182 protein-coding genes, 2 tRNA genes and 5 pseudogenes are annotated in these 230686 nt (G+C 48.9%); 85 read left to right on the top strand and 104 right to left on the bottom strand.

The annotated features are described in order from the left end of the window. Window positions 1-175: 175 nt before the first annotated feature. The 5 genes from EL633_RS03415 (at window position 176) to EL633_RS03395 (ending at window position 3594) form a co-directional block, all read left to right on the top strand. On the top strand, window positions 176-787 hold the full coding sequence (locus EL633_RS03415; RefSeq protein ID WP_126625847.1) for a hypothetical protein: 612 nt from the start codon (window positions 176-178) through the stop codon (window positions 785-787). A 126-nt stretch (window positions 788-913) separates the two neighbouring features. Then, window positions 914-1612, top strand: a complete 699-nt coding sequence (locus EL633_RS03410) for a YceI family protein (protein ID WP_126625846.1) — start codon at window positions 914-916, stop codon at window positions 1610-1612. A 153-nt stretch (window positions 1613-1765) separates the two neighbouring features. Continuing rightward, window positions 1766-2668, top strand: coding sequence for an Mrp/NBP35 family ATP-binding protein (locus tag EL633_RS03405; protein ID WP_126625845.1), 903 nt, complete (start codon window positions 1766-1768; stop codon window positions 2666-2668). Then, a complete protein-coding gene (locus EL633_RS03400; RefSeq protein WP_126625844.1) occupies window positions 2652-3116 on the top strand; it encodes an NUDIX domain-containing protein in 465 nt (154 codons plus the stop codon). The genes EL633_RS03405 and EL633_RS03400 overlap by 17 nt, the downstream gene beginning before the upstream one ends. A gap of 82 nt (window positions 3117-3198) precedes the next feature. Continuing rightward, window positions 3199-3594: a hypothetical protein gene (locus EL633_RS03395; RefSeq protein WP_126625843.1), complete on the top strand. Its 396-nt coding sequence runs from the start codon at window positions 3199-3201 to the stop codon at window positions 3592-3594. A gap of 84 nt (window positions 3595-3678) precedes the next feature. Here EL633_RS03395 and EL633_RS03390 read toward each other — a convergent pair whose 3' ends face one another. From EL633_RS03390 to uvrB, 8 genes are all read right to left on the bottom strand, one after another. Then, a complete protein-coding gene (locus EL633_RS03390) occupies window positions 3679-4425 on the bottom strand; it encodes a ubiquinone/menaquinone biosynthesis methyltransferase (RefSeq protein ID WP_126625842.1) in 747 nt (248 codons plus the stop codon). A gap of 16 nt (window positions 4426-4441) precedes the next feature. Continuing rightward, a complete protein-coding gene (locus EL633_RS03385) occupies window positions 4442-5431 on the bottom strand; it encodes a polyprenyl synthetase family protein (RefSeq protein WP_161981913.1) in 990 nt (329 codons plus the stop codon). 203 nt (window positions 5432-5634) lie between these two features. Continuing rightward, a complete protein-coding gene (locus EL633_RS03380; RefSeq protein WP_126625840.1) occupies window positions 5635-6579 on the bottom strand; it encodes a radical SAM protein in 945 nt (314 codons plus the stop codon). A 226-nt stretch (window positions 6580-6805) separates the two neighbouring features. Further along, window positions 6806-8203 carry a hypothetical protein gene (locus EL633_RS03375; protein ID WP_126625839.1) on the bottom strand — a complete coding sequence of 466 codons (1398 nt, stop codon included), beginning with the start codon at window positions 8201-8203 and terminating at the stop codon, window positions 6806-6808. 676 nt (window positions 8204-8879) lie between these two features. Next, the gene (speB, locus tag EL633_RS03370) at window positions 8880-9752 is read right to left on the bottom strand and encodes an agmatinase (RefSeq protein ID WP_126625838.1); all 873 of its coding nucleotides are present in this window, start codon (window positions 9750-9752) and stop codon (window positions 8880-8882) included. A 220-nt stretch (window positions 9753-9972) separates the two neighbouring features. Beyond that, window positions 9973-10407: an S-adenosylmethionine decarboxylase family protein gene (locus tag EL633_RS03365; protein WP_126625837.1), complete on the bottom strand. Its 435-nt coding sequence runs from the start codon at window positions 10405-10407 to the stop codon at window positions 9973-9975. Window positions 10408-10702: 295 nt separating this feature from the next. Then, window positions 10703-11812, bottom strand: coding sequence for a homospermidine biosynthesis protein (locus EL633_RS03360; RefSeq protein WP_126625836.1), 1110 nt, complete (start codon window positions 11810-11812; stop codon window positions 10703-10705). A 383-nt stretch (window positions 11813-12195) separates the two neighbouring features. Beyond that, a complete protein-coding gene (gene uvrB, locus EL633_RS03355) occupies window positions 12196-14184 on the bottom strand; it encodes an excinuclease ABC subunit UvrB (protein ID WP_126625835.1) in 1989 nt (662 codons plus the stop codon). A 304-nt stretch (window positions 14185-14488) separates the two neighbouring features. On the opposite strand from uvrB, the gene EL633_RS03350 reads away from it, so the two are divergent. Both EL633_RS03350 and EL633_RS03345 read left to right on the top strand, forming a co-directional pair. Further along, complete coding sequence (locus EL633_RS03350) at window positions 14489-16222, top strand: S53 family peptidase (protein ID WP_161981912.1); 1734 nt, start codon at window positions 14489-14491, stop codon at window positions 16220-16222. 139 nt (window positions 16223-16361) lie between these two features. Continuing rightward, the gene (locus tag EL633_RS03345; RefSeq protein ID WP_161981911.1) at window positions 16362-17504 is read left to right on the top strand and encodes a zinc ribbon domain-containing protein; all 1143 of its coding nucleotides are present in this window, start codon (window positions 16362-16364) and stop codon (window positions 17502-17504) included. Window positions 17505-17552: 48 nt separating this feature from the next. Here EL633_RS03345 and EL633_RS03340 read toward each other — a convergent pair whose 3' ends face one another. Next, complete coding sequence (locus EL633_RS03340; protein ID WP_126625832.1) at window positions 17553-18815, bottom strand: hypothetical protein; 1263 nt, start codon at window positions 18813-18815, stop codon at window positions 17553-17555. After that, window positions 18812-19519 carry an RNA polymerase sigma factor gene (locus EL633_RS03335; RefSeq protein WP_161981910.1) on the bottom strand — a complete coding sequence of 236 codons (708 nt, stop codon included), beginning with the start codon at window positions 19517-19519 and terminating at the stop codon, window positions 18812-18814. The genes EL633_RS03340 and EL633_RS03335 overlap by 4 nt, the downstream gene beginning before the upstream one ends. A gap of 647 nt (window positions 19520-20166) precedes the next feature. Between EL633_RS03335 and EL633_RS03330 the strand changes: the two genes are divergently transcribed. Further along, complete coding sequence (locus EL633_RS03330) at window positions 20167-20862, top strand: DUF4397 domain-containing protein (RefSeq protein ID WP_161981909.1); 696 nt, start codon at window positions 20167-20169, stop codon at window positions 20860-20862. Between the two features lie 111 nt (window positions 20863-20973). On the opposite strand, the gene EL633_RS03325 is transcribed toward EL633_RS03330, so the two are convergent. Continuing rightward, window positions 20974-21489: a hypothetical protein gene (locus EL633_RS03325; RefSeq protein WP_126625829.1), complete on the bottom strand. Its 516-nt coding sequence runs from the start codon at window positions 21487-21489 to the stop codon at window positions 20974-20976. A 450-nt stretch (window positions 21490-21939) separates the two neighbouring features. Here EL633_RS03325 and EL633_RS03320 point away from each other — a divergent pair, with 450 nt between their 5' ends. Beyond that, window positions 21940-22863: a class I fructose-bisphosphate aldolase gene (locus EL633_RS03320; RefSeq protein ID WP_126625828.1), complete on the top strand. Its 924-nt coding sequence runs from the start codon at window positions 21940-21942 to the stop codon at window positions 22861-22863. A gap of 188 nt (window positions 22864-23051) precedes the next feature. Next, entirely contained in the window at window positions 23052-23570 is a 519-nt protein-coding gene (locus EL633_RS03315) for a hypothetical protein (protein ID WP_126625827.1), read from the top strand. A gap of 33 nt (window positions 23571-23603) precedes the next feature. Here EL633_RS03315 and trxB read toward each other — a convergent pair whose 3' ends face one another. Both trxB and EL633_RS03305 read right to left on the bottom strand, forming a co-directional pair. After that, window positions 23604-24554, bottom strand: a complete 951-nt coding sequence (gene trxB, locus EL633_RS03310; protein WP_161981908.1) for a thioredoxin-disulfide reductase — start codon at window positions 24552-24554, stop codon at window positions 23604-23606. Between the two features lie 208 nt (window positions 24555-24762). After that, window positions 24763-25872 carry a M20/M25/M40 family metallo-hydrolase gene (locus EL633_RS03305; protein ID WP_126625825.1) on the bottom strand — a complete coding sequence of 370 codons (1110 nt, stop codon included), beginning with the start codon at window positions 25870-25872 and terminating at the stop codon, window positions 24763-24765. A 223-nt stretch (window positions 25873-26095) separates the two neighbouring features. Between EL633_RS03305 and EL633_RS03300 the strand changes: the two genes are divergently transcribed. Continuing rightward, window positions 26096-27730, top strand: coding sequence for a S8/S53 family peptidase (locus tag EL633_RS03300; protein ID WP_161981907.1), 1635 nt, complete (start codon window positions 26096-26098; stop codon window positions 27728-27730). Between the two features lie 232 nt (window positions 27731-27962). Next, on the top strand, window positions 27963-28364 hold the full coding sequence (gene erpA / locus EL633_RS03295) for an iron-sulfur cluster insertion protein ErpA (RefSeq protein ID WP_126625823.1): 402 nt from the start codon (window positions 27963-27965) through the stop codon (window positions 28362-28364). A 131-nt stretch (window positions 28365-28495) separates the two neighbouring features. Here the strand turns inward: erpA and EL633_RS03290 are convergent, their stop codons facing one another. Together EL633_RS03290 and EL633_RS03285 are read right to left on the bottom strand one after the other, a co-directional pair. Then, window positions 28496-28906, bottom strand: coding sequence for a PleD family two-component system response regulator (locus tag EL633_RS03290; protein WP_126625822.1), 411 nt, complete (start codon window positions 28904-28906; stop codon window positions 28496-28498). Between the two features lie 272 nt (window positions 28907-29178). Further along, on the bottom strand, window positions 29179-29691 hold the full coding sequence (locus EL633_RS03285) for a hypothetical protein (RefSeq protein ID WP_126625821.1): 513 nt from the start codon (window positions 29689-29691) through the stop codon (window positions 29179-29181). Window positions 29692-30062: 371 nt separating this feature from the next. Between EL633_RS03285 and EL633_RS03280 the strand changes: the two genes are divergently transcribed. Both EL633_RS03280 and EL633_RS03275 read left to right on the top strand, forming a co-directional pair. Further along, window positions 30063-31028 carry an ROK family protein gene (locus tag EL633_RS03280; RefSeq protein WP_126625820.1) on the top strand — a complete coding sequence of 322 codons (966 nt, stop codon included), beginning with the start codon at window positions 30063-30065 and terminating at the stop codon, window positions 31026-31028. A 45-nt stretch (window positions 31029-31073) separates the two neighbouring features. Next, window positions 31074-31850: a transcriptional regulator gene (locus tag EL633_RS03275; protein WP_126625819.1), complete on the top strand. Its 777-nt coding sequence runs from the start codon at window positions 31074-31076 to the stop codon at window positions 31848-31850. Between the two features lie 3 nt (window positions 31851-31853). On the opposite strand, the gene EL633_RS03270 is transcribed toward EL633_RS03275, so the two are convergent. Continuing rightward, the gene (locus EL633_RS03270; RefSeq protein WP_126625818.1) at window positions 31854-33887 is read right to left on the bottom strand and encodes a sensor histidine kinase; all 2034 of its coding nucleotides are present in this window, start codon (window positions 33885-33887) and stop codon (window positions 31854-31856) included. A 129-nt stretch (window positions 33888-34016) separates the two neighbouring features. On the opposite strand from EL633_RS03270, the gene EL633_RS03265 reads away from it, so the two are divergent. From EL633_RS03265 to EL633_RS03255, 3 genes are all read left to right on the top strand, one after another. Then, on the top strand, window positions 34017-34451 hold the full coding sequence (locus EL633_RS03265) for an ArsR/SmtB family transcription factor (protein ID WP_126625817.1): 435 nt from the start codon (window positions 34017-34019) through the stop codon (window positions 34449-34451). Then, window positions 34448-35461: a cation diffusion facilitator family transporter gene (locus EL633_RS03260; protein WP_126625816.1), complete on the top strand. Its 1014-nt coding sequence runs from the start codon at window positions 34448-34450 to the stop codon at window positions 35459-35461. Before EL633_RS03265 ends, EL633_RS03260 begins: the two co-directional genes overlap by 4 nt. Before the next feature lie 126 nt (window positions 35462-35587). Beyond that, entirely contained in the window at window positions 35588-36217 is a 630-nt protein-coding gene (locus tag EL633_RS03255; RefSeq protein ID WP_161981906.1) for a TetR/AcrR family transcriptional regulator, read from the top strand. Window positions 36218-36292: 75 nt separating this feature from the next. Here EL633_RS03255 and EL633_RS03250 read toward each other — a convergent pair whose 3' ends face one another. After that, window positions 36293-38398, bottom strand: coding sequence for a GAF domain-containing protein (locus EL633_RS03250; protein ID WP_126625814.1), 2106 nt, complete (start codon window positions 38396-38398; stop codon window positions 36293-36295). A gap of 635 nt (window positions 38399-39033) precedes the next feature. Between EL633_RS03250 and EL633_RS03245 the strand changes: the two genes are divergently transcribed. Together EL633_RS03245 and EL633_RS03240 are read left to right on the top strand one after the other, a co-directional pair. Further along, a complete protein-coding gene (locus EL633_RS03245) occupies window positions 39034-40419 on the top strand; it encodes a cytosine permease (protein ID WP_126625813.1) in 1386 nt (461 codons plus the stop codon). A 158-nt stretch (window positions 40420-40577) separates the two neighbouring features. After that, on the top strand, window positions 40578-41870 hold the full coding sequence (locus EL633_RS03240; protein ID WP_126625812.1) for a cytosine deaminase: 1293 nt from the start codon (window positions 40578-40580) through the stop codon (window positions 41868-41870). 62 nt (window positions 41871-41932) lie between these two features. Here the strand turns inward: EL633_RS03240 and EL633_RS03235 are convergent, their stop codons facing one another. Then, entirely contained in the window at window positions 41933-42619 is a 687-nt protein-coding gene (locus EL633_RS03235) for a hypothetical protein (protein ID WP_126625811.1), read from the bottom strand. Between the two features lie 248 nt (window positions 42620-42867). Between EL633_RS03235 and EL633_RS03230 the strand changes: the two genes are divergently transcribed. Together EL633_RS03230 and EL633_RS03225 are read left to right on the top strand one after the other, a co-directional pair. Beyond that, window positions 42868-45231 carry an ATP-binding protein gene (locus tag EL633_RS03230; protein ID WP_246039199.1) on the top strand — a complete coding sequence of 788 codons (2364 nt, stop codon included), beginning with the start codon at window positions 42868-42870 and terminating at the stop codon, window positions 45229-45231. Window positions 45232-45286: 55 nt separating this feature from the next. Further along, window positions 45287-46684: a sigma-54-dependent transcriptional regulator gene (locus EL633_RS03225; protein ID WP_126625809.1), complete on the top strand. Its 1398-nt coding sequence runs from the start codon at window positions 45287-45289 to the stop codon at window positions 46682-46684. Between the two features lie 15 nt (window positions 46685-46699). On the opposite strand, the gene EL633_RS03220 is transcribed toward EL633_RS03225, so the two are convergent. After that, a complete protein-coding gene (locus EL633_RS03220; protein ID WP_126625808.1) occupies window positions 46700-47677 on the bottom strand; it encodes a GAF domain-containing protein in 978 nt (325 codons plus the stop codon). Window positions 47678-47885: 208 nt separating this feature from the next. Here EL633_RS03220 and EL633_RS03215 point away from each other — a divergent pair, with 208 nt between their 5' ends. From EL633_RS03215 to EL633_RS03195, 5 genes are all read left to right on the top strand, one after another. Beyond that, window positions 47886-48278 (top strand): response regulator transcription factor, encoded by a 393-nt coding sequence (locus tag EL633_RS03215; RefSeq protein WP_126625807.1) that lies wholly within the window; start codon window positions 47886-47888, stop codon window positions 48276-48278. 112 nt (window positions 48279-48390) lie between these two features. Continuing rightward, a complete protein-coding gene (locus EL633_RS03210; RefSeq protein WP_126625806.1) occupies window positions 48391-48840 on the top strand; it encodes a hypothetical protein in 450 nt (149 codons plus the stop codon). 96 nt (window positions 48841-48936) lie between these two features. Continuing rightward, window positions 48937-49009: transfer RNA gene (locus EL633_RS03205), tRNA-Pro, on the top strand. 6 nt (window positions 49010-49015) lie between these two features. Next, window positions 49016-49088, top strand: a tRNA-Gly gene (locus EL633_RS03200). A gap of 249 nt (window positions 49089-49337) precedes the next feature. Beyond that, window positions 49338-52193 carry a tyrosine-type recombinase/integrase gene (locus EL633_RS03195; protein WP_126625805.1) on the top strand — a complete coding sequence of 952 codons (2856 nt, stop codon included), beginning with the start codon at window positions 49338-49340 and terminating at the stop codon, window positions 52191-52193. A 13-nt stretch (window positions 52194-52206) separates the two neighbouring features. Here EL633_RS03195 and EL633_RS03190 read toward each other — a convergent pair whose 3' ends face one another. The 4 genes from EL633_RS03190 to EL633_RS03175 form a co-directional block, all read right to left on the bottom strand. Further along, window positions 52207-52458, bottom strand: a complete 252-nt coding sequence (locus EL633_RS03190; RefSeq protein WP_126625804.1) for a type II toxin-antitoxin system HicB family antitoxin — start codon at window positions 52456-52458, stop codon at window positions 52207-52209. A 439-nt stretch (window positions 52459-52897) separates the two neighbouring features. Beyond that, window positions 52898-53257 (bottom strand): dihydrofolate reductase family protein, encoded by a 360-nt coding sequence (locus EL633_RS03185; RefSeq protein WP_126625803.1) that lies wholly within the window; start codon window positions 53255-53257, stop codon window positions 52898-52900. 250 nt (window positions 53258-53507) lie between these two features. Beyond that, window positions 53508-55475, bottom strand: coding sequence for an elongation factor G (locus EL633_RS03180; protein ID WP_126625802.1), 1968 nt, complete (start codon window positions 55473-55475; stop codon window positions 53508-53510). Between the two features lie 248 nt (window positions 55476-55723). Then, window positions 55724-56110, bottom strand: a complete 387-nt coding sequence (locus EL633_RS03175; RefSeq protein ID WP_126625801.1) for a PPOX class F420-dependent oxidoreductase — start codon at window positions 56108-56110, stop codon at window positions 55724-55726. A 333-nt stretch (window positions 56111-56443) separates the two neighbouring features. Between EL633_RS03175 and EL633_RS38020 the strand changes: the two genes are divergently transcribed. The 3 genes from EL633_RS38020 to EL633_RS03165 all read left to right on the top strand — a co-directional run bounded on the left by EL633_RS38020 (window position 56444) and on the right by EL633_RS03165 (window position 57694). Continuing rightward, window positions 56444-56743 carry an LLM class flavin-dependent oxidoreductase gene (locus tag EL633_RS38020; protein WP_307720621.1) on the top strand — a complete coding sequence of 100 codons (300 nt, stop codon included), beginning with the start codon at window positions 56444-56446 and terminating at the stop codon, window positions 56741-56743. Between the two features lie 115 nt (window positions 56744-56858). Further along, window positions 56859-57098 (top strand): hypothetical protein, encoded by a 240-nt coding sequence (locus EL633_RS38015; RefSeq protein WP_307720613.1) that lies wholly within the window; start codon window positions 56859-56861, stop codon window positions 57096-57098. Window positions 57099-57184: 86 nt separating this feature from the next. Then, window positions 57185-57694, top strand: coding sequence for a GNAT family N-acetyltransferase (locus tag EL633_RS03165; protein WP_126625800.1), 510 nt, complete (start codon window positions 57185-57187; stop codon window positions 57692-57694). Here the strand turns inward: EL633_RS03165 and EL633_RS03160 are convergent. Together EL633_RS03160 and EL633_RS03155 are read right to left on the bottom strand one after the other, a co-directional pair. After that, the gene (locus tag EL633_RS03160) at window positions 57674-58105 is read right to left on the bottom strand and encodes an RNA methyltransferase substrate-binding domain-containing protein (RefSeq protein ID WP_161981905.1); all 432 of its coding nucleotides are present in this window, start codon (window positions 58103-58105) and stop codon (window positions 57674-57676) included. The two genes, EL633_RS03165 and EL633_RS03160, sit on opposite strands and share 21 nt — an antisense overlap. Before the next feature lie 408 nt (window positions 58106-58513). Continuing rightward, window positions 58514-58828, bottom strand: a complete 315-nt coding sequence (locus EL633_RS03155) for a metal-binding protein (RefSeq protein ID WP_218027413.1) — start codon at window positions 58826-58828, stop codon at window positions 58514-58516. A 307-nt stretch (window positions 58829-59135) separates the two neighbouring features. Here EL633_RS03155 and EL633_RS03150 point away from each other — a divergent pair, with 307 nt between their 5' ends. Then, a complete protein-coding gene (locus EL633_RS03150) occupies window positions 59136-59351 on the top strand; it encodes a hypothetical protein (protein ID WP_126625798.1) in 216 nt (71 codons plus the stop codon). 61 nt (window positions 59352-59412) lie between these two features. Here the strand turns inward: EL633_RS03150 and EL633_RS03145 are convergent, their stop codons facing one another. After that, window positions 59413-59934 (bottom strand): HIT family protein, encoded by a 522-nt coding sequence (locus tag EL633_RS03145; RefSeq protein ID WP_126625797.1) that lies wholly within the window; start codon window positions 59932-59934, stop codon window positions 59413-59415. Window positions 59935-60460: 526 nt separating this feature from the next. On the opposite strand from EL633_RS03145, the gene EL633_RS03140 reads away from it, so the two are divergent. From EL633_RS03140 to EL633_RS03130, 3 genes are all read left to right on the top strand, one after another. Further along, window positions 60461-60877, top strand: a complete 417-nt coding sequence (locus tag EL633_RS03140) for an SRPBCC domain-containing protein (protein WP_161981904.1) — start codon at window positions 60461-60463, stop codon at window positions 60875-60877. After that, window positions 60870-61193: an ArsR/SmtB family transcription factor gene (locus EL633_RS03135; RefSeq protein WP_126625795.1), complete on the top strand. Its 324-nt coding sequence runs from the start codon at window positions 60870-60872 to the stop codon at window positions 61191-61193. The genes EL633_RS03140 and EL633_RS03135 overlap by 8 nt, the downstream gene beginning before the upstream one ends. 73 nt (window positions 61194-61266) lie before the next feature. Further along, window positions 61267-61746, top strand: a complete 480-nt coding sequence (locus EL633_RS03130; RefSeq protein WP_126625794.1) for an SRPBCC family protein — start codon at window positions 61267-61269, stop codon at window positions 61744-61746. Between the two features lie 162 nt (window positions 61747-61908). On the opposite strand, the gene EL633_RS37415 is transcribed toward EL633_RS03130, so the two are convergent. The 3 genes from EL633_RS37415 to EL633_RS36455 form a co-directional block, all read right to left on the bottom strand. Next, complete coding sequence (locus tag EL633_RS37415) at window positions 61909-62412, bottom strand: hypothetical protein (protein WP_246039074.1); 504 nt, start codon at window positions 62410-62412, stop codon at window positions 61909-61911. Window positions 62413-62572: 160 nt separating this feature from the next. Continuing rightward, complete coding sequence (locus EL633_RS03125; RefSeq protein ID WP_246039073.1) at window positions 62573-62770, bottom strand: peptide deformylase; 198 nt, start codon at window positions 62768-62770, stop codon at window positions 62573-62575. A gap of 48 nt (window positions 62771-62818) precedes the next feature. Beyond that, window positions 62819-62971, bottom strand: coding sequence for a hypothetical protein (locus EL633_RS36455; protein WP_161981903.1), 153 nt, complete (start codon window positions 62969-62971; stop codon window positions 62819-62821). A 78-nt stretch (window positions 62972-63049) separates the two neighbouring features. Between EL633_RS36455 and EL633_RS03120 the strand changes: the two genes are divergently transcribed. Further along, the gene (locus tag EL633_RS03120) at window positions 63050-63835 is read left to right on the top strand and encodes a hypothetical protein (protein WP_126625793.1); all 786 of its coding nucleotides are present in this window, start codon (window positions 63050-63052) and stop codon (window positions 63833-63835) included. A gap of 120 nt (window positions 63836-63955) precedes the next feature. Here the strand turns inward: EL633_RS03120 and EL633_RS03115 are convergent, their stop codons facing one another. From EL633_RS03115 to EL633_RS03100, 4 genes are all read right to left on the bottom strand, one after another. Next, complete coding sequence (locus EL633_RS03115; RefSeq protein WP_126625792.1) at window positions 63956-65479, bottom strand: DUF4978 domain-containing protein; 1524 nt, start codon at window positions 65477-65479, stop codon at window positions 63956-63958. Window positions 65480-65709: 230 nt separating this feature from the next. Beyond that, window positions 65710-66603, bottom strand: coding sequence for a carbohydrate ABC transporter permease (locus tag EL633_RS03110; RefSeq protein ID WP_126625791.1), 894 nt, complete (start codon window positions 66601-66603; stop codon window positions 65710-65712). Beyond that, window positions 66578-67528, bottom strand: a complete 951-nt coding sequence (locus EL633_RS03105; RefSeq protein WP_161981902.1) for a carbohydrate ABC transporter permease — start codon at window positions 67526-67528, stop codon at window positions 66578-66580. The genes EL633_RS03110 and EL633_RS03105 overlap by 26 nt, the downstream gene beginning before the upstream one ends. Window positions 67529-67646: 118 nt before the next feature. Beyond that, the gene (locus EL633_RS03100) at window positions 67647-68999 is read right to left on the bottom strand and encodes an ABC transporter substrate-binding protein (RefSeq protein ID WP_161981901.1); all 1353 of its coding nucleotides are present in this window, start codon (window positions 68997-68999) and stop codon (window positions 67647-67649) included. A gap of 514 nt (window positions 69000-69513) precedes the next feature. On the opposite strand from EL633_RS03100, the gene EL633_RS03095 reads away from it, so the two are divergent. The 3 genes from EL633_RS03095 (at window position 69514) to EL633_RS03085 (ending at window position 74906) form a co-directional block, all read left to right on the top strand. After that, window positions 69514-70791 carry a GntR family transcriptional regulator gene (locus EL633_RS03095; protein ID WP_161981900.1) on the top strand — a complete coding sequence of 426 codons (1278 nt, stop codon included), beginning with the start codon at window positions 69514-69516 and terminating at the stop codon, window positions 70789-70791. A 96-nt stretch (window positions 70792-70887) separates the two neighbouring features. After that, the gene (locus tag EL633_RS03090; protein ID WP_126625787.1) at window positions 70888-72912 is read left to right on the top strand and encodes a DUF5054 domain-containing protein; all 2025 of its coding nucleotides are present in this window, start codon (window positions 70888-70890) and stop codon (window positions 72910-72912) included. A gap of 494 nt (window positions 72913-73406) precedes the next feature. Next, window positions 73407-74906 carry a DUF4978 domain-containing protein gene (locus EL633_RS03085; RefSeq protein ID WP_126625786.1) on the top strand — a complete coding sequence of 500 codons (1500 nt, stop codon included), beginning with the start codon at window positions 73407-73409 and terminating at the stop codon, window positions 74904-74906. Window positions 74907-74980: 74 nt separating this feature from the next. Here EL633_RS03085 and EL633_RS03080 read toward each other — a convergent pair whose 3' ends face one another. Further along, window positions 74981-75307: an IS3 family transposase gene (locus EL633_RS03080; protein WP_161981899.1), complete on the bottom strand. Its 327-nt coding sequence runs from the start codon at window positions 75305-75307 to the stop codon at window positions 74981-74983. A 129-nt stretch (window positions 75308-75436) separates the two neighbouring features. Between EL633_RS03080 and EL633_RS03075 the strand changes: the two genes are divergently transcribed. After that, window positions 75437-76126, top strand: coding sequence for an IS110 family RNA-guided transposase (locus EL633_RS03075; protein WP_126625784.1), 690 nt, complete (start codon window positions 75437-75439; stop codon window positions 76124-76126). A gap of 1479 nt (window positions 76127-77605) precedes the next feature. Beyond that, on the top strand, window positions 77606-77866 hold the full coding sequence (locus EL633_RS03070; RefSeq protein WP_126625783.1) for a hypothetical protein: 261 nt from the start codon (window positions 77606-77608) through the stop codon (window positions 77864-77866). 60 nt (window positions 77867-77926) lie between these two features. On the opposite strand, the gene EL633_RS03065 is transcribed toward EL633_RS03070, so the two are convergent. The 9 genes from EL633_RS03065 to EL633_RS03025 all read right to left on the bottom strand — a co-directional run bounded on the left by EL633_RS03065 (window position 77927) and on the right by EL633_RS03025 (window position 86036). Next, window positions 77927-78235, bottom strand: coding sequence for a putative sulfate exporter family transporter (locus tag EL633_RS03065; RefSeq protein ID WP_281275842.1), 309 nt, complete (start codon window positions 78233-78235; stop codon window positions 77927-77929). A gap of 129 nt (window positions 78236-78364) precedes the next feature. Continuing rightward, window positions 78365-78571 carry a hypothetical protein gene (locus EL633_RS03060; protein WP_126625781.1) on the bottom strand — a complete coding sequence of 69 codons (207 nt, stop codon included), beginning with the start codon at window positions 78569-78571 and terminating at the stop codon, window positions 78365-78367. 166 nt (window positions 78572-78737) lie between these two features. After that, window positions 78738-79286 carry an OsmC family protein gene (locus tag EL633_RS03055; RefSeq protein ID WP_126625780.1) on the bottom strand — a complete coding sequence of 183 codons (549 nt, stop codon included), beginning with the start codon at window positions 79284-79286 and terminating at the stop codon, window positions 78738-78740. Between the two features lie 118 nt (window positions 79287-79404). Further along, complete coding sequence (locus EL633_RS03050; RefSeq protein WP_126625779.1) at window positions 79405-80259, bottom strand: VOC family protein; 855 nt, start codon at window positions 80257-80259, stop codon at window positions 79405-79407. Between the two features lie 41 nt (window positions 80260-80300). Further along, the gene (locus tag EL633_RS03045; RefSeq protein WP_161981898.1) at window positions 80301-81281 is read right to left on the bottom strand and encodes an LLM class flavin-dependent oxidoreductase; all 981 of its coding nucleotides are present in this window, start codon (window positions 81279-81281) and stop codon (window positions 80301-80303) included. A 94-nt stretch (window positions 81282-81375) separates the two neighbouring features. Further along, on the bottom strand, window positions 81376-82164 hold the full coding sequence (locus tag EL633_RS03040; RefSeq protein ID WP_126625777.1) for an ABC transporter ATP-binding protein: 789 nt from the start codon (window positions 82162-82164) through the stop codon (window positions 81376-81378). Between the two features lie 12 nt (window positions 82165-82176). Then, complete coding sequence (locus tag EL633_RS03035) at window positions 82177-83052, bottom strand: ABC transporter ATP-binding protein (RefSeq protein WP_126625776.1); 876 nt, start codon at window positions 83050-83052, stop codon at window positions 82177-82179. Continuing rightward, window positions 83049-84863, bottom strand: a complete 1815-nt coding sequence (locus EL633_RS03030) for an ABC transporter permease (RefSeq protein WP_126625775.1) — start codon at window positions 84861-84863, stop codon at window positions 83049-83051. The genes EL633_RS03035 and EL633_RS03030 overlap by 4 nt, the downstream gene beginning before the upstream one ends. Window positions 84864-84887: 24 nt before the next feature. Beyond that, window positions 84888-86036: an ABC transporter substrate-binding protein gene (locus EL633_RS03025; protein ID WP_218027411.1), complete on the bottom strand. Its 1149-nt coding sequence runs from the start codon at window positions 86034-86036 to the stop codon at window positions 84888-84890. Between the two features lie 869 nt (window positions 86037-86905). On the opposite strand from EL633_RS03025, the gene EL633_RS03020 reads away from it, so the two are divergent. Both EL633_RS03020 and EL633_RS03015 read left to right on the top strand, forming a co-directional pair. Beyond that, window positions 86906-87721 (top strand): phosphate/phosphite/phosphonate ABC transporter substrate-binding protein, encoded by an 816-nt coding sequence (locus EL633_RS03020; protein ID WP_126625774.1) that lies wholly within the window; start codon window positions 86906-86908, stop codon window positions 87719-87721. Between the two features lie 56 nt (window positions 87722-87777). Further along, window positions 87778-88656 (top strand): LLM class flavin-dependent oxidoreductase, encoded by an 879-nt coding sequence (locus EL633_RS03015; RefSeq protein WP_126625773.1) that lies wholly within the window; start codon window positions 87778-87780, stop codon window positions 88654-88656. Between the two features lie 10 nt (window positions 88657-88666). Here EL633_RS03015 and EL633_RS03010 read toward each other — a convergent pair whose 3' ends face one another. After that, a complete protein-coding gene (locus EL633_RS03010; protein ID WP_126625772.1) occupies window positions 88667-89458 on the bottom strand; it encodes a helix-turn-helix domain-containing protein in 792 nt (263 codons plus the stop codon). Window positions 89459-89663: 205 nt separating this feature from the next. On the opposite strand from EL633_RS03010, the gene EL633_RS03005 reads away from it, so the two are divergent. Beyond that, window positions 89664-90446 carry a phytanoyl-CoA dioxygenase family protein gene (locus EL633_RS03005; protein ID WP_218027410.1) on the top strand — a complete coding sequence of 261 codons (783 nt, stop codon included), beginning with the start codon at window positions 89664-89666 and terminating at the stop codon, window positions 90444-90446. Between the two features lie 220 nt (window positions 90447-90666). Here EL633_RS03005 and EL633_RS02995 read toward each other — a convergent pair whose 3' ends face one another. The 5 genes from EL633_RS02995 to EL633_RS02975 form a co-directional block, all read right to left on the bottom strand. Next, a complete protein-coding gene (locus EL633_RS02995; protein WP_218027409.1) occupies window positions 90667-91563 on the bottom strand; it encodes a carbohydrate ABC transporter permease in 897 nt (298 codons plus the stop codon). 28 nt (window positions 91564-91591) lie between these two features. Continuing rightward, the gene (locus EL633_RS02990; RefSeq protein WP_126625771.1) at window positions 91592-92554 is read right to left on the bottom strand and encodes a carbohydrate ABC transporter permease; all 963 of its coding nucleotides are present in this window, start codon (window positions 92552-92554) and stop codon (window positions 91592-91594) included. Window positions 92555-92713: 159 nt separating this feature from the next. Then, window positions 92714-94132 (bottom strand): ABC transporter substrate-binding protein, encoded by a 1419-nt coding sequence (locus EL633_RS02985; RefSeq protein WP_161981897.1) that lies wholly within the window; start codon window positions 94130-94132, stop codon window positions 92714-92716. 155 nt (window positions 94133-94287) lie between these two features. Continuing rightward, entirely contained in the window at window positions 94288-96666 is a 2379-nt protein-coding gene (locus EL633_RS02980; RefSeq protein ID WP_126625769.1) for a discoidin domain-containing protein, read from the bottom strand. A 165-nt stretch (window positions 96667-96831) separates the two neighbouring features. Further along, a complete protein-coding gene (locus tag EL633_RS02975; RefSeq protein WP_126625768.1) occupies window positions 96832-99210 on the bottom strand; it encodes a discoidin domain-containing protein in 2379 nt (792 codons plus the stop codon). Window positions 99211-99783: 573 nt separating this feature from the next. On the opposite strand from EL633_RS02975, the gene EL633_RS02970 reads away from it, so the two are divergent. Then, complete coding sequence (locus tag EL633_RS02970) at window positions 99784-101373, top strand: alpha/beta fold hydrolase (protein ID WP_126625767.1); 1590 nt, start codon at window positions 99784-99786, stop codon at window positions 101371-101373. 130 nt (window positions 101374-101503) lie between these two features. Here the strand turns inward: EL633_RS02970 and EL633_RS02965 are convergent, their stop codons facing one another. Further along, window positions 101504-103234, bottom strand: a complete 1731-nt coding sequence (locus tag EL633_RS02965; RefSeq protein ID WP_161981896.1) for a sensor histidine kinase — start codon at window positions 103232-103234, stop codon at window positions 101504-101506. A 14-nt stretch (window positions 103235-103248) separates the two neighbouring features. Next, window positions 103249-104025: a response regulator transcription factor gene (locus EL633_RS02960; protein ID WP_126625765.1), complete on the bottom strand. Its 777-nt coding sequence runs from the start codon at window positions 104023-104025 to the stop codon at window positions 103249-103251. Window positions 104026-104442: 417 nt separating this feature from the next. Here EL633_RS02960 and EL633_RS02955 point away from each other — a divergent pair, with 417 nt between their 5' ends. From EL633_RS02955 to EL633_RS02935, 5 genes are all read left to right on the top strand, one after another. Continuing rightward, a complete protein-coding gene (locus EL633_RS02955) occupies window positions 104443-105408 on the top strand; it encodes an ABC transporter permease (protein WP_126629322.1) in 966 nt (321 codons plus the stop codon). Between the two features lie 59 nt (window positions 105409-105467). Beyond that, window positions 105468-106358 carry a carbohydrate ABC transporter permease gene (locus EL633_RS02950; RefSeq protein WP_126629321.1) on the top strand — a complete coding sequence of 297 codons (891 nt, stop codon included), beginning with the start codon at window positions 105468-105470 and terminating at the stop codon, window positions 106356-106358. 52 nt (window positions 106359-106410) lie between these two features. Beyond that, window positions 106411-108021 carry an extracellular solute-binding protein gene (locus EL633_RS02945; protein ID WP_161981895.1) on the top strand — a complete coding sequence of 537 codons (1611 nt, stop codon included), beginning with the start codon at window positions 106411-106413 and terminating at the stop codon, window positions 108019-108021. Window positions 108022-108430: 409 nt separating this feature from the next. Then, complete coding sequence (locus EL633_RS02940; RefSeq protein WP_161981894.1) at window positions 108431-111415, top strand: carbohydrate-binding protein; 2985 nt, start codon at window positions 108431-108433, stop codon at window positions 111413-111415. Between the two features lie 109 nt (window positions 111416-111524). After that, entirely contained in the window at window positions 111525-112454 is a 930-nt protein-coding gene (locus tag EL633_RS02935; protein WP_161981893.1) for an aldo/keto reductase, read from the top strand. 181 nt (window positions 112455-112635) lie between these two features. On the opposite strand, the gene EL633_RS36450 is transcribed toward EL633_RS02935, so the two are convergent. After that, on the bottom strand, window positions 112636-113784 hold the full coding sequence (locus EL633_RS36450; protein WP_161981892.1) for a substrate-binding domain-containing protein: 1149 nt from the start codon (window positions 113782-113784) through the stop codon (window positions 112636-112638). 375 nt (window positions 113785-114159) lie between these two features. Here EL633_RS36450 and EL633_RS02925 point away from each other — a divergent pair, with 375 nt between their 5' ends. After that, window positions 114160-117435: a sugar-binding protein gene (locus EL633_RS02925; RefSeq protein ID WP_126625761.1), complete on the top strand. Its 3276-nt coding sequence runs from the start codon at window positions 114160-114162 to the stop codon at window positions 117433-117435. A 109-nt stretch (window positions 117436-117544) separates the two neighbouring features. Here EL633_RS02925 and EL633_RS02920 read toward each other — a convergent pair whose 3' ends face one another. From EL633_RS02920 to deoC, 5 genes are all read right to left on the bottom strand, one after another. Continuing rightward, window positions 117545-118837, bottom strand: a complete 1293-nt coding sequence (locus EL633_RS02920) for a glycosyl hydrolase family 28 protein (protein WP_126625760.1) — start codon at window positions 118835-118837, stop codon at window positions 117545-117547. A gap of 51 nt (window positions 118838-118888) precedes the next feature. Then, window positions 118889-120067: a carbohydrate kinase family protein gene (locus EL633_RS02915; protein WP_126625759.1), complete on the bottom strand. Its 1179-nt coding sequence runs from the start codon at window positions 120065-120067 to the stop codon at window positions 118889-118891. After that, on the bottom strand, window positions 120055-122007 hold the full coding sequence (locus tag EL633_RS02910; RefSeq protein WP_161981891.1) for a cellulase family glycosylhydrolase: 1953 nt from the start codon (window positions 122005-122007) through the stop codon (window positions 120055-120057). The genes EL633_RS02915 and EL633_RS02910 overlap by 13 nt, the downstream gene beginning before the upstream one ends. A gap of 42 nt (window positions 122008-122049) precedes the next feature. After that, window positions 122050-123090, bottom strand: coding sequence for an SIS domain-containing protein (locus tag EL633_RS02905; RefSeq protein ID WP_126625757.1), 1041 nt, complete (start codon window positions 123088-123090; stop codon window positions 122050-122052). A gap of 110 nt (window positions 123091-123200) precedes the next feature. After that, window positions 123201-123938: a deoxyribose-phosphate aldolase gene (deoC, locus tag EL633_RS02900; RefSeq protein ID WP_126625756.1), complete on the bottom strand. Its 738-nt coding sequence runs from the start codon at window positions 123936-123938 to the stop codon at window positions 123201-123203. A 189-nt stretch (window positions 123939-124127) separates the two neighbouring features. On the opposite strand from deoC, the gene EL633_RS02895 reads away from it, so the two are divergent. From EL633_RS02895 to EL633_RS37410, 3 genes and pseudogenes are all read left to right on the top strand, one after another. Further along, window positions 124128-125252, top strand: a complete 1125-nt coding sequence (locus EL633_RS02895) for a carbohydrate kinase family protein (RefSeq protein ID WP_126625755.1) — start codon at window positions 124128-124130, stop codon at window positions 125250-125252. After that, entirely contained in the window at window positions 125242-126066 is an 825-nt protein-coding gene (locus tag EL633_RS02890) for a GntR family transcriptional regulator (RefSeq protein WP_126625754.1), read from the top strand. Before EL633_RS02895 ends, EL633_RS02890 begins: the two co-directional genes overlap by 11 nt. A 248-nt stretch (window positions 126067-126314) precedes the next feature. Further along, a pseudogene (locus tag EL633_RS37410) lies at window positions 126315-126977 on the top strand (tyrosine-type recombinase/integrase). Between the two features lie 48 nt (window positions 126978-127025). Here the strand turns inward: EL633_RS37410 and EL633_RS02875 are convergent. The 3 genes from EL633_RS02875 to EL633_RS02865 all read right to left on the bottom strand — a co-directional run bounded on the left by EL633_RS02875 (window position 127026) and on the right by EL633_RS02865 (window position 128782). Next, window positions 127026-127244 (bottom strand): type II toxin-antitoxin system HicB family antitoxin, encoded by a 219-nt coding sequence (locus EL633_RS02875; RefSeq protein WP_126625752.1) that lies wholly within the window; start codon window positions 127242-127244, stop codon window positions 127026-127028. 17 nt (window positions 127245-127261) lie between these two features. Further along, window positions 127262-127858, bottom strand: coding sequence for a hypothetical protein (locus EL633_RS02870; protein WP_126625751.1), 597 nt, complete (start codon window positions 127856-127858; stop codon window positions 127262-127264). 78 nt (window positions 127859-127936) lie between these two features. Continuing rightward, window positions 127937-128782: a hypothetical protein gene (locus EL633_RS02865; RefSeq protein ID WP_126625750.1), complete on the bottom strand. Its 846-nt coding sequence runs from the start codon at window positions 128780-128782 to the stop codon at window positions 127937-127939. 390 nt (window positions 128783-129172) lie between these two features. Here EL633_RS02865 and EL633_RS02860 point away from each other — a divergent pair, with 390 nt between their 5' ends. Together EL633_RS02860 and EL633_RS02855 are read left to right on the top strand one after the other, a co-directional pair. Continuing rightward, on the top strand, window positions 129173-130786 hold the full coding sequence (locus EL633_RS02860; RefSeq protein WP_126625749.1) for an ISL3 family transposase: 1614 nt from the start codon (window positions 129173-129175) through the stop codon (window positions 130784-130786). A gap of 382 nt (window positions 130787-131168) precedes the next feature. Next, on the top strand, window positions 131169-131399 hold the full coding sequence (locus tag EL633_RS02855; protein ID WP_126625748.1) for a hypothetical protein: 231 nt from the start codon (window positions 131169-131171) through the stop codon (window positions 131397-131399). Between the two features lie 205 nt (window positions 131400-131604). On the opposite strand, the gene EL633_RS02850 is transcribed toward EL633_RS02855, so the two are convergent. From EL633_RS02850 to EL633_RS38070, 5 genes are all read right to left on the bottom strand, one after another. Then, the gene (locus EL633_RS02850) at window positions 131605-131967 is read right to left on the bottom strand and encodes a response regulator (protein ID WP_126625747.1); all 363 of its coding nucleotides are present in this window, start codon (window positions 131965-131967) and stop codon (window positions 131605-131607) included. Further along, window positions 131960-135274 carry a chemotaxis protein CheB gene (locus EL633_RS02845; protein WP_126625746.1) on the bottom strand — a complete coding sequence of 1105 codons (3315 nt, stop codon included), beginning with the start codon at window positions 135272-135274 and terminating at the stop codon, window positions 131960-131962. The genes EL633_RS02850 and EL633_RS02845 overlap by 8 nt, the downstream gene beginning before the upstream one ends. Next, window positions 135264-135584 (bottom strand): hypothetical protein, encoded by a 321-nt coding sequence (locus EL633_RS02840; RefSeq protein ID WP_126625745.1) that lies wholly within the window; start codon window positions 135582-135584, stop codon window positions 135264-135266. The genes EL633_RS02845 and EL633_RS02840 overlap by 11 nt, the downstream gene beginning before the upstream one ends. Window positions 135585-135870: 286 nt before the next feature. Then, window positions 135871-137139, bottom strand: coding sequence for a transaldolase (tal, locus tag EL633_RS02835; protein ID WP_126625744.1), 1269 nt, complete (start codon window positions 137137-137139; stop codon window positions 135871-135873). Between the two features lie 298 nt (window positions 137140-137437). Then, window positions 137438-137710, bottom strand: coding sequence for an RNA polymerase sigma factor (locus tag EL633_RS38070; protein ID WP_161981888.1), 273 nt, complete (start codon window positions 137708-137710; stop codon window positions 137438-137440). Between the two features lie 698 nt (window positions 137711-138408). On the opposite strand from EL633_RS38070, the gene EL633_RS02825 reads away from it, so the two are divergent. Further along, entirely contained in the window at window positions 138409-139410 is a 1002-nt protein-coding gene (locus EL633_RS02825) for a diacylglycerol/lipid kinase family protein (protein WP_126625743.1), read from the top strand. Between the two features lie 305 nt (window positions 139411-139715). On the opposite strand, the gene EL633_RS02820 is transcribed toward EL633_RS02825, so the two are convergent. Next, on the bottom strand, window positions 139716-143084 hold the full coding sequence (locus EL633_RS02820) for a chemotaxis protein CheB (RefSeq protein ID WP_161981887.1): 3369 nt from the start codon (window positions 143082-143084) through the stop codon (window positions 139716-139718). Window positions 143085-143443: 359 nt separating this feature from the next. Between EL633_RS02820 and EL633_RS02815 the strand changes: the two are divergent. After that, window positions 143444-144613, top strand: a pseudogene (locus EL633_RS02815) (IS3 family transposase). A 236-nt stretch (window positions 144614-144849) separates the two neighbouring features. Here the strand turns inward: EL633_RS02815 and EL633_RS02810 are convergent. Next, window positions 144850-145686 (bottom strand): arsinothricin resistance N-acetyltransferase ArsN1 family A, encoded by an 837-nt coding sequence (locus EL633_RS02810; RefSeq protein ID WP_126625741.1) that lies wholly within the window; start codon window positions 145684-145686, stop codon window positions 144850-144852. Continuing rightward, a complete protein-coding gene (locus EL633_RS02805) occupies window positions 145671-146345 on the bottom strand; it encodes a MarR family winged helix-turn-helix transcriptional regulator (RefSeq protein ID WP_126625740.1) in 675 nt (224 codons plus the stop codon). The genes EL633_RS02810 and EL633_RS02805 overlap by 16 nt, the downstream gene beginning before the upstream one ends. 124 nt (window positions 146346-146469) lie before the next feature. Here EL633_RS02805 and EL633_RS02800 point away from each other — a divergent pair, with 124 nt between their 5' ends. The 4 genes from EL633_RS02800 to EL633_RS02785 all read left to right on the top strand — a co-directional run bounded on the left by EL633_RS02800 (window position 146470) and on the right by EL633_RS02785 (window position 149562). Then, window positions 146470-146787 (top strand): ArsR/SmtB family transcription factor, encoded by a 318-nt coding sequence (locus EL633_RS02800; RefSeq protein ID WP_126625739.1) that lies wholly within the window; start codon window positions 146470-146472, stop codon window positions 146785-146787. Window positions 146788-146852: 65 nt separating this feature from the next. Next, window positions 146853-147254, top strand: a complete 402-nt coding sequence (arsD, locus tag EL633_RS02795; RefSeq protein ID WP_161981886.1) for an arsenite efflux transporter metallochaperone ArsD — start codon at window positions 146853-146855, stop codon at window positions 147252-147254. Between the two features lie 73 nt (window positions 147255-147327). Beyond that, complete coding sequence (gene arsA / locus EL633_RS02790) at window positions 147328-149106, top strand: arsenical pump-driving ATPase (RefSeq protein WP_126629318.1); 1779 nt, start codon at window positions 147328-147330, stop codon at window positions 149104-149106. Window positions 149107-149325: 219 nt separating this feature from the next. Continuing rightward, window positions 149326-149562: a transposase gene (locus tag EL633_RS02785; RefSeq protein ID WP_281275839.1), complete on the top strand. Its 237-nt coding sequence runs from the start codon at window positions 149326-149328 to the stop codon at window positions 149560-149562. 139 nt (window positions 149563-149701) lie between these two features. Here EL633_RS02785 and EL633_RS02780 read toward each other — a convergent pair whose 3' ends face one another. The 8 genes from EL633_RS02780 to EL633_RS02745 form a co-directional block, all read right to left on the bottom strand. Continuing rightward, on the bottom strand, window positions 149702-150205 hold the full coding sequence (locus EL633_RS02780) for a GNAT family N-acetyltransferase (RefSeq protein ID WP_126625737.1): 504 nt from the start codon (window positions 150203-150205) through the stop codon (window positions 149702-149704). Window positions 150206-150345: 140 nt separating this feature from the next. Continuing rightward, window positions 150346-150525 (bottom strand): sigma factor, encoded by a 180-nt coding sequence (locus EL633_RS02775; RefSeq protein ID WP_126625736.1) that lies wholly within the window; start codon window positions 150523-150525, stop codon window positions 150346-150348. A gap of 494 nt (window positions 150526-151019) precedes the next feature. Beyond that, window positions 151020-152387 (bottom strand): FAD-dependent oxidoreductase, encoded by a 1368-nt coding sequence (locus EL633_RS02770; RefSeq protein WP_126625735.1) that lies wholly within the window; start codon window positions 152385-152387, stop codon window positions 151020-151022. A gap of 75 nt (window positions 152388-152462) precedes the next feature. Beyond that, window positions 152463-153254, bottom strand: coding sequence for a metalloregulator ArsR/SmtB family transcription factor (locus EL633_RS02765; RefSeq protein WP_126625734.1), 792 nt, complete (start codon window positions 153252-153254; stop codon window positions 152463-152465). 167 nt (window positions 153255-153421) lie between these two features. Then, window positions 153422-154195, bottom strand: coding sequence for an arsenate reductase/protein-tyrosine-phosphatase family protein (locus tag EL633_RS02760; protein ID WP_126625733.1), 774 nt, complete (start codon window positions 154193-154195; stop codon window positions 153422-153424). A 382-nt stretch (window positions 154196-154577) separates the two neighbouring features. Continuing rightward, on the bottom strand, window positions 154578-154811 hold the full coding sequence (locus EL633_RS37245; RefSeq protein WP_218027406.1) for an FAD-dependent oxidoreductase: 234 nt from the start codon (window positions 154809-154811) through the stop codon (window positions 154578-154580). 233 nt (window positions 154812-155044) lie between these two features. After that, window positions 155045-155734 (bottom strand): MIP family channel protein, encoded by a 690-nt coding sequence (locus EL633_RS02750; RefSeq protein ID WP_126625731.1) that lies wholly within the window; start codon window positions 155732-155734, stop codon window positions 155045-155047. Beyond that, complete coding sequence (locus EL633_RS02745) at window positions 155734-156165, bottom strand: arsenate reductase ArsC (RefSeq protein WP_126625730.1); 432 nt, start codon at window positions 156163-156165, stop codon at window positions 155734-155736. The genes EL633_RS02750 and EL633_RS02745 overlap by 1 nt, the downstream gene beginning before the upstream one ends. Before the next feature lie 1578 nt (window positions 156166-157743). Here EL633_RS02745 and EL633_RS02740 point away from each other — a divergent pair. From EL633_RS02740 to EL633_RS02730, 3 genes are all read left to right on the top strand, one after another. After that, window positions 157744-158187, top strand: a complete 444-nt coding sequence (locus EL633_RS02740) for a MarR family winged helix-turn-helix transcriptional regulator (protein WP_126625729.1) — start codon at window positions 157744-157746, stop codon at window positions 158185-158187. 62 nt (window positions 158188-158249) lie between these two features. Beyond that, a complete protein-coding gene (locus EL633_RS02735; protein ID WP_126625728.1) occupies window positions 158250-158612 on the top strand; it encodes an ester cyclase in 363 nt (120 codons plus the stop codon). A gap of 875 nt (window positions 158613-159487) precedes the next feature. Beyond that, window positions 159488-160162, top strand: a complete 675-nt coding sequence (locus EL633_RS02730; protein ID WP_126625727.1) for a BON domain-containing protein — start codon at window positions 159488-159490, stop codon at window positions 160160-160162. 46 nt (window positions 160163-160208) lie between these two features. Here EL633_RS02730 and EL633_RS02725 read toward each other — a convergent pair whose 3' ends face one another. From EL633_RS02725 to EL633_RS02680, 11 genes and pseudogenes are all read right to left on the bottom strand, one after another. After that, a complete protein-coding gene (locus EL633_RS02725; protein WP_246039197.1) occupies window positions 160209-160400 on the bottom strand; it encodes a ClpB D2-like domain containing protein in 192 nt (63 codons plus the stop codon). Between the two features lie 35 nt (window positions 160401-160435). Next, window positions 160436-160561, bottom strand: a complete 126-nt coding sequence (locus EL633_RS37775; protein WP_281275838.1) for a hypothetical protein — start codon at window positions 160559-160561, stop codon at window positions 160436-160438. A gap of 33 nt (window positions 160562-160594) precedes the next feature. After that, window positions 160595-162558 (bottom strand): annotated as a pseudogene (locus EL633_RS02720) (DUF505 domain-containing protein). A gap of 57 nt (window positions 162559-162615) precedes the next feature. Next, window positions 162616-162846 carry a hypothetical protein gene (locus EL633_RS02715; protein WP_246039071.1) on the bottom strand — a complete coding sequence of 77 codons (231 nt, stop codon included), beginning with the start codon at window positions 162844-162846 and terminating at the stop codon, window positions 162616-162618. Window positions 162847-163345: 499 nt separating this feature from the next. Next, complete coding sequence (locus EL633_RS02710) at window positions 163346-165325, bottom strand: PQQ-binding-like beta-propeller repeat protein (RefSeq protein WP_126625726.1); 1980 nt, start codon at window positions 165323-165325, stop codon at window positions 163346-163348. 379 nt (window positions 165326-165704) lie between these two features. After that, window positions 165705-166004, bottom strand: coding sequence for a hypothetical protein (locus EL633_RS02700; protein ID WP_126625725.1), 300 nt, complete (start codon window positions 166002-166004; stop codon window positions 165705-165707). An 86-nt stretch (window positions 166005-166090) separates the two neighbouring features. Beyond that, a pseudogene (locus tag EL633_RS38065) lies at window positions 166091-166258 on the bottom strand (IS3 family transposase); the annotation flags it as partial. A gap of 44 nt (window positions 166259-166302) precedes the next feature. Next, window positions 166303-166509, bottom strand: a pseudogene (locus tag EL633_RS38060) (DDE-type integrase/transposase/recombinase); the annotation flags it as partial. 359 nt (window positions 166510-166868) lie between these two features. Next, window positions 166869-167444, bottom strand: a complete 576-nt coding sequence (locus EL633_RS02690; RefSeq protein WP_126625723.1) for an elongation factor P — start codon at window positions 167442-167444, stop codon at window positions 166869-166871. Window positions 167445-167773: 329 nt separating this feature from the next. Beyond that, a complete protein-coding gene (locus tag EL633_RS02685) occupies window positions 167774-168319 on the bottom strand; it encodes a DsbA family protein (RefSeq protein ID WP_126625722.1) in 546 nt (181 codons plus the stop codon). Window positions 168320-168538: 219 nt separating this feature from the next. Then, complete coding sequence (locus EL633_RS02680; protein ID WP_126625721.1) at window positions 168539-169579, bottom strand: LLM class flavin-dependent oxidoreductase; 1041 nt, start codon at window positions 169577-169579, stop codon at window positions 168539-168541. Between the two features lie 694 nt (window positions 169580-170273). On the opposite strand from EL633_RS02680, the gene EL633_RS02675 reads away from it, so the two are divergent. The 3 genes from EL633_RS02675 (at window position 170274) to EL633_RS02665 (ending at window position 173318) form a co-directional block, all read left to right on the top strand. After that, window positions 170274-170981: an SRPBCC family protein gene (locus tag EL633_RS02675; protein WP_126625720.1), complete on the top strand. Its 708-nt coding sequence runs from the start codon at window positions 170274-170276 to the stop codon at window positions 170979-170981. A gap of 13 nt (window positions 170982-170994) precedes the next feature. Continuing rightward, on the top strand, window positions 170995-172164 hold the full coding sequence (locus EL633_RS02670) for a zinc-dependent alcohol dehydrogenase (RefSeq protein ID WP_126625719.1): 1170 nt from the start codon (window positions 170995-170997) through the stop codon (window positions 172162-172164). A 605-nt stretch (window positions 172165-172769) separates the two neighbouring features. After that, the gene (locus EL633_RS02665) at window positions 172770-173318 is read left to right on the top strand and encodes a DUF2243 domain-containing protein (RefSeq protein ID WP_126625718.1); all 549 of its coding nucleotides are present in this window, start codon (window positions 172770-172772) and stop codon (window positions 173316-173318) included. Between the two features lies 1 nt (window position 173319). On the opposite strand, the gene EL633_RS02660 is transcribed toward EL633_RS02665, so the two are convergent. Then, window positions 173320-173664: a hypothetical protein gene (locus EL633_RS02660; protein ID WP_126625717.1), complete on the bottom strand. Its 345-nt coding sequence runs from the start codon at window positions 173662-173664 to the stop codon at window positions 173320-173322. 470 nt (window positions 173665-174134) lie between these two features. On the opposite strand from EL633_RS02660, the gene EL633_RS02655 reads away from it, so the two are divergent. Together EL633_RS02655 and EL633_RS02650 are read left to right on the top strand one after the other, a co-directional pair. Further along, window positions 174135-175250, top strand: a complete 1116-nt coding sequence (locus tag EL633_RS02655) for a LacI family DNA-binding transcriptional regulator (RefSeq protein ID WP_126625716.1) — start codon at window positions 174135-174137, stop codon at window positions 175248-175250. Window positions 175251-175739: 489 nt separating this feature from the next. Continuing rightward, the gene (locus EL633_RS02650; protein ID WP_161981885.1) at window positions 175740-178376 is read left to right on the top strand and encodes a glycoside hydrolase family 44 protein; all 2637 of its coding nucleotides are present in this window, start codon (window positions 175740-175742) and stop codon (window positions 178374-178376) included. Between the two features lie 146 nt (window positions 178377-178522). Here the strand turns inward: EL633_RS02650 and EL633_RS02645 are convergent, their stop codons facing one another. The 5 genes from EL633_RS02645 to EL633_RS02625 all read right to left on the bottom strand — a co-directional run bounded on the left by EL633_RS02645 (window position 178523) and on the right by EL633_RS02625 (window position 185507). Next, window positions 178523-180880, bottom strand: a complete 2358-nt coding sequence (locus tag EL633_RS02645) for a glycoside hydrolase family 3 N-terminal domain-containing protein (protein ID WP_126625714.1) — start codon at window positions 180878-180880, stop codon at window positions 178523-178525. 66 nt (window positions 180881-180946) lie between these two features. Then, window positions 180947-181834 carry a carbohydrate ABC transporter permease gene (locus EL633_RS02640; protein WP_126625713.1) on the bottom strand — a complete coding sequence of 296 codons (888 nt, stop codon included), beginning with the start codon at window positions 181832-181834 and terminating at the stop codon, window positions 180947-180949. 37 nt (window positions 181835-181871) lie between these two features. Next, complete coding sequence (locus EL633_RS02635; protein ID WP_126625712.1) at window positions 181872-182810, bottom strand: carbohydrate ABC transporter permease; 939 nt, start codon at window positions 182808-182810, stop codon at window positions 181872-181874. Between the two features lie 118 nt (window positions 182811-182928). Next, window positions 182929-184266, bottom strand: coding sequence for a substrate-binding domain-containing protein (locus tag EL633_RS02630; RefSeq protein WP_161982329.1), 1338 nt, complete (start codon window positions 184264-184266; stop codon window positions 182929-182931). 203 nt (window positions 184267-184469) lie between these two features. Beyond that, window positions 184470-185507, bottom strand: a complete 1038-nt coding sequence (locus EL633_RS02625) for a LacI family DNA-binding transcriptional regulator (protein ID WP_126625710.1) — start codon at window positions 185505-185507, stop codon at window positions 184470-184472. Between the two features lie 788 nt (window positions 185508-186295). Between EL633_RS02625 and EL633_RS02620 the strand changes: the two genes are divergently transcribed. After that, window positions 186296-188524, top strand: a complete 2229-nt coding sequence (locus tag EL633_RS02620; RefSeq protein ID WP_126625709.1) for a hypothetical protein — start codon at window positions 186296-186298, stop codon at window positions 188522-188524. Window positions 188525-188679: 155 nt separating this feature from the next. Here EL633_RS02620 and EL633_RS02615 read toward each other — a convergent pair whose 3' ends face one another. Together EL633_RS02615 and EL633_RS02610 are read right to left on the bottom strand one after the other, a co-directional pair. Then, window positions 188680-189792 carry a LacI family DNA-binding transcriptional regulator gene (locus EL633_RS02615; protein WP_126625708.1) on the bottom strand — a complete coding sequence of 371 codons (1113 nt, stop codon included), beginning with the start codon at window positions 189790-189792 and terminating at the stop codon, window positions 188680-188682. A gap of 223 nt (window positions 189793-190015) precedes the next feature. After that, window positions 190016-192589, bottom strand: coding sequence for a malectin domain-containing carbohydrate-binding protein (locus EL633_RS02610; RefSeq protein WP_126625707.1), 2574 nt, complete (start codon window positions 192587-192589; stop codon window positions 190016-190018). 564 nt (window positions 192590-193153) lie between these two features. On the opposite strand from EL633_RS02610, the gene EL633_RS02605 reads away from it, so the two are divergent. The 7 genes from EL633_RS02605 to EL633_RS02575 all read left to right on the top strand — a co-directional run bounded on the left by EL633_RS02605 (window position 193154) and on the right by EL633_RS02575 (window position 198904). Next, complete coding sequence (locus tag EL633_RS02605) at window positions 193154-193486, top strand: SHOCT domain-containing protein (RefSeq protein ID WP_126625706.1); 333 nt, start codon at window positions 193154-193156, stop codon at window positions 193484-193486. Window positions 193487-193682: 196 nt separating this feature from the next. Continuing rightward, the gene (gene exaC, locus EL633_RS02600) at window positions 193683-195224 is read left to right on the top strand and encodes an acetaldehyde dehydrogenase ExaC (protein WP_126625705.1); all 1542 of its coding nucleotides are present in this window, start codon (window positions 193683-193685) and stop codon (window positions 195222-195224) included. A gap of 9 nt (window positions 195225-195233) precedes the next feature. Beyond that, entirely contained in the window at window positions 195234-195560 is a 327-nt protein-coding gene (locus tag EL633_RS02595) for a DUF779 domain-containing protein (RefSeq protein WP_126625704.1), read from the top strand. Between the two features lie 13 nt (window positions 195561-195573). Further along, window positions 195574-196812: an Acg family FMN-binding oxidoreductase gene (locus EL633_RS02590; protein WP_126625703.1), complete on the top strand. Its 1239-nt coding sequence runs from the start codon at window positions 195574-195576 to the stop codon at window positions 196810-196812. A gap of 83 nt (window positions 196813-196895) precedes the next feature. Continuing rightward, window positions 196896-197915, top strand: coding sequence for an SDR family oxidoreductase (locus EL633_RS02585; protein WP_126625702.1), 1020 nt, complete (start codon window positions 196896-196898; stop codon window positions 197913-197915). A 99-nt stretch (window positions 197916-198014) separates the two neighbouring features. Next, window positions 198015-198527 carry a flavodoxin domain-containing protein gene (locus EL633_RS02580; RefSeq protein ID WP_126625701.1) on the top strand — a complete coding sequence of 171 codons (513 nt, stop codon included), beginning with the start codon at window positions 198015-198017 and terminating at the stop codon, window positions 198525-198527. Further along, entirely contained in the window at window positions 198524-198904 is a 381-nt protein-coding gene (locus EL633_RS02575; RefSeq protein WP_218027405.1) for a hypothetical protein, read from the top strand. The genes EL633_RS02580 and EL633_RS02575 overlap by 4 nt, the downstream gene beginning before the upstream one ends. A gap of 52 nt (window positions 198905-198956) precedes the next feature. Here the strand turns inward: EL633_RS02575 and dps are convergent, their stop codons facing one another. The 4 genes from dps to EL633_RS02555 all read right to left on the bottom strand — a co-directional run bounded on the left by dps (window position 198957) and on the right by EL633_RS02555 (window position 205230). Then, the gene (dps, locus tag EL633_RS02570; RefSeq protein ID WP_281275837.1) at window positions 198957-199511 is read right to left on the bottom strand and encodes a DNA starvation/stationary phase protection protein Dps; all 555 of its coding nucleotides are present in this window, start codon (window positions 199509-199511) and stop codon (window positions 198957-198959) included. A 144-nt stretch (window positions 199512-199655) separates the two neighbouring features. Next, window positions 199656-200318, bottom strand: a complete 663-nt coding sequence (locus tag EL633_RS02565) for an RNA polymerase sigma factor (RefSeq protein WP_161981884.1) — start codon at window positions 200316-200318, stop codon at window positions 199656-199658. A 230-nt stretch (window positions 200319-200548) separates the two neighbouring features. Next, window positions 200549-201334, bottom strand: a complete 786-nt coding sequence (locus EL633_RS02560; RefSeq protein WP_218027404.1) for a hypothetical protein — start codon at window positions 201332-201334, stop codon at window positions 200549-200551. 272 nt (window positions 201335-201606) lie between these two features. Beyond that, the gene (locus EL633_RS02555) at window positions 201607-205230 is read right to left on the bottom strand and encodes an ATP-binding protein (RefSeq protein WP_161981883.1); all 3624 of its coding nucleotides are present in this window, start codon (window positions 205228-205230) and stop codon (window positions 201607-201609) included. Between the two features lie 815 nt (window positions 205231-206045). Here EL633_RS02555 and EL633_RS02550 point away from each other — a divergent pair. The 3 genes from EL633_RS02550 (at window position 206046) to EL633_RS02540 (ending at window position 211376) form a co-directional block, all read left to right on the top strand. Further along, window positions 206046-206882 (top strand): ferritin-like domain-containing protein, encoded by an 837-nt coding sequence (locus EL633_RS02550; RefSeq protein ID WP_126625697.1) that lies wholly within the window; start codon window positions 206046-206048, stop codon window positions 206880-206882. 79 nt (window positions 206883-206961) lie between these two features. Then, window positions 206962-209031: a hypothetical protein gene (locus EL633_RS02545; protein ID WP_126625696.1), complete on the top strand. Its 2070-nt coding sequence runs from the start codon at window positions 206962-206964 to the stop codon at window positions 209029-209031. A gap of 572 nt (window positions 209032-209603) precedes the next feature. Then, entirely contained in the window at window positions 209604-211376 is a 1773-nt protein-coding gene (locus EL633_RS02540; RefSeq protein WP_126625695.1) for a S53 family peptidase, read from the top strand. 922 nt (window positions 211377-212298) lie between these two features. On the opposite strand, the gene EL633_RS38355 is transcribed toward EL633_RS02540, so the two are convergent. Further along, entirely contained in the window at window positions 212299-215664 is a 3366-nt protein-coding gene (locus EL633_RS38355) for a BclA C-terminal domain-containing protein (protein ID WP_443090066.1), read from the bottom strand. 973 nt (window positions 215665-216637) lie between these two features. Here EL633_RS38355 and EL633_RS02530 point away from each other — a divergent pair. The 3 genes from EL633_RS02530 to EL633_RS02520 all read left to right on the top strand — a co-directional run bounded on the left by EL633_RS02530 (window position 216638) and on the right by EL633_RS02520 (window position 222349). Beyond that, on the top strand, window positions 216638-218353 hold the full coding sequence (locus tag EL633_RS02530) for an ArnT family glycosyltransferase (protein WP_126625693.1): 1716 nt from the start codon (window positions 216638-216640) through the stop codon (window positions 218351-218353). A gap of 77 nt (window positions 218354-218430) precedes the next feature. After that, complete coding sequence (locus tag EL633_RS02525) at window positions 218431-219672, top strand: cytochrome P450 family protein (RefSeq protein WP_126625692.1); 1242 nt, start codon at window positions 218431-218433, stop codon at window positions 219670-219672. Window positions 219673-220042: 370 nt separating this feature from the next. Further along, complete coding sequence (locus EL633_RS02520) at window positions 220043-222349, top strand: transglycosylase domain-containing protein (protein WP_126625691.1); 2307 nt, start codon at window positions 220043-220045, stop codon at window positions 222347-222349. A gap of 152 nt (window positions 222350-222501) precedes the next feature. On the opposite strand, the gene EL633_RS02515 is transcribed toward EL633_RS02520, so the two are convergent. Beyond that, entirely contained in the window at window positions 222502-222906 is a 405-nt protein-coding gene (locus EL633_RS02515) for a response regulator (RefSeq protein ID WP_126625690.1), read from the bottom strand. Window positions 222907-223050: 144 nt separating this feature from the next. Next, window positions 223051-224079 carry a D-2-hydroxyacid dehydrogenase gene (locus EL633_RS02510; protein ID WP_126625689.1) on the bottom strand — a complete coding sequence of 343 codons (1029 nt, stop codon included), beginning with the start codon at window positions 224077-224079 and terminating at the stop codon, window positions 223051-223053. A 221-nt stretch (window positions 224080-224300) separates the two neighbouring features. On the opposite strand from EL633_RS02510, the gene EL633_RS02505 reads away from it, so the two are divergent. The 3 genes from EL633_RS02505 (at window position 224301) to EL633_RS02495 (ending at window position 227811) form a co-directional block, all read left to right on the top strand. Next, on the top strand, window positions 224301-225179 hold the full coding sequence (locus EL633_RS02505; protein ID WP_126625688.1) for a hypothetical protein: 879 nt from the start codon (window positions 224301-224303) through the stop codon (window positions 225177-225179). A 445-nt stretch (window positions 225180-225624) separates the two neighbouring features. Beyond that, a complete protein-coding gene (locus tag EL633_RS02500) occupies window positions 225625-226884 on the top strand; it encodes an MFS transporter (protein WP_126625687.1) in 1260 nt (419 codons plus the stop codon). A gap of 381 nt (window positions 226885-227265) precedes the next feature. Continuing rightward, window positions 227266-227811: a hypothetical protein gene (locus EL633_RS02495; RefSeq protein WP_126625686.1), complete on the top strand. Its 546-nt coding sequence runs from the start codon at window positions 227266-227268 to the stop codon at window positions 227809-227811. Window positions 227812-227912: 101 nt separating this feature from the next. Here EL633_RS02495 and EL633_RS02490 read toward each other — a convergent pair whose 3' ends face one another. Both EL633_RS02490 and EL633_RS02485 read right to left on the bottom strand, forming a co-directional pair. Beyond that, window positions 227913-228869 (bottom strand): LLM class F420-dependent oxidoreductase, encoded by a 957-nt coding sequence (locus tag EL633_RS02490; protein ID WP_126625685.1) that lies wholly within the window; start codon window positions 228867-228869, stop codon window positions 227913-227915. Between the two features lie 72 nt (window positions 228870-228941). Next, window positions 228942-230408: a serine/threonine protein kinase gene (locus EL633_RS02485; RefSeq protein ID WP_126625684.1), complete on the bottom strand. Its 1467-nt coding sequence runs from the start codon at window positions 230406-230408 to the stop codon at window positions 228942-228944. Window positions 230409-230686 lie beyond the last annotated feature (278 nt).

The following is a 230686-nucleotide window of genomic DNA, read 5'->3' as shown; positions in this document are numbered from 1 at the left end:
CAATCAAGAGCTTTTTCTTGTTATTCACAGATTTCTGCTACACCTTTTAGCGTAAATAAAATAAATGCCATTGATGTTGCACTTGAATCCTTTTTTCTTTATATGTCGTACTTCTAGGGAATGACTGAAGCTCAGTATGGGAAGCATAAATATACCGTCAAAGGAGAACAGAATAGTGATAGAGCAATATTCTGCCATGGAAGCAACTCCACCTGGAGAGGGCCAGCAATTAGGTGAGCGTAACCAACTGGGATCTTTAGAGGCCGCATATTATGTTGTATATACGCAGAAAGATATTCGCCGTTATAGGATCCAGGCTCTTATCCTTAGCGCTGCGCTTGTTTACATGCTGTTAAATATCATATACATTGTTCTGATGGCATTAAATTTATTCCACTTTTTTTCTTATTATTCTTTCTATCCACTTCCGACAATAATCTTGCCGCTTGTGATTGCCTATAGTACTTCCACAAGGCGAAAATGGGGAAACTGGCCAGTGATCAGCCCACGTAATCGCCAGCAGCGTGTTTACCTGTACCGGGATGGCTTGATCAAGCAGATACATGGCCGAAGCCAGATTGTACGCTGGCCAGAGATCTTCCAGATATCTTATCAACCGTGGCAGGCTGGTGATGATCAGAGCTTTAGGCCTGTACCAACTGCTCGTATCAAGCTGATGTTGCATGGCGGTCACCACGTGCATTTGAATGGTGCATTATCGAATATAGATGATCTGGCTTATCGACTTAATGCTATTGTTCCCAGATCTTATGCTCGTTTCCAATAATGCTGTTTTATGGCTGTTTATTCATCTCTCCCTGGTGAAAAAATCGTATTTCTCATCTGGTGCACATAACTGTGTCGTACAATGTGAGCAGAAATAGATGTACTATTTTTCCCTGGGAGGTTTCATATGAAACGCCGTACAGCTCTTCTGATAGTTGTAGCTATCGTGGTAGTCATTGTAGCTGCGGGTATTGCCTATTCTTTTTATTTTGCGCAGCAGGCCAATGCACCTCGTGAGGCGCCGGGAGTGGCGGTTAATTGTAATCCAGCATCCTCGAGTACAGACCTGCGCTCATTCGAGATTGTGCCAGACAAGACGACGGCTAGCTATAAAGTGCACGAGAATCTAATCATTCGCAACTTGCCGAGTACAGATGCTATTGGTAAGACCAGGGATGTTCATGGAACATTTCGTGTGAGCACAAAACAAGCTCCACAGGTGGCTACATTACATTTGACGGTGAACCTGAGCACTCTAAAGACCGATGAGCCAAGGAGGGATCAATATGTACGGACACAGGCTCTGGAAACAGATACGTATCCCAATGCTGAATTTACCTCGACCTGTGCCGCAGGTTTACCTGTACAGTATACTGACGGACAGCAGGTCTCATTTCAATTGCCCGGTAATCTAACTATGCATGGGAAAACCAATCAAGAAACCTTTGCAGTAACAGGTAAAGTTAGTGGTAATACGATTACAGGAACCGCCAGCACGAGTCTATTTATGACTGATTTTGGCATCCAGCCTCCTAACCTTGCTAATGTTGCGATCGCTGAAAACAAAGTCGTGATTAGCATTGATTTGGTGGCTCAACAGAAATAGTCTACACAATATAGTAGATATAAGCTGTAAAATAGTAGCAGCATATACTGCATTTGAAGCGCACTTTTTTTAAACGTGCAAGCTTGTCAAATACATAAATTACTTTTATACTGATTTATAAAGAGAGGATATTTGTATTCTTTTGGGGGAGGCATGATGAGTCACCAGCTACGACGTGAACAATTAGAGCATATTGGGGCTGTGATTGTTGTGGGAAGTGGTAAAGGGGGTGTGGGTAAGTCGACGGTGAGTGTGAATCTGGCTGTATCTCTCGCCAGGCAGGGGGCTCGAGTTGGTTTATTGGATGGAGATGCTTATGGGCCAAGTATCCCGATGATGGTTGGTGTGCGTAAACGTGCCGATGCCAAAGCCGAGGTGATTTTGCCGCTGGCGGAACGCAAAGATCTGGCCGTAGAGAAAAAGATTCCGCCGTTGCAGCGTTATGGTATCAAGATTATGTCGGTGGGATTTTTTATTGGCGAGGAACAGGCTGTCGCGCCCATAGCTGATGCGTTAGGCATGCTGATACGTCAATTACTCTATTCAGTGAATTGGGGAGAATTGGATTATCTTATCATTGATCTGCCTCCTGGTACCAGTGAACCACAGGCTACTTTATGTCGTGAGATAGCGCTGACAGGGGCGATTGTGGTGACCACGCCACAGGAGATTGCCCGTGTAGATACCGCCAAGGCTGTAACCATGTTTCAGCGCGCCCATGTGCCTGTGCTGGGTGTGGTACAGAATATGGATGGTTTTGTGTGTCCCCACTGTGGTCAGACTGCCGCTATTTTTCCTGAGAGTCATGAGCGTCGTCAGCAATTAGATGAACTGCCTCTGCTTGGACGTATCCCCTTAGATCCTGCTGCCGTCACGAATGGAGATAAAGGGTATCCAATCGTTGTTAGTCTGGTGGATTCCCCGGTGGCCGTGGCTTTCGAGCACGTTGCCGCGCAGGTAGTCCAACAGATCGCTGCCAGGAACGCGCAGGCCAGCGAACAGCAGCCAACAACGTTACCAGATAAAGAAGAGGGTCATTATGAAAGAGAAGATTAAAGGTCTGCTGGCTGGCATTATTTTTCGACTTATTGCGCTTTTGACTTTAGGGCAGATTTCGCCGATTCTCAGCGCCTGTGTGATTATTGAAAAAGATGGCCAGATTTTGCTGGTCGATCGTAGTGATGGGCTGGGGTATACTATTCCTGGTGGTATCGTACGCTATAAAGAGACGCTTGAAGAGTGTGTGCGTCGAGAAGCTAGTGAGGAGACTGGCTATGATGTGGAGATTACCAACATTGTTGGTGTCTATTCATCGGTGGATCGTGATCCACGGTTTCGGGCGGTCTCGATTGCCTATCGTGGACACATAAAAGGTGGGACTGAACATGGATCTGGTGAGGGTCAGGCCTGCTGGCGCGATCCTGAGGCTGTTCTAGGGCATATGGCTTTTGACTGCGAGCATATGTTAAAGGATTATCTAAGCGGCCACCAATGCCTCTCGTAACGCGTTGGGGAAGGTTTTTTCCTGCATATGATATAGTGTGGGAACATACAGCAACTATTCTGGATGAGCAAGGAGACGGGCAATGCCTATTTGTCCAATTTGTGATGATAGTGGCTTACTCAATTCTGATTCGACACAGCCACAATTTTGTTATTGTGCCGCGGGCAAGCGTGCCAGACGGCAATGGGAGACTACAGATGAAGTGGCACAGAACGCTACTCCCAGGTCTGGTAGTTTTATTGATATCTCTGACCTTGAGCAAGTAAATGCTAGCGTTGATGCGATGCGCGCATCTCTTCTTGGTGCGCCATCCAGGGAAGTCTCTGCTACCAAACATCCCACCGTGCAAATGCTTTATCGTGTTGCGCATGCCGGTCATGAGATTTCTATGGTTGAAGCGGCCCAATTACACGATCTGGCCAGTTCACTGGAAGATTTTCTAGGGGATCTTTCGGCGATTGGAAGAAAAAAGCGTTAAAAAATAAAGTGAAGATTGATCGCATAAATCCAATTCGAGTACAATTATGCTTATGCGATCAATCTTCAGCGATAAAGAGGCTGTTTATTCAGCTTTCGTACCAACATGGATAGCAACAATGCCACCATTAAGGTAGTAGTAACGTACATCACTCCATCCTGCTTCTTCCATGATTTCCTTCAAGGCAGGCGCCTTTGGGAACGTTGTAAGCGAGTTTGGTAGGTAGTTATATTCTTCAAAAGCTTTTCCAATAATAGTACCAAAAAGTGGTGCTAATTTATAGAAATAGAGATAGAAGAGTGAACCAAAGATCTTGCCAGGAGGATGGCTGATCTCAAGGCAGACCACACGTCCACCGGGACGGACCACGCGTAACATCTCACGAAAGCCTTGCGGAATATCGGCCAGATTGCGCACCATGAAAGCTGAGCAGCAGCCATCGACGCTATTATCTGGTAGATCGATATGTTCGGCATCGCCAACACGCAACTCGATGCGGTCCTGTAGTCCCATGCGGACCAATTTGCGACGACCCTCATCTAGCATCTCGGGTGTGATATCCATCCCGATCATTTTAGTGCCAGGACCAGCACCATTAACGACCGCGATCGATAGATCAGCGGTCCCCGCGCCAAGATCAAGTCCAGTTTGACCGGTGGCCAGAGCCAGATAACGTGCCGCACGTTTGCGCCAGTATCTATCCAATCCCAGGCTCATTAACCTGTTCATCAAATCATAAATACCAGCGATCCGTCCAAACAGACGCTGGACATAGGGACGTTTGCCCCCGACCTCACGAAATTTTTCTTCTAATGCAGTATTTGTTGTCATTATTTTTACTATTCCACTAGCGTTTGCGACTGATGACAAAATCGATCATTTCATCTAATACATCGCGATCTGGCGATTTAGGGAAATGATAAAGATCCTCACGAGCTTTATTGGCAAAATTGTGAGCTTCCTTCATAGACATAGTAACGCCATAGCCATGAGTAACCCAATCCACGATATCGAGTATATCTTTTTCATTATGTTCATCGCTATTCAACAGGGTCTGCACCTGTTGCTGATGACCATTTTGAGATGTTTCTTGCAATGCATAGATTAATGGTAGTGTCACCATACCCTGACGCAAATCATTACCCGCGGGTTTGCCGATAGTGCTTTGATCTTCTGTATAGTCGAGAATATCATCAATGATCTGGAATGCAACGCCCAGGTTTAAGCCATAAGAGTGGATCCACTCAACCTGTTCATCGTTTGCGTCACTCAAGATCGCGCCACCTTTAGCACAGGCAGCAATCAGGCATGCAGTCTTATTTTTGATTTTTTCGAAGTAGGTTTCAACTGTCAGATCAGCTCGACCGGATGTCATCATTTCAAGAATGGTGCCTTCACAGACTGTCGCAACGGTATCCGCGAACAGGCGATCGATACGTGGATTTTCGATCTCAGCAATCAAGCCAGAAGTTTTTGCCAGATAATAATCGCCCAATAAGATCGCGATCTTATCGCCCCAGAGAGCATTGACGGTAGGATTACCACGCCGTGTAGAGGCCTCATCGATAATGTCATCGTGAATGAGCGTTGCCAGATGAACCATCTCAAAAGCTACACTCAATTTCAGTAACTTCGCAAAATCATACTGATTGAGTTTGCCTGAGAGCACAGTCAAAGCTGTCCGTAGGCGTTTGCCAGGTGAAGCAAGAGCGTGCATGGAAGCGGAATTAAGGATGGTAAGTCCAGACGTCGCTCGTTCTTGAAAAAGGGCATCCACTTGATCAAGTTCTGGCTGGATGCCTGCGAATATTCGGCTCAACGTGGCCGTAGTGTTCATAAGGGTTCTCCAATTTTGCATGTTTCTGGCACGTAACCAGGTGTCCTCTGACAGCGTATGTTTGGCTACACAGCATGTCAGATCCTTACAACTGCCATTACTTGTCTCAAATTGAGATGTGTAGCTTTCTTCTACAGATTATAACGTGCCTGGTCCATTGTACATCGGAGCAATCCTCATTATGAAGATTGCTCCTGTTATTATTACGTATTAGAGGTTGTGTCTACTTCAACCAGATCTTCCTGAACAAATCCGGCGGTAAAATTAAACTCATCGAGTGCTTCCAGGGCAGTATTATATTCCGCCCAGGATAAACGTCGATTAAGTACAGGATCATTAACGGCTTTCCATGCTGGAAAATATTGGTCCATCAGGCTGACCGGTGTCTCAGGTCCTAGCTCTTCCGCGATCCAGCGCAGCACGTCGCGTGTCCCTGAAACATCTTCTGGCATGACGAGGTGACGGATCAGCAATCCTCGTCGGGCAATGCCCTCTTCATCTAATTCTAGAGGACCAACCTGGCGATACATTTCTCGCAAAGTTACCTGATTATGATCAACATAGCGAGGCATTTTGGAGGTACGTAACGCATTTTTGTTGTCAGAATACTTTGAATCGGGCAAATAGATGTCTACCACACCATCCAGTAATTGTAAGGTTTCCAGATTCTCATAACCTGCACAATTATAAACCAGGGGCAGGCGTAAGCCCTTTTCACAGGCAATGACCAGTGCGGCTAGAATCTGTGGTACAAAGTGTGTTGGGGTAACCAGATCTAGATTGTGGCATTTTTTCTTTTGTAAATAGAGCATCATATCGGCCAGCCGTTCAGGACCAACCCGGTGGCCCAATCCGCCCTGGCTGAGCGAGAAATTCTGACAATAAGTACAACGTGCCTGACAATAGCCAAAGAAAATAGTCCCGGCTCCACGTGTTCCACTGATAGGTGGCTCTTCACGTCGATGCACATTCCATGAGGCCACAATGGCTTCTGTACCAGAGCGGCAGACACCTGTTTTTCCGGCGATGCGATTGCAGTGGCAATTTTGCGGACAGATAGTACAATTGCGTAAAACTTCCCAGGCCGCATCCGCGCGTTTTGCTAATTCGCCTGTTTCATAGAGATTAAGATAGCTGGGATAAGACATGCTCGCTACTCCGATACCCTCCGGAGAGGGATATCCAACGTTGCTGAGTGACTATTCAGAACCATTTCTAGCTCAAATGCTCGCATTGCTTCGCAGAGCAAGCATTGTTCTTGTGCCGTTGCAGAAAATTGTTGGCATAGCCGACAATTTTCTGCAACGGCACAAGAACAAGCTGGTTGATGCCGTAGGCATCGACCAGACCTGAATAGTTACAAAAAACGAATACTTACTCCTGAGAAGGCCATTTAAAGCCTTTTTGTGAAGGCTTCGGGCCACTTGTCCCGGGCTGTTTATTCTCAGTTTTTTTACTACCTTTTTTAACGCGTGAGGAGGCAGTGCGTCGTGGTGCTCGGTTGGTAGATGTCGATCTGGAGCCCTCAAAAGATGAATCTTCTACAGGCTCTCTCTCAGTTACCTGCTCGACGAGCTTCTCTGCGTCACCATCAATGCTGGTCCAGAACTGTGCATTTTTACGTTGAGCTGGCCGTGAGCCTTTGATGACCCGGCCATTTGGCAAGCGCGTTACATGCTTTTCTGGAGCCGACTCATTGCGTGATCGTTGATAACTATTACCACGCTCCTTCTGCTCAACAATTTGAGGTGTTTCAGTATCATCAAACTGCTCGTAGTCACCCTCAAACTGCTGCATGAGTTCTTCTTGACGTTTTTCCTCCCGTGCTTTCTGGACAACTGGACGGCTTAGCCAGCGTGGATTAGGTGCGCGTGGCTCTTGAGGCCGTGGACGGAAAGACTGTCGTGGGTTGCCTCTGCCTCGGAAATCGCGTTCTGGACGTGTATGGCGTGCTGCCCCACGTGTTCCGGGCGTAAATTCTCCCTGAGCGGGTGCTGCTGAATTGCGATCCTGTGGCCGAGATCCCTGGCGCCCCTTTGGGGTATATGGAGTTTCGCTATTGCTGCGGCGGTTACCATAGTTCTGGCCCTGTCCTTGAGCCGGACGATTACCATAAGCGGGACGATTGCCATAGGCAGGTCTACCGGTATCTGCATCATTGGATCGATTGCCATAGGCAGGTCTGCCGGTATCTGCGTCATTGGATCGATTACCGTATGCGGGACGGTTGCCATAGCCCTGGCCTTGAGCCGGGCGATTACCGTATGCGGGACGATTGCCATAGGCAGGTCTACCAGTACCTGCGTCATTGGATCGATTGCCATAGGCAGGGCGGTTGCCGTAGCCCTGACCCTGGCCTGGACGGTTGCCATAGGCTGGTCTGCCGGAGCCAGCATCATCGGAACGGTTGCCATTATTAAAGGACCGGGAGCGAGGGCCCTGTTGATTGCCATAAGGACGTTCTGAGCGCTGATAATTGCCACCCTGGCGTTGGCCATAAGGTCGGCGGTCACCCTGTGATTGCTGAGAGGAATTGTCATTGTTATTTCTGCGCCAGTTATTGGAAGACTGGGTTGATCCATTGGAACTGCGTGGATGATAATCCGCATGTGTTCTGTTGGCTCCATTTTCCCAGGCGCGATCTACCATTTCTCGGTTGAGGCGAGGCCGAGCTGGACGTGAAGATCCCTCGTCTCCGTAGCGGCTGGAGGATGAATTGCGAAATGGCGGACGTGAGCCATCTCGTCGCTGCTTGTTGAATTCTCTGGTCATGTTTCCTTTCAATGTCAAGCTGTAAAAAGCAATCAGACATTCGCTTTCGCGGCTTGCTTTGGCGCATTGGCAACCCGTAATTTTGTTTGGATGAGCTTACGTGGAAGCGTCTTGCGTCTTCCATCGCCTTCTTTAGCGCCTTTACTCATCTGATTGAATGGCATGGCGTGCCATATGGGGATTTCCTAAAAGTAGTGGACAGATCGGCAAGATCTTTGATCGAGATTCCCTCCCGTCGGTCGTTCCGCATCTACTCTGAATGCATAACGCGCTGTGCTCCGTGATGCCAGGATGTGTGGGGCGCGTCCCTGTTAGTATACCACAACTTTTGCTCTTTCCACTACTCTACCCACAATGGCGTCCAGCCTATAAACGAATGGTGAAGCGGGTTCAAAGGATTATAATCCTTTTTCAAAAGCTGAGCTCCTGATCCACTTCGCATGCATTTGAAAAGCCATAGAGCATATTCCTGTATAGTGGCTGACCATGTTTATTCCAGTGCATGGCGTCGTATATGCTATAGCTGTGCTGTGGGTAAATGGCCCATGTGTAACGGGATTCATCTGTAACGCGTTTGCATACCACCAAAAAGTGCCAACACTTTGGTAGCCACTTCATCGCGTAAAAGTGGCCCCACACAAAAGTTGAGATGTAGAAACGTGCGCATGAGTGTTGCTTATTTGGAGAAGAGGCGATAGCCGATCATCTTATAGACCAGTTTTGCAGCCAGAAAATCGGCGCGTGTCTGACCATCCATGGGACAGAGTTCAACGACATCCATGCCAACAATGCAGCTACGCTTATTGATCTCTTGAAACAGATCAAGTACCTGATACCAACTCAATCCACCAGGCTCAGGTGTACCGACCGCGGGCATTTCACCGGGATCAAAAGCGTCCAGATCGATCGTGACATAGGTATGTTTGCTCAAACGTTCCCACGGAATATGAGCCAGCCCTTTAGCCAATTGATAAGCCCAGACGATCGCAACATCTGGTTGGGTCTTCATAAACGCAGCCTCTTCAGGACTAAAGCTACGAATCCCAATTTCCAGCAATGGAATCCCCATATCGACCACACGCCTCTCAATAGATGCATGGGAAAGAGGAGTGCCTTCATATTCATCACGCAGGTCGCCATGGGCATCAATATGAACCACTGTCAGATCAGGATATTGTGCGTGGACAGCCTCAATAACTGGTGCCGATAGTGAGTGCTCGCCACCCAACGTTAACGGAATTTGTCCCTGCGCAAGTGCATGCCTGACAGCATCTCCCGTCGTCTTCAACGCAGTCGCATGATCCATACCATTATAATCTAAGACAGGATAGGTATAGACGCCAGCCTCAATCGGACAACAGTCCAACTCCTCATCATACAACTCCATCTGACTGGATGCATTTAAAATAGCCTGAGGACCCATGCGCGTCCCCTCCATATAGCACACACTATATTCCAATGGAGCAGGAATAATAGCAATCTTTGCCGTCTCAGGATTACAATAAGGAGCATCCGGCGCCCCAAACTGACTGATCAAATCTTCTTCCATTACACAACACCTTCCTTGTTGATGCCGCTCACATCCACCAAAAATGATACCAGAATAAGCTTATTATCGAAAATATTGTAGCATGTTTCATCTGTGCAGAGAATATAAAAAAAACACAAAAAAAAGTGAGGTGCCTTCCTCTTCATAGGGCCAGGCACCTCACCCACCAGCATCCAGGGCTAAGATCGCGAAGATAAACTTCGCCTTCCGCTTATTGCCCTTAGCGCACCCCCAGTTTAGCTAAGCGGCGGGCTTCCATCGCTTGCTCATAGCGCACAGGATCAGGCTCTTCAGGACGTAGTGAACGCGTTGCACGCACCACAAAATGGGCCTCAACATCATCAGTCTTAAAGATCTCCTTCGCAAAAGCAATGGCATCTTCCTGACTGAACTCTTTACAAGAACAAATGTCAATATCAACTTCCCCATACTCGGGCCACGCATGGAGGCTCACATGACTCTGGGCAATAACCACAAAGCCTGACATGCCAGCGTCAAGTGGATTCGATGTTTCAATATCATAGAGATGAACGGGACTCACTTTTTCCATCGCGACTCGCTCTGGCAAATCACTCAGTGTGCGACGCAACAATGACTCATCGCTCAGGATGTCGCGGTCAATGTTATAGAGTTCAAGCATCAAATGGACCAGCATCGCATTTTCCTCCTAATATGTTCCGATTGTGCAGGTAGATGGCTACCGTGATGGGTTGTATCCTGCAACTTAACTGTGTGCAACATTTTTCCGCACACTGTTGGATATTATACATTAGGTTGTCAAGCAAAATCCAATTAGGCTCTGATTTTTTCACCTAATTGGAAATGGCTTTCTACCTAATTAGCAGTAAGCAATCAACCTAAATGGCATTTAGCAATCAACCTAAATACCATTTAGATGTTTTTATCTCAACCTAAACACAAGTTTACTGTGTATTAGATCGAAGTGACCATCAGGGGCGAGCCTGTTTACCTGTCTCATATGCCTCTTTTAATTCATCAAGCATTTCTCTGCGTCTGGCATAAAGTTCGCGGCGCGGACGAGGCTGCGCCTTGCTTACTGCGTAGGCGGTGAGCAGTGGTAGAGCAATAGTAGAATCCCCATAAACGACCACGGCATCATTGAGCTGATCAGGCTTGATTTTGCCCCAGGAGACCGCCTCCGAGGGGGTCGCGCCAGAAAGTCCACCCCAGTGAGGTGCGTCAGCGGTAATCTGCACGAAGTAATCGTGCCCGCCTTTTTGGATGCCAAGTACTTCCCATAATTGTGGCTGTGTTTGTAGATAGAAGTTTTTTGGGCTACCTCCACCCAGGATAATCACGCCATTACGGGTAGAATGATGCACGATAGCGGTCGTTTCGTTGACATCAGCCAGTGGATCCAGTGTGAGTTGGCTGCCCTCCAATGCATTGCGGGCCACATTCATGCCGATAGAGGAATCGCCAGGAGAGGATGTATAGATAGGAACATTCCAGGCTGCGGCCTGGGCCAGCACAGAATACTCAGGTTTCACACCAAGTTTGAGCAATTGTTGTCCCAGGTGGTAATGTAACTCTGAGGTTGAAATTGGCCGATTGGGCAGGCTCCGCAGGCTCTCTCGTACAAAAGCATCGGTGTCCAACAGTACTTTATCATTGAAGAGAATATCATAGATACGAATGACTCCCTCTTCCTGTAATTTTACATCGTCAAGCCGGAAATCACCGCGATGCAGCGACATCGCCAGCGCATGGTGGATATCATGATAGAGATTGGCTCCCGTACTGATAATAAAATCGACAAAGCCATACTCCATCAACGTCAGCACGCAGCCTCCCAGGCCGGCTGGTGTTAATGCTCCTGCCATGGTCAGGCCAACCGTGACATCTAACTCAGGATTGAGCATACGCTCTGCGAAAACGCGCGCCGCCTCATTCAGGCGCGCACCATTGTATGCCTGAAACTGCTCGTCAATAAGTTCTGTCACTGTCATATTTGGGCGGACACGGTGAGGAAGAATCTGGGATCCACTTAGCAAATTACTTTTATGTTGTTGCTGTGAATGCTCATGCTGATCGGTCATGATTGTATTGGGTTCCTTTCAATAATCGGATTGTGAAAACACTGTATACTATACCCGATTTTTACCGGCTACGTACAATGTTTATACGAAGGGTGAGAGTTTAGATCGCAAAAAAAACACAGCCATTGAGGAGACGGTATTTATCTAATGTCGAATTTTAACTATGATGTGTGATTCTACTAATAATAGACAAGCCTCATTGTGTAACATAGATGGAATATAATCTAATATATGGGTGAAAACATCTAATGTCGAATTGCCTGAACGGCAGCACTCTCTGGAAGTGTATTGGGATATTTTAAGAGAATTATAATATTTCTTCAAAAGACACAAAAAAGAGAGGCAGTTATCTGCCTCTCTTTTTTGTGTCTTTTGAACTATTTTTATTCAAGCATTGAGCGGCGCAGCTCGATAATCTGATCGCGAAGTTGACCAGCTTTTTCAAACTCTAATTGTTTAGCAGCATTGCGCATCTGTGACTCAAGGTCTTTAATCAAGCGTAGGGCTTCATCTTTGGGGATACCCGCCAGTAGTGCCGCAGGACTCTTAGCGCCTGCCTCATCCGTTTTACTGATCGCCTTGAGGCGTTCAGTGAGATCTTTCACTTCTTTCTTAATACCACGAGGAGTGATATGGTGCTCCTCATTATATTCTCCCTGAAGTTTACGGCGTCGGTTGGTCTCATCGATAGCGCGTTGCATGGATCGCGTCGTCCGATCGGCATACATAATGACGCTACCTTCGACGTGACGGGCGGCACGTCCAATAATCTGGATCAGCGAACCCTCGGAACGTAAGAAGCCTTCTTTATCCGCATCCAGGATAGCCACCAGGGACACCTCAGGAAGGTCAAGGCCCTCACGCAAGAGATTGATACCCACAACCACATCATAGACACCCAGGCGCAAGTCACGTAGGATTTCTATGCGCTCGATTGTATCAATCTCAGAATGTAGATAGTGCACTTTAATATTCAATTCTTGCATATAGTCTGCAAGATCTTCAGCCATCTTTTTGGTCAGGGTTGTTACCAGAACACGCTGATTTTTAGCTACGCGTTGGCGTATCTCATCAATCAGATCATCGATTTGCCCTTTTGTGGGTCGCACACTGATCTCAGGATCCATCAATCCTGTGGGTCGAATCAGTTGTTCGACGATCTCCTGGCTATGTTCGTACTCATAAGGTCCTGGAGTAGCAGAAACAAAGAGGGCCTGCTTCAATTCACCTTCAAATTCAGGAAAAGTTAAAGGTCGGTTATCCATTGCTGATGGTAGTCGGAAACCATAATCTACCAACACCTGTTTACGAGAGCGGTCACCCGCGAACATGCCGCGTACCTGGGGGAGGGCGACGTGCGACTCATCAACGACCATCAGAAAATCATCTGGCATATAGTCGAGCAATGTCCATGGCTGTTCACCTGGACCCCGGCCCGCTAGATGGCGGGAGTAGTTTTCGACACCGGAGCAGAAGCCCGTTTCGCGTAGCATCTCCATATCAAAATTGGTACGCTGTTTTAAGCGGGCTGCTTCCAGCAACTTTCCCTCGGACTCGAATACTTTGAGTTGCTCCTCTAGCTCTGCATCGATGAGTTCGATCGATTTAAAGAGCCGTTCACGTGTGGTAACCCAGTGTTTGGCGGGATAGATATCCAGGCGCATGCGTTTATTCAGAATCTCACCGGTTAACGGATCAATATCCGTCATGCGCTCAATCTCGTCGCCGAAAAATTCAATACGTACCGCGACATCCTCATAGGCGGGAAAGATCTCCAAGACATCTCCGCGTACGCGGAAACGGCCGCGCACGAAATTTGCATCGTTGCGCTCATATTGGATTTCGGTCAGATGGCGTAAAATTTTATCGCGCCGACGCTCTTCTCCCACTTTCAGCGTCATGACCACTTCGCCATACTCTTCAGGACTACCCAGTCCATAGATACAAGAGACTGAGGCGACAATCAACACATCGCGGCGCTCAAAAAGGCTACGCGTCGCTGACAGTCTCAACTTCTCAATCTCCTCATTCAACATACTCTCTTTTTCAACATACGTATCTGTACGCGCGATATATGCTTCTGGCTGATAGTAATCATAGTATGAAACAAAGTATTCAACCGCATTGTTGGGAAAAAATTCTTTGTATTCGCTGTAGAGCTGTGCGGCCAGGGTCTTGTTCGGAGCCAGTACCAGGGTTGGACGTTGTAGCTTTTCAACGATTTTTGCTACGGTATATGTCTTACCACTACCAGTCACACCAAGTAATGTTTGATATTTGTCGCCATTCGCAATGTTTTCGGCGATTCTGGTGATTGCCTCTGGCTGATCACCGGTGGGTTCAAAAGGGGCTTCAACCTTAAATGCTGGCATGCGTCGTCTTCCTCAATCCTCTGCTGGCATAGAATATTTTTTCCAATAACTTCTGTATTATACCACTTTGAGCAGTATTTTTGCCGTGTTTGCTCTGGGCGCGTGCTGTTTTTGATTTGTATTGATACTGGTGCTAGATGGTTGTATTCCCCAAAGACATCGGTAGCAAAAAGCCTGGAGGTTGAACTTTTTTATGTTACTCATGCGTGATACAAAAAGATATAGCTCATGCTTTTTTATCGATGCACATCAGGATGTGTATTCATGTAATTCATTCTATAGTTTTATTGGGGGGTATAGTTATATGCGCTGGCTGCTAGATCATAGCCCTATTCGTATAGGACGAATAGTTGCTAGCCTGCTTGGCCTTTGCCTTGTTTTGATGCCATTAGCAAGTTGTGGGACAACAGAAACACTCAAGTCGGTTCCACTTGATCTTGGTATACCGGCTGAGGCATTAAACTCAAAGGTGACTGGTTCCGTGCCAGATAACACTGTCCTGCATGTCAGGATTACGTTTAAAGTAGATCCTAAGTTGATGCAAAAAGCTCAGAATCAAAAAATAGAACCTGGTAAACCATCGCATCTGGAAGAATTCGCTAAACAGATTGGTATCGATGATGGTACGTATCAGAAGTTTAAGGACTTTTTTAGTCCTCAGGGTATCACATTAAAGTTAAGTAAGATGCGTACCCATCTCTCAATAGATGCTAAAGCCAGTAGTTTTGCGAAAGTATTGCAGACTAAATTTGTGACCCATAGCTATAATGGTCGAAATTTTTATGCCCCTGATGCTAAAAAGCCGCCGATGGTTCCTCAATTCTTGTTGGGATCTATCGAAGCTGTTACGGGCCTGGACAATTATAGCGTGCAGCCAACCCATCAGGCTTCCTTCACACCAGCCACTTCAGCAAAAGCGCAGCAGGCACAGGCCGATTGCTCGCCTCCCAGCCAGACATTGCTGCCAAAGGAGATCGCGCATGCGTATGGCGTTGATCAACTCTGGAATCAAGGCCTGCATGGGGAAAATATGACGGTCAATCTGGTGGAGATTGATGGCTCGATGAAAAGTGACATCCAAAATTATCTGGATTGTATCAGTTTCAAAGGAAAAGTTACTCCAATCAATGTCGATGGTCATCCACAAGATGTTCTTGGTGAGTCGACATTGGATATTCAAATGGTTGCTGGCCTGGCTCGTTCAGCCAATATCAAAGTGTATCAAACCGATGGTACCAGCAACAATGTGGATGATATCTGGGTAAATGTGAACGATGAGTTGCAACAGATTATTGATGATAATGTCAATAATGCCAACTCCGGCAGTACTGTAAGTATCAGCCTCGGTGCGGCGGAAGAGGAAATGTCCCAGCAGGATATGCGTGCTATTGATCAAAGTATTCAGCAGTTGACCAAGGTTGAGCATATGACAGTCTTTGTCGCCAGCGGTGACTGTGGCGCCTTTGGTAGCCACCAGTATGGCAATCTCTCGGTCAGTTTTCCTGCCAGTGATCCCTGGTCAGTTGCTGTAGGTGGCACTATCCTACAAGTAGATGGTGGGCAGGCACGAGCCCAGGAAACTTCCTGGTCAGATGGTTCTAACCGCAGTAGTTGTAAAAACCGCTGGGGGACAGGTGGTGGTTTAAGTAAGGTCTTCAGCCAACCCTCCTGGCAAAATCAGACGGGCGTTAAAAATAATCTCTCCAATGGTAAGCGTCAGGTCCCTGATGTTTCAGCCGCCGCCTACGATCTGGCTGTGTACTTTCAAGGACAATGGGGCTCTGTAGGCGGTACCAGTGCTGCCGCTCCTATCTGGGCTACCAGTCTGGCCCTAGTGAACCAGGGACTATTGAAGCAAGGCAAATCGTTTAATCCTTCGCCACAGTTACTCTATGATGTTGCGAAGAAAAACAATCGTGCCTATTACGATGTGACCCAAGGCAATAACCTTTATTATAAGGCTGCGCAGGGATGGGATTATACTACCGGATTAGGAACGCCTAATCTGAATGATTTCTATAACGCTATGGTCAGGTAAATGCTATGCGTCTGGCGCTGGTAGTATAAAGCGCCAGACGCGCCCTGACTTCATACCTATGCTATTTCTGCTTCATGACTTGTGTTGTACAATAGAACCAGCAGAGCACGCAAAGATACTAGCAAGGAGCAGCATAGGTATGGCACAGGCACTTCCCCCTTATTGTCCACGCTGTGGGACCGAAACGAGTCCTCGGCAACGCTTTTGCGCTAAATGCGGATTGCCGATCGTTCCACCCACCCGGGTACAACAGCGTTTTTCATCTCAACCACCCTCATCTCCAGGATTTCAAGAACAGTATTCAGCGCAACCGTTCGCTTCCCGTTCAGCCCAGAATGCAGATAATTTTATGCCTTCTCCCTCGCCAGTATCTGCCAGATCACAACGCCGCCGTATTGGACCTGCCGGGGTGATTTTATTGGTAATCGTGGTTTTATTGCTTTTAGGGACGGCGGGTTATTTTGTTTTGCCCCTATTAGGTATTGGGAAAGCTACCCAGGCTACCATCACAACCAGCGATCTACAGACGACCGTGAACTATGCTGGTATGGATGTCACCTTGTTGAATGCACAGCAGGCTGATAACTTCATTGATGATCCTCAAACGCATACAGACGGCATGCTTCGCTTGCATATTCAGGCAATGAATAAGAATAAAAAGGCTGGCACTCTTTTCTATTCAACTATTGCTCATCTAGCACTTCCAGGTGGTAAAGAGCTTGCTCCCATCTATGCATCAGATTATTCTGCCATTGCTCCTGGTGAGACCAAAAGTAGTAGCGTCGATTTCGCAGTACCTTCTGCGACCAAAGTGAATCAATTGACATTACTGCTGGGGGATCCTGCTGAAGCCCGCCTGAACATTCCACTCCAGGCCCATGCTGATATGGGTAAGTATGCACCAAAGACGAGTACTATTAACAAAAAGGCAAGTTATCTCAGTCTGGATTACCTTGTCACCCAGACCACCACCTCATGGAGCCTGGATGGACAGCAAGCTCCCAAGGGGATGCATTATCTATCGGTCACTATGAAGGTAGGAAATCCTTTGACTCAGACTGTCATTGCTGGTTCGCCTTTTGATTATATGCGTATGAAAGCAGGGAATGCGACCGTTGCGCCAGAGCAAGCGACTGTACCACTAAAGTTTGCGCCACAAGCAGCGGATCAGGACGGAGAGGCCGTTTTTCTGATCCCGCAGGACGCTACTACTGCCACCTTACTGCTTGGTTCCAATACTGGTGATGGCTTTGATCCAGGTACCATTGAGATTACGCTCTAGACGCCTATCAATACTACATTTAAAGGAGGCATCCCAAAGGATACCTCCTTATTTTTTCTCGGGTGTCAGGAGTGTGAGGATGCCCTTGCCATCGGTAACATGCATACAGAGAATTTGCCCATTTTTCAGCCAGAAAGGTGAAGCGTAGTGTGCTTTTGTCTGCGGAAATTTGATCTCAGGGCCATGGAATATATGGGCTTTAAGTGTACCTCCATCACTATAAACGATGGCTCGCCCATCCGTTGACCAACTCCAGCCTTCCAATTGCTGCCCAGGGACAATACTGATAATTTCGGCTGGTTTATTGATCGTGACTGTTTGGATGCTGATCTGATTATTGTTATTGATCTGCTCAAATGTTAAGGCATGACTATCAGGCGACCAGGCCACAGTGCCCACTCGAAAATTGCCAGCTGCCACGAGCTTGCTAAGCTTATGCGTCTGAATGTTCAGCACATAGATAGTCCGACCTGGCTGGTCAAGCGTCTCTTTCGATATTGGTCCATCTGGCGAGGCCGAGGCAATGAAGGCCAGCGAATGTCCATCAGGTGACCAGCTCATATGTTGTATCAAGAGTGGTTCTGGTAGCACCAACTGTAGTGTGGCTGGAGCACCTGCAGTATTCGTAGACCAGAGCTTTGTCTGGCCATTTTGTTGTTGAACAAACATTATCTGATCACTGTTAGTCGGTGACCAGTTTGCTGCCAGCGCTTTATTCTGTCCCAGCAAATGCATGTATTGTCCTTTAGGAACAAGTGCAAGTAATGGCTGTACCGTATTGGCCGGAGTCACAGTGGCTACCAGGGCTGATCCATCTGGTGCCCAGGCCATATCTCTGGCGTAGCGCATCGCCAGTGCATTGCTCTCGACAGGATTGGCGAGATCCGCCATATAAAGTACACCAGCTTGATTGGCAGGTTGATAGACGATACGATGTTCAGTTGGATCCAATGAAAGTAATTGTCCCCCATTGGCTAATTGAGGGGCGACTGCAATTTCTTTCTCTTGCGAGTAGTAGATATTGCTCGTCTGAGTGGCTGGCTGTAGCGCAAAATAAGTCAGCCCACTCAAAGCCAGGATTAATGCCGCCGCTGAGGCCAGCACCACAAATGTCAGGGTCCGACGACGTTGCGGCTGCCGTGATGGCAATTTTTGCAAAATCTGGGCGCGTAAAGCGGGTGTGAAGTGTATGTGTTCCGCTTCACTATGAAGAAAATGCGCTATATGAGACTCCATGGAACGATTAGTGGTCACTCCAGAAGATTGCGTCTTAGATGTTTGTTCATGGTCATCCCTGCCATGCTGGTTCATTGTACTTCTCTCCTGTGTAAGGTAATCGGTGCATTGCGATAATCTGTTTCTTGTATAGAAGTTGGAGAATGATTGGTATCGGCAGATAAAACGCGGCGCAATTTCTCATGGGCCGCCTGGAGGCGTTTCCGCAAAGTATTTTCAGCAACTCCCAATGTCTCAGCAATTTCAGACATCGTCATTTTGTGATAGTAAAAAAGCACAAGGACGGTGCGCTGATTGAGTGGCAATTTACTGATCGCCTGTGACATATCGAGCGAATCTTCTATACTACCTTTTTGCACATCGGTCACCTCAATGGATTGATCAGTTGTATATTGAACCAACTGCTCTTTAAACAGAGCGGTACGTCTGGCCAGTTGTCTCTTAAAGCTGGTCGTCTGATTTACTACAATTTTCAAAAGCCAGGCCCGTAGATACATGCGTTCACGTAATTTATGCATATTTTTCCAGGCCAGAATAAAAGCATCCTGAACTATGTCCCTGGCTGTTTCTTCATCATGTATCAATAAATAAGCTGTACGAACCAGAAGAGCACCGTACCGATCAACGATCTGGGTAAAAGCCCCTTCGTCCCCGGCGAGAAAACGTGTGACAACATCAGCTTGCCAGTTCCCATCGTCAGGAGGTTGCCCCTCGGCAACGCTAGAAACGACGATCTGTTCTTCGAACCGTTCGTTTGCGCCTGGTTGATTTTGTCTCACAATTCTTTCGTGTCAGCGACCTGAGCCTTCCTGGCTGAGGGCTGGATCACGCCTCCTTGCACTCCTACAAATTTCATTGGAGCGGGATCTGCTTCGGCCGAAAAAACGTTCCATTCGAACGAAGATCGACGATTGCTTTCCTTCCATTGTAACCACAATACGAGAATAACTTTAACCCCCTTCTTTCGCGCAGCATTTGTAACATAATCGTGAACGTCGCACCTGCAATGAGTTGTCCTCTGAGTATTGATCGTCGTGAAAAAGTAAGTAGTGATGAAGACATGCTCGCTATGATTCAGTATTATATACCTATCCTTTGACATTCTCCTACAAACACGACGTGAAGAAATTCTAAAGAGGGTAGTAACTCAAGCGCTAATTGCGCAGTCTTATATTTTAAACGCTCAACGCTTCATCGCGCGCTAAATTTAAGCATTAAATAGCCATTATTGTTATCTCATATAGCCGGAGTGAACCAGTTCAGCCATCAATGAAATTATACCAGGGTTACTTATTTGTATTACTTTTTAGGGCGTTGGAACGTCAATAAGATGAAGGGTGGATGGAACCCTTTCTTCCCTTCGTACAGCTGTTGGGTTTACATGAGGGATAACTGTACCAACAGCGCGGAAGAAGCGAGAGTGAGAATGAGACAAAAAAGCTCATTTAGCATCGGGTTTAAGCACCTGCTTTTAACCCTCGGCGTCCTTCTATTGTTTGTGAGTATGTCCACCAGCGCATTTGCAACTGCGACTAGTGATACATACGTTCGCATTGTGCATGCAGCCCCCAATGCTGGCAATGTTGATGTGTATGTGGACCAGAAAGAAGTACTCAAGAACTTTGCGTTTGCGACTGCTACCAGCTACCTGTCAGTGCCTGGTGGTGAACACACCATTAGAGTCGTCCCCACTGGCAAAAACATCAGAGCTGCAGTGCTGCGCTGGTCTACCGACCTGACCGCTGGTAACCTCTATACTGTTGCGGTCGTTGGCTCAAAGGAGAAAGGTTTCAGGTTTCGGTCTTTTCTAGATAATAATGCCCTTGGTGGAGCGTCGGCTAAGGTTCGTGTCTACCATTTGTCTCCCAATGCAGGACCGGTTGATGTCACTCTTGGTGGTAAGAAAGTGATTACAGGGCTTGAATATAATCAAGTCAGTCCTTACCTTACGGTTCCAGCAGGGGCGCAGGCGTTTAACGTGAATGCCATACGGGCCAGGGCTACTGTACCTTTGAATGCCACCATTAAAGAAGGCACCATCAATAGCATCTTTGCAATCGGATTTTATAAGGGAACACCACCGTTACAATTTTTAGTGTCAACGGTTCCTGGTACCAAGTAGATTGTGAAGGCTGTTGCGTAATCTTTAGTTGCTTCTAGTAGCTAACAGGGGCTGAGAGAGGTCTGATGTTTACCTGCTCTCCGCCCTTTTATGACAGCTCCTGTGGACTGCTTATTCTAGTAAGAAACTTCCCATTAATTCACGGCGCAGAGCGGCTTTTTGCTCTTCCTCTGTGCCCTGGGATTTCTTGTCAGGTTCTGACCAGGTCGCATGCGGAGCTGTTAGAGCAGATTGAAACTCATCGAGCATAATTTCTTCCAGGAAGGTGGGTTGCTCAGTCCCTTTTTTCTCAGTTGATAGAGGAGCGGTTGTTTTGCTCTGCGGTTCTGCCATATCTACTTGTTTGACTTCATCCTGACCCGCGTCTGAAGTTCGTTTCGCGCTGGTTGGCACAGTTGAGAAGGGAGCATCAGGTGTTGAACTGGTATGGTTTGTTGGGGTCGATGGTGCCGACTGTAAGGTATCTAATGCTATACGTGTACCATTAATTTCCAGGAAAACGCCCTTACCAGCGCGTAGATCAGTAAGTTGCTGGCGCAGTCGGAGATTTTCCGCCTTCATTTCTTCCATAATATTATTTTGTTTTTGCAATTCTTGTGCGATCAGATCAAAGCTGCTGCCGCCCATACTATCTATCTCCTTCTAATGCGCTTTATATCGTCTTATTCGTAGATATATAAAGATAAGGTGTCTATTTTTTTGGATGTCTTTATGTTGAAACGTATCAATGGAGAGAGCAGTAACAAGAATGGCCCGCTACTGAAGTGCTAGAAGATCCCATGGCGGGAGAGCTGTGAACGACGTATTTTTTTAGTGTTTTTGTATATAGAAGTATGTATAAAGCTCATGCTTGTGACCATTCCAGGCTGTGTGCTACACTAAGAGTGCTCAGTAAAACAATAGATGTTGTGACCAATCAAGGTGTCCACTTCCTATTGCTTCTTTGTGTTTATTAACGATGCGAGACGCGCGCTAGCGCATATGTATTCAATTCCATCGTGATACAATAGAGGGTATAGACTACCACGGCGAATGTGGTAGGTTCCTTGAAGGAAAGTGCATTAAGGAATAGAAAAAATGAAAGACCGTATCAAAGAAATTTTAAGCTGGTATGCCAGCGAAAATCCTGGTGTTCGTACAAACCTGGCTCGCATGCTCAACCATGGTCGTCTGGGTGGAACCGGTAAAATGGTGATTCTGCCAGTCGACCAGGGCTTTGAGCACGGTCCAGCACGTAGTTTTGCCCCAAATCCCGCGGCATATGATCCACGTTATCACTTCCAACTGGCTATTGAAGCAGGCTGTAATGCTTATGCTGCTCCGCTTGGCTCATTGGAGGCTGGTATCAATGAATATGCTGGCGAAATTCCCCTGATCTTAAAGTGCAATAACCATGACGTGTTGAATGATGAGCGTGATCCTATCTCAGCAGTCACTGCTAGCGTTGAGGATGCGTTACGTCTGGGTTGTGTTGCTGTTGGCTTTACTATTTATCCAGGATCCTCTGAGCGCAATCAGATGTACGAGCAATTGCGTGAACTGACACTGGAAGCCAAATCCGCTGGTCTGGCCACCGTCGTGTGGTCTTACCCTCGTGGTAGCTCTCTAAGCAAAGATGGTGAGACCTCGATTGATGTGGTTGCCTACGCTGCACAGATTGCCGCACAACTGGGTGCTGACATCATCAAAGTTAAACTGCCCAGTGCTAAAGTTGAGCTGGCTGAAGCCCAGAAGGTATATCAGAAGTACGAGATCCCAACATCAACACTGGCCGAACGTGTAAAACACGTGGTCCAGAGTTCATTTGATGGTCGCCGTATCGTGATCTTCTCGGGTGGCGCAACCGCTGCTGATGATCAGGTCTTTAATGAGGCACGTGCGATTCGTGATGGTGGTGGTTTCGGTTCAATCATTGGCCGTAACTCCTTCCAGCGCAGCCGCGAAGATGCAGTTAAATTCCTGGGTAATATCATGGGCATTTATGAAGGCTCAGTAAAATAAGCACCATTTTAAGTATGCTTTGATAGAAGGCATGTTTGAAGCTTCCCCTATGCTAATAGCATGGGGGAATTTTTTTCTTTGGACAGAATAGAGCCGTAAATGATCCTTTTTTTTAAGTTTCCAGCGTCTTACATACAGAAAGATAATATTGATGCATGGCAAAGTTCCATGGAAGAGGAGAAGCGAGTATGTTGTGGCATACGACGGCCTTTTGCATAGAAGAGATGACAATAGAGGAATTCATTGCTCATTTTCCCAGCTCATTTTTATTGACGGGCCAGACATTTAAAGCAAGGCAAGCTTTTTCAGCTGGCTTACCCGTGCCTTTTGCTGTAAGTCAGATTGAAGCCTGGACAGTACTATGTGATCCATTGTCTATTATTACCTGGCGTGAACAGATGCTGGCAGAATTTTCCCAGGGCCGGCGTATCTTTGCTTTTGTGATTGAGAGCGCCGCCAATACCTATGGTTTCTGGTATTTTGTGGATGGTCAGTTGCTGCGCCATATTATGTTCCAGGAAGGGGAATGTGTGGAAGAAGAGGGAGAAATACTGGTTGAAGAAAAAGGTATACAGGATTCCTGGGGGTACACTGAGGAGGGTATCTTTATCTTACTTGAACGGATAACTGGCTTTGGACGGCCACAACTGAATAGCAGTTCTTTTCAAGGATTGAAAAATGAGCTATATGCCTCACAAGCGGTCTAGAGACTCTCTTAGACCGCTTGTGTAGACCTTTTGTTACTCCCAGTTTTCTACTCCGACATCATCGCCCTGTTCGGCCAACCAGCGTTCCAGATCGATGGCGGCTCGACAACCATCGCCAGCCGCGGTGATCGCCTGACGATAACGATGATCGGTAACATCGCCAGCCGCGAAGACACCAGGAATATTTGTCATGGTGAACTCAGATGGAATAATATAGCCTGACTCATCCATGTCAATGATGCCTTTGAACAGACTTGTATTTGGTTGGTGACCAATGGCCAGGAAGACACCCTGCGTGTCGAATGTACTTTCCTCACCAGTTTTTGTATCGCGTATGCGTACACCAGTCACTGCATCGCCTCCCAGTACCTCAGTTACTTCACTATTCATCAAGAAACTGATCTTTGGATTTTTCGCAGCACGATCCTGCATGATCTTACTGGCGCGGAACGTATCACGGCGATGCACGATAGTAACATGGCTGGCATAACGTGTCAGGAATGTTGCCTCTTCCATGGCTGTATCGCCGCCACCAATGACAATGACATCACGATTCTTGAAGAAGAAGCCGTCACATGTCGCACAAGCGGTCACGCCACGTCCTTGCAGGAGTTTTTCACTTGGCAGTCCCAGCCATTTGGCACTGGCACCGGTAGAAATGATGATCGCGCGGGACTGATATTCACCCATATCAGTTTTGACGGTAAATGGGCGCTGGCTAAAGTCGACCGAGATCACATCTTCGGGTAGCATCTCTGTGCCAAAGCGACGAGCCTGGCTCTCAAACTTCTCCATGATCTCCGGGCCTAAAATGCCAGTCTCAAATCCAGGAAAGTTTTCCACCTCGCTGGTCAGCATTAATTGTCCACCTGCTGAATATCCCTGCAACATCAGTACAGATAAATTTGAGCGGGCTGCATAGATGGCTGCTGTATAGCCTGCCGGGCCAGAGCCAATAATGATTACACCGTATATTTTTGCCATTCTGATTTTCCTTACTTGCGTGCTTATCTTCTGCCAATGATAACAAACGGTCGTGCTAATTTATGCCGTAAGTCTTTATTTATATGAGTGTTCTGAATGCATCCTCATATACTAGAACATTGGCTTATTCCCAGCCGACTTCTTCCGCAAATATGATCAGCGGAGAGTCATTTTCTGTTACCGTACAGAGGGATGTAAGTTCCCGCCACTATTTTAACTCAGTCTCCAGCGTTTGTGTACGCCAGAGATGAAGTACATGCAGAGTATCCACCACAATTTGCTCAAGTGGAGAAAGAGCAACATATTCTTCCTTCGTATGTTCGTTAACCACGCCTGTTGACAGGGTGAATACTTGCATATTTGTGCGCAAACCACCTGCATCACTTCCAATAAAGGTGGGTTGCATCTGCAGGACCGCTCCTCGCTGTGCTAATGCCACCTGATACATCGTAAGTAAAGGTTCATCTGGACTAATACTGTATCCTTCGTGTTGGGTTTTAAAGTTGATCTCGACACGTCCTCCCAGACGTTGTGCCGCATCTTCAAAAGCCTCCTGGAGCGCCATTCTATGTTGCTGGCGTGCTTCAGGCGACTCAAAACTGCGTATCTCTCCCTCAATCGTCACGGTATCCGCTACTGCGTTACGAGCGATACCACCATTGATGCGTCCGATATTGATGCGTGTCTGGTCGAATGATAGTGATCCGCTCGTAAAGTTTGCTTGCCGAAAGATCTCGATCGCGCTTACTGTACCCGTCAAATCTTTGCCGGGATGGCCGGATTTGCCACTAATAGTAATATCGAAGGTCTCATATGCGCCTGCCTTTGAGACAACGACACCAGCTTCAAAGGCATTATCAAATACAATACCATCGGCGACATTCCAACGAGTTGCATCAAATCCGTTTGCCCCACACAGGCCGCATTCTTCCTGGACCGTAAAGAGCAAGACCAGGGGAGGAAGCTGTAATTGTTGCTCAATGGCGCGCCGAACCACTTCAAGGATAATCGTGATGCCAGCCGCATCATCCGCACCCAGATTGGTTCGTCCATCGCTATAGAGAACGCCATCATCTAAAATAGGGGTGTGACCCAATCCTGGTGCCACGCGATCCATATGGGCATTAAGTAGTACTGGTTTCCCTTCACCGGCCATCGTCGCAATCAAATTGCCCATCTCATCAACCTGGGTCTCCAAACCCAGACTGGTCAGATGTTTTTCCAGATAGGCGCGCACATATTCCTCTTGTCCTGAAGTACTAGGAATACGTACGAGCTCCACCAGCGTACGGTATAGTTGCTCTGCGTATATAAACATTTCTCTCGATCTCCTCTACATCATCATAGTTTTACAACGAAATAGCCAGTCTTTCCGATGAAAGTAGACAGTAGTATGGTTTGGTTGTCCACTTGCGCCCCTTTAGGATATAATGGAAACATTCTTCGCTTCAGCTTGTACAGCGCCCTCAGGGAGCAGTACCACCGCCTTTATTTTCAAATGCTTTCAAATACCACTATTACGTGGAGGGGGGATTCCGTGCATGTCTCGTAGTTCAACAGAATTCATGGGAACGCCCGCCGGGCTGTTCCATTGGATTCCTGGCGAAATGATTGTGATTGCTCGTCTGACGCGCATTCCTCTAGATGATGCCATTGATATAGTAACTGAACAAATTCAAATTCAACTCAATAATTTTCTAGCTCGCCATCAACTGGCGGTGGATCTTTATGGTACAGGGGGGCGCTGGAGTGAGAGTCCCGCGATGCCGCCTGTACGCCGTCGTGCCTTTGTCTTTGGTCTGGACCGTAAGCAACCATTGATTGCGTTGTTCTTGCATACCCGGGCACTTGATATGCGCGAAGGCGATCCTTTGCCAGCTGCACTTTCATATATACATGCAAATATTGCCTATTTCGCCCAGACGGGCCTGCATATTATCTCTGCTATGCCAAACTGGCTGGTGGCTGCCGCCCCTTTACTCTATAACGATGGTGGACCTTCTGCCCCTCCACGTCCTGCGCCTGGGCTGGACATTGCAAATGCTGCTAACGCTTTACCTGGCTGGCATTTGCAACTCTCCACACAGGGGCTGCCCCTGGATGCACGGGCCGCAGAAGATGTGGTGGTCGTCGTGCTAGATACGGCCCATCATCCTGACCGCATTCGCAGTGCCGCCACCCGTCCAGAGCTACGCCGCAACTGGCTGTTACAACGCCTGGCTGAGGATATGCGTCTGGAGGATGGTTCATTTGTTGTAGAGTATGACCGCTATACCCTGACTAATGATGTACGTACCGGACATGATGCCGACCAACTTAATCGCTATTATCTCATGCCTGACCATGGTCTGTTTGTCTCTGGCGTTATCCGCGATCTGGCGCCACGCGCGCATATTCGCCTGGTGCGAGCACTCAATGATTTCGGTGGCAGCGATCTTTATACCCTTTTTGCGATTCTTACTGATTTAGAGCATGAACTGGTCTCTGGTACCATTCGCCGCCTGGTGATTAATCTCAGTCTTACTATTATGCCTGACTCGCTGCGACTCCCATATTTATGGTTTCAAGATCGCCAATGGCCAACCGCCCAATTGTTAGGTGTGCAGCACATCCTGACCTCGCTAGAAGAGGGCTTGCGCCTCCTTTTTGAAAGTCTGTTGTCGCATGGGGCACTCATTGTGGCAGCGGCAGGCAACGATTCCACCCAGTCTGTTGGAAAAGGGCTAGCGCCGCGTCCACCGCGTGCGCCCGCACGTTATGCTTCAACGCTTGGTGTTAGCGCGCTCAATAGTCATTTTATGCCCGCCCAATTTGCGAATGCAGCGAATTTGCCCACCAATGAATCCGGGGTTGCCACCTTTGGAGGAGATAATCCAGGTTTACAGGACAAAAATGGATTACCTGATGCTGTGCGCGGGGTATTTATCTCGCCAACCTTTCCAACTGGTGAAACCAATTATAACGGTTGGGCTGATTGGAGCGGAAGTTCATTTTCCACCGCGATGATTAGTGCTCTGGGAGCTCATTTGATGGCGCAAGGCTGGTCCGCTCCCAATATCATTACCCGTCTATCAGTTGGGCAGGAGCAACGCAGCGATATTACGTTTGGTACCCCACCTGATCTTGTTAGCCTGCTTGCTAATATCATTTATGTCCAACAGCATTTCGGCCTGTAGCGCGCTGTAAATTCGAGAAAAAGCGTCCAATGCAAGCTGCATGCACTTTTCAAATTCAAGTCAAAATGGAAATAAATTCTTAAGGTCCCTTGTTTGTATTAGCGGGCATCATTTCTTGACGCTTCACTTTTTGTAGGTTACAATACATGCAAAAGTAGTCGTAGCCACAACAATTGTGTTATCTGGATAGTTAAAGGGTGCCTTGGCAACCCTTTCGGAGAGGTGAATTTATATGATTGAGCAGAACCAGCAGTCGGCGATTGAGACAAGCGTTCTGACCATGACTACCGCCGCAGCAGATAAAGTTCGCGAGCTGCTCAAGCAGGAAAATGATCCAGCTTTAGGTCTGCGCGTTTTTGTCGCAGGTGGTGGTTGCTCTGGCCTCCAGTACGGCATGACCCTTGACGAAGAGCAGGATGGCGATACCGTGGTTTCCATGAATGACATCAAAGTCTTCGTTGACGACATGAGCCTGGGTTATATCACAGGCAGCGAAGTCGACTATGTTGATAGCCTGATGGGTGCTGGTTTCACCGTGAATAATCCTAATGCTGTTTCAAGCTGTGGCTGTGGTCACTCCTTCAAAACCGCCGATGGTGGTGGCGAATCTCGTAGCTGCGGTTGCGGTCACTAATCAGCAGATAAAATAGCTCAGCAAAGTAGTTTATATGTTGCTTTGTTGATACTAAGAAGGAAGATTCCTTTGAACAATATGTTCTGGGGAGTCTTCCTTTTTTGTATCGTCTTACTGGATCTTTTTACCGTTTATTCTGAGAATGCCTCGTTGTCTTCCTCATTCTGAATAGACTGGTCGGCAGGCGTTTCAAGCAGGCGTTTGATCAGGCCGGGCATATCGCTGGTAAACTTTGAATTGGCCACAACTTTCTGTGCGCCCGCTTCAAGTGCCCGTTTACGTGCTTCCAGATCCATGTGTGAGCCAAAGGCCAGCACTGGTATTTGTTGAACGACAGCCGCGCGAATTGCCTCCTCCCAATCCACCCCTTGAATCGCGATGTTCACGATGGCCAGGGCAGGTTTATGGGGTGTCTGGAGCCCTTTTTCGAAGGCTGACAGATTACGAGCAATCAGAACCTCCGTGTCATGATGGCTCAATGTATCTCGAATTTTCACCGAGAAAAAGAGATCTTTTTCCAGGGCAATAATATGTGTAGCCACAATATATTTCTTCCTCATGTTTTGTTACTAAAGCCGTTTGGGCTTTGTCAAACTTCGTTTGATGGGTGGTGCGCCCGCTACGCGGGCGGGATGGGGGGAGGAGAGATTCGGGGGCACAGCCCCCGATCCCCCAGTCAAGGGGCTCGCCGTCCCTTGCATCCCCGCAATCTCGGGTAGAGTGCAGGCAGCTTCTTGCATCCCCGCAATCTCGGGTAGGGTGCAGGCGGCTTCTTGCATCTTTGCCTGCCCATCACGTGATGTCTGACTGACTACTAGTCTTCAGTACTCTCATAGACAGGACGACGGAAGAGATCGCCTAGCTCCTGATTGATCAACACTTGATCGGTATATAGGTCAGGTGTCAGGATATGATGTGTACCATTGCAATAGGGTTTGGTGCATTTTTTGGTATGGCTGGTTTCCAGCACCAGATTGTCATCTTCAACAGTCGCCCAGATATGGCGGCGTGAATAGCCATCTCCCCACTTAAAAATCAAGCCAGACTTATATTCATCAAAGCGCCCCTGTCCATAGAGGAAGTCACGATTGAACATCTCAAGGATCGGGCGGATATGGCTGGCTTCAATTACCCGGGCGGTTGGAGGTGACATCGTCGTTGTCGCCTCGGAGGCCAGATCTTCCTGGGGAATAAACAGCTCGCGATGAGAATGTTGTTCCTCGCGAATCATCTGCTTGATCATTTCCCCTTCCTGATTACTCAAATTATGTCCCTGCCCTAGAATTGGGGCTTTACCAGATCGTTCTGAATTATGTTTGCCAGGCACGGTAGAACTCCTTGCATACTTTAACAAACAATACAACATATCAGCACTGCCGCAGGGCATTGTCGCAGTGCGCAACCCTGTCCACTCTATTAGTAAGGCAATGTTAATCCTTCATAGCTTACAACGTCAGTCGAATCCATACAAGTTTTACCATAGTACAGTCACATTTCGTTTGTATCTCTGTCGGCTTATTATGTAATGGTTAAAGGACAAATATTCGAAACATCTGTACTTGACACATGTTCTATTACTGATTATACTTCTTCTATACACAGTGTAGATTGTTCTCATCTCTATTGCTTGATACGTAGCATAATAAGAACAAGTGTTCTAGTTTATTACTAGAATAGCGGCATGCAGGACAGGTATCTATGAGCGTCGCAAAGGGTGTTGCGGTTGGTGTGGAGATTGGGAGTAAGCAAACAACAGTTGCCTTAATTGATCAAGAAGGGCATATACAGCAACGTTGTCTTGCCAGGACCCTGTATAGTCGTTCAGCGATCGCAACCCTTGATCCGTATTTACGCGCAATTGATATGATGCTAAAACATGCCAGGGACCAGGAATTGGAGGTCCTTGGTATAGGTGTTAGTCTCCCCGGATCGGTAGACGATCCAGCTCGCCGTCCGCTCCAAGTCCCGATTCTCCCCTCCCTGAATAACTTTCCTCTCTCTGATCTTCTTGAAAGCCGCTATAATCTTCCCGCCCATATTTATGCTGATGTTGATGCAGCTATGCTGGGAGAGCATCGTTTTGGTTCAGGGAAAGCCCATCAACGCTTACTCTATTTAACCATCAATGCAGTGGTAGGTGCCTCCCTGGTAATAGATGGGCACCTTGAAAGTTCCAATCAGCAATATATTGGCCACGTCTGCCATGTCCCTATAGCTACAAAAGGACCGCGTTGTAGTTGTGGAAAATATGGTTGTATTAATACCTTACTCTCAATTGAGGCTATCAAACGTATGGTCCAGCGTGCCCTAAGACGTGGTGAGGAGACAACCTTAACGCAGCGTATTCAGCGCCATGAAGTATTTAGTCATCGACTCCTGGGAGAAGAGGCGGCTCGGGGTGATAATCTGGCCCTGCAAATCTATCGGGAACTTGCGCGCTGGCTGGTTGAAGCGATGACCCGCTATATTAGCTTGTTTGAACCGGGTATTTTTATTTTAGGTGGTGGTGTATTATATGGAGGCGAAGTTCTGCTAGCACAGATTCGGATGCTGGTTGGAGATCGATTTTCACTGCCATCATGTCAGACGACCGAGGTGGTACCGGCATGCCTGGGTAGTGATGCAGCCTTGATTGGTGCGATTGTACCGTTCGCTCGCCTATAATATAAATCCTGGGCAGTGCTCGAGTTTGGGACATATACTATTACTATGAAAAACACACAGATTCCTGTTATTGTGATTGATGATACTCCTGTTAAACGCCGTGGTGTGTGTGAATTTGTTGAAGAGACAGAACTCCTACGGCTTGAGGGACAATCTGGTGATGCTCAGGGCGCGGTTACACTTATCGAACACCTCTGTTCGCAGCAAGCTGCTAATGCCACTCTTTCCGGCTGGTTGGTTCTCTCTGATCTACGCCTCGGTTCGAGTAATGGGGTAGAATTGGGACGCACCTTGTTGGAAATCGCTCCAGGTTTGCGCGTCGTTATTTATACGCAAGATCCCAGTTGGACTCTGGCGGCCGAGGTATTTCGTCACGAGTATACGCGTCGTGGTACGCTGCGTAGTAATAGCCGACGTTCACGTAAAGCTACAGGCCTGCATGGCTATGCGCTTTTCAACAATATGGAGCCAGCTTATCTGGAGCATATCGCATCCGAGGTTGTCCACCGACATGAGACCTTTATTGATCCTGAAGTCTTAAATTATTTACTCAAGCGTTTACGTGGTTTGCGCCTGACTCCTCGGCAGGAAGAATGTGCCTCATTGATTGCTCAGGGCTTTAGTAATGATGATATCGCTCTCCGTATGGGATTCCTGAATACCAGAGGTGGCCCAAACATTGGGCCAGTCGAGAATCTTGTGAGTGAGCTTTATACCTTTTTTTCGATTGAAGGTGCCCCCAGCGATCCTGGTCGTCGTGTTTTGCTGGCTCATGCTTATGAAGCCTATGCCGGACTTCGTCGGGAGCCACCGCAGTTGTAAGTTTTAGCGATATTGCTCTCGATAATCAGGTTGAGGTTGAGTAATCGGCAGTTGTACCTCTGGTGGTAGTGGTAACTCAAGCAAGATGGTCGTACCATGATTGGATCCAGTGCCGGGGAATGATTTTATTTGCAGCGTACCGTGGGCTGCTCGTACTTTCAATTCCGCTTTAAACATGCTGGTTTTCTCAGGCGGAATAGTGTTGACATCGAAACCATGTCCATCATCACTAATCTCCACCTTGAGTATATTTTCCTGGCAAGTTGTACGGATAGTTGCAAAGCTGGCTCCGGCATGGTTATAGATATTGAGTAAAGCCTGGGTGACAGTATAAGAGATTGCTTCCGCTATCTTCTCACCTGTTTCTGTTTGTTCTAAATCTGAGCTCAATGCATCCAAAGCCCAGAGATCCGCCTGAATCTCTAGGGAGGATTCGGGATGGAGCATTGGCAAATCCTCGCGCACAAGTTTTTCCAGATGAAGTTTTAGTCCCAGACTACGGCGTTGATAGGCATCCTCGACCAGCAGTTGCAAGCCATGTAAATCTCTTTCCAGTTCCTCACTGATTTTGCGTACTTTTCCCAGCGCCTCAATGACTTGTGGGGCCGCCACTTTTCTATCGGTTGTCCGTTCCATCTCCAGACGTAATTTATGCTGCCAGTATCCTAATAAGGAACGAATACGTAGCGCCTGTTGCTTTGGTTGATCATGAATACGTTGTGACAAAAGAGAGCGCAGGTGTGCATCGGCATGCAATAAAAGTTCCGTTGCATGGGTAAGCTCCTCATTTGTCTTTTGTAAAATCTGAGCTGTCCTCTGCTGTTCCTGCAGGGCCTCTTCACGCTGATCAATTGTGACATGCAAGCGAGCAATCAAGCGGAGAGAGCGAATCGCATAGAGCAAGATCAGGGGATAGACGGCAGCCAGTGTATAGAAGATTGAGAGTGGGAGCAGTATCTTCCCCGTCAGGAGGATGGGTAATACGCCGAAGCAGAAACCAAGACCGATCCCCCCGATCCATAACGTCAATAGATCTCCCAGGTGATGACGAATACGTGAAGGGATAATTTGTGTCTGTGCAGCTAGCTGGTGGCGTTTTCTCGCAGGCCAGATATTGAGCATCTGTAAAATAGAGGTAACGCCGATACTTAAACTAACCACCCCTCCCAGCACCGCATAGGCGAGGCTAAGCACAATGTTTGTGCGTATGGGAACATGTCCTGTGCTCAGAAATGAAATCCACTCATATGCAATCAAGAGTAGCAAAGGTGCATAAGGCAAGCCATCAACCAGCCAGCTTGGCTGGCGTCCCTTCATCATCGCGCTCGGTCGGTAGGTAAGGCTGAGATGAATAAAGGCAGCGCCCAGTAAAGCAAAGCAGGGAATCCAGACCATTTGCACGATAAGATCGGGTGGTGTCGCGGTTTGGATATTGCCCCAATGGCTATAAAGTAAGAGCAGCATGGCTGGTGGCAGTAAGGTCAGCCCCTCAACTGCTCCCGTCCATTCGGTAGCTGTTGCGAGTAGTACGAATCCCACAATGAGCCAGCTAGCACCAGCCAGCGAGGCCAGGCCAAATGTTTGCAACCACAAATCCCAGGTAAAGACAGAAGTTGGCCGTGTAAAGGTCATTGTTGTTGCTTGATCACTTTTAGCCGTGTATGTCACTATATCCCCAGGATTTGCCTGCTGATAGACGTGCTGAATACCAATTGCGCCCGGTTGTTTATTGGCCTCAATAATATGGGTATTCCTGGTAAGTGAGCCAGTTGGAATGGCAAAGGGAGGAAGTTGTGGTGGTATTGTAATCAGGACGATCGGTCCATCAGGATCGTCACCATCGATCGCCCAGGAAAAGCCACCAAAGACCTTGCCAAACTCACCAAATAGACGCAGGTGTCCTGCTCCACTGATCAACACCAACAAAAGTGCAACCACCAGATATAAGATAGTAAGCCTTGGGCGCATACGCTGCCACCAGGCATGAGTTGTATGTTGTTCAGCGAAAAATACAGTAGACACACCTAATTTTAACATTTTAAAATCCCTTGACGCAAGTCAACAGAAGGGAGTAGGACTTTCCTTGAGTATTGACCTGGAATATGGTATACTTACAATATAAATAGCTGCATGTATGTACAGCTATGCGACGAAAGGATTAAGAGTATGGCTGCGAAATCCGTTGCTTCTCCCGCTCCAGCGGTTGATGAAGTGTGTCAGGAGCGTAGTATCCACGTTGAACATGTGGCCGAGATTCGGCGTAACGTGCTTCCGGGATCTGATGCGCTAAGGATTGCGACACTTTTTTCTGTGCTGAGCGATCCGACCCGTTTACAAGTTATGCATGCTCTTTTATCTGCGCCAACTGGTGAATTGTGTGTCTGTGATCTGGCAACTGGCCTTGGTCGAGATGATACAACTATCTCACATCAATTACGCGTGCTGCGGCAACAGAAAGTTGTAGCGATGCGTAAAGTTGGGCGTATCGTTTATTATCGCCTGGTCGATGAGCATATCAGACAATTATTACGTATGGGCATTGATCACATTTACGAAGGACAATCACTAGGAGGAAATGTAATTTCTGAGGTAGTGCAATGAATTTAGGACATACACATGCACATGGGCATCATCACGATCATACCCATGGAATGGCCAGAAAGACTTTACGCACAGCCTTTTTTCTGACGATTATTATCTTACTGGCAGGTGTTGTGGGTGGAATCTTTTCTCACTCGCTGGCCTTGCTATCAGATGCGGGACACACATTAACTGACTTGTTTGCTCTGGGATTGGCCTGGTTCGCGGCCGGACAGGCTGAGCGACCTTCAAATGAGCGTAAAACCTACGGCTACCATCGGGTAGGTATCCTGGTGGCCTTGCTTAACGCAGTCTCGTTGATCCTGATTGCCGTGGTTATTGCCTGGGAAGCCTTTCAGCGTTTTCAACACCCTGAGCCGGTTCAACCATTGATTATGTTTGTTTCGGCCGGTATAGGTATTGCCATTAATCTGTTTATTGGTTTTGGCCTGAGTAAAGATAATCATGACAATCTCAATATGCGTGCGGCAAGCTTGCATGTGTTTGGAGATGTGGGTGCTTCAATTGCTGTGATTCTGGCGGGCGCGATTATCATCTTTACAGGCTGGACCTTTGTGGATCCTTTGCTTTCAGTCGCGATTGCTGCGTTTATCGCCTTTGGTGCCTGGGGTATTGTGCGCGAGACGACTAACATCTTGCTGGAAGCGGTTCCCGCCGACATTTCAGTCAAGCAGTTGGTTACTGATATTAAAGCGGTTGAAGGTGTCAATGATGTGCATGATTTACATGTCTGGTGTATTGCCAGTGGTATGTCAGCCCTCTCCTGCCACGTTTCAATCTGTGATTTGACACCTCAGGAAAATGCCCGGGTCTTAGGTCAGATTCAAACTATGCTGCAAACCACATATAACATAACCCACGCGACGATCCAGTGCGAGTGCAAGGATCATGCTTCGTCCTGTTGTGAGAATGAAAGCCTCTATTGCAGTTTAGGGTCGGGCGCCCAAGATGAATGTTGTGATCATGATCATATGCATGAGACATTCAGCGCCCAGACATTGGCAAAATAAAAATGATTGCCAGTGCATCTTGTGTCAGGCTCTGCTTGACACAAGATGCCTGTCATGCTATTTTTGTGTGGCAGGCATTTCAGCATAAACGAATGCCTTAAGACAGCAATAAAGAGGTACATACCGATGCAAACGTCACAATCCCCCCGTTCCCTGAAAGAAAAACAGCGCCAGGAACGCGAGGCATTAATTCTCCAGGTCGCTGAAGAAGTCTTTTTAGAGCGCGGCTACCATGAAACCTCAATGGACGAAATTGCCAGTCGGGTCGGCATCGCTAAAGGTACTGTTTATCTCCATTTTCCCGGTAAAGATGATTTGATTGTGGCTATCTTTGCTCGCGATATGCAAGAGATCCTGCGACACCTGGATGCTAGCCTGGAAGCACAGTCCTCTCCCCAATCCAAGCTAGAGGCACTATTGTATTTTATGTATGCTGGCCTGTTCCATAAACGCACCCAACTGCTCTCCTCTATTTATCACAGTGTCGATATGCGACGGCTGTTTGCGGAAAAGGGAAATTGCATGAAAGATTTGTGGGAGAATGTGGTTGAGCGTGTCTCTTTTCTTCTGGATGAGGGGAAGCAGCGGGGAGAGTTTGATCCCACGTTGCCGACGAGTGTAATGACCAGTACCTTTTTAAGCTTGTTGTCTCCTAAAAGCTATGATCGCTTGATCACAGAGTATAAGCTTGCTCCCGAAGATATTGTCGTTCACGTTGGCAAGATATATTTCCGTGGTATTGCTGCTCAGCAGTAGCTTCCTGGCTAAAAAGCGCCCCCTTGCTTGATCAGATCAAGCAAGGGGGCGCTTTTTAGCGTTTATGCCAGGGAATTATTCGCCACTACTGCGCAGCTTGTAGACTTTAATGGCAACTTGTAAGGTTAGCCAGTTACTACGCTCTTGTAGATCGATATCACACAGAGATTGTAGGCGTTCCAGACGTTGGATCAGTGTGTTGCGATGTACAAAAAGCTTCTCTGAAGTCTTGGTTAAATTGCCAGCACACTCCAGATATGTTTCCAGTGTATCCAAAAGATCAGTGTTTTTGCGCCGATCGTAGCTATCGATATGCGCGATTTGATCTTGATAGACATCACGTAAATCGTCCATATGAGCGATTTTGTAGAGATAACGATAAACTCCTAGATCATTGAAATGGGTGACAATCGGAGCTTTTTTCCCTTCCGCCGGTTTGGGCTCCTGCAAGTTTTGTCCCATTTGCAATGCTTCGTTGGCTTCGGCAAAGCCCCGCCTGTAGTCGTTGATGTACTGGCAAGTATTGCCAATACCAATGGATAGGAAAACATCATACTCATTGCGCATTTGCAATGCCAGATCCTTAAGCCATGTCTTCAGGCGTGAGCCACTGGGGTCCTTGCTGAGTGGAAGAATACACGTAATCAGATTCTCATGTTCATAAAAAACTGAACCAGAATAATTATCCTGGATCCGGCGCCGAACAATGCCTCCCATACGTTTATAAGCAGCCTGTAGGGAGATACCCTGGGCATAGCTTGGATTATCCGCATTAGTTGGTGGTTGAGGATTGCGGTTCCGTTCCGGTCTGGCCTGCTTCTGGGTAGAGGCAGCTTCATCCCAACGGGCATCGACATGGGTAATCTCAACCATTACTGCAGCATGAGGTCGAGTGAGATCACAGCCCAGGAAATGCGCACGCTGCCTCAACGAGTCCTCTGAGTCGCTGGTGCCCTGCATTAAATCATCAAAGAAGCCCTTCACCAGATTTTTTTGAGCTAGCTGGTTTACCAGATAACTATTCTTAATCGCCATCGCAGCTTGATTGGCGATAGTTGTTAATAGTGTCTGATCTTCCGGTGAGTAGCGACGGCCTTTGCTGGAATAGCAATTAATCAGGCCTAATTGTTCCGTACCAGCGATCAACGGAGCTGAAATCAAGGCCCGATATTGATTATCTTTCAGGGGATTGAGTCGTTCGAGTGTATATTCATTCTCGCGCTCAGGCTCAAGAGAAGAGTGTGAGCTATCTTTTGCCAGATTAGCCTCATTGAGTTCGCGCAGGCGTTCCAATGTCGTGCGATCAATATCGATGGCATGAAACTGAGCTCGATCATTGAGATTGGGAGAAGATGCTCGTACCGTGAGGCGCCTGGCTTGCCGTGAGCTTTCTAGATCACGCTCACGAGCCTGATCCATCAGCATGATCACGCATAGATCGACTTCCATTATTTGTACGGTTAGAGTTGCGAGGGAACGGAGCATATCATCAAGGTATAAGCCAGAACTGATTGTCTGGCTCAGGACAGAAAGCGTGGTGAGCGTACTAAGCTTGCGCTGCGTATTTTCGTAGAGTTGCGCATTCTCGATGGCACTGGCGACAAGGGATGCAGTATTCGTAATAAATAAACGATGTTGTTCCGTAAACTCATGAGGAGCAATGGCCTGCACTGTAATGACCCCGATCAGATGACGTGTCTTTGTAATGATCGGTACAGTCATAATTGACTGAAACTTTTCCTCTTCAAGCTCAGGAAAATAGCAAAAACGTGGATCGTCCAGAGCCTCATCGGTGAGAAACACTGGTTTTCGGTGGAGTGCAACCCAACCCGCAATCCCTTCTCCTACTCCCATCGTAAGTTTTCCTACCAGATGGCGATGCTGTTCATTTGTGCTTGCCAGGACAAGCTGCTCTTTGTCTTTGTCATAAAGATAGATGAATGCAATCTGGCAGGAAGTAGCGCGGACGACTGTGTCCACAAGGTGACGTAACACTTCATCAAGCCTCAACGTTGAGCCGACAGTGGAAATAACTTCATTAAGTAAGGTGTTCTCCTGTGTCCGCATCTCGATCTCATTGCGCAGTTCGCTATTCTCTGTCTGTAACTGTTCAAGCGACTGCTCAGAGTCGGCGGGGGAACAAGGGGGAAGCTGATGATTTGTACTTGCCTTGAAAGACATGCAACCTCCTGATCTGACAAATGATAGCACAGGCGTGCGTCTCTCACCACCGCTGCAACCATTGAAACCGTGGCTGTCGTAGAAGTCTCGAACCCTGTGTACGAATGTACCTAATGTGTTGATGGGCGACTAATAGTGTAAACTTTGGAGCGCTACACCATTGGTCGCCCTTTACAGGTTAGCTTCTTATGGATACTCCGTCCATAACTATATATGAGCCATTGTACCCATTTTCTTGGGCTACGTCTAGAGTTTAACCTTCTCTTAAACTTTTTCGTGTGGGAACTAGCTGAAATGACCTGCAAACTGCACAGCTCGATAGTGGTATTTTACTTATTTTTTTGTATTTTTGTATTTTTTTTAATATTTATTTACAAGTCCTCGGCACGGAAATTTCTTTCATTTTCCGTGAAAGTAGAAAAATTTTCAGTAATGTGTGCATTTTTAGTCACTGAATATATGTGTAGTTTTTTATACATAAATGAGTAGGCCTATATTTGTACGTTGACAAAGCGTCATATTCACCTGTTATAATTGAGAGGTAGATTCCAATAGTTTGTACATTGCAGTACATTTTTTGTGTAGTCTTCTCTTTTTAGCACGTTATATTTTTATTTTTTAAGGAGCACTCATCCTTGTCTACAGATACAGTGGAAACTCCTGTCATGGAACAAGGGATTGAGACACATGGTATCGAGCGTGTCTCTCCCCATGCCAGAACTCATGTGCGCATTATTGATAATTTTACCATGTGGCTATCCGCCAATCTGGTTCTTTCAACGGTGGCACTTGGGGCCCTGGCAATTCCCCTCTTTAAACTAGGTTTCTGGCAGAGTATCGCAATTATTGTCATATTTAACATTTTAGGTGTTCTGCCCGTGGCCTTTTTCTCCACGTTAGGGCCCAAACTTGGATTGCGGCAGATGACGATTACCCGTTTCTCATTTGGTTGGTGGGGCACCATCATTATGGCCCTCTTTAACATTGCCGCATGTATCGGTTGGTCTGCTGTCAATGTTATTGTGGGTGGACAACTGGTTAAAGCACTTAGTCATGGCGCGGTCCCGGCCTGGGTAGGTATCCTGATCATCGCAGTGTTAACAACGGTGGTTAGTATTTATGGATATAAATATGTACATCGTTATGAGCGTTACGCCTGGATACCAATGGCTTTAATTTTTATCCTGTTGATTGTGTTGGCCGGTCCACATGTTACGGTTGTCCCTGCTCCTGCGTTTAGCCTGGGGACATTTGCCGGCCTGATCTCCTTCGGTGGAGCAATCTATGGCTTTGCAACCGGTTGGAGTTCCTACGCTGCTGACTATAATGTCAATCAGCCAGAAGAGACCTCTGCCCGCCGTGTATTCTGGCTGACCTTTCTTGGCGTAACCATTCCCTGTATTATTCTGGAAATTCTGGGCCTCGCCTTAACGACGGTCGCCGCCTATAAAGCTCCGAGCACCGGTGAAGCGCTGGCTCTCGTCCTTAATCCTCTGGGTGGTGTAGGGACGTTGATTCTAGCCTTGCTGGCCCTGAGTGTTATTGCCAATAACATTCCTAATGATTATAGCCTTGGTTTGACCATACAGGTTTTAGGACATTCCTTTCAGCGCGTGAATCGAGCAGTCTGGACCTTGATTGGAGCGGTTATTTATGTCGCGATTGCAATTCCTTCGGTCGATCGTTTTAGTGAAACATTGGACAACTTCCTGTTGTTGATTGCCTACTGGTTAGGACCCTGGAGCGTCATTCTGATTCTGGAACATTTTGTTTTCCGTAAAGGCAACTACAATGTGGAGGATTGGAATACACGCAGCAAGCTTCCTATTGGTTGGGCGGCCATTGTTTCGATGTTCCTGGGACTAGTTGGCGTCTGGTTAGGGGCATCACAATATCTTTTTACTGGCCCAATTTCCCAATCCCTTTCGGGTATGGATATTGGATTTGAGTTAGGCGCGGTTATTGCCGCGATTGCTTATTTCATTCTACGACGTATTGAGTTGAAACGGACTGGTCGTTAGGCTATGTAGACTGTCATGAGCTTGCTCAGGCCTGACTCTGGTTGGTACGAAAGGGATATCCTTCATATTTGATGGATATCCCTTTCGCTTATATGTTATGTTACATTATGAAGCTGATACCAGTATTGATAATTTTTGTTTGCATAAAGGATAAAAATATGCAATATGATGTTGTTATTCGACATGCGCGCTTACATCGGAGTCCTGAGCTAGTGGATATTGCTATTCAGAATGGAGCGTTTGCCCGCATCAACAAGGATCTCTCCTCGGCCGCAGCGGCGCGGGAAATCGATGCCGATGGACGTTTGTTGTCGCCTCCGTTTATCGATGCCCATGTCCATCTTGATGCGGTCCTGACGGTGGGTCAACCACGTTACAATACCAGCGGCACCCTACTAGAAGGTATTCAGATCTGGAGTGAGCGTAAGCCGAGCTTGACGCATGAAGATGTCAAAAAGCGTGCATTGGAAGAGATTCGCTGGGAGGTTGCACAGGGTACCTTACATATCCGTAGCCATGTAGATATCTGCGATCCTGCTTTGACGGCCTTGCGAGCTTTGCTGGAAGTGCGTGAGGAAGTGCGCGATATTTGTGACCTGCAATTGGTCGCCTTTCCACAGGATGGTATCCTTTCTTTCCCCCATGGGCGAGAATTGATGCGCAAGGCGATGGAGATGGGTTGCGATGTGGTTGGGGGCATTCCTCACTATGAATGGACACGCGATATGGGTGTCGAAGATGTGCACTATGCCTTTGCCCTGGCCAAAGAGTTTAATCGTGATGTCGATTGTCATTGTGACGAGACCGATGATCCGCTTTCGCGTTTTACTGAGGTGATGGCGGCCGATACGATTGAGCAGGGCTGGCATGGTCGTGTGACGGCCAGCCATTGTACCGCCATGCATAGCTATGATAATGCGTATGCGTTCAAATTAATTGGACTACTGGCCCGTGCGCAGATGAATGTTGTGGCTAATCCTTTTGATAATGTGGTGCTGCAAGGACGTTTCGACACCTATCCTAAGCGCCGTGGTATTACGCGTGTCAAAGAATTGCTGGCTGGTAATGTGAATGTCGCGCTAGGACACGATTCTATCATGGATCCCTGGTTTCCGCTGGGACGTGGGGATATGTTGGCAGCCGCGCAACTGGCACTGTATCTGTGTCATATGAGCGGCTTTGACGAGATTGATACTGTCTTTGATCTGATTACCGCCAATGCTGCCCGGGTGCTACGTATCCAGGATCGTTATGGTATTGAGGAAGGCAAGCCTGCCAACTTCCTATTGTTGGATGCCCCCAACGCCTTCGAGGCTCTACGTTTATTACCTGCTCGCCTGCATGTATTCAAAAATGGACGTGAAGTTGCCACGACCACGCCCGCTCATAGTGTGGTGCGCCGTGCTGAACAAGGTGAGGGTGAACAGATGGTGACGTATCGTCCTCAATAAGAATAGTTGTGTGATCAGAGTATGCCAGGGGTATACTCTGATCAACTCCAGGATCAACATGATCAGACAATATTAATGGCGCGCCCAATCAGGATCGAGAGGATGGTCAGAGCAATGATCGCTTCAATCATCATCAATAATTTGGCCCGATGACTTAAAGGATAGGTATCTGTAGGACTAAGCGCGGTTGCGCCGGTAAAGCTCACAAAAAGGTAGTCAACAAAATGTGGAATCCAATGTTGTTTATTGCCATCGGCTTGTTGTGGGAACAGGAGATCAGCCGCCTTATGTCCAGCCCTGGCTCGTTTATGAGGACCATCGCCATCGATCTCCCAATACCAGAGTCCAAAGACCAGGACATTACTGAGCCATAACGCTCCTCCCGTGCGCAGCAGGTTGATCGCATCGCTCCCCTGTTGTCTGGTGGGCAAGCTTGAAATCAGTAATACTACGCCAGTGATCAGAAATGCTGTAATCACACCCAAAACGCAGAAGGACAGTGCGCGATTAATGTGATGTGGTAGTGGATGGCCCAGCAAAAAAGCCACCAGGCCTGGTAGGCTAAGGACAATCACAATGATCAGTGGTAGCCAACTGGGTCCAAATGTAATTCGTGCTGGCAAAAGCGTATAAATGAGACCAAAAAGGATTGTCGCGAGCGTAGAGACCCAGAGCGGAGCAGTGATGACCGGCTGCTTTTTTTCCGTGTCCAATGGACCTTGAGATGATAGCTTGTGTGTTTGCCCCATGCTTTTAAGTGTTCCCCTTGCCAAATAAGAATGAGAAGCGCGCTTCTATTATAGAACATCAGCCAGATAGTCACAAATCGTTATCCCCTCTGCTTTCATGAGTATAATGACAATATCTTCATAGTCTTGCTGACGTGGTGCAATGTTGAGCATATTCTGGTATAGTAGGGCATAATCCTCGTTTAAACATTTCCAGGTTGAAGAATAGAAAGACGTGTTAAATTGAGGAAGAGGGGGCACCTGTGACGATGGATGTGGAGCAAAGTTGTGAACAAATAGCTATACCTGCGATTGTGAATACACTACTCGATGATTTTGGCGCAGTTACTGATTATCGTACATTGCGTGATAGTCTACCCCGGCGTTTAGCTGCGCTACTCAAGTGCCGTTGCGTACTCCTCTATTTACGGGTTGGAGAGACCCTCCAACTGGCCTCAGGCTCTTTTGATGATCTTCCAGGATGGTCAGCGGCCCTATTAGCGGTCGCCCACGTAAATCCTATTGATCTCCGTAGCAACGAGCCAGAAGCTTGTGCCTGGCGTGAACGAAAGCTGATTCTGCATCCAGTCAGTACACCAACCTTGTTGGCGGTTCCACTGATTTATCGGCAGCGTCCTGTTGGTGTGCTGGTCCTCTTACGGGATGCGGATGAGAGCGCGAACAATTATCCTCCGCATTGGCCCGTACAGACGGATGGCGCCATAGAATCTGTGGCAGGAGTGGTTGCACTGCTGTTAGAGAATACACGTTTACTTGAGCGTGATCGTGAACGTATTCATGAACTATCCTTGCTCAACAGTATCAGTAGTCAGGTGAATAGTTCACTCTTTGAAATAGGGCGGCTACACAGTGTGGTTCTGCAACGTACTCGTGAGATCGCGCTTGTCGATCTTTGTGAGATCATAGAAGCGGATACTCCTCTGGAGAGTAGCAGCTGGTTGACACCACGGTTGCGCATACTACTTTTTCAACGTTTTCGCGAGCAAAATACGATTCTCCCACTGATCATTGAGCGCCCTGGAGATGGCAAGCATGAGTATGTCCATGACTACTTTGAGGAGCTGCCAGCGCGTGTCAAAACATTTTTTGCGTTGCCTTTATTGAGCAGCCAGCCCCTGGAGCACTCAGACCGCGAACAACAGTTCGAGCCTGGTAGGAGTGGCCTCGAACCTGATCGGCTCTTTGGTTGCATTGTAGGTGCGTATTATCGGCCCTGGAAGATGCGACAAGCAGAGATAGCTCTGCTTCAGGTTGTCGCCAGTCAGGCTAGCGCGGCCCTAGAAAATATGCAACTAGTAAAAGAAGTTATCCTGGCTCGTAACGAGGCCCATGGTTTATTGCGTCAGGTCTTAAAAGATCAGCGATTGCATACGTTGATTCTGGAAAGTGTACCTAGCGGGCTGATCGCAACCGATCAAAGTGGTTGTGTGCATACCTTTAATCGTGCCGCAGCTATTATTCTGGGTTATCATCCTTATGAAGTGCTTGGACAACCCTTACGAAAAATACTTGACCTGCATCCAAATCATGAAGATACAGGAAGGGTTTCTGCTGGCCAATATATTCCTGTTCAGCCACAGGAGGCGTTTCTGGTAGGGATGCATATTGGTGAAGCTCAGAGTCAGACTATTGTGACAGTAGACCGCTATGAGCGTGAGTTGGTCTTAGATGTGGATATGCGACCGCTCTATGATGATAGTGGAAGCCAGATGGGATTGTTGACGACGTTTACTGATGTGACTGCTATGCATCGCCTGGAAGAGGAGAAGCGTCGTCTGGATCGTCTGGCGTCGCTTGGTGAAATGGCTGCTAGCGTCGCTCATGAGGTACGCAATCCTCTGGCATCCATCAAAACCTCTATCCAGATGCTTCATAATGATTTGCTGGTTGATGATATTGCGCTCCAGGAGCAGCGAGAATGGATACAAACCTCTACTGGAGTTGTGCTCAAAGAAGTTGAGCGGTTAGATTGTATTGTGCGCGATTTACTTCTGTTCGCCAAACCGCGCCAGCTTCACCGTACGCGCTGCAATATTAACGAGTTATGCGAGCAAGTTCTGACCGTAATCCAGAATCAATGCGTGGATGCTAATGTTGAAGTTCACCGCAGCTTCGATGAGCTACCTCCTATCTGGATCGACACGGACCAGATAGAGCAGGTGTTATTGAATCTTTTTTTTAATGCTCTACAGGCGATGGGCGATGGTGGTATCCTGACCGTTTCCTGTCATTGCATCTCGACAGAACAGGCTATCTATGATACCGCGGGATCAGATTGTCCTCCCACTCAGCGGCCTTCGGGCACCTCAGGACTGGCCCCCAGTGCTTATGCATGGCTGATTGATAAGCATGTAAGTCAGAAAGAATTCCGCGTTGAGCAATGGCTAGAGATTTTAATCAGGGATACCGGTATTGGTATCACGCCCGAGCAATTAAAGCATATCTTTCAACCCTTTTATACGACCAAGGCACATGGTATTGGGCTGGGATTAGCTATTAGCAGGAGGTTAGTCGAGGATCATGGAGGATACCTACGCATTGATAGTCAGTATGGTTATGGCACTACTATTGCTGTGCGCATGCCATATGTTTCGGGTGATGGATCCTATTAATTGCGCATAAGCCGTTTGCCTACCCAGGAGTGGTGGAAAAGCAGGAGGTGTCGTTGTGAGTCTGGGTATTCTTATTATTGATGATGAGCCCTATTTGCCACATCAGTTTGCGCGCTTTTTGAAACAGCAGGGCTATGATGTTTTTACAGCTGCGGATGGAGAGGCTGGATTAGCCGAGCTTCACCATCGCACACTAGACCTGGTACTGCTCGATTTACGTTTACCCAGACTGAGTGGTCTGGAAGTTCTATCCCAGATTCGTAAGTTTGACGCGGATATCCCCGTGGTTATTCTGACGGCATATGGAGATGTGCAAACCGCGGTTGAAGCTATGAAACTGGGAGCGGTAGATTACTTGCTCAAAGGCTTTGATCTGGCGGAACTTCTACTGGTCGTGCAACGTGCGTTGGAGACCAGCGCCATGTCGCGAGAACTACGCCAGTTACGCAAAGAACGGAGCGATAACTACCATTTTAAGTATCTGGTTGGTCATAGTGAGCGTATGCGCGAAGTCTTTGATCTGGTGGCCCGTGTAGCCCCCAGCGATGCATCAGTGCTAATTATTGGAGAGAGTGGCACCGGTAAAGAGGTAGTGGCACATGCCATCCATGAACAAAGTGCACGTAGTACTGGACCGTTTCATGCCCTCAATTGTGCTGCTATTGCCAGTAACTTGATCGAGAGTGAATTATTTGGGTATGAACCGTATGCCTTCACAGATGCCAAGCAGCAAAAACGTGGTTTACTTGAATTAGCTGAAGGAGGCACCCTTTTCCTGGATGAGATTGGTGAGATGCCACTCGATATGCAGGCCAAATTGTTACGCGTACTGGAGACGCGCTCCTTTTTCCGTCTCGGCGGCAATAAAGAGGTTAACTTGAACGTACGGGTGCTTGCAGCCACGAATAGAGATCTTGATAAAGCTAGAGCTGAAGGATCATTCCGTTCAGATCTTTATTTCCGTTTTGCGGTCTTTATTATTCCTTTACCACCGTTGCGTGAGCGTCCTGGCGACATTTTACTCTTTGCCTCACGTTTTATTGATGAATTCAATAAAGCCATGGGGCGCAATGTCAGCCGCATCTCACCTGAGGCTCAACGCCTCTTGCTTGCCTATCGTTGGCCGGGAAACATTCGTGAATTAAAAAATGTCATCGAGCGGGCGATGATTTTAAGTAGTAGTGATCAACTATTACCACTCCATTTACCGCAAGAAACTGTCGGTCAGGCAGATATTAATGCTGAATCATGGAATGATCCTTGGGAGCAATGGCTGAATCTGCGACCAGTTGGTCCGGTATCCTTAGAAGTGATCAATGCCCGTCTGGAAAAACACCTGGTGCGTGGAGCCCTGGAAATGGCAAAGCATAATCGTTTGCAGGCGACCGAGTTACTTGGACTGGCTAAAGTTGATCAATTGCGTTACTTAATGAAAAAATATGATATTGATTAGTATCTCGTGATGCAACTAGGACAGCTGGTGTGCGAGTAACTCGGCCTCTAATTCTTGCCAGGTTTCTTGCTCAATATCCGCATTACTGGATTGTTTCTGTTGTTGCATCGCTTGTTGAAATTTAATAGTAACGCGCTGGCGGAAGTTAGCCAGAAGTGGCCTTTGTACTTGTGGTTTTGGCATCACACGTAACTCGATCATCTGTGAGGGATAAAAATCTTCTTTATCAAAGGCCAGTGAGATGAGATCGCTAAACATGGTAAGGAGATTGAGACGTTGTTGTGAGAAATATCCAGCCTGAGTACTGGAGGCTAATAAGCAACCGGCGATGCGACCTTCAAAGCGGATAGGATGAGCGGCAGCACTTACCTCAAAAGCATCCTGAATGGCTGGAAAGGTCTTGCTCTGTCTGAGATCATCGTCACTGACGATATGGCGTACTTCGACCGCATAGCCAGAAAGGGACTCAAGGCCAAGGAAAAGCACATCATGTTCCAGATCCGCCGTCCAGGGCAATGTACCTTTGCCAGCGCGTTCGCGTAAACTGCGAATTTTGCCTTCGGCATCGGGTGGCATACATTGTACAAGTTTCACCGCCATACCCAGGCGATTAGGATCGAGTTGTATGAGCGTTTGTTTCAAAACCAATTCGCTGATACGCCAGAAACGTAAGCTTTCAGTGGTGGTTGTACGTATATTTAGTACCTGTGCAAAAAATTCTGAGGGGATATGTTCAGAGCTATCTTCAGTCAACCAGGTTTGAATGTCGGGATACTGTTTTTCAAGTGCTTGAAGCAGATCAGGCCTCTGGCTGCTATTCACCACTTGAAGTAAATGAATTAAATGTTGTTTCTGGGGTTTGGACTCACCACTTGCCCAGCGTGAGAGCGTCATACTTGTGACGCCAAGGGCTGATGACAAGCGTTGTTTTTCTCCGGATGACTTTATAATCCCCTGCAAAACCAATGACCAGGAAGGAGGAGGGGTGACCATGTCTTTCCACCTCTTTTACTATTACTAAATAGATTACTGTCAGATCCTGAGGAATATGATAACAGAGGACGTGAAGTCAGTCAACACTCCATCCGATAATACGAGAAAAATGGACTTCAGTAGCGTATTTAGGGGTACAAGTTGTACTTCTGAGAGGAAATCTGTATCATAAGAAGAGAGAGATGGCAGAGAAAGGTGAGAGGATCAGATGGAGTATACGGCGAAGAAAATTCTGGTAGTCGATGATGATAAAGAGATACGCGAGATCATCACATTTGTGCTTACTCGTCATGGTTTTCACGTAGAGGCAGCCTCAAATGGACAGCAACTTCAGCGATTTTTAGCTTTGCAATTACCCGATTTGATAATTTTGGATGTCATGATGCCAGGAGAGGATGGATATCATATCTGTAGGAGTCTACGAACCGATCCTTCTACACGTGATATACCAGTAATGATGATTACCGCGCATGCCGAAGATATTTACCAGCGCATCAGTATTGACCTCGGAGCGGTTCAACATATGACAAAACCCTTTCACCCATTGGAGTTAGCGGAGAAAGTACAAACTATTTTAGGGGCAAAATCCTACAGTTGTTAAGTTCATCCTCTCACTTCTGAAAATTATGTCATAAAGTACTTGTCTCTGCGCTCAAAAGTTGGTATCATTACAAGCAAGAGCGTCCTGACAAGTTCAAGGAAGCAGAGCGGCTATGCCAAATAGATACGAACGTGAGATCGAAGAAATCCTACGTAATTTGGAGCACACCGACCCGAAAGCTGGGAAATCCCAGAAGTTTGGAGAAAGATTTCGCAGGAGGCCAGGGCCTAATTTGAGGACCCAGCCATCGCGGCCCATCACCTGGAATCTTTCCACGATAGAATGGCTCCTACTAGGAACGATAGTCTGTGCATTGCTCGGGGGAGCATATGCATTTCTAGCGGGACAAAATATCATCACCTTAATTTTAGCGCTGGCAGGATTTGTCGGCATCTTTCTGGTGATGTTCTCGCAATTTATCTTTCGAGCGCGTCGGGTAAGTTCCACGCGTTATGGGAATATCAAGATCACCCCTTTGCGGCGTGGTCCTTTAAGTACTTTAAAAACACAGTGGAACCTATTAATCCTCAAATTGCGTTACCGGCGCAAAGATGAGCAGTAGCGGGCCGGGTAAAAATGAATTTTCCTACCAATACGAAAATTCAGCAAAGAAGTGCTTGACAAAGCTCTAGAGGAATGATATAGTACACAGTGTCGACGGGGTGTGGCGCAGTTGGTAGCGCGCCTGGTTTGGGACCAGGAGGTCCGCAGTTCGAGTCTGCGCACCCCGACTTCTCGCGGGAGTAACTCAGTTGGTAGAGTCCCTGCCTTCCAAGCAGGTTGTCGCGAGTTCGAGTCTCGTCTCCCGCTCCTTTCATGTCAATCGTCCCCTTGCAGGCCGATGAGAGGCCGCTTCGTAAGAAGCGTTCGCCATCAGGTCAGCAAGGGGACGATTGTGTTTTTGGAGCAAACCTGTTCAACGACAGCCTGCCATCTCTCTCGCATTGCCTCACCAGAAATCTTCCTCTTGCCTGGCCTCATACGATTTTTTCTTATGTCTATTGAGCGAATTTTTCCTCTCATATATCCTCTTTCTTTGCCAGGAAAGGATCCAGTACAATGTCTATCAAGAGGAAGTTTTTCGGTGAGGCAAATAACGCTGTCGTGTCAATGGCCAGCATGCCCACCTGGTTTGATTACAAAGGACGGAAGATGATGGGGGGTGGGCTGTGTTTACACACCAGGCGTGAAGTGCTCAAACAATTGTTGCCTCACTATCGGCAGGCCACATCGGCGCAGAAGCGAATCATCCTTGACGAGTTTACCCAGTTCACAGGTTATCATCGTAAATATGCCATGTGGCTGTTGAATCATACCGAGGAAGGGCAATCAGCTCCGGTGCGCCCACGTTCACGGCGGTATGGCGCAGAGGTCCAGGAGGCATTGGTTCAGGTGTGGGATGCCGCGAATCGGATAGCTGCCAAGCGCTTTATGCCGTTTTTGCCGACGCTCGTCGAAGCATTGGAGCGGCACGGACACCTGCATCTGAGTGACACAGATCGAATCCAACTCCTCTCGATGAGTGTCGCTACAGCTGATCGCTTGCTGCGTATGCATCGAGGGCGTGGTCCCTCTGGCCTCTCCACGACGCGTCCAGGAACACTGCTCAAGCAACAGATTCCCATCCGGACCTTTCGACAGTGGAATGAGACCCAACCTGGTTTTCTTGAAGCAGATCTGGTGGCCCATGGCGGTGTGGACACCAAGGGAAGTTTTCTCTACACGTTGACCCTTACGGACATTGCAACAGGATGGACGGAATGCCTTCCTCTCCTGTCCAAGTGCCAGGATAGTGTCCTCGACGCGTTACGACAGGCACGCGAGTTCTTTCCTTTTCCCATCCTGGGGCTCGATACAGATAATGGAGGGGAATTCATGAATGAGGCGGTGCTGAGTTATTGTGAGCAGGAGCAGATCACCTTTACCCGAGGACGTCCGGCGCTCAAGAATGATCAGTGTTATGTTGAGCAGAAAAATGGCCATATCGTACGTCAGGTGGTTGGATATGATCGATTTGTTGGAATGCAGGCCTATCAGCAACTGGGTGAAGTCTACCGAGCGCTGCACTTTTATGTCAATTATTTTCAGCCTTCGATGAAATTACAAGCGAAACAGGTAGATGGAAGAAAGGTCCACCTGGTTTACGATGTGGCCAGGACGCCACTACAACGCCTTCTGCGTTCCAAGGTGTTGTCAGCCTCCAAGGAACACGCGTTGATGCAGATGGTTGAGGCATGCGATCCCGTGTTGCTCTTTGCGCAGGTGAAAGAGATGCAGCAGGCGCTCTTTACCTGCATAGAGGGCGCTTCTGGAGGGAAAGAGACGCTTCCTGTGCGGAGATTTTGTGTCAAACGCTGTCTTCCAGCATCTCTTGGATCCGATGTCCTTCCCCCAGTGTTGACCCTGGAACAGCGCGAGCAGGTGCATGAGTCACCATCACTGCAGACGCTGCTTGACTGGCCACGAACGCGCCACGATCCATTCAAGGATGTGTGGGAACTGATCGCATCCTGGATAATTGCTTATCCAGAGCGTAACTGTGGCGAGATGTTTCGAGAATTGCAGCGCCTGTTTCCCGAGCGCTACCAGCCACTCCATCTGCGCACGTTGCAGCGAGGTGTGCGCAAGATACGAGTTTGCCTACAAGAGACACGTGGTGGACCATGGCAAGAGGACATATTGTATGAAGATGGATGTCCTCTTTCGGTACGAGAGAGGCTTGATGGAGCGGTTGACCAACCAGACCTGCCGGCTCGCGTTGCCACGGTTTCCCTTGCGAGATCCGTGTTGCAGGAGCAACTGCCAGAACCACAGATGCTTTCGCGTCCCGTTGAGGATGAGACGAAGAAGGTACTGGAAATAGCCGTCAGCGCCCACGAGCCGCATACGCTTCTATCAGACCAGGAGCACGCTCAGGGCGGCCTACCATCACAAAACGCTGTTCGAAGTAGTGCATCGCGCCAGAGAGGGGCGTCGATCTCCATTGAGCAAGCCATCCAGGACTATCTTGAGGCACAACGCAGAGGCAAACGACGGCCAAAAACGCTGGAATGGCACCAGACGGCCCTGTATCTCTTCCAACAATATCTGCTTACTGAGTGTCAGTGTGATCTTATACACCAGATTACCGAGGCTGCTGTACAGGGCTGGTTCACGTTTCTTCGTGAGCGACCAATGGCAAAGGGAATGCTCCGTGCTGCTGGAACCATCGCATCGTATGCTCGCTCGGCTCGTGCCTTTTGTCAGTGGTTGGTGCGGCAACGGTATCTGAAGCGGACTCCCTTTGAGCATTTGCATGTGCCCCACGAGGAATCTGGGCTTCTTCACCTCGTTGAGCCGGAGGAATGGGAACGCTTATTGTTGGCCTGTCAGCCTGCGAGGAAGAAGGTACCAGGAGCAGATCAGGCTGCGGCGCGTAATCAAGCTGTGCTTTGGATCCTTGCTGAGACCGGAATGCGTACTGCAGAGGTCTGCGGGATGCGCCTTTCAGATGTAGATCGTGAACAAGGCAAACTCAGAGTACGAGGAAAGGGTTCTGCGCGGCGATGGGTCCTTTTGGGGCATGAGGGACTCCATCATCTATGCGTGTATCTGGATCATTATCGCCTGAAGAATGGACAAGATGTGAAGCGAAGACGAGTGGGAGAGGAGCCTCTGTTTCTTTCTGAGACAGGGCACCCGTTCACCAGCAATGGCATTGCGCTGTTGTTTGGGCGACTCAGGAAACGAGCAGGGATCATGAGAAAAGAGGTTGGCCCTGTCCTGTTACGTGATACGTTTGCGGTGCGCTATCTGCAGGCAGGTGGCGATCTGTTCACGTTGCGGGAGCAGTTAGGCCAAGAAGAAAGTGTTGTTGTCAAACGATATCTGAGCATGAGTGATGGCAAGAGAGAACAAAAAGCGAAGAAACCTTGAGGGAATTCCTTCTTCAGCCTCTTGTTGATCGTATGTGGTATGCATTTTCTGCGGTCATGGTAATCCTTGGCGCAGGGATCGGACGCCCCCATGCTTTGTTTGCCTCAATCCAACTTTCTATCGCATCCTGCCCTTGTTTGACGGCTTCAATGTACGTTTTTTCATGGGTTTTGCATCCTGAAAGCTCTGGAACTGTGACAATGTATGCTTGATCCTCTTCGCTCCATTGGATGTTCATGGAGCAGCGCAGCGGCTCAGTTTTCATGAGATTTCTCACTTGCTGCTTTGAGCTTTTTGATTTTGAGAGGCATTCCCACTCCCTTACTATTTCAACGTTTGATGCGTCATTATTTTCAGTATAACCGCTTCTTCTTTTTTTCTCAAGTCAACTTTTGAAAAATATTATGGATCAGTGAAGGTTATATAGCTGTCATATGGTAGTAAGCATTTGAGTCATAACTAATCTGTATTCACTTTTTGAAATTTTAATAAAGGAATAAAGTCTTTTTTAACGCGCTGTCCACTCTTTCTGACGAAGGAAAGAGCGGCTCGCAGTTCCAGATCCAAGCCAGCGCCCGCCATTTTGAAGAGATTGAGACTCGCGCGGCCAGGGGCTGGTTTTAGATAAAGATGCGTGTCTCCACGAAAGTAGAGGATCCCCATCGCCGCATCAATCACGACAATCGCTGGAGCAATGTACCTCGCTAGATGCCTACCCTACAGAGAAGATCCCGTCCTTCCTGCTGCTTGAGCCTGGTCACTTCAGCCACCACATCGCTTCGCACAATGGTTGTGTTGTTCCATTCGGCTTTTTCCAGCGTCGATGAGAACACATACTTTGGCATGGCATTGATCCTGTCGGCCCACGGGTCGGTGCGTCTCGGCCAAATTACAGCAAAGCCTTCGTATGTGGTCCTGCCCATTAAGATTGCGTCGCATGCCAGTGCTTGACCCAATCCGTCCCGCATATACGCATCATCACGGTACTCAGAAAATCCCGAGATGCCTGCTCCTGCGAAAACGCCGTCTACTGAGATCAGAGTATATTCGATAATGTTCCGCATGATTATTGTGTCCTTTCCTCTCCTATTTCCCTCGATGTGTCAGAGGTATCGATTTCTTTGCACTGATAAGACGGCAAGTTGGCTCCAAACTCATCGCAGGCTGAAGGCAAACATAGGAAGGGCCGGTGTTCGGCGAGGATTTCGTACATTGACCAGTTCCAGGGATAACCCTGGCCTGGTTTTCCTTATCTAACTCATCAGCATGCATGTTGTTTTTCTGCATAACGTATTCGACGCTTTCTCGAGCACCTTACCGTACATGGTGGACATGCAGCAAGTATTCCTCACGGTGCAATGGATTATAGTCCAGGCGTTTACGCGTGGGATACTCGCCCTCTTTGTGACGATAGCCAGATGCCTCTGCCAGAAAAACGCCTTCACCCTCGCTAATGGCTGGCAGTTCACGCCTGAATGTCTCTGTTGTTCTTACTGGTATGGTGCCTGTTAAAAGGAAGGTGTCACCTTGCAGGATTGGTTGCTCATAGAGGGCTCCCAGTGCTGAGAGTTTCAACATGGCGGTGCTGAGGATCTCTACTGGAACGCTGAGTTCAAACTGGTTGATTGGCTCATAGACAGCACTGCCAGCCTGTGAAAGAGCATCCATCAGGACCAGCGGCGTCAGGTTTCTGAAGTCGCCAGCGGTGGAGCCAGCCTGGCGATCAAAGCCCATGTGGGTCAAGGTGATGGCGATATCCGTCACTTCCCAACCATACAGGCCCTGGGCCAGCGTGGCGTAGAGCGTCTCTTCAATCGCGTGATAATAGGACAGTGGCAGCGCGCCGAGCGTGCTTGTATAGCTTATCCCGCTCCCCTGAGGACCAGGCTCGACGCGAAAACCGATCGTCGCTACAAAAGGATTATCATCCTTGCCCATACTTTCCACTGCCTGTCCTATCCCTATCGGCTTTTCGATACAGACGATGGTTGTCTCGCTAAAGCGGACAGTCAGGCCATGCTGTTCTAGTAGCAAAGATTCTATGACCTCTTTTTGGACCTCGCCAAAGATGCGCAGGTAGATGGTCTGATGCAGGTCGTCCTTGAGCACAGAGATCAAAGGATCCTCTTCCGCCAGTTCCAGAAGCACCCGGTAGAGCTGATGATTGTGTTCAGCGGGCACCGCCTCGATGCGCGTCTCCATTTGCGGAATGGCGAAGCGCAACGTTTTGATCTGGCTGGACCACTCACCAACCACGTCACCGATTTTGACATCCTTGAGACCCCAGACCTTACAGAACTCGCCAGCCGCCACCATCGGTACCTGTTCGGTGGTCCCCTCGCGGAACAGATGCAGCTTCTGAATCTTGCCTGTATATATCTCGCTCGCGCCATCCGCTGTGCGGCGTCGCAAGTTTACCTGGCTACGCACCTGCAAGCTGCCCGCAAAGACACGCACATACGCGATCTTCTCACCTGTCACCTCCTTCTCCATCTTAAAGACGATGCCTGACAATGGCTCCTCCTCCAGACCGGTCTGGGAGGGGAACAGGTCAGAAAGATGGGTCAGCAGTTCTGTGACGCCGACACCCGTAATGGCCGACCCAAAGAAGAGTGGCGTCACCTGTGCCGCCGCGACTTGCTGCTTGAGCGCGCTCCAGACCTGTTCCGCTGTTATACACTGATCCTCTACATAGGCGGCAAGCAGACGCTCATCATGAAGCGCGAGTTGTTCAAGACAGGTTTGTAGGAACGCAGGATCATGGAGATCATGGGGGATAATGGCAGCCTGTTTGGTCCCGATCTGTGCCGGGTGATTGAATGGAAGAATATGCTCTGTGAGTTTATCCTTGATACGTTGCAGCAGGGAGTCCGCTTGTGCGCCGCTGCGATCGATTTTGTTGATAAAGATCATGGTGGGGATCGCAAGTTTGTGCAGGGTGGACAGCAGAATGAGGGTCTGTGCCTGGATCCCTTCGACGGCCGAAATCACCAGCACCGCACCATCCAGCACGCTAAAGGAGCGCTCAACTTCAGCCAGGAAGTCAGCGTGCCCGGGGGTATCAATCAGATTGACTTTCACGTCATTGACAAAAAAAGAGACCACTGATGCCTTAATCGTGATGCCCCGTCTCTTCTCCAGATCCATCGCATCGGTCTGGGTCGTCCCTTTATCGACGCGACCGACAGCGTCGATGACATGGGTCTCATAGAGAATCCGTTCGGTCAGACTGGTCTTGCCCGCGTCTACGTGCGCGACGATCCCTATATTGATGGTTAACAAGTATGCTCATCCTTCTCTTACTCCTCATACTATTCACCTCCTTTCCTGCTCAATGCACTACAACGATTCACATGTTCAGCCAGGTTGCTGATCACTCATGAACTCACCGGAAGTTCGACGCCTAGCGTACCATGGACGAATTCGTCTGTCAACTTTACCGGGCAGGGCAATTGCATCTAAAAACTCGTGTCTGCAATTTTTGCACCTACCCAGTTGCAGAAGTTGCAGACACAAGGGGGGCGTATCGTCTATACGTATCCCAGGATGCGGTCAACTTTTACGCACAAAACCACACGCGGATCGCCACGATAGCGCGAGGAGGAGCCATACTTTTCTGCCAGAATATTGTAAAAGGCTCCAGTGGGATCTTCCTCAATCTTATCAACCATCCCACGAAACTCAGCATATGTGTAGGGGTCATTGGGGTCAGTAATCGTGATAGCCACACGCGGATCACGCTTGATATTTTGATATTTCTGACGTTCAGTGGTATGGGTAAACTTGATGTATTCCTCATCCCACAAAAACCACATCACTGATGAATTTGGCTCTCCCTTCGCGCCAATCGTTGCAAGATGCGCGAACGCTTTCGAGTTGAGTATCTTCTGAACTTTGGGATTATTCAAATCGGCCATGCAAATAACCTCTCCATAGTACTTTGACTAAAAGGCGTGATCACCTCTCGGATACTAGAACTCCATAAACTGCATAGTTTATTCCTCTCGTTGTTCTGTGAATTCCAGCATCTCCGCAGTTTTAGCGCTTCTTTTATCACCTCTCATTTAGATGCGCTGGCCCTGCCGTCTTACTCATGGCACGTGGATCTCATGACTCTCTAAAGCAACTGTTTGATAGGTCAAATAGACACTCTTAGCATAAGATCGTATATACTGTTTCAAATAAAGGAGGAATGACCTTTGAGTGTTGGACCAGCATAGCGGCGCTGGCGCGCGCGGATTGGTCAGTTGGTGACCGGGAATGGTTATCGCAATCCGGCTTTACTGGCGAAAATGGCTTCGACCGTCGATGTGCTCTCGTATGGACGACTCACCCTGGGTATTGGAGCGGGCTGGTACGAGCCTGACTATCGAGCCTATGGCTACGAGTATCCATCAGCCTTAGAGTGTCTGCGCCAGTTGCGCGAAGCGATCCAGGCTATTCTGGCGCTGTGGATGCAGGACGAGGCCGTCTTTGAAGGGAACTATTATCAGGTACATGGTGCCATCAACCAGCCAAAGGGGTGCAGCAGCCGCATGTTCCCCTGCTGATTGCTGGCAGCGGCGAGCAAGTCACCCTCAAATTGTTGCGCGCAAGTTTGTGGTGCTCACAAAGCATTGCGAGTCCGTTGGACGTGATTACCGCAGCATTCATTGAACCGTACAGGTGCTCTGTGTCATTGGTAATACTAATGAGCAGGCCCAATCGTCGATCCCTGAATGGATGAACGCTCTTTTGCGTGAAGAGACCCACACGAATGCGCTCATTGGCAGTCCTGAGACGATCTGCCGACGGATCGCTGCCTACGAGGCTGCCGGGAGTCCAAGCATTGGCGCTTATCTTTTCCACTGCATGTGGCTAGAAACGCCGAAAGAATCAGCAGAACAGAGATCCCTGGCGAACTAACGCGACTATAGAATACACTATACTCTGGTGGAGCTGGAGCAGGCAATCCTGCCCGGTTCATTGTATCAGAAAGGGGGTCCTCTCCATTGAATGTGATTGAAACAGATCGGCTGATCCTTCGTTATCTCACCACTGAAGATGGTGCATTTGTTCTTGCGCTGATGAATGATCCCTCATGGTTGCACTATATTGGTGATAATGGGGTACGAACCCTTGAAGATGCCTGTACCTATATTGTAAATGGACCAATGGCGATGTACGCTCGCGTGGGCTTTGGTCTGTACGTAACTGCTCTGAAAGAAGATCATACGCCCATTGGCATTTGTGGACTGATCAAAAGAGAATCCCTGGAAGATGTGGATATTGGCTTTGCGTTTCTTCCCCAGTTCTGGTCCCAGGGTTACGCCTATGAAGCAGCCTCTGCGGTCATCGCATATGGAAGACAGGTTCTGGGCCTGCAACGTATGGTGGCGATCACCTCACAAGATAATCAGCGTTCCGCCCACTTGCTAGAAAAGCTTGGTCTGCACTTTGAACGTCTGATCACGCTGACCAATGATGCCCAGAAGGTTCGATTATTTGTGACCGCATCCTGAGACGATGGGTTGCTCTGCCTTCAAGTGAAGCCTGCGATCAGGCCTCTGGTGTGTTTCTACAATAATGCCCTGCGGATTATCCTTGCGCGAAAAACTTTGAAAGACCTCGCTGCTCACATAGAGGCAGGGAAGTCTCTTTTGTCTCTGTTCTTGCAGCAAAGCCTGTCCATGCAGGCTCCTCAATAATTCTGGCGCAACGAGGAGGTGACGCACACGTTGCGGAGAACGTAGTGCCTCTGTGACCAGGCGGAGCCCCTCAACCAGTGCCAGTCCGGTTCGTTCGCGTTCTGAACTCTTGAGAAGAGCGCGAATTTGTTTGATTTTGGGATTGGTTCGATGAGTGATGATCGTATCGGAAAAGCCAGAAAACCTCTGGTGCTGTTCTGTCTGAGTGTGATGCTGTTTTTCCATAGGAAACGCCTGCCTTCCAGGATGAAATGGGACCATGACATCAAAATCGTAGCCAACCTCTGAAAAAAGGGGACAAATCTGTCAATGAAAGAGGTGGCAAAAAGAGGAATGCCTGGTGCAAGCGCATCAAAAGAGGAAGAGAAAAGGGCAAGACAATCTGTCACGTATACAAATCAAAGCTGCATACGTGCGAATATGAGAGAAACATTCTTCATATTGATCCATGCCTCCTTGTAAGCGCTCTACTCAGGCTTGCAAAGAGGCAGGAACATTTGCTTGTACAATGCGCATATAACGTAATCTCATGAGGAAAATGTATCAGGAAGTTTAGTTGATGTCAAGAAAGGACTGAAGAAACAGCTAGCCAACGAGATCAATTATGTGCGGATAATAATTCTAGCCCACGCATTAATACCCACAGAGAGCACGATAGATTTGTAGCGCGTGCTTTTTATTTCCTGCTGCTTGGCCCTCGGCCTGCTTCCAGAGAGGATAGCGTTCTTTCATACATTTGGCACAGGGCCGATAGCCTGCCTCGATGGCTGTTATCTCATCGGCGAAAAAGACGCGATGCTGGACATAGTGGCCCTGGGCGATGGCGCGATTGGCGCTCGGACAATCGAAGCAACCATATATTTTGTCTGGTTTATAGCCTCCAAACGTACCCTTCTGCTCACTCTGATATGGCTTCCCATCGAGACCGATTAATGTATACATTTTCATTATTAGCTACTTTCATGAGGTTTCGATTATTTTTGCATTATTTAAATGATTAGGTAAATTTAAGCATATAAAATCTGTAATTGTCAACGTTTGTCTTATTTGGAGCTAGTATTTTTATAAAGATGAAGAAGGAGACCATGATTATAGTGATTGGCGGGAAACCTTCGATGAATCAATTTTCACCCGGAAGGATAGAAAGTCTAATTATGAGCAAAGATATAGAAAGGTTGTTGTGCGTGTGATGTATACGCCCAATCCGAACAGGAGGTGGTTCCACGATCATCCTACCTGGTTTCAAGGATATCCTATGGCACCGTTTCCCAATGGCCATGAGGTGCGAACAGGCTTTAATCGGCAATTTTTGTGTTTTAAGCATGCTGAGTTTCGCTTACCTCATATTCTTACCAAATTAGATGTGTTTGCTGGGGGATACGAGATCGGAGAATATTGTCTGGCAACAGATTTAAATGGTACTGTTATTGAGAGCTTATCAGGGGTCTTTCCGACCCCTTTTTCGCGCTGAACTATGGTATCGGGCCGCAACGCCACTTCTAAAAAATTGATAGGCCATCACCTCTCAACGGCTATCCGAGCATGCCGCCACTATGTGGGGCAGCATGTGGGTCCATTGCCTGACGAATGGTTTGAGCAAGTACTGCCATTTCTTCATCGGCAATGGAAAGCATTCCTCTGGAGATGTCCAGAACTGCTGTTTGCTGTTGCTCATAGGGGACTCCTGGAGGTAAAGGAACAATATGCCAATGAACGTGCCGATTCGCTTGTTGGCTACCAAGCGTCAAAATATAGACTCGTTCTGTTGGCAATACCTGTCGTAGGGCTTCGGAGATCTGATAAATCAGTCGCTGGAGGACAAGGTAGTCTTCCAGCGTAAAATCACCTGTAGCTTGCTCACGGTGCTCTCGTGGTGCCACCAGTACATAGCCATACACGGTTGGATATGTGTTAAGGAAAGCGACAGTCGTCTGGTCCTCATAAATCAGATGATGGTGATAATCAGGATTGCCCGCAAGCATTTCGCAGATAAAACAAGGACCTTTCGAGCGTTTTTCATACGCATCCATATCAAATGGTTGGGAACTGAACATCTTGTTTCTCCTCGTGCCTGTTGGGAACTGATCTGTCCGCAATCAGCCGTCCACACGCGCCAAATAGTCCCCGGCGTTCTCTTCTGAGATTATACAACAAAGTGAGCTCTATTTTGTCATCCGTTGTATATATCTCTGATGGAGTGAGGATGATACCAGGTGAGTAGGCAGCGCGCCTCCAACAGAAAAAAGCCAGAGTAGATGGATACTGGCCGGGACCTTTGCCATGTTCAATGAGGATTTGAAGATCATGTTAACTCACCATTGTGTGATTTCGGCATGATAAACACTGGAGGAGCATCAGAGCGGATGCGTCGTACAACCTCAGTCAGCGCTTTATCCCCTTGCTTAAAAGCACTTCGTCTTGTCTTTCTTCCATGGCTTGACGAGCGTAATTTGACGAAGTCCCGTCTTCGCACCATGGTCAAAAAATCCTCTGTAATCTGCAACTCATTGGTTGCAAAATGTGATCATCTCTGCTACAATAAATATGCAACTCATTGGTTGCACTAGAAAGGAGATCCTTATGGAAGCAGTCGTGATCACACAGAGTATCGTCATTCAGGCAGAGCGTTCGCGCGTCTGGCGAGCAATTACGATGCCTGAGCATATTGCGAAGTGGTTTCAACCGATCCACTTTGAACGCTTTGCCATCGGGGAGGCCGTGACCTTTGATCGTGGTGCGAAAGGGTCGATCGCCATCATCGAGCCAATGGAGCGCTTTGGTTTCCACGGGCAAATTGCCCTTTCTCATCCGGCGCAGACGTTGGTGATTTTTACCTTGAAGACAGTGCCTGAAGGGACCCGTCTCACTGTCACGGAGCAAGGTTTTGAAGCGCTGCCCGAAGAAGTGCGAGAGAGCTATTTCAAAGGGAATATGCAGGGATGGGAAAAAGTGCTGAGCAATCTCACTGTCTCTATCCTGGCAGGTCATCATGATTGAGAACGAAGATCGCGTGTTTACCGCCCTTGCAGATGGGAATCGGCGGCGCTTGTTGACGACGCTGGCCCGAAGTAGTCCCAAGACGGCGACGCAGCTTGCACGCGAATTTCCTATCAGTCGCCAGGGAATTATGAAGCATCTCGATCTGCTTGTCCAGGCAGGACTGGCGCAGGTGCAAACGTCAGGGCGCGAGAAACAGTACGTGTTCAATCCTACTTCTCTCCAGTCAGCCAGCGTGTGGATCGAAGCCATTAATCAGCAATGGAACGAGCGTTTGCTGCGCTTAAAGGACCTTATCGAAAACGACGAATTGTGAGGGGTTTCAGCCGCCTATGCTGGAAAGCGAAAACAGAGACACCCAAAGCGAATATGTTGAAAGGAATCCATCGATGAGCAACCTCCAACTTACACAGATGCCAGTTGCGGAAACGGCCATGCTTATTCGTCGGCCAGTCGCCGAAGTCTTCAGGGCATTTATTGACCCAGCAATCACCTCCAAATTCTGGTTTACCAGGGGCAGTGGCAATTTGGAACAAGGCCGTCGGGTCCAGTGGGATTGGGAGATGTATGATCTCTCCATCCAGGTAACTGTTCTCGCCATTGAAGAGCAGAAGCGCATTCTCATTGAATGGCCTGGCTATGGCACCTCGAATCTGGTCGAGTGGATCTTTACCGCGCGGAAAGACAACACCACGTTTGTCCGTATCACCAACACCGGCTTCAGTGGAAATGGTGAAGGTGTCAAACAGGCTATTGATGCAACCCAGGGCTTCACGTTCCTCCTTGCAGGACTCAAAGCGTTCCTTGAACACAACGTCATCTTACATCTAATTGCCGATGGACACCCCAAGGAACCAGAAGAATACTAATTCAGACAGCAAAATAGGCGTAGCTGATGCATCAGCTACGCCTTCGGCTGCCTTTCTCTACCTCACTAACGAACAATGATGGGAATCTGTTTTTCACTTTCTTGCCTCTGAGTACGCTGGTAATTATATTTGCCGTCTTTATACTCTCGTTCATAATCCAGGTTATACGAAAAATGGTAAGATAGAAATTGCAATGAAACAAACAAAAATGTAGATGACGAGCCATCTTTCAGAAATAAATATCAGCCTACTTGTGTGATCAAAGAGATTGGCGTGCGAGATGGCATGCACTGGAGTAAGCCAGAGGTGGCACACGGGCATGTGCACTGGCAATGGATCTGTGTTACGCTGGTATTCTGTTTCATCCGTATGCGTAGAACGATTATTACCATAAATAAGAATGAGATATCTATGTTCAAGGATAGCAATCATCAGCGCCCATGGCGGCGCTTGACGTTGTTTGGTTTGCGTTACGGTTGGATTGTCCTTTCCCTGCTCGGCATTCTCTGGTTCCCATTTGATTGGTTGAGTGAGGTGTGGCCGGCGTTTGGTGTCCCTTTCCGCCAGGTTTTCCACAATGCGCATGATCATTTTGTTGGACATACCGTCTTCTTTTTTGTTGTTGGGATGCTGATCCTCTCTCTTGTCGCTGCGCTCCGCCGCCATCTCCACTGGTATATTCTGGGGCTGATCATGGCGGCGCTGGTGCAAGAAACGATTCAGGCCTTCTTTCGCGGCCAGTTGCCAATATTTATAGATTTCAATGCATTGAAGGGTGATGCCCTGGGCGGTATGAGTGCCTGGATACTTGAGAAAGCTTTGAGGGCTATTTTCTCTTTTCAACAGAAACCTTTTCTTCCACCGCATCATCTTCATGGATCTTCCTCAAATCTTCAGGACGATCCAGGTGATTCAGGTAGAGGATGCCGTTCAGATGATCGATCTCGTGCTGCAACGCCCAGGCATAATATCCATGAGCACTGACACGCAGGGGCTTGACATGAATATCCTGTCCTTTTACCACAGCATTGAAGTAGGTGAGGAGCCAGTCGATGGTTGCATAATCAACGCGCTATCTGCGTTCGGTATGAAGCAAAACCAGAACACTTTGAGCAATTCCACTCTCCTGAGCAATGCGACGCAAACTGATGGCAGGCTGCCCACTTTTCGCACGTTCAACATTCAGTTGAGCGAGCAAGAGACGAAGACGACACGAAACTGGCATGTATTTCCTCCTGGAGAGGGTCAAATAATGTATGCGGTGAGGATGCGGAACATTACCTGTAGAGACAACAGCTTAAGGATGTTGCCTCTACAGGCCGAGGGTTTGATCGCGTGGGGGCTTTCAGAAACGGACCCAGGCGTTTGCACCATCAACGGTAGCTGCACCTATACGCCTAACAATGGCGTTGTTACTCTCACCCTTGCAGGGAACGCTCTTTTTGTCAAGGGAAGTGTCTCTGCGGTCTCTACCTCGACAGCGGGAGTGGTCTTTTCCTCGGGCTTCGAGCCAGCCGATACCCAGCCAACCTGGTCCAACACTCTCGATGAAAGCGCTGGTATCTCAAATGTTCGTGGGGTCTGCTGCAACCTCCCTGGGCCAGAAGCGAAGATCGGGGCTGGTTCCTCGTTCGCCCATACCGGTGATCATGCCTTGCTCTACTCGGGATATGCCAGCAATCCGAATGGGACCGACTATGCCTACTCGAAGATCTTTGATGTCAGCTCACGCAACATCGTGATTCATTCCTCAAGTACCCTGTCCTACTGGATCAACCCCGAAAGCGCCGCGACCAGCTACAACTATGCTACCGGGAGCAATAGTACCTGTGTAGGCGTGGATCTCATCTTTAGTGATGGCTCTACCCTGCGTGACTCTGGCGCGGTTGATCAGAACGGTCATCGGGCGCATCCCTTCTATGGACAATGTAATCACCTGACCCTGGATGCCTGGAACCAGGTAAGGGTGAACCTCGGGTCCTCTTCCTTAAATGGAAAAACTCTGTTACGGGTTATCATTGGTTATGACCAGCCTGGGGTAACCGGTGGCTATCGTGGCGCAATCGACGATATCAGTATTACTGGTTAGTTGTTCAGAGGATTAAACGCGCTAACGCTCACCATCAAATGTGGTGAGCGTTAGCGCGTTTAATCCGCCAGGTTTCAGGTTGGGGAAACAGGATTGTTTGGCGCAACAAATCTTGCTTGTTTAGGGAAGCTCTATTCTTAGCACCGAGCCTGGATAATAGAGGATGCCCCAGGTCCCATTTCCATTATCGATAGGAGATATATTAGCCTCATTGACCCAGCTCCCGTTGTCGTCGATGTAGCCCACTGACACAGAGACCGGTTGTTGCCAGGTCGAAAAGTAGTTCGTCGTCCCATTATCGGCATCTGACAGTGCGTAATAATCATTGTCCTTGTTGACGATCAGGCCGACGGCTTTGCTAGTGGTAGAAAACGCGAAATCTTTGCCATTTACGGACTTCGTTTGCGCGTAGTTATCATCTGGTACAAAGGTGTCAGTGTTGTAACCTACCATTTTGTTTGTAGGAGCGGGCGCAATAATTGTCGAGATCTTATTCAGAACACCATACAGGCGTTTTGTGCTGTCCAGGTCATATTTCAAAGCGTAGGAGTTGCCAAGAACCCAGTTTCGATAATCATTTACCTGGCCTTCCGATGCATCTTTATAAATCCCTAAGGGATAGCCTTCAGTATCAGCGATCTGCCAGATATCGTAAAAGCCTCCATTCAGCAGGGCGGTCAGGGCCAGGGTCGTTGTATTGCCATAGCCGCCCGAGTTCTCAGCGATATAGCGGTACTTAGAGTTTGTGGTGCTGATGATCTGAGCTGTTTTACTGGGTTGTATGTCATAGGGATCATATCCTATCGCATCCACATTGGAGAGCGGCACGATATCTGCATCATCAACGTTTCCGCCAGCCAGGTTAATCCGGGTTGCCACCACATAATCCGAATTCTTGACCGCCCCTCCTAACTGATTGAGAAGATCCAACCAGAGCCCACGCTGTCCATTCTGCCAGCTAGGATTCACGCTAGGCTCATTATTGAGTTGGAAGAAGATTACACGATGATTGACATCGTAGCTTGCCAGATGGTTGAAAAGCGCCGTCACGGCATTGCGCTCTGCCTGAAAGAGAAACTGAGCATCGGCGTCATGAGGACCTCCATCGGGTAACCAGGGCGCATAGTTGCTATTGGTAGTCAGGCCTACTCCCCAATATTTTCCTTGATCTTGCACATAGGCCGGAACAGTCGTACCATTTTTGTAGCCATTGAGGTACGCACCTCCGGTTCCATTGGTGCCAAACCAGGCCAGGTCCAGGCGCAGACCATATTGATTAGCCCAATCGACATATTTATCGATGATTGTCCAATCATATTCTCCCTGATTGGCAGGTTCGATATTGCTCCAGGGAAAGATCACTGAGGCGGTTTTGATATTGACCTGAGCCGTTTTTTCGTAATAATTTTCCTCAAAGCTTAGTGGATTGGGAGGGCCCATGGCTGCTAGATTAAAACGCCCAACGTTCTGAATATGCATATCCAGATAGGGTTTGCCATCAACCTCTAGATATCCCTTCCCTTCGGGACTCACTACAACGCGTGAGACGACTGTTGCGGCCTTCGCTTTCTGTAGTGGAATAAACGTAAACACGCTTACAAGTACCACACAGACTGTCAAAAATGCACATGCTTTCTTTAACATATATTCCTTCCTTGGAACGTACTACTCAAACACTATGAGAGACAACTGGCACTCCATTGACCAGTAATGGTCTGGCCAGTTGGATTTGACAGGAGAGCTAGGGAGATCACTTGGCCCCGCATACGGATAAATCAGTATTGCTACCCGTTGGGCCAGATGTCGTGAGTCGTGATTGGGTAGATCACCCCCTTTCTAAATGCTTTCTCCCTTGAGTTTTTATCTGTGGCTGCTTATCCCTTAATGCCAACCGAGCTGATACTCTCAATGAAGCGTCGCTGGAAGAACAGGAAGAGGATGAGCACCGGTGCTGCCGTGAGCACGCTGGCTGCCAGAAGATCGGGATATTTGATCGCCTGCGACACTCCTGCGGTATGGCTGAGAAAATAGAGGGCAATCGGCAAGGTCTGCGAACCGGGATCGGAGAGGACCAGGCGGCTCCAGGCGAACTCGTTCCAGATAAAGGTCAGGGCGAGAATCGCCAGCGCCGTCATCCCCGGTTGTAACAGGGGTAGTGCGATGGAAAAGAAGCTGCGGCTATCGCTACAGCCATCGATCTTAGCGGCCTCGATCAACTCATTCGGGATAGCCAGGGCATACTGGCGCATCAGAAAGATGCCGAAGCCACTGAAAAAGAAGGGGAGTACGACCCCTTGTGGAGTATTCAACCAGCCCAGATTCTTGACGATGTCGTACACTGGAAAAAACGTTGTCTCCTGAGGGATCAGCATTGTAGCGATAATAAAAAGAAAGGTAATATTCTTGAAGCGGAAATTAAACTTGGCGAATACATAGCCTGTGAGCGTACAGACCAGGACATGTATTGGTACATAGATCAGTGTCACTTCCAGGCTGGTAAGAAAGGCCCCGCTAAGATTTCCATTCACCCAGACATTGCGATAACTATTGAGTGTGGCATTCAACGGAATCCAGTTGAAAGAGGCTTTGAACATCTCTGCCTGATTCTGGAACGAGGCAGAGAACATCCACAGGACCGGGCTGATCATCAGCAGGGCGAAGAGTCCCATCGCCACAAAGAGGATGAGCTCACGCGTCTTGATCCCACCCTTCTTTATGGACCCTCGCTGGGCGAGCAACATGCTATCTCTTGTTTGAATCTTCTGCATAAAAACGCGTCGCTTTCATTTGAACCAGTGTAATAATCAGGATGATGATAAAAAGGGCAAAGGCAATCACCGAGCCATAGCCTACGTTACGGGAATCGAAGCCCTTCTGAAACATATAGAGCAGAGCGGTCCTGGTCGAGCCGTAGGGTCCGCCCTCGGTCAGAATCGCGACCGGTGCGTAAGTCTTGAGGGCACCAATCACCAGCGTAATGCTCAGAAAGAGGATCGTGGGTTTTAACTGGGGGATCATGACATAGTAGAAGCGCTGAGTTGCATTCGCGCCATCGACTCGGGACGCATCCAGCAGTTCTTTACTGACATTGGCGAGACCAGCCAGATAGATCACCATATTATAGCCCAGACCGCTCCAGACGCCGACAATCACAATAGCGGTTAAAGCCCAGGTGGTATCGGTGAGCCAGGGGATGCGAGCGAAGTGCAGGCTTTCCAGGATATTATCGATATAGCCTAGTTCTTGACTAAACCAGAGCTTGAAGATGATCGCGGCAACCACCCCCGTTACCAGTGTCGTTGAGAAGATCGCGCTGCGGATCAGGGCCTTACCGATCGTCATGTAGAAGACCGCAATAGCCACAAAGAGCGCGAGAATCAGGGCGATGGGGACCGTTGCGATCGTGAGGATAAATGTGTTCGAAAAGACGACGCGAATACTCGGATCTTGAAAGAAGCGTGTGATATTCTTAAGGCCAATAAACTGATAGTCGCCGATATAGCTGTAGTTTGTGAACATGTAGTACAAGTTCATCAAAAACGGATAATAGTAAAAGACCGTGAAGAAGAGCACTGCTACACTCACTGTCCCATACGCGAAGAGGTTAGGAATTTTTCGCCGTGCGGGAACGCGTTGCTGCTGGACACGGGGCGTCGAAATAGCAATTGAGCGATAGGTAGGATATGTTTTCAAAATAGATCTCCTCATCCTCTTATGTTCTCCTGAGCTAAGAGCTACTCAGACGTCTCTTGATCGTTGTCCCTGTTCTGTAGAAGGGACAACAATCAAGAGATGAGAACAAGGGGTCTGCTTATTTTGCGGCGTCGCTAATCCCTTGATTAATCTGCGTGGCTGCGTCTTTCATAACTTTGGCAGGATCGCTCAGCTTGACCAGGATCTGTTGCAACGCATCATTATAGATAGTTGAGGCATCAGCAAAAACAAAAGGCGCTTCCAGGAAATTGTAGCGGCTGCTGTTGAGTTGCTCACGGGTGACCAGGGCAGACTCCAGAACTCCAGCTCCCTGCCCTTTCCAGGTGGCCTGCTTGGTTGGATCTTCATAAGCAGAGAGATTAATAATGGCGCTGATGGCATCTTTGCTCTTCTGAAAGCTATCAGAAGCCATTGTTTTGAGTAGGGAGAGTGCCTCTGTACGATGTTTGGAATTTTTGAAGATCGCGTATTCTACCCCGCCAATGCTCGTCGTATTCAAGCCACCAGGACCTTTAGGCGTGACAGAGGAACCATAGTTAAGTTTTGCTTCACTGCTGGCCTGGGCATCCCAGCCGCCGCTGAAATAGACCGCGATCTGGCCATTGAGCCAGAGTTGAGTGGCACTGCCATCAGGCTTGGGAGCAGAACCGGACTTGACCAGATTCTGCATAAATGTGTAGGCCTTAACCGATTCGGGAGAATCAATCAGCGTTTTGCTGTAATCCTCGTTCATTTGCTGACCACCGCCAGCCCAGAGCCAGTAATCGGTCGCCCAGTTTCCACCATCAAAGGAGGTGGTATAGATAGTCTTACCGTCCTTTGTTTTGAGCGAAGCGAGCTTTTTAGAGAGGGCATACAGATCGTCGAGGGACTGGATTGGTCCGGTTACCCCTGCACGGGCGAGAATATCCTTGTTGTAATATTGGAAAATAGTGTTATTTCCAATTGTCAGGCCATAGATGCGTCCATTATAAGACATCCGCTCAAGCTGACCTTTGGAGAGAGATTTGTACACATCCCATTTTTTGGCTTCGTTGGTCAGATCGACCAGGAGACCAGAGCGGGCAAATTCTTTCAGCCAGACCATCTGAGCGATATCGGGAAAGTCGCCGCCGCTCATCATGACAAGCTCTTTCTCCTTCATATCCTTACCGCCATTGCCCCATGAGCTTGCAATCAGATTGATCTTGAGGTTGGGATACTCTTTGTTGTATTTCTGCGCATTTGACCAATTGTTGTTGTTATCGCCAACAATTTTGAGCGTTGCATTTGCATCGACACTGGGAGTACTACTACTGGTGGTCTCGCCACAAGCAGCAAGGGCGCTTGCAACAGCCCCACTACTTAGACTGAGAGCTACCGAACGCTCGATAAAAGCACGGCGCGAGAGACGTTTTGTGGTAGAGGTTTTTGGCTCGACGAATTGAGACTCGAATGGTTGCATAGACATAGAACAAGTACCTCCTGACGAAATAAAAGACCACATTAAGCAGGCAGGGCGCATTATCCTGCAAACTCCTCAAAAAACAGGTCCCCTGGCGAAAGAAAAATGATGGGAGAGCTAGCAAAAGACGGGAGTAGGATAGAAACGTGGGCACTGTGTATCATAAGAACCAGGTCCTTTCCTGTACGAAGCTATCATAGCCTCCCTATTGCGTTGTAAGCACATATGTTCCGTGACATACATCAATGAAGATGTGGCAAGCAATGTTGGTTGATATGCTGGTATGTTTAACTGGTATGTTGAGATCATACATAGGAAATATCTGTCTGTCAAGCCCTTTCAGCAATTTGTTTAAAATAGGTGAAGTTCCCTCTTTCTCTTTTTTCGCCTATTATCCTGATGGAATCGTGTGCGAGAAAGAGTTTTTTGTGCTATACTCAAAGAGTTGACAAAGTTATATACCATGGTATATGCTCAATTTATAACAGTAGAGTCACCGAACAATGAGAAGGATATCTTCATGTCTTCAGAGAAGGAACGAAAGCCAGGGGTATCGCTCCATCAGCAGATTGCGCAGAGCATTCAGCAAGATATTGTCCAACAGGGTCTGGCCCCTCATACCAGGATCTCCTCAGAAGCTGAGTTTACGCGTCAGTATGGGGTGAGTCACAATACCATTAATAAGGCGCTTGAACTCCTGGTTCACCAGGGGGTCCTCTATCGTCGGCGGCCCCAGGGTACCTTTGTTGCTGCACAAGGAGAACCAGTCCAGGCCGTTCAGGCAAAGAGAGGGAGCGAACCACAAAAGTCTGTCCCTCGTATCGGCCTGATCATCCCTTATATGGCCGATAGTTTTAGCAACACGATTGTGCTTGGCGTGGAGATGGAGGCGCGTACGGCAGGCTTCCGACTGGATTTTGCCTACTCTGAGAATGACTGGGCGATGGAGCGCTACCATCTCAAGCAATTTTTACAGGATGGAGTCGCAGGGATCGTGCTTTTCCCTGGAGATCATCCTATCGCCATTCAGAACGGTCGCTTTGTTTCAACCGAGCATAAAGAGCGGATAGAGATGCTGCACGAGCTACAACAGCAACAGATGCCCTTTGTGCTGCTTGATCGTTATATCCCAGAAGTTGTGTGTAATCATGTCGTCTCCGACGATTTCACCGCTGGCTATGCTGCCACGCAGCATCTCATCTCCCAGGGACATCAGCGCATCGGCTATATCTCGATTATTCCCGAGATGACCAGTAGTGCAAACCGCTATCTGGGTTATCTGCGTTGTCTTGCTGACAATGGTCTGAGCAGTGACCAGAACTTGATTTTACAGACCTTGCACCAGGAACTCCCTGATCTCTCTTTGTCTCGAACGCTTGATCCTGTAGATCGGGCGCGAGTCGTTGAGTATCTGCAACAGGAGCAACGGCCCGATGCGCTTTTGGCAATGAATGATTATGTTGCTTTGCAGGTTTTGCAGGCTGCTCAGGAGATCAATCTACGCATTCCTCAGGCTCTAGCACTCGTCTGCTGCGGTGGTGTCGATATTGGAGAGTTTACTCGCGTCCCATTAACCAGCATTCTTCAGCCAGGTGCAGAACTTGGGCGCCAGAGTACGCGTATCCTCCTGAACTTGATTACACAACGTACCTCAAAAGTGCACCAGGTAGTCCTGCCCGTAAACCTGATTATCCGCCAGAGTTGTGGTGCGAACGAACGTCCAATCATCAACGAGCGAGCGATCGCGCGTGCATTGCCAGCTCTTCATGAAGATAGTGGACAGACCAGGGTACTTTGAAAGAGCTCTAAGCGTTCCCACTTCCTCTAAATAGTCCTATACCGTGTCATAATCGTTGCGAATGCGCAAATCTTCTATGAGAGAGAGAAACGCACTATGTTGGTGAACTCACCAGAGTATATTCATCTTATCTTTAAAACCCACCTTGATCTCGGATTTACAGATCTGGCGAAAAATGTCGCCGAGCAGTATTTTACCCACTATATCCCCCAGGCTCTGACGACGGCGAAGCGCTTCCGCGCCGAGGGGAGCGCCGAGCGTTTTATCTGGACGCTTGGTTCCTGGCTTATCTATGAATATCTCGAACAGGCCTCTCCAAAAGAGCGTGCAGTCCTGGAAGAAGCGATAGTGGCAGGTGATATTGTCTGGCACGGCCTTCCATTTACCACACATAGCGAACTTATGGACTCCTCGCTCTTTGTCCATGGGCTCAGCCTCTCCCAGAGCCTTGATCGGCGTTTTGGCAAAAAGACCATCGCGGCCAAGATGACGGACGTGCCAGGGCATACGCGTGCAATGGTGCCGCTGCTCGCGCAAGCTGGGATCGTCCTGTTGCATATTGGAGTCAATCCCGCCTCAATCGTCCCAGATGTGCCTCCGGTCTTTGTGTGGCGAGATCCGCGTGGCGCAGAGGTCATCGTGGTCTATCAAGCAGGCGCATATGGAGGGCTGACCACCGTATCTGGGACCACCGCTGCATTAGCATTTGCGCATACCAATGATAATATCGGGCCTCAGTCTTATGAACAGGTGCAGCAGGTCTACCGAGAGTGGCATACACAATTTCCGGATACCGCAATTCAAGCTTCGACTCTGGATGCGTTCGCCCACGCTATTTTCCCTTATAAAGACACGCTTCCCGTGATAACACAAGAGATTGGTGATACCTGGATTCATGGTATTGGTACCGATCCCGCTAAGGTCGCGCAATTTCGTGAGCTCTCGCGCCTGCGCCGCCAATGGTCAGGCAATGGTCAGTTCAAAGAGAATGCCAAAAAGTTCGAGCGTTTCAGTACCGCTCTTTTGCTTATCCCTGAGCACACCTGGGGCCTCGACGAAAAAGAGCACCTCAATGACTACACCCATTATCAAAAAGAGCAGCTTGCCCTTTTGCGTACGCAGCCCCATACCCAACACTTTGAGGCCTCCTGGCAGGAGCAACGGAACTATATTCAAGACGCGTTGCAAGCCCTGGGAGGGACTTCAGTTGCTCAAGAGGCGCATTGGCGCCTTGCACAACTTGTGCCGCAGCCCTTCGATTCAACTGGTTTTGTCGCGGTTGAAGATTGGGAGCAGGTATTTACGACCGCCCATTTTACGCTGAGTTTCGCGCGCAGCGGATCCCTTAATCTGCTTAAAGAGAGAACAAGTGGCCGCGTCTGGTCCTCGCAAGAGCATCAACTTGGCCTCTTTCATTATGAAACCTTTGCTGCCTCTGATTACAAGCGGTACTGGGAGCAATATTGTATTAACAAGGAAGAGACCTCCTCCTGGTCCCTCAAAGACTTTACCAAACCAGGACTGGACCAGACTGCGCCGAAACACTTAATCTGGCAACCCGTCATTACAAACTTCAGATGGAAACAGGATGCAGAGGGATATGCCTTTCTTCTGGATCTCTCCCTGCCTGCCGAGTGTAGCTCCTCATGGGGGGGCCCTGCACGCCTTTCGCTCCTCATCAACGCACTCCATGCAGACACTCAGCTCACCTTTACCCTGCAATGGTTCGAAAAACCAGCCAGTCGTCTACCTGAAGCCCTCTGGTTCTCATTTAGTCCTGTCGTCAGTTATGAAGAAGGTTGGCTGCTTGAGAAAATGGGTCAGTGGATCTCTCCACTTGACGTAATCACAAATGGTAATCGACATCTCCATGCTGTAGGCCGAGGTGTGATGTATAAAACGAGCGAGGAGGAGCTTTTACTTGAGACCCAGGACGCAGCTCTTGTCGCACCGGGTCAGCCATCATTGCTTGATTTCACACAGCAGCAGCCATCTATGTTGCAGGGAATGCACTTTAATCTGTTCAACAATATCTGGGGGACCAATTTTCCGATGTGGTATGAAGACGATGCACGTTTTCGTTTCACACTAGCGATACAATCGCCTGATAGTAAGGTGTGATAATGGAACCAGGTATGTAATTGCCTGCTTTGCCCGCTTCCCCTTATCATTTGGTGTAGCCGGCAAATAATCACCATTTAAAATAAATCCGCCATTGTATAATCTGCTCGTACTAAACAGGCGCAAGCGGTCTCGCTTCTCTCCCAGACGTCCCTGAGTCGCCGAATTGATAATCGAGTTTCGTATCATGGATGGGCATAAAATCTTTTCTATGTTCTCTTTATAAGAAGAGCATATACCATGGTATATGAAATTGCCAACCCTTTGAATGGAGCGGCTGAAAATCCTTTCTAGCCTGTCTAATAGCTTTTATCCAGGCATAGAAGTGGAGAAAACCCTGTATTTGTATTGTATAGGAATATTGGAGAGTCCCCTTGACAGAGAAAACCTTCTCATGTATCCTCGTAATATACCAGAACATTTAACTGGTATATTACGAGGTGAAAGTAGTATTGCTCAATGTTTTTGAGGCAGTGTTTCCAAGGAAGGAACGTATGTTAAAAAAATCGTTGGTTTTCTTTACCATCGCCACCCTGCTTCTAGCGGCCTTGACCATCATTCCCCAGCATGCTAAAGCTGCAACAGTGGTCTCACGTGTGGTAGTAAGCCCTGAGGGGAAGGGATATCTTGAGGTTGATGGCAAGCCCTATCTCGATCTGCATGTGCAAAATGGGGGTGTATTGTTGCCCTCGAAACTGCCCTTGAGTTTTTTTGAAAATTACTACGAAAAGACGGCTCAGGCTAATATCAAGACCGCTTCGGTGATTTTTCGCTGGAGCAATATCGAACCTGGCAATCAGGGTGAGTACGACTGGACGATTATCGATAGATATGTCGATTGGGCCAATAAGTATGGCCTACGCCTGGATCTCGCCTGGTTCGGTACCAATGGTTCGGGTGGTGCGTACCTCAATGGCCTCAACGAGGATACCACTGTTCCCGCCTACTTGCAAGATAAAGATAGGTATTGGGGGGCTGGCGATGGTGGTAATTATGCTCCCTGGCTGCCCGATGGTGGACCCCATGATGCCGATGCTCGCTTTGTGTTTCAAGCTGAGCGCAATGCTGTCTCCGCTCTGTTTAATCACCTGGCAAATTACGATACCAATCATCGTGTGATCTTCTTCCAGCTTGACAATGAGGTCAACGATACGCCTACATGGAATGGGCAGCGAGGGATCTGGCTTGATCTGCTCAATCAACTGGGAGGAGTAATTAAGAACTCAGATTATGTTGTCGCGACCAGGATCAATCTGGGGGGAGGGAGCGTAAATGATGCAGATATTACGCCGCTCTCCAACGTTGATGCCGTAGGCTACGATCCTTATACTCTGCAGCCGGACGATATCCGTAATATTATTTCCTCAACGACCTCTAAGTATCGCTATATCGCTGAAAATTCGGGAGGGTATGGCAATACCTCGACGCTTGCCCTTACTGCGTTGGTCAATGGAGGTTTCTACGATATCTGGCAGATTGTTGATAATGCCACCTATCCGCAAGGAATCTACGCAGATTCGGCAGAGGGTGCGGCCAACGATTACCGCAACTGGACATTGGGCAATAGCTATCCCCTTAAATACGGTCTTGATAGCACGCAACGCCTGTATGGTGTCCTGAACAAGATCCCGACAATCGTCGCTACAGCGCCTACGAGCAAGATAGCTGGCTACAACATCGATACCTTTCTGCCTGAAGGGAACTATGGGCAGGCCAAAGTGGTGAATGGCAAAGACCTTTCGTTCTCTACAGATAGTGGAGCGGTTGGGCTGATCGTCAACAAAGATAATTATTACTACGCCCTATCGGATGCACGTGATGGAACCGCGAACTACTTCTCAACGGCGCAAGAGCCTGCCTCAGCCTCGGTTGGTTATATCGATGACAACGGCAATTGGGTCAATGAGGCCAATGTTCCCGTGACCGATAATGGGAACGGTACCTGGGGAATTTTCTACTATCCCGGCTCAGTCCTCAGGATCGAGCTACCCTGACTATCCTTTTAGCTGGTAAGCATTTTCTGATGCGAGGAAGCGGCGACGAGCTCTCTCCTCGCATCAGAAAATGCTTATTCTACTTTCCGCCCATGACCTCGGTTGCTCCAGCCGTGACCCACGTGAAACTGCGGTGCTTGCATCAGTCGGACCACGCGTTTGCGTGAGCAATGGAACCCACGTGCTTTGAGTACCGCATGAATGCGTGGACTGCCATACACGTGGCGATGATCCAGGAAAATCTGTTGAATCTCAGCAGATAAACGGGCATCTTCTCGGCTATGCTGGGACGCTTCGCGATTTCGCCAGCCATAATAGCCACTGATGGAGACTTCCAGCGTCTTGCAGAGTCGTGTGACGGGATACACGTCCTCGTGTTCTGCAATGCAAGGAAAGATCACAGCTGACTGCGCGAGAAGATATTCAGAGATCTTTTTAATATATTACGCTCATGTTTTGTGATTTCCAGCTTTTGCTTTAAACATCGAATATCTTCTTCTTGTGGCTTCTGATGACCACTGCCAGAACATATGAAGGCTGTCCCTGGAAGAAAGACAGATATTAAAGACAGTGAATGGCTGGCGGATCTGCTCCGCCACGGCTTGCTCCAGTCGAGCTTCATCCCCCCTAAACCCATCCGGGAATTTCGTGACCTCACCCGCTACCGCAAGTCCCTCGTAGCGGAGAGAACACAAGAGGTCAACCGGCTCCAGATGCTGCTAGAGGGGGCAAATATCAAATTGGCGTCGGTCGTGACAGATGTATTAGGCAAAAGTGGTCGAGCGATGCTTGAAGCACTCGCTGCTGGCGAAAGTGATGCAGAAGAACTGGCGGCATTGGCTCGGGGACGCTTACGCACGAAGATTCCCCAATTGCAACAGGCATTGAATGGTCTGGTTCCACCTCGTCATCGCTTTCTCGTTGATCAAATCCTGACGAATATCGATTTTTTGGAAGGAGCCATTGCGTATGTCCAGCAGGAAATCGAGCAGCGATTGCGTGCCCATCAGGAGGAAGTGGAATTGCTCCAAACAATCCCTGCAGTCAAAGCCAATGCCGCTGCAACCATCATTGCCGAGATTGGAACTGATATGAGCCGCTTTCCTTCTGCCAAACATCTCGCATCGTGGGCGGGGGGGTGTCCAGGCAACAAGCAGAGTGCGGGGAAACGCCTGAAGAATGGGATCACCAAGGGGAACCCATATCTGCGAGCCGTCTGAGCTGAAGTCGTCTGGAGTATCACGCGCACCGATACGTATTCAGCAGCGCAATCGCATCGCATCGCACGAAAAAAAGGAAAACGGCGAGCCGTGATGGCGGTGGCCCATAGCTTGTTGGTGATTATCTATCACGTTTTGCGAGACAAGAAGCCATATGAGGAGTTGGGAGCAGAGTACTTGGATCATCTGGATACCGAGAAAACACAACGTTATTATGTACGGTGATTAGAGCAACTTGGGTATACAGTCGAACTCTCTCCGACTCAAGTTGCCTGATGAGGGCGAGATTTCTCACGTTCCACTGAGAGATAACGGAGATTTTCCGAGGAATGCTTCTATATTGGAGATGGGAGCAGCCACGAACTCAGTGGCGCAGCTAACGCAGGTTTATATCCAGTGCTATTGACTGGTTCTGATAATGATAAGGATGCTATTCGCCCTGATGCAGAAATCTGGCAAGGTCCATCCATCTCACTTATCAGTGATGTTATGACACTCATTTCATGAAAAAATCAGGACCTCTTCTTTTTTCTGACCCAACATTGCTCACGGCACCGCGAGTTTCCGTCAACATTGTAGGTATTACCCTGAAACAGATGAATTAAGTGGTCACAATTAGCTTCTCAAGGAGAGCATAAACAATTACTTTTCCACCATTATGGTTTGATAAGTGATTGCTTATGGTTAAGATCAATCAGAATCGCGTTCTCAACCATAAGTGATGTATACTCCATCTCTGCCTTCGTTGCTATCCAGAAGAAAGCAGATAGAGATTTTTATTTTTTGAGTAATTGTGAGAGCTCGTACCGACGATCAGTGCGAATATAGGTATCTGGAATTGTGATAGTGTGGCCACCAAACGGCTGCAAGATGTAGCCAATGATGGCAGATCAGTGCTGAAATTTCATCTCAACATTACCTGTTGCCACAAGGATCTCTACCAGATTTGCTAGTTCACGGTCCCAGTGCCGCAGGTCTTCGGCCAACTGAGGTTGTCTCGGCCACCATCTTTGTTGTAATTGATAATGGAACACGAGTAGGTTCTGTAGATAAGTATGCATGAAGAGGAGCGCTTGTGCTGGCTTCCTTTGTGTTTGGTCTTTCACAATAGCATGAAAGTGCAGTGCTTTCGATTTGATGTGGTAGAGATCTTCAGGGGGAGACGGTGTGACGTTGGAGGTGCCGAGCCTTCTCTTGCCGTACCTTTTGTATCAAAGATGATCAGGCTTCTTATTATTGAGAGATTCAAGTGGCGATCATGCTGCTCAATTTCATCGTATGTTACACTTTTAAACTTTTCCAGTGAGAAAAAATAAGAGTAAGTGTTATATCCTCCTTGTACTTCTTCAGCCGTAAAATAGGATCCTACAGCATATCAGAAGAATCTTCGATACAAATAATGCATATTGTATATAAAGAAGAAATAAATGAGTTGTATTATTATAGATGTCATTTACCTGTTTCGAAAGGATTCACATCATGGAAACTGCTCTTACTGTACCCCTATTAAAATTTCAGATTGATATGGCAAATAGGTTGTATCAGCAATTACGGCAATGGAAGGATATAGATCAAGCACTTGAAGCTTTGCACATTCGCTTTCCTGAATTCGACGTAGACGCAACGCTGTTCAAGGTTGTTGCTGTGAATGTTTTACAGCTCTGCTTAAAAAAAGAAGTATATCTTGAGCTTGCCATGGCACTGTGGAATCAGGGTGCACATGATGCCCACCTGGTTTGATGATAAAGGACGGAAGAGAATAGGGAGAAGACTATGTGTACAGATCAGGCGAGAACTGCTTCAACAACTCGCACCGCAGTATCGACAGGCCGCATCAGCACAGCCACCGGCGCCAATTTTGACCAGATTGACGAGATTGATGCTTGCTCCCAACAGAATGACGCCAGTCTTGAGAAAGAATTCTGTGCGAAATGCTGCTGAGAGCCGTTCTTGTAAACCGAGGAGGCTGAGAACTCCTCTGGCTGCAAAACCGAGAATGATAGCGTAGATAGGAAAGTCGGCCGTTTTGAAAATGCGATTCAGGGTACCTGTAAAGAGGAAGGGTAATTGTTTGGTCAACCACCAGACCGCGACGCTTAAAGCGATCACGATTACGAGTGAGATGAGAAACTCTCCCCAGCGTTGCTAGGGACGACCGGTAGAGATACCTTCAGCGTGAATGTGGGTGCTCAAACCCCTTCTCCCTTCAGCGTATCTGCTGAACATAGAGCCCAAACACTACGGAATAGAATGCAGGAGACCCACTACAAGCAGGATGACGAGCAGTAATCCAAACAGGGTTGCTAACCAATCTTCATTGAGATACTGGTACCAGTTTCGTGATTGGCGAGCCTGTAGGACGCCGTTGTCGTTTGTCGCATCCGCATTGGTTGTGGGATCAGCTGGTGCGGCTGTAGTGTTCTCATCGAAATTTCCGGTAGACATGGTTTCACACCTTTCAAGAATGTTATGCAAGGGCACTATTGATAGAGATATGTCGACGTTTGGACGAGCGAATATAACACCATAGTGTTGGCAATGAGCAGCCTGCCCGGCCTGAGAGAAGAAGTCGCATGGAAACTTCGACCGCTTCTTCAGGCTCTATGAGCAGTTATGCGTCGTTCGCAATCTCCTTGTCGGTCGTATGAACGAGTTCGCCGTGGATCTGTTGTGGATTGATGAGCAGGTTGAGGATAGGGCAGGCGCGCTCAACCGCATCGTGGAGTGCTGCGATCTCCTCAGCTGAAGCTGGCGAGTCGATATGGACGGTATAGGAGATATTGTGCGGATAGACAGGTACGTTCTCGTAGCCTGGTTGTCCTGACCGTGCGTCAATCTGAGCGGTAACCTCAACGTCTAGCGCATTGAGCGGTACTTCGCGTTGCGCTGCTTGAATGAGAAAGACATGGGACAGACAGCTGCCCAGGACTCCGAGCTGCAATTCAGGGGAGGTGGGACCAAGATCGTAGCCAGCGAAATCTGGACCACTATCGCTGATAATCTGGAAGTCGCGAATGCGAATACGGCGCACACCACTACGACCTTCAACGTTTGCCGTAGCCCGCAGTGTGTGTGGATCGGTTCCATTGGCCTCTGCTTGTTCACGTCGTGTAATCAATGCCTGTCGTTTCTGGGCCAGATATTCGTTCAGATTACTCATATTTTTGCCTCCTTGATGGCTCTTAGAGCCTGCGCATGAATCTGTCGCCTTATCCAAAGGGACGTTAATGACGCTTTGAGTGACTTCGTTATGAAAAACGAAAGATAACGATTGCTGCTTATGCTACAAAGGTAATGATAATGCCATCTGTTTGGTCTGGATTGAGCACAAGCTTTTCACCAGGTTCAGTCTGTTGATGAAATCGAATGTTCTGCCGCTCCAAAAATTGCCGTGTAGCTTCCAGGCTTTTGACCGCGAAGCTCAATGCAAATGGACCCTCGCCTTTTTCTACAAAGAAACTCTGCTTCCCTTCCGGAGAAAAGAGATCAATCTTTTCTTTCCCAATGGCAAGCGTCACATGCTGCGTGTCCTGATCGTTCTCTCGTTGCAGCAGTTCAAGGCCGAGCTGATTCTGATAGACATCTAACGTCTTTGCTAGATCACGCGTTGCCACCGCAATCTGCACCCAGGCTGTCGCACCATTGCGATGTGTGCCCGGTTGATCTATCTGTAATCTTTGCTCATCGGGGATATCCCATTGGATAAGAAATGGCCAGGGACGGTTCCATGGAGGGCCAGCGGGAGATACGGTCCGCCATGAGAGGGTCTGTCCATCAGGGCGAGTGCGTTGCATAGGATTTGGATGCGGCAACTCGTTCCCCTCTCCTTTAAAATGTTGCGCATCTTGCTCTATTTGTGTGGTCGCAAGAGCATACCCTACCAGAGCAGTTTCCCGGCCATGCAAAGCGTCAAGAATGGTCAGGCCATTAACCGTGCTGGCTCTTGCCTCGGTTTCATCATACACAGAGAGCAGTTCAAAATAATCGAGGCCGAAGCGGACCAGCGCATTATGCGTCCCTCTTCCACTATGACGTCCTCCTGGTACCGCATCGAAGCCAAGGTATTGAAATTTCTGAACGGCGCGATCGAGATCGCGAACGGCGATGACCGCATGATCAAAGCGTGTTGGCATAGAGTATCTCCCTTCCCTGGTATCCGTCTTTCTCTATCTACTCAGTGAAATGCTGCAAGCACTTCGTCAGTGACACGTGCAAATTGGTAATCCTGGTGATAGCTGGTCAGCCTCAACGTAATTGTTGTGGCTCCAGCCTCGATGAATGCCTGCAACTTCTCGATGCAGCGACTGGGAGGACCGAGAGCGACCCACTCTTCAAGACGCTGCCGCGTATAATCTGTGGTATAGTACACGTCCAGAAAACGCTTGCTTTCCTGTAATGCAGCTTCATAATCTTCGTTGACAGTGATGTTATAGTACAGGGCCACCTCGAAGTCTGGACCAAGCTCGCGCCCTTCCTCTCGAGCATACCCGCGTATTGCCTCAAGATTTTTCGCCAGAGACTCTGGTGAGTTGCCTGTCGTCATCCACCCATCTCCGTACTTTACTACTCGCCGCAGAGCTCGTTCGGCAAGCCAGGGTGTATGAGGATCGGGATTAGCTGTGACCCAGATGGGAATTGGTTGTTGCACCGGACGCGGTAGGACGGTAATGCTATTGAACTGGTTGTATTCCCCTTGATAGCTGACGTGCTCTCGCGAGGAGGTAAGGCGGAGGATCTCGATAGCCTCTTCCTGGCGGCGCATACGTGAAGCTGGTTCAATGTGGAAAGCAGCAAACTCTTCTGTGAAGTTGCCACTTCCTGGTGCTCCCTGGCAGGATACAAAGATGGTACGGCCATTAGAAAGAAAATCAAGGCTGATCCATTGGTAGGCCAGAAGGAGGGCGTCGCGTAGAGGAGTGCTGGCAAAGCAGCCCGGACCAAGTTTGACTCGCTTTGTTCTGGCGGCCAGGGCACCCAGGAGCACCAGCGCATCCAGGCGTGGTTTCGCAAAAATGGAGTCACCGACCCAGACCGAGTCCCAGCCAGTGGCTTCGGCCTTTTCTGCCAATGCTAACATCTCATCAACGGTGGTTGCTCCAGTCACAATTCCGCGATTGGGCAGCGTCAGGCCAAATTGTACCTTGTGAGAAGGCATCGTGATCCTCCTTTGTTCTACAGTTGCGTACATGTGGACTCATATGAGAAGAGACCTCTGTTTGAAAATGGCAGGGTACCTTTGCATTCTTCTGTTAAGCGTCTCTCGCTTTCTGCTCACCGACGCGTTGACCAAGATAGGCTTCACGTATCGCCAGATTATTGAGCAGCTCACTGGCCAGACCGTCAAGCACCATATGTCCGCTTTGCAATATGTAGCCGCGTGAAGCGATTGAGAGCGCCAGTTCCGCATTCTGTTCTACCATAAAAATGGTTACTCCTGTACGATTTATAGCGACAATGGTTTCCAGGACACGCTCAACAAAGATTGGGGCGAGCCCCATAGTTGGCTCATCCATGCAGATCAAGCGTGGACGGCTCATCAACGCACGCGCGAAAGCCAGCATCTGCTGCTCACCACCACTTAATGTCCCTGCCCTTTGGCGTCGTCTTTCGGCCAGACGTGGAAATACCTCAAACATATGCAGGAGATCCTGTTTGATCTCTTGACGTGACGAGCGCAGATAGGCTCCTACACGAAGATTCTCCTCGATGGTCATCTCCGCAAAGACACGTCTGGCTTCAGGGACCGAGGCTATCCCGCGTCGTATAATCTGTGGAGTCTGTAAGCGTGTTGTGTTTTGTCCATCCAGGAACACCTCTCCTGCACGGGGATGGAGCAATCCCAGAATAATCTTCATTGTGGTCGATTTCCCAGAGGCATTTCCGCCGAGCAGACAGACGATCTCTCCTTCATCGATATGCAACGATACGTTGCTGAGTGCTTGAGCGGAACCATAGTATGCATCGATTCCTTGTAGCTCTAGCAGGTGATGCCTTGTAGGCTCTTGTTTCCCTAAGAGATCTCCAGATAGCTGTGTCATTGGTCTTGCTCCTTACATCTGCCTTGTGAGAGAGCGCCGTCGTCCAATATACGCCTCGATGACCTGTTCATTGTTCTGTATTTCACCGGGTGTTCCCTGGGCAATCAATTTTCCTCCATCCATAACCAGGATATGATCTGATACTTGCATGACGAGATCAAGTTTATGTTCAATCAGAAGCAGCGTTTGTCCTTCAGTGCGAAGTTTTTGTAACTGGTCAAGTACTTCCGCCGTTTCCGTTGGATTCATGCCCGCAGTTGGTTCATCTAGTAACAGCAGGTGTGGTTGTAACGCGAGTCCGCGTGCTATTTCAGTACGGCGTCTATTGGCATAGGAGAGCGTATATGCAAGTTGTTCTTCACGTGGCAGGAGGCGTTCACCAAAGCGTTCCATCTGTTGCCGGGCCTCAGCGAGCAATTTTTGCTCTTCTGCTCGGACGTGTGGTGGGCGCAGTATGGCCATGGTGGTCTCTGCTAGCAGTGAGACCCAACGCAAGACAGGGATATGGCGCAGGAAGGCGAATGGGCGCGCGGCATCCAGGTGTGTATGCATACCAACCAGAATGTTATCGCGCACGCTCATATTGCCGAATACACGGCCATTTTGAAAGGTGCGCGCAATACCAAGCTCTGCAATACGCTCCGGACTGTATCCACTGATGCGCTTTCCTTGAAAAATGACCTGCCCCTTTGCCGGTCGTAGTACCCCGCTGATGAGATTGAGCATGCTGGTCTTGCCAGAACCATTCGGACCGATCAGGCTGACGGTGTGCCCTGGCTGAATGGTAAAAGAGACATCATCCACAGCTCGTACCGCGCCAAAGGTTTTGACGAGGCTACGTACCTCTAACAATGGAATATCCGTTCCCGTATCTGGTGGTATTGTCATGATTTCCCCCATATACCCTGTGGCCTGAAGCGTATTAATAGAAGGAGCAAGAGACCGTAGCCAAGGTAGCGTACATCCTGGAGGGGACGGAACAACTCGGGTGTTCCCACCAGGATCAGGGTTCCCAGTATTACCCCAAATGAGCTACCCATACCTCCTAGAATAACAATTGTCAGGGCCAGCATTGAGATTGTGAGATCAAATATGTCCGGGCTAATGTAGGTATACTGATGCGCCAGCAAGCTCCCTGCCAGTCCGGCGATAAAGCCACCAATGGCGAAGACCAGAGATTTATAATCGGCCAGCGGAATACCGGATGATTGTGCGGCAACCTCATCTTCTCGGATGGCATGCCATCCCCGTCCAAGGTGAGAACGTTGAAGCCGTGTGACCAGTGCGATGACACCGAGCAGAATCACCAGGCACAGCAGATAGAAGGCGACAGGGGTATTCAGTGTATAGCCAAAGAGCACGGGGGCCGGAATATTACTGACCCCCATCGGACCATAGGTAATGTTCTGGAAACTGAGGAGGGCCGCACTGATCATTGCGCTCGTGCCCAGCGTGGCAATGGCGACATAATGTCCACGCAATTTGAGGACAGGAGCCATCACGACGACGCTTATACATGCGGCAATGATACCTGCAACTGGGAAGGCCAGCCAGAATGGCCAGCCATGCTCTCTGGTAAGAAGGGCCGACGTATATGCTCCGATGGCAAATGGTCCCGCCTGCCCTATCGAGATCTGACCGGCGGTCCCAGAGATTAAGGTCAGAGAGAGCGCGAGGATAGAGAAGATGGCCACTAGAGTACCGATCTGAATGAGATAATCTCCTCCGAAGAATGGTAACACGACCGCTGCCAGGACAATCATGATTCCGATATACCAGGGTTGAAGTCGCCAGCCTTTTGTATTGCCAAAGAAGGTTCCTGTCAAAGGTTCCTGTGAAAGAGGGTTGAATGTGCCGAAGAGGCCTCCGGGTTTGAACCAGAGGACTCCCAGCAGAACAGCAAATGTAATGAATTGTCGTACCACATCCCCAAACCAGGTCACACCAAAGGCTTCAACGACTCCCAGAAAAAGTCCACCGACGATAGCACCAGGTAAGCTTCCCAGACCGCCGAGAGTGGCGGCCGCGAATCCTTCCAGACCAGCGTTAAAGCCATTGGTCGGAGAGACATTGCTATAATACATGCCAACCAGGACTCCCGCTATGCCACCGAAGGCCGAGGCAATAGCAAAGGTCAGACTTTGGATAGCGGCCACAGAGATACCCATCTGCCTGGCTGCATCACGATCCTGAGCAGTGGCTCGTATGGCCCAACCAAGCCGCGTATACTTTAAAAAGATCCAGAGTCCCAGGACACTTACCAGACTGACCGCTAGAATGGTGACATCAAGTGTGCCGAAACGTATCCCGGCTACCTCGAGGTTATCGGTCGGGAGCAGGCTTGGGAAACGCCGTGTATTGCTGGCAAAAAGAAGCTGAGAAGAATAGTCAAGTACAAATGAAGCCGCCAGGGTCGAGAGGAGCGTTGCTATCGGTGGAGCGCTACTAAATGGTCGTACGCAGATAAACTCGATGGCCACACCCAGTAACGCCGTGATCACAATAGCGCCCAATAGGGTTGCCCATAATGGCCAGCCGAGGCCCACAACAAACCACCAGCCTACCATGGCTCCAATCGCGAAGATAGAACCATGGGCAAAGTTTACCAGGTTTGCGACGCCGAAAATCAACGACATTCCTATGGCGATGAGAACATAAGTATTCCCATTGATGAGTCCACTGATGAATACGCTGAGCATACTGGCTCTCCTAGCCTTTTTCTGTCACCCATTCCAGGGCACAAATTGACCATTTTGAACCGTGACGAGATACGATTTATATTGTGCGACACGCCGATCTGGACCAAACTGGAAGGGGCCATATTGTAAGCTGGGAATGTCCTTTCCGCTTTTTAATGCATGAAAGATTCCTTCACGGGTTGCGCCTCCCTGCTTTACCGCCCAGATCAAGACATGTAAGGCGTCATATGCCCCTTCTGCGAAGCCATCTGGAATGGTTTGATAGCGTTTCTTATATGCCTTGACAAAGGTTTGTACTTCGGGACGTGGATCGGTAGGGAGAAATTCAGCTGTTAGAATAACGCCATTCGCCGCGTTTCCTGCCAGGCTGATAAATTGTGGAGAATAGGCGGACCCATCTGCGAAGATCGGGGCTGTGATCCCAACCAGACGAGCTTGCTGTACAATCAATGCTGCGTCGTTATAGTAAGAATGGAGCGCGATTAAGTTTGGGTTCGCCGCTTTGACCTGTAAAAGAAGGGCGCGAAAATCCTTTTCCGTGCTCAAATAATTTTTTTCCAGCACAATATCGATACCGAGAGATTTGGCTTTATTGATATAGATACCTGCTGTTGTGTTTCCCCAGTCCGTATTCAGATAAAGTACTGCCTGTTTCGTTCCCTTGAGCTCATTAATGGATCTCTTAGCCATATCGACTGCCGCCACGCTCTGTGTGACCGAGGTGCTAAACATATGATCTCCACCTGACGTGAATTTAGGATGTGAGTTGGTAAAGCCGAATTGTACCAATCCCGCACGTTGATAGATAGATGAGGCTGCCATAGAAGCGGGACTGGCGAAATCTCCTAGCTCAGCCAGGATCGTTGGATCACTCGCAAATTTCTGTGCGACAAGCACTGATTGTTTGGGATCAGCCTGTGAATCTTGATAATTCAGTTCTATCTTACGGCCGTTGATTCCCCCTTTGCTATTCACCTCATCTAAGACCATAGCCCAGGCCTTTTTCCAGGTCTGCCCATACTCTGCGTTATCTCCTGTAAAGGGACCAGATACTCCAAATGTGATAGCATCGCTTGAAACCGCAGCTGTTGATGGTGCGAGTCCGCATCCAGCCAGGGTAAGCATTCCTACTGCGGTGGCTGCGCGAATAAGAAATTGGCGTCGTGTAGTCACAGAAACCTCCTTCATCTCCCATGGAGTGCAACGTATGTTGATGGCTTGATGAAAAATATAGCGACTGGTAAAAAGGCATGCAGACATAAATATGTCATTATGACATAACGTCATGTTGTACTTAAGAAGTAAAGGTATAGGGGGAAGTTGACTCCTTTCCCTCGTATGAGTAAAGAGTTCCTTTTCAGACTACAATGAAGTACATCTACAGGATTGATGATATGCAGGGTTAAATCTGCTGCTCAAATCTACCATAATCCTTAATGTTAACTTAGTAGATCAACTTTATATACTTTAAAGTACCCGAAGAATAAGGAGTTGTCAAGATTATCTCCTCTAACTGTCAAAAAGCCGTGCGCATGTATGAAAGAAGCTTGACAGAATCCTTTTTCCTTTCTATACTTGACTTTGTTGATCAATTTAATATAAATTAGTTGCTTGGCATGTTGAAAACAACTTTCGAGGCATTGAGAGCAGGAATTGAACATGAAACGGTATCGTTTGAACCTACACACGCATCATGTCATGTTTCCGTGGGTAAGAACACGTCCTGTATGGAGCACCACGTCCAATCAGTGTTGGTGTGTATGGGATCGGGCCTACAGTGCCGCCACGCTTTATCTTCGTCAAAACTGCCATTATTACTACGCTTGTCTCTGTTGTTGCTAGTTGTCTCCCCTGGTGACCGTCCTACGCTTGTCTCTTGCGTCGTCATTGTTCGTGAGAACGCGTAGCTTTTTCTCCGATCTTTATGAAAGAGAATAGCGGGATCCGAAACCTTTGTTTGAAAAGTGTATGTGCGAGACGCTGCTTGCGCAAATTTTGCCGTAGAAAGAGTGTATGACTCTTTCTCTCATGGAGACAGCCGAATGAATGACGCCACTCTTATTTTTGAGACGTTTCTCACACCGACATTGTACAAGACCTATCAGTACATTACAGAATACATTGAACGTGTATTACACATACCTACTATTCTTCTGAGCGGAGAGAGCCTGGATGATTTTGAGGGCGGGTATGCTGATGCTGGTTTTATGAGTGCGAATGACTATCTCCAACTTCAAAACCTCTCTCCCAATTCGGTCGAACTGATTGCCATGTCACTTGAGCCAGACGAGCACGAACAAGATTCCATTTCCCCTTTTTTTGATATTATCGTCCGCAAAGAAAGTGATTTCACATCCCTCGGTGATCTGGAATATGCCACCTGGGCGTATCATGTGGGGATGTCTCAGGTAGAAGATCAGTTTCGCGATGAGCAAGGCAATGTGCTATTCCATTTCCGCAGCATGCTTGAAACCGTTTCTCAGGCCCAATCAATGCGGTCTGTGCTCAATGGCACAGTGGACGCAAGCGCCATCGAGGGAAGTATGGTAGAACTGGTATGGCGCAATAGCCCACACATAGCTGCGCAATTGCGTGTCATCGGTACATATAGCTCTACCACCAGTCCCCTTGTCGTACTGGCTGCTCATCTGGACCCTGCGATAAAGCACAGGATCCGTGAAGCACTTTTAAGTATGCACCAGGATCCTTTCTTCGCACAACAACTGCGAGAAGGACAGATCGAGCGTTTTCACCCCATCGCCAGCACATACTCTCAGCCTTTATGCAGAGGCATTGAGGATGTGAGCTATCCTCGTATGTTACTGACGACCAGGCGGCAAGATATTGGTATTGGTTAGCGTTGATGAAAATGTGTGTTGTCTGGTAGGTAAGGAAGAATTGGCGGAGGAAATCAGTGCGTTTCTCACTTTTTTATAATTTTGATATCCTTCCTGGTAAAGCAGTGCCAGAGCTGTACCAGGAGATTGAGGCTCAGGTTGTGGTCGCTGACGCGCTTGGTTTCGACGCCATCTGGTTTGCTGAGCATCATTTTGATCTGTATGGTCGTATGCCTGATCCGCTGCTCTATCTTGCACGGATGAGCGCCATGACCAGGCAGATTGGTCTGGGTACCGCTATTATCGAAGCTCCTTACTATAACCCATTACGCCTGGCTGAGGATGCAGGTTTGTTGGATACCCTCTCGGGTGGACGGTTACGGCTGGGGGTGGGATCGGGAGGTGCCAACAAACCTACCGAGTTTGCTCACTTCCACGTTCCGATAGAACAGAAGTCAGCACGTACAATTGAAGTTATTGAGATTCTACGCCAGGCCTTTGATACTGGTCGCATCGATTTCGAAGGTGAATACTACCAGTATAAAGATCTTGCTATCCATCCCCGGCCCGTTCAGAATGCGCATCAACTGCTCTGGCTGGCTGCTGGGAAAGGGACTCCTGAAGTGGCGGGACAGATGGGGTGCCCAATCCTCGTTCCACGGGTGGGGTCAGTTTTACGTCATCAACACATCATAAGCCGCTATCAGGAGGCATTGGGAGAGAAGTCGGGTGTTGTGTCTGTTCTACGCTTTGTCTATGTGGCTGATACTGAACGAGAAGCGCGAGAACAGACGCGCCGCACGATCACTCGCTATGCAAAATATGATTGTGATATCGATTGGGATGGCCGTACGGATACGCAGGAGTATGTTGACCTGCTCCATCGTTTACACGCAGTGATTGGTACTCCCGATCCGGATGACGGCACCTGTTGTGCCGTCGTTGAAACTCGTTAGTACGTCTCTGTCAATTATTTTCAGCCTTCGATGAAATTACCAGCGGAACCAGCCCATCTTCATATGCATGTATGCGCAAGGTGCCAGGAGCTTTTCCTGTGAGGCTTTTCACCTGGCGGCTCAAATGGCTGGCTGAATCATAGCCGCAGAGATGTGCAATTGCTTCCAGTGTGAGATCAGAGGTACGTAGGAGGTCGCATGCATGTCTGACACGAATGCATTGCAAGAGAACGGCTGGCGCGCATCCGTGTAGACGCATAACATGTCTGCGTAGTGTGGCGGGCGAGATATTTAGGGCGAGCGCGATTTCACTGATCGTCAGTGGACGATGATGTTGCTCTTGCATATAGCGTTCCGCCGCCGCTACCAGTCTCTCTGCGGTGCTTAATGGAGGACTGATAGCTGCGCGCATCAAGAGTAGATCGAGTTGCTGGAGTAGCAGGTCCAGCATCTTTGCACGGTCAACATAGTGCGAGTACCATTCGCGGATCAGACTACGACAGAGGTGGGTCAAAGATCGTTCCGCGTCATCCAGGCATATACGCGGCCAGGGGTGGTGAACAGGCGCGATAATGCCCAGATAATAACACATATAACCTGTGCGCGCATATTCGGCATGCGCAATTCCTGGGGGGGTAAGCACCAGGACGCCCGGAGCCGTCTCATAGACATCTGCGTCCAGCACGGTCTGAATCGTACCTGTACAATAGCAGACGATTTCCCACTCTGTATGGGTATGCAAAGGGAAATCTTTTCCCTGGGGGGCTTCATATGCGCCCGCATTGGTGAGTTGAAGGTTCATGTCCTCCTCGCTTTCACTGTTACCAGCTATACAACAAGAACGCCATTGTTGGACACGCCATTTTTCTGCAAAGATGTGAGCGTTTTGTGCATTGTTGTAGTCTACATACCTGGCGTAATATTACTGGCATAAGCTACTGAATGCAAGCCTGTAGACTGGGACTGGCCTTTTTGTGCAATATATTGCTTATGGACGGAGGAGACATATGTCTGACCACCAACCGGTAACACGTATGATGAAAGTTATGGAGGAACTGGGTGTGACCTCCACTACGCTGAGTAACGAAGAGAAGCGCCTGCTGGATGAGCAAGGATATGTGTTATTTCCCAACCTGATAGACGACGTCTGGTTGAAACAACTGCGTGCGAAATATGAAGAATTGATGGCGAAAGAGGGTCAATCGGCAGGGATGGAAGTGCACCAGGAAAAGGGGACGCGTCGGCTTTCCGATCTGGTAAATAAGGGTGAGGTATTTGATGGTATCTATACGCATCCCAAATTGTTAGCAGCTGTGTTTCATATTATCGGTCGCGAGTTCAAACTTTACTCACTGAATGGGCGTGATGCGATTCCAGGAGAGGGTCATCAAAGCCTGCACGCTGACTGGGGACGCCTGGAAGAAGGCGAACCCTTTCATGTTGTTAATTCCCTGTGGATGCTGGATGATTTCACCAGCGAAAATGGAGCCACGCGTGTGGTACCTGGAACACATCGCCTCTTCAAGTCACCTGAAGAAACAATGTCACATCCTGCTGATGAGCATCCCGAGCAAGTATTAGCTCTGGCCCCAGCAGGTACTGTACTGGTCTTTAACGCTCACCTGTGGCATGGAGGAACGCGCAACGTTACCCAGAATACCAGGCGTGCTCTGCACTGTTGCTTTAGTGCACGCGAGTTTTCTCAACAATTGAATCAACGTGAGTATCTACGCCTGGAAACCTTCAGGCGCATCTCTCCTGCAGCCAGATATCTCCTTGATGTCGAATAAGAAACTACATAGCGGCGACCTACCATTTATGAATCGCTGGTCGCGACCAATCCAGTCGTACGCGATCCCGTGGTTGATGCGCAAGGCCTGGTACACGCACCTACCGCACCCGGGATGGGATATGACGTGTAGGTGATAATATGGTGGTTCTTTGCAAGAAAGAAGGTGAGACGCGCAAGGGTCCACCTTTCTTTCTCGTCAATGATGTCTACGCGCCCGTTTACCCTTTGAGACCACTGGATGCGGAATTGTTGATCAAAAAACGCTGGGTGAGCAGAAAGATGATCAAGACCGGGAGCGCATACAGTAAGCTTCCGGCCGCCAGGACGTTGTCGGCACGGTGGCCCTGTGGATCGAGATAGCCATTGCTAATGGCGACCGCCAGCGTTGTATTATCAGCATTCAAGAAAAGGATTGGTCCCAGAAAATCATCCCACACACCTGTAAATGCGAAGATAATCACGATGGCAAGTACGGGCCGAGAAAGTGGCAAAAAGAGTTGCCAGAAGATGCGCCAGTACGAGCAACCATCCATAATGGCCGCCTCCTCCAATTCGCCGGGGATACTGGAGAAGAACTGACGAAACATGAAGCTAAAGAAAGGGGAGCTGGCCAGCCCCCAGACGACCCAGGGCCAGTAGGTATCAACCATTCCCAGTTTTGAGAAGATGATATAGGTGGGAATGATTGTCACCATGCCTGGTAGCATGGTAGTGGCCAGCATGACCATAAGCAACTTCTGTTTGCCGAACCCGCGCAGACGCGCGAAACCAAAGCCCACCATCGCGCTGGTGATTGTAATCAACGAGGACTGAATCACGGCCAGCGTCAATGAGTTCAGCGCGTAATGCCAGAAATCGATATAGGTGACGGCATAGAAAAAATTCTGCCATTGGACCTGGCTGGGGAGCCAGCGAATGGGAAATGCTGCCATATCCGCCAGAGGTTTGAGGGCTGTGATCAGCAGCCAGATGAGTGGAGAGACAAAGAGCAGGGTAAAAAAGACGAGCAGCGTAAAGACCATGCCCTGCTCGATGAGTGTACGTATAGATTTCCTTGCTCGCGTTCCCTGCTCTGGTTTCTGCTGGTACTCGTGTATTCTTGCAAGCTGAGCCATGTTTGGATTCCTTTCGTGTGTGCTCTTTTTAACGCTCGACCTCGTAGTAGACCCAACCTACACCGGAGCGGAAGACAATCAGGGTAATCAGCAAGATGACCAGGAAAAGCACCCAGAGCAGGGCCGCACCATAGCCGAAGCGCTGAAAATAGAAGAACTGTGCATAGACATGGACCATGTAGAAGTAGTTTCCGCGTGGAATATACCCCACGGCATTCAAATTGGTTGCGGCCAGCAATAGTGGTTGCATCAAAATCTGGATCGTGCCAATAAAGCTGGTGATGACCTGAAAAAAAATGATTGGTGTGAGCAAAGGGAGGGTGACGTGCCTGAAGCTCTGCCAGGCGTTTGCTCCATCGATGCGCGACGCCTCCTTCAACTCTGGCGAAATCCCCTTCAAGCCAGCCAACGCGGTCAACATGCCGCCCCCCATACCCCAGAGCCACATCACAATCACGGCCCAGAATGCCGTAGGATCGACCAGCCAGTTGATCAAAGGCCCTTGAAAGATAGACAGAAAGGCATTGATCAGTCCGGTATCACGTGAGAAGATGGAGCGCCAGACGATCGCCGCCGCCACAATGGGCATTACCGAGGGGAGGTAGAAAGCTGAGCGAAACAGGTTGATGCCAGGTAACTTGCGATCCACCAATACGGCTAGCCCCAGGCCTCCAATAATGGTGATCGGGATGGTAATCACCACAAAGAGCAGCGTCCTCCCAAGGCTATAGAGGGTGTTGGTATCATGGACCAGGTCTATATAGTTTTTGAAGCCGATCCAGCGCCAGGCGCTAAAACCATCAAAACTGGTGAAGCTTACGATCAGCGCGAAGGCAAACGGGATAACGGTCAGTAAGAGAAACCCGAGCAGCCATGGAGCGATAAAAAAATAAAAGGTACGATTGCGATAGCGTTTCCAGCCAGGACGACGCCGAGATTGAGGGTGCACCGTGGTTCTTCCCCGGTCTCGCTGTACCGTCAGCAAAGCCATAGAGTGTTCCTTTTCTTTGTTATGGAAAGGCCGGTGCAAGAGGCCATAAAGTAAGAGGACTTCTTGCCGTATCCATGACTACTCTACGAACACCTCCTGATGGAAGATGTTTTTTGCGGTAGTTGCTCGTAGAATAGGGCCTCCCCAGGTTTGTTTTTTTTAACCGATCAAATCTTTCGCCTGTTGGGTGAGCGCGCTCACGCCGGTTTGAATTTGATCGAGTGCACTGTCCAGACTATTCTCTCCCCGGAAGACCGGGATCAGATTTGAATCGATGATTTGAGTAATCCCAAATGTGGAGGCATAAGGCGTAAACTGTAGCGATTGGTAGTAGGAAAGTTCCGCCTTTTGTACCTCAAATGCTTGTTTGTTATATTCGGGTGTTTGTGGGAAGGTATCCAGCAGATGCTTTAACGGTGAGATACCATAACCGACTTTGGCCCGATACTCCGCCGGTTCGCCACCCATATACCATTCAAAGAATTTCCAGGCTTCATCGGGATGTTTGGCGGTTTTGGGAATCCACCAGCCGGTGCCACCATAGCAGGTGCTGACTCGATTGGGTCCCCATTGTGGCGCGGGAATGAGTTGCGCCCGCTGACGAGCGGTTTTGTCCGTTCCTTCAAGCCAGCCGCCGAACCACATGCCATTGGGAGCCAGGGCATAGCGTTGGGCGATAAAGAGTGGTCCCGACCAATCTGTGGTGGGATCAAGTGGGGAGTCTCCAATATGGAGGGTCGCCCAATTAACATACCACTGAAAGATTTTCTTAACCTCTGGTTGTTTGAAATTCAGCTGGCTCTGATCTCCATTGGTATATAGAGATTGTCCCGCTTGTTTCAGAAGCGCGAGCAACTGTGCCTCATAGTCCCAGTTGGTTCCCAGGCCATAGATCTGGATCTTGCTTCCCTGGCGTACCGTCAGATGTTTGCCGAGGTCCAACAACTCATCAAAGGTTAAAGGTTTCTCTATTGAGGGTACAGAAATGCCAGCGCGTTTAAAGACTGCTGTATCGGCCCAATACATCGTGTCCTGTGACCAGTCGTGCGGCATGCCATAACGCGGACCTTTGCCTTGTTGCTTTCCATCCCAGCGATAGAGATCACAGACTGGTTGCAGATCACTTTCTTTGAGCAAAGAGCTTTGCGTGAAATACTGACTGAGGTCTTTGGCTGCCCCCCGGGCCGCCAGATTGCTGATATCGGGTCCTCCAGGGGTTTTAACAATATCTGGTGGGGTACCTGCAGCCAGCATGGAACTCAGACGGTTTTTATCAAAATCAAGGCGTTTGATGCGAATCAATGGATGTTGCTTTTGGAATGTCGCGATCCAGTGATCTGAGAGTCCGGTATCATCTGTGACACGATCATCCATGACGGTAATGGTGACTGGCTGTGACGTCGCAGGCCCACTGCTGCCATTGCTGCAGGCCGCTAAGAGGGCAGTGGCCCCGAATGCTGCACCGGCAACGGTGGCCGACTGTGTTAGGAAACGGCGTCGACTGAGTGGGGTTGGCTGAGAAACGTGCGTCGTCGCAGCCGTAGCATCAATCAGAGATAATGGTTCGTTCTTTTCCATCAGGAAAATGCTCCTTTTCCGTAAATCAGAATAGCGTCGGGTAACCGAAAGACTATGGAGAGTGTCAGAGGGCATTTCACTCTCTCCTGGAGGATGAAAGGAAGTTGCGACTTCCTTTCATCCTGTGTGTATGCCCTCAGTTTAAGAGAGATAGATCATGAATAAATAGTTAATTCACCGATACTCCATGGATGCGTATTAGTTTGTGTCTCCTGAATCGTGATGTAGCGGTCAGTCTGGGCTGGAAAGGTATAGCTCTGGACCGCATCACTTGTGCAGTTATCGCACGCTGCAACCACGTTTCCCCAGCTATTGGGCGTGTTGGAGACAAAGATGAGATATCCTCGTGGATAGTTATCAGGGAAAGAGCTATCATCAAGCACAAGTTTGCGAAATGTGTGTGTTGAGCCAAGATCGATCTGAAAAGCGTTGTGATTACTCTGGCCCTGTGCGCTCGTCCAGCCGGTGGTCGCATTTCCATCAATGGCCAACTGTGGGCTCGTTCCTCCGGCGGTCCCATTGGCGCTTACCGTCCAGCCAGATCGATTGAGTGCAACATCGTTAGCTGAGGTATACAGGTTCAGCTCGCCAACTGACCATGACTGATTGGAAATGCTCCCACCTGTCAACTGGATTTTGACATAGCGAGCTGTTTGCGCAGGGAATGTTCCCAGGGAAGGGCTGGTACCGCTGCCTCCTCCGCCAAATACCTGCGTCCAGTTGGTTTGATCATTGGAGACATCGACTTCATAGCCCTGCGGGAAGCGCGCGAAATCCGCGGTAGCATCCAGGCTGATCTGATTAAAGGTCTGGCTTGCACCCAGGTCTACGATAATATCTTGCCCTGAGGATTGCGCCTGACCCGAGTTCCAATAGGTGTTAGCATTATTGTCGAGCACCTTGTTGGCATCGGCGTTGTTGAGCGAGCTTGTTATCTTCCAGTGGGTCCGATCTAATGCCACGGGGGCAGGGGGAGGCGTGGTGGCAAAATCAGGTGCGGGCGCAACGCGAGGCGTGCCGCCGCCGCCAATTGTGGTTGGACTGTTATTGTCGATTACCTGCAATTTGGAAAAGATGCTGTTGAGATCATTGTACCAATCGAGAGCACCCCCTGTTGCGCTACTAGAGGTATTGAAGCCGTAACCATACTTACTTTGCATCTCTGCATCGACCCCATAATCGGCCCCAAGGCCTTGAAAGTACCAGCCGGTATCATCTACAATATACCCACCATAATCCTGGAGGGCATGGAAAATTTTCAGGCCTGCGGCAGTCTTAATACCCAGACTTTCCGGGGTGGTGGAAGGTGTAATCGCAAGCAATGATCCTGGCTTAAAACTGGCAAAGGCAGCAGGATTACTCTTACAGGGATCCTGGCTACAATAGTTGGTCTCTGCTCCGTAATCGGCGCGATCGGCTGGCCAGCGGAAGGAGGGATTCTTGGAGGCATTTTTCTCTAACCAGAAATCTAATTGTAATGCATGGCCGATGGACCCCGGACCAATGAGTTCGCCTGGTTTGATGCCGCCCCCGGTACTGGAGAGCCCGGATCCATAGTGGCCACCACCGATGCCTGCCCCATACAGGTCGAGATCGGTCGTGCGGTACCCAAAGATCGGACCACCAGTGGTACAGCGTGTGGTGGGTTGAAATTGCGCCATCGTTCGGCCATCACCTTGAATGATACCACTGGCATTATTCGGGGTGAAGTTGGGGTTGCGCGTCCAGTTATCAAGAATAAAACTGTCGGGAAGTTGGAGCGATCCTTGCGAAATGCCAACTGATCCTTGTGCGGGATCCAGATTACACTGACCGAAATCATTGGCTCCAGTGCTTCCAGCAGTGTACGCGGCGCGCTGTGGCGCATTGGCATCGGTGGAGACCAGTGGCTCTCCATCATAGATATATGCTGATTCAAGCTGGAAAGGGACCGAGGTATAGGTGGCGTTGGAGCCAATCGGGGTATTCCAGATACTCTCGGTGGCAAACGGCCATGCCTCTGCATCTCGCCCTTTGCCAACAAAGACATCGTCGGCATAGAAGTAGCCTGAACCTGCATTTTTTAATATATAGATGATCGCTGATGAAATGGTGGCAGGTGTGGTAATGGTGCGTGCCTGACGTGTCCAATCGCTGAGTGTGAAGGGCATCTGGTAGTCAACCTGGCCGCCTGAGCCATCCACGATACGCAAGGTAATCTGCGCGTATTCACCCGTGCCAGTGGTTTTGCCCCACCCACTGAACGAATAAATAGTATTGGGATCTAAGGTCAGTGATTGTCCGGCACCCTGTTGCCCTGTGCCCATTACCAGGGCGCCTTTGCCGCTATGCGTAACGCTACTACTGGTTTGTGCCGTGCCTCCAAAATCATACCAGGGAGTGAGGCCATCTTCAAAGCCCCCATTTTGGACCAGATTGGGGCTGTCGGCATGCGCTTGCTTTGTCTGTGTTATGGTTCCAATGCTGCTGCCAAGAAGCACCAGGAGCAAGAGTATCTGATAGATGTGCTTCCGTGAAGGATGATATCTCTTCATATCTTCTCTCCTTGAAATATGACTGCTCGTTCAGTCATTGAAAAAGTCGGTTTGGTATTACACTGAGGTCCAAATAAATGTCTCTATTTGTGATCATGTTTCTCCATCAAGTGGAAACACTTTGTCTTAAACAGCAAGGCAAGAGCGTTTCTCTATCAGAAGGGTTTATGGGTAAAGTGTGAGTTCATCAATACTCCAGGGAGCACTGACATTCTCTGTTTGCCAGAGCGAAATGTAGCGGGCCGTTTGGGTACTAAAGGTGATAGTTGTCACCGGTGAATTGGGATAAAGTGCCGTCACACCAGTCCAATTTGTGCCATCGTTAGAGACATAGACCAGCAAGCCGTGGGCATACTCATCCGGGACATGACTGTTATCCAGAACGATTTTGCTGAAGGAACTGGCTGATCCCAGGTCAACCTCAAAATGATCTCCATTAGCTTGACCTCGACCAGTCGACCAATGGGTTGCGCTATTCCCATCAATCGCATAATTGGCGTTGGGACCAACAGAACTTGTTGCGGTCCAACTGCTCCGATCCAGGGGACGTTGTGTATTCTTGTTTGTGTTGTACAGGTTAAACTCGCCAACTGCCCAGGAGTTGACACCATTGAGATTGCCATTTAACAGGTTAATTCTGACGTAGCGGGCCTGTTGTGGAATAAAGGTAGCAAGGGTCGGACTTGTTCCACTACCAGTTCCCGCATGGACCTGTATCCAGTTTGTCGCATCATTAGAGACATCGACTTCATATCCCTGTGCGAAGGCAGAGTAGAAAGCGGGATCGGTGGCATCAAGCGACACCTGATCGAATGATTGTACGGTTTGGAGATCCACGACAAAATTTTGACCTTGTGCCTGTGCCTGTCCTGTTTGCCAGGCAGTAGCGTTCTGGCCGTCAAGCATTTTGGCGGCATCGCCATTGTTGATAGATGCGTGAACGGTCCATCCAGTACGATCTAATGCAACAGGTGCTGGTGGTGGTGTAGAGACGAAATCGGGTATTGGAGTGGTTACACGAGGAGTTCCACCGCCACCGATACTCGTAGGGCTATTGTTATCGATGACCTGTAAGGCTTTGAACACCGAAGTGAAATCATTATACCAATCCAGCGCACCACCAGTGGAGTTTTTTGATACATTAAAAGGGTAGCCATATTTAGAAGCCATCTCTGTGCTAACGCCTTTTTCTGTTCCCATGGCTTCCCAATACCAGCCTGTATCATCAGTCAGGTAGCCACCATAGTCTTGTAGGGCATAGAAGATCTTGCGTCCCGGATCTGTTTTGATCCCTAAACTCTCCGGCGTGACGTTTGTAGGAATCGCCAATAATGATCCTTGCTTAATACTATTGTAGGAGCCGGGGTCACTCTTACAGGGATCATCACTACAATAATTGTTGGCTGCACCATAATCATTCCGATCAGCCGGCCAGCGGAAGGCTGGATTGTTGGATGCGAATTTCTCCATCCATATTTCCAGTTGCAGAGCGTGACGAATCGGGGCGGGACCGATCAACTCGCCCTGGCGGATCAAGCCACCAATGGCTGAGAGGCCAGAGCCATAATGGATTCCTCCATTGCCGGTGGAATAGAGATCGGTGTCAGTCCCACGATAACCGAAAACCGGACCACTGGGATCACAGCGGGTTAAAGGTTGTGTTTGAGCGACGGTGCGTCCATCACCTTGAACGAATATGCCAGCATTATTGGGAGTATAGTTGGGATTGCGTGTCCAATTGTTGATAGTATAACTATCGGGAATTTGCATCGTGCCCTGAGGAATGCCGACTGATCCCTTGGAAGGATCCTGGTTGCAAAATCCAAAGTCATTGGCACTGGTTGATCCAGCTGTGAAGGCATCACGTCTGGGTGCATTCGCATCACCGTAAATAACCGGGAAATCGTCTTCAATGATACTATCCTGTGCGATCAGATTGACTGGTTTGTAGACCGCACTTGACCCGATAGAGGTATTCCAGATGCTATTGGTTGCGAGTGGCCAGGCTTCAACATCGCGTCCAACGCCAACAAAGAGATCATCGGCATAGAAATAGCCTGATCCTGCACTTTTTAACACATAGAGGATAACAGACGAAACGGTTGGAGGAGTAAGGATCGTACGTGCCTGACGCGTCCAATCGCTGAGTGTGAAAGGCATCTGGTAGTCAACCTGCCCACCAGAGCCATCCACGACCCGCAAGGTAATTTGCGCATATTCACCGCTGCCAGTGGTTTTACCCCAGCCGCTGAATGAATAATAGGTGTTTGGCTCTAAGGTCAGTGATTGCCCGGCACCCTGTTGCCCTGTGCCCATTACCAGCGCGCCTTTGCCGCTATGCGTAACGCTACTACTGGTTTGTGCTGTGCCTCCAAAATCATACCAGGGGGTGAGGCTATCTTCAAAGCCCCCATTTTGGACCAGATTGGGGCTGTCAGCATGTGCTTGCTTTGTCTGTGCCACGGTCCCAATCGTGCTACCAAGGAGCATCAGGAGCAAGAGTACCACATAGAAGTGTTTGCGTGAGGAATGATATTCCTTCATGTCTTCTCTCCTTGAAATATGACTGCTCGTTCAATCATTTCAAATCGTTGTTCTGTTACGGAAAATATAGAAGCATGGAAATGTGAAAAGCGTAAGCTATCCTTCTCTCATTCGTGTTTTTCCTTCTTCGTTGTAAGCGCTGAATAGAGATAGATAGAAGAACGATTGTGTGTTTATCCCCCCCTCTCTGTCATATCAATGGGTGTGATCAAGATACGTCAAAGCATATTCGACCGTTGGGGTCTGACAGATGCTCTCTTGCATCATATTGGTAGATACATGAATATTTTATATACATGTATTATGAATGAATATTACATAAATGGATTCTCTTTTGTCAAGGGCAAATGGTGTGATTCTAGCAAGCAGGCTTGAAAACTGGAAAAAGAATGGCTATACTCTGAAAGAGGAGTGCACATCTGCCTGATTGGGAGCTGGGTAGAGTGGCAGGTGACCAGAGTCGCCTGTTTGCCAGAGTGAAGCAGAACCTGAGCCAGACATAGAATTGACAGCCTTGAGCTCTTTATGTATACTATATTTAATATTGATGTATAACAAATTAATGAGGGAACAATGGCTATTCTTGATGAACCTCTTGAGCGTGGTACTCTGAGCGGTGCTCTGGCGCGCATAGGTGGTGCGCTCACCCAATTACATCCTGCGGAGCGGCGCGTGGCGGAACGTATTCTCAACGAGCCTGGTCAGGCTGTAGCACTGTCGATTGGTGAGTTTGCCCAGTTATGCAATGTCAGTCAGCCAACCGTTTCCCGTTTTTGTCGCAATCTTGGATTTTCGAATTACGCGACCTTGCGTATTGGCATTGCCAATGACCTCGCTGCATCCAACGCTGATCGTTTAGAAACGCTGACGAGCGAGACGGCGACCCCTAATTTTTCAACGCTTGTAACCGCTCTTGGGGCGATTGGCGAGATCCCGCCAGCCGCATATGCTCTCCGCACAGCCTCACGTGTCGAGGTCTGGCCGACGCCAGACCTGGCGCATACCGGCGCTGTACTGGCTGATCGATTATCTGCTCTGGCGGTGCCAGCCGCCTGCTCAACATTGCCAATGTACTGGACCGCCCGAGCCCGGCGCTTGCCTCCTGACACGGTTATTGTTGTCCTCACCCGTGGTACAACCGATGGTTTGATGCAAACGGCACTGTCAACCGCTCGTGGACGTGGAGCACGTGTCCTTTATTGCACCGCTTATTCAGCGGGTCCGATCGCCTCGAAGGCTGATTGGATTGTTCCATTGCCTGATATTTCTCCGCCCGATATCGCTGAATTGGCCCTGGTGGAAGCACTGATCAATGCTGTCCGTAAAGGATGTGATCTGGCCATTCCTGATGGACCTGCCTCTCCCTGGGTGGCCTGGCCCTATCAGCAGACCGTGTTTCTGCCCAACGGAGCAGAGCCAATTCCCACGATCCTCTTGACCTGTGAAGATCCCCCCCAGCCCCGCCCGGTCGTTCTCTATTTTAGTGGTTTGCATCAATCCAAAGAGAGTACATTGCCTGGCACCGGCACCAACTACGTTTGCCGGTGTATTGTGTCAGCCCTGCTCAATGCTGGTTGTCATGTACTGGCTATCGACGCGCGCGCACATGGTGGGCGTAAACGTGAGTGGGAAAATGCCGTTGCGCAATTGCGTAAGAGTTTTCTGGGTGAGGGAGAAGATGTGCTTGAAGATGCCCATACTGATGCGCGTGCCCTTGTTGATGGTGTATTGACCTTAGGCATCACGGAGAAGGTGGGACGCATTGGAGTAGTCGGCACATCCTGGGGAGGTTTGCAGGCCTTACTGACATTTGCAGGAGACGCGCGTATTACCTGCGCGGTTGGTGTGATGCCCGTGACATATATTCCTCAGTTGCCTGAATTTGCTGACCTGAGTGACGCGCCCCGGATTGTAAGAGGCCAACCCGGTGCCTGGATGGGACCTTGCATCACTCCAAGACCCCTGCTATTGATTGTTGGTGAAAAAGACGAGAAAGCAGATGCATTTCATGCGCAGCAGTTGATCGACACGTTAAAACCTGACTATGAGGCCTATGATGCGGCCCAACATCTGCGCTCTATCCAGATCCCACACCTGGACCATAAAGAGCATCCTCAACAGATCACGGCTACGGTAGCCTGGCTCAAACAATTTTTGTTGTAGAAAATGCATTTTTGTTTGTTTACAAAAAAACATTCCAGGCTTATGGTGCATTGAGCAATGGCATAATGTATAAAATTTTATGTATTATGCCATGTGTAACGAAAATTTGATTTTTGTGTGCCTGACGAAATTATGTCTGGCTAGCTATCGATCCAGTGTTCTTCCTTATGTCTGGCTGCCAGGCTGGAATAGTGAGTCGAACGGTTGTGCCGATGCCGAATGTGCTAAAGATTGAAACCCCATATGCATCACCAAATTGCAGCTTGATACGCTGATCAACATTCTGGATACCATAATGTTTCGTTTCTGTTTTGAGACTGGTCAGGATCGCGTCATCTATGCCGATGCCATCATCAATAATCTGGAAAATGAGATCCCCGCCTTGTTTTTGGACCAGAATTCGAATGTGGATGGTGTTGATGAAACGCGCATGTGTCAAGACATTTTCTACAAATGGTTGGAGGGTCAATTTTAACGTGCTGTAGGCAAGTGCCTCCGGATCTATATCGTATCGCACTTCGACATCATCACCGTGTCTTATCTTCTGGATATCCAGATAGGTCTGAACCTGCTGTACCTCTTCTTCAACGGTGACAATCGTTCGTCCGTTGTTGAGGCTAAGTCGATAGAAGCGGGCCAGGCTCAGCAACATGTGTTGTAGTTTATCGTTCTCGCCCAATTTTGCCAGGCGGCTGATAGCTGAGAGGGTATTGTAAAGAAAGTGGGGATTGATCTGTGCTTGAAGCATGTTGAGCTGAGTTTCTTTTTGCTTGATCTTATTGATATAGACCTCCTGTACCAGAATACCAAGGTTATTCGCCATTTCGTTAAAAGCGTTTTCTATTTCGGCCAGCTCATCTTCCTGTTTATTGGGGATACGTCTGCGGAAGTCGCCAATCTGGAGCGCTCTGAAGGCGACGACAATGCGGTTGATACGTCGCGAGATATAGTGTGAAATCAGCCAGCCAAAGAGGAGGAGACAAAAAAAGACCAGCGCGCAAATAAGAATAGTGATATTGCGAATGTTTTCTGATTCGCGATGGATATTAGAGAGAGGAACGTAGGCGGTTACATGCCAGTTTTGACCAGAAATTATTTCTGTGAAGGTTAAAGCATGCAGGGTTGGATGTTTCCAGTCGGGTAAGGGACCCGGCGCACCGGTGCGTAGCAGAACGCCATTGGTGGTATTGGTCACCACAATGATACTTCCCTCTCCAAGATTGGCATTTTTAAGTGCCGGGAACACATCTTGTACCCTGGCTGTAACCTGTAAGAGACCGAGGGTATCTCCAGTCTGGAAATAGGTAAGTTTTCTAAGATAAGTGATGTTCCCATACATTTTGTCGGCCGCAGTTTGTGTCCATAGACCCTGTGATAGTGCCTGATCCGGTATCGTGTCCAGCTCCTGGCTATCGGGAAAACGGTTGAACTGTAATATTGCCGTCTGTTTGCCTTGATTTAAGGGATTACCTGTGGCTGAATGACGTATTTCTGGAAAATCAGGATCTTTGATATAGGTTACGAGTTCTACATCATAAGACGCCAGCGCTACAGCGGCTGAGAGTCGTGGTTGGACGTTCTGGGTAATAGTGAGGTAACCATCCCAACCGTTCACATAGTTATAGATGGCCTCCTGGAAGCTCTGATCATAGAAAAGTTGCCCTACCGTACGCTCCATCTCATTTTGTTTGTAAATGATGTTGTTTTGAATCTGTTGCAATGTGTTTTGCAGGCTAAGAGTAGTTTCTTGCTGTAATGCATGGACTGATGAGGTATACGCATAGTAACCAATGCTGTATGTTGGTATAATCGCCAGCACAATATAGGAGAGTAGGAGTTGATAGCCAAGCTTCATATTCATTGGATTCCTCACCTTCAACATTTGCGTCGAAATTCTCCTGGAGTTTGCCCAAATGCTTCTTTAAACTGGCGACCAAAATAGGTCAGGCTACTATACCCGAGCTGGTCGGCTATCTCATATAACTTGAGTCGGGAAGTACGAAGAAGTCGGGCTGCCTCTTCCAATTTTTTGCGATTGACATGGTCAGTAAAATTTTCGCCTGTTTCTTCTTTGAAAAGACGACCAAAGTAGTTAGGCGAGAAGCCAAAATGAAAAGCAACTTCTTGAAGGAGAATATTCTGCCCAATATGTGCTTGAATATATTGATTAACCTCCTCAATCAATTTGTGGTTCCGCTTCGGTGCTGGCTGCTCCTCTAGAGAGGTGAGCTGAGTGGTGCGCTGTAATCCAGACAGCGTAGTGGCGCGTTCTTGTTCTTCTTGCAACTGAGCGGCGATAGCGCCAATTTCTTGAAAGAGCTCATCATCGTCGATAGGTTTGAGCACATAGCCATTGGCATGCATCGCTATTGCTTGCCGCGCATACTGAAAATCCTGGTGTCCACTCACAAAGATGACTTTCAGATCGGGAATATGCGCCTTCGCTTGTCGCGCCAACTCTAGTCCACTCATACCCGGCATGCGAATATCTGTGACCAGCAGATGTATTGCATGCTGGCGGGTGATTTGTAATGCCTCATATCCCGACTTCACGGCACCTATCACTTCCATATTATAAGTGTTCCATGGCACCAATTGTTTCATCCCGCGCAGATCCAGGTCTTCATCATCAACCAGGAGGACTTTGTACACGAGTCAATACTCCTTTGTATTAACAGAAGCATAACTGCAGGTATTGTAGCACAATCGTATGGAAATACATGCGACAGGATAGAGGGAGATTCATTCTCCAATGATCCATAATAGCGTATTTTTCAGCGTTATGGCACCAGCAAAATCAACGATTTTTCAAACTTTTCAATGCTGTTTGTCTGGAGAGGAAAAGTGCAGGTGTGCGAGGGAGAGACACACACATATTTCTAATTTCTAAGAGGAGGTGATTTAGATCATAGCTGGAAAAGAGCACAACGTCAGAGAGTGTTGAAAAGTTTGAAAAATCGTTGATTTGAGCAGTGGTGCAGAAGAGAAAAATATTCTACTCTTTTTCTCTAGAGGATATATTCACAGTGATGAGATGGAGAATGTATGAAAATTGAGTCGCCACCACCAATGGAATATGTCGCACTCCGGCAACCAGTAGTGGTGCGAAAAAAAACATCCCTCTGGCACCATCTGTTGCGTCAATGGGATTTGCAGGTGATGGTGTTACCGGGAATCATTTTGCTGTTAGTCTTTAGTTATCTTCCGATGTGGGGGGTGCTAGCAGCTTTTCAAGACTATGATCTCTCACGAGGCTTCTTTGGCAGCCCATGGATAGGCTTCAAACACTTTGCAGAGGTGTTCTCTGATCCCCTCTTCTTGCCGGTCCTGAAAAATACGGTTGCGATCAGTGCTTTGCGGTTGATCTTTGCTTTTCCCGCCCCTGTGTTCCTGGCGCTACTCTTAAATGAGGTACAATGGCCCTTTTTCAAACGTATTGTGCAGACCATCAGTTATCTGCCACATTTCATGTCATGGGTAATTGTTTCTGGCCTGGTAATTTCTTCGCTTGCGGTAGACAATGGCTCTGTGAATATGGCTTTGCTGCAGATGCATGTTATTCATGAGCCAGTGAATTGGCTCTCAACGCCAGAATACTTTTGGAGCATCCTTATCTCAACGGGCATCTGGAAAGAGATAGGGTTTGGCTCCATTATCTACCTGGCCGCGATTGCAGGCGTGGATCCTAACCTGTACGAAGCTGCGGATATCGATGGTGCCGGTCGCTTACGCCGTCTCTGGTACGTGACCTTGCCAGGTATCGCTCCGGTCGTAACCATTTTTCTGATTTTATCGGTCGGACAAATTCTCAATGCAGGTTTTGAAGATATCCTCTTACTGACCAATCGAGGAGATAACGCTATCCTGCGTGATGTGTCGGATGTGATTGATACCTATGTATATCGTGTTGGTCTGACTGATTTCCGCTACTCGTATGGTGTTGCCGTCGGATTGTTTAAATCAGTTGTCAACGTATTCATGCTGGTGTGTGCGAATTTTATGGCGCGCCGCTGGGGAGAAACAAGCTTATGGTAGCTCACAACTGGCCTCAAAAGCCATCAGCGCGCCGCATTTTCCTGAGCAGGGTCAGGCGTATGAGGCGCCTCAAGATCGGTGATCTCTTCCTGAACCTGATGATCTTTACCGTTTTGCTTTTCGTTGCCTTCTCAATGCTGTATCCCTTCTGGAATGCCGCGGTAATCTCATTTAATGATGGTTTTGATACCGCCAATGGAGGCCTGACCTTCTGGCCACGCGTCTTTACTCTGGATAATTACCGTCTGGTTTTTGCTGATAGTCGTTTACTGAACTCTCTGTTTATCTCCATTGCGCGTACAGCTGTCGGAACGCTCATATCGATCATTCTGACCTCAACCTTAGGCTATGCCCTTTCTAAGAAATACCTGATCGGGCGCAAATTCTACATGATGCTCTGTATTCTCACGCTGTATTTCAGCGGTGGCTTGATCCCGACGTATTTGCTGATCCGCAACCTGGATATGCTCAATACGTTCTGGGTCCTGGTCCTGCCGGGAGCATTAAATGTCTGGAATATGATCATCTTTCGCACCTTCTTTCAAAACTTGCCAGCCAGCCTGGAGGAGTCTGCCAGGGTTGATGGATGTAATCATCTTTCCCTGTTCATGCGTATTGTCTTTCCCATTTCTGGTCCAGTCTTTGCCACGCTAGGACTCTTCACAGCCGTGACCTACTGGAACTCGTGGTTTGATGCCAGTATTTATGTGACTCGAGATGATTTGTTGCCATTGCAAAATTTACTGATCAATATTATTAACTCGTCCATTCCACCGGATCAGTTGAAGCAAATAGGGGGTGCGGCAGGTAATGTTCATCTGGCCGGGGTCACCCAGCATTCATTGATGATGGCGACCATGATGGTGGCGGTGATTCCGATTGTGCTGGTGTATCCATTTATTCAGAAGTTTTTTGTAAAGGGGGTGTTAATGGGATCGCTGAAGGAATAATGCTGACATTGTCTATTGTCTTGCGCTTATTCATTTATCAAGGAGGATGCACATGAGATCTACCTGTTTCTGGCGTCGTATGAATGTACTGGGACTGTTGCTCTTAATCCTTACTCTTATGCTCAGCGCATGTGGGCAGAGCGATAGCGGTAATCAGCCCACCAAAGCTGGAACGAATCAGCCCCTGACATTCAGTTTTTACGGGAATTATGACTGGCTCAGTTTTAGTAAGAAATGGGGACAGGATAATGTATCAAAGTGGATACAACAGAACAAAAAAGTAACGATTAATTTTATCAATTCGAATGGAGCGTCTAAACAGAAGTTAAGCGAGATGATCGCCGCCAATGACCTGCCAGACAGCATGATGTTAGATCGTGGTACCGATGTAGATCGACTGGTACAGGCGAACATGCTCGTTCCCTTGGATAGCTATCTCAATAAATATCCCAACGTAAAAAAGTACATTGGTGAAGACACATTAAATCTGTTGCGGGCGAAGGATGGTCACCTCTATCAGATACCAAACTGGTATGTGCAGAAGGGCGGCGCCACAGGTCAGTATTGGACCGCGATCAATACGAAAATTTACAAAGAGCTAGGCTCACCTCCCCTGGCAACCTATGATGATCTGGAGAGCTATTTGAAGCTGGTCAAGGCACATGAGTCTGGTGTGATACCTCTGGAAATGTCAGCCGGTGGTTATATTCAGCTTTATCCTACTTTTACCGAGCATCGTTCTCTACAGAACATGTACATGTTTGGCAATCCGGAGGGGAACAAACTTGTTTCACTGTATGATGATCCTGCCTACCTTGAGAGTATGCAATATGTCAGTCGACTGTTCCGAGAAAAGTTGATCTCACAAGATCTTTTTACACAGACACAGGACCAGATCAAGGAGAAAGCAAACACGGGGAAGATCGCTGTCTATCTTGGTTGGGATGGTGGAGATGTGTTACAAGCTGCCAATAGCAACCTGAAAAGTACATTTGAGAATCCTGCCTATAAAGTGGTCTGGCCATTTTATAAAGCGGGTTTGAACAAGGACAACGTCAAGCCTGGGACGTTTTCCCGGTTAGGATGGAATGTGAATGTCATCACCAAGCACGCGAAAGATCCAGAAGCTATCTTCGCCTACCTCGATTGGGCAACTGGACCTGAAGGACAGCGAGTCTTTACCTTTGGCCCTCCCGGATTATTCTGGAACAAAATGAATAGTGATGGCACACCTATCTTGAATGCCACCTATGCGAAGGCTGATAAAAACAAACTCGATACCTATGGCCTGGGCATCTACAATACGGTGGGCAATACGACGTTTGTGGATCATAGCAAACTTGTTACAGATAGCCAGTTACCGCCCGATCAACGGAGCTGGACGACCGCTGCCCAGGCCACTATCGTGTACAAGGCAACCACGGATGATACACAGTTTGGGTACGTGCAGAACGATCCCAATGGAGATATCTCTGTTATTCTCCAGCGCATCAAAGATATCGATAAGCTTGCTCAGGCCAAAATGGTGTTTGCGCAAAGTGATGGCGAGGTCGCCTCTATTCTCCAAAAGGAAAAGCAAGATATGAAGAATGCCGGACTCGATAAATTGCTTGACTTTGAAACCCAGGCCTGGCAGAAAAGTCTCACGTCCCTGAATAGTTAGATCCCCCCATTCCCGCTGTCCCTGGAAGAAGAGATATATTTCCACAGATATATCTCTTCTTTTTCGTATTCGATGTATTCAACGAACAACTTCTCCTTTCAAGAGAGCATTGAAAAGTTTGAAATATCGTTGATTTGAACAGTAGTTTTACGCACAAAAATATTCTACTATCTATCGCTAGAGAGTATTTCTCTGCGGGTATTTTCGTCTGTAACTTCAATGAAAGGGGGGTGAGGCAACATATCATCTGTGTTGTTATCGCAAACATGCTTTTCTGCTTTTTCTCTTGTGAGCGTGGTATTTGCTAGAAAAGTGAGAAAGGCTATGCGAGCAACCATCATCCTGACCAGTACAACTGATATATTGTTGTACGTGCATCCGAATCAATGGCGAAAAAGGAGAATTTCAGGTGATCACTATCAACAGCAGTGCGAAAAAAAGATTTTTCGCGCTATTCCTGATCAGCGCAGTTCTATGTCTGGCCTTTCAGGGCCTGGTGGGCGTGAAAAGTGTTCACGCAGCGTACGGCTCTCCAGTCAGACACGAAGCTGAAACAACAAATCTTGCCAATGCGACCGTCGAATCCATCCATTCTGGTTATTCCGGCTCTGGCTATGTGACCGGATTGACGAGTGAATGGTCGAAATTGACCTTTGACCAGGGAGTCAATGATGATACATTAGCCCAGATAGATATCCGTTATGCCAATGGCACCGGTGCCACCGTCTCCAACTTATCCCTCTATGTTGGGAGTGACCTGATCCAGAAATTGTCATTTCCTGTCACTGATGGATGGGATAGCTGGGCAACGCAAACGGTTACCTTTACCATTCCTGGTGGGTACCAGAACATTGTCATCAAGAGCGAAGCAAAGGTAGATGCATCCATTAATATCGATTATTTGGATCTCTCCCTTGATGATGGCCTGACTCCGGTCCCTCCTGGTAGTTTTAACCAGAATACACCTGAGGATGGTGCAAGTAATGTAAGCACGACAACTGCCTTTGCCTGGGGTGCATCCTCCAAGGCTGCAAGCTACCAATTGGTCGTCTCATCCAATAGTGATTATAGCAGTCCAGCTATTAACGTGAACAATCTGACAGGGACAAGCTATACGCCCGATAGTGCCCTCAAGGATAGCACCAAATATTACTGGAAAGTCACCGCGACCAATGCCGCAGGCTCGAAGGTGTCCAGCAATGCTGGCATCTCTTTCACCACTGCTGCGCCACCGCCACCGCCTGGATCCTTCAATCAAACGGCTCCAGCGAATGGAGCGACGGGTATCAGTGTCGCGCCAGCTTTTAGCTGGGATGCGTCATCTAATGGAAAGAATTATGAACTGGTAGTCTCGACGAAGAATGATTATAGTAGTCCAGCTATTGACGCCAAAAACCTGACAGGGACAAGCTATACCCCTGATGCTGTCCTCAAGGAGAGTACCAAATATTACTGGAAAGTCACCGCGACGAACTCGGTTGGATCGAAGGTGGCGACTAATGCCGGCATCTCTTTTACCACTGCTGCACCCACACCCCCAGGAGACTTTAGCCAGCTAGAGCCAGTGGATGGGGCGACCAACGTCAGTACGACTCCTGGTTTTGCCTGGGGAGCTTCTCCTGGAGCGACAAGCTATGCACTGGTAGTCTCCACACAGAGTGACTATAGTAGTCCCGAGATTGATGTCAACAACCTGACAGGGACAAGCTATACGCCAGCGAAAGCTCTTAGCGATACCACCAAATATTACTGGAAAGTGACTGCGACGAGTGCCGCTGGCTCGACCGTTGCCACCAATTCTGGTATCTCCTTTACAACATCTACCGCGCCAGCCCCTGGCACAAACTACTATGTGGCGCCTAATGGCAGTGATAGTGCGGGCGATGGTACAGCTAATAAGCCATGGAAAACGCTTGCCTATGCTGCAACGAAGGTGCCAGCCGGTATCAACAACACGATTAATTTAGCGGCAGGAACCTATAATGAAACGGTCGCAGTCGTGCTTCCGCTGGGTGTCAATATCAAAGGTGCCGGAGAAAACAATACGATCATCACCTCAAATGGTCCTATTCCTACCCCTGGTGTTGATCAAAACGCAGGAGACTGGAAGCTCTGGTACGATGGGAGCTTGATTCAGTTGATTTCTCCGGGGTATTCGGGTACGAATCCTAAATATGGGTCACCTGACCAGATGGTTGATTCGGCCAATGGGAACCAGACGCTAAGCGATTTTACCGTTGATGGCAACAACCATCAGATCAAAGCCGGTGTCTGGGTTGAAAATCGGAACAACGTGACCATGCATCACGTGACCTTCAAAGATTTTCAGATGCGTGGCGCCGTCTTTGGTCGTAGCGATATGTGGTGGTATATTCCCTTGCCTGATGGGAAATGGATGTATAATACCACGATTCATGATTGTACTTTTATAAACTCAGGCTCACAGCAAAACGGCGAATCATTGGGGAACTTGAATATTGCTGGCCTGGATGGAGCGAACATTTATAACATCACCATTAACGATGATCAAGGTGGCTTCGGCATCAAGTTCATCTTTGTAGGTCATTACCGTAATGTGAAGATCCACGACTCCACTATTCATGTCAGCGAGTTTGATGATACCTGGGGTGAGAAGGCCTCCATTGAGATGTGGAACCTGAGCTACGGTAATGACATCTACAATATCAATTGCAATACCTGGTTATCGTTCGTCAACCATACACAATTGACAGCCTACCTACCCGTGGGGAATGCCACCAACAACTTGAAGCTCCATGGCATCAAGATGATCGATCAGGATGGCAACAATGGTAACGAATCAGTTGAGGCCTCCCTCAGTGGTATGGAGATCTATGACAACTACTTCCAGGACAAGGGGTATGGTATTGCGATCTGGCATGGTGGTGGTTATGATCTGAAGAACTTCATTGTGCGCAACAATATATTTGCGAATGTAAAGCGTGCGCCAGGCTTTGGTTTCGGACAAAGCTCAGGTGTGTTTGTTCCTGATCCTACTTCGAACATTAAAATTTACAACAACGTGTTTGACAACATGGGCAATGGATTGACCCTGGATAATGCCAATGGCGTTGATGTGAAAAACAATGTCTTTCTCAACACACTGGGAGCTGATGTGGAGGGTGGGAGTAATGTTACTTTTATGAACAACCTCAAGTATCACACGGATCCCCAGAAAGCAGGCTGGAATCTTACTGGTGGTCCAACATTGGGCTCGGGAAACCTCCTTGGCAATCCTGGCTTCAAGAATACAGGCAACCGTTGGGATACGTACTATCAGCCAGCCTCGTCGAGTAGCCTCGTCGTAGATGCTGGTGTGGATGTTGGGCTTCCTTTCAACGGCTCTGCCCCTGATATTGGTCGTTGGGAATCGTAAGGTTAGATCTCGGCTAGTAGATGGCCGTGTCCCTCAGACGATGCTGGGGGCACGGCTGCCTATTATCCGGGGTCTGCATAGGTGTCTATGTCTAGACATAGGGGGTGTAATGAGTGAAGGTAGAGATGTTTTAGCACGGCGTTGCCTGGGGCGAAGTGGCCTGGAGGTAACCACACTAGGATTAGGCGGGGCAGGTATTGGAGGAAAGGCCTATGGGGCAGTTTCCGATGATGATGCCATCGCTACAGTGCGGCAGGCGGTTCAGATGGGTGTCACGTATATTGATACATCTCCGTTGTATGGTGAGAGTGAACGGCGCATTGGCCTGGCATTAGATGGTGGTTTACGCGAGCATATAATCCTTTCCACCAAAACGGGGACCCATCCCCGCTGGCGTGGTGAGTATTCAGCGACAGCCACTTATAAGAGTATAGAGAATAGTTTGCGTCTGCTCAAGACTGACTATATTGATCTGGCTTTGATTCATGATCCCCCTGATTTGCAGCAGGCCTTTGGGTCTCAAGGAGCTCTTGAAGCTTTGGAGGACTTGAAAGCGCAGGGAGTCATTCATGCGATTGGCCTGGGCGTGCGAGATCATGCGCTTTTGCGCACCGCCATTCTGTCACAACGAATGGATGCCATTTTAACGTATCTGGACTACAATCTGGTGCGCACCACTGCCACTCCCCTGCTCGATATGGCGCGAGCATATGATGTAGGGGTCATTAATGGATCTCCTTTAGTAATGGGATTCCTGAGTGGTCGCGATCCTGTTGCACATGTGCGGACAAGTTTGCCCTGGATTGATGAAGAGGCATGTGAAGAACTAGGTATCGCGAAGCACCTCTGGAACTGGTCCCAGAAGGCGCAGGTTGATCTGCAAGCGGTGGCACTACAGTTTAGTCTACGCCAGGACAAGATTGCTACAACGCTTGTGGGTGCCATGTCTCCTACTGAGGTTGCGCATAATGTTGCAGCCTGTCGCAGGCAATTACCTGTTGCTATTTGGGAGGAACTTGAACGAGCGCGTGTGAAATGAGACAGGTGAGAGAGATGAGACACCCGCCAGCCATGCCCTTCAATGACAACTGAAGGACATGGCTAGTTTCGCGCAAGGATGTCACATTAACTTACATTGACGAGCTGCCATTGCTGCGCATTTTTCCAGTTCAATGCACTTCGTCGCCGAAGGCAAAACCGTTGCCGCTAAAGCCGACATATTATGCTTGAAGACGTAGTCTGGGCTTGATCCACCGCACCTGTTGAGACGGCTGCTGCCCTGCTAACAGCGTATCGAGGACGGTAAACATTTCCCGGACGATGTGTTCAGGATCAAATTCAAAGATGGTCATGTGCCTTGAACGGTGAAACAGGATAGGTGAGCCAACATTGGTATGGGTGACGATCTTGACATCCTTCTTTACCTCGATGCCAAAGTCATCAAAGGCTGCCAGTGCCCCATCGGCCAGCAGATCATCGGTAATAAAAAGGCCATCCGGCCTCAACTGGTGAGGGGAACCAAAGACCTCGCTGGCCAGCAAGTAGCCCTGTTCCTGGTAGGTCAACGCAGGACGAGATAGCAAGACCGGTGGCAGCCGCATCAACTCAGGATGGATAGGTATTTCTTGCCGCTTGAGCTCATCACGAAAGCCTACAAAATCATCTAGATGCTCCAGTGGAAGGTAAGGGCCTTGTACCGGTTCTGTCGGGGATGCCAGGGAGGTCACCGGCAGGATGCCACGGCTCCAGATGCCGATGCGCTTGCATCCCTGCCGAATCAACTGGTCAGCAGCCAGGCGACCATATTCCAGGCCATCAAGCTGCACAATCCATTGGCCGTTGCCCGCGAAGGTGACGCACGGGACAGGCCATTCGAGTAGCCATCCCTTTGAGTGAAAACCGATGGATACAAAGGCGTCTGCCTGTCGTAGCTGCAGGAGTTTGGGCGCTTCAGAGGGCAGTGTATTCTCGTCGTTTAATTCTGGTCGCGCTATATGTAGTCGATACATCTCGTTGCTGGTGGCATTACGTAGCTGCATCTCTTGCTCAAGATAGATGAGCAGCATGCTCCAAAATGGTGAGATGGTGGTTGATAGTAAGAGACGCAGATCGAAGAAGATATGAATCGAGCGCGTATGGATGCGCGGTGATACAAAGATGCCCTGACGACTTTTACTATAGATAACCTGCTCAGCCTCCAGGCGCTGCAAAACCTCGCCCAGTGTGACGCGCGTCGTCTTGAGCTCCTCACATAGGGCGCGCATAGTTGGTAGCTGGGCATCGGGTCCCTTCTCATACGCCATCTCCCGCACACGTTTATAAAGCTCTTCAGATTTTGTGCTGGCCATATTTTTTTGCTTCTCAACCATTGTCTATCCTTACTATCACATAATAAAAACCCTGCCACACTTTTTTTCTGCGAACCACTTTTTATGTGATCTAGCGCAAGCATAAATGAGTCGGACTGTTTTTGTCAAGCCTCGTGGACGTGATGGGTGCGCTGCGTTTTTGTAAAAGAGCACATCAAGAAAGGCAATAACGTAGATTTGCCTCTTCGTTTTTCGATGCTGCTCTCTTTATAAACCTGCGATGGGTACCACTTTTGTTTGTATCTCTTGACAAAATTATGTGTTCTATCCTATACTTGTGCTAGCGCACAATATTTGTCAATAGGTGATCAATGAAGGTCACTTTTATCGTTCCCCGTACAACATGATGTACAGTTTGAGGAAGGAAATCCTGATATGCGCATGGAACGAGCACAACGTTGGCGAAGACTGTTCAGTATTGGCATTGTAGGCGTCATCCTTTTTACCACATCCGCTTTCTTATTCTCTTCTCAAGCACGTCCTGCCTACGCGGCGGACCTCTCCGGCAGCTATAGCTGGAAGCCTCTCAAGATTGGTGGTGGCGGCTTTGTCACCGGGCTGGCTATTCATCCAACCGCAGCAGGAGTGGTCTATGCTCGGACAGATGTTGGTGGTGCGTATCGCTGGAATGAGAGCACCCAGACCTGGACGCAGCTGATCGTTACTCCGGCAGTCCCCAATCCGGCTGCAGGCGACTACAATGTAGAAAGTATCGCCGTCAGCAAAACGAACAGCCAGGTGGTCTATGTTGCCGTGGGCGACGATATAGGCAATGCGACTGGCCGCATCCTCAAGAGCACCAATCGTGGTGCTTCGTGGACGGATAGTGGACAGCGTTGGTCGATGGCGGGCAATGGTGATTATCGCACGGGCAGTGCACGCATCGCTGTTGACCCCAATAACGATAATGTCGTCTATTTTGCATCTCGTAAGGAGGGACTCTGGGTCAGTACTGATGCTGCCAGCCACTGGAGTCAGGTCTCGACCTCGCAGATTCCCCTGGGAACCAATAGCAGCGGAACAACCGAGGGGGTTTCATTCGTTCGCTTTGATCCTAGCGGTGGAGTGAGCGGTGGCAAGACCAACCGCATCTATGCCGGGGTAGCGGGCAATGGTGTTTATCGCTCGGACAATGGCGGGAGCAGCTGGTACCGCATTCTGACCACTGATCAGATCCCCTATTCGGTCGATATCGCCAGCGATGGCACGCTCTATCTCAGCATCCTCTCGACCACGGGTGCGGGCAGCCTGCAGAAATATGCTCCAGGTTCCGGCACATGGAGTACGATCTCCCCCAGTGGGGATAGCTATATGCAGGTAGCAGTTGACCCTTTCAACGCGCAGCGTGTGATTGTGGCCGGGGGTGGGGTCAGCAATGGACATATCTGGCGCACGACGAATGCAGGGGCCAGCTGGACCGCCTTAAACATCGCGGTCTCCTCACCAGATATTCCCTGGATCACCAATACCGATGAGAGCAACTACATGACCAGTGCCCAGATCGTCTTCGATCCACTGGTACAGGATCGCCTATGGTTCCCGCAGGGCACCGGTGTCTGGCGCTCGGATAACAACACTGGCTCTACCATTACCTGGACCTTTATCAGCAAGGGCATTGAAGAGATGGTGGCCAACGATGTAATCGCACCTCCCGGCGGCAAGCCGATTACTGGCGTCTGGGACCGCAACGGTTATTATCACGCCAATCCCGATGCCTATCCGACCCGCCCCATTCTGACCAATCAATTCTCTTCTGGCTGGAGTCTAGACTATAGTGGTGGCACCCCCAGTTTTGTGGCGGCCGTCTCGTCGGACCATCGTTTCCTGAATCCCGATATGAGCGGTTACTCTACTGATGGAGGGCAGACCTGGACCCAGTTTAGCGGAAGCCGAAACTATTCTGATCTCTTTGGAGGCAATATCGCGGTCTCCGCTACCAATACCAGCAATATCGTCTGGCTGCCAACCTGGGGCAAGGCGCCCTATGTGACCACCGATCGGGGTGCGACCTGGACGCAGATCCCCTTCTTCAGCACTGTCGGCGGCCTGCATCAGCAGCTGTGGTGGGGCTCGAAAAAGGCGCTTGACGCCGACAAGGTGAGCGGCGGCACCTACTATATCTATAGCACCGACAATAATGGCGAGTTTTTCCGCTCCAGTAATAATGGGCAGACCTGGGAGCAGGCTCCTGGGATCGCGCCGCCCAGTGGTGGCAATGACGCCCACGTCTTTGGTCAGATCCGTGCAGTCCCCGGTAAGGCCGGTCATGTCTGGGCCAGCGTTGCTCAGGGGGGCCTCTACTATACGACTAACAAGGGCGACGCCTGGACGAAGGTTGCCGGAGTACAGGAGGCACGCTCGTTTGGATTTGGTAAAGCCATCGGTTCCTATCCAGTCGTCTTTATCAACGGGAAAGTCAACAACCAGTGGGGCATCTGGCGCTCGGTAGACCAGGGCGCAACCTGGGATCTACTTTCAGCGAACCCGATGGGGATCTATGACCAGGTGCATACCGTCAATGGCGATATGAGCATCGCCGGTCGCGTCTATGTTGGCTTTAGCGGCAACAGCTTTGTCTATGGGGACGCGAACGGCAGCACTCCTACACCAACCCCGACGCCAACTCCTGCCGGGGCTACAATTACCCGTGCCACGACCGCGCCCACCATTGATGGCAATAGTACCGATGCCGTCTGGAGTACCGCTCCTAGCTATCCGATCGCCCATACGGTCGGCGCTCCGACCGGCTTCTCTTCCAGTTACCAGTCCGCCTGGGACAGCAACAACCTGTACTTCCTCGTCAAGGTAAATGATGCGACCCTCTCATCGCATGCCGATGCGGTCGAGCTCTACCTGGATCCCCAGCATAATGGAGGCAGCAGCTACGACTCGACGGATACGCAATATATCTTCTCTACCGATTCCAACACGATATTGCAGTACCAGGGAGGAACGCAGGGGACCAATACGGCGGGCGTGACATTCAGTAATAAGACCACCTCATCCGGCTATCAGGTGGAGATCCAGATCCCCTGGGCCAGGCTGGGCCTGACCCCATCCGCCAATGCGACGATTGGCCTCGATCTCGATACCTGGCAGAACTGGCAGGGGGGCGCGGGTGTCAAAAATAAGCTGTTCTGGAATGCGACCAGTGATGATGACTGGTTTAATCCAGGCCTGTTTGGAAGCGGCACTTTGCAGGGTACCGGTGGCAACGCGACGCTCACCCCGAGCGCCGACCGCGACAACTGGGCGCAGAACGCCGGCGATAGCACCACGCTCAACGCCAGCCAGTGGCAGACGATCTATCTCAAGTTCGACCTGTCCACGGTCAGCAGTGTCAGCAAGGCCACTTTGCGTCTCTACCGTACCGATCTGAACCAGGGTTCGACCATTCTGACAGCCTCACAGGTAACTGATGATAGCTGGACGGAGGCAAGCACCACGCTCCCGGCGGTCGGCGCCAGCATTTCGACGGCGACCTCAGCCACGGTAGGCTATGTCGATCTTGATGTGACAAGCTTTGTCCAGGCGCAGAAAGCGGCCGATGGCATCGTTTCTATCGGGGTTAGCAGCAATTCAACCAGCTGGGTTGGTTTCTACTCTAGAGACAACGCAACCAATAAACCACAACTTGTCGTTACCGGTTAGTTAAGGGAACACAATAGTTCCCGTGGCCCTTTTCAGCAGGGATGGGGCCGTCACTCAAATGAGCGACGGCCCCATCCCTGCTTTGGTATCATCGATCGTTATGCGTAAGCTAGCGAAACTCGATACCTCCCGCCTCTTTGGTAAAGAGATCTAACTGGTTGCTGTCCGTCACCTTCCTGTCTCCCAGGAAGAAGTTCTCAATGGTTACGTCCTGTACCTGGTGGTCGGCATCGTAGCCACCAATAACGGATATTGAGTAGCCAGGATTATAGATCGAGACCATCACCGAGATATTCCTCAGCGTAATATCCCGGATGTGTCCACGTTCCTCATCGGTGTTATACCTTGAGTGTATGATACGGAAGTTAATCAGCTTATCATAATAGTGTTCGACCCGGATATCCTCAAAGAGCACACGGTGGACTAGGGCGCGGTCACCAACGTGGATGCCAAATGGTTCGCCGTGCCCGTGTACCGAGACGATGTCCAGGTCCCTGAACACGATGTCTCTAACCTCAGAAATAGTCAATTCGTGCCCGATCTCTAGCGCGTTGCCCACGCGGCCGGTCATGAGGGTGCATGAGCGTGCCAGCACATTGTAGACATCCTGGGCCGCCTCATAGGTCGTTCCGCTCGTGCGGTCGGTCCAGCGAAAGCCTTTGATGACGATACAATCGTCATTGTTTCTCAGCATACAGCGCTCGATCAGCACATCATGGGAGCCTACGATATCGATGCCATCTGAGCTGGAAACCTCTCCGATCTGTTTGATGCGATCGATATGGACATCGTGGCAGGCAGCGAGCATGATCATCCAGCCGGGTGGTTCCACCATGGTAATATCCTGAATCTCGACGTCACTGCAGCGATAGAGCAGGATTGAGCGGTACCCGGGACGGTCTTTGAAATAGCTGGCGTCCAGCACCCCGGGTCCATAAATTTTGATGTGTGAGGCATCGGTGGCGCGAATGCCACCTCTGACCACAGCACCAGCCTCGATATAGATCGATTCGTGATCGCGCAAGACGATCTCGCCGACCTCGTGCACCTGGCCGCCTGCGAAATAGTGGGCCGCCTTCCCATCATAGCTGTGTTCCGGATGCGCATAGACAAACAGTGGCAGCGAGACCCCCTCGATGGCGATGTGTAGCAGGTGATCGCTCTGTACGCGCAGACGTGCGCTTGTGCCGGTTACCTCGGCGCGGATGCCCAGCCGCTGCGGGCTGATAACCAGCGAGCCTATGCTCTTGCTCGCCTGTATTTCAAGCTCCACCTCGCCCGTAAATACCAGTGAGACAAAGTACGCCACGCCTGTTCTTAGCACATCGAGGTGCTGTCCATCAGCCGAGACGCTGATCTCATCTGCCCGGGGAAACTCTGCTGGAAAACTGTGAATGATCATATTCCCTCTCTTGTTCTGACCAGGGGTTAGATGTTTGCTTTCGTGACTGTATCAATAGTGGTTGTTAGAACTGGTCTGGCCGCGCTGCCGCTCCTGCTGCAACCATTCATGGAGAAATGTGAGCACCTCCGAGCGATCGGGCGTGCGTCCCGATGAGACGTAACATGCTGAGACTGCCATGGCCAGGACGAGACATTCTTCAAGAGGATATCCAGCCAGCAGCCCGTAGCAGAAACCGGCATTGTAGTGATCTCCACCGCCGGTTGAAATACATGGTTCGGCAATCTTTTTTCCTGTTTTGTGTAGAATGCTACCCTCGGTGATAACGAGACTCTGATCAATGGGATGAATGACAAGACGCGTGACCTGGCAGTGCTGACGTAGTGAGCGGCCAATGTCCACAAGAGTTTCCCCCCCATGTTGAGGATGCGTTTTCAGCCCCCAGGCCGCGTAGAGCGTTCTGGCCTCATGCTCATTGAGACCCAGGGTACTATCATATGTCTGCGCAAATTCGTTCAGCAGGTGAGCCAGAGCAGCCAGATCATCGGTGGAGCGCCTGGACGGATCGGCCAGATCGAAAAACACGCGCAGCTGTTTTTTTCTGTCCTCTGGCAGCGTATCCAGATAATGCACTTTAACGTTGCGCCACAGTGTTGTGGCTTGCGTCAGGTTGCTCCAATCGGCAAAAGCGATCAGGTCGGCTTCCTGATACTCCTCACGCAGACGGGCTGGATCAACTCGTACGCAAAGTTGCTGCCAGAGGTCCTGTGCCAGACTATCGAGTCTGGCAAACATCAATTTTCCATCGTGAAATTCAAAGGCATGGCACGTTCCCGGATCGGCAAAACTGATGCGGCAGCAGCCAGGAGCCATCTGCTCAAAAGCTGGATTGATGGATGGATATCCCAGGGTGCCAATACAGACACATTCCATGCCCAACCGAGCAAGTCCGTTTGCCATCAGTGGCGCGTTGCCGCCAAAACGGACCTCCTGGGCTTCTATCTCTATATCCGCACTTTTCCCGGCGGCATCAGCAGTGAAGGACGAAAATTGCGTGATGGTTGAGAAGTAGGTTGGACCAGAAGCTTCTCTGCTGCGAATGGGGCGTATGATCTCATCCACAAAACCATCAAAACCGACAATGACCTTCTTCGAGGACACTTCTGCACCAGCTGCCGACAAGGTGCGTATCAGATTGGTAAGTGCTTGCGGCGTCGTTATCTCTTCCATTGTAGTATGCTTACCCCACCCGGATCTAAAGAAACGTGAAAAGATGGATGTGCTGCCGCTGTATGTGCTAGCGGCACGGGTTCCTGGGTGCGACAATCAATAAGGTGCGGTAGCGGCTGATCTGGCTGATCGAGCAGTACATCGATCCTGGTTGCGATAGGAGCGCTATGGTGGTTGATACAGAAGAGGAGACGTTCGCCGGTCTGCTGGTGCTGCATCACCCCCACCTCAACGGCTGGATGATGGCTTCTCACCACACGGTTGACCGCTGTTGTCTCGACCAGACTAGCCAGAAGCCGATACTCAGGTGTCTGGCTGAAGTCAGCGGCCGGCAGATCCAGCAGACCATCGAGCACGGGCGCCGTGACCAGAAAAGCTGTTCCTGCGCCATAGTGGTTGCTCAGAACAGCTGGATGCCCATCCTCAAACGTAAAGAGGGTGGTGGCGGAAACGGCATTGACTCGCAAGAACTCTGTTCGCGTACTCGCAAGAGCTACTGTTTCCCCTTGACTGTAGTCCTGCCATGACGTTGCGGCCTGAATAGAACCGTAGCCATGATCCCTTTCAGACGCATGCACTTCAACCCCAAAGAGTTGATTAAAATAGGTATTGAGCGCGGTCCGTTGATCATAGAGAAAGACCAGTGTCCCTCCTTGCTCAACAAATACACGCAGGGCGTTCCAGGCACTGGTCGTCAAACGAGCTGAGGATGGAACCAGCAGGAGCCTGACTGTCTGTAGGGATTGATCATCCCACAGGAAGCGCATGGTGACCCCCGTGCCCTTGAGGAGCACAAAGCTGGTATAGATCCGTTTAAACGCTGTCGTGATCTGCTCATAGTAGCCTGAAGGAACCAGGATGGCGGTATCGGCTGCGGGCCACTGATAATCGGTAATGTGGTGCTCTCTGACAAAACGTGCAAAGTCCGCAAGCTCTTTTCCCGCTGGCTTGAGCGAGCCGTCAGCGGCTATGATGCCGAAGGAAGGCTCAAATGTTTTCTCATTGAGCGGGGTCTGATGCCAGATCTGCTCTGAAAAATCGTTGAAGACCCAGGGCAATACCCCCACACTTCCATTGAGCAGATTACTGTAGAGGGCTACGCGATAGTAGCGAGCGATAACCACATCGCTGAAAAGAACCGAGGAGGCACCCGGAGCTTCGCAGGTCATGACTGGCTTTCCCAGCTGGTTAAAAAGCACATTATAGGAAATGAAATAGTTATTGCGCACTTCGTCATACGCTTCAAGAGCCAGACCATTTGGGTAGCAGGTGACCACCATCGCATCAAGAATAGCTGCCATATCGCGGATATGCATGCCAAAGTGTTCGCTAGCGATGTGTCCAAATCCTAGTGTTACCAGATGGTGAGGATCTACCGCCTTGATGGCGTCATATATCCGCTTTACCCAGAGCTCCATAGTACGTCGGTCGTATGGTAAGGGATCGGCGCCTGGATGGCGCGAATAGAACTCTGGCTCGTCGCAGATATCCCAGAATAAAATCTGTTCCTCACTGGCAAAGTGGGAGATGAACCATTGCACATGGCGCTCGGCGACGTCTACCATCTCTCCACGAAAAAATGGCCGGCCGTTGCGAAATGGCACGTCATAGTCCCCGGTGGCCACACCGACCAGAAACCAGGGCATAACATAGATCTGATACTTTTTGGCCCAATCGATCAATTGCTGGAAACGCGTCAGGACCAGCTCATTATAAACGCCCTGTTCTGGCTCATTAAATCCCCAGAAGAGCGGAATACGGATAGCATTCAACCCCAACTCAGCGATACGTTTGAGATCGCGTTCCACAGCTTCAGGTCGCCAATCCGCCCAGAAATTTGTACAGACATGGCTGGCAACGTAGTTAATGCCGACGACATACAATGGATTGCCTTCTGTATCCTGGAGATATCCTTGCGTATGAAAGCGAATAAAACCCACGTGCATACCTCTTTTCAGGCGAAGATAAATATCTGGTGCAATTCACTTAACGACTCTGGTCAAGACACCTGGTTGCAGATTTCTGGCGCGGCCAAGTGCATCGACGAGCAATTCAATGGGAATGATTTCTATCAACGGCGAAGTGATCTCATCATCAGGGTAGGAGATATGCAATGGGATGCTCTTTGATTGCGGATCGGGTCTCCGATTCGTGATCCAGAGTACCTTACCTCCAAATGCTCCAATGCTCTTCATGAGACGATCAACTTCATCCCTGGTTTGTGTATTGAAATCGAGAACAATGGCGGCAAATCGCTCATCAATCAGTTCGATTGGTCCATGGATGTACTGACCAGTTGTGTAGTGAGCAGAGAAAGACTTGCACGTCTCCTCAATGATGCATTCAGCCTGCAAGGTTGTTGCATAGGAGGCTCCTGAACCGATGACAGGCAGAAATGGTCGTGGATCTAATTCCTGCACAAGCCTTTCACGCAACGAGGCGAATTCAGTGATCGTCTGGCGCATCACCTCAACGCTACGCGTCAATTGTACATGCAGGTTGGCAAAGACGTCCTGCTCATCGTGCAGAATGATTGATGCTAGAAAGAGCAGGACAGCAATGGTATTGGTATATGTTTTGGAGGCCGTCATCTTCTCCTCACCAGCCTCAAGCCACAACTGCGTATTGCCAAAACGGGCTAAGCGACTCCCTGGTTGATTGCTGAGAACAATAAGGGCCGCCACGCGCTGCTGAACTTCAGCACACAACTGCACAACTTCTTCACTCTCACCAGACTGGGAAACCGCAACCAGGATAGTTTCTTTGTCCAGAAGGGGTTGATAAAAGTGCCTCAGCTCATTTGCCTCGATGACCCATGCCGCAATACCGTGCAGCTGAAGATAGTGAACCGCTATGTGAGAGGCAAAGAGAGAGCTTCCCATGCCCGTAAAAATAAAGCGTTGTGCCGAAGTGCTTCGCAGGATGTGCGCGACCTCTTTTTGCCTCTGTCTGCTCCCAAAGTAGGCGTCAGTCACGGTTTGTAGCGCATTTGGCTGTTGCTGTATTTCATCAAGAAAAGTCATTGCGTTTTTTCAACCCCTCATGAATCATTCCTATCAAAAATTGAAATGTCAGATAATCTCAGTGCGAGCGACAAACTATTACAGAAAGAATCATCAATGGACCATCGTGTTTAATAAACCTCCTTCTGCTTTGCCTCTTCGGGAGAGATTCCCAGCACCACAGGAGTGCTACGGTAGCCGATACCCATGCGGTCGATACCCATATCGATCAACTCAAAGAAATACTTCTGGTCACGAATTCCTCCCGATCCCTTGATTTTACAACGTCCGTTCGCGACCTCTATCATCGCAGCGAGAACCTCACGAGTGGCTCCATCGCTTTTTCCTCCTGTGTAGAACCCGGTGGAGGTTTTCAGAAAGTCAGCGCCTGCCTGAATTGCCACTTCGGAAACGTTTCTTACTTCCGTCAGGGTCAACGCATCCGTCTCGAAAATGACCTTGATCACAACGCCGTGCGTATGGCAGACCTGGCAGACAGCCTGGAGCTCACGTCCCACCTCTTCGTACATGCCACTGCGGATCCAACCATAATTCGCAACAATGTCCAATTCAGCGATATCGCCGCGCTTGACGTATGCTTCGACTTGTTTTATTTTCGACTCGGTCGTGGACAGTCCGAAGGGGAAGTCGCACACCACACAAATGCCAGTCTGTGTTCCGGAGGTCAGCTCGGCTGCGATATCCAGAGAAGCCGGATTGACACAGACGGTGGCACAGCCAAAATCGATCCCCTCCTGGATATATTTCCGAATGTCTGCCTGGGTGAACTCAGGCTTGAGAACAGACTGGTCTATGTACGCTGCGAGTTCTGCGAGCGACATATCGCAGGCTTTTTTTGTTGGTTTCATGTTCTTTTTCTCCTGGGTGGCCCAAACGAGGGACACTTGTATGAAATGTATGATACATTGTATACTTACTATACAATACTCTCCTGGGAGAATCAAGGAGACAGGCGGAGGGATGTCGGAACATCAAGAAGTTCATACCAGGAAGAAGATCCCAGATGAGCATAACGCACATTGTGATTGGAGGTAACTATGATAGCTGACTTACAAAGAAGACTTAGCGCCCCCTCTCTCTCCCGGAGCGCCTTCATTGGATTGGACGGCTTTATCGACGAGATCACCTATGTCGTGGATAAACGCTTCTCGCCCTCTTCTTATGAGCGCATAAAGACCATTCAGGCTTATGCCACCCGTATTAGCCGGGCAAGTGCTATGAGCACCAACATTGAACTGGTGAGCCTCACCACCAAATTGGGAGGCAACGGCCCGCTGCTGGCGAACGCGCTCTTGCAGTACGGAGTCGGAGTCACCTACATGGGCAGTATCGGTTATCCAACCCTTGATCCAGTTCTGGCGCCTCTGCATCGCTGCCAAAGGCTGATTTGCCTGGCCCAGCCAGCGCATACGGATGCCATTGAGTTTGAAGACGGTAAGATTATCACTTCCAAGCTGTCATCCCTTGATGCGATCACCTGGGAGAATATCCAAAGCAGTCTTTCTTTGGAGGAACTGACGGCGCTCTGCCAGTCAAGTGATCTGATTGCCTTCTCCAACTGGTCAATGATCCTGGCGATGAATACCATCTGGAAGCGGTTTCTCGATCTGATTGTGCCTCACCTCACCTGCCAGGGAAAAGTCGTTTTCTTCGACCTGGCTGACCCCGAAAAACGCACTCGTGAAGATCTGCTAGAAGCTCTTGCCCTCATTCAATCCTTTTCCCGACAGGCTTTCAGCATCATCCTCAGCACAAATTTAAAAGAGGCGTGTGAACTTGCCGAAACACTCGGCTTTATCGTGCCCGACTACCAATCAGTGCACCTTGAGACCCTTACTCGATACCTGGAGGAGCACCTGAATATCGACTACGTGATTGTTCACCGGGTTGACAGGGCGGTGTGTCTTCATGACAATACCTTCGAGGAAGTCCGAGGCCTCTACTGCTCACACCCCGTCATCACGACCGGTGCCGGAGATAACTTTAACGCAGGCTTCCTCTACGGAGTCTTGCAAGGATTTCCAATTTCTCAATCTTTATTCCTGGGCTGCGCAACGTCCGGCTATTATGTTCGCTATGCTGCCAGCCCGACAACAAGCCAACTCCTTTCGTTTTTGGCGAGATGGGAGAAAAATGAGGTGGACGAATACCATGGATCTTGAATATTTCAAACAAACATTCCATTTTTCGAGCGATGTCACTACCCCGTTGTACGTTCAGCTTACAGCCTACATCCGTGTACAGATCCAGGCTGGCGTGTTGAAACCCGGCGATCAAATGCTTCCTGAAAACAGCATCGCTGACGTCCTGAAGGTGAGCCGGACCACAGTCAGACAATCGATGAACTGCCTGGTCGAGGAAGGGTTGCTCATCCGCTTTCGAGGCAAAGGATCGTTTATCGCCAGTCAGAAAATGCGGCGCAATATCAATTATCTCTACGATTTCACCAACGATATGATCAGCCTTGGGGCGATACCATCCTCGATTGTACTACATGCTGAGGTGATACAGAGCCCTCCCGATCATGTGGTGCAAGCCCTTCAACTCCCGCAGGGTCAGCGCGCGACTTTTTATCTTGACCGCCTACGTTGCGCCAATGGCGAACCGATCCTCTGGGAACAGACGTACATTCCCTATTGGCTTTGCAAAGGCATTGAACGCTACAACTTTGAAAATGCCTCTTTATATCATACGCTCAGCGAACAATTCTCGCTCAACCTGGATCACGCTACTGAAACACTGGAGGCGGTCATCCTCACCAAGGGAGAAGCCGAGCGTTTGAATTGCAGGCCGAAAGTAGCCGGATATAAAATCCGGCGCCAATCCTCCCTGGACTCGGGGTTTTCTTTTGAATTCACGGCCTCGCTTACCCGAGCGGACAGATGTCTGTTTCAATTTGATTTATATAAGAATCCTACCGCCAACAAACCGCCTGTCGAAATTCAACGCCACATTACTTTGCTAGTACCTTCTTAAGGAAGAGAATAGACAATGTAGTATACCGGATAACCTGTATTGCATTGCCTCAAAAGAATTTTCCTCTACAGTTTTTCTATCGCTCTTTGTATTCTGGCACAATAGCGCCCTTGCTTTTTCCCATCTTGTCGAGATAGTTGCCTGTAACAATTTCTGTTTTTCTGTGTTCCTTGAACTGTTTGGCTGTTCCAGCCCACTCTCGTTTCTCTTGCATCAATAAACAGATGGCCTGAATCTGCCAGTGGTTGGTGCGGCAACGATATCTGAAGCAGACGCCTTTTGTTCATCTGAACGTGCCCCAAGAGGAACCTGGGCTTCTTCACCTCGTAGAACCGGAGGAATGGGAACGCTTGTTGCTGGTCTGTCAGCCTGCAGGGAAGAAGGCAACAGGAGCAGATCAGGTGGCGGCGCGTAATCAAGCCGTGCTCTGGATCCTTGCTGAGACCGGAATGCGTACTGCAGAAGTCTGCGGGATGCGCCTTTCAGATGTAGATCGTGAACAAGGTAGGCTCAGGGTACGAGGAAAGGGTTCTACGCGGTGATGGGTCCTCTTGGGGCATGAGGGACTCCATCATCTATGCGTGTATCTGGATCATTATCGCCTGAAGAATGGACAAGATGTGAAGCGAAGACGAGTGGGAGAGGAGCCTCTGTTTCTTTCTGAGGCAGGGCACCTGCTTACCAGCAATAGTATTGCGTTGTTGTTTGGGCGACTCAGGAAACGAGCAGGGAACATGAGAAAAGAGGTTGGTCCTGTCCTGTTACGCGATACGTTTGCGGTGCACTATCTGCAGGCAGGTGGCGATCCGTTCACGTTGCGAGAGCGGTTAGGCCAGGAAGAAAGTGTTGCTGTCAAACGGTATCTGAGCATGAGTGATGGCAAGAGCGAACAAAAAGCGAAGAAACCTTGAGAGCATTCCTTCTACAGCCTCTCCTATTGATCGCATGTGGTATATATTTTATGCGGTCATGGTAACTCTTGGCGCAGGGATCGGACGCCCCCATGCTTTGTTTGCCTCAATCCAACTTTCTATCGCATCCTGCCCTTGTTTGACAGCTTCGACGTACGTTGTCCCATGGGTTTTGCATCCTGGAAGTTCTGGAATTGTGGCAATGTATGTCTGATCCTCTTCGCTCCATTGGATATTCATGGAGTAGCGCAGTGGCTCGGTTCCCATGAGGTTCCTCTCTTTGTTTATCTCCCAGCATCAATGAGTACTTGCTCTAGAATATCTGTGACACCAAGATGAGGTGCGAATTGCCTCAAATATACTGTATCGAGAGCATCTCCTGTGCGCTTGATGACTTCAACAATATCATTCCATTGTCGTGTAGATATTCCCCCTCCCATTTTCCACCAATTAAGTTTCGTGAGAATGACATCTTCTGGCGAGGCAACATAGAAAGAACGGCTCCCCTGTTCAATGACCTCCTCCCGCGCACGCCCGAGTTCGTGACGTGCAAAATCGCTTGACTTCAACACGAACACATCAACTTTGACGCCCGTATCGTTGTGGAGCATGTTGAATGACGATTGATTCAAAATGGCTCCTCGGATCATTGCACCATCGATATAATAGTCATTTTCAAGCACTTTCACGAGCGCTTGGACATGGTGACGTTGAATGGCCGCCACGATATCAACATCCTGGGTCGCTCGCCGTCTTCCGTGAATTGAACTCGCTACTGATCCGCCAATAAAATAGGGAATGTTGAAGCGATCAAAGGTATCGATGAGAGGGCTAATTGCTTGAATAATCTCTGGAGTATTCATAGGTGAAGCCGAGGACATTCGTGTTTCCTTCCTGTGAAGCGGAATCGTTCCGCAAGACATTCTATCGAGTTGCAGTGCCCATGATGTTGTATGAGGCTATCCGGCTGATGTGTTACCATGAATGCCAGCATCGAGAAGCGCCTGTGATAAAGGGGTTGCAATGCCGAGAATTGCTGCTTGTTGACTCAGATAGGTGACATCTATGGTTGGTGCTTGCACCTTGAGGAGGCCCAAAATATCGTTCCATTGATCATCGGCGGTGTTTCCCTGTTTTTGATAGTTTAAGAGATTGAGCAGTGTCATGTCTTCAGGAGATGCGATAAAAAACGGGGCTCTTCCTTCGATAAGTACATGGGGTTGTCGATGTGCTAAGACCGCTTTGTCAAGCGCTGTAGAGGTTAGGAAGACATCAATTTTGATGAGCCGCGAGAGATGCAGCATACTGAAAGATGTATGCTGGAGGAGAGCCAGGGTGATTGTGTCTGGATCGAAAATATAATCGTGTGTCAGGTGCTCAAAGAGAAAAGCAAGGTGGTCTCCGTTGAAATCGGCTAGGAGGTCGACATCCTGGACGGATCTGGGCAAGCCGTAGATTGAGTTTGCCACAGAGCCCATCATGAGGGTCGGAACTTCGAGCTGTTCTGCGATCTCGATGAGCGGGCGGACCGCCTCCTGAATGTCAGGTGCCTGGAGGTTCCAGGTTTGTTGCGTTTCAATCGCATTGGCAAAGATGTGTGCAAGGTGATTCCCATATTCGCGAGCAACAAATGCCACCATACGATCCTGGAGGGAAGATCCATGGGTTGTCTCAAGGTTGGCGTATGTCATGGATTGTGTCCAACTGCAGACCGATCTGAACTTTTTGGCAGCGGAAAATGCACGGATGCGAGCAATCTGTATCCGCTCGAATTCTGGGGAGGTATCAACCGATTGTGTTCTCATCGTATCTGCTCCAACATAGGTTTCTTTCTCGAAGGATACCGAAAGTTGACGAGCGTGTCAAGTGGCTGCATCCATTTTCTAAGAAATAATATAGTTATTGAATGTTATATAGTAGTAAGCATTTGAGTCATAACCAATATGTATTCACTTATTGAAATTGTAATAAAGTAATAAAATATTCAATCATATTAGACTCTGGAGTTTGACAATTGATGTTTATTAATTTATCCTATGTTTGTGCGCATTGCCTCACGAAAAATCTTAGTAGAAGAACGCTGTATTAGCGCCGGGTGTATACTGGCTCATGAAACTTTTTGGTGAATGCCTGGCGATATGACGAAAATCTGCTACACTTCTCTATCATAACGTGTGAGGAGACGTCGCAAAGGAATGCCAACAACTCCATTGTTCCCATTACCCGATGGTTTGGAAATTATTTCCATCCACGAGGAAGAAAACAACCTAAAGGTACACATCATCTCAAAGCGCATCGGGTGTCTCTGCCCAGGTTGCGCTCAATCTTCCCAAGCGATCCATAGCTATTACCGGAGACATCCGATGGAATTGCCTTGCACTGGACGTGTGGTGAAGATCAGTTTATCCGTGAAAAAATTCTTTTGCCGCAACCCTTCCTGTCAACGCAAAGTTTTTACCGAACGCATCCCTGAATTGATTGAGCCTTCGTCTCGGTTGACGACTCGGCTACGGACACTTGTCCAGGCGATCGGGATCGCCTTCAATGCGAATGGTGGAGCTCGTTTAGGAGCACAAATGGGGGTACACGTCTCTAGAATGACCGTCCTCTTTTCTTTGCACCTCCTTCCCTTGCCATCTGTCGGTAAGATCATACGGGTCGGGATCGATGATTTCGCCTGGAAGCGCGGTGTCCGATATGGCACCGTCCTGATCGATTTAGATTCACACGAGATCATCGATATGCTTCCTGACCGGGAAGCAGAAAGTGTGAAAACATGGTTGGCGTCCCATCCCGAAGTCGAAATCGTCAGTCGGGATCGCGGTGGGGCATATTCCGATGGAGCCGCTCAAGGAGCGCCTCAAGCGATCCAATGTGCGGATCGATGGCATCTCTGTAAAAATCTTGGAGATGCCGTTGAAAGCTACCTCAAACGACAATCACTCTCCATTCCAGCACCATCTGCGCCAGTGCCAACCTCAGAGAAAAAGGAAAAACCGACCTATGAGCAAAGGAGACAAGAACGTCGTTCTCAAGCGACCTTCGAGAGAAAACAAGAGATTGTCGAAAGGGTACGAGAAATGCACACACAGGGAAGAAGTGGACATGATATTGCCGCTGAGCTCGGGCTGGCTCGCGGAACGGTTCGGAAGTATCTTCACATCGAAGGTCCTGTACGTATTGCTCCCCGCACACGAAAACCCAGCCTGATTGATCCTTACTATGAGTATCTCTGTCAACGATGGAATGAAGAAACTCCCACAGCACAGCAGCTTTTCGAAGAATTGCAGGAAAAAGGATATCAAGGGGGGATCTCTATTCTCAAAGAGGTGGTGACGCGCTTGCGTCGAGGACTTTCGGGCATGAAATACCCTCCTCAATCCATTTACACGAAAAAAATGCCAGCCATGCTTTCGGCAAGGGAGTTACGCTGGCTCCTTGCCAAAAGAGAAGACAATCTCACTGCTGAAGAAAAACACGGTCTGACAAAGCTCTTCGAGAGCTCTCAAGAAGTAGGCCAACTCTATTGTTTCCTTCAATCATTTCTTCGTATGGTACGTGAGCTGAAGCCTGATCTGCTGAACGGGTGGATGAAAGAAGTCCGTGAAAGCAAGATTCAAGAACTCGTCAGTTTTGTCAATGGGATTGACCGAGATTATGACGCAGTGCGAGCAGGATTAACCTATTCGTGGAGTCAAGGTCCAGTTGAGGGAACTATCAACAAAATCAAAACACACAAAAGGCTCATGTATGGACGTGCGAGCTTCTCTCTGCTCCGCACAAAAATGCTTCACCAAAAAGTTTCATGAGCCGCCAGTAATCCGGCCTTGACAGCTGGCTCCTCTCCATATTCTTCATCTCTTTTCTTGTTGGGAAAGAAGCCCTCACGGGCTTTGAGATGAATCTGATGATGATCGTTGTGCACCTGTCTCTTGCATGAATGGGTAAGATTATTTATGAGGCAACGGACTGCCTCATCAGCAACCTCCAACGAAGGATTGTTTCCTGAAAGACCGTTGATGAGAAGAAGTACAGGTGGTGACGAAGGAAAAATGCTCCCATATTCTTCAGGAATACTTTTGCTTCTAGAACCCTTTGGTGTGCTCTATGGTCTACAGACGATGCCTGGAGAACTCGTTTTCCCTCCCTTTCCAGCCCTAAGAAACATGCGCCCATAAGGAGGATTTTTTGATGGTGCTTCCTGTTCCATCTTTAAGCTATCCCGCTCGTCGTGAAGTTGTTGAGCGGATCGCTCCCTGTTATCGAGAGGCTTCCTTTCAGGAGAAAGGGGCCTTGCTTGACACCTTGGTGGCGGTCACAGGATATACCCGAGAGTATGCAATAGGACTGCTGAAGCAGTCGCCACAGGGTCTGCATCGTCTTGTGCGTCCGCATCCTCGCCGATATGGGCTTCAGGTTTAGCCTCAAAGATATGGTGGCAGTCAAACGCTACCAGCGCATGATCAATTAGTCAAAAGCTATAGAGAGAAGCATCTGAGAATATCAGCTGGATCGTGCAAGGGAGTTTGCTGATGAGCTGTTTCTACACTGGCTTGAGGTGAAGATAGAACTTGCTACAGACACAAAAATGAGGAGGAGGAGGCATGGCTCTTTCTTGCTCCAGGTGTTATTTGTTTCCGAGATAGTGGGCGACGAGTGCCAGCAACTCCTCCATCTCAAACGGTTTCGCGAGAAACGTATCGGCACCAGCATCCCTGGCTATCTCTTGTATTTCTTTATGGGCTGAGAGGAGGATGATCGGAATGTGGTGAGTGGCAGGATTTCCTTTGAGCTGCTGACAAAGTATCTGCCCATCTGTACCAGAGAGTCGGATATCCAGAAACAGTAAATCAGGGAATGGTTCTTTCATCTCTGGCACGAAGTGTCCATCCATCTGAATCTCTACTGCATATCCCCTCTCCTCCAGCATCAGTTGCAGCATGTCCCCGATATCTGGATCGTCCTCTGCGAGGAGTATTTTTTTACGCATGCGGCTCTTCTCCTTCCAGCCGTCTTTGGTTGATCTCTGGTTGTGGCACGAGCGGGATGGTAAAGAAGAAGGTGGATCCGACGCCAACACGACTTTCTACCCACATTTGTCCTCCGTGGCGTTTGACAATTTGTGCCGAAATAAAGAGGCCCAGGCCCAGACCTGGAAAGGTCGCATTCTCGGGATCACTCACCCGAAAGAAGCGGTCAAAAACCTGTTTCTGTTTCTCTGAGGCAATGCCAATGCCAAAATCCTGGACGCTGAGTGTCACACTCTGTGTCCCTGGTGCGAGCCTCACCACAACGGTCTTGGCCTGGGGCGAATATTTTAGCGCATTGGTGAGCAGATTCGTAAGCACCTGGCCGAGGTGTTCACGATCTCCAGTCATGAGTGGCAGGAACGATCCTTCGATACGAATCTGGTGCTGTTCTGTCGTCTGTCCCACCTCTTCGACGATGTCGCGCACAAGGGCATTGAGATCAAACGGTTCAACGTGCCAGGAGAATTGACCAGCTTCTATTTTTGTCACATCAAGTAACTCATTGATCAGCCGAATGAGTTTGCCCAGTTGCGCATTCATCTTTGCGAGTAGCGCCGCTGAGGGCTCATCGCCCGCTTTGGTGAAACGGGCTTGCAACATTTGTGTATATCCTTTCAGGCTAGTGATCGGCGTCTTGAGTTCGTGACTGGCAATCGCCATAAATTCCGTGCGCTGCGAGAGCATCTGTTCCCGTTCTCTTTCTATGCGCTTACGCTCGCTGATGTCCTCCATCGCGAGCAAGATCATCGGGACGTGATCGATGCGATGGGCATTCAGCAGTAACACCTTGTGGCCAATCTTGGGGAAGATGTGCTCTACTTCGTAATTAGCGAAAGCATGATTAGTGGGCAGCAGCTTCTCCAACAGGGTTCGTAAGGCGGGAATGTTCCATTGCCCTCCCCCAAGCTCAAAGATCTGATGCCCTTGCGTCTCCGCGGGATCGACCTGGAAATGCTGGTAAAAGGCCGGATTCGCGCGTTGTATATACAGATCCGCGTCGAGGATGAGCAATGGCTCTCGAATCGTCTCCACAACCGCATCCGCGAAGTTCCGCGCATCCTGCACCTGGGTGTTGCGCTGTTGCAGTTCTGTGTTGACGACGAGCAATTCTTCGTTGCTGGCTTGGATCTCTTCTTTGGATGTTTCTAGTTCCTCGTTGAGGCTTTGTAACTCCTCGTTACTGGAGAGACTTTCTTCATTGGCCGAATGCAGTTCCTCGTTGGCAGCTTCGAACTCCTCAATAATGGAGCGCATCTGCTGTCGGGCGGATTCCAATTCCCGCTCCACATCCTGAATGGATCGACCGTTGATTCTTTGCTCCATTGCTCTCTCTTGTTGCTGGCCTGTTCCCACTGGTTGAGGGAGTGCGGTGGCCTCTGAAAAGAGGATCACAAAGTACTCTTCCGTTGCCGATGCCTTCAAAGGTATGACTTCTATGGTGATGTCGCGAATCATGTTCTGATCGCTCAACTGGATACCCTCTTTTTTAACGCGCTGTCCACTCTTTCTGACGAAGGAAAGAGCGGCTCGCAGTTCCAGATCCAAGCCAGCGCCCACCATTTTGAAGAGATTGAGACTCGCGCGGCCAGGAGCTGGTTTCAGATAAAGATGCGTGTCTCCACGAAAGTGGAGGATCTCCATCGCCGCATCAATCACGACACTCGCTGGAGCAAAACTGGCGAGGAGATGGTCCGTCTCGCGTTGCAGATCAAAGACCTGCTTCCTCTCTTCATACGTCATACTGTGTCCTTCTCTATTTGATGTTCCTCTGATCGATCCGCGAAGGCCCCAGATCGTCGGGGGCCGCGCACTGCTGGCCTTTTTTTCAAAGATCTGCCGTTTGTGCTCCCCGAGCGGGGCAAAGAGATCCGACGCCATTCCCATGGTCTCCGATGGCCCAAGCAGAAGAATACCGTGGGGAGAAAGAGCATAGTGGAAGGTCCGTATGATCTTTCTCTGAGCACCTTGCCCGAGATAAATAAGCACATTCTGGCACGAGAGTAGATCAAGCTGCGAAAATGGTGGGTCGGTGAGCAGATTGTGCTGGGCAAAGATGCAGAGATCACGAACGGTCTTCTGAATCTGATAGCCCTGCTTGACAGGAAGAAAGAAATGGTCCAGACGTGCTGGGGAAAGCGCACCAATGACCTCTGAAGGGTAAATGCCTGTCCTGGCAATCGAGATCGCCTTCGGATTGAGATCGGTGCCAAAGATCTGGATGGGAGGAACGGGAAACGAACGCTCGGCCAGAAATTCCAGCAGGCACATCGCCAGAGAGTAGACTTCCTCACCCGTCGAACAGCCTGGTCCCCACACCCGAATGGGGGATCCTGCGTCCTTTGTTGCCAGCAGATGTGGAAAGATCTCACGTCCAAGTGCCTCAAAGGTTGCGGGATCACGAAAAAAACTGGTGACGCCGATAAGTAGATCCTGGTACAGGGCGTCAACCTCGGTCTGATGCTCACGCAAAGAGGTTAGATAGGAGGCAAGGGTGTCGATGTGCAAGAGTGTCATACGCTGCTCAATGCGCCGCTTGATCGTTGTGGGCTTATACGCAGTGAAATCCGTGTTCGTACTTCGGTGCAAGACTCGCAGAATCTGCTGAAACTCTGGCTCTGGTAAGAGAGCCTCCTGCGCAGGAGGCGCCACTTCCTCCTGTTCTTCCCTTTCAGGTGAGTGGTGGAGATATGGATGGTGGCTGATCCTGGTGAGTTCCCTGGCAATCTCCTCAGGCGACCCGATGAAATCGACGCCCCCGGCAGCAATGGCACTCTGTGGCATCCCATCAAACTGCGCCGAGAGGGGATCCTGAGCGAAGGTTATGCCCCCCACGGCCTTGATGGCCTGAAGTCCAAGTGTCCCATCAGTAGCCGTGCCCGACAAAATCACTCCCATTGCCCCAGTTGTTCGACCCTGGGCGAGTGAACGCAAAAACGTATCAATAGAGAGATGCTGCCCACCAACCTTGGTGCGAGGGAGCAAGGTAAGCAGGTTCTGGGAGAGCATCATATCCGTATTGGGGGCAATGACGTAGACATGGTTGGCTTCCAGAAGCATGCCATCTTGGGCCTCGCGAACGTTCATGTGAGTGACCTGTGCCAGTAGCTCAGGCAGCAAGCTTTCATGGTGAGGATCAAGATGCTGCACCAACACATAGGCCATTCCTGTATCGTCTGGAAGGAAGAGGAGCACCTCTCTGAACGCCTCCAATCCGCCAGCAGAAGCACCAATTCCCACAATCGGGAACGGGCTCTGCTCAGATGCCATTTGAGGTATCCTTTCCCCTACCGAAGCCCAGCGTTTTTCCCTCTTCCCTCTCAGTCAGGAGCACCCGAGGGGATGGTAGATGGGCAAGCAGTATGGGCTTCGCTTTGATGTGCTTCACGAGCTCCATTGTTTCCCGAGAAATGTACAAGCGGCGCATGCCAATAGGAAAGCAGATCGCTTCAATGCTCAGGTTGGTGAGATATTTCTTCAGGGTTCTACGGGTAATTCCTACCTTGCGCTGTATGGTGAGGAGGGTCACATACGTTGATGGTTCCTGGTTGGTCATCTGTGTGATGGTTTCCTGCTGCATGGTCTCCTCTTCTCTTCCTGTGTTCCCAAGAACCAAATAGTTCTTCGAGAAGTATACGTGTGATACAAGCACACTGTCAATGATCAGGGACGAAACGAATGACAAAGAAATGGAATTATCTCGAATTTGGAGGGTCAGAGAAGAGAAATCTGCTATACTTCATATGGGAGGATTCAATGGGTAAATCTCAACCACATTACACGGAAGAATGTAAGTAACAAGTTGTACAGCTCTTCAAAACCAATGGAAAATCCAAAACACAAAAGGATTCTCGCGAGTTCTCTCTTTACGATTTTGCCAGATTTTCCGCAGCGGTCATGGATGAGGAGATATTCGCGCCTGCCACCTCTCCGGAATGTCCATCGCTCTGGGCCGCTTTCTCGGCTGATTGGTCACCTTTGTTCGCTTGTTGTTGAGCCAATGCTCGCCGCTTGTCATCGAGCTTCTGGAGCAAATCCTCAAACGCGGTTTTGAAGGTGGCGACGCCTTCTTTTTCCAACTGATCGGTCACTTCCGTCATTGCAATGCCGACACGATCCAGGTCTAGCATAACCTGTTGGGCCGCAGCAACTCCCTGCTCCACTGTTGCGGCTACTCGCCCATGATCCTGAAAAGCCACAATCGTCGTCGGTGGCATCGTATTGACGGTCTGAGATCCAATGAGCTCCTCAACATACACAACGTCACGATAGGCTGGATTTTTTGTGCCCGTGCTCGCCCAGAGTGGACGCTGTACCTGTGCTCCCTGCGCTTGCAACAGCTTGAAACGTTCGGATTTTGGTCCTGCCACAAAGTAGGAGCGATAGAGTTGATAGGCTAATTTAGCATTGGCGATGGCCGCTTTGCCTTTTAAGAGGCGCATCTGTTGTTGCTGCTTGACATCCACCGTTGCAGCTATTTTTTCCTCAAGGAGATGATCTACCAGTGTATCAACACGACTGATAAAGAAGCTTGCAACTGATGCTACTTGATGGAGCGGCTTTGTCCCACTGGCCGCGAGTTTTTCAAGTCCACTAAGATATGCCAGGATAACCTGCTCATAGGCGGCAAGAGAAAAGATCAGGGTTACATTGACATTGATCCCTTCAGCGATGCACGCTTCAAGAGCCGGAATACCCTGGGCGATTCCAGGAATTTTGATGCATAGATTCGGTTGGTGAAGGTGCGCCCATAATTGTTTCGCTTCATCAATGGTTTTTTGTGTCTCATAGGCCAGCAATGGCGAAACCTCTAAACTGACATAGCCATCAATACCATGGGTGCGATCGTAGACAGGACGGAAGATGGCGAGTACATTTTGAATATCCTGATTCGCCATAATCTGATAGATGCTTAGTGCATCCAGTTGCTGTGCGGCCAGGTCACGAAACTGCTCATCATAGGCACTGCCCGTCGTCATTGCTTTTTGAAATAGCGAGGGATTAGAGGTAACGCCGACAATGGCATCCTGTTCGATTAACCGCTGAAATGTGCCTTGCTGGATTTGATCACGAGCAATCGTATCATACCATGGGCTTTGCCCGAGTGCAGACACTTCTGCTAATCTATTTTTCATTATACTCTCCTGTTGAGATGGCGTAATGTTGATGGAGAACACAGTCGCTCAGTTTTCCCCAAATTATTTCTGCTTCAACTATCTGCTGCCTTTCCATCGCACTATAAAGCAGACAAGAAAAGCGGGGTCTTGCTGGTAGCTAAGAAAGATGACAACGGTGCGACCCGTTCCTCAGCACATTCTGGTTGAAGGTTTCCTAAAGAGAGGAGAGAAAGGTAGATGGCTGAACTGGTGCCCCCTACGGTTGTCCCATCGTCGAGAAAGCTCTTTTCGACTACGTGTTTTTCCTCAAAAGCGCTCAGTTCTTCGTAGAACCTGTAGTAGGGTTTAGACGAACATCAAGTAATTTTTGGCAACAGCTATAGGTGATACGATACAACCACCGGGAAAAAAGCACATTACGCTGCAAGCCAGGGACTTCCTGCCATGCACACACAAACGCTTGCTGGGTCGCTTCATTCGCATCTTCATCGTTGTGTAAGAGATACCAACTCAGTGAAAAAACACGCTGCTGATAGCGTTGGACAAGGAAGGTAAAAGCGTGGAGGTCTCCGTGTTGGCTTGCGGTCACCAGAGCTTTGTCAGATTGTGCTTGTGTGATAAAAGGATCATCAGGATATGCGAACGTTTCTTTTTGATCATGCTTTGGACACAGTCCTTTTTAAAAAATGAGTAAGGAAGAAACGGTAACACACGATCCTTTTCCTTAAGTTCTTTTCTCCTCGCAAAAGGAGAAGCTTGAATGCTGAGCAATGTTCTCCGCATTATACGATGACACGTTCCATTGCACGAAGAAGTTTCATCCTTGCGGATAAACTTTTCTGCAAGGATGAAAAAAGGCATGAAAACGTTTTGGTGAGAGAGAAAGAAAAACCGGGAAGCCAGTGTCTCAACATCAGCAGATGAGACGAAACATGATCCAAAAACGTGCTAGTGGAAAGAGCGTATACATTCATTTCACGCCTTTTGTTTGCCAGGAGTTTTTTGTGAAATGAGTGAAGTGTTTTGTTTCTTTGCCTGGCCTCACCAGGGACTCGTTGTTTGATTTGTATCCATCCACGTCAGAAAGAGCCTCTCAAACACACTTCCTTTTTCAATGGCGTGTTTGAAGCACCAAGGGGAAGTCGTGCCCTGTTGTTGAAGGAAAGGTTTTAGTGCTTTAACGATGAGTCAGACCACTCTTATCACTCGAAATAAGAAAAAAACATCTGTACTGTATAAAAAAGAAGAAGTAGTGTTTTAGATATATCTGACGAAGGAAATAGGCGCATGGACATACAAAAGACAATGCCTCAGACACGTGCAAAGAAACCTGATGCATCGACTATCCCACGGACTGCAGTCATCATCACCAATCCAACTTCTGGAAGCTACGCACGCTTCGCTCATGACTTGGAAGAAGTCGTCACATTTCTACAACAGGCTCTATGGCAGGTCGAGCTGAAGTTGACGCAATCACCCGGCGACGGATCTCGTCTGGCACAGGAGGCGGTTGAGCAGAAAGCGGATATCGTAATCGCCGCTGGTGGGGATGGTACCATTAATGAGATTATTCAAGAACTGGCGGGGAGTGAGACGGCGCTGGGTGTCCTTCCTATGGGAACGGTCAATGTCTGGGCACGTGAAATGGAGATTCCCCTGGAAAGCGCGGGCGCACGAGATGTTTTGCTTCACGGAATTACCCGACAGATTGATCTCGGTCGTATCAATGATCGCTACTTTTTACTGATGGTGGGTGTTGGCTTTGACGGAGAAGTGAGTCATTCGGTTGAAAAAACACACATGAAACGCTTTGGCGTCCTTGGCTATCTCTTTACTATGCTGCAGATGAGTCGTCAATTTCGAGGCTTTCGCGTTTCCCTTACTCTAGATGAACAAGCAATGAGTACACGTGCGCTCCAAATTGTGGTTGGCAATACGCAACTCTATGGAGGTGCTGTTACCTTCACCTCAAAGGCCAAATGTGATGATGGTCTTTTGGATGTCTGCATTATCCATCCAGGAAGCCGCTGGAGATTCTTGTTACTGTTGAGAGATCTTTTCCTGCGCCAGAAAGGCAAAAAAGAATTAGTCACCTATAAAACAGGGAAGTCGTTAGAAATTCGTTCCCGTACACCTATTGCCTTACAGATTGATGGAGATGCGGCAGGACAGACCCCGGCCACTATCCAAGTGGTCCCCGGTGCACTTAAGGTGATTGTCCCTCTCGTAGAACCGGAGGGTATCTTCAGTCGAAAAGCGGAGCTGAAACAGGAGAAGAACGTGCTGTAGTTTGCTATATTGATGAAAGACAACGCTGCCTTTGAGGTTTCTCAAATGGTTGACAAGCCGGCTTTCTGGTTTGTGCTGGCAGATCAATAGCATCAGCTATGTCCTTCGAGGATTTCTCTAGCAATGGAAAAGAGACAGGTGCGCTTACCCCGTTTTTGTAAAGATCTCAACCCCGCTGCGTGATCGGTTTTGCACCAGTCGCACCGTTTCTTGTTTGAATTCTTTGGTGGAGGCTTTTTGGACTTTGCCCATTGTTGGTCTCTTTCTCAAGCTTGCCTTAGTCTACCTTAGCTTTGAGGCTTCTTTCAATGAGGAGCGCCATCCCGTGGAAAACGTGCGAAAAAAGTGGAGCCCTCTCCTTCTTGGCTCTCAACCCAGACTTGCCCTCCATGCTGTTTCACAATCTCGGAGGAAATATAGAGCCCCAACCCCAGGCCTGGAATGGCTGTCTGGCTGGAATCATTAACTCGGTAGAAGCGTTCAAATAGGGATGCCTGTTTCTCGACCGGGATTCCTTTTCCTTTATCGCGCACACTGAGTACGATTGCCTCAGCCTCCTCGGCCAATCGTACCAGTATAGGCGTTTCCGCTGGCGTGTATTTGATGGCATTGGATAGAAAGTTGGTCAGCACCTGGCTAATCCGGTCCGGGTCTCCTTTGAAGGATGCTTGGATCCGCCCTTCCATCTGAATAGGATGGGTCTCTGCTGTGTGTTGGACCTGCTCGATGAGCGTAGAGACAAGTGCATTCATATCAAAGATGGTGGGTTGAAGGAGAAGAGTGCCAGCCTGCAATTGGGTGGTATCCAAAAGAAGATAGACAAGATGGGTTAGTCTGTTCGCTTGCTCTTCCATCGTCGCCAGCATATGAGCTGCTTTCTCATCGCCATCTCGTGTATAGGTTCTGCGCAACAGCTGCGCATACATTTTCAGGCTGGTGACTGGTGTCTTGAGCTCATGACTGGCAATGGCCAGAAAGGCATCTTTGTGCCTTTCCAACTCCTGGCGTTGCGTCACATCTTCAAAGGCGAGTAAGATGTGAGGTTCTCGGTTTGCTGTCCCGGGCATACGTCGAGCATTCAGCAGGAGGATTTTGTGACCGATGAAAGAAAAGACGTGGTCTATTTCCACATCCTGGAACATCTGTTGTTCTGGGAGGATGTGCTCTAAGAGGTGGCGCAACTCGGGGATGTCCCACTGATGATGGTCTAGTTCAAAGAACGGGTGCTGCTCGATATCGGCAGGGGCGAGCTGAAAAAACTGAGAGAAAGCTGGATTAGCACTGGAAATACAGAAGTTGGCATCCAGGACCAGCAGTGGCTCTCGGATGGTGTTGACAATGTTTTCAGCATACATACGGGCCTCCTGTAACTGCTCATTGCCCTGGTGCAGATGTTCATTGAACTGTTGTAGTTGCTCATTGGTGGCCTGAATTTCTTTGCGAGAGGTTTCCAGTTCCTCATTGAGGCTCCGTAACTCTTCATTAGTGGCCTGGATCTCTTCTTTGGAGGTTTCCAGTTCCTCATTGAGGCTCCGTAACTCTTCATTACTGGACAGGACCTCTTCGTTTGCTGATTGCAACTCCTCCTGACTGGCTTCCATCTCTTCAATGATCGCGTGCATCTGCTGCCGGGTAACCATTAACTCGTGTTCTAGCTGTCGGATTCGCCGATCTTTGGCCCCGTTTCGTGCCTTACTTGTTGTCGCCTCTTTGTCCAACGGAGGTTTCTCTGCTGCAGAAAGACTTGATGTGGGCTCATGAAACAAGATCATAAAGAAGCGTGGGGTCGACAACGCGGGAAGAGGGATCACTTCCAGCGTGATTTCACGCTGGACAGCTTGATCCTGGAAGTGAACGTTGGCCTGGGTGACAGGTTGTCCACTGTGTCGAGCCGTCGTAATAACGGTTCGTAATGCGAACTCCAGGCTTTGCCGAGCCATTTTAAAGAGATTGAGACTGGCTTTTCCAGCGGTTGGCTCGAGATACTGGCTGGTACGCCCCCGAAAGTGAAGTATCTCCATCTGCGTGTCAATGACTACACAGGCGGGAGCATAGCGTTCGAGCAGCAGGCGATCCATCTCTTTCTGGATATCGAACGCATAGGGCCGTTCTTCTTCGCGCATGAGGTGTCCTTCCATTAATAGGTCACCCTGTTTATTCTGGACTGCTTTTTGCCTGTTCCAAAGAAACGGGAAACGCGTACTGGTATTTTTCTGACGATAGAGATGGCGAGAATCGCCCACAGGTGCAAATAGATTGGTGGCTGCTCCAATAGTTTCTGAGGAACCCAGTAAGAGGAAGCCATTGAGTTTGAGCGCATAATGAAACGTCTGTATGAGTTTCTGCTGGGCCTCAGGCTTGAGGTAGATCAACACATTTTGGCACGTCAACAGATCGACATGGGAGAAAGGTGGATCCGCGAGCAGATTCTGTTGGGCAAAGATACAGTGTTCCCGCAGGGATGGGTGAATCTGATAGTTTCCATTGACTTGCTGGAAAAAGCGCTGGATTTGCTCAGTGGAGAGCGCACTGAGCGCTGGCATTGTATAGATGCCTTTGCGTGCTTGTACAATGGCCTTCTCATTGAGATCCGTCCCAAAGATGTGGAAGGGAAGAGAGAGATTCCGCTCGGTCAGGTACTCCTGCACACTGATCGCGAGCGAATAGACTTCTTCTCCCGTCGAACAGCCTGCGACCCAGATCCTGAGCTGCTCAGAAGCTGTCCGGGTAGCAAGCAGGTGTGGTAGCACCTCGTGGATGAGGGCCTGATATGCCTCTGGATGCCGAAAGAACGCGGTGACACCGATGAGCATATCATCAGAGAGGGCCGTAATTTCGGCTGGATGATCACGCAGATACTGCAGATAGGCGCTATCGCTCTCAATCTGTTGCAAGACCATCCGACGATCAATGCGACGCAGAAGCGTCGTGGATTTATAGGCGGTAAAATCTACCGTGGTTCTCTGGCGCACCAGACGCAGGATCTTCAAGAAGGCTTGCTCTCGCGAGGGTCCAGTCTCTGTCGGGAACGTGACTTCTTCTGTGATGGGTTGGTGAAAAGATGGATGATGACTGATCCTGATGAGTTCTTGCGCAATCTGTTCTGGTGACCCAATAAAATCGATGCAGCCTGAAGCAATGGCGCTCAGTGGCATTGTAGGTGCTTGTGCCGAGTCGGCCGCTTGTGCCAGCGTCACCCCTCCACGCTCTTTCAAGACCTGAATGCCACGCGTTCCATCGGAGGCGTTTCCTGAAAGAATCACCCCAATCGGATGATGTCGTGCGTTTTCCGCCAGAGAAGAAAAGAAAGTATCAATGGAGAGGTGCTGGTTTATTGTTGTTGTGCGAGGTGTCAATATGAGGGTACTTTCCCTCAGGGTCAGATCGGTATTGGGCGCAATCACATAGATCTGGTTTGCCTGCACGACCATCCCATCTCTCGCTTCCTGAACGCGCATCGGGGTTGTGGGAGTCAGCAAATGTGCTAAGAGACTCGTATGCGTTGGATCCAGGTGTTGGACCAGGACATATGCCATGTTGGTCGTAGATGGGAGGAGTTTGAGCACCTGGGTAAATGCCTCCAGGCCACCAACCGAGGCTCCGATGCCAACAATAGGAAAGGAGAGAGGCCTGGAAGCTTCCTGAGCAGAAGTGCCTTCTGCGATTGTGTCCATTGATTTACTCGTTTCATTGGCCATGATGCATGAAAATAACAAGAAAGATGTGAGTGGTTAATATTCATCCGGGATAGTAATCCTTGGTTTCTTCATGTAAAGCATGTTGGCCTTATCTGTGACACTCATCCAACTCTATTATCACGAATAGTGTAACGCTGGTTGTTGCGATCTCCATACAGTGAAGACGCGGGAAATAATGGCACTTGCGATCATGGTGTCACACTTCATCCGTTCTGTCAATACGCTGGAAATGAAATACCTGAAGCAAGAAACCGACCGCTCATTGCCCCTGGAATTCCCCCGAATTTGGAGGGTCAGAGAAGAGAAATCTGCTCTACTTCAAATAGGAGGGTTCAATGGGTAAATCTCAACCACATTACACGAAAGAATTTAAGCAACAGGCTGTACAACTCTTCAAAACCAGTGGAAAAACCAAAACACAAATAGCGAGATATTTAGGTATTTATGACAGTGCTTTAAATAAATGGTGTAAAGAATTTGATGAACAAGGGAAAGAAGCATTTCCTGGCAAGGGATATCAAACATCAATAGAAGAAGAAATGAAAAGGCTCAAGCGTGAAAATGATATATTACGACAAGAAAGGGATATTCTAAAAAAAGCCATGAGCATCTTCGCGCAACCCCAGCCGTAAAATTCCAATTCATTCATGAGCATCGTCAGCTTTTCCCCATTCTTCGGATGTGCCAGGTGCTTGAGGTCTCCGAAAATGGCTACTACCATTGGCGCAAAAGAGGAAAGAGCCAAAGAAAACAGAATGACGAACAGCTTCTGGAGCGGATTGAAGATGCGTATCATCAAAATAGGGGTCATTATGGAAGTCCTCGCATTCATGCGGAGTTAAAAGATCAGGGCATTCATTGTGGAAAGAAACGTGTTGCACGTTTGATGCGCGAACAGCAGCTCAGCGCCAGAAAAAAGAAGCGAAAACCACGCACAACCAATAGCGATCATGATTTACCGGTGGCTCCCAATCTCTTAGAGCGAAATTTTGCTGCTGATGCACCAGATAAAAATGGATGTCGGATTTTACCTATCTGGAGACACGAGAAGGGTGGCTCTATCTTGCAGGAGTAATCGATGCGTATTCACGCAAAATTGTGGGCTGGTCCATGAGTGAGAAGCATGATACTGAACTGGTTCATGCTGCTCTGCATATGGCCTTGCTTCAGCGTCAGCCAGGGGCGGAGCTGATCCATCACTCAGACCGGGGCAGCGAATATGCCAGCAGCCGCTATCACAGGCTGCTGCATGAGCATCATATCCAGAAGAGTATGAGTAAAAAGGTGATTGTTGGGACAATGCGATGATTGAGAGCTTTTGGGCAACCTTAAAGAAAGAGTGCGCTCAAGGTGTCATCTTTCCGAGTAGAAATGAGGCAAAAAAGGCGGTTTTTGAATATATAGAAATATATTACAATCGAAAACGACGTCATTCATCTTTAGGATATCTCAGTCCAGCTCATTACGAAAAACGCATAATCGAATCAGATAACGATTTTTCTTGACAGAGGTAGACCTTTTATCGTAAAATAGAAATACGTAGTACGTTACGTATTACGTATAGCGATGATGTTTTCATCATTTTCTCGGCATTTTTCCTCACCCGACATTTCTGTTCGGGTTCCCTCCAAAAACGGGGCAACTCCAGATGAGGAGAATGAATGAGAGAATTTCCCCCCCATTGGCAAGATTCTTCGTGAGGCAATGCGGCGGAGTCATAGTGGGTTGCGCTTCTAGATTCTTATATGGGTTGAGTTTGAGTAGATGGTGTGAACCAGATGCCCACAGCGGCAACGAGACAACTGGCGACACAGAGCAAAAAGGCCAGGTCGTAGTGCTGAGATAGATCATAGATCCACCCCGCCATGAGTGGGCCAGCCGCTGCACAGCAGGCAATTGGGATGCCTTGTAGGGCGGTAATACTTCCATACGCACGGCGTCCAAATTTCTCGGCCATGACGGTTGCGCGTAAGGGAGAAACAGCACCATAGGCGGCACCATAGGAGATGACGTAGAGGATGAGCCAATCTGGCGAAGGTGCAAAGATGAGCACCAGCAGACCTATAGCCTGGACCATGTAACAGTAGGCTAACAATTTTTTTGACGATATTTTTCCACTAATGACGACATTGCGCCAGACGCCGTCGAGTTGGCCGTGGCGTTCATAGATGCCGACTTCACGAAATCCCAGTGAGCGAACCAGGTGCCGACTGGCTTTATTTTCCACAAAAATTCGTGACAGGACTTTCCAGAATCCCGCCTGTTCGGCTTCGCACAAGAGTGCTTGCAGGGCCAGACGACCTGCGCCTCGGCCACGCCAATCCCGCTCGACATAGATCGAAAACTCCGCGATTCCCTGGTAACACTCGCGATTGCGATAGGAGGAGGTTGAGGCAAAGGCAATGATCTCCTCCTGTTCCTGGACGACCACAATTGGATGCCGGCCATCAAACCACTGCTGGATGACCTCGGGTGTTCTTGGCTGGGTTTCAAAGGTTCCCACGCGGTCTTCGATGCCCTGGTTATAAATCCTGGCAATAGCGGGAGCGTCCGTAGGCGTGGCTAATCGCACGTGCATGCTACCTCTCCTTCTTCTGGTCCCTCTTGTGTTGGAGCCTCGCTGCTGAGTGTGAGGAGTGCTTGCTGAAGCAGTTCGAGCGACGAGCGCACCATCTCATGCTGTGAGGTTGGAATATGTTCAAATGTTTGTTCGGCCAGGCCATTGAGTGTGTTGTTGAGGTCTGCGAGGCGCTTCTCTCCTGCTGCGGATAGTGAAAGTTGAACGGTTCTTCGATCGTGGGTACTCGCGATCTTTTCCACGAGACCATCCTGCACCAGATGCTCGACGGCGCGGCTGGTCCAACTTTTGTCAAAGCCGATGCGACGACTGAGTTCTGCGAGTGTGACCGGACCACTCCGACCCAATTCTGTGAGGACGGTGCATTGTGTCGTGGTGGTGCCCCCACAATAGGCCACGCAATTCCGTTGTAACTGCACATGCAAACGTGCAATTTCACGCAACAACGCTCCTGTTGAGAGCGAGGAGGATGTCATTGTTTCTGCTTCCCTTCTCTTATCCTTGTGTTCGTTGCTAATAGCAACATTAGGAAGGAGTATACTGTCCTCACGTTTCGTTGTCAATAGCAACGTTGCTATTGACAACGAAAAGGGGAAACTACGATGCAAGCTGTTGGTGGGTTCGGTATTGCTTTGCTCTCGTTGGGTCTGTTGCGTCATCTGGCTTTCTCTGTGTTTCTGTCTATCGGCGCTCAGAGAAAAGAAGAGATGTGAGCAACCCTTGACAGACGTGTACCAGGCTGCTACGATATTTATCGTTAGTTAACGATGAAAGGAATGTGTTATGGGAGATGAGGTGATACAGGTCGAGCGTTTATCTGCTGGAGCCGCCATACCACGTGAAATTGCTCTGTTCTGCAAAGCGCTTGGGCATCCGGTTCGGGTGCAAATTGTGCAGTTTCTGAGCACGATGAATGAGGCCTGCGTGTGCGGTGATATCGTCAACACATTGCCATTAGCACAATCAACGGTCAGCCAGCATTTGAAAATACTCAAAGATGCCGGGTTAATTCTCGGAGAAATTGATGGACCTCGCACCTGCTACTACCTGAATCGAGAGAAAGTGAGCCGGTTCCAGGGTCTCATTGCTCAATTAGTATAATGCGCTTTTGTGTGTTCTTATTATCGTCCATCGACGATAAACGATGTACTAAAGGAGAGACAGAGATGATTAACTTATCCCGCACTCGCATGAAAACGATCCGTGTGTATGACCCGGCTATGTGTTGCTCAACGGGTGTGTGCGGACCAAGTGTCGAACCACATCTGTTGCAGTTTTCCCAGGATCTCCAATGGGTTGAGTCACAGGGAGTTCGTGTGCAGCGCTATAATTTAGCGCAACAGCCTGATGCGTTTTTGCAAAACAAAAAAGTTGCGGGACTCCTCCAGGCGTTTGATGACAAATCTCTTCCTATCATTTTCCTGAATGACGATATTTTACTGTATGGGCGCTATCCTTCGCGTGATGAATTAGCCATAGCCTTGCATGGCGAGGCAGAACAGGTGCCGCCAGCCTCAGAGCAAACAGCAAACACACGTTGTTGTGGCCCTGATTCCACGTGCTGCTAAGTCATCATGTATGTCATTGTGAGAAGGGGTGTTGAGTATGTTTGTAGCGAAGACGATTGATCAATTTCCGATTATGGATTGGCTGGATTGGCAGACCCGGTTCCTGTTTTTTACGGGCAAGGGGGGAGTTGGCAAGACGACGATTGCCAGCACCATCGCGTTACGCCTGGCTGAAGCGGGACGATGCGTATTGCTTGTCAGTACTGATCCCGCTTCCAATCTGGACGATGTTTTTGAGATGACGGCAGCACCGACTGCCACAGCGGTGCCTGATGTTGCGGGACTCTTCATCATGAACCTGGATCCAGAGGCGGCCGCGGCAGCGTATCGAGAACGCGTGGTGGGTCCCTATCGCCAGCTGCTTCCACCGGCAGCGGTAAAAAGTATGGAGGAACAGCTGTCCGGGGCCTGTACGGTTGAGATTGCAGCCTTTAATGAGTTTACCCGCTTGCTGGCTGACCAGCAGAGCATCAGCGCGTTTGATCACGTGCTTTTTGATACGGCTCCGACAGGCCATACCCTCCGGCTCTTGAGCTTGCCGCGTGCCTGGAGCGGCTATATTGAGACCAGTGGACACGGGGCGAGTTGCCTGGGTCCGCTGGCGGGCCTGGAGGCGCAACAAGCACACTATCTGGCGACCGTACAGGCATTGGCCGATGCTGCTCAAACGACGGTGGTCCTGGTCAGCCGCCTCGAAGAGAGCACCTTACGGGAAGCGGCACGGGCAAGTCGTGAGCTCCGCAACCTGGGCATCGGCCATCAACAGCTCGTGCTCAATGGCGTTTTCTCGCAGGCGGCCAACCAGGATGAAATTGCGCAGGCATTTCTGGCCAGACAATACGAGGCACTCCAGACGCTACCTCAGGATCTCCAGATGATGCCGACGGTTGTGGTTCCTCTGGTGGCCAGTAACCTGACCGGAACGGCAGCCTTACGCGCTCTGGCAGCAGGGACCTCGAAGGGAGCCCAGAACGCCATCAGCGAACCGTGTGCTGTTGTTTCGTCTCCTCGCGATATTCCTGCTCTTGATGATCTGGTTCAGCAACTTGCCAGCCAGGGACATGGTGTGGTCATGACGATGGGCAAGGGTGGGGTGGGGAAAACGACCATTGCAGCCGCAATCGCAGTCGCGTTGGCGCGCGCCGGTCATCGCGTGCATCTTTCCACGACCGATCCTGCGGCACATCTGGCCCACACGCTGAAAGAGGATGTTGTTGAGCGGTTGAGTATCCATCGTATCGATCCCGCTGCTGAAGTCGAGCGATACACCCAGGAAGTGCTTGCGGAGGCTGGAGATGTGGATGCTGAAGGGCGTGCCCTGCTTGAAGAGGATTTACGCTCTCCCTGTACGGAGGAGATTGCTGTATTCCGTGCCTTCGCGCGAACGGTGCAGGAGGCGGAAGAGGGCTTTGTGGTCCTGGATACCGCCCCAACCGGGCATACCCTGCTATTACTCGATGCGGCGGAAAGCTATCACCGTGAGGTCGCACGAGCCACCGGGCAGGTTCCCGAAGCGGTACGTGTCTTGCTGCCACGCCTGCGCGATCCTCACTATACCAGGGTTGTGTTAGTCACGCTGGCAGAGTCAACCCCGGTCCAAGAAGCTGCTCGCTTGCAGGCCGACTTACGGCGTGCTGGTATCGAACCGTTTGGATGGATCATCAATGCCAGTGTCGCAGCGAGTGGAACGTCGCATCCCTTGCTCTTGCAGCGCGCACAATTAGAGCAAGTGCATAGGCAGCAGGTGCTGCACGAGCTGGCAACCCAGAGCTGGTTGATTCCCTGGTATGCACACGCGCCAACCGGCGAAACGGCTCTTTTGGCCATGGCCACCGCCACGGCTCATCCATAGTCGCCGTTTGGTTCCTGCACAGAGATCTTCTGTCACTATGAAAGATCCTCTGGAAGAAAAGAGGATCTTTCATCTTGTCCTTCCATTCCTTTTCTCATCCAAATCATATCCAGCCCTGCCTTGAGCGCGTGAGGTATGGAAAGGTCTGTCTGCATCATTCGTTTCCTTCTATCCAATTCGTCCAGTGTCAGAATCACTTTATTGCGCCGATAGGCGTCAATGATAGCATTTTTCTTGAACGATCCCTCGCATCGGGTTGTGTTGTATTACACACCCAAGCATGCCTCTTGGATGAATCAAGTCGAAATCTGGCTCAGTATTCTGGTGCGCAAGCTGCTCAAACGCGGTAACTTCACCTCGCTCGATGACTTGCGTGACCAGATCCTGGCCTTCATCAATTACTACAATCGCACTATGGCGAAACCTATGAAGTGGACGTACATGGGCATCGTTTGATCGTTGAGATATCTCTGCACACGGCACTATGAGTCCCAATGTATGCTACTGACGAGCCGGGAATGAACAACAATCCCAATGCTGCGATGGAAAAGAGCATGATGGTTGACCAGGTGAGCAGAATGGCCCTCTCTTCCTGTTAGTGGAACTGCATGAGCATCACAAATGATTCGCTTCCTACCCGGTTGCGAGCAGTATCCACAATTTCAAAGCCCATCCGCTCGTAGAGGTATCGGGCGGGATTGCTTGTCCGAACGCTTAACATTACCGCTGGATAGACCTTGCTGGCCGCTTCCAGAAGGTATGTGAGCAATTGCGTGCCTATTCCTTGTCCCAGCAGGTCTGGCAAAACAGCTATCGCTAGTTCTGGGATGTCATCAGGAATCAAGGGAGACATTTTCTTTTCTTCAACGAGCAGGCGAATCCAGGCAGCTCCTAGCGGGCGTTGATCGTGTGGGTGCAGTGCAATGACTCCCATGTCGGTCTCGTGTCCCCATCCCTGGACATATTTTTGTAACCCAGGATTGGTCTTCGCCGCATCAGAGGAGATCTTGCCATCTTCTTGCATATGAGCGGCATAATAAAGCATTTGCCAGAGAAATGGCTCGTCGTCTTGTCTCAATGGTCGAATGAGGATAGGCACGTCTTTTCTCCATCGCATGGTATTCTTGTGTTTTATTCTACCTCATCGCGCTCTTCACGGACAAGCACCTCTACTCTGAGATCGTGTAAAATGTGCGACACAATATACTAGTTTAGCTTTATCGTGGAGAGATCTCCGCCTCAGTGTACTAGTTTCTTGACATCCTTGAGCGACTCGATCTGTTGGTGAATTTTGAGAAACACCTCCTGTAAGATATCTTCAGCGCTCATGGAATCCGCCACGCGCTTCTCAATGAAGCGCAACAGCGGATGATGAAAGGCTTCCCAGATGTGTTCCGTGGTTAGATGTTCGGGCAACATACCTGAGACCCCCATTGACGTGTGTCGGTAGCCAGATCTTGCTCATGTGTCCTGGGTATATGAAGATGGAGTGCAGCATGCAAAAAGTTCTTGAAGGGATGTCGTGTTTGAACACTTCGAAGTTGGCTTGTGTGCGCGCGATGAGCCTGCGTTGCCTGCCGGAGATGTTCTTGTATATGCTGCTGTTGTATAGAAAGCAGAAGTTCAGGGTGCATCATTGATGTCGTTCCTCTCTCTTTGTTGTAATGTCCTTTGTCTAGAGAGACGGATCATATCTGGAAAGGACGCATGATATGTTTGCATGTCTCTCTGTCTTTTCTTGTGAGTGGCTGTGCTCACGCACCTTCAAGAGGATGCCACATAGAGACGGTACGGGAATAAATATCAACGCTGCAATCAATCATCACAATGCGAATAAATAGATTGAGCATTGCGAGAAAGGGAGGCGATGATGAGGAGACACAATGCTCAATCCTCTGACGAGTGCTGGTTGTTTATACCTTCACTTCCAGGGTTTGCACTTCTTTTACCCATGCTTGAGCACTCATTTGAACGGGATCCCAGGGGCTACTCAGTGGTGGCGTATAGGAGAGATCCAGCTCGCTGAGATCTTCAACGCTCATCTGATGAAATAAAGCTGTGGCAAAGATATCGATGCGTTTGGCAATTTCTGAGTGCCAATGACCGATCATCTGGGCGCCAAGCAGCCGCCCAGTGTTTCTATCTCCGGTAATGCGAATGCGTAGCTTGTGGGCACCGGGATAATACACTTTATGATCCCAGTGTATGGCATCATGAGTAAAAGGAGCGAAACCGGCAGCTAGCGCCTCATCTTCCCGCAGTCCTGTGCGAGCAATGGCCAGATCAAACACCTTGAGGACCTGTGTTCCCAATGAGCCATGGAAGGCCTTTGGATGCCCCGCGCTGTTTTCTCCGGCAATGCGTCCCTGTTTGTGGGCGGTCGTTCCTAAGGGAAGATAGGTTGAGGCTTGCAAGACGTGGTGAAAGGTTTCCGTACAGTCGCCCGCAGCGTACACATGGGGGAGATTTGTTTCCATAAAGCGCGAGACACGAATAGCATCATGCTTCCCGGTCTCAACCCCAATCTGTTTTGCCAGACTACTGGCGGGTTTGACGCCGACGGCTGCTAACACGAGATCTGCGGTGTGTGAGAATCCTCCGGTTCCCTGCACGTACAAGTGGTCTTGCTGGGGACTGATGTGCTCAATCCTGGTGCCAGAAATAACCGTCACCCCATGGCGCTGTAACTCATCTGCAACCATGCTCCCAAATGCCGTATCAACGGTTTTCAGCACGGTCGGATGGTGTTCCACCAGGGTGACGTTGATGCCTCGCAAGGTCAGCGCGTCGGCCATCTCTAATCCGATGTAGCCACCACCGATGATCAGCGCCGATTGAGGTGCTTTCTCGCGAATATATGTATCTACCGCGAAGCTGTCAGCCATGGAATGCAGGAGAAACACGCCAGGCAGATCGACCCCATCAATAACTGGGCGGATCGGTGTTGCACCGGTGGCAATGACCACCCGATCATAGGGAAGATCCACGCATTGCTGTTGTTGATTGAGCACCGTCACGATATGGCGCTCAGGATCAATCGCCGTCGCAGTATGATTGATCAAGAGACGGATGCCTTGTTGGGTAATATCCTCTGCGGATCGGTGGGCAAGCGTCCTCCAATCCGTCACTTCTCCACTCAAGAAAAATGGTAAGCCACAAATACTGTAATTGGGGAATGCATCAGCAACCACCAGGGTTACTTCCATGGATGGATCTATCTCGCGCGCGCGAAGTGCAGCACTAATGCCAGCATCGCTTCCTCCGATGATCACCAGTTGCATGTGGTAAGCTGTCCTTTCATTGTTGGGTAAACCTGAGTACACATGAGAAATGGGTACTCCAGCCATGTTCTTTTTCTACGCCGTCAGTGTTTTTTGTTGATAGCGACGCTCGACGAGTGTCAAAAAGTAGCGGATCCGGGTAGTGAGTTGGGTTGCTGTTTGTTCAAAAGCCTGATAGCGTTCCTCTTCTGATCCTTCTTCCTGGACCGGATCGGGAAAGCTCCAATGAATGACCTCAGCTTCAACTGGCCAGGTTGGACATGACTCACGTACCCGATCACAGACCGTAATGACATAGTCAAAATGCAGATCGCTCAGTTCATCGATATGCTTGGAACGGAGGTGCGTATGATCAACATCCAGGGACGCTAGTACCTGAATGGTAGAAGGATGGACACCGGTGGGCTGGGTTCCTGCACTGGCGACCTCGACCCGCCCGTTGCTCATCTGCCGCAAGAGGGCTTCCGCCAGCAAGGAACGTGCGCTATTGTGGGTACAGAGGAACAGTACGCGCAGTGGTCGTTCCGGGATCGGCCACTGCTGCGGATCAGGTGGCACTTCCAGGCTCCCAATCGCTGGATGTAAGACGTTGCCTGCGCTCAGATAGAGCGCGCGCAGCGCTTCGAGATCAAGGCTGTAGTACAGCGACCGCTCATCAGCGCTGCTGCGCCGTTCTTTGACCAGATGTTGTTCTCGCAATTTCCGCAAATGATACGAGACGACATTTTGGGGTTCATGTAAGTCCTGAATGATTTCTTGCACACTCCGATCGCTCTGTGCTAAGGCCGTGACAATGTTCCAGCGGAGCTCATGTGCCAGTAATTTCAAGAATTCGGGGACGTGTGTTGTCGAAAGTGTTGCGCTCATATTCGTCTTTCTACCTTTTACTCTCAAGATCTGTGAGAAAACGTGTTGATGATATCAGGATGCCTCCTTCCGTCTCTCCTCATTGCCTGGCTCATACAAGGAACGCCTGTTGCCATGGTCGAGAGTGCAATGAGCGAAGAAGCACCGCGCCTGGTCGTCGTCGTGTTTTATACATTGAATCCTTTCTGATAGCGAAACAAGGAAAGCAGTAAGCGGATACGCATGGTGAGCTGAAGCGCGGTTTGTTCGAAGGCCCGATAGCGAACCTCCTCAGAACCTTCGACCAGAGCTGGGTCGGCGAAACTCCAGTGGATGCGCCTGGGATCTCCGGGAAATGTTGGACAGGTTTCCTTTTGTTGATCACAGAGCGTCACAATATAATCAAACTGCTGCTGGCGAAAGGCTTCGACATACTTTGGATAGTGTTGTTGCCCATCCAGGCCAATACGAGTTAACACCTTCAACGCCATGGGGTGTATCGTTTCTGCTGGGAGACTCCCAGCGCTATAGACCTCGATAGCACCATGGCTATGATAACGCAGAAGCGCCTCCGCCATTTGTGAACGTGAACTGTTTTTGGTACACAGGAAAAGAACACGCACCTTTGATGGCCCCATTGCCTCCGGCTGCTCATCCCCAATCCAATCAGCAAGCGCAGGATGCAGACTTGCTGCGGCCGATTGATAGAGTGTATGCAATCGTTCCAGATCGATACTGTAATAGCTGGACCGTTCATCAACGCTGCTGCGCCGTTCCTTCACTACGTGCTCCTGTCGAAGGAGACGTAAGTGATACGAGATGACATTTTGCGGAAGATCGAGTAACTGAACCAGATCCTGTACCCGATAATCGCTCTCGGCGAGCACCTGTAACAGATTCCAGCGTACCTCATGGGCAATCAGCTTCAGAATTGGGGGAAGCGAACGACGATGTATCTGCATTCGATCCCTCCAAAATGATTTGCATCAATATTATTTGATCTAAATGTACCATGAAAGCGAAAGAATAGCAAGGTTCTGACTCTCTCGTCACGCAAACGTGTTTCCTCGCATATTGTGATTGGACCCGTATTTCGACAACCCCTCACCAGATAAGGATAGTCACACGTCAGACGGAAAGACATTACTATTGCTCGTGGGAGTGTCACATTGGGGATTGAATGGGTGCTATAGAGACTGTGTTGGAAATGCAGTGACGGGCAAGATGTTCAGTGAACAGGATTTGCCCACCACTGCGTTGGAGATAGTGCATCCACTATGAAATATATGCATATACAGTGAGAATGACGGTATCGTGGATGCTATTATCCATTAATCCCATTGCTCAACACCGATATCCAGCCCTTGTTCTGAAAGCCAGCGCTCGGCATCCATCGGCGGCAGCGGTAATGGCCTGACGGTAGCGGTGGTCGGCGACATCTCCAGCCGCAAAAACGCCAGGGATATTTGTCATGGTATGGTGCATCTGGGTAATATAGCCGAGTTCATTCATTGTGACGATATCTTTAAATAATCCTGCTTCAAATCCTGGGTAATTTTCTACTTCTGTTGTTTGCATCAGTTGTCCGCCACTTTGGTATCCCTGTAAAACAAGAACAGAATGATTACCGCGAGCGGCATAAATAGCGGCTGTTAACCAGCAGGGCCTGAACCAATGATAATAATGTCGTACAGAGACGTGCTCATGGTGTGTTTCCTTTTCGGTAGAGGGAGAAGTATCATTCTCGAAGAGATGCCCGTCCCTGTTTGGGGCGAGCATCTCTCTCATGTTGGGTAAAGATTGCGTACAGCCTAGTTTTTTATCGACTCGGTTGGCTTGATGTCGGGTGTCGCCCGCAACCATTGATAGAGAGCAGCGCTCAGGCATGTTCCAATGATGGGGGCAACGATATAGATCCATTGATCTTGCCAGGCGCTCGCAATCAATGCTGGTCCCAGGGAGCGCGCAGGATTCATCGATGCACCACTAATCGGGCCGCCCCACATGGCATCCAGGGCAACTGCGGCACCAATTGCGAGGGCCGCGAGTTGTCCGACAGCTCTGGTATCAGTTGCTACGGAGATAATGACCATCATTAAGACCGCTGAAAGTAACACTTCCAGTCCAAACGATTGCCAGACTCCTCCTGATGGGATGGTTGCTCCAAGTGATGCAATGGGGCCAAAGAGTCCTCGAAGCACCACTGCCCCGAGAACGGCACCCAGGATCTGTGCCAAAATATAGAATGGGACCTGTCTCCAGGGAAAATGGCGCGTGAGCGCAAACGCAATAGTGACGGCGGGATTAAAATGCGCGCCCGAGAGATGACCCGTGGCTGCGATCATGACCATAATAATCAGACCGAAGGTGAGTGCGACGCCAACGTGTGTTAACGAATGCGTCAATGTATCGACCATAATGGCTCCACAACCAGCAGTGACGAGGGCAAATGTGCCCACACCTTCGGCGACAGCTTTCCGTGATAAGGATGTTTGCAGCATCACGCCACCCCTAAGGTGGTCGGGTCTTCGACCCAGGCACGAAACTGGCGCTCGATGGCATCACGAACTTGTCGGAAAGAGGCGAGACGTTCTTCCTCTGTTCCCTGAACTGCGGCAGGATCGGGGAAACTCCAATGGATGCGTGTCGCTTTTCCTGGAAAGACAGGGCATTGCTCGGCCGCGTTATCACAGACGGTGATCACGTAATCAAAAGGCTGATCAAGAAACTCGTTGAGATGCTTAGAGCGGTGATGGCTGATATCAATATGGCGCTCAGCCATAGCTTGAATAGCCAGGGGATTGACCTGCGAAGGCGCAGTGCCTGCACTCTCAACATCCATCTGCTCACCTGCTAGGTGGCGGAGCCAGCCTTCAGCCATTTGTGAACGTGCAGAATTCCCTGTACACAGGATAAGGACCCGTTGTTTCATTGCGTTGTTCCTTTACGTATCAGTGTGTTAGTAAAACAAAGTGTGTGTCATTGAACGCGTGTGTACGAAGCAACATGGAGCTGCTTCAATGCAAATTTGTTCAAAATATATTGATACAAATAACATTGATGTAATTAAGATACCAGAAAAAAAGCTTCACTGCAAGATGTAATACCCGTCTTTAACAGGTTGGTTCACACTTTGAGTTGGATCACTCTTATGCCTCTCGTCTTCCCGATTTTTTTCTACCTCTATCTGCGAGTGAGAAACGATAGATGTACTACTGTACGTATTAACCAGTTTGTCCGCTATCAACAAATCTTATTATTGAATAAAGCAGGAAGTACGAATTTATTCTTGTAGTCTTAAGGTGGACGCGCGCCCCTTTTATGACCTCGCAGATTTCTTTCCTAGCGATGTATCGCAACGAGAAGCTATTTATGGTGATATAAGTTTTGTTGTCAGTTAATGCTTCATTTGAATGTGAGGCTTATACTTTAAAATGGATTGTTTTATGTGAAGTGAGAGGCAGGATGTTTCGCTTGCACTTTCTCAAGAAGTTCGGTATAGTCTCCTGCAGATCAACAAATGCTGATAAAAGAACATCCTGTTTCCGCGTTATCGCGATGCTTTTTGCCAGAAGATGCAAAACTTTTTGCATATCTCTCATCGTATTGAGGCGAAAAAGCCTACGACTGCCTTTGCTTGCGTATTGAAAAGCTCATGCATAAGAGCGAAAAAAGATGAGAAATCTTGAAACATCTTTTGCCATAAAGGTATAAATATGCAGCGATAAGAGGTGGAAAACGTGGAATTTCTTCGAACATCTTTTGCCGTAAAGGCAAAAAATTGCTTGTGGCATCTTTTGTCAGCCCCGTTCGAGAATCTTTGAGGTATAGATAAACCGGCCTGCCAGGCCGATGGACATGATTTTGGTGGCGTGCTTGTGGGTCCCTGTCTTCCAAGCAGGTTGTCGCGAGTTCGAGTCTCGTCTCCCGCTCCAGCAGCACAAATATTCCCCTCAGGCCTGATCTGAAGCCACTTCACCAGAAGTGTGTATGATCGGTTTTTGAGGGGAATGTTTTTTTTTGTGCAAAAAAGTGGTTAACGACATCCTGCCGTGTTTTTGGGAGACATCCTGCCACTATGGGGTGAACAGCCTGTCCAAAAAAAGAATGTCGCAAGGTGTTTTTTGGGAGACAGCCTGCCCAAAAAATGTTCTGTCACAAGGAATCGCGTTGCCTCATTAGAAATCTTCCCTTTTGCCTGCCCTCAAACGAATTCTTCTTATGTCTCTTGAGTGAAAATTCCCTCTCAGATTTCTTGTTTCTTTTACAGAAAGGGATCCAGTACAATGTCTCTCAAAAGGAAGATTTTCGGTGAGGCAGAAAGTTTTGCCAGTCTCTTCTATCCCATGGTGCCGCATGCTCATTTGTCAGGAGTTCAAAAAGGTCACCGCCTATATTGTTTACTTTGTCAACTATTGACAGTATCAATGGTTGATGGTATACATGGAATTATGAACCACCTTCTCCCGAAGTGTGGCAATTGACAGAGGGCACGGAGGCACAATACTCAATGGATGTTCTTGAAGATACCTTCTTTCAACACTTGACATCTGCCTGTTATGAAACCAGACAAGCCTTTGATCATCATGTTGGCATGAGTCAGCTCCGCCGGCAGCTACTCATCCTGCTGTTCGAGACCGGCGAGATCAGCCATGCGGCTGTACAGCAGCACTTAGCTGTTGATGGAGCCACGATTACTCGTCTGGTCAAGCAGTTTGAGTCTGAAGGCGTGCTCAGCCGTCGCCTCGATCCCAAGGATAATCGCTACATGCTTGTCTCTTTGACGGTTTCCGGACAGCAACGAGTTGCTGAATTGAGCGCGGCGCATCGACACTTTCAGGCCCAGCTGCTCGCTGGTATTCCCAAAGAGGAACAAGAGATGGCGTTGCGTGTTCTCGAACGGTTACGTACGAACGTACGTGCGCTCCAGGACGAAAACCAGCAGCAAAAATGAGAGCATGCGTCACACAGAGGCAATCGAGCTCGTAGAAAGAATCATCCACAGGAGATTTTGGCATGACAGCAACAGACAACAAGGCTCTGGCTTCTCGTGTTTATGAAGCCATTAATACGCAGGACCTGGCGACCTTAGACGATCTCTTTGATCCACACATTATCAGGCATGCTATGGGAGAAGTTGGCATTGAGAGCGCGAAAGCAGCTGTAACAAACGCCTTTGCCACCTTTCCTGAGAGGCATTTTGTTGTCGAAGATCTGATTGCTGAAGATGACAAAGTCGCGCTACGGATTACTGTGCATGGCACCCCAACACTTGGGGGAGAGCCTCTCCCTCTCATCATGGAGATTTTTCGCATTGCACATGGACGCGTTGTCGAAATATGGGGGGCTGGAACCCTGCGCCGCCGGCCCGATGCATAACCCATTCTATTGATAGGCCGTACATGGAGGGAAGGGAGAAAATACAGCTACAAACGCAGCCAGAAGCCTCTCCCATGTCCAATCTGCCTCCAGATTCCCGAGGATCATTCTCCGAAACTGTGCCGAACTTCGATAGTTGCTCTCTCGTATTCAAAGGGAGTACGCTTGTCCTTTAATGCGTATGTTCATTTTATATCAAGAGATTTTGAAAAGTGCTCGTCATCATTCTATTGATGAAAGGCAACTTCCTGACTTTGCGAAAACGGTCGCTATATTTCTGTTCCAGAACGTGCTTAAGTTGCTGCACAATTTCGTAGCATCGACAATGACAATGGTGGGCTTCTCCATCATGGCCTCCGGCAGCGATAGTATGAAGATCTCGGGCCTCAGTAGAACGATGCATTAAAAAGCATTGCAAAATAAGTCGTTTCCTTTTTGGAGCTTTGCGCTATATTCGGAGCAAGCACACTGGCACAATATGGTAGAGTTTGTGCAAATATCATCCCAATCTTACATTCATACTTGCTCTTTTATCAATTATATATGTGCATTTTATATTAACACATAATGAAGAATAAAAGCTCTTATTTTACATATATAGATGTGATAATATAAGTATTTGACATGGCGGTAAATACGTTGTACTCTCGATAATAAAGAATCAATTGAAACGTTCCAGGAGTCAAAACGCATTTGCTGGGAATGAGACGAACTGTTAGGTAGAGCAGTCGGTCGTCGTAGGTACACAATTGGATGTCTATTACAGAAGCTAAACACTGTAGATTTTTGTTACCGTTTCAAGGCATGCAGGATCAAGCAGGCTCAACTACACAGAAAGCGCTTGATTATATGCATTGCTAGCAAAGGACAACCTTATGACTACTGTTAGCACTCGCACTGATGAAGATATCCAGGAAGATGTGCTGGCCGAATTACGATGGGACTCCAGGGTGCGTCCCAACGACATTGGCGTTATCGTCAAGAATGGTGTTGTCACGTTGACTGGTTGGGTTGAGTCTTATTCGCAAAAAGTAGCCGCGGAATCTGCCGCCCATCGTGTGCGCGGGGTACTGGCGGTTGCCAATGATATCGAGGTACGCCTGCCTGCGTTTGCTGAACGTACAGATGCCGATCTGGCAGCCGCAGTTCTCAATGCCCTCAAGTGGGGAGCAGATATCCCGGCCGGTAAAATCAATGTGACGGTGGATCAGGGCTGGGTAACACTCGACGGTGAAGTAGACAATATCCTGCAAAAGTTAGACGCCGAACGTGCTGTAAGCCATATCGCCGGGGTGCGTGGCGTTTCCAATCGACTTATTGTTAAAGAGCATCCTCTGCCAACAGATATCAAGAAGAAAATTGAGCAAGCGCTCGTCCGTAACGCGGAGACCGATGCCAAGCAAATTACGGTTGAGGTTCAGGGGAGTAAGGTCATTTTGCGTGGGATCGTTCATGCTTACGCGGAAAAGAGAGCTGCTGCGGAGACGGCATGGTCATTACCCGGGGTTACCGAGGTTGAAAACAATATTGACGTTGTGTTTCCTCCTTAATTTCTTGTAAAAGGCCATGGGACTAACACCCCATGGCCTTTTTTTATTAGCTTGCATATGTGGGTTGTGGTTGAGTTTTTGTTGACTCGATCACAATTTTACCGTCTCTGGCATCGATCTTGGCGGTGTCGCCATCGTGAATGGTGCCACTAAGTATATCGCTGACAATACGATTTTCGATTTCTCGCTGGATTACCCGCTTGAGTGAACGAGCCCCAAACTGAGGATCGTAGCCTATCTCTGCTAATAGATCCAGAGCGGCGTCAGAAAGTTCTAGCGTGATGTTACCAGTAGCGCGGCCAGCGGATGTTCTACTTCGACCTGATTATGCTCGCGCGCAATATGCGCTGCCGAGCTCACCGCTTCCCGTGATTTTTCCGTAAAATGCTCGATATTCATCGCTTTTCTCACCTCTTTGGCCTACCTCGTCATTTAAACGGTCAGTGTGCCACCTGATGAAGGCACTGATTTAGCGCTGCTCGTTTCTATTTGCTTATTGAGTTGATCCATGATCATCAGAAGATCTAAACCAGCTTCAGTGATGGTGACCTCTCCGATGTATTGGGCCATACGGGCGACGTGTCGCACTTCCTTGAATTCTTGTGGTCCAAGGCCCGTCAGACGTTCTATCTCAGCCCAATTTTCAGGTACGATGCGGACCTTGCGTTCCTTCACGTAAAGTGTTCCTATCTGCCTGATCGCGGCCACCAGGCGCACAATGCTCGGCGTTACCGGGTGTCCAAGGTGCATTGCCCCGCTGATCGCTTTGACCAGCAGCTGACCTATTGGTGTACGTACAATCTGTCCATCGACCAGGCATTCAATAAAAACGCGCGCTTCAAGTTTTTCCAGCGCCCAACGTTGTTTCCCCTCATCCTGTTGTGTTTTTTTTTCGGCGGGAGAAGCGATATCATTAATTATCTGGGGCAGATTTTTTAGCATTTCGGCTTCATCGCGGGTTAACGCGGGTAAACGTGTACAGTGCTCTGCGAGGTCAGCAAACAAATGTCCCTCTTTCGTGATACCTCCTTTGGTGCCGATCAAGCCTTCGTCACGCGCCTGTTCAACCCATAAGTCAGCTGGACTATGCAGCCTGGTGATCGCGCTTGTTAAGACTTTGACGCCTGTCGCTGAGATATCATTTGTGCCTCGACCCACGGCCTCTACGATCCTTTGACCATTTGGTGTGATGTTGTAGACAGTTTTTTGATCCATCGGTTCGGGACGTACAAGGTCAAAGGCCGCTAAACTTACCAACAGCTCGTCCAGATCCCAAAACGTATTGAACCATTTATCGTGATCTTTTAACTGCTCAAGCATCGCTACCGCCCGTTGTTTCTTAGCGAGTTTGCCCTTAAAATCCCGCCCATAGCGGCCAATAAATTGCTGGTAGTGTTGTACCATCCGATCGACAAAGATTTTATGCAGAGCTTGTTTATCTGGCGGAGGCTGAGGCCTGGTGGAAGAAGGATCACTTATAGAGTGCAGCGTGGCTAAGAGCTCGAGTTCGGGTTCGGTGATCGCGAAGGTCCGCGAGGGCTCTTCCACCTCCTGTTGGAGCAATGAATAGGCTCTCATGGCAGCCTGTCCGGCGGCTGTTATTTTTTCTTCTCCATCAACGTAGCCCAGCATCTGCAGGTTAAACAGCTGTTCTGGAGTAAGGGCGTCTCGCCCTTGATCGATGAACTGTGCCAGTACTGTCATAATTGCTTCATTCAGCACTTCATCCAGTACGGGATATCCTTCTTTGAGCACGGCCTCATACGCAGCCTGTCCCAGCGTTGTGAGCGCATATGTTGTCCTATCAGGAGACGACCAGGTAAGCAGATCCATTGCTTCGAGCAGAGAGAGATGCTCGGCTGATAGGGTCAGGTCTTGGCCGTATAACTGGGATGCATATGGCGCATACCATTAGCCAGATCTTGATTAACCTCTAGTGATGGATGATGGCGCTGATCAAAATCTTCCCATGCTTCACCAAATGCGCTCAGGTTCGTAAATGTACGTTTTTCCAATGTGCTATACTTTTTTTCGGTCATGCCACGGGTGTTCAATACATCTTCTGTCAGGGGACCGACGTGCATTTTGTTTTGCGCAGCGGCGTGGAGGGCGGCTTGAATGTCAGAACCGAGCAAGCGCCAATCTTGTTTTAACTGGTCAATTGGAGGGATGCCCGGGGATTTCTGCATGCCATCGAAAATACCAAGAGCTTCATGGCCTGTAAATGTTATCTGGTAGGCCCGCGGTGGCACAAGTACTGCCAGTCCTTGCAACTCAAGTTCACGGTATATGTGGTTTTGGTCATCGGACTCTTCGGGAGCATATGCAGTATGTCCGGTGATCTCACTGTCTGAAAGAGTATGCAGAGCAATGAGATGTGCGGTAGTTAAAAGCATATCACTCCTCCTTTCTTGTACATCGGAATATACTTTTGTATATTTGCACTAGTATCGCTAAAAAGAGATGCGCGGGAGGATTGGCATGCCTGCCTGGAGTTTCCCAGCCATCAGCTTTGCGTTGCTCTTCCTGTACCGCTTCGCCCTGGGGAACTGACTGGATAGTTGTTGTTGTTTCAGGCGGAGTCTGCTGTTGCTCTGCTTGACTCTGTTGGGCTGCCTGGGTGGCTGGGTGGCTGCTGTGGTACCAGTTGTGACCTTCTGTTGTTCCGGGTTGTTTGACTGCATAGTTATAACCCTCTTCTTTTAATCACTGTTTTTTTTACGCGTATCAGCAGCATCGTGCCAACCAACAAGCTATGAAAAAGCAATCGTGAACACTGCATGTAGCTTTTGTCATTGATGGTCTTATGAGGGGGAACTTGTATCACAACAATGCATTGAAAACAAGAGGGCAACCATGGCCGCCTTTATCTTTCCTCAAAATAAGCTCTGCATCAATTGGCTGATCAATATTCTTTTATGCTCTACTATTATCCATTTCATGCCATCATATGAAAGATAGCATAAAAAGTGAAATTTCCCTATAAATTATTGCCAGCAGTAACACAAATAAAGCACTTAAACGTTCTGGTCTGCAAACCCATAATTCCCTATAAATAGCATGGCTTCTAAACTATTTAATGTAGAACACTATGGGGAAGTGACTTCTCACCAACAAGTATTCCTACCCTATGCGAAGAAACGCAGAGACTGAGAAGAAAATCGATTATTCAGCGCGGAGACATCAACCTGACAGGTGAATATGCGTTGGGTGTAGTATGCGTTGCAAGGCATACAAGGAGTGGTCAGAGGAGCCGATGTAGACAAGGTCTTTATCGACTGTGACTGAAGCATGAATCGCGCCCCCTGTTTGGAGACACCAACGTTTCTCGCCTGAGTGTGCGTTGAGCGCATAGAGGTTGCCATCTTCCGAGCCTGCATAGACCGTTTCCTTGATAACTCGTGGTGATGAGGCTACCGCTCCACCCGTTTTATACTGCCAGCGCTTCTCGCCTGAATGCGTATCGAGCGCATAGAGATTATGATCGTGAGAACCAACGTACACCATACCGTTGGCGACAGTAGGTGATGAGTCTACAATATCGCCTGTCTCGACCTCCCAGCGTTTCGTCCTTGTCTTTACATCCAGAGCATAAAGCTTATGGTCGCGCGAGCCAACATAGAGGAGATCCTGATCCACAGTAGGTGAGGAATGGACGCCACCGCCAGTCATGTACGACCATATCAGCTCACCATTAAAGGCGTTCAGCCCATAGATCTGCTGGTCAAGCGAACCTATATAGAGAGTGCCATCGGCAATACAGGGCGAGGAGGTGATATTTCCAGTTGTTTTATACTGCCAGAGCTCTTCTCCTGTCTCTATATCAAGCGCGTAGACACAGTGATCAGCTGAGCCGACAAAGACCATGCCGTTCCATATCCTGGGCGAGGAGATGATATTTCCCGCAGTAAGATAGCTCCACAGGACGGCTCCCGTGCTTGCGGCCAGAGCATAAAGCGTGAAATCGTTTGATCCGATATAGACGACCTCGCGTTCGTCATGTACCAGGGGCGAGGAGAAGACCTCCGCTCCGGTTTCAATGCTCCATTGTACTTCGCCTGTCTCGGTCTTGAGCGCGTAGACATTATGATCAGTTGAGCCAACATAGACTACGCCGCTGGCGATCGCGGGCGAAGATTCGATGGCGTTGCCGGTGATAAAGCGCCACAGGCGGTCACTAGTAAACTCGTAGAGATAGGCATCGGTGGAAGAGACATACAATCTGCCATTTGCGATGACTGGCGATGTATCGATTGGCCCGTTGGTCGCGTAGCTCCAGAGTTTCTCGCCTGTAAGCGCATCCAGGGCATAGCAGGAATGGTCCATGGAGCCAGCAAACAGTATCTCATCTGAAAGTGTGGGGGGTGCGAGGATAGGCCCGGCGGTTGTATGCTGCCATTTTAGCACACCAAATTTCTGCTCCAGTACATACAGTGTACAATCATTGGAGCCGACATAGACCATGCCATAGGCTATGGCTGGTGATGCGAGAATAGCATCCCGGGTGGTATAGCTCCAAACTTTCTGCCCGGACTCGCTGTCGAGAGCATAGAGAGTGTGATCCCGCGAACCAAGGTAGACCATTCCATCCCCCACGACTGGAGAAGCGCTTAAGTTATCTTGAGTGGCATAACGCCAGATGATGACTCGGCGGCTAGCATCAAAGGCGTAGAGTGTGTGCTTCTCTACGATGTAGATAACGCCATTATTTACTGTTAAGGGTATGTGTACATGCTCTTGCAAGTTATATGACCAAAGCACGTCGCCTAGCCCGGCATCTAAAGCATAGAGGGTGCGATCCGAGACAAGGTAGGCAGCCCCTTCGGCAATGGTTGGGGCGAATGGTAGCGGCCCTGTGGCCTGATAACGCCAGAGTACACTGCCAGTTCTGGCTTCAAGCGCGCAAACCGTGTGATCAGAGGATGCGATATACAGCACATCATCAACCAGGGTAGGCGCAGATAGGATGTCGCCCTGTACTCTATAGCTCCAAAGCAGCGTATATGTATGCTTATCCAACGCGTAAAGTGTGTGGTTGCGCGCGGCAATATAGAGGATTTCATCCTCCAGTATGGGAGGCCATAGAGGTGTATTGCCAATCTGAAGCGTTCTGATCGGCTGCAGGTAGGGAACATTGTCCTTGTAGATTATGGAACGTTCCATAGTCCATCTCCTTAGCCAGTCCATTTCCTTAGCCGCACCCGGAGCGGCGTTTTTCGCATGAGTCGTTAGCAATCAATCAGGTTAAAACCATTACGCCCTCAGGGTAGAGCTCTCCAGGTAACGATGTACTAACATCACTGCCATGCATCCCTCTCCGACGCTAGCGGCAATGGGTTTGACAGAACCGTGACGCACATCGCCCACAACGAAAGTTCCGGGAACACTGGTCTCCAGGTGGAAGGGCTCGCGATTGAGTAGCCAATCCCGATAATCCGAGCTTCGGCATATCTGACTTCCAATTCAACTATTGTTGTTGATGCTCTACAAATAGCTTCTCTCTCAATCTATTATACGTCTGGTGACAAAAAAGCGCCAGGCGCTATGCCTGGTTTTTACTATCTTTCTCGATTTTTTCCTTGACCTTTTTCACTCGCTGCCGTTGTTCATCAATTTCTTCCCGAAGCGTACTTGCGAGCATTTCAGCCTGTTTATATGCAACTTCCATGCTTCCCAAGTCATTCTCACATCCGCTGAAAATGTCTCCAAATGTTCCTTCATAAATATGCCCCTGTTTAATCATTTTGATATTCGTCTCTAGCGAATCAACAGCCTCCGCGTATCTTCCTAAAGTATCAACAATAGCGCGTACTTTTTGCAAGATGATTAATGTGTAATTCATCAGCCTCACCTCTTTTTATCATCAGCCTATGCAAAAGAAAAAACACTGGGATTGATCCTCACCCGAATTTATGGAGACCCTAAATATTAGGATGAGCCCATCACTTGTTCGTATTCAAGTGAACTCATGTAGTGTAAGGTAGAGTTTTTTCTGGTCCGATTATACAAGCAATCGATGAATTCAAAGGTAGCGCTTCTCGCTTGCGCTCGTGTCTGGATGTCTTCTCTCTCAGTACATTCCCCTTTGAAATTATGAAAAAGCTTTTCATGGCTGCATTATCGTAAAAATTAGCAGTACGGCTCATACTCGCTACTCTGCCCTCCTGTTGTAAAAGAACTTGATAGTTCTCGCTCGTGTAGGTGCTCCCACGATACGTGTGATGGAGTAATCCGGCTTGTGGATGGCGACGAGCCAATGCCATACGTAGAGCTTGTATAGCCAGGGTAGCATCCTGAATGATCGCCACGGACCATCCTACCACCATGCGAGAGAACACATCAAGCACAACCGCCAGCTACAACCAACCGATCGCTGGTCCAAATGTAGGTCGTGTTGGGTAGGGGCCCAGAGCCTTAGACGATTTCTCGTCCAGGTTTCTGTGACCCCCCTACCAAACCGGACTTACCGGTTGCTTGGTATCTGGCTTTCCAGCTCTGCATGGTTTTTCGGTTTGGCTTTCTGCATTTCGTATTTAATTAAGATGTGTACGAGCAATCAACCGTTGCTCTCCTTAACTTTGACAATCCACGCACCTATTACCTCTATTATGGAGATGAAACGGCACGCCTGGCACGATTCTCAGGATGTATGTCAGCGAGCAGGACACAGGCAATCAGACAAAGTTGCCTGTCCCTGGGGATGAAGTCAAGGCGTGATGCGTTCCATATATTCTCCATTTTCCGTGTTGACGCGGATGAGGTCACCTGGGGAGATGATGTGGGGGACCATTACGACCAGGCCCGTTTCAAGTCTTGCGGGTCCCTCCATGATAGCTCGCCAGTAACGCCCAACCATATCAACACTTTTTACGCGTATGATGACCGAGGGTGGTAATTCGACACCAACCGGCTCACTGTTAAGCACAAGCATGTTGAGTTGTAGATCATCGACAATAAATTTGCTTGCTTTACCTAGCATTTCTGGTGGGAGCTGAAATTCATCGGGATCATCGGGATTGTCGGAGCCGATATCTGCGAAGTGGTAGAATTCACCATCCCAGTGGGTAAAGACGGCTGCAAGGCGCTCAATTGGAACGACTGTAAGTTTGGAATGTGCATCTAGGGTTCGTTCAACCAAGTCATGTGTACGTATGTGACGCAACTTTACCTTTACATCTGGATCGACTTGCGCCCTGGCGAATTTCTCCCAATCGACAACCATATAGGGTTCACCTTTGATCTCGATGGCGATTCCTTTGGTTATGTCACTTGCTGTAATCATGAAGCACCCCGCTTCTGCACTGTACAACCTCTCTACAAGATTTGTTGTGTAAGAGACATACCTCCTGCCATCAACACGTATGGCGATGGGAAAAGGAGTGACAGGCAACGGGTCAGAAATGTAATTCATCGTGATAGCAAAATTCGCCCATATGATGAGGTAAAAAAACAGTGAAAAGGATTCTCTACAAGCTTGAGCCAGAGTGCCTTATAGATTGTATACTCTATTTATTCTTTAACAATTAGTTTGAGTAGAGCAATCTAACTGAGCAGGTGTCGCGGGAAGCATTCCCCGCGACACCTGCTTTTCTATTGACTCATAATCTAGAGTCAGGAAACGGCGGCAAGCTCGACTGCCGTCAGCAGGCTTTCTAGATCATAAGAAGCTCGATAGCGCGCACCATTAATAAAGAAAGTTGGCGTACCTTCGACCCCGCTATCTACTCCACCTAGTATATCCTCACGGATGTGCTCCAGATATGCATGGGAAGTAAGTTCGCGTATAAATCTTTCCCTGTCCAGTCCGAGTGAAACCGCATAGAAGACGAGATCTGATCCTTCGAGCGCCCTCTGGTGTTCGTAGAGTGTATCGTGCATCTCCCAAAACTTTCCCTGCGCGCCAGCGGCTTCCGCGGCTTCCGCGGCGCTCATGGCGTGGGGATGTACCTGAACAAGTGGAAAGTTACGAAAGACAAAACGCATCTGATTCTTCATCCGTCGTTGGACTTCCTTGACAATGGGATAGGCCATCCCACAATAGGGACATTCATAGTCTCCATATTCCACCAGCGTTACAGGTGCGCTAGTTGGCCCCTGTTGATGATCCCGCCTGCTTACCGGCGGAGTAAGCTCTACCGTGCTCGACATCCGTCTCATAGTGATATCTCCTTTCGCTTCAGTTCTCGACATCTTTACTACATTCATGCTTCCCGTGTTCGATTTCTCGGTGGCATTCGTTGAAAACACCAATCTTAACCACCAGTTCCGCGTATTGGAGAGCCTGGTGCCGCGTATCCATCGTCCAGACGTCATTTGCATGTTCGAGCCACCTGCAAGTGAGGCTAGCGGTGAACCGGCGGATTAAAGCTCACTAACCTATCTGAATGCAATCATCACCTGTCGCGCGATCCGTTCAAGATTCCCCACGACAGCATCGTGCGGAACTCCCGGCGGGTGGGACCAGAAACACATTTCACTTATAGGAATCTCAGACTGAATGGCCTGCAGACGCTTGACCAGATTGTCTGGTGTATCTACCAGGAAACGTGAACGGTCAAGTGTACCGGGATCAATCTTTGGAGGTTGAGGCTGCCCAGGCGACACACTCAGCTGAGCATACACGTCTAGTTGATAGGCGATAGCACGTGCAAGAAAAGTATTCCAGTCACGCTCAGGATCATCACAGGCCCATAGATGCATACTTAACACAACGGGAAAATTTGAGGGATCACGATCATACTTCGGCAGGTATGACTTCAAAATGCTCCAGCGCTCTTTTAACTCTTGCTCAAAATTAACAGCGGGAAAGGCGGCGGCCAGAAATCCATCAGCAAGGCGCGCGACACGCTCAATTGCCGGTTCACTATTCGCCCCCAGGTAAATTGGTAAGCGAGCACCCTGCGCTGGCAGAGGAGCAACCACGAGGGATGCCCCATTCTGGCCATCCGGAATAGGCTCTCCTCGAAAAGCGGCACGCAAGTAGGTAACTCCCGCCTCCATACGCTTTTTGCGGTGTTTGAGATGAACGCCAAAGGCGGCAAATTCGTGTGGGATGTATCCCAGCCCGAGCCCTAGTGTGGTACGCCCCGCATCGAGCAGATCCAGTACAGCCGTTTCTTCAGCCAGCAGGCGGATAGGCCAGAGTGGCAAAAGCAGGATATTCGTGCCGAGTCGTAAGTGTTCTGTAAGAGCAGCAACATGAGCCAGGAACAGAAAGGGTGCAGGAAGGTAGCCGTCTTGAAAACCATGATGCTCGGAAACCCACAGGCCGTGGAAACCAAGCTGATCAGCACGGACGATCTCATCTATAAGCTCTTTATAGGTTTCCATTGTCACTGGCTGGCCTAACGTAGTACGACCATCACTCCAAAGAGAGAAACGCAGCGTTTGACGCTTTTCATTGGGTTTCGTTTCCATTGTTCTATTTTCTCCATTAGTAGGCATTGTATGATCTAAAAATGTCTCATGTTAGACACGTATCCTTAGTAGTCCTTGTAACAGCTAAAATCTCTACCCCATCTTTTACTATCACAGCAATATCTCGGATACGGCCAGGTTCTGCCTACTCGAAGCCACACCCAGGCTGTGGTGTGAGATCCCGCTACTTATTCTGCCGTGTATTTCCTCTTTCAATTACTTCGATCCTCTGATCCTATGAACAAGTTGTGGAATTGCCCCGGATTGGGAGGGTCGGAGAAGTGCATTGCCTCACCGAAAATCTTCCTCTTTGCCTTGCCTCATATGTTTTTTTGTTGATTCTGGGGACCATCTTTGTTGTGATTGGTGTTATTGGCTTTTTCGTCTCGTCTACTATGATGCTGGATAGATTGATGGGTATGGATGTTGATATTGTGCATAATCTTGTCTGAGTGCAACGCCAACGTGTGTTCATGCATGAGCCTGGGTATCGATCATGATGGTTTCATGGCTTCACAAGCAGCGGTAACAATTTTTTGTTACTTGCCTGTTGTAGAGTAAATTGACACGTTTTTTTAGTATTATCGTGTCATTAATGTAGTCTATTGATGTTCAAGTAGAGCTACTATACCAAAGCTGGGATATGCTTCGACAAAAATATACATGTATGAACCTGAAATAGAAAGGAAGCGCGATGAATAATGTAAACGTTCACCAGACAGAGCGCATCGCTTCTACTGCACTCGGCGGGGCACTCATACTTCAAAGCTTTAAACACCTATCGCCTGGCAAAACCGCGCTGGCGGGTGCTCTGCTTTACCGGGGTATTAGCGGACATAGCTACCTCTATCAGATGTTGAACGTAAATACTGCACAGGTGCAGAAGCAGCCCTCCAATAGTGGTGTCAGGGTTGAGGGATCTATTACGGTTGGAAAGACGGCCCAAGAGCTCTATCATTTCTGGAGCGAGCCACGCTATCTCGCGCAGATCATGGGGGAATTTGCTGATGTCACACAGGTTGATGATAATCGCATGCACTGGGCCTTACGATTTCCGCTGGATCAACATATAGAGTGGGATACACAGATCATTGAAGATCGTCCCAATGAGCTCATACGCTGGAAGTCGCTTGAAGGTGCGCAGATTGCTAATGAGGGTTCGGTACGTTTCCAGCGAGCTCCCAAAGATTGGGGAACCGAAGTCACGTTAAGCTTCTGCTTTGATGCGCCGGGTGGTGCACTGGGTAACTGGGCTTCAAAGAAGCTAGATATTGTGCCGCGTATGCTGGCGGAAAAGTTGCTGCGGCGCTTCAAAAGTCTTGTTGAGACGGGAGAGATCCCCACATTAGAGCACAATCCCGCCGCGCGTAAGGCTGCTTACGCTGATGCTACTATCCATTAAGGAGGATAATCCTATGAGAGCATTATGCTGGAACGGCATCAATGATTTACGTGTAGAAACGGTTCCAGATCCCGAGATAGTCAATCCTCACGATGCTATTTTGAAGGTGACGATGTCCACCACATGCGGGTCTGATCTGCACTTTATTGATGGCTACATTCCGACTATGCGTGCTGGTGATGTGATCGGCCACGAATTCATGGGTGAGGTCGTAGAGGTTGGTCCTGAAGTGAAGAAAGTGAAGAAAGGGAACCGGGTGGTTGTCCCATCCTTCATTGTATGTGGCTCCTGCTGGTATTGTGATCATGGTCTCTACTCACTTTGCGATAATACGAATCCCAATGCAGAGCTTCAGGAACCTCTATTGGGATATCCGACTGCTGGTATCTATGGCTACACCCATGCCTTTGGTGGTTACGCGGGTTCACACGCCCAGTATATACGGGTACCACATGCCGATAACGACTGTTTTCAGGTTCCCGAAGGGTTACGTAATGAGCAGGTAATCTTTCTCTCTGACGCGGTACCGACTGGCTATATGGGGGCCGATTTCTGTAATATCCAGCCGGGTGATACTATTGCCGTCTGGGGTTCTGGCGGAGTAGGTATGATGGCCATGAAGAGCGCGTTCTTGCTAGGAGCCGAACGTGTGATCGCCATCGACCGCTTCCCTGAGCGTTTGCAGATGGCGAAGGAGAATGTGGGTGCCGAAACCATTAACTATGCAGAGGTTGATAGTGTCATTGAGACGTTGAAGGAGATGACCGGTGGACGTGGTCCTGATGCCTGTATCGACGCCGTAGGCATGGAAGCGCATGGAACCGGCATTGGTTATGCCTATGATCGCGTAAAGCAACTGGCCCGTCTGCAAACAGATCGTGGCGAGGCTATCCGCGAGGCTATCCTGGCTTGTCGCAAAGGCGGGACACTTTCGATTCTAGGTGTGTATGGATTGATGGACAAGTTCCCACTTGGCGTTATCATGAATAAAGGCCTGACGGTACGCAGTGCTCAGCAACATGGACAGAAATATGTCCCTCGTCTACTGGAGCATGTGGCGCGTGGTGAGCTAGATCCCTCATTCCTTGCCACCCATCGCTTCTCGCTAGAGGATTCACCGAAGGGATACGAGATCTTCAAGCATAAGCAAGATGGCTGTGTGCGAGCCATCTTCATTCCTTAGCCAGCGCTGAAAATTAGTAGAATTCAGGAGGACCATTCAGGATGGCCCTCCTGAATAATCTATTGTGTATACCCGCTGGTATTATGTTATAGTTGTGCTGTATAGATGGTAGAACTAATAAGTAAGAGGACGCTTCATCATCATTCTCTTGCAATTTGTCACCATGGTTTGAGCTTTTTACGCACCATGCTTGAGCATTAATTCTCATTTACTTCATATGATCTTTGACGCCGTTTTTTCATGGTTAAAGACATCAGTGGAAGCGCGAAGACGAGAAGAGCACCCGAGCAGGGGATAATGCAGCAAATCTGGTTGAAAATGGGTAATAAATTATTCATCGTGTCTGCAGATCCTTTCATTTTTACATAAAATGCTAGCTTGATTCATTTCGCCCAAAATGTATGTTACTATCTAAGTTATATACACGACACGGTTTAAAAGAAAAAAAAGTAACTTTTGGGTAGGGTTATACTCGGCGCCCAGGTGCTCACACTTCTTTTACATGTGTTAACAAAAATGATCTGTGGATCATGGATTCCATGAGAATGGAAGCAAACACATATTAAGATGTTCATAGCGTGGGCTTACCATGAAAGGTGAATAAAATGTCTTCTCAAGCGCAGACAGATCGCTCCGCATCTGATGCTAAGAAAATAAGGCGTTCAGTTTTCTGGACCGGGATCCTACTGGGAATAGGGATCGCGGCTTTTTTGGATGAGACGATTTTGCATCAATTATTGCAATGGCATACCCTGTACTGGTATACAACGCCGCAAGGCCGGTTGCTTAGCGATGGCCTTTTCCATATTTTTAGCACGCTACTCTTACTCTGGGGAGCATTAAGGCTCTGGAAAGGACGTGATAGCTGGAATCCCTGGCAGCGCAATGCTATTCTGGCCGCTTTACTTATTGGTCTGGGAGGTTTTAACCTGTACGATGGTATTGTCCAGCATGTCATTTTGCGTTTGCATATTGTCAATGAACATGTCTGTAGTGCGGTAGCTGGTAGTCAACCCACTTTTCTCGGTATCTGCCTCAATGATATCCCATATGAGATAGCGTTTGATATGATTGCACTGGTTATTTTAGTCGCGGGCATCATCTGGTGGCAGTGCGTACACCATCAGATTGTCAATGCGACGATGAGTGAGTGAGTTATAGAGGCAGTAGTTGATACAGGCTCTGACCAAAATTTGGAAGTTGTTGTATAGCATTAGTAAAGAAGACACCTCCCAGCACAATAAGTGCGATACCCAGGCTTAGTGCCAGCAAGGACGCGATGCATATTGAAATTCTATGATAGTGGCGTAATGCGAGGATGGACCAGGTGCTGACCAGGAGGCCACTGATAAGATAAATAAAGCCTGATAAAAGTGGCAAAGGCAGAGGTGATGAAAAAGAGAATAGGGTATAGTATTCGTGTAGCAGGATATATCCAGCCATCAGCAGGCAGAGCCAGCAGCAGATGATGAGGCTGATTCTCCTCGAGGACTTGCTCATGTCTTTCATTGTTTCAATCAAATCCAGTTTCTAACTAATTTATTTCTGCCCAATAGAAATGTTGAACGTGTAAAAGAGCTTTCTGTATACTATCACTCTCCTTTGTAACAAGAAGTTTCGCAATTTATAAAAGACACGCGTGCTTCAGGCAGAGCTATTTCATGTCTGCCCTCCTTCCAGACCTGACCAGCAAGCGGACCGGAAAGAGGGAATAGTATGCGTGTGTTGCAGGCGGGCGGCCTGCAACACACGCATACTATTCCCCGGGTGGGCGTCGCAGGCGCGAGGCAGGACGACTTTTACATAGCCCGGGATTCAGGACAAAGGACTGGAAATCTTCTGACTCTATAGGTATAATAAGCTGTTAGAGTCTGGAAGATTCATCTGGAATTCCAGTCTTCTTTGTGCGAAAGGACATTCTTGTCCGTTTTTGTAAGCACATCGTTGGATAGATACAAAGGCTGTAATTGATGACTGCCAGAATGACTATTTATGATATTGCCCGGCTCGCCGGTGTATCCAAGTCCACAGTTTCTCGTGTTTTGACCAATAGTTCCAGGGTCGATAAAGAGACGGTGAAGCGCGTGCGTCAGGTCATGGAGGAGCATAATTATATTCCCAGCTTGCATGCCTCCTCTTTGAAGGGGAAAAATCAATTTATCGGAATTGTTGTACCTCGCCTGAACTGGAGTATGATGCCAGATATTTTTCTTGGCGTATCTGATATCATCGATGAAAGTCCCTATGAAGTCGTGCTCTTTACGGAAAGTAATGCGCCTGACTATCAAGAAGTTATTGAGCGGCTACAGGTAAATCGTCTGGTCGCAGGTCTATTGGTTGTTCCTAATACACCGATACCTGACGACATGGTGAAGTTACCCCAAAAAGGGATTCCAGTTGTTTTGATGAACCTGCTGGGTTTTCCCAGCCTACTTCCACGTGTCAGTTCTGATAACGCAGGTGGCGTACGTGAGGCCGTGCGGTATCTTATCAGTCTGGGCCATACGCGCATTGCATATATTCATGGTGGTAGTGAGTTTCCCTGTTCACAAGAGCGCTATGAAGGATACTGTGCAGCGTTACGTGAAGCCAATATAGAGGTGACCGATACCTTTTATTTCCCTGGTTCATTTGACTACATTGATGGTACGCATGCCATTGAGGCAATTGTTCAGATGCCAGTGGAAAGCAGGCCCACCGCCCTCTTTGCTTCAAATGACATAGAGGCGTATGGGGCACTCAAGCGTGCGGAAGAACTGCAACTCCACATTCCCGAGGACCTGGCTTTGATCGGTTTTGATGATATTCCTCCTTCGATCTATACACGTCCTGCGCTAACCACGGTTAAACAGCCCTTTCAGGAACTTGGGCAATGTGCAACTGATCTTTTATTGTCTTTACTTGATCCTGAACGCCCCTTTCCTGACCGCTGGCATCAGCAAGCTGTACGTATTCAGCCTGAACCCTCTTCGTCGATGTCACTCAACATTATGGATCTCCGTCTTCCCACGCCTTTAGTGATACGCGAATCAGCAGGGAATAAGATCCCCTCAAAATCGTCAAATAGCCCGGCAACCTTAGGATGAGAGGCAGTTTTTCCTCATAGCGTGTCTCCTTCGATGTTCTTGCTGGCGATCGCCCGTTGCGCAGAGCTTCTCATAGACGAAAGCTGAAGTCATAATTTATGCTGGTAATGATGTTTAGCTATGCCACTGTTTACCACAAGTAATTTACTATACTAATGTAGTAGACATTAAATTATATCTATATAAAGGTACCATTATATTCAAGCTCCTTGACAAGTAAATGATTTCTCCGTTATTATTGACTCATGGGATCGATCCCACGCTTGAAGTATTACAAATAGTCCCGGTAATCTTAGGATGATAACCGGTTGTTCTATCATGTACATGTACATTTGGCCAGTGATAATGTCAGCCAGGGATGAAGAGTTACGCTGATGTTACGAGTTTGTTACCTGTAAGGATTGTTTGCATATGATCACTGCTAAGATCATACAAAGCAAGCACATTTTGCTTTATTCGAACAGAGAAGTTTCAAAGGAGTCTCAGAGTATGGATGCTCACCGCTTGAGAAAATTTGCGTTGGTTGTTGTGGCGACAGTGCTTTGTCTCACAACCCTGGTAGTAGGTTTGATAAAAACTTTTCCGGTACATGCTGCTTCCCCTGGGCCAGCATTGACAGTCGATGCGGCAGCCAATCAGCATGCCATCGATAGCGCAATCTATGGTATGGCACAATATCAACTCGATGCCCAGCTCCAATCAGAGCTAAAACTTCCCTCGGCACGTTGGGGTGGTGATGGCACTACCACGTATAACTGGCTGCAGGATGCTTACACCACAGCCTCTTATGCGGATTTCATCAGTGGTACCGGTGTAGCCAACCCGACACCCAGTGGTCAGGTTGACGCCCTGACCGATTCCCAACTAAAGTGGGGTGGATCAACCGTGGTTACCGTGCCATTGATTGGCTATGTGACCAAATCATCCCTGTACAACTGCTCCTACCTCAAATCGCAATATCCTCCACAATGGGGTTACTTTCCTTACATTCATCCAAATGGCGATGATTGCGGAAATGGTAAAGAGTTGGCCGAACCACATAAACAATTGGTGGATACGAATCTCGGCAACAATTACATTCCGGTTGATTCTACCTGGATGAAAGAATGGATTAAGTATCTCACTAATAAATATGGTGCTCAAGCAGCCAGCAAGATCATCTTCCAGATGGATAATGAGCCTGAGAACTGGTTGATCACACAGTTTGACATCCATCCAGATCCAACTGGTTTTGATGAGATTGTCAATAAAACGCTTGACTATGCTGGCATGATCAAAAGTGTGGATCCAACTGCTAAGGTAATGGGACCCTCAAATGGCTATCCATATGGCTACGTGCATATGGGCTCAAATAGTAAGGCAGGTGATAATCTTGAAAGCCATAATATGGCATGGATACCATATTATCTGCAAGCTATGAGCAAGTATGAACAGCAAAAAGGCATACGCCCGCTTGATTATCTGGATGTACACTTCTATGGTGACTCTTCTAGCGAAGATCCAGCTACAGAAAATACTGATGCGGCTAATGCGGCCCGCCTTGACTCTACCCGGGCGCTTTGGGATCCAACCTACAATGGCGATAGCGCATTGAACAAGTACATTCCAGGCGAGAATCCTACGGATAAGCTAGGCGTAATTGGTGAGCTGAAACGTTGGATCGATCAATATTATCCTGGTACGAAACTGAGCATCTCTGAATATGATTTTGGCAACCACGATCATATCAATGGCGCATTAACGCAGGCTGATGTACTAGGAATTTTTGGCCGTGAAGGACTTAGTTCCGCCCAATTATTCTTCGATCCTAAATCAACAGATCCAGCGGCTTATACCTATCGTATGTATCTGAACTATGATGGGAATGGTGGTCATTTTGGTGATACATCCGTGCAGGCAAGCAGTGCTGATCAAGGCAAATTATCTATCTATGCCTCACGTCGTAGCAGCGATAACGCATTGACCCTGATGCTTGTCAATAAGACCGGCGAAGATTTGACGAGCACCGTTAATTTGAATAACTTTGCGGTAGCTGGTAATGCTCAGGTTTATAGTTATGGGGCCGCCAATCTATCCTCAATCGTTCATCAACCTGATGTGGCGGTAAGCGGTAATAGCATTAATACAACGTATGCTGCTAATTCCATTACGACGCTGATCATTCCAGCTTCAGGTACCCAGCCAACGCCGACACCTACAACGGTCGTTACACCAACCCCTACTCCTACAGGTGGCGACGTTACACTGAACCCAACGGCTGACCGCGATAACTATGCCAGCCATAATGGCACCGAGAACCGTCTAGATATCAGTCAGTATCAGACTGCCTATCTGAAGTTTGATATCTCTTCTGCCAGTAGTGTCAATACGGCCCACTTCAGAGTCTATCGTGATCTTGCCTCGCAGGGAGCGATAAATGTGACAGCCTTACAGGTCGGTGACAGTTCCTGGACAGAATCCAGCAATAACTTACCGGCGGTGGGAGATGTCATCAGTACGCAGAGTTCGCCCGGTTCGGGGTATGTGGATTTCGATGTGAGCAGTTATATAAAGGCCGCCAAAGCCAGTGGCAGCAATCTTGTGACGCTAGCAGTGAAATCGGATACCAGTGGTTGGCAGGATCTTGACTCTCGTGAGAGTGATAACAATAAGCCACAATTGGTCATCTCGACTACATCGACGCCTACAGGCGGTACACTGACTCCAACGGCTGACCGTGATAACTACGCCAGCCATAATGGTACCGAGAATCGCCTGGATATCAGTCAGTATCAGACAGCCTATCTGAAGTTTGATATCTCTTCTATCGGTAGCGTCAATACGGCCCACTTCAAAGTCTATCGTGATCTCGCCTCTCAAGGCGTCATCCATATAACGGCCTTACAGGTTGGTAACAGTTCCTGGACAGAATCCAGTAATAATTTACCGGAGGTGGGGGATGTTATCAGCACGCAGATGTCGCCTGCCTCGGGATATGTGGATTTTGATGTGAGTAGTTATATAAAAGCTGCAAAAGCCAGTGGCAGCAATGTTGTGACACTGGCAGTGAGCTCGGATACTACCGGTTGGCAGGATCTTGACTCCCGTGAGAGTGATAACAATAAGCCACAACTCATCATCTCGTAAGTTTTACTCCTTTTTCTAAGATCGTGGCGGAAAAGTGCCGGCAGTGCCGACACTTTTCCGCCACAGCACTAAAATTTTTTGCTCTGCGAAGCCGGGCCATGTGCGCTCGAAAGGGCCTTAAATAGGTATGGCATAACGTATGAATGTCAGTCAATGGCCACTATGGTATCTACAATAGCACACTGACGATATGTGATGAGCGGACCATTGAGGGTTACTGTCTCTGTAAGCCGGATATCGGTTGAGGATGCACCGATCTTGAATGTGAACGCTCCAGGCTCGGTGACAAAACACATCTGTGGATTGTAGAAAGCGAGCCGCGAGGGATGAACTGTAAAGGTAAGGCTACGCGTTTGTCCAGGAGCGAGCGTGATACGGCTAAAGCCAAGCAAGAGGTTGTCTGGGCGGGCAACTGAAGCTACCTGGTCCTGGCCATAAAGCTGGACGATTTCGTCCCCTATCATTTCTCCGGTATTGCATACTTTAAAGGTGATTTTAATGGGCTCCGTAATATCTTTGGCCTGTATACTGAGATCGTGGTAGGCAAAGGTTGTATAGCTCAAGCCATGACCAAAAGCAAACAATGGGGTGGTCGGAGAGTCAATATAATCATTGAAGAACATCGCTCGATCTCCGCCAGCGCGGTGTCCTACATGATTAGGAAGCTGACCAACCGAGCGAGGCATGCTTACAGGGAGGCGGCCACTGGGATTAACCTTTCCCAGCAGTATATCTGCCAGTCCGTTGCCACCCTCTTCACCCGCAGGGAAAAGCTGCAGCAGGGCATTGGCCTTATCCGCCACAGAGGCAAGAGTATGGATACGCCCGCTGAGCACTACGATGATCAGTGGCGTTCCAGTGGCGGCCAGGGCATCAATGAGTTCGGGCTGAACTCCGGTCAGATCAAGGTTTGTTGCATCATTGCCTTCGCCAGATGTCGCGGGCCGTAAGAGCCCACTACGCCCAGCTACTACCACCACCGCCACATCTGCCGCGCCGGCAGCCTGGATGGCCGCGGCAAAACCAGAGCGATCATCGCCCAGGATCTCACAGCCCCTGGCATAGTCGACCGTAACATCCTGGCCTAGAGCCGCGCGTAGCCCGGCCAGAGGTGTAACGTGCGGAGTAAAATAAGGACCCGGCGCATAGTCTCCACTCGCCTGCGGTACAGTGAGCCCAGTGGCCTCTGTATTTTGTGGGGCTGCATAGATGAGTTCTAAGTGTGCTGGATAGTGATAATCGCCTTGCAAGAGTCGTTCATCATTGGCACCAGGACCGATGACCGCTATATGCTTGATCGCAGGCGCGAGTGGTAGTATCCCATCGTTTGTGAGCAGGATAGCTGATTGAGCTACCGTCTGACGAGCCAGCGTGCGCTGGTCGTGCGTTTGAAATACGGCGTTAGCGCTGCTGGCGTCAACATAAGGATGCTCGAATAGTCCGAGCCGGAATTTAAGCTGCAAAACACGGCGAACGGCTGTATCAATGACATCCTGTGACAGACGTCCTGTTTCAACCTCTGCTTTGAGAGGGGCCCCAAAACAATCAACGGCGGGCAATTCCATATCGAGTCCTGCTAGCAAGGCGAGGCGAGCGGCTTCCCCTGGAGTCGCCGCGACCCGGTGGTAGTTCATCAACATATCTACCGAGGCGTAGTCCGCGACTACAGGGCCCATAAAACCAAGCTCGGTACGCAACAAATCAGTTAGGATTGCAGGGCTACCAGCACAAGGAAGACCATCTACAGATGCATAGGAGTTCATAATAGTGGCGATGCCTGTATTCCTGATGACGGTAGCAAAAGGTTCAGCATAGACCTCGCGCAGTTCGCGTGGCCCCATCTGGACCGGGCCCCAGTTGCGTCCGCCTTCGGACATGGCATAGCCAAGAAAGTGTTTACCAGTAGCAGCTACCCCATGCGCGAGATCCTCGCCCTGTAAACCCTGAACATATGCGGTCCCAATGGTGCCGATTAATAGCGGATCCTCGCCATATGTCTCTTCGACCCTCCCCCATCGAGGATCACGAGCCACATCTAGAACGGGTGCCAGCGCATGTCTGGCACCCACAGCTAACATCTGGGAGCGAATAACTTCCGCCACGCGTTTAACCAGATCAGGATTCCAGGTCGCTGCCAGGCCAATACCTTGCGGAAAAACTGTGGCATCACGGTGACAGAAGCCTCCGGTTGACTCTTCATGAACGATAATGGGAATTCCCAGCCTGGTACGCTCAAGCGCAATTTTTTGCAACTCATTCATGAAAGCTGCACTCTCCTGCGGATGCAGTCCAGTGGCTGCACCGATGCGGGTAACCTGTCCAATACCGTGTGGCATCTTCTCTGCGGCCACCTCAGGATCAAAGGTGCCTGTACTTACAAATGCAGTACTCCAATAGCAGCCAAGCTGAGCCAATTTTTCATCCAACGTCATCAGTGCCAGCAGATCTTCGGTTCGCTGCTCGATAGGTGCCTGCGGGTCTCGGTATAGCGGAATAGTGGCCATAGTATCCCTATTTTCCTTCTAGGTATCTACACTTGAGGAAAAGAATATTTTCTACATTTTATGTGTCTACTTGCTAAAACCTGCAACCAGGCCCCCAAGCAGCTGACGACGTCCAAAAATATAGAGGAGAATGATAGGCGTAGCTGAAAGGAAGACCGCAGCCAGAATTGCCGGAACATTTGTCGTATATTGTCCTTGAAAACTCCAGAGTGCCAGCGGCAAGACACGTACACTCGCACTCTGGGTTAATACCAAGGGAAAGAGAAAACCATTCCAGACCTGGATCGTTTCATAGATGACTACCGTGATCAGGGCAGGTCGTGACAACGGTACTACCAGGCTACGTAAAATGCGGAAATGACCGGCTCCATCCAACAACATCGATTCATGTAATTCTTTGGGGATATCGCGGATATATGTTACAAGCACCAGGATTGATAAAGGGATACCAAAGGCGACGCTCGGCAAGATTAACGCGAACAGGGTATCGTACAAGTGCAGATCGGTAATCATCGCATAAATCGGAATGATGGTTGCCTGCAACGGGATTGCCAATCCTACCAGAAACAGGCTGAACACTGCCTGTGTAAAGCCATTGCGAATTTTAGAAATCGCATATGAAGCGAAGAGCGAGACGACCACAATCAAGAGCACGCTACACACCGTCACAAATGCGGTATTCGCAAAATAGAGCCCGAAATCGTTCGAAAGGATATCCCCATAATTGGCAAATGTTGGATGTGTGGGAGGGAGCCAGGGGATATCTGTAAAGAAGTCTGTCAGTGGTCGCAGGCTAGTCATAAACATGTAAAGCACTGGATAGAATGCAATGATAAGCCAGATCACACCGAAAAGAATGGGAATGATTTCCCACAGGTTGCTCGATGAGCGCCGCTGTTTTTTCAATTGCTGCTGATTAGCCGCAGCCTTTTCAGGAAGTATGCCTACACCCATAGAAGTACCTTACTTTCCATTGTACCATTGTACTGGTTTACAATCCTTCTAGCTGGCTTGACATCTTCGTAAAGCCGGTAAAACGTAGAAGTATAAACGAAAGAACGATGCCGAAAAGCGCCAGGAGCACAGCTAGCACACTGCCATAGCCAACCGATTCATTGGGGAAGGCCGTAATATACATCTGAAGTGGCAAGACGCGGGTTGCGTACCCGGGTCCGCCTCCGGTTGTCACCCAGAAGAGATCGAAGTAGGTAAGTGAACCCGTAAATATCAGTGTAGTTGAGGTGATAACGGTATATTTCAATTGGGGTAGCGTAATGGCGAAGAAATTTTGTACACGCCCCGCGCCATCAATATTGGCGGCCTCATATAATTCTTTGGGTATCTGACGAGCGCCTCCCAGGTAGAGTAAAGCGTGAAAAGGAATAAACTGCCAGCTGATGATGGCCATCACAACGAAAAACGCCAGATTGGGATCACCCAGCCATCCTCTGGCCAGTCCAGGAAGGCCAATTGTCTTTAATAGCGTATTCAACAAGCCAAAGTTAGGATCCAGGATCGAGACCCAGGTGAGGCCAATGGCAACCGCAGAAAAGAGGAGCGGAATAAAATAGACAACACTAAGTACCGCGCGGTATCGTTGTTGTCCGGCCATGAAAACGCCCAGGATTAGACTCAGTGGTGTTTGTACCACCCAGCTAACAATCATTACTTCGATAGTTAATAAAAGCGCATGGCCAGTGACTGAGTCGGAAAAGAGTGCAATCCAGTTTTTCATGCCGACCCAGGTAGCGGGTGAAAGACCATTCCAGTTGGTGAAGCTCAAGTAGAGCGCGATAAACATCGGCACAATAGCAAAGATCAGGTAGAATGCCAGTGCCGGTAGTGTCCACAATACGGCTATCCAGGCGGATCGTCTTGAAACTTTAGACCTGTTGGATGATGTTTTTGAAACCTTTATTGCTGCGCTCATAAGCGCTCTCCTATCTGTTGAATTCGCATTGTCACCAATTCATGGTAAAGAGGTGACAATGCAAAACAAGGGCGAGGGATAGCACGCTTTAGCGTATAAAACGCCAGGGGCTGCTAACCTATGAAGCACTCAAGGTTTTATTCATGTTGTCTGAGAATTGCTGAGGGGTAATCTGCTTCAAGAATAGTTGATCGAGGTTCGTGAGCAGTACCTGTGCTGGCTGGGGCAGTAATGCCTGGTCCCAGGATAGTTGGAAATGAGGTGATTTTTGTACCATCTGGTAATTATATTGCAGCCAATCACCATTGGGGGCGCTGGCCAGCTGCGATTCAATACCCTGGATTGGTGGTACATCACCCACGGCAATAAATTGTTTGACCTCTTCATCGGCCAGGACTGCATCTTTAAGGTAGGTGATACAGTTTTGTGGTGATTTTGCCGTCTTCGAGATCGAGTAGAAGTTGCACGGATTGCCATAAACATTGCCGATGTTGCCTTTGCCACCTTCAACGGATGGGAAAGGGAACCAGCCGAGCTTTCCACTTTTAATAAAATCAGGACTATTTGTCTGTACCACCGGGAAGTTCCAGCTCCCTTGTAGCATCATGGCGGCTTTTCCTGTATAGAGCAGCGCTGTATCCTGATTGGTATCTGCAATAGTCGACGCGAAAGATGAACCGAACGCACCCATGGTTACCAACTGCTGGATGGCCGTATTCGCTTTGATGAACGCATCCTGTGACCAGGAATTGGCCTGATTAGCTATGACATTATTAAAGGCCTCTGGACCGCCGATGCGATCGGTGAGGTACTCCGAATACATCAGATAGGGCCATTTGCTACCACCAGCCAGTGCTATGGGAATCACATTGTGTTGCTTCAATGTATTAACCGCGCTCAGCAACTCATTCCAGCTCTGAGGTGCATTTATTTTGTACTGTTTAAAGATGTCCTTGTTATAAAAGAACAATACTGGCTGTACGCCACTGGTGGGAACACCATAGAGCTTGCCGTTGAAGGTAGCGCCTGAGAGGACTGAAGGGATAATGCGGTTCTTCCAGGCAGGATCGGCATTGAAATCGTTGGTCATATCATACACATCGTTGGCATCAATATAGCTTTTGAGGATGCCACCGCCCCAGCCGAAGAAGATATCCGGTGGATTATGTGCGCCCATGGCGACCTGGAGTTTCTGTTTGTATGGATCATTTTGGAAGAAATTAAGTGTGGCTCGAATTTTGGAGTGTGAGGTGTTGAATTTATTGGTAATGGTTTGGACGACCTTTTGCTCACTACCGGTACGAATGTCCCAGACTGTAATATTGCTGGTACTACCACTGCCGCTCGGAGTTGTCGATTGGTTACTACCAACGCCAAAGCATCCTGCCAGCGACGTGGCCAGCGCAGCCCCACCCGTAACCTCCAGGAAAGTGCGACGTGATATCTTTGTTTGCATTGCTCTGCTTCTCCGGCATCTCTGCCTACCAGACCTGGATAGCATGCCTGGTATTTATAATCAAATAATATCAAATCAAGAATATATCCATTATTCCTCGTCACTACTCTTACAAAGAGCCCTCATTGCTCTTCAACTGTGCGTTTTGGAAAATGCTCCTGGTGCTCCTTTCTACGATAGATGTATAGATGAAAAATGTGTTGCTATCTTTCTATAGCGTCTAAATGCCTGCATGAATCGCGCACAACAAGGTTCGTTGTTAGCTCAACACGTATGCTATCGAGCGGTTCTTCCTCGACCAGGCGTAATAGCATAGTGGTCGCAACTCGTCCCATCTCCATCAGTGGTTGGCGCACCGTTGTTAGCCTGGGAGTAACTATAGACGCGGCTGAGACATCATCAAAGCCAACAATACTAATATCATCAGGGATGCGCAGACCACGTGCGCCCAGCGCATGGTAAACACCGATGGCCTGTTCGTCACTGCCCGCAAAAATAGCTGTTGGAGGTTCTGGCAAATCCAGTAGCGCGCAGGTCTGTTCATAGCCACTTTCTGGAGTGAATGTCCCAGGACGAATAAGGACTGGATTTACTTGTACCCCGACATTTTCTAGTGCTAAGCGATAGCCAGCAATACGATCCTGACTACAGCGAAGAGTAGAAGGACCAGCAATCATAGCGATCCGACGATGGCCGAGTGAAATCAGGTATTCTGTAGCTGTACGTCCCCCGAGCCAGTTGGTAGCTCCTACAGAAGGTATATCAGGTCCCAATTCACCTCCATGGTCGACCACAACGAAAGGAACATTACTATGACGCAATGGATCGAAGTGTGGTGGTGCGCCGTGTGCGAGTACCAGAATCGCACCATCAGATGAACCATCCTGGATTTTATTAAGCAACTGATGCTCAGTCTGCAAAGAATGATGGGTTGATGAAATGGCTAAACGAAGTCCTGTTCGTGCGAGTACCTCCTCTACCCCACGAGCGATTTCGAATATATACATGCTATCTAGTCCTGGAACGACTATGTCGATAATGCCGCTACGCTCCTTCCGTAAAAGATTCTGTGCGCGGCTCTGGATAAATCCATTGGCTTCCAGTAACTGTTCTACACGTTTGCGAGTTTCGGGTGCCACATCCGGTCGATGATGTAAGACACGCGATACAGTAGGAATGGAAACTCCTGCTTTTGCAGCAATTTCTGAAATAGTACTACGCTTAGATAAAGGTTGTTTCATTATTGCAGAACACCCAGCCTCTTTTATCGGAATAATATTAATTATTCCCGTAAAATATCCGTTTGTCAAGAGGTATCGGCTATAGAAAAAAGAAATCATACACATGCAGTATGATTTCCTGTATCTAATCTCTATCTACCTGTATCTCTGATGGAATAGCCGAAAAATATGAGATATCTTCTTACTGTTATTATCGGAAATTTATCGGTAAAGAATTGGTGTCATATGCGCCTTGTTGTTTTCTCTCGCTCTTTTCTTTAACGATGCATTTAGTAAGATCGGTAGGGAACCTCGGGATTTATATTAACATAAGTATCACATTTAACTCTTCTTCTTTAGGATGCTTAATTTTCGAGCTCGATTGTTGCAATAAGAAGTCGAATTTCAGCTTGAGAAGCCATCTTACGACTTCTTTTTTGCGGAATTTTGTGTAAAATTATTTGAATGAACTAACGTAATTTGCACCAAATATCCTATAATGGTTGACAGCAAAATCTGACTTCTATATATTTATATTAACATAAGTAGGAGAAACGATTTATATCTTTTCTTTCCTTATGTCAGAGCAATCTTTTTTCTCCATAAAAAATTAATATATCCAGAAAGAAGGCAGTTTCTGTTCCTATACTGTTGTACTATCTGGTTATTTATAGTCAGGAGGTAAATGCAAAACAGGAATTTTATATGCGCGCAGCATACAACGTTTATCATCTTTTGATTGTTGATTAATGTAGTGAGGTGCGATTTCAATTGAATTGCATCTGTATCATATTAGGGAGAATTTAAGTATGCACAGTAAACGTGCAAAAATCCAGATTTCAGGTATAATTATAGCTCTACTGCTGATTGTAGGTACTTTGCTCTTTGTGGTTAAGCTTCCTACTCAGAATGCACAGGCTGCCAATGTGGCAGGAAGTTATAAGTGGAAGCAGCTCAAAATTGGTGGTGGCGGTTGGATCACTGGTATTGTCGCGCAACCTACAACCCCTGGACTCATATACGGTCGTGCTGATGTTGGTGGTTTATATCGATGGGATCAGAAAACCCAGACATGGACTCAACTGCTTACGACAAGTTCGGTGCCCAAGCCCAATCCCTCCGACTATGATGTGGAGAGTGTTGCGGTAAGTAAGACCAATAACAAGCTCGTTTATGCGGCTGTTGGTATTACGTATAATTTCGCGACGGATACTCCGGCTGGTCGTATCCTTAAGAGCACCGATCAGGGCCGAACCTGGACCGATAATGGCCAGCGTTGGAAGATCTCTGGCAACTCGGATAATCGGCAGGAGAGTGAGCGTCTGGCGATCGATCCCCATAATGAGAATGTTGTTTACTTTGGATCACGTAACATGGGGCTCTGGCGTACCACCGATGGTGGCAAGACCTGGTCTCAGATCGCGAGCAACCAGGTTCCTGTTGTGTATAAGCAAGGCGACAACGCGCCTGCTGGCATTAAATTTGTGGTCTTTGATCCAACCAGTGGTACCACCAATGGTAAGACAAATATCATTTACGCTGGTGTTGCCGGATCTGGTATCTATAAGTCCAAAGATGGTGGTAACACCTGGAGCAATATCTATCCTACCACGAGCGATATTGAGGCCGCCGATGTTGGTGGTGATGGTAATGCCTACTTCTCGATCACCAATGGCCATCTACAACGCTATACTCCTTCATCAAATACCTGGAAGGACGTTAGCCCGAGTGGTAATCCGAACTACCTGACGGTAAGCGTCGATCCTTTCAATCCTAAACGCATCATTGTGGGTACAAGTCCGGTTAGCGGAGGACATCTCTGGCGTACCACGAATGGAGGAACCAGCTGGGATGCCATTGATTCAGCTCTGACTTCGGCTGGTATTCCCTGGGTGACAAATAGCGATGAACACAACTGGTTAAGCGTGGGCAATATTATCTTTGATCCACAGGTTCGTGATCGTCTCTGGTTTGGCCAAGGTGTTGGCGTCTGGCGTGCCGATGGTCTCAGCAGCTCGAAGATTACCTGGAACTTTGTGAGCCAGGGCATTGAAGAGATGGTCTCAACCGACCTTGTTGCTCCTCCGGGGGGTAAACCCGTCAATACTAACTGGGATCGACAGGGCTTCTACCATACCAATCCTGATCAATATCCCCAGAAAGAATTGATGAACGATAAGTTTTCCAGTGGGTGGACATTGGACTATAGCGGTAAAAATCCGCAGTTCCTGGTGGCGACGATCTCTGACCATCGTTTCCTGAACCCGGATTATAGCGGCTATTCGACCGATGGTGGCAAGACCTGGGTTCCCTTCAAGGCGCCTGGTACTGCTAACGATCGCTTTGCTGGAAACATTGCAGTCTCAGCTACGAATACCAATAATATTGTCTGGCTGCCAACCTATGGTCGCAGCCCCTATGTCTCGACCGATCGTGGTGCTAGCTGGCATGAGCTGACCTCATTCAAAGGCGTAACGGGGTTACATCCTCAGTATTATCTCAGTCAGCTAAAATTACTGGCATCCGATAAGGTAGATGGAACCTTTTACATTTATAGTTCTACTGGAACCTTCTATCGTTCAAGTAATAATGGTCAGACCTGGGAAAAGGCCCCTAATACTCCAGTAGGTGGTAGTGATGGCTGGGTTTTCAGCCAGATCCATGCGGTTCCCGGTCATGCCGGTAGTGTCTGGTCCAGTACTGCACAGGGAGGTCTCTCCTATACCGAAAATAAAGGTAATACCTGGACAAAAATCAGTGCGGTACAGGAATCCCACTCCTTTGGCTTTGGTGCACCCTTGCCTGGATCATCTTATCCAACCGTCTATGCCAATGCCAAGATTAATAATCAGTGGGGCATCTGGCGTTCAAGCAACAAAGGTGCCACCTGGGATCTGGTCTCGACCGCTCCCCTGGGCATCTATGATAATGTTAATGTGGTGAATGGCGATATGAACGTTCCGGGGCGTGTCTATATTGGCTTTAGCGGCAATGGTTTTGTGTACGGTGATGCACCTGTAACCACGGGCAAAAAATAGCGTTTACGATTAACGTCTCCTGAGATGTTATAATCACCATCTTTGCTCGCTTCCCTGGTTTATCAGGTCACAAGTGGAGGAACTCTCTTCTAACAGAGGGTTCCTCTTCCTGTATAGATATAGAAACAAATGGCCATAGCCTATCACCACAGATTTTATGTTTTTGCAATGATAGGTGTAACATGAGCTACACGTTTGGGAAGTTTTTTACAGGTATCACGAAGCACCAGACTGGTTGGGAACTGGATCCGTGGGGTATCTTCTAATAAAATCTGCTTTTCAATCTCATATGCCTGGTGGTGATCCATACGGGACTGTTTTATCAGTTGGAGCAGCAATTCTATCGCTTGTTGACCCATCGCTGTGCAGGGTTGCTGTACGGTTGTAAGTGCTGGTCGCATATGTGAGGAAGAGGGATTATCATCAAAACCAATCAACGATAGATCCTTGGGAATACTTAAATTGAACTCCTCTGCGGCCGACATCACACCATAGGCCATGAGATCGCTGGCTGCAAAAATAGCCGTTGGGCGTTCTGCTTTTGGACGCGCTAGAAACTCTCGGGCACAGTGAAGTCCACCGGTTGGCATAAAATCCCCTTCCTGCACAAGTGCGGGATCGAGCGGCACACCAGCGTCCTGCAGAGCATCTTTATAGCCTTGATAGCGGTCACGCGAGACCTTGTACTTCATCGGACCCTGAATGTAGGCAATGCGCCGATGTCCGAGCGCGATAAGATAGTGCGTGGCCTTGTATGATCCCCCATGATTATCTGCGCCAATCCAGGGAATACCTTCAACAGGAGGATTCTGGTCATCGATCAGGACCACTGGAAAACCTTGTCGCTGAAGTTGCGTGAGATGCTGAGCTGATTGACCAGGAAAGATGGCCAGGAGTCCTGCAGTTAACCTTGTGGCCAGAATACGATCAATCACCTTACCACAATCGCTCAAGTGGTTTGAGCTACTGATACTATACAGAACAATTTCATAGGGGGAGTCTTCAACAATTTCAGCTATCTTCAGCATCATCTCAGGGATCAATGGCCATGTCAGCGCTGGTACAAGGACACTGATTAAATGATTATGACCAACTGCAAGTCCGGTCGCTGTAACGCTGGGGACATATCCCTGTTCCGCGACGATACGTAGAATGCGTTCGCGTGTCTCGGGATTAACATCTGGTTTATTATTCATGACCCGTGAAACAGTACCAGTTGAAACGTTGGCCAGACGTGCGACATCCTGGATATTGATTTTTTTAGCCATAGAGAGATCCTTTCAGGCCCCACTTTACTTTATCTGCAAAATCTTTTTTTCTCTTGAGGTTATTTTCTGAATATAATTATAATAGATATCGGGCAAAACAGTAGATACCCAGTATTCTTTCAGATTATAATAGCGCAAGGTAGGTCCAGGATACCCCTGGACCTACCTGATAAGTTGTGTTACTGTCTGCCTACCCATTCCGGGCAGAAAGACGGTTTTGCTCCTATTGTGGAATGACCTCAATGCCACAGATCTTGGCATTGTTGACGACCGAGGTGAACTGGATCGTAACCGTGCCATTGGTATCGGCATTAGTGGTGGACTGTTTGACGATGGCTTTGTTCTGTCCTCCGGCAGCCGCAAAGATGTCGAAGTTACTGAGAGCCTGGGTTCCATTGATACTAACGTTGAAGGAGCGCTGTCCCGCCGAGGTGAAATAGACCTCCGCAAAGTGCAGGCGCACGGTATAGGCTGCCTTAGCCGTCAGATTGGGAATGGTATAGGTAAAGTTGCCATAGCGCTCGCTCTGGTAGACTCCTTGAGGAGCAGGATTGGTTACGGCGCTGGTGTCGATGGTATTGACAGTCGAGACGGTGGTCCCACCACTGACTCCACCATCGGAACTAAAGTTACCAATGGCGTTGCCGCCAGCATTGATCGCAACCGTACCCGAGGTATTAGGGTTGATCTCAATACCATCAATCTTGGCATTGTTGACGACGGACGTGAACTGGATTGTGACCGTGCCACTGGCATCGGCCCTGCTATTGAACTGTTCAATAAGCGCTTTGTTCTGTCCTCCAGCCGCCGCATAGAGATCAAAGTTACTGAGCACCTGGTTTCCATTGATACTGACATTGAAGGAGCGCTGTCCCGCTGAGGTGAAATAGACCTCCGCGAAGTGCAGGCGCACGGTATAGGCTGCATTAGCTGTCAGATTGGGAATGGTATAGGTAAAGTTGCCGTAGCGTTCGGTCTGGTAGACCCCTTGAGGAGCAGGATTGGTTACAGCACTGGTGTCGATAGTATTAGTGGTCGCGACAGTGGTTCCACCGCTCACATCTGTATCGGCGACAAAGCTGCCAACCGCACTTCCACCTGAGTTGATCGCGACCGATCCACCCGGAGTGGGCGTTGGAGTCGGTGTTGGCGTGGTTGAAGGTGTTGGAGTTGGAGTTGGCGTAGTTGAAGGTGTCGGGGTCGGTGTTGGCGTGGATGAACCGGCCGGTGTGACCTCAATACCATCAATCTTGGCATTGTTGACGACCGAAGTGAACTGGAGTTTGACCGTACCACTGGCATCGGCGCTGGCATTGAACTGTTTAACGATGGCTTTATTGGCTCCACCGGCCGATGCAAAGATATCGAAATTGCTGATGACCTGGTTTCCATTGATGCTGACATTAAAGGAACGCTGTCCCGCCGAGGTGAAATACACCTCCGCGAAGTGCAGACGCACGGTATAGGCCGCATTAGCTGTCAGGTTACCAACGTTATAGGTAAAATTACCATAACGTTCGCTCTGATAGACCGCCTGGGGAGCAGGTTTGGTCACGGCACTGGTGTCAATGGCATTGGTTGTGGAAGCCGTCTGACCACCACTATAGTCGCCATCGGCGTAGAAGCCGGTCGTCGCGCTGCCACCGGTATTGATATTAATTGCTCCACTCGCATCAGGAGTAAGAGGTGGAGGTGGAGGAGCCAGGGAAAGCAGGTGGTTTTTAATGCCCTGTCCAAAGGCGGTGGGCGTACCATCATAGTTGGTGATCAATGCTGGGAATCCACCACAATCATAAGGATTCCAGGCCCAGCCCAGATAGCCAACATCATGTTGATCATCCCAGTTCATGGCCGAGGTGACAAAGTTAGAACCACAGTCATTCTCACCCAGTTCACCGGTAATCACCGGCACCTGTGCAGCAACTGGCGCAACTTGCGAATCCCAACAGCCGGTATTGCTACAGCCATTGAAGTTGTAGAGATGCCAGGAGGCTGCCAGGTTATTTTTTGGATCATTGGGTTTATTCTGCAACCACTGGGAGAGATCATTTGACCAGGTTAGCCCACCAGCCATCAGGATGTTCGCTGCTCCTGTAGAACGTACGGCATTGACCATGGATTGCATGCCAGCAACAGCGAATCCGACATCACCACAAGGGGACTGGTTAGCCCCGTAACTACCATTCAGCCAGCAACTCCAGCTTGAAGGATGCGGCTCATTGTAAAGGTCAAAGATCACGGACGAGTTGTTTTTAAAAGTATTGGCGACGGAAGTCCAGAAGGCACCAGCATGATCTGCATCAGGCATGAGATCCTGACCCGTGGATTGCTGTCCACCAGGTGCGGCCCAGTGTAGATCAAGGATGGCCGCCATATTGTTGGCGTTGAGCAGATTAACATAATCGATAATCTTCTGCTGGTATGTGGCAGCAGAGGAACCGGAGGGGAGTCCATTGATGCCTAACCAGCAATCTTCATTTAAGGGGACACGCACAGTAGTGACGCCCCAACTGGCAATCGCGGCGACCGAGTTGGCATCACTTGGGCCATCAAAAACACTACTACTATTGACACATATATACTCTGTACCAGCGCGGTTCACCCCATGTGGGATAAAGACCTGACCGCTACTATTAAGAATGTGATTTCCAGAGATATGTAGTCCGGCAATGGGGCTTGCGGCGTGGGCTACACGCGTGGGGGAATTGCTGATGAAGCAGATGACTTCTGTGGCGATCATTGCCAGCAGAACCATCACGCTGACCCATCTACGTCGCGATGATACGGCGACACGCATGGTTGTTACTCCTTTTACTGAAGCAAAGATATCGGTCTAGTTGATATCATTTTGTATTGACATCCTTGCAATACTGTGTGTTGTTACCATACCCATGTATTTCAACACTGAAGAGGGTATCCGTTGACTTTCGCGTAGTTTGTGTGGGCCTGCCCCCTCCTTTCCTATAGTTTTAGTGTGTGCAGGCATCATGTTTTTTGCTTCTCATAAGACATAAATAGACGTTAGACATTTACATGGTGCCTCTCAACATAGCGAGCCGTTCAGCCCGAATTGCTATCCGTAACCGTTTACGTAATCCAGTATAAAAAATTGTGTCAATCTGGCTCAAAAATTATCCGTAACCGTTTACGAAAAAAGCATAACAGACGCAAAAAGCTCTTGTCAATGGAATGAATATTTCCTGAACAAAAAGTGAACAACTACGCCATACTTCCCCTGGCGCGCAGCTTTAATCGTTATTCTTCTTCTCACGCATCTTCTCACGCACCTTCTCACGCTCATCAGATATGCTGGAACTAAAGAGGCTGTGGGATATGTAGATATTTACAAAGGAGCTTCCTTATGATGTGGGGATATGGTTTGAACTGGTTGAGTATGACACTGATGATGCTTGGCTCGACTATCTGGCTTATGATCCTGGTTGTTATTGGTTGGACCATCATTCGCTGGCTGGATCAGCGCATAGTTGTCAGTCCTGCTCGGCAGATAGCTGTGCCGTCAGGAAGTGTTTCAACAGCCAGAGAAATTCTGGGCCAACGTTATGCTCGGGGTGAGATCGATGCTGCCACCTTTGAACAGATGAGTGAGAGGCTTGATGCCGCAGACAATAGACACCAGAAGCATTGGGGAAATGTATCACGGCCGATGGGTGAAAAACTTTTTGATGCTTCTTAATTCATAAATTATTTAAAATTGTGTAAAAAATAGAATTTTGACGTAAATGTGAGTTGGGCGCACTCATTTGTGACCGCAATGAGATGCTGAACTGTTATCCTTTTCTATTAGAGGGTGGAAGAAATGGGGAAGGCGGGCTCCATGAGGGCAACGTTTCCCAGGATTGTTTTCTGCTCTCCCAGAAAGAAAAATCATTATGACCACAGCTACAAAGTCTCGGACCTATGGTAAACCAGGAAGTTCCGATAGCATCGTGACAGTAAAGCCACGCTACGAAAACTTTATTGGCGGACGTTGGGTATCACCTGTCAAAGGTGGGTATACGACAGTCCTGAGCCCGGTAACCGGAGAAGCATTTACCCAGGTAGCCCGTTCAACAGCGGCAGATATCGAGGTCGCTCTCGATGCCGCCCATGCTGCTAAAGAGGCATGGGGAGAAACCTCAGTAGCAGAGCGAGCACGTATCTTAAATAAGGTTGCGGACGCGATGGAAGAGCAGCTTGAAATGCTTGCTGTTGCTGAGAGTTGGGATAACGGCAAACCGGTGCGTGAGACGCTGGCCGCCGACCTGCCACTCGCAATTGACCACTTCCGTTACTTCGCCAGCGCAATCCGTGCGGAGGAAGGGCGTATCTCTGAGATTGATAAGCAAACCGTTGCCTACCACTTCCAGGAGCCACTTGGCGTAGTGGGACAGATCATTCCCTTTAATTTTCCGCTCTTGATGGCCGCATGGAAAATCGCTCCAGCACTGGCAGCCGGAAACTGCACCGTTATCAAGCCAGCCAGTCCAACACCCTGGTCGATTCTTAAATTGGCCGAAGTGATTGGTGATATCCTTCCTGCTGGTGTGCTCAATATCGTTAACGGGCCAGGAGCAGAGATTGGTAAAGCGCTGGCAACGAACAAGCGTATCGCCAAGATCTCTTTTACTGGTGAGACGACAACTGGACGCTTGATTATGCAATATGCGGCCCAGAACATTATTCCGTCGACCACTGAGCTCGGGGGCAAGTCACCCAATATCTTCTTCGCCGACATCATGAGCGCCGATGATACCTTCTTCGATAAAGCGATCGAAGGGCTGGTACTCTACGCCTTCAATAAAGGAGAAGTTTGCACCTGCCCATCCCGAGCCTTGATTGAGGAGTCTATCTACGAGCCTTTCATGAAGCGTGTCTTGCAGCGTATCGCTGCGATCCAGCAAGGGAATCCTCTCAATACCGACACCCAGGTCGGAGCACAGGTCTCGCTTGCTCAACTTGAGAAGATCGAGCGCTATGTCAAGATTGGCCTTGATGAGGGTGCCCAATTGCTCATCGGTGGCGAGCGTCCCCAACTCTCCGACGAAATCGCGGGCGGTTACTATTACAAGCCTACCATTCTGAAAGGACACAACCAGATGCGCGTGTTCCAGGAGGAGATCTTCGGACCAGTGCTCGCGGTGACAACCTTTAAAGATGAGCAAGAGGCACTTGAACTGGCTAACGATACCCTCTATGGATTGGGCGCTGGTGTGTGGACACGCGATATGTCTAAAGCGTATCGCATGGGCAGGGGTATCAAAGCGGGCCGTGTATGGACGAACTGTTACCACCTCTATCCAGCTCATGCCGCCTTTGGTGGCTATAAGGTCTCAGGAGTTGGTCGAGAGAATCATCTTATGATGCTTGATCATTACTCACAAACAAAGTGCTTGCTTGTCAGCTATGATCCCAAACCAATGGGTCTTTTCTAGGAGTATGACATGAGTGAAAAAGTGATGGTAACAGAGGCCGCACGTGCTCTAATCGTGCGGTTGAAGGCCCGCTATGGCTCACTCATCTTCATGCAATCGGGGGGCTGCTGTGATGGTAGCTCCCCGATGTGCTTGCTGGAAGGTGATCTACTACTGGGCGATGGCGATCTGCTGCTTGGAGCAATTGAAGGTTGCCCATTCTATATTGATCGGGAGCAATACGAACGCTGGCGCAGGCCAGCATTCCTGGTTGATGTCTCACCGGGAGATGGTGATACATTTTCGCTAGAAGGTCCTGAGGGGATACACTTTGTTGCTCGCGCAGGGGGATCATAAGGAGCGCTTCTCTATGTCTACAGATATCACACCATCGAATACACAGGAGGTCGTACCCACGACTTCCAATTCTATCCCCTCTCGCGGAAAGATCAGCCGTAGAAAGATGTTTGCGCTGGCAGGTACCGGGACGTTTGTCCTGGTTGCTGGTGGCGGAGTCTGGCGTGCCGCCGATCAAGGGGTGTTTAGCACTGGCCAGGGACCGGCCTATGAGCCATGGGACGACTGGCGTGCCACGACGAAAGGGCCGCTCAATCTTGTGCGTGCCGCGATCCTGGCTGCCAATCCACATAACAGTCAGCCCTGGCTCTTTCATGTTACCCAGACACAGATCAACCTCTTTGCTGATAACCGACGCAATCTTGGAGCCGTTGATCCCTTCCTTATTGAGATGCATATCGGTCTGGGTTGTGCCCTCGAAAACCTGCTACAAGCGGCAACTGCTAATGGATATACTCCCCAGGTCGTTTTAGCGCCAGATGTTTCAGATGAGACCCTGGTCGCGCGGATTGAACTGACACCTGGAAATGCTCCAGTCTCGGTTCTCTACAACATGATCCCGCTGCGTCACACCAATCGCTATCCCTATGACACCACACGTCCAGTCACCACAATGACCTTGAATGCCCTCAGTGCGTTGAACGACGATCCAGATGTACGCGTCCTCTGGTTTGCCAATGCAGAGCAGCGAAAGTCTGTCGGCAATCTTCTAGTGGCAGCGGCGAACGCATTTGTGGCCGATAAGGTGCAGGATGTAGTAGATACCGACACATGGTGGCGTGGGAACTGGCAAGACATCCAGCAACACCGCGATGGTATCACGCTGGACGCGGCAGGACTGCCAGAGCTGACTCGTATCCTTGGAAAGATGTTACCCTCAGTCTCTATCGAACAGCAAGATTCCAGTTTCTTGCAGAATACTGCTGATCAAGTTAAGACCGCCGGAGCGTTTGGTTTGCTCGCGATACGTAACAAACAAGACCGGACACAGCAGGTGCGTGCAGGGCGCCTGTGGGAGCGTATGCATCTATGGGCTACCAAAGAAACACTCGCCATGCAACCACTTAATCAGGCAACAGAGCGTGCGTCCAGAGAGATCGTCCTGGGAATTTCCCCACACTTTGGCGATGCTTTGCACACACTGGTAGGCGATACTGCCTGGCAGACAATTTTGACCTTTCGTCTCGGCTACTCGACACACGAAGGGTTACGCAGTCCACGCCGGGCCGTGAATGACGTAGTGACATCATGAATGTGGGAGCGCATATTTTACCGCAATAACCTCTGATATGTATTCTACTCGCATTATTTTATTTAACAGGGAGGAAGATTTTAATGAGCGCTGCAAATAATTCATTGCATGTCATATTTGGGACCGGTCCAGTTGGACGAGCGGTCATGCAGGAACTGTTGGTGAAGGGTAAACGCATACGGATGGTGAACCATAGTGGGAAAGCGGATATTCCAGTTGGGGTAGAGATTTTGGGAGGTGATGCAAGCGATGCATATGTGGCAATTGAGCTATCCAGGGGTGCAGAAGTAATTTATAACTGTACAAATGTAAATTACACGAAATGGCCCGAGCTGTTTCCACCGCTGCAACAGGGAATTATGGCCGGCGCCAGGGCAACTGGAGCCAGACTGGTCGCGATGGAGAATGTCTATATGTATGGTCCAACCGGTGGAAAACCGCTGACTGAAGACCTGCCTTATGTGGCAACAACCCGGAAGGGGCGTACCCGTGCACGTATGTCTGAAGAGTTGCTTGCCGCACACAAACGCGGTGATATACGTGTCGCTATCGGGCGAGCCGCTGATTTCTTTGGTCCTAATGTTCTGGAGTCAGCTCTGGGAGAGCGTGTTTTTGGACCCATACTTATGGGCAAGGCGGCGCAGGTAGTTGGGAATCCTGACCTTTTGCATAGCTACACCTATGCATTAGACATCGGTAAAGCCCTGGTGATTTTGGGTGAGCGCGACGAGGCATTGGGTCAGGCATGGCATATTCCCAGTCCACCCGCAGGCACGACGCGTGCAATCATCGAATTGATTGCGCGGGAGAGTGGCCAGCAAGCCCGCATACAAGCTCTACCTTCACTACTTTTACAAATGTTGGGTCTTTTCAATCCAACCATGCGGGAAGTCTCTGAGATGCGCTACCAGTTTGATGAGCCATTTATCCTGGATGCCAGTCGTTTTGAACAGACCTTTGGTATGCATGCGACACCATTGCCTCAGGCAATTCAGGCCACGCTTAAGTGGTTTCGTCATCGCGTAGAAAAAACTCTTGAGCAGCCGGAAAAAGGCGCAGAAAAAAAGGAAGCCGACCAACCCAAATCAACGCTGTCATTGTAGTTTCTCATATTCCTGATGAGCACTAAAGATATGTCGGGCAGTATTGCCATCGAAGAATTTTTTGCGCTTGTGATCATATAGCAAAAAGGATGAACAAAAATGACTATACTCATTACGTACGCCAGCAAGCACGGATCGACCAGGGAAATCGCGGAACGTATCGCGAAGACGCTTTTGGAACTGGGCAAACAAGTCGAGACCAGATCGATGGATACCGTTTGGGACCCTGAAAAATATGAGGCCCTGATCATTGGGAGCGCGATCTACTATGGGTCCTGGTTGAAGGTGGCTACAGAGTGGGTCCATCGCCATCAGACCATCTTAACTACTCGTCCGGTGTGGCTGTTCAGTAGCGGCCCGCTCGGCACCGAGGTCAAGGATGACGAACCACAACCTAAGGAGATAGCCGAGTTCCAGAAGGCTCTGAAACCTCGCGATCAGCGCATCTTCTTTGGTGCCCTTGATCATAGCCGCCTATCTTTTGCTGAACGGATAATGTTGAAAGCAGTGCGGGCACCTGAAGGTGACTTCCGCGACTGGGCAGCAATCGATGCCTGGGTAGCAAGCATCGCCAGAGACCTGACTGTAAGCTCAAAAGAGTCATTAGTGTGATAGTATCGCGTACTGCTGGAAGACCTGTGCCGGAAGCCTGGCGCAGGCCGGCGCTGGTTAGCGTGAAGGTCATACACTCGCTTATCTACTTTTCTATTGAGTTCTGCATGGGATATATTATCTATGCGGGACTAAAAAGACAAGAAGATAGACGTACGGCGATTGCAGCAGGAGTTGTTGCTGGTGAGTGTATCATCTTTTTAGGGAATAGATGTCGCTGCCCTCTGACCGGAGTTGCGGAGGAACTGGGAGATGCGAGCGGCTCGGTGACTGATATCTACTTGCCTGAATTGCTTGCTGCCAACCTCGTCTGGATACATGTGCCATTGCTTGCTCTGGCATTGTACCTGCACGCAAGGAACTTCATCCAACGTTAAGAGTTGTCTATCAGGACCATGGTAGTTTTGCTTATGCAGTGAGCCTTCACGCTCACTGTGTGCCTTGTTGGTGGGCTTCGACAAGCCAGAGCCAGGCATCAATGCTACGTGAGATCTCAGTGAAGAGAGCCGCGCTATCCGCATCAATCAAATCTGTCGCCTGCCCAATAGCATAGCGTACATGTTTGCCGAAGGAGGCAAGAACCGTTGCCACGGCTTCGATATGACCTTCCCCGTTAGTGACCTCAATTGGATATCTGTCTAGTGACGTCCTGCGCGTGACGAGGTATGCTGTGCCATCAGCATTGCCCCCCAATTGCACAACACGTTCGGCGAGCAGATCAACGTATGCGTCGATGTCATGAGCAATCTGGCCGAATAATGCATGGAGCGCTATGAATTGTGGACCCTTTACGTTCCAGTGCGCCTGTTTGACTTGAAGCATCAGATCGATGCTATCAGCCAGACGACGATTTAACAACTCGATCAGTTTCGCCCGTTGCTCTTCAGGAAGGCTATTACGAGTTTTGTGCATGACGTATACTTTCTCTTGTCTGGCAGTATCTACATCATTGCATACGATACTGATGGTCTCACATAAGAGCACTAAGCTGTGCGGCCCCTTTTTCAATGTCTTGAGAGGATGTACTTATTTTCTGATGGAATGCCATTTTGCTACGCTATCTCTCTCCATTTCTAGCATACATGGTACGCGTGAGAAAGTGCGTGAGAAGGTGCGTCAACTCCTTTCTCATTGGCTGACGAGTTCTGATTGGGTAAGGTGATCAATAAAAGATATGTCTTTCATCAGAGCATCGTGGAGTCGGGGAAGTGAGCGATAAAAGTAGGTTTTCACTCTGGATGGTGGCAGGTTGAGGATACGCGCAATCTCTGTAAAGCTTAGATGTCTGAAACTGTGGAGATATACAATCGTATGCAAGGATGGTGGGAGAGTAAATAATGCTCGCCGCAGAATCGATTGTATCTCAAGCATCATCACGATCTCCTCTGGCAATGAGTTGGGATCCATTATTCCTTCGATCAGAGAGTTATCATCCTCAAGGTCTTCCACAACTAGTGCAGAAAAACACATGACTGGTTCACTGCGTCGCTTCCGTAACATATCAAAGCAACGATTGCGTGTTACCCGAAAGAGCCAGGCCTTGAGTGATCCACTGGTAGTTAATGTGGGGAGAGACAAGTAGAGCTGTAGAAAGACAAACTGCAAAACATCATCGGCCATGTCTTTCTCTTTCAGAATAGTGTGGCTATAGCGAAATAAAGTATCACGGTACCGATTAACGAGAGCCTCAAAGGCGTGTTGATCGCCTGCGCATGCCTGCGTGATCAGGTGACCATCAGACGCTTCAAAATCTGGTTGTTGGGTGTTTTCCTGTTGCCGTAAGGTGTGCATCTCCTCTATCCTTTCTGTCCCTCCTGAAAAGAACAGCCTTTGCTTAACAGGTCCTTCAGGCAATAGGCATGTTCTCTCCAGATATCCTTCTCCCACCATTGAATAGCCTCTACGATTGCTTTTCAATAGCATACTAGTAGAGCGTGAGAAGGACCGTGATTTTTCTATACCAAACGTCTCTTCCTACTGCAAGTAAGAAGAGACATTGCTGAATACGTTCGTAGGATGAGTTATACTATCGGCGCTGGGGTGCTCGCCACAACGGCTTTCGGTCGGAACCCGGAACCTGGTTTCCAGGGTAAGCCAAGTGCTGGTAGTATCCATTGATCTCCGCCGATCCAGCCGCAGACACGCCACGAGAAGACCAGAAAGAGACCAAGCATACCAAGGACCGGATTGACACTTACCGTACCCGCCAGCAGATAATTGAAATTCATCAATACTCCAAAGCCCGCCGCGATTCCGGTAAGGATACCCAGGAGCACACCAAGACCCACGGCGATTTCCCCATAGGTGATCAGGAAGGCGAAGAGCCCTGCATTAGGCTGAACTGCATGCTGTAAAAACCAGGCATACCATCCCTGAACGCTAGGATTCGCCCCGGCAGTTTTGGCTAAGGCACCAGTAACGAAACCACCTATCGCTTTGCCGCTAGTGCCCCAGGCTGGTGATTGCATCTTTTCCCAGCCAGCAAGCAGCCATGAAGCGCCTACTTCCATACGTATGACAAACCAGATGCCAGATGATCCTTCCGAACCGAAGAAAAATCTTGCGATGGTTGGTTCTGGAAACCGTTCAGCAGAGGGGACGGCTTTAAGCGCGGGGCGCTCCTCAAAGTACTGAATGAAAGCGACAATCAGTGCGAGGAAGAAAAGAATAAGCAATGCTATCCCCCAATAATCATCGGAAGTCTGGCCAGCGATACTCCAGATGATATGGAAGAGGGTCCATGCTCCTGCCAGCCCTGCAATTGCAAGGGTGGCCCATTTTGTAGTGGTATTCCATTGACTTGTCATGGGATATTTTCCTTTCGGGATCAGGTTCTTGTATGAAACAAGATAAAAGCTGATGTTAAGCTACGAATGACCTTTTCAAGATATCTGTGTAAAATATGATGATTTACTTCAATTTGCTGATGAAAAGTAGCTGGTCAATCCGTTGCCCCTACAATGAATAGTACTGGTAGAGCGTGAGGTGGTGCGTGAGAAAGACCGTGAGTTATGTGTGCGTGGGAATTGATGGGGGGCCATTATGATGAAGGACAATTGATGGAGCAAGTTACCTTACCTTATTTTCCCTGTTCCAGGACATGACGCACCTGAGGTGCCGTTAGGAAACTATCCCGTACCGTCTCATCAACAATCTTTCTGGCGAGTTCCTGAACCACCGTAGCCGCGCGTGCATATGTTTGATCCGCCAGTGTCTGTTCTCCCTGTGACTGATACAGATCCGCGAGGACCATCTGGACTTGCCACTGGTCATCCGCCAGACCGATCCCTTCAGCCAGCACACGAGCCTCCTCGAGCGAGGAATGTGCCTGCTCGTGATGTCCTTCCCAGCGGGACAGCTTTGCGTATGCACGTAAGTACTGAATGCGGTCGCGCAGGCTGTCTCCATTATGTGCATTCAGGCGGAGTAGGTGCTGTCTGGTCTGTACTACCTTCCCTGCATGCAGCAAGGCTTCTGTGACGCTCCAGTGTGGCAAATCTATGTATGAGAGCATCTGGTTATCCGCGATTGTGGCTGCCCGTTGTGCGTAACGTTGCGCGGCTGTCCACTCGCCGGCGAGCACATAATCCGCGCAAAGGACCGTTGCGATGATCATGGTATAGGAGGTGTGTGCTGCGTTTTCCTCATTGAGCTTGAGGGCTTCCAGATCAATTTCACGAGCAGCGTACACAGTCTGCATGGCTCGATAGATACTTCCTAATTGGATCAGGGCACGCAAGAGAAGCGTATGTGCCCGTGCTGAGTTCATGCTGAGCGTTCGTGCGCTTGCTGCGGCTTGTAGTGCAATCGCCAGCGCTTCTGTATAGGCTCCACTGTCGCATAACCCGGCGCCCAGGTCGTAGAGTGCATTAATCTGGCCCCAGACGTTCTTGATTTGTTTATTGATGGTGAGAGCGTTGCGTGCTTGCACTATGCCCACGTTGAGTTGACCACGACGCAGGTGCGCATGTGCAAGCATACAGAGGGAATCAGCTGCCATTGCTCGGTCCTGTATGGTTATGTAGAGCGTATGTGCCTCAGTGATCAGCAACTCATATTCCTCCCACGCGCCTAGCTCCATTTTGATGGAGGCCAGTGCATCCAGGCTCTGGATGATGAGGTCCGTTTGCCCAATGCTGCGCGCAAATGCAGCGGCGCGTTCCCCATGCGCAGTTGCATTTGCCAGCTTTGCCGTATACAGCTCAATCATGGTTTGATACCACTGGATTCGCGTTAATCCGATCGTGTCATTATTCTGGGCGACCACACGTAGCACCTGTTTGAGCATATCTCCATAGAGCGCGCGCCCTTGCTCCCATGTTCTTGTAAGTTCGTATGCCTGTTTAAGCGAAACATAGAGATGGTGTACCTCGGATGCTGACAACTTTTCTGACAATGGTTGTTGTGTCAGAAGTTGCCACGCCTGCTCGTAGTGTTCGGTAGCATCATCAAGGGCGAAAATGGCCCTGGCTTCGTCACCCGCGACCACACTGAAGTGGAATGCTGCTTCTGATAAGCCTGCGGCCAGGGCATGGTAGGCTAATTTCGCTACTGAGACTGACGCCTGTTGTAGAATAGAGAGCGCGCGCCGATGAAAAATGCTACTGCGAGCTTCACTTGCCTCGACATAGACGATCTTGCGGATCATATCATGGGTGAAAGTGTATGTTCTATTGCCTGATTGATTGTTCTGGCGTAGGGGAGCAAGCATCAGGCGATTGCGTAGCACTTCATCTAGAGCAACCAATCCTGCTTGTTCGGAGAGATCTGCTACCTGGCAAATCCATTCAAAACTTGCCTCCTGTTCTAACACTGCACCCGCGACAAGGAAGGCGAAGGCCGTGGGGCTGAGGCGATCAAGTTGCAGGCTGATCAGTTCGCGTACACTGGGTGGAAAGAGGCGAGGCACACTTAGTTCTTTGATCATTGTGGTCGCGACATCTTCGTTCCTGGTACCATCTGCACCCAATTGCTGGGCCACAGTACTATGGGCAAGGAGCAGTTTTAGCATCTCGATCAGAAAAAAAGGTTGACCACCTGTTTCTGTGAAGATCCTCTGACTGACGCGTTCCAGGGAAACACTTGGAGGCCGTGTGCCTGGGACATAGGAATCGCTTCTCTGATCTCCGCTGATCATGGCTTGAAGCAGATGCAAGGTATCCTGTGCTGAAAGTGGTCCCAGTTGTAGACGGGTCAGGGGTACCATTCGCCCCAGGTTTGCCCTCCACTCGGACAGGCGAGGCGTTGTCTGCAGTGTTTCGGTACGCAGTGTGAATAGTAGCATCACCGGCGTTGTATGCTCGGCAAAGCCGCGCGCCAGATAATGCAGTAGGTCAAGGGTGGCGCTATCGGACCAGTGGAGATCGTCGAGGAAGAGGAGTAGTGGGGGGCGTGTTGCTAGAACATCCAGGAGGCGCGCGACTGCCTCGAATAGGTGATTGCGTGCTACAGACGCGTCAGTCACCGGGCTAGCCAGATCGGGATAGCGCTCACGTAGTTCTGGTAACAGGCGTGCTATTTCAGCTAACCATACATCATGTAGAAGGTCCTCCGGCGCATTTTCTTGCTCAATACGCGGCCGTAAGGCATTGATGAGCGGTTGATATGAGAGGCGTTTACTACTTTCGAAGGCCTGACCATGAAGCACATCAGCTTTTTGTGCGATCGCCCAGTCCACAAACTCGGTAGCCAGCCGCGTTTTGCCAATGCCAGCCTCACCTTCCAGGAGGACCACTTGCGGCTGTCCCAGACGGGCTGCGTGATAGCATTGGAGCAGGATGCCATACTCTCTTGTTCGCCCTATCAGAGGGGGCTTGCGTAAAGCCAGTAACTGAGAAGATATGCCCGCACCTGACGGTGTCTGTTGATGAGGTGGAGGCGTGGTCCGAATGCGTTCAGCCAGAGCCATTGTTTCCGGTGTTGGTTCCGCATGAATCTCGGAACTCAGGATAGCTCGTAATGCTTCATAAGCTTGTAGTGCAGCGACTCGATTGCCAGTGGCAAAGTGGAGACGCATCAAGCGTTGAGAGGCATCTTCATTCAGTAGCGAGAAGGAGAGCCAGCGAATGATGGTCGCAATGGCTTGATCGATCTCTCCGATTTCCTCGTACCAATGGGAGAGTCGATCGAAGACGAGTTGCAGGCGCATATGCCAGTATTCGCGCTGAAAGCGAGCCCAATCATCGAAACCTGGCGCGTTATGCAATGAGAAATCGGCCAGAAATTCACCTCGTGAGAGTCTGGCTGCCTCCTGCATTTGCGCAAGATGTGCGTGACGTGCCTCCTCAGTGAGAGTGGTATAGGTGCGAGCTGTATCTTGTGCTAGCGTCCAGGCTGCCTGCAAGATATGCAGGTCCAGGTCGACCTCAGAGGTTACGTCCAGGCTCAAGGTTTCACGATCTACATGGAGGTAAGGGATACGATTTGGTCCAATACTTGCGCTCAGGGAAGCCTCTTTTGTAAGCACATCGCGTAGCTCAAGCACTGTTGTGCGTAGGGCCGCGCGAGCATGGGCGGCATCGCTTTCTGCCCAGAAGAGTTCCGAAAGCGTTTTGCGTGCATGTTTGCCTGGCTGTACTGCCAGATAGATAAGGAGGGCGAGAGCTTTGCGTGAGGGAAATATCAGTAGCCGGCCACCGATATAGACCTGTGGCGGGCCAAGTAACGCAAAGTAGAGCGTTCCCTCATTTGATAATTCAAGCACAGCAAACTCCCTATTCCCTCGAATTTTCATATTTTTTTGCAAAGCGCAGTAAGATAGTCTTCATCCTTATCACACCTATCGTACATCCTTAGGGATCAAACGTCAAAGGTGTGCGCTTCTAGAGCAGGGCTTTTTAATTTTCCACTTCCTGGCGCCTACGGCGCCGGAGTCTGGTGTGGAGTGTGTTCTGTGGGCGGCCGCGGCCGCCCACAGAACACACTCCACACCAGAAATACTCTGTATATGATTTGCCTGACAGTTACTCCCGGCTGAAAATGAAAAAGCCCTGCTTCTAGAGTGAGAAATAAAAAAAGGAATCGTTATATTGTGTGTAGCGACTCCATCTTTTTTAGTACTAGTTTCTGATTGGACTATTGACAATCGGTATTCTCACCCAAATAATAAATCTTGCTGCAAGCATCTCTAATTGCCGGCATCAGGACGATTAAGCTCTATAACTGCCAATTCTTCCTCCACGTTTCAATCTCCATATTTTTACCAGTATCCCGATTACTAGTACCAATACCCCTTTTATATTTAAAAGCGGTTAATTTTTCTCAATGTCATATTGGTACTTTATTGTTAATATATGCGTTACCTGATAGATAGGTCTATATTTTATGTTATGCTTCTCACAAGTCACATGATGACAGTCTGATACGTTCTGGCATGGATATCGAAGTATAGATATTCATGCCGCCAATAAGTGTGATGCAGCTGACCTATTGACAGATTGTCAGTGCATACGTTTGATGGCTCTGTTTGTAATAGCAGAAAGTAATATTTTCTTCAGGTGAAGGAAGGAATTGAGAAGTATGAAACCAACCTTAAAAACCTCAAAGTATAGTCCATCTCGCCGTTCTGCCTTGAAAGGCACGGTTGTTGGAGTAACCGGATTAGCCGTTGCTGGTGGTATTGTAGGTGCCGGAGTATTGCTGACAGAGCATACGAACGAGGGCGCGCATGCTGCTGCTCCGAATGCAGTGAACCCCGCTGATGCTAAGAAGGCTATTGCGGCTATTCTCAACATTGCCGCAACAGCGGAAACCCTGGCGGTTACCTTCTATGCCGAGGTTCTTGCCCATGCTGATAATCTGGGACTCAAACCAGCCAGCCGTACTAATATCAAAGCCGCATTGGTTGAAGAGCAACTCCACCTTCTGTTTTTGAACAAGCAGGGCGCTAAGAGTATGGCTAAGACTTTTAGTTTTCCTTATGGTCGTGATACGTTCAGAAATCTTGAGCGCTTCCTTAAGACGCAGCAACTATTAGAGTCGGCCTTTGTGGCTGCATATCTGGCTGCGGTAAAAGAGTTCGCGCAGTTGGGGCGTCCTGACCTGGCTCAGATTGCTGCCCAGCTTGCCGCAGTCGAGGCAGAGCACCGTGTTGTTGGACGCTCTATTGGAGCAATGTTGCCTGTTGATAACGAGGCCTTTCCTCCACTCCTGCTTCAAAATGTTGCGGCCGCCCCTGCCTTTTTAAAAGGAGCAGGTTTCCTTACTCCTGTGAAAGGAAACAGCTTTGAGTTCCATGCTGTCTCTACAGCAGGAGCTGGTGTAACCATGCCAACGCCTGCCATGACCCCAGTGGTGAAAAATACCACTATTACAACAGCCACTCCTACGGCAGGTGCCGCACACTTGAAATTTTAGGCTATCGAAGACAAGAGATTAAGAAGGCGGTTTGTTGACTGCAAACTGCCACTAGTCTTAAAAGAGGTTCAAAGAAGATATGTTGACAAAACCACGTGATCCAGCAAAGATGTTAAGAAATTCTGCGAATATGCGCCGCCAAAAACGCTTTTCGCCTTTGATGCTCATTGGTCTGGCTGTAACAGCAGTTGTTGTGCTTATCGGGGTTGGCGTATTTGTGATCATACCTCGTCTTGGTTCGCATGCGGCAGCGGCAATCAATATGAACTGTACATTGATGATCCCAGCTAATCCATTGACTGCTCAGGGACTGGCAACTCCTTATCAACTCGTAGCGACCGATCCAGCACAAGGAGCATGTAACGAAGCCAATGTCAACCAGGCAGCCTTTGTGCAGGCAGTCATTCTGGATCCCCAGACTGGTCAGATGTCTGCTTATGAGCCAGTGGTTGTTGACCAGGGCACACAGCCAGCTGTGGCTCCGGTAGTACCACAGTTACCGGCAGGAGCGATTGTCGGTATCTGGTTTGGTGACAATGGTACCGTCCTGACACTACAAAATAATGCGAAGGCAGCGGCACAAAATAATAATGCCGCCACACAAAACACGACCGCGGCCGCACAAAACAACAATGCCGCTGCTGCCCAAAATCAACAACAAACGCCTGCACAGGCACAAAATGCTATGAAAAAGGTACGTATGCGTGTGGGAGGTCAGGGTATGAACACAGGCAACTGTGTGAATGGCCTGGCGAACTCACCTTTTGGGCAGTTTGGCTATTGTAACGCAGTTAACTTCTTCCAAACCGCCAATCAGCTGGTTGCCGCAGGAAAGATTACTATTCCTGCGCTTGGTATGGCTAAAGATGGCATGACGTGTCCTTCAACTCGTGACTTTGGCATTGTCGATATGGATCAAAGCGACAACGTGCAGACACAGTATCTTGCTACAGCCAACGGTCAGATTGCCCAGCTCAATGCAGCCAATCAGGCCCAGTTACAAGGGGCAACAACCCTGGGAAATCCAAGTGACAATGCCCTGGTCTCCAAGATTGTTGATCCTGCTCTTGGTTGTACTGCATTTGCCATACCTGATCTGGTAAATCCGGGAACGATGACAGCCACAATGGCAACAGACGAGTTGGAGGCGGCCGCCAATCAGCAAGCCCCCGTCGCATTAATTCCATCCCTGGACGATTTTGTGCTTGTGAATGGCCAGCCTAATCTGAATAAGCTTAATGCATATCGTGTGGGTGTTGATCAGACTCCAGCTGCGACCCTCAACGATGCCAGTACGACCACCTACTGTCAGAATCTCGTGAATGTGGCTTTACCACGTTTAAATCTGGACATGCCAATATTCCAGAATCTACCATCGCCTGATGGTGGCGCTGCCGCTAATAATTTATTCACATTTCTGGCTAATCGTTTGAATGCCACTCTGGGTGCTGGCGGACTCAACTGTGTTGGTGCATTGAATATTCAGAATCCAGTCGCGCTCACCACTGATGGTAACGGTGTCGTAACAGCCGCTACGATCACTGTCAAGCCAGTTCCCGCCAATGCTGCTAATGGCAACGCCGGCAATGGTAATGCTGGTAATGGTACTGGAGGAGTGCAGCAGGTCGCCACTGGTGGAGCAACCATCAATCTGGATACAGCTGCAGGCAACGCACCGGTAGCATTGAACATCACCTATCCGAACCATCCCAATCAGTCGATCAATGTTAATATCGCGACCGACAGTTGCACAGGTAATCCTATCTTTACCCAGCAAGAAAATACCGATGGCAACAGCCAGAATATGGCCAATACTGTAATCAACAATTTGCAAGGGTTACAGGCCATCCCAAACAACTGGTTCTTTACGGTAACTGATCCTGCGCAGAACAATATGATCGTTGGCTGTGGTTCAGTTGCAGCCAATGGTACAACTGGAACAGCAACCTTAGGTACCGTTGTTGGCACCTGTAATGCAACCCCCGCCCCGGCCGCAGGTACGACACCAGCAGCAGTTACGACTCCGGCTACTAATCCTTGTACTCCAGGTGCAGGTAACCAGGCTGCGAATGGTGGACAAAATAATACAGGTCAGAATGCAGGTGCTCAGCCAACGCCGGTAAGCCATAAGAAAAAACATCATCACTAATTTTAGCCCAGAGTTAAACTGATGGTTTTCACAACAAGTATCTTGCCCAGCAGGATACTTGTTGTATTTTCGTCAGAGTACTGTTGGGATTTACACTCCTACGGCCCAAGCACTCCAAATCTGGCCAACAACCCAAAGTCACACTGAGCAGAAAGTGGACTCTCGCTACCTGTATTGCAAAACAGGCTGTAAGAGGAAACAGGGGGTCAGCGCATCCAAACCTTAGCGTACAGTTTTCAAGAAATCACTGTTTATGGGACCTGCCCCCCGTGTTCTCATGTCTCATCGTGTCGTAACCACACTGACATGCGTGATTCCAACCTCACCTTCAAGACACCTATTTTTTTGCTTCATTGATAGAATTTATACATCTTTATCTTGTTTTGTGTTAAAAAGAAAAACAAGTAATTGTATAATATTTCTACACCTGAAAATATGAAGTATTTTAAATACTTCGTCGTAACCACACAACACAAATTATCTTGCAGTAGCAAAAAGTTGGTCTTATTCTGATGTGGCATCAAAGATAACAAGTAAGTGTGAAAAAGACCCTGATACACAAGGAGTTTCTCATGAAAAGTTCTTTAAGGTCCATATATCAACGGAAGATAGCAAAAATAATTGTTATTCTTTTTATCTTTTTTTCTTCCTCTGGATACTTTGATCATGTTTCACCTGCCTTTGCATTGCCACACCATGTGGCAAGTCTTCCTTACCGTCTCCCAGGTATCGTTGTACCACTCCTTCTCAACCATGCAATCCGTAGGGGTATTACATCTCCCAATAAAATCCTTCAGCTTTCAGTGCATCTCGCTCTCCGAAACGAAAAGCTCTTGGATCTATTGCTGACCAAGCAAGCCGACCCCACATCACCTCTCTTTCACCACTACCTGACACCACAAGAATTCAAAAGCCAATTTGGACCGACAAAGGATGCCGTCAATAATGTCAAGTTATTCTTGCAAAGCCATCATCTCGCAGTTACATCTATCTCCTCGAATAATCTTGTCATTCACACTGTGGGATCTGTTGCAGCAATTGAGTCAACCTTTTCGATCATGCTCTATGACTATATCATTAATGGTCGTACAGCCTTTGCACCATCCCTTAATCCAGCTGTGCCCAATGACCTCGCCCCCAGCCTCCGCAACATTGCTGGTCTCAACAATCTCTCCATGTACGAACCCAGATATCGCATGCTTAAAGAGGATGCTCCTCCTCACCCTCTTCCTATCAGTTATACCCCCAATGACATCCAGGTGGCCTATGACGTCAAGCCGTTACTCAATACAGGTGCGAATGGAGCCGGGCAAACGATTGCGCTGTTTGAATTAGATGGGTACAATCCTGCCGATATTACGACCTATCTCGACCTCTACAAACTTGGCCCAAAGAAATTCTCTGATGTCTTGATCGATGGAACAAGAAATGTGCCGGGAAGTGGTGCCATCGAAACAACACTTGATATGGAGATGGTTTCATCAATGGCTCCTAACGCTCTGCAGAAAGTGTATATTGGGCCGAATACCACAGTTGGCGTCAACGATACTTATAACGCGATCGTTACCGACAATAGTGCAAAGGTTGTCAGTACCAGTTGGGGACAATGTGAGCAAGCTGCAGGAGAGGCTGAAATGGGAACCCTGCATGACATTTTTCGGCAGGGTGCGGCACAAGGGCAAACGTTTTTTGCGGCAAGCGGTGATGATGGTGCCTATGATTGTGGTGATACAAGTCTGTCCGTTGATTCCCCCGCCAATCAACCTTCTGTGGTTGGTGTTGGTGGAACAACCCTTCTCCTCAACAAAGATAGCACCTATGGCAGTGAATCAGCCTGGTCAACGATTGTTAGGACCCAACTGTTGGGTGGAGGTGGTGGTCTCAGTTCCTACTTTTCTCGCCCTGCCTACCAAAACAATCTCGCTATTACCTCACCTCAACGGATGGTGCCCGATGTCTCAGCGAACGCCGATCCAGCCACAGGTTATTCCGTCTATTGTAGTGGCGGCAATACCAGTATCTGTAAGGGCTGGATTACGGTGGGTGGTACCAGTGCCTCAGCCCCCGTATGGGCGGGAATGGCTGCTGACATCAATCAGTACCTGACAAAGCAAAAAAAGATATCATTAGGCAACGCGAATTCCATCCTCTATGCCCTCTCGAACACACCACAGCGCTATCCAGCGTACCATGATGTGACAACAGGAACCAATGCCTTTTACAAGGCCACCATCGGCTATGATCTCGCAACCGGTCTCGGAACACCAGATATATGGAATATCGCTCGCAATCTGTCTGGATCAATCCTCCGAGGCCCGGCGCTCAGTGAGGGAGACCCAGGATAGGTGTAAAAATCTACTCTTAGAGCACGTTTTTTCTAGCAACCAGGAAGCAGGACTATCTAAAAGTCGTTGCAAAGCATGTAGTTCTTTCCGCTTTTTCATCAATCCCTTGAAAGGGTACAACGTTCGGGAGGACCACTTGATAAAGTACTTTGTCAAGTGGTCCTCCCGAACGTTATGTTCTCCTCTTTCTGCTTATGCGCTCTTCTTCCACAAAATGAAGAGATTGACAGCTCATAAAGTGGTTTTTGTGAGTGCGCGACCAACCAAATTGTCCATCACCATCATATCCAACGACTTTTTTGAACTCTTCACGGCGGCAAAACTATAATGGAGCATGTCTGTGACATATTTCTTATTGCCATGTGCGTAGTTCACAATCAGGGGGTGATACTCAAGCCAAAGCAGCAAACGTTCTTCGAGCTGGCTACAGAATGTCTACCTGTGATGCCCGTTTTGAGGCCTGGAATCCACCTAGAAATGGAGCGGCCTGCGATTTTGAACAGATTAATGCCTTCGATTTCCGGTGCGATCGTGAGCATTCCAGTGATTTGCCAATCTCTCGATGAGGTAAGCAATTTACATATCTGAGAAACAGTATGTCTGATGAGAGACGATTTGTCAGAAACTTTGTACTAGTGCTCATATCAGAGGGCAAATGCTTACATTGGAGGGTCAGATCACCTGGAAGGATATCTATCAGTTCATCCAGACCAGTTGCAAAGGGTTGATTATCTCTCATAGGTAGGCTGATAAAGTTTAAAGAGCTCTCCATAGCATATGTCATTGGAAAAGCCCTTTAAATTTCAAGTTGTAAAGAGAGGATGTATCCGCATGGTATATTTATACCATGTGAATGCATCCTCTCTTTTTAAATCTTTTTGACTACTTAGAGGTAGTTTCAAAGATTAGCTTCACTACGAGACTAGCTTATGCGTATGATATTAAATGATGCGTTTACAACTGGATCATTGCCACCGGCATTAATCTGGAGTTGAACATCATTGAGTGAAGTGTGATTGACAACTTCAAGCACATCACCCGCGGTTAGTTCCTGGATAGTATCACCATGGGTTATCTGTGATCCACCGAACGAACCAAATCCTGTGCCAGGAAGCGGCACGCCATTTCTAAAGATGGTAAACTGGCTGGGTTGCGCGGTCTGTATATTGAAGTCGATTCTGTAAGTACCAGTATCGCCCACCGTGATAGAGGAAGAGCCTGGCGTATGGGTGATTGCTCCTACTATCACCCCATTTGACTCAAAACTGACAGGCGTTCCGATTGGGATATTCTGTGAAGATTCATTATACGTGTAACCGTAATCCTGAGGGAAACCAGCACCGGTAGCACCAGTAGGGCCAGCAGGGCCTTGCGGGCCAGGGGCACCGTCAGCGCCGGCAGGGCCAGTGAGACCGATAGGGCCTTGAGGACCAGGGGCACCATCAGCACCGGCAGGGCCTTGTGGGCCAGGGGCACCATCAGCACCGGCAGGACCTTGAGGACCAGGAGCGCCGTCAGCACCAGCAGGGCCTTGCGGACCAGGAGCACCATCAGCACCAGCAGGGCCTTGAGGACCAGGAGCGCCGTCAGCACCATTCAAACCAGCAGGGCCTTGAGGGCCAATAGGACCGGCAGGGCCTTGTGGGCCAGGGGCACCATCAGCACCGGCAGGACCTTGAGGACCAGGAGCGCCGTCAGCACCAGCAGGGCCTTGCGGACCAGGAGCACCATCAGCACCAGCAGGGCCTTGAGGACCAGGAGCGCCGTCAGCACCATTCAAACCAGCAGGGCCTTGAGGGCCAATAGGACCGATAGGACCTTGTGGGCCAGGAGCGCCATCAGCACCGGCAGGGCCAGTAGCACCAGTGTCACCCTTGTCGCCTTGAGGACCAGCAGGGCCTTGCGGGCCAGGAGCGCCATCAGCGCCGGCAGGGCCTTGAGGGCCAGGAGCGCCATCAGCGCCGGCAGGGCCTTGAGGGCCAGGAGCACCGTCAGCGCCGGCAGGGCCTTGAGGGCCAGGAGCACCGTCAGCGCCGGCAGGGCCAGTAGCGCCAGTAGCGCCAGTAGCACCAGTGTCACCCTTGTCGCCTTGAGGACCAGCAGGACCTTGCGGGCCAGGAGCGCCATCAGCGCCGGCAGGGCCTTGAGGACCAGGAGCACCGTCGGCACCATTTGTGCCAGCAGGACCTTGTGGGCCAGGAGCACCATCAGCACCATTTGTGCCAGCAGGACCTTGTGGGCCAGGAGCACCAGGAGCACCGTCAGCGCCAGCAGGGCCAGCAGGACCTTGAGGACCAGGGGCACCGTCAGCACCATTTGTGCCAGCAGGGCCTTGTGGGCCAGTCGCACCGTCAGCGCCAGCAGGGCCTTGTGGGCCAGGAGCACCATCAGCGCCAGCAGGGCCAGTGAGACCGATAGGACCCTGAGGACCAGGAGCACCGTCAGCACCATTCAAGCCAGCTGGACCTTGAGGACCAGGAGCGCCATCAGCACCGGCAGGGCCTTGAGGACCAGTGGCACCGTCAGCGCCGGCAGGACCTTGAGGACCAGTAGCGCCATCAGTACCATTTGTACCAGCAGGGCCTTGAGGACCAGTATCACCCTTGTCACCTTGAGGACCGGCAGGACCTTGTGGGCCAGGAGCGCCATCAGTGCCATTTGTACCAGCAGGACCCTGAGGACCAGGAGCGCCATCAGCGCCGGCAGGGCCAGTAGCACCAGTATCGCCCTTGTCACCTTGAGGGCCAACCGGGCCAGCAGGACCCTGAGGGCCAGGGGCACCGTCAGCGCCATTTGTACCGGCAGGGCCTTGAGGACCAGGGGCACCGTCAGTACCATTTGTACCGGCAGGACCTTGAGGGCCAACCGGGCCAATAGGGCCAGCAGGACCTTGAGGACCAGGGGCACCATCAGTGCCATTTGTACCGGCAGGACCTTGCGGGCCAATAGGGCCAGTGGCACCCGTAGGACCAACAGGCCCAGTATCGCCGACAGGGCCAGCGGGACCAGTAGCACCAGTATCACCTTTGTCACCTTGAGGACCAACTGGTCCGGGATCGCCAGTAGCACCAGTGTCACCTTTAGGACCTCGTGGGCCCTGGGAACCTTGAGGACCAGTGGCACCAGTGAATCCCCGAGGCCCACGAGGACCTTCAGGGCCAATAGGGCCAGTAGCACCAGTGGCACCAGTAGCGCCGGTATCACCAGTATCGCCTTTAGGGCCAGCGGGGCCAGTATCACCAACAGGGCCGGTAGGGCCAGCAGGGCCAGCGGGGCCAGTATCACCAACAGGACCAGCAGGGCCAGTGGCACCAGTGTCACCTTTATCACCTTGCGGGCCTTGAGGGCCAGTATCACCTTGCGGGCCTTGAGGGCCAGTATTGCCGGTAGGGCCTTGAGAACCTTGAGGGCCAGCAGGACCTGTAGAGCCTTGTGGCCCACGAGGACCAGTAGCGCCAGTATCTCCGGTGTCGCCCTTATTACCTTGAGGGCCAGCAGGACCAGCGGCACCGGTGTCACCCTTGTCGCCTTGGGGTCCTTGAGGGCCAGTATCACCCTTGTCCCCTTGAGGACCAGTGGCGCCATCAGCGCCATTCATACCAGCAGGACCTTGAGGGCCAGTATCGCCTTGAGGACCGGCAGGACCTTGGGGACCAGGAGCGCCATCAGCGCCATTGGTACCAGCAGGACCTTGAGGGCCAGTATCGCCTTGAGGACCGGCAGGACCTTGAGGGCCAGGAGCGCCGTCAGCGCCAGCAGGACCTTGGGGACCAGGAGCGCCGTCAACACCAGCAGGGCCTTGCGGGCCAGGGGCACCATCAGCACCAGCAGGACCTTGGGGACCAGGAGCACCGTCAGTACCATTGGTACCAGCAGGGCCTTGCGGGCCAGGGGCACCATCAGCACCAGCAGGACCGGTGTCGCCCTTATCACCTTGAGGGCCTTGAGGACCTACGGGACCAGTAGGTCCGATGGGTCCGGTCGGACCAGTAGGGCCAGTAGGGCCTTGAGGTCCGGTATCGCCTTTGTCGCCTTGAGGACCAGTGGCACCAGTAGGGCCAATAGGGCCAGTATCACCTTGAGGACCTTGAGGGCCAGTATCACCTTGAGGACCTTGGGGTCCCGTTTTGCCAGGGCGGCCACATGGCCCATGAGGACCAGCAGGACCAGCAGGACCGATATCACCTTGAGGGCCAGTCGCGCCAGTGGGGCCAGCAGGGCCAGTAGGTCCAGTAGCACCTACCGGTCCGCCAACGCCGATTGTACCAGCAGGGCCAGTCTCACCAATAGGACCTTGAGGACCGGTAGGACCTTGAGGTCCAGTAGGTCCAGCAGGACCCTGAGGTCCAGGAGGTCCCTGTTGTTTTGTATGTGTAATGATAAGGGGTTGGATTTTGTTTGAGATGGTGTGGTCAAGTACAAATTTTTGTGTAGAAAGTAATTGTTTTGCGTCTTTGGTTGAGAGCACAAAATTCTGTATATGCGGATCACTTGCAACAGATTTGTCGAGTGCCTTAAAGGTAATGGTATGCGAGTTATTGTTTGTTGTACTATGCTGTGCATTTGCATGTGCGCTTTTAATTGGTATCGTGAGCAATGCGCCTGCAATCAGAAGCGTACCTGCTATTCGCTTGTCCAACTTGGGACATTTACGCGGTAGCAAGTAGCGACGACCCCACTTTTTCATAGATACTACTCCTTCTCTTTCTTGAGCGTCAATCGTGCTTAGACCAAAAGCTATCTAAGTGGGATAAGACAGATAAAGATGATGTAAACCTTCAGCTTGTTACTCATGAAGTATTTATTCAAGATCAACATGCTTATCCTACTGCACTTACAATATAAATAATAAGAATAAGAGATTGCTTTAAATGTTTGTATTTGTGTATGGAAAAACATAATTAGCAATACGCAGAAGAAACATAATTTGAGGATATTTAACCTATAATAGGAATACATTTGTTCATTGCCATAATAAATTTGTAGTTGCCCTTATATATCTGACTTAGTCAAAATGATAACTATCCTTATATTCTGGGGAGGAACAGGCCGGAAAAAGGGCGATGGCACCCATGTATTTTTCTAAAAGGTGAATAGTTGATCGTTGTTGTCTTCTAATGTCAAGTATATTTGCTTATAATCTGTCTTTTAATCAATATCTGTACCTTGAATTTTGTGGAAATCTCTAGTATGGTATTTGTAGAAAGATAACAAGATCGAATGAAGGTATATAAGTAGTAAGGAAAGGTCTTGAGGCGTACGTGATAGTTACATTAAATAGTAAGAAAATACACATTGACAGATATGATCTGTTAACGTTTTTGATTATTGTCCTTGCTACGATAATGCGCTTTATTTTGATTTATTTTAATTGGCCTATCACCAACAGCGATGAGGGAAATATGGGTATATTGGCCCTGCATGTAGCTTTTAATGGTGACCGGCCTATTTTCTTTTATGGGTTACCATATATGGGCCCTATCGAAGGTTATATTGCAGCCCCGCTATTTTATGTATTCGGGCCTTCCCTGTTTATGCTCAGACTTGGTCTATTACCATTTTTTGTGCTATTCCTTATTTGTATGTATTACCTGACGCGACGCTTATATAGTCGTCCATTTGCCTTCTTTATTATTTTGTTACTAAGCCTTGGTTCTACTGGAACTATTTCTCGGCAACTCAAAGCCGTCGGTGAATATCCTGAAACCATCTTTTTTGCAGCCTGTATTAGTTTGCTTGTGGTGTGGATCGCCCAGACAACCCCTTTTATTGAGCCTCGCACTCGTACAACGTGGCGTCGATGTATCGTATATGGCCTGTTAGGCCTTATCATTGGGGTTGCTATCTGGGTAGATATGCTTATCTTGCCGGTTGTTGGAATGGGAGTTGTACTTCTACTGCTCTTTTGTCGGCGAGAATTGCGATCGTGGGCGAGCATAAGTTGCCTGTTGGGTATGGGGATTGGAGCTTTTCCATTAATTATATACAATGTAACAGCCCCGTTTGGCAATAATTCCCTCTCTATTCTTTTCTGGTTACATCAGGCCGGCAAGAATATGCCTTATACATTTTGGGAACAAATTTTAGGGACAGTAGGGATCGCTATTCCCGGCGCCACCAACTATAATCCAATTTGTAGTTTTTACGTGGCAGAGTTTCAGCAGAATTTTCAGAGCCCCTGCAACGTTGTGCAAGTATCATGGGGTAGTTTCTTCTTGTTTGTGTATGCTTTTTCTCTCATTATGACATTGATACTGTTGTGGAGAAGCTTACATACTGAAAAAGTGCATACTTTCTGGCCGATGCTCAGGGGAACTTCCTGGAGTTTGGAGCAGCGCATAAGCATCATAGGTTATTGTAGTAGTTTGATGCTGCTTATCAGTGCTGGCGGAACCATTTTTTCCTATATTACCAGTGCTGCTTCTGCACTGACGCCTGGCCCTACGGCCCGTTACCTTACCTGTCTTTTAATTGCATTTCCTGCGTTGCTCTGGCCATTCTGGAAGAGTGCAAGTGTATTGGTTGCTTCCAGCCAGCGTCGTTCACTGTTTGCTCGCATTGCCAGTAGTGCAATCCTGATACTTTTTCTGGTTTTAGCTATGGTGGGTAGCTATAGCACGTTCATGGAGATTCCTGGTGCCCAGGCAGATTATACGTCGCGCACAGAGCTCATCAACCATTTAGAGAAACTCAAACTAACGCGTTTTTATTCAGAGTATTGGACATGCAACAATCTTATCTTCCAAAGTCGTGAGCGTCTTATTTGTAGCTCGCTTGCTGAAGATCTCTCCCCCGATTTTGATCGTTATCTTCCGTATCGTCAAGCCGCAACTGCTGCTACATATCCCGGCTATGTTTTCCCGAAGAGTAATCCACAGGTTAGAGAGATGGATAAGCTATTTTATAGCCATGCTTTAAGCCCAAGCTATGAGAGAGAAACTTATGGTGGTTATGTTATTTACTACGTGCCTGCATAAACAGTGTATAGTTAAGAAGAGCTAGAAAGTATTTTCCTGAAAATACTTCATATTACTTTAGAAAGGCAAGAACAGGCATGGCATCAATAGAGCTTGGCTCACCAAATTTTAAAGCAAACCCTTATCCCATTTTTGCCAATGTGCGTAAAAATGATCCAATCAAGCAGGTGGTATTACCAGGTAATCGGTTGGGATGGTTGATTACACGCTACGAGGATGCTGAACTAGCATTGCGTGATCCACGATTTATTAAAGATCCCCGTCATTTATTATCCCTCGAGCAGTTAAGCAAGCAATTTGGTCGCATCGTGACTGAGCAGGAGGAAGGTAGTCAGCAAGCACATCAACAACCTGTTTTCTTTGAACGCAACATGTTAGGTGCAGATCCGCCCGATCATACACGCCTGCGTTCGCTGGTTAGTCTTTCATTTACACCACGATTTATTGAGAGGTGGCGTGAGCGTATCCAGACGATCGCTCATGAATTGCTAGATGGTGTCCAGGGGACCGGAACAATGGATCTCGTCAATGATTTTGCTTTTCCTTTGCCTATGCTGATTATTACTGAAATGCTGGGTGTGCCCCGTGATGATCAGGCCCGATTCCGCGCCTGGTCTAACCTATTTATTGAATCATCGGGCGATCCCGATGCATTTCGTCGAAACGCGGATCAGGTCCGGGCATTTCGTGAATATCTACGTTATCTGATCAATGAGAAGCGCAAACTGCCTGCCGAAGATCTCATTAGTGGTTTGATTGCAGCGGAGAGCGAAGGAAATAAGCTGTCAGAAGGTGAATTAATCTCGATGGTCTCGCTATTGTTAATTGCCGGCCATGAAACAACAGTGAATTTGATTAGCAACGGAATGCTGGCACTATTGCTCCATCCAGAACAGAAAGAGCTTTTGCAGCAGGATCCGGCCCTGATTAAAAGCGCCATCGAAGAGTTTTTGCGCTTTCATGGCCCATTGATGACGGCTACCCAGCGTTGGGTAAGCGAGGATATGGAACTGAATGGTCAACAATTAAAGCGTGGGGATTATGTGGTGGTGGTGCTTGCCTCAGCTAACCATGATGAAGAAACGTTCAAGCATCCCGATGAATTGGATATTACGCGGTCGGACAATCGGCACCTGGCGTTTGGGAAAGGCATCCACTATTGTCTGGGAGCGCCATTGGCACGCTTAGAAGGCCAGATTGCCATCTCGACCTTGCTGCAGCGCCTTCCGCATATTCAATTAGCCGTTGCACCAGAGGAACTTATCTGGAGACCAGGTTCATTGATTATGGGCCTGCGGGCTCTTCCCGTCCAGTTTTAACGCAGATCGCCCAGGGCTTTTTAATTTTCCTCTTCCTGGCGCCTATGGCGCCGGAGTCTGGTGTGGTGTGTGTTCTGTGGGCGACCGCGGCCGCCCACAGAACACACACCACACCAGAAATACTCTGTATATGATTTGCCTGACAGTTACTCCCGGCTGAAAATGAAAAAGCCCTGCAGATCGCCAGGAGTGCCTTGAGCTCTCCCGGTTGAGTAGTGTAAGATAGAGCTAGAAGATTAACCCCTTATGCTGGTCCTAACCCAAATAGACTAGTGTATTCTACTAGTTTCCGATACTTTTCTCTTTGTGTCATAGTTGTAAAGAGAAGAAGACTTAATTTCTGTCAGAAATAGGAAAGAGATCAATAACTATGGCAACCGGAATGCGCACCGGGGAAAATTTAGATGCGGATGAGCAAAAAAACCTTCCGCAGGTCGTGCCATCTGCTGAGGTCGCCGAAGTAAAACGGCAGCCCGCGAAGTTGCCTGGCTATAGTCAGGCCGCAGTTGCTCAGCGGTTGGGCGAAGCTCCTGAGCCGCCAACCCCGGGCGTGATGTATGAAGGCTCACATAAGCGTTTGCATGAAACTGGCTGGCACACAAAACGCTATCTCAAGCGTAAGACGTTACGTGTCACCAATCTACAAGTTGAGAAAAAGGCCCGCAAAAATACACGTACAATGGTAGCTGTCCTGATCAGTGCCTGTTCTGTTCTGCTCGTTATCCTGGTTGTGCTAGTATCGCTTCAGGGTTTTACCAATGCGGTTAATCAACAATACCAGGGAAGAGTGATGACCCTGCAAGATATCCTGCCAAGGGATAATCTCAAGATATACGATGCGCAGGGAACCATGATCTATCAAACTGCTGATCAGGGGATGCAGACAACCCTCCCACTAAAAAAGATTTCCCCCAATCTCATCAATGCAGAAATTGCTATTGAAGACCAGAACTTTTGGAAAAATGATGGTTATGATCTGACTGGTATTATTCGTGCCGCGATCTCTGACATTACCGCCCATGGCGTAGTGGCTGGTGGTAGTACGATTACCCAGCAGCTGGTGAAAAATACTATTGTCGGTAATAAAGATACTGCCCTACGTAAATTGCAAGAGCTGATTCTTGCACCCCAAATCACGCGCTATTATACCAAGCAGCAAGTTATGGAGATGTATCTTAATACCATTTATTATGGAAATATGGTCTATGGTGCTGAGGAAGCGGCGACAAAGTACTTTGGTTTACACGATAATGGGAAGCAAACTGCGGCGCAGCAGTTAGATATCGCCCAGGCCGCCACTCTGGCGGGTATCCCCAGTAATCCTGCCCTACGTAATCCAATCGCCTATCCTAAGAACAGCTATAAGCGCACGTTACAGGTGTTAGATCAATTGTATGTGCAAGGCTATATCTCTGGTAAAGAGAAGACGGCGGCCATTCAGGAGATTCAACACCCGAATTTTATTAGACCCACCAATCCGCCATCCGAAAAAGCTGCGACGTATGTCAATTATGTTATGAGTGAGCTTCAGACAAATTTGCATGCCAGTGCCGCGGATCTTTCACGTTCAGGATTGACAGTTAAGACTGCGCTGGATCTTAAATTACAGAATTATGCCCAGAATAGCGCGAAATTACATGTACAGCAGATGACAGCCCACCATATCACGAATGCTTCTGTTGTCGTGATGGATCAGCATACAGGTGCGGTCAGTGCGATTGTGGGAAATATCGATCCAAATGATCCAAAATATGGATCCTTCAATGTGGCGACACAAGGTTATCGACAACCAGGTTCATCATTTAAGCCATATGTCTATGCCACTGCTTTCCAGCAAGGAACGGCGAGTCCTGGTTCACAGGTGCTGGATGCGCCATTGACTATTCCCATGTGCTGTGGTTTACCATCCTATGAGCCACACAACTATAGTATGACCTATGGTGGTTGGATGACTTATCGTAAGGCCCTTGATAACTCCCTAAATATTCCAGCCATCAAAATTGAGCAAACAGCTGGTATCGATCAGTCATTGGCTGTTGCCACGAAGATGATGAATATAAGCGATGGGAATGGCTCAAAAGCGGCGAATGTCTACTATGGTTCTCCCAACATTACCATGGTACTTGGCGCGCTGAGCGTGAGGTTGATCGATAATACCCAGGGCTATGCTACTTTTGCTAATGGTGGTGTGCGTATTCCCTATCATGCGGTTAATCAAATTACTGACCAGCAAGGCAAAATTGTGTACAAACCGGACACAAAAGGAACGCGTGTATTGAGCGAGGCGGCAGCCTTTATGATCACCAATACGTTATCTGATAACCCCTCGCGCAACCTGGAGTTTGGACCGTGTAGTGCACTCTACCTATATACCAGTAGTACCTCTAATTGTTATGCAGGCAATCCAGGCAAAGTTATTCCTGCGGCTGCCAAAACCGGTACTTCAAATTCATTTGTTGATAACTGGACCATGGGATACACTGCTCGTTATACAGTAGGTGTGTGGGCCGGTAATAATGATAACTCACAAATGATCAATGTAACCGGTGTAGACGGTGCTGGTCCTATCTGGCATGATGTGCAGCTATACTTGAATAAAGACAAACCAGTGCAAAATTTTGCTGGTCCTCCTTCCACCGTTGTGAAGTCTAATGGTGACTGGGTGTTGAAGAAATAAGTTTTTGTCTGCGTCACAAGAGAGATCTTCCAAATTACCACTATTTGGAGGATCTCTTTATGTTTATGAGATAGGAGGATAGGTAAGATACCGGGAGATACTATGCCAGCGGCAAATTTTTGAGTCTATGTTGATAAAGGATTGCTGCATGATTAATGTGAGGTTTGCATAAGATTATCAATGTGGGAGAGGAGTTCATCGATTTCAAATGGTTTATCAAGCGCGACCAGGTGTCGTTGCTGGATATCCTCACGGGGAACAGCGGCACTAATAATGATCGTTGGAATATGTTGAAACTCTTGCCGTGTCTGGAGGAAATCATATAATTGAAGTCCATTCATGTGTGGCAGATGATAATCGATAATGAGCATATCAGGCAAGAGCTCTTCAAATATCTGTAAGGCTTGTTCTGGATCAGTGACTAAAAATGCGAGATTCTGTGTTTCTTCAACAATGATTTGTACCAGGCTTGATCCAACATTTGCATCATCTTCTATTATTAATATAGTTCTGCTCTGGCTTTGATTATCTTGCTCATTACTTGAGAGTGGCTGCATGGCAGGCGTATCCTTTCAATATGGCTTCGCAGGCGAACGCCTGTTTGTTTGTACTACGGGAAAGGATAGCTCTACGTTTCACATATCCAAGTGCCAGTTACTGCGATTTCTTCTGAACAGCAGTAACTGACAACGTGGATAGATTTAGTAGCCGCGCTCTTTATCGACAGTATTATAGAGTTGATCCCCTTTGACATAGCGACGCAAATTTTCAGCAAAGATTTGTGTTACGCGCTCATCATAGTAGGGAGTAAGGCCGGATATATGTGGAGTCATAATGACATTTGTCAGTTTGAAGAGGGGGCTGCTTGAGGGGAGTGGTTCGGCTTTAAATACATCGAGGGCCGCCCCGGCAATCTTCTTTTCCTGCAAGGCCTCAATCAGCGCTTGCTCATCGCAGACATCGCCGCGAGCGATGTTGACGAGAAAAGCTGTGTTTTTCATGGCCTCAAAAGCCTGTTTATCAAACATGCCCCGGGTGGTTGGCGTTAAAGGAACCGCCACAACCACTACATCACTTTCTCCCAGAATCTGATGAAATTGTTCTATCGTATAGTACTGGTCAGGAAGCGTTCCTTCAGGATCGCCAATATCAGGAAAGAGAAAGCCATGGTCGACATGGTCGGCTCTCTGCTCTAAAGCCACGATACGCATGCCAAAGGCTTTTGCCATGCGAGCAACCTCACGTCCGATACTGCCATAACCGACGATATTTAGTGTCTTCTCGCGTAATTCCTCGGGCATAAACAGTCCACGGTCCTTATCCTGTGGCCACTCGGCTTTTTGCTTCCACTCAGAAAAAAGAGGAAAGCGATGGAACCAGGCCAGTATGGTTGTCAGCACATACTCGCCAATATTGACTGCATGCACACCACTGGCCGTAGTAAAAGTTGCCTGAGATTGAGCAAGAGGACCATCAGAGGCCTGGTTTGCACCGGCCGAATATAATTGGACCCATCGTAGTCGGGGTGCCTGCTCCGGCTCAGGGAATGTATTCAATGTAAACAAAATTTCGACTTCTTGCCACAGAGCAGCAGGAATATCTTCAACTTTAGCATCAGGCCTGAATTCAATCTGTAGGTCAGGCGAGATTTCTTGTAAATGTCTCTTCCAATCTTCATTCACATGTGCTGTAACCAGTACAGTGTGTTTGTTGTTAGATATATTGTTCATAATAACGTTCTCCTTCTAATCGTCCCTTCAATGGTAACACGCATCGAGGGTGCTTAAAAGTTGAAGCCATTGATGTTATTGCACCCGGTTTGAACATGCGCTGTCCAGTTTGATCAATGCTCGACATACATATACATCTTGAGTCCACCTATTGCCCTTTTTCGTTTTATATGCGTATAAATGTTTACTGGCTTTTTACATCAATATATAAAAAGGATACTATGTTGAAGGATCAATCTCTATCTCAGGCTCACCAGCATGAGGAAAGCGCGCTCAAAACACTGCCTGCGCTGTCAAATCTCCAAAATGTGCTTAAAGTAGGCTTGATAAGCTTTGTTATTTGGGCAGGATTACTTGCAATTGCATACATAGCTAGATCTGTGTATCACATCACGCTCTTCTACGTGCCAATATTGTTTTATAGCATCAATACCGTCATTGTGATATGCGTGACATGCACTATTAATCCCCTTTTGCACATGAGAAAATATAAAAAGATTGAACAAAGACGCCAGCGTTATGTCAGAGGAGAGCAAGTAACCCTGGCGGATCCGCAGCCGCGGCCTGATGTATCTGCATTGCCATTAACGATAGAGTACAAACCTGCCTGGAGAACGGTATTCATCATCTGGGGAAGTCTAATTCTGGTTTGTGCGCTGTTCCTGCTTTCTAATATCTGGCTTAGTTTTAGCATGTATGAGCTCGTTTCTATTACCACGCTATTTTTAGTCGCTGGAATCTGCGCCGTTTTAGGTGCGATTTTCCAGGGTGGCAAGAGACTTATTGCCGATGAGAGAGGCTTGACTATGAAATCTGGTTTAGCGGCAAATGATCGCTATCTTCCCTGGTCGGATGCACGTTTATTTGCCATTGATAGCTTTTCGGCGTCAGGACCTAAACACAGCAAGCATGTTTATCAATTAGAGTTGGCTGGCCAACACGAAGTTATCTCCTGGCTTGATAGCATGCAAACTGTACCGGTAGAAACTACTTTTAGTAAGCCCACTCTGACAAATGAAGAATATGCCAGGCAATTAGATGCATTGCGTTCAGTGATTGTGGCTAAGACTGGATTGCCATTAAGCGATCTAAGCAAATAAACATTTATTCTGCCTCGTTCTTGACAGATTTGCCAGGCATTGTTATTATCATGCTATGAGTAAGACACAGTCAAACCATGTAGCTGGCATTACTGCCACATTACGCATGGCACATCACTATCTCCAGCCGACCCGTGTCGGACATGTGTCTGCCGCATAAGCAGCCTGGCGCTGAAATGCTTGTGCGGCGGAAAGTAGCGCTGACCTGAAAGCATACTTCATCGTGGTATGCTCTGTTTAGCGTGGAATTACTCTCCTCCTTCAGGAATCTCTTCCCTACTATGCTGTCAATCGTGTTGTATTCTCGTGTCATCATCACGATTGAGCTTTTCAAGAGATACTATGCGCCACTCTTCTCTGTTCGGTATGTGTGCCAGGCCCTCAATGCAACTTTCTTTCTTGTTTTGTTGTCTGCATTTTTTATGAAAGGGCCTTGTGATCTCTGATGAGCGATTCAATTTTAGAACCTCCTGTCTCGTTGATACAAGAACCAATACCATGGCGGCGCTGGCTGATTGCCTTTTTTAGTCACAATAGCATCATGCGCCTGATGTTCACCAGTGCTATCTGGGTGATTTATCTGTCCTCACATGGATACTCGCCATTTGTGATTGGTTTGCTGGAAATGACATTTCATATAGCTAAATTTGTAGCTGAAGTGCCCAGTGGCATTTTTGCTGATCTACTGGGACGTCGTAAGAGTTTGATCGTTTATTGTCTACTTGGGGCGCTCGAAACAGTGTTTTTTCTGCAGCCAACCTTGCCTTTCTTGTTTATCAGTTTTGCTTTGTCCGGTATCTCCTATGCGTTTCTGGGAGGGGCGAATGAAGCCATTCTCTGGACCCTGACAGGGTACGCTGCTCCCGGTGATCCACAGCAGCAAGGGATACGTTATAGCAAGTTGTTTAGCTGGATGCTTATGGTGAGCATCGTTAGTGAAATCATTGGCACAACATCTGGTGGCTATCTTGGCAATATCATGCAGACCTTGCCATTTGTCTGTCGGGCTATCGTTTGCCTGCTGGCGATTATTCCTTTGCTATTCCTACCTGCCGCGGTCACTGATCCGCAACAGAAGCAGCACGAGCGACCGCATCCGATCTTGCATTTCCAGAAAGGCCTGGCCGCTGTCTGGCATTCGCCGCGTTTGCTAGGACTGATCCTGATCTCTGGACTTTCTGAGAGTTGTGGTACTACGATCTACTTTTTTGTGCAGTTACAATTTCATGAGCTTGGCTTTGCCCTCAGTAGTATCGGTATTATCATGTCAGTCAGTAGTCTGAGCCAGTTTGGCTTTACCGCGCTGGCCCCTTATCTGATGAGGCGCCTCTCGGCCCGCGTCCTGATCTCGGCCTGTATAGTCTTTCAACTGGTTGGATTACTTTTGATGATCGTTCCTAATGCCATTGTCAGTCTGCTGGGTTTTTTAACCTTTTTTCAAGCGGCGACGGCAATCCTTTATCCCACCGTCAGCACGCGGCTTAATGAAGGCAGTCCAGAAGCGCAGCGAGCGATGGTGCTCTCATTTGAAACGGGAATGTTTAGTCTCGCCATGATTATTCTATTCCCTCTCTTTGGCCTGGGACTTAGCAGTGCATCTTATAGTATTGTGTATAGCTGGACTATAGTCGCGCTAGCTATTGGGAGTCTGATGACGTACCTGCTCTTTCGTTTGCGTACAGTGCAATTGGGAAAGCAACTATAAAGTCGAAAGATGCAGACAGGCGGGCCTCGTTTGCCCGCCTGCCTGGGGAGTGGGCGTCATCCACTTCTCGCTTCTTCCATTGTAGGCGAGAACGCTTCGTCGTAAAGCTTCAGTTTTTTTGCCGAAAATTTATATGCATATTTAATGCGTTGAAGTCATATAGATGTGTTATACTATATTCCAATGATAGAACATTGTAATGGCATTGTCTCATCATTTGCTCACATACGTTAAAGTGAATGCCTATTGAAGTTTGCTGGGATAGGGAATGTGTACGAGTGGTTTTGCTACGATCAGCTTTTTCGTGCTAGTTTGATCTCTTTGTATGGGGTGTAATGCTATCTGGATAGCATTATTCTTGAGAGGTGGGTTGTGATTAAAATGAGAGAATACAAGCTTGAACTCGAAAATCTATTACCTCTATTGTCTGAGGTGCGTCAACAGGGAGTGCTCTCAACGTTATTCATTCATGGCATTAATGGCTTGCAAATGCCTTGTATTGCACAAATTGGTCTGCGTGATGGACAGGCAATGCGCTGCCGCATTGTAGCTGAGGATGGGGAAGTGTGTGCATCAGGTAACAAAGCTTTACGGTTGCTTTATGGACTGGGTCCACGCAACTGGCATTTAGATATACAACCATCGACACCACCGCTTATTGCATCTTCCTCGGCATCATTGCATTCTTCGTCCACCACTGGTCCGATTAGTGTCGCAACTCAGTTTTCTTTACGTGTCCCACATCGTTCTTTACTCGCCAATCCAGATACCATGAAGCGGTTATCACGCCTGCAGAAACGTGTCTTTTTGCTGGTAGATGGCATGAGAAATGTTGGGAAGATCGCTGTATTGATGTCTATTCAAGATGAAAAAAAGGCTGAGAAAGCCGTACTTGAATTAGAAGCATTAGGCTTTATCGCATTTTAATGCTGGCCAACCCATATGATCGCTATGTTCAATGCCATAATCCGCGAAAAACTACTGGTCAATGAAGCCAATAGTAATCAGCTTCATTGACCAGCAAGGCTTTATTTGTCGATGCAGGCATTAGCAAACATGCGTAGCGACTCCAATTGTGCGGAATCTTGCAGGAAAATAATCAATTCCTGTGCGCCCGCCTGCTCAATTTCCTGAACACGCTTGCGAATGGCATCCGGTGTACCCACTAATGCCTGTTGCCGAATACGGTCAGCGGGCACATTGCGCTGGTATGGTGTGCTTTTAGCCAATGCTTCTTGATCTGTTTCGGCAATGGCGCAGTTGAATAGGACTGTACGCCAGATAGCATTATAATCGCGACCAACATTGTCACAATGCTCTTTGATCAAAGAGAATTTACGCGCTAATCCTTCATTATCCAGGTGTTGAATATTGCAGGCATCAGCATACTGAGCGACCAGCTTGAGGGTCACCTTTTCGCCCGCGCCACCGATAAGCAGCGGAATATGGGGCTTCTGCACACCCTTGGGTTGATTGATTGCTCCATTGACATGCAAATACTTACCCTCAACTATGGCCTCGTCTTCATTCCACATTGCGTGAATGATACGTAAAGCGTCCCGTAGTTGCCGCAAGCGTGTGGGTCCATCTGGAAAATCATAGCCATATGCGTTGTATTCATGTTCATACCAACCAGCGCCAATACCAAAGTTGAGACGACCATGGCTGAGTACATCGACAGTACTGGCCATCTTTGCCAGCAAGGCAGGATTGCGATAGCCGTTGCAGGTGACCATCTGACCAATACGAACGCGTTTGGTGTCGCGAGCCAGGGCCGCTGTACTCGTCCAGCACTCAAAGGTTAACTCCTGGGTTGGCTGAGGAACAGTATGGAAATGATCAAAGAGCCAGACCGAATCAAAGCCAAGATTCTCGGCTTCCTGTGCCACACGTGTCATCGTCTCATATGCCTCAACAGGGTCTGGCTGATTGACCAGGTCCATTCGCCATCCCTGTGGAACAATAACACCAAATTTTAAAGTCATTGAAGAAGATCCTTTCTTACAGCTGTGATTTCTTTTCGGTAGACACCCAGCCTATGTTTTTTCTGGTAAGTATTAAGCTCCGGGACATGCAGGATTGCCAGATGTTATATCACTGTTGTAATCACTTACATGCCAGTTGCCCCAGAAATCCTTACTTAGTGTTATATGTAGATGGTATGGATTGGTAAGTTGGGAGCGAGATATCGTATAGTTGTGTACCTGCGTATTATTGGGCGTAGAACCATTGGTTTCTGTATATGTGGTAATCTCCCCATAGCATTGATCTTCTCGCTTTGCCTGATTGATAAAATTATCATGGTTACTGGTAGAAGAACTGACATCGGCGTAAGCCTGTTCATAATTATGTGCACGCAGCGCGCCCATGAAATCATGTGACATCGCGACTGCCTGAGAAGGGGGATTGCGATTGATCAGATAGGCATAGCCACCAAAGGCGAGTGCACAGAGCACTACTGGAAGTGCAATTACTGTTATGACTAATCTACTGGCACAACCGGCTGCTTTTTTGACCACAGGACGTGTGCTTGTGGCCAGTGATTTAGCGGGATTTGTATGCATAAGATTATTCATGGCCTGCGCTGAAAAGACCGTTGAGGCCGTATTTTGTAATCTCCGGTGTCCTTGTGGCGTTATTGTGTTCGTTATATCTGAAGGTTGTGAGCTATATCCTGAATATGTGGGAGCACTCTCTCTTCTTTGCGGCTGGTCTGCTAGTGCCTGTTCCAAGGCCTGCACAAAACTCTGCACGCTAGCAAAGCGCTGCTGAGGCTCTTTAGCCAGAGCTTTCTGCAAAACCTCTGACACCGCATGAGGAATATGCAGTGTTTGTTCATCCAGCGTTGGTGGCTGGGCGGTAAGATGCTGGGTAATCACTTCGATGCGGGAACCATTGAATGGTCGATTGCCGGTCAACCATTCATAGACAACTACCGCCAGCGAATATTGATCGCTAGCAGGTCGGGCTTTGCCTTGCAATTGTTCCGGTGCCATATATGCAATAGTTCCAGTCACGGCATCTTCCGTTTCCTGGCTTTGTGTAGTTTGCTCTACCAGGGCAATGCCGAAGTCACTCAATTTGACCTCATCATTGTTTCCCAGGAGCATGTTCTGAGGCTTAATATCGCGATGGATCAACTTTTGCTCATGGGCATATTGCAAGCCGGACGCCACCTGTTTTAGATATGGCATAAATACGGCTGGGGATTGTTGCGACCCTTTAGGAAACCGCTGGCGCAGCGTCCCTTTTGGGGCATACTCCATGACGAGAAAAGGCGTCATGCCCTCTACCCCAAAGTCCAGCACACGGATAATATTAGGATGCATCAGGTGTGCAATTAAAAGTGCCTCATTCCGAAAACTCTCGATATCTTCTTGCGCAATCTGCGTATGTAAAATTTTGATTGCTGCATTTGTTTTCAGATAAATATGTTCACCTAGATACACATCCGCAAAACCACCGTGTCCCAGTTGCTGTAGAATGCGATAATTCCCAAGCTTTGTTCCAGTATAATCCATCATATCTATGGTACGGTCTAATCCCTGTATGCGGATACATTATATTTTGTGATTATGCTAGCTTTTAAAGATTTTGATACGTAAGCAAGTAGAGAATGACGATAGTATATACCACATTACAAATACAAATCCCCTTTTCATATAAAGGAAAACAGTAATTGATGTTTATAGTGTCTGCCAATGTTTGCTTGCTTTTTCGTAACTTGTCAGCTATAGTTTGGAAGAGATCAAAGGTAATAAACAGTGCTTCTTTTCACTTGCCTGCTGCGGGTTTGAGTCCC

Source organism: Dictyobacter alpinus (assembly GCF_003967575.1).
GTDB classification, from domain to species: Bacteria; Chloroflexota; Ktedonobacteria; order Ktedonobacterales; family Ktedonobacteraceae; genus Dictyobacter; species Dictyobacter alpinus.
The sequence above is the reverse complement of the archived record's forward strand: the minus strand, read 5'-3'. Positions and strand labels throughout refer to the sequence as shown.

What these genes read in the sequence shown, in the direction of transcription:
- deoC (WP_126625756.1), bottom strand. Translation starts at nt 123,938, where the DNA reads ATGAAACCAACAAAAAAAGCCTGCGATATGTCGCTCGCAGAACTCGCA.
- arsD (WP_161981886.1), top strand. Translation starts at nt 146,853, where the DNA reads ATGATTAACTTATCCCGCACTCGCATGAAAACGATCCGTGTGTATGAC.
- EL633_RS02990 (WP_126625771.1), bottom strand. Translation starts at nt 92,554, where the DNA reads ATGGCTTTGCTGACGGTACAGCGAGACCGGGGAAGAACCACGGTGCAC.
- EL633_RS03360 (WP_126625836.1), bottom strand. Translation starts at nt 11,812, where the DNA reads ATGACCGATCAGCATGAGCATTCACAGCAACAACATAAAAGTAATTTG.
- EL633_RS02765 (WP_126625734.1), bottom strand. Translation starts at nt 153,254, where the DNA reads ATGAGCGCAACACTTTCGACAACACACGTCCCCGAATTCTTGAAATTA.
- EL633_RS02870 (WP_126625751.1), bottom strand. Translation starts at nt 127,858, where the DNA reads ATGTCCTCGGCTTCACCTATGAATACTCCAGAGATTATTCAAGCAATT.
- EL633_RS03315 (WP_126625827.1), top strand. Translation starts at nt 23,052, where the DNA reads ATGTTGTGGCATACGACGGCCTTTTGCATAGAAGAGATGACAATAGAG.
- EL633_RS03195 (WP_126625805.1), top strand. Translation starts at nt 49,338, where the DNA reads ATGTCTATCAAGAGGAAGTTTTTCGGTGAGGCAAATAACGCTGTCGTG.
- EL633_RS02925 (WP_126625761.1), top strand. Translation starts at nt 114,160, where the DNA reads ATGCGCATGGAACGAGCACAACGTTGGCGAAGACTGTTCAGTATTGGC.
- EL633_RS02980 (WP_126625769.1), bottom strand. Translation starts at nt 96,666, where the DNA reads ATGAAGAGATATCATCCTTCACGGAAGCACATCTATCAGATACTCTTG.
- EL633_RS02640 (WP_126625713.1), bottom strand. Translation starts at nt 181,834, where the DNA reads ATGGGTGTAGGCATACTTCCTGAAAAGGCTGCGGCTAATCAGCAGCAA.
- EL633_RS02800 (WP_126625739.1), top strand. Translation starts at nt 146,470, where the DNA reads ATGGGAGATGAGGTGATACAGGTCGAGCGTTTATCTGCTGGAGCCGCC.
- EL633_RS02770 (WP_126625735.1), bottom strand. Translation starts at nt 152,387, where the DNA reads ATGCAACTGGTGATCATCGGAGGAAGCGATGCTGGCATTAGTGCTGCA.
- EL633_RS02590 (WP_126625703.1), top strand. Translation starts at nt 195,574, where the DNA reads ATGTCTACAGATATCACACCATCGAATACACAGGAGGTCGTACCCACG.
- EL633_RS03100 (WP_161981901.1), bottom strand. Translation starts at nt 68,999, where the DNA reads ATGTCTATGCAACCATTCGAGTCTCAATTCGTCGAGCCAAAAACCTCT.
- EL633_RS37415 (WP_246039074.1), bottom strand. Translation starts at nt 62,412, where the DNA reads ATGGCGGCGGAGCGCAGCGACAAGAGAGAGGATCAGCATCCCAACAAC.
- EL633_RS02820 (WP_161981887.1), bottom strand. Translation starts at nt 143,084, where the DNA reads ATGGACACAATCGCAGAAGGCACTTCTGCTCAGGAAGCTTCCAGGCCT.
- EL633_RS03400 (WP_126625844.1), top strand. Translation starts at nt 2,652, where the DNA reads ATGAAAGAGAAGATTAAAGGTCTGCTGGCTGGCATTATTTTTCGACTT.
- EL633_RS03275 (WP_126625819.1), top strand. Translation starts at nt 31,074, where the DNA reads ATGAAAAACACACAGATTCCTGTTATTGTGATTGATGATACTCCTGTT.
- EL633_RS02510 (WP_126625689.1), bottom strand. Translation starts at nt 224,079, where the DNA reads ATGAACAATATATCTAACAACAAACACACTGTACTGGTTACAGCACAT.
- EL633_RS02595 (WP_126625704.1), top strand. Translation starts at nt 195,234, where the DNA reads ATGAGTGAAAAAGTGATGGTAACAGAGGCCGCACGTGCTCTAATCGTG.
- EL633_RS36450 (WP_161981892.1), bottom strand. Translation starts at nt 113,784, where the DNA reads ATGGTTGAGAAGCAAAAAAATATGGCCAGCACAAAATCTGAAGAGCTT.
- EL633_RS03090 (WP_126625787.1), top strand. Translation starts at nt 70,888, where the DNA reads ATGTTGGTGAACTCACCAGAGTATATTCATCTTATCTTTAAAACCCAC.
- EL633_RS02715 (WP_246039071.1), bottom strand. Translation starts at nt 162,846, where the DNA reads ATGCAGTCAAACAACCCGGAACAACAGAAGGTCACAACTGGTACCACA.
- erpA (WP_126625823.1), top strand. Translation starts at nt 27,963, where the DNA reads ATGATTGAGCAGAACCAGCAGTCGGCGATTGAGACAAGCGTTCTGACC.
- EL633_RS03405 (WP_126625845.1), top strand. Translation starts at nt 1,766, where the DNA reads ATGATGAGTCACCAGCTACGACGTGAACAATTAGAGCATATTGGGGCT.
- EL633_RS37245 (WP_218027406.1), bottom strand. Translation starts at nt 154,811, where the DNA reads ATGCAAACAACAGAAGTAGAAAATTACCCAGGATTTGAAGCAGGATTA.
- EL633_RS03320 (WP_126625828.1), top strand. Translation starts at nt 21,940, where the DNA reads ATGAAAGACCGTATCAAAGAAATTTTAAGCTGGTATGCCAGCGAAAAT.
- EL633_RS02585 (WP_126625702.1), top strand. Translation starts at nt 196,896, where the DNA reads ATGAGCGCTGCAAATAATTCATTGCATGTCATATTTGGGACCGGTCCA.
- EL633_RS03305 (WP_126625825.1), bottom strand. Translation starts at nt 25,872, where the DNA reads ATGTTTATATACGCAGAGCAACTATACCGTACGCTGGTGGAGCTCGTA.
- EL633_RS03255 (WP_161981906.1), top strand. Translation starts at nt 35,588, where the DNA reads ATGCAAACGTCACAATCCCCCCGTTCCCTGAAAGAAAAACAGCGCCAG.
- EL633_RS03350 (WP_161981912.1), top strand. Translation starts at nt 14,489, where the DNA reads ATGCGCTGGCTGCTAGATCATAGCCCTATTCGTATAGGACGAATAGTT.
- EL633_RS02825 (WP_126625743.1), top strand. Translation starts at nt 138,409, where the DNA reads ATGGACATACAAAAGACAATGCCTCAGACACGTGCAAAGAAACCTGAT.
- EL633_RS03220 (WP_126625808.1), bottom strand. Translation starts at nt 47,677, where the DNA reads ATGGTCACCCCTCCTCCTTCCTGGTCATTGGTTTTGCAGGGGATTATA.
- EL633_RS02635 (WP_126625712.1), bottom strand. Translation starts at nt 182,810, where the DNA reads ATGAGCGCAGCAATAAAGGTTTCAAAAACATCATCCAACAGGTCTAAA.
- EL633_RS03345 (WP_161981911.1), top strand. Translation starts at nt 16,362, where the DNA reads ATGGCACAGGCACTTCCCCCTTATTGTCCACGCTGTGGGACCGAAACG.
- EL633_RS02805 (WP_126625740.1), bottom strand. Translation starts at nt 146,345, where the DNA reads ATGACGCAACAGACCCAACGAGAGCAAAGCAATACCGAACCCACCAAC.
- EL633_RS02540 (WP_126625695.1), top strand. Translation starts at nt 209,604, where the DNA reads ATGAAAAGTTCTTTAAGGTCCATATATCAACGGAAGATAGCAAAAATA.
- EL633_RS02865 (WP_126625750.1), bottom strand. Translation starts at nt 128,782, where the DNA reads ATGAGAACACAATCGGTTGATACCTCCCCAGAATTCGAGCGGATACAG.
- EL633_RS03045 (WP_161981898.1), bottom strand. Translation starts at nt 81,281, where the DNA reads ATGCCTTCTCACAAGGTACAATTTGGCCTGACGCTGCCCAATCGCGGA.
- EL633_RS03070 (WP_126625783.1), top strand. Translation starts at nt 77,606, where the DNA reads ATGGAAACTGCTCTTACTGTACCCCTATTAAAATTTCAGATTGATATG.
- EL633_RS02670 (WP_126625719.1), top strand. Translation starts at nt 170,995, where the DNA reads ATGAGAGCATTATGCTGGAACGGCATCAATGATTTACGTGTAGAAACG.
- EL633_RS02850 (WP_126625747.1), bottom strand. Translation starts at nt 131,967, where the DNA reads ATGCGTAAAAAAATACTCCTCGCAGAGGACGATCCAGATATCGGGGAC.
- uvrB (WP_126625835.1), bottom strand. Translation starts at nt 14,184, where the DNA reads ATGCCAGCATTTAAGGTTGAAGCCCCTTTTGAACCCACCGGTGATCAG.
- EL633_RS02975 (WP_126625768.1), bottom strand. Translation starts at nt 99,210, where the DNA reads ATGAAGGAATATCATTCCTCACGCAAACACTTCTATGTGGTACTCTTG.
- EL633_RS03185 (WP_126625803.1), bottom strand. Translation starts at nt 53,257, where the DNA reads ATGCGGAACATTATCGAATATACTCTGATCTCAGTAGACGGCGTTTTC.
- EL633_RS02580 (WP_126625701.1), top strand. Translation starts at nt 198,015, where the DNA reads ATGACTATACTCATTACGTACGCCAGCAAGCACGGATCGACCAGGGAA.
- EL633_RS02845 (WP_126625746.1), bottom strand. Translation starts at nt 135,274, where the DNA reads ATGGCATCTGAGCAGAGCCCGTTCCCGATTGTGGGAATTGGTGCTTCT.
- EL633_RS02490 (WP_126625685.1), bottom strand. Translation starts at nt 228,869, where the DNA reads ATGACTTTAAAATTTGGTGTTATTGTTCCACAGGGATGGCGAATGGAC.
- EL633_RS02610 (WP_126625707.1), bottom strand. Translation starts at nt 192,589, where the DNA reads ATGCGTGTCGCCGTATCATCGCGACGTAGATGGGTCAGCGTGATGGTT.
- EL633_RS02890 (WP_126625754.1), top strand. Translation starts at nt 125,242, where the DNA reads ATGGATCTTGAATATTTCAAACAAACATTCCATTTTTCGAGCGATGTC.
- EL633_RS03250 (WP_126625814.1), bottom strand. Translation starts at nt 38,398, where the DNA reads ATGTCTTTCAAGGCAAGTACAAATCATCAGCTTCCCCCTTGTTCCCCC.
- EL633_RS03155 (WP_218027413.1), bottom strand. Translation starts at nt 58,828, where the DNA reads ATGAAAATGTATACATTAATCGGTCTCGATGGGAAGCCATATCAGAGT.
- EL633_RS03030 (WP_126625775.1), bottom strand. Translation starts at nt 84,863, where the DNA reads ATGCTCAGCGTATTCATCAGTGGACTCATCAATGGGAATACTTATGTT.
- EL633_RS02605 (WP_126625706.1), top strand. Translation starts at nt 193,154, where the DNA reads ATGATGTGGGGATATGGTTTGAACTGGTTGAGTATGACACTGATGATG.
- EL633_RS02970 (WP_126625767.1), top strand. Translation starts at nt 99,784, where the DNA reads ATGGCTATTCTTGATGAACCTCTTGAGCGTGGTACTCTGAGCGGTGCT.
- EL633_RS03060 (WP_126625781.1), bottom strand. Translation starts at nt 78,571, where the DNA reads ATGTCTACCGGAAATTTCGATGAGAACACTACAGCCGCACCAGCTGAT.
- EL633_RS02945 (WP_161981895.1), top strand. Translation starts at nt 106,411, where the DNA reads ATGAGATCTACCTGTTTCTGGCGTCGTATGAATGTACTGGGACTGTTG.
- trxB (WP_161981908.1), bottom strand. Translation starts at nt 24,554, where the DNA reads ATGGCAAAAATATACGGTGTAATCATTATTGGCTCTGGCCCGGCAGGC.
- EL633_RS02650 (WP_161981885.1), top strand. Translation starts at nt 175,740, where the DNA reads ATGGATGCTCACCGCTTGAGAAAATTTGCGTTGGTTGTTGTGGCGACA.
- EL633_RS02700 (WP_126625725.1), bottom strand. Translation starts at nt 166,004, where the DNA reads ATGAATTACACATTAATCATCTTGCAAAAAGTACGCGCTATTGTTGAT.
- EL633_RS03140 (WP_161981904.1), top strand. Translation starts at nt 60,461, where the DNA reads ATGGAAGCAGTCGTGATCACACAGAGTATCGTCATTCAGGCAGAGCGT.
- EL633_RS02485 (WP_126625684.1), bottom strand. Translation starts at nt 230,408, where the DNA reads ATGATGGATTATACTGGAACAAAGCTTGGGAATTATCGCATTCTACAG.
- EL633_RS03020 (WP_126625774.1), top strand. Translation starts at nt 86,906, where the DNA reads ATGAATGACGCCACTCTTATTTTTGAGACGTTTCTCACACCGACATTG.
- EL633_RS03050 (WP_126625779.1), bottom strand. Translation starts at nt 80,259, where the DNA reads ATGCCAACACGCTTTGATCATGCGGTCATCGCCGTTCGCGATCTCGAT.
- EL633_RS03365 (WP_126625837.1), bottom strand. Translation starts at nt 10,407, where the DNA reads ATGCTGGTCCATTTGATGCTTGAACTCTATAACATTGACCGCGACATC.
- EL633_RS03120 (WP_126625793.1), top strand. Translation starts at nt 63,050, where the DNA reads ATGTTGCCTCTACAGGCCGAGGGTTTGATCGCGTGGGGGCTTTCAGAA.
- EL633_RS02775 (WP_126625736.1), bottom strand. Translation starts at nt 150,525, where the DNA reads ATGTTGCCCGAACATCTAACCACGGAACACATCTGGGAAGCCTTTCAT.
- EL633_RS02745 (WP_126625730.1), bottom strand. Translation starts at nt 156,165, where the DNA reads ATGAAACAACGGGTCCTTATCCTGTGTACAGGGAATTCTGCACGTTCA.
- EL633_RS02655 (WP_126625716.1), top strand. Translation starts at nt 174,135, where the DNA reads ATGACTGCCAGAATGACTATTTATGATATTGCCCGGCTCGCCGGTGTA.
- EL633_RS02740 (WP_126625729.1), top strand. Translation starts at nt 157,744, where the DNA reads ATGGATGTTCTTGAAGATACCTTCTTTCAACACTTGACATCTGCCTGT.
- arsA (WP_126629318.1), top strand. Translation starts at nt 147,328, where the DNA reads ATGGATTGGCTGGATTGGCAGACCCGGTTCCTGTTTTTTACGGGCAAG.
- EL633_RS03390 (WP_126625842.1), bottom strand. Translation starts at nt 4,425, where the DNA reads ATGACAACAAATACTGCATTAGAAGAAAAATTTCGTGAGGTCGGGGGC.
- EL633_RS02665 (WP_126625718.1), top strand. Translation starts at nt 172,770, where the DNA reads ATGTCTTCTCAAGCGCAGACAGATCGCTCCGCATCTGATGCTAAGAAA.
- EL633_RS02710 (WP_126625726.1), bottom strand. Translation starts at nt 165,325, where the DNA reads ATGGAACGTTCCATAATCTACAAGGACAATGTTCCCTACCTGCAGCCG.
- EL633_RS02905 (WP_126625757.1), bottom strand. Translation starts at nt 123,090, where the DNA reads ATGACTTTTCTTGATGAAATACAGCAACAGCCAAATGCGCTACAAACC.
- EL633_RS03270 (WP_126625818.1), bottom strand. Translation starts at nt 33,887, where the DNA reads ATGTTAAAATTAGGTGTGTCTACTGTATTTTTCGCTGAACAACATACA.
- EL633_RS03410 (WP_126625846.1), top strand. Translation starts at nt 914, where the DNA reads ATGAAACGCCGTACAGCTCTTCTGATAGTTGTAGCTATCGTGGTAGTC.
- EL633_RS02785 (WP_281275839.1), top strand. Translation starts at nt 149,326, where the DNA reads ATGATAGCATTTTTCTTGAACGATCCCTCGCATCGGGTTGTGTTGTAT.
- EL633_RS02950 (WP_126629321.1), top strand. Translation starts at nt 105,468, where the DNA reads ATGAGGCGCCTCAAGATCGGTGATCTCTTCCTGAACCTGATGATCTTT.
- EL633_RS02615 (WP_126625708.1), bottom strand. Translation starts at nt 189,792, where the DNA reads ATGGCTAAAAAAATCAATATCCAGGATGTCGCACGTCTGGCCAACGTT.
- EL633_RS02875 (WP_126625752.1), bottom strand. Translation starts at nt 127,244, where the DNA reads ATGGGAACCGAGCCACTGCGCTACTCCATGAATATCCAATGGAGCGAA.
- EL633_RS03265 (WP_126625817.1), top strand. Translation starts at nt 34,017, where the DNA reads ATGGCTGCGAAATCCGTTGCTTCTCCCGCTCCAGCGGTTGATGAAGTG.
- EL633_RS02630 (WP_161982329.1), bottom strand. Translation starts at nt 184,266, where the DNA reads ATGCAAACAAAGATATCACGTCGCACTTTCCTGGAGGTTACGGGTGGG.
- EL633_RS03115 (WP_126625792.1), bottom strand. Translation starts at nt 65,479, where the DNA reads ATGTTAAAGAAAGCATGTGCATTTTTGACAGTCTGTGTGGTACTTGTA.
- EL633_RS02515 (WP_126625690.1), bottom strand. Translation starts at nt 222,906, where the DNA reads ATGCAGCCACTCTCAAGTAATGAGCAAGATAATCAAAGCCAGAGCAGA.
- EL633_RS02860 (WP_126625749.1), top strand. Translation starts at nt 129,173, where the DNA reads ATGCCAACAACTCCATTGTTCCCATTACCCGATGGTTTGGAAATTATT.
- EL633_RS02965 (WP_161981896.1), bottom strand. Translation starts at nt 103,234, where the DNA reads ATGAATATGAAGCTTGGCTATCAACTCCTACTCTCCTATATTGTGCTG.
- EL633_RS03330 (WP_161981909.1), top strand. Translation starts at nt 20,167, where the DNA reads ATGAGACAAAAAAGCTCATTTAGCATCGGGTTTAAGCACCTGCTTTTA.
- EL633_RS03395 (WP_126625843.1), top strand. Translation starts at nt 3,199, where the DNA reads ATGCCTATTTGTCCAATTTGTGATGATAGTGGCTTACTCAATTCTGAT.
- EL633_RS03260 (WP_126625816.1), top strand. Translation starts at nt 34,448, where the DNA reads ATGAATTTAGGACATACACATGCACATGGGCATCATCACGATCATACC.
- EL633_RS02525 (WP_126625692.1), top strand. Translation starts at nt 218,431, where the DNA reads ATGGCATCAATAGAGCTTGGCTCACCAAATTTTAAAGCAAACCCTTAT.
- EL633_RS02750 (WP_126625731.1), bottom strand. Translation starts at nt 155,734, where the DNA reads ATGCTGCAAACATCCTTATCACGGAAAGCTGTCGCCGAAGGTGTGGGC.
- EL633_RS03325 (WP_126625829.1), bottom strand. Translation starts at nt 21,489, where the DNA reads ATGGGCGGCAGCAGCTTTGATCTGATCGCACAAGAATTGCAAAAACAA.
- EL633_RS03300 (WP_161981907.1), top strand. Translation starts at nt 26,096, where the DNA reads ATGTCTCGTAGTTCAACAGAATTCATGGGAACGCCCGCCGGGCTGTTC.
- EL633_RS03385 (WP_161981913.1), bottom strand. Translation starts at nt 5,431, where the DNA reads ATGAACACTACGGCCACGTTGAGCCGAATATTCGCAGGCATCCAGCCA.
- EL633_RS02730 (WP_126625727.1), top strand. Translation starts at nt 159,488, where the DNA reads ATGACTACTGTTAGCACTCGCACTGATGAAGATATCCAGGAAGATGTG.
- EL633_RS03085 (WP_126625786.1), top strand. Translation starts at nt 73,407, where the DNA reads ATGTTAAAAAAATCGTTGGTTTTCTTTACCATCGCCACCCTGCTTCTA.
- EL633_RS02560 (WP_218027404.1), bottom strand. Translation starts at nt 201,334, where the DNA reads ATGACAAGTCAATGGAATACCACTACAAAATGGGCCACCCTTGCAATT.
- EL633_RS02810 (WP_126625741.1), bottom strand. Translation starts at nt 145,686, where the DNA reads ATGCACGTGCGATTAGCCACGCCTACGGACGCTCCCGCTATTGCCAGG.
- EL633_RS03215 (WP_126625807.1), top strand. Translation starts at nt 47,886, where the DNA reads ATGGAGTATACGGCGAAGAAAATTCTGGTAGTCGATGATGATAAAGAG.
- EL633_RS02505 (WP_126625688.1), top strand. Translation starts at nt 224,301, where the DNA reads ATGTTGAAGGATCAATCTCTATCTCAGGCTCACCAGCATGAGGAAAGC.
- EL633_RS02545 (WP_126625696.1), top strand. Translation starts at nt 206,962, where the DNA reads ATGTTGACAAAACCACGTGATCCAGCAAAGATGTTAAGAAATTCTGCG.
- EL633_RS03040 (WP_126625777.1), bottom strand. Translation starts at nt 82,164, where the DNA reads ATGACACAGCTATCTGGAGATCTCTTAGGGAAACAAGAGCCTACAAGG.
- tal (WP_126625744.1), bottom strand. Translation starts at nt 137,139, where the DNA reads ATGAAAAATAGATTAGCAGAAGTGTCTGCACTCGGGCAAAGCCCATGG.
- EL633_RS03075 (WP_126625784.1), top strand. Translation starts at nt 75,437, where the DNA reads ATGAAGGCTGTCCCTGGAAGAAAGACAGATATTAAAGACAGTGAATGG.
- EL633_RS37775 (WP_281275838.1), bottom strand. Translation starts at nt 160,561, where the DNA reads ATGAATATCGAGCATTTTACGGAAAAATCACGGGAAGCGGTGAGCTCG.
- EL633_RS02690 (WP_126625723.1), bottom strand. Translation starts at nt 167,444, where the DNA reads ATGATTACAGCAAGTGACATAACCAAAGGAATCGCCATCGAGATCAAA.
- EL633_RS03010 (WP_126625772.1), bottom strand. Translation starts at nt 89,458, where the DNA reads ATGAACCTTCAACTCACCAATGCGGGCGCATATGAAGCCCCCCAGGGA.
- EL633_RS03340 (WP_126625832.1), bottom strand. Translation starts at nt 18,815, where the DNA reads ATGAACCAGCATGGCAGGGATGACCATGAACAAACATCTAAGACGCAA.
- EL633_RS03160 (WP_161981905.1), bottom strand. Translation starts at nt 58,105, where the DNA reads ATGGAAAAACAGCATCACACTCAGACAGAACAGCACCAGAGGTTTTCT.
- EL633_RS03235 (WP_126625811.1), bottom strand. Translation starts at nt 42,619, where the DNA reads ATGGGGCAAACACACAAGCTATCATCTCAAGGTCCATTGGACACGGAA.
- speB (WP_126625838.1), bottom strand. Translation starts at nt 9,752, where the DNA reads ATGGAAGAAGATTTGATCAGTCAGTTTGGGGCGCCGGATGCTCCTTAT.
- EL633_RS02855 (WP_126625748.1), top strand. Translation starts at nt 131,169, where the DNA reads ATGGTGCTTCCTGTTCCATCTTTAAGCTATCCCGCTCGTCGTGAAGTT.
- EL633_RS03230 (WP_246039199.1), top strand. Translation starts at nt 42,868, where the DNA reads ATGGATGTGGAGCAAAGTTGTGAACAAATAGCTATACCTGCGATTGTG.
- EL633_RS02935 (WP_161981893.1), top strand. Translation starts at nt 111,525, where the DNA reads ATGAGTGAAGGTAGAGATGTTTTAGCACGGCGTTGCCTGGGGCGAAGT.
- EL633_RS03110 (WP_126625791.1), bottom strand. Translation starts at nt 66,603, where the DNA reads ATGCAGAAGATTCAAACAAGAGATAGCATGTTGCTCGCCCAGCGAGGG.
- EL633_RS02660 (WP_126625717.1), bottom strand. Translation starts at nt 173,664, where the DNA reads ATGAGCAAGTCCTCGAGGAGAATCAGCCTCATCATCTGCTGCTGGCTC.
- EL633_RS02995 (WP_218027409.1), bottom strand. Translation starts at nt 91,563, where the DNA reads ATGGCTCAGCTTGCAAGAATACACGAGTACCAGCAGAAACCAGAGCAG.
- EL633_RS02520 (WP_126625691.1), top strand. Translation starts at nt 220,043, where the DNA reads ATGGCAACCGGAATGCGCACCGGGGAAAATTTAGATGCGGATGAGCAA.
- EL633_RS03005 (WP_218027410.1), top strand. Translation starts at nt 89,664, where the DNA reads ATGTCTGACCACCAACCGGTAACACGTATGATGAAAGTTATGGAGGAA.
- EL633_RS02685 (WP_126625722.1), bottom strand. Translation starts at nt 168,319, where the DNA reads ATGAGACGGATGTCGAGCACGGTAGAGCTTACTCCGCCGGTAAGCAGG.
- EL633_RS03190 (WP_126625804.1), bottom strand. Translation starts at nt 52,458, where the DNA reads ATGAAAACTGAGCCGCTGCGCTGCTCCATGAACATCCAATGGAGCGAA.
- EL633_RS03240 (WP_126625812.1), top strand. Translation starts at nt 40,578, where the DNA reads ATGCAATATGATGTTGTTATTCGACATGCGCGCTTACATCGGAGTCCT.
- EL633_RS03375 (WP_126625839.1), bottom strand. Translation starts at nt 8,203, where the DNA reads ATGACCAGAGAATTCAACAAGCAGCGACGAGATGGCTCACGTCCGCCA.
- EL633_RS02985 (WP_161981897.1), bottom strand. Translation starts at nt 94,132, where the DNA reads ATGGAAAAGAACGAACCATTATCTCTGATTGATGCTACGGCTGCGACG.
- EL633_RS02955 (WP_126629322.1), top strand. Translation starts at nt 104,443, where the DNA reads ATGGAATATGTCGCACTCCGGCAACCAGTAGTGGTGCGAAAAAAAACA.
- EL633_RS03035 (WP_126625776.1), bottom strand. Translation starts at nt 83,052, where the DNA reads ATGACAATACCACCAGATACGGGAACGGATATTCCATTGTTAGAGGTA.
- EL633_RS03380 (WP_126625840.1), bottom strand. Translation starts at nt 6,579, where the DNA reads ATGTCTTATCCCAGCTATCTTAATCTCTATGAAACAGGCGAATTAGCA.
- EL633_RS02625 (WP_126625710.1), bottom strand. Translation starts at nt 185,507, where the DNA reads ATGAAACAACCTTTATCTAAGCGTAGTACTATTTCAGAAATTGCTGCA.
- EL633_RS03145 (WP_126625797.1), bottom strand. Translation starts at nt 59,934, where the DNA reads ATGTTCAGTTCCCAACCATTTGATATGGATGCGTATGAAAAACGCTCG.
- EL633_RS02895 (WP_126625755.1), top strand. Translation starts at nt 124,128, where the DNA reads ATGATAGCTGACTTACAAAGAAGACTTAGCGCCCCCTCTCTCTCCCGG.
- EL633_RS02735 (WP_126625728.1), top strand. Translation starts at nt 158,250, where the DNA reads ATGACAGCAACAGACAACAAGGCTCTGGCTTCTCGTGTTTATGAAGCC.
- EL633_RS02565 (WP_161981884.1), bottom strand. Translation starts at nt 200,318, where the DNA reads ATGCACACCTTACGGCAACAGGAAAACACCCAACAACCAGATTTTGAA.
- EL633_RS02645 (WP_126625714.1), bottom strand. Translation starts at nt 180,880, where the DNA reads ATGGCCACTATTCCGCTATACCGAGACCCGCAGGCACCTATCGAGCAG.
- EL633_RS02840 (WP_126625745.1), bottom strand. Translation starts at nt 135,584, where the DNA reads ATGCAGCAGGAAACCATCACACAGATGACCAACCAGGAACCATCAACG.
- exaC (WP_126625705.1), top strand. Translation starts at nt 193,683, where the DNA reads ATGACCACAGCTACAAAGTCTCGGACCTATGGTAAACCAGGAAGTTCC.
- EL633_RS03210 (WP_126625806.1), top strand. Translation starts at nt 48,391, where the DNA reads ATGCCAAATAGATACGAACGTGAGATCGAAGAAATCCTACGTAATTTG.
- EL633_RS03150 (WP_126625798.1), top strand. Translation starts at nt 59,136, where the DNA reads ATGGCACCGTTTCCCAATGGCCATGAGGTGCGAACAGGCTTTAATCGG.
- EL633_RS02500 (WP_126625687.1), top strand. Translation starts at nt 225,625, where the DNA reads ATGAGCGATTCAATTTTAGAACCTCCTGTCTCGTTGATACAAGAACCA.
- EL633_RS02915 (WP_126625759.1), bottom strand. Translation starts at nt 120,067, where the DNA reads ATGGAAGAGATAACGACGCCGCAAGCACTTACCAATCTGATACGCACC.
- EL633_RS02920 (WP_126625760.1), bottom strand. Translation starts at nt 118,837, where the DNA reads ATGATCATTCACAGTTTTCCAGCAGAGTTTCCCCGGGCAGATGAGATC.
- EL633_RS03135 (WP_126625795.1), top strand. Translation starts at nt 60,870, where the DNA reads ATGATTGAGAACGAAGATCGCGTGTTTACCGCCCTTGCAGATGGGAAT.
- EL633_RS02495 (WP_126625686.1), top strand. Translation starts at nt 227,266, where the DNA reads ATGAGAGAATACAAGCTTGAACTCGAAAATCTATTACCTCTATTGTCT.
- EL633_RS03280 (WP_126625820.1), top strand. Translation starts at nt 30,063, where the DNA reads ATGAGCGTCGCAAAGGGTGTTGCGGTTGGTGTGGAGATTGGGAGTAAG.
- EL633_RS36455 (WP_161981903.1), bottom strand. Translation starts at nt 62,971, where the DNA reads ATGCCAGTTTCGTGTCGTCTTCGTCTCTTGCTCGCTCAACTGAATGTT.
- EL633_RS02680 (WP_126625721.1), bottom strand. Translation starts at nt 169,579, where the DNA reads ATGGAAACGAAACCCAATGAAAAGCGTCAAACGCTGCGTTTCTCTCTT.
- EL633_RS02760 (WP_126625733.1), bottom strand. Translation starts at nt 154,195, where the DNA reads ATGCAGATACATCGTCGTTCGCTTCCCCCAATTCTGAAGCTGATTGCC.
- EL633_RS02550 (WP_126625697.1), top strand. Translation starts at nt 206,046, where the DNA reads ATGAAACCAACCTTAAAAACCTCAAAGTATAGTCCATCTCGCCGTTCT.
- EL633_RS03130 (WP_126625794.1), top strand. Translation starts at nt 61,267, where the DNA reads ATGAGCAACCTCCAACTTACACAGATGCCAGTTGCGGAAACGGCCATG.
- EL633_RS02620 (WP_126625709.1), top strand. Translation starts at nt 186,296, where the DNA reads ATGCACAGTAAACGTGCAAAAATCCAGATTTCAGGTATAATTATAGCT.
- EL633_RS02675 (WP_126625720.1), top strand. Translation starts at nt 170,274, where the DNA reads ATGAATAATGTAAACGTTCACCAGACAGAGCGCATCGCTTCTACTGCA.
- EL633_RS03175 (WP_126625801.1), bottom strand. Translation starts at nt 56,110, where the DNA reads ATGGCCGATTTGAATAATCCCAAAGTTCAGAAGATACTCAACTCGAAA.
- EL633_RS03095 (WP_161981900.1), top strand. Translation starts at nt 69,514, where the DNA reads ATGTCTTCAGAGAAGGAACGAAAGCCAGGGGTATCGCTCCATCAGCAG.
- EL633_RS03055 (WP_126625780.1), bottom strand. Translation starts at nt 79,286, where the DNA reads ATGAGTAATCTGAACGAATATCTGGCCCAGAAACGACAGGCATTGATT.